Origin of the sequence: Leucobacter sp. OLIS6 (assembly GCF_002752355.1) — a bacterium.
In the GTDB taxonomy this organism is placed as follows: Bacteria; Actinomycetota; Actinomycetes; order Actinomycetales; family Microbacteriaceae; genus Leucobacter.
Genome location: NZ_MRAV01000014.1, coordinates 1 through 230686, shown reverse-complemented (window position 1 = coordinate 230686; position 230686 = coordinate 1). Strand labels below are relative to the sequence as shown.

The 230686-nt window shown below is 70.5% G+C and carries 197 protein-coding genes, 2 tRNA genes and 1 pseudogene (1 of these 200 cut by a window edge); 64 read left to right on the top strand and 136 right to left on the bottom strand.

Features of this window, described 5'->3' with window-relative positions:
• Together BMH31_RS11135 and BMH31_RS11130 are read right to left on the bottom strand one after the other, a co-directional pair.
• Window positions 1-357 carry the 5' end (the start) of an iron chelate uptake ABC transporter family permease subunit gene (locus BMH31_RS11135; RefSeq protein WP_099725174.1) on the bottom strand. The gene continues 696 nt to the left of window position 1, outside the view, so 357 of the gene's 1053 nt are visible here — the first part of the coding sequence; its start codon is at window positions 355-357; the stop codon falls past the left edge of the window.
• On the bottom strand, window positions 354-1406 hold the full coding sequence (locus BMH31_RS11130; RefSeq protein ID WP_199068521.1) for an iron chelate uptake ABC transporter family permease subunit: 1053 nt from the start codon (window positions 1404-1406) through the stop codon (window positions 354-356). Before BMH31_RS11130 ends, BMH31_RS11135 begins: the two co-directional genes overlap by 4 nt.
• Before the next feature lie 96 nt (window positions 1407-1502).
• Between BMH31_RS11130 and BMH31_RS11125 the strand changes: the two genes are divergently transcribed.
• Window positions 1503-2807 (top strand): alpha/beta hydrolase-fold protein, encoded by a 1305-nt coding sequence (locus BMH31_RS11125; protein ID WP_099725175.1) that lies wholly within the window; start codon window positions 1503-1505, stop codon window positions 2805-2807.
• A 56-nt stretch (window positions 2808-2863) separates the two neighbouring features.
• Here BMH31_RS11125 and BMH31_RS11120 read toward each other — a convergent pair whose 3' ends face one another.
• From BMH31_RS11120 to BMH31_RS11110, 3 genes are all read right to left on the bottom strand, one after another.
• Window positions 2864-4480, bottom strand: coding sequence for an ABC transporter permease subunit (locus BMH31_RS11120; protein ID WP_099725176.1), 1617 nt, complete (start codon window positions 4478-4480; stop codon window positions 2864-2866).
• Window positions 4480-5460: an ABC transporter ATP-binding protein gene (locus BMH31_RS11115; protein WP_099725177.1), complete on the bottom strand. Its 981-nt coding sequence runs from the start codon at window positions 5458-5460 to the stop codon at window positions 4480-4482. Before BMH31_RS11115 ends, BMH31_RS11120 begins: the two co-directional genes overlap by 1 nt.
• Before the next feature lie 76 nt (window positions 5461-5536).
• Window positions 5537-5959, bottom strand: a complete 423-nt coding sequence (locus BMH31_RS11110; protein ID WP_099725178.1) for a DUF1801 domain-containing protein — start codon at window positions 5957-5959, stop codon at window positions 5537-5539.
• Window positions 5960-5997: 38 nt separating this feature from the next.
• Between BMH31_RS11110 and BMH31_RS15760 the strand changes: the two genes are divergently transcribed.
• From BMH31_RS15760 to BMH31_RS11100, 3 genes are read left to right on the top strand one after another with little or no spacing between them, the layout of a single operon-like run.
• Window positions 5998-7605, top strand: a complete 1608-nt coding sequence (locus BMH31_RS15760) for a hypothetical protein (RefSeq protein ID WP_241898255.1) — start codon at window positions 5998-6000, stop codon at window positions 7603-7605.
• On the top strand, window positions 7602-8363 hold the full coding sequence (locus tag BMH31_RS15755; RefSeq protein WP_241898254.1) for a polyprenol monophosphomannose synthase: 762 nt from the start codon (window positions 7602-7604) through the stop codon (window positions 8361-8363). The genes BMH31_RS15760 and BMH31_RS15755 overlap by 4 nt, the downstream gene beginning before the upstream one ends.
• The gene (locus BMH31_RS11100; RefSeq protein WP_099725179.1) at window positions 8356-8835 is read left to right on the top strand and encodes a GtrA family protein; all 480 of its coding nucleotides are present in this window, start codon (window positions 8356-8358) and stop codon (window positions 8833-8835) included. The genes BMH31_RS15755 and BMH31_RS11100 overlap by 8 nt, the downstream gene beginning before the upstream one ends.
• Here the strand turns inward: BMH31_RS11100 and BMH31_RS11095 are convergent.
• Both BMH31_RS11095 and BMH31_RS11090 read right to left on the bottom strand, forming a co-directional pair.
• Window positions 8829-9566 carry a response regulator transcription factor gene (locus tag BMH31_RS11095; RefSeq protein WP_099725180.1) on the bottom strand — a complete coding sequence of 246 codons (738 nt, stop codon included), beginning with the start codon at window positions 9564-9566 and terminating at the stop codon, window positions 8829-8831. The two genes, BMH31_RS11100 and BMH31_RS11095, sit on opposite strands and share 7 nt — an antisense overlap.
• The gene (locus tag BMH31_RS11090; protein ID WP_158234972.1) at window positions 9563-10798 is read right to left on the bottom strand and encodes a histidine kinase; all 1236 of its coding nucleotides are present in this window, start codon (window positions 10796-10798) and stop codon (window positions 9563-9565) included. Before BMH31_RS11090 ends, BMH31_RS11095 begins: the two co-directional genes overlap by 4 nt.
• Window positions 10799-10961: 163 nt before the next feature.
• Here BMH31_RS11090 and BMH31_RS11085 point away from each other — a divergent pair, with 163 nt between their 5' ends.
• Window positions 10962-11459: a hypothetical protein gene (locus tag BMH31_RS11085; protein WP_099725182.1), complete on the top strand. Its 498-nt coding sequence runs from the start codon at window positions 10962-10964 to the stop codon at window positions 11457-11459.
• Between the two features lie 48 nt (window positions 11460-11507).
• Window positions 11508-11583, top strand: a tRNA-His gene (locus BMH31_RS11080).
• A 100-nt stretch (window positions 11584-11683) separates the two neighbouring features.
• Here the strand turns inward: BMH31_RS11080 and BMH31_RS11075 are convergent.
• Together BMH31_RS11075 and BMH31_RS11070 are read right to left on the bottom strand one after the other, a co-directional pair.
• The gene (locus BMH31_RS11075) at window positions 11684-12787 is read right to left on the bottom strand and encodes an alcohol dehydrogenase catalytic domain-containing protein (RefSeq protein ID WP_099725183.1); all 1104 of its coding nucleotides are present in this window, start codon (window positions 12785-12787) and stop codon (window positions 11684-11686) included.
• Window positions 12784-14343: a cytosine permease gene (locus BMH31_RS11070; RefSeq protein ID WP_099725184.1), complete on the bottom strand. Its 1560-nt coding sequence runs from the start codon at window positions 14341-14343 to the stop codon at window positions 12784-12786. Before BMH31_RS11070 ends, BMH31_RS11075 begins: the two co-directional genes overlap by 4 nt.
• A 249-nt stretch (window positions 14344-14592) precedes the next feature.
• Between BMH31_RS11070 and BMH31_RS11065 the strand changes: the two genes are divergently transcribed.
• Both BMH31_RS11065 and BMH31_RS11060 read left to right on the top strand, forming a co-directional pair.
• Window positions 14593-15504, top strand: a complete 912-nt coding sequence (locus BMH31_RS11065; RefSeq protein WP_099725185.1) for an AsnC family transcriptional regulator — start codon at window positions 14593-14595, stop codon at window positions 15502-15504.
• Window positions 15505-15629: 125 nt separating this feature from the next.
• Entirely contained in the window at window positions 15630-18302 is a 2673-nt protein-coding gene (locus BMH31_RS11060; RefSeq protein WP_241898253.1) for a transglycosylase domain-containing protein, read from the top strand.
• A 44-nt stretch (window positions 18303-18346) separates the two neighbouring features.
• On the opposite strand, the gene BMH31_RS11055 is transcribed toward BMH31_RS11060, so the two are convergent.
• Window positions 18347-20158, bottom strand: a complete 1812-nt coding sequence (locus BMH31_RS11055) for a BCCT family transporter (protein ID WP_099725187.1) — start codon at window positions 20156-20158, stop codon at window positions 18347-18349.
• Window positions 20159-20235: 77 nt separating this feature from the next.
• Between BMH31_RS11055 and BMH31_RS11050 the strand changes: the two genes are divergently transcribed.
• Entirely contained in the window at window positions 20236-20643 is a 408-nt protein-coding gene (locus BMH31_RS11050; protein ID WP_099725188.1) for a VOC family protein, read from the top strand.
• Between the two features lie 49 nt (window positions 20644-20692).
• On the opposite strand, the gene BMH31_RS11045 is transcribed toward BMH31_RS11050, so the two are convergent.
• From BMH31_RS11045 to BMH31_RS11035, 3 genes are read right to left on the bottom strand one after another with little or no spacing between them, the layout of a single operon-like run.
• A complete protein-coding gene (locus tag BMH31_RS11045; RefSeq protein ID WP_099725189.1) occupies window positions 20693-21187 on the bottom strand; it encodes an SRPBCC domain-containing protein in 495 nt (164 codons plus the stop codon).
• Window positions 21184-21543 (bottom strand): helix-turn-helix transcriptional regulator, encoded by a 360-nt coding sequence (locus BMH31_RS11040; RefSeq protein WP_099725190.1) that lies wholly within the window; start codon window positions 21541-21543, stop codon window positions 21184-21186. The genes BMH31_RS11045 and BMH31_RS11040 overlap by 4 nt, the downstream gene beginning before the upstream one ends.
• Before the next feature lie 13 nt (window positions 21544-21556).
• Window positions 21557-22465: an alpha/beta fold hydrolase gene (locus BMH31_RS11035; protein ID WP_099725191.1), complete on the bottom strand. Its 909-nt coding sequence runs from the start codon at window positions 22463-22465 to the stop codon at window positions 21557-21559.
• An 82-nt stretch (window positions 22466-22547) separates the two neighbouring features.
• Between BMH31_RS11035 and BMH31_RS11030 the strand changes: the two genes are divergently transcribed.
• The gene (locus BMH31_RS11030; RefSeq protein WP_099725192.1) at window positions 22548-23195 is read left to right on the top strand and encodes a TetR/AcrR family transcriptional regulator; all 648 of its coding nucleotides are present in this window, start codon (window positions 22548-22550) and stop codon (window positions 23193-23195) included.
• Between the two features lie 18 nt (window positions 23196-23213).
• Here the strand turns inward: BMH31_RS11030 and BMH31_RS11025 are convergent, their stop codons facing one another.
• Window positions 23214-23870 carry a tetratricopeptide repeat protein gene (locus BMH31_RS11025; RefSeq protein WP_099769564.1) on the bottom strand — a complete coding sequence of 219 codons (657 nt, stop codon included), beginning with the start codon at window positions 23868-23870 and terminating at the stop codon, window positions 23214-23216.
• Between the two features lie 85 nt (window positions 23871-23955).
• Here BMH31_RS11025 and BMH31_RS11020 point away from each other — a divergent pair, with 85 nt between their 5' ends.
• The 3 genes from BMH31_RS11020 to BMH31_RS11010 are packed head-to-tail and all read left to right on the top strand — an operon-like array spanning window position 23956 to window position 25165.
• Entirely contained in the window at window positions 23956-24303 is a 348-nt protein-coding gene (locus BMH31_RS11020; RefSeq protein WP_099725194.1) for a metallopeptidase family protein, read from the top strand.
• Entirely contained in the window at window positions 24303-24614 is a 312-nt protein-coding gene (clpS, locus tag BMH31_RS11015; RefSeq protein WP_099725195.1) for an ATP-dependent Clp protease adapter ClpS, read from the top strand. Before BMH31_RS11020 ends, clpS begins: the two co-directional genes overlap by 1 nt.
• Window positions 24611-25165: a DUF2017 family protein gene (locus BMH31_RS11010; RefSeq protein ID WP_099725196.1), complete on the top strand. Its 555-nt coding sequence runs from the start codon at window positions 24611-24613 to the stop codon at window positions 25163-25165. The genes clpS and BMH31_RS11010 overlap by 4 nt, the downstream gene beginning before the upstream one ends.
• 7 nt (window positions 25166-25172) lie before the next feature.
• On the opposite strand, the gene dinB is transcribed toward BMH31_RS11010, so the two are convergent.
• The gene (dinB, locus tag BMH31_RS11005; RefSeq protein ID WP_099725197.1) at window positions 25173-26411 is read right to left on the bottom strand and encodes a DNA polymerase IV; all 1239 of its coding nucleotides are present in this window, start codon (window positions 26409-26411) and stop codon (window positions 25173-25175) included.
• Between the two features lie 215 nt (window positions 26412-26626).
• Here dinB and BMH31_RS11000 point away from each other — a divergent pair, with 215 nt between their 5' ends.
• Window positions 26627-27604: a patatin-like phospholipase family protein gene (locus tag BMH31_RS11000; protein WP_143469856.1), complete on the top strand. Its 978-nt coding sequence runs from the start codon at window positions 26627-26629 to the stop codon at window positions 27602-27604.
• Window positions 27605-27683: 79 nt separating this feature from the next.
• Here the strand turns inward: BMH31_RS11000 and gatB are convergent, their stop codons facing one another.
• The 9 genes from gatB to BMH31_RS10955 form a co-directional block, all read right to left on the bottom strand.
• Window positions 27684-29201 carry an Asp-tRNA(Asn)/Glu-tRNA(Gln) amidotransferase subunit GatB gene (gene gatB, locus BMH31_RS10995; RefSeq protein ID WP_099725199.1) on the bottom strand — a complete coding sequence of 506 codons (1518 nt, stop codon included), beginning with the start codon at window positions 29199-29201 and terminating at the stop codon, window positions 27684-27686.
• Window positions 29201-30724, bottom strand: coding sequence for an Asp-tRNA(Asn)/Glu-tRNA(Gln) amidotransferase subunit GatA (gatA, locus tag BMH31_RS10990; protein ID WP_099725200.1), 1524 nt, complete (start codon window positions 30722-30724; stop codon window positions 29201-29203). Before gatA ends, gatB begins: the two co-directional genes overlap by 1 nt.
• Before the next feature lie 8 nt (window positions 30725-30732).
• Complete coding sequence (gene gatC, locus BMH31_RS10985; RefSeq protein WP_099725201.1) at window positions 30733-31053, bottom strand: Asp-tRNA(Asn)/Glu-tRNA(Gln) amidotransferase subunit GatC; 321 nt, start codon at window positions 31051-31053, stop codon at window positions 30733-30735.
• 87 nt (window positions 31054-31140) lie between these two features.
• Window positions 31141-31752: a DNA-3-methyladenine glycosylase I gene (locus BMH31_RS10980; RefSeq protein ID WP_241898292.1), complete on the bottom strand. Its 612-nt coding sequence runs from the start codon at window positions 31750-31752 to the stop codon at window positions 31141-31143.
• Between the two features lie 172 nt (window positions 31753-31924).
• On the bottom strand, window positions 31925-34387 hold the full coding sequence (ligA, locus tag BMH31_RS10975) for an NAD-dependent DNA ligase LigA (RefSeq protein WP_099725203.1): 2463 nt from the start codon (window positions 34385-34387) through the stop codon (window positions 31925-31927).
• Window positions 34384-35592 carry a tRNA 2-thiouridine(34) synthase MnmA gene (gene mnmA / locus BMH31_RS10970; protein WP_099725204.1) on the bottom strand — a complete coding sequence of 403 codons (1209 nt, stop codon included), beginning with the start codon at window positions 35590-35592 and terminating at the stop codon, window positions 34384-34386. Before mnmA ends, ligA begins: the two co-directional genes overlap by 4 nt.
• Window positions 35593-35688: 96 nt before the next feature.
• Window positions 35689-36855 (bottom strand): cysteine desulfurase family protein, encoded by a 1167-nt coding sequence (locus BMH31_RS10965; RefSeq protein ID WP_099725205.1) that lies wholly within the window; start codon window positions 36853-36855, stop codon window positions 35689-35691.
• An 8-nt stretch (window positions 36856-36863) separates the two neighbouring features.
• Window positions 36864-37832: a tetratricopeptide repeat protein gene (locus tag BMH31_RS10960; RefSeq protein ID WP_099725206.1), complete on the bottom strand. Its 969-nt coding sequence runs from the start codon at window positions 37830-37832 to the stop codon at window positions 36864-36866.
• 4 nt (window positions 37833-37836) lie between these two features.
• Window positions 37837-39780 (bottom strand): glycosyltransferase, encoded by a 1944-nt coding sequence (locus BMH31_RS10955; protein ID WP_099725346.1) that lies wholly within the window; start codon window positions 39778-39780, stop codon window positions 37837-37839.
• Between the two features lie 316 nt (window positions 39781-40096).
• On the opposite strand from BMH31_RS10955, the gene BMH31_RS10950 reads away from it, so the two are divergent.
• Window positions 40097-43648: a hypothetical protein gene (locus BMH31_RS10950; RefSeq protein ID WP_099747389.1), complete on the top strand. Its 3552-nt coding sequence runs from the start codon at window positions 40097-40099 to the stop codon at window positions 43646-43648.
• Here the strand turns inward: BMH31_RS10950 and BMH31_RS10945 are convergent.
• A complete protein-coding gene (locus BMH31_RS10945; protein WP_099725208.1) occupies window positions 43645-44379 on the bottom strand; it encodes an alpha/beta hydrolase in 735 nt (244 codons plus the stop codon). The two genes, BMH31_RS10950 and BMH31_RS10945, sit on opposite strands and share 4 nt — an antisense overlap.
• Before the next feature lie 125 nt (window positions 44380-44504).
• Here BMH31_RS10945 and BMH31_RS10940 point away from each other — a divergent pair, with 125 nt between their 5' ends.
• A complete protein-coding gene (locus BMH31_RS10940; protein WP_099725209.1) occupies window positions 44505-45509 on the top strand; it encodes a ribonuclease HI family protein in 1005 nt (334 codons plus the stop codon).
• Between the two features lie 348 nt (window positions 45510-45857).
• Here BMH31_RS10940 and BMH31_RS10930 read toward each other — a convergent pair whose 3' ends face one another.
• The 8 genes from BMH31_RS10930 to BMH31_RS10890 form a co-directional block, all read right to left on the bottom strand.
• Window positions 45858-46439 carry a transglycosylase SLT domain-containing protein gene (locus tag BMH31_RS10930; RefSeq protein WP_241898252.1) on the bottom strand — a complete coding sequence of 194 codons (582 nt, stop codon included), beginning with the start codon at window positions 46437-46439 and terminating at the stop codon, window positions 45858-45860.
• Window positions 46440-46592: 153 nt separating this feature from the next.
• On the bottom strand, window positions 46593-47258 hold the full coding sequence (locus tag BMH31_RS10925; protein ID WP_099725211.1) for a DivIVA domain-containing protein: 666 nt from the start codon (window positions 47256-47258) through the stop codon (window positions 46593-46595).
• Window positions 47255-48154, bottom strand: a complete 900-nt coding sequence (locus BMH31_RS10920; RefSeq protein WP_099725212.1) for a phosphatidate cytidylyltransferase — start codon at window positions 48152-48154, stop codon at window positions 47255-47257. Before BMH31_RS10920 ends, BMH31_RS10925 begins: the two co-directional genes overlap by 4 nt.
• A 5-nt stretch (window positions 48155-48159) precedes the next feature.
• Window positions 48160-48714: a ribosome recycling factor gene (gene frr / locus BMH31_RS10915; protein ID WP_099725213.1), complete on the bottom strand. Its 555-nt coding sequence runs from the start codon at window positions 48712-48714 to the stop codon at window positions 48160-48162.
• Window positions 48715-48747: 33 nt separating this feature from the next.
• A complete protein-coding gene (gene pyrH / locus BMH31_RS10910; protein ID WP_046455657.1) occupies window positions 48748-49467 on the bottom strand; it encodes a UMP kinase in 720 nt (239 codons plus the stop codon).
• Window positions 49468-49562: 95 nt separating this feature from the next.
• The gene (tsf, locus tag BMH31_RS10905; protein WP_046455656.1) at window positions 49563-50393 is read right to left on the bottom strand and encodes a translation elongation factor Ts; all 831 of its coding nucleotides are present in this window, start codon (window positions 50391-50393) and stop codon (window positions 49563-49565) included.
• A 55-nt stretch (window positions 50394-50448) separates the two neighbouring features.
• Window positions 50449-51300, bottom strand: coding sequence for a 30S ribosomal protein S2 (gene rpsB / locus BMH31_RS10900; RefSeq protein WP_099725214.1), 852 nt, complete (start codon window positions 51298-51300; stop codon window positions 50449-50451).
• 1043 nt (window positions 51301-52343) lie between these two features.
• Window positions 52344-53303 carry a tyrosine recombinase gene (locus BMH31_RS10890; RefSeq protein WP_099725215.1) on the bottom strand — a complete coding sequence of 320 codons (960 nt, stop codon included), beginning with the start codon at window positions 53301-53303 and terminating at the stop codon, window positions 52344-52346.
• 260 nt (window positions 53304-53563) lie between these two features.
• On the opposite strand from BMH31_RS10890, the gene BMH31_RS10885 reads away from it, so the two are divergent.
• On the top strand, window positions 53564-54298 hold the full coding sequence (locus tag BMH31_RS10885) for an SDR family NAD(P)-dependent oxidoreductase (RefSeq protein WP_199068530.1): 735 nt from the start codon (window positions 53564-53566) through the stop codon (window positions 54296-54298).
• 18 nt (window positions 54299-54316) lie between these two features.
• On the opposite strand, the gene dprA is transcribed toward BMH31_RS10885, so the two are convergent.
• From dprA to BMH31_RS10865, 4 genes are all read right to left on the bottom strand, one after another.
• A complete protein-coding gene (gene dprA / locus BMH31_RS10880; protein ID WP_241898251.1) occupies window positions 54317-55537 on the bottom strand; it encodes a DNA-processing protein DprA in 1221 nt (406 codons plus the stop codon).
• 164 nt (window positions 55538-55701) lie between these two features.
• The gene (locus tag BMH31_RS10875; RefSeq protein WP_099725217.1) at window positions 55702-57297 is read right to left on the bottom strand and encodes a YifB family Mg chelatase-like AAA ATPase; all 1596 of its coding nucleotides are present in this window, start codon (window positions 57295-57297) and stop codon (window positions 55702-55704) included.
• Complete coding sequence (locus tag BMH31_RS10870) at window positions 57294-57683, bottom strand: YraN family protein (RefSeq protein ID WP_099725218.1); 390 nt, start codon at window positions 57681-57683, stop codon at window positions 57294-57296. Before BMH31_RS10870 ends, BMH31_RS10875 begins: the two co-directional genes overlap by 4 nt.
• A 134-nt stretch (window positions 57684-57817) precedes the next feature.
• Window positions 57818-58141: a DUF2469 domain-containing protein gene (locus tag BMH31_RS10865; RefSeq protein WP_046455651.1), complete on the bottom strand. Its 324-nt coding sequence runs from the start codon at window positions 58139-58141 to the stop codon at window positions 57818-57820.
• A gap of 128 nt (window positions 58142-58269) precedes the next feature.
• Here BMH31_RS10865 and BMH31_RS10860 point away from each other — a divergent pair, with 128 nt between their 5' ends.
• From BMH31_RS10860 to BMH31_RS10845, 5 genes and pseudogenes are all read left to right on the top strand, one after another.
• On the top strand, window positions 58270-58914 hold the full coding sequence (locus BMH31_RS10860; protein ID WP_099725219.1) for a hypothetical protein: 645 nt from the start codon (window positions 58270-58272) through the stop codon (window positions 58912-58914).
• Window positions 58911-59462 (top strand): annotated as a pseudogene (locus BMH31_RS15750) (hypothetical protein); the annotation flags it as partial. The gene BMH31_RS10860 and the pseudogene BMH31_RS15750, both read left to right, overlap by 4 nt.
• A 144-nt stretch (window positions 59463-59606) precedes the next feature.
• The gene (locus BMH31_RS15745) at window positions 59607-60719 is read left to right on the top strand and encodes a hypothetical protein (protein WP_241898301.1); all 1113 of its coding nucleotides are present in this window, start codon (window positions 59607-59609) and stop codon (window positions 60717-60719) included.
• Window positions 60720-60740: 21 nt separating this feature from the next.
• A complete protein-coding gene (locus BMH31_RS10850) occupies window positions 60741-64280 on the top strand; it encodes a PHP domain-containing protein (RefSeq protein ID WP_099725221.1) in 3540 nt (1179 codons plus the stop codon).
• 29 nt (window positions 64281-64309) lie between these two features.
• Window positions 64310-65632, top strand: a complete 1323-nt coding sequence (locus tag BMH31_RS10845; protein ID WP_199068540.1) for a nicotinate phosphoribosyltransferase — start codon at window positions 64310-64312, stop codon at window positions 65630-65632.
• 126 nt (window positions 65633-65758) lie between these two features.
• Here the strand turns inward: BMH31_RS10845 and BMH31_RS10840 are convergent, their stop codons facing one another.
• From BMH31_RS10840 to BMH31_RS10830, 3 genes are read right to left on the bottom strand one after another with little or no spacing between them, the layout of a single operon-like run.
• Window positions 65759-66034, bottom strand: a complete 276-nt coding sequence (locus BMH31_RS10840) for a DUF3039 domain-containing protein (protein WP_046455647.1) — start codon at window positions 66032-66034, stop codon at window positions 65759-65761.
• A 59-nt stretch (window positions 66035-66093) separates the two neighbouring features.
• Window positions 66094-67662 carry a hypothetical protein gene (locus BMH31_RS10835; RefSeq protein ID WP_099725223.1) on the bottom strand — a complete coding sequence of 523 codons (1569 nt, stop codon included), beginning with the start codon at window positions 67660-67662 and terminating at the stop codon, window positions 66094-66096.
• Window positions 67632-68561: an ABC transporter ATP-binding protein gene (locus BMH31_RS10830; protein WP_099725224.1), complete on the bottom strand. Its 930-nt coding sequence runs from the start codon at window positions 68559-68561 to the stop codon at window positions 67632-67634. Before BMH31_RS10830 ends, BMH31_RS10835 begins: the two co-directional genes overlap by 31 nt.
• Window positions 68562-68666: 105 nt before the next feature.
• Between BMH31_RS10830 and BMH31_RS10825 the strand changes: the two genes are divergently transcribed.
• From BMH31_RS10825 to BMH31_RS10815, 3 genes are all read left to right on the top strand, one after another.
• The gene (locus tag BMH31_RS10825) at window positions 68667-69455 is read left to right on the top strand and encodes an ABC transporter permease (RefSeq protein ID WP_241898250.1); all 789 of its coding nucleotides are present in this window, start codon (window positions 68667-68669) and stop codon (window positions 69453-69455) included.
• Window position 69456: 1 nt separating this feature from the next.
• Window positions 69457-70203, top strand: coding sequence for an ABC transporter ATP-binding protein (locus BMH31_RS10820; protein WP_199068544.1), 747 nt, complete (start codon window positions 69457-69459; stop codon window positions 70201-70203).
• Between the two features lie 67 nt (window positions 70204-70270).
• The gene (locus tag BMH31_RS10815; protein ID WP_099725226.1) at window positions 70271-71320 is read left to right on the top strand and encodes a glycosyltransferase family 2 protein; all 1050 of its coding nucleotides are present in this window, start codon (window positions 70271-70273) and stop codon (window positions 71318-71320) included.
• A 36-nt stretch (window positions 71321-71356) separates the two neighbouring features.
• Here BMH31_RS10815 and BMH31_RS10810 read toward each other — a convergent pair whose 3' ends face one another.
• The 3 genes from BMH31_RS10810 to BMH31_RS10800 form a co-directional block, all read right to left on the bottom strand.
• On the bottom strand, window positions 71357-73774 hold the full coding sequence (locus BMH31_RS10810; protein ID WP_099725350.1) for a CDP-glycerol glycerophosphotransferase family protein: 2418 nt from the start codon (window positions 73772-73774) through the stop codon (window positions 71357-71359).
• Window positions 73775-73899: 125 nt separating this feature from the next.
• Complete coding sequence (locus BMH31_RS10805) at window positions 73900-75633, bottom strand: trypsin-like peptidase domain-containing protein (RefSeq protein ID WP_099725227.1); 1734 nt, start codon at window positions 75631-75633, stop codon at window positions 73900-73902.
• Window positions 75634-75921: 288 nt separating this feature from the next.
• On the bottom strand, window positions 75922-78291 hold the full coding sequence (locus BMH31_RS10800; RefSeq protein WP_099725228.1) for a hypothetical protein: 2370 nt from the start codon (window positions 78289-78291) through the stop codon (window positions 75922-75924).
• Between the two features lie 250 nt (window positions 78292-78541).
• On the opposite strand from BMH31_RS10800, the gene BMH31_RS10795 reads away from it, so the two are divergent.
• A tRNA-Met gene (locus BMH31_RS10795) sits at window positions 78542-78618 on the top strand.
• Window positions 78619-78949: 331 nt separating this feature from the next.
• Here BMH31_RS10795 and BMH31_RS10790 read toward each other — a convergent pair.
• Together BMH31_RS10790 and BMH31_RS10785 are read right to left on the bottom strand one after the other, a co-directional pair.
• Entirely contained in the window at window positions 78950-81982 is a 3033-nt protein-coding gene (locus BMH31_RS10790) for a UPF0182 family protein (protein WP_099725229.1), read from the bottom strand.
• A gap of 68 nt (window positions 81983-82050) precedes the next feature.
• Window positions 82051-83214, bottom strand: coding sequence for a S16 family serine protease (locus BMH31_RS10785; protein WP_158234973.1), 1164 nt, complete (start codon window positions 83212-83214; stop codon window positions 82051-82053).
• Between the two features lie 172 nt (window positions 83215-83386).
• On the opposite strand from BMH31_RS10785, the gene BMH31_RS10780 reads away from it, so the two are divergent.
• Window positions 83387-84841 (top strand): zinc-dependent metalloprotease, encoded by a 1455-nt coding sequence (locus tag BMH31_RS10780; protein WP_099725231.1) that lies wholly within the window; start codon window positions 83387-83389, stop codon window positions 84839-84841.
• Window positions 84842-84982: 141 nt separating this feature from the next.
• Window positions 84983-85981, top strand: coding sequence for a hypothetical protein (locus BMH31_RS10775; protein ID WP_099747390.1), 999 nt, complete (start codon window positions 84983-84985; stop codon window positions 85979-85981).
• Here the strand turns inward: BMH31_RS10775 and BMH31_RS10770 are convergent.
• Together BMH31_RS10770 and nudC are read right to left on the bottom strand one after the other, a co-directional pair.
• Entirely contained in the window at window positions 85962-87650 is a 1689-nt protein-coding gene (locus BMH31_RS10770) for an ATP-dependent helicase (RefSeq protein WP_099725233.1), read from the bottom strand. The genes BMH31_RS10775 and BMH31_RS10770 overlap by 20 nt on opposite strands.
• Window positions 87647-88552, bottom strand: coding sequence for an NAD(+) diphosphatase (gene nudC / locus BMH31_RS10765; RefSeq protein ID WP_099725234.1), 906 nt, complete (start codon window positions 88550-88552; stop codon window positions 87647-87649). Before nudC ends, BMH31_RS10770 begins: the two co-directional genes overlap by 4 nt.
• Before the next feature lie 84 nt (window positions 88553-88636).
• Between nudC and BMH31_RS10760 the strand changes: the two genes are divergently transcribed.
• Window positions 88637-89923 (top strand): phosphotransferase, encoded by a 1287-nt coding sequence (locus BMH31_RS10760; protein ID WP_099725235.1) that lies wholly within the window; start codon window positions 88637-88639, stop codon window positions 89921-89923.
• Between the two features lie 131 nt (window positions 89924-90054).
• Here BMH31_RS10760 and BMH31_RS10755 read toward each other — a convergent pair whose 3' ends face one another.
• Both BMH31_RS10755 and BMH31_RS10750 read right to left on the bottom strand, forming a co-directional pair.
• Window positions 90055-93702, bottom strand: coding sequence for an ATP-dependent DNA helicase (locus BMH31_RS10755; protein WP_099725236.1), 3648 nt, complete (start codon window positions 93700-93702; stop codon window positions 90055-90057).
• Window positions 93699-96938: a UrvD/REP family ATP-dependent DNA helicase gene (locus tag BMH31_RS10750; protein WP_099725237.1), complete on the bottom strand. Its 3240-nt coding sequence runs from the start codon at window positions 96936-96938 to the stop codon at window positions 93699-93701. Before BMH31_RS10750 ends, BMH31_RS10755 begins: the two co-directional genes overlap by 4 nt.
• Window positions 96939-97158: 220 nt before the next feature.
• Between BMH31_RS10750 and BMH31_RS10745 the strand changes: the two genes are divergently transcribed.
• Together BMH31_RS10745 and BMH31_RS10740 are read left to right on the top strand one after the other, a co-directional pair.
• On the top strand, window positions 97159-99699 hold the full coding sequence (locus tag BMH31_RS10745; protein WP_306460342.1) for a penicillin acylase family protein: 2541 nt from the start codon (window positions 97159-97161) through the stop codon (window positions 99697-99699).
• A gap of 166 nt (window positions 99700-99865) precedes the next feature.
• Window positions 99866-100090: a DUF3107 domain-containing protein gene (locus BMH31_RS10740; protein WP_099725239.1), complete on the top strand. Its 225-nt coding sequence runs from the start codon at window positions 99866-99868 to the stop codon at window positions 100088-100090.
• Window positions 100091-100144: 54 nt separating this feature from the next.
• On the opposite strand, the gene BMH31_RS10735 is transcribed toward BMH31_RS10740, so the two are convergent.
• On the bottom strand, window positions 100145-101527 hold the full coding sequence (locus tag BMH31_RS10735) for a bifunctional phosphopantothenoylcysteine decarboxylase/phosphopantothenate synthase (RefSeq protein WP_099725351.1): 1383 nt from the start codon (window positions 101525-101527) through the stop codon (window positions 100145-100147).
• A 38-nt stretch (window positions 101528-101565) separates the two neighbouring features.
• Here BMH31_RS10735 and BMH31_RS10730 point away from each other — a divergent pair, with 38 nt between their 5' ends.
• Window positions 101566-102339 (top strand): NRDE family protein, encoded by a 774-nt coding sequence (locus BMH31_RS10730; RefSeq protein ID WP_099725240.1) that lies wholly within the window; start codon window positions 101566-101568, stop codon window positions 102337-102339.
• A gap of 5 nt (window positions 102340-102344) precedes the next feature.
• Here BMH31_RS10730 and BMH31_RS10725 read toward each other — a convergent pair whose 3' ends face one another.
• Window positions 102345-103505, bottom strand: coding sequence for a methyltransferase domain-containing protein (locus BMH31_RS10725; protein WP_099725352.1), 1161 nt, complete (start codon window positions 103503-103505; stop codon window positions 102345-102347).
• A gap of 49 nt (window positions 103506-103554) precedes the next feature.
• The gene (locus tag BMH31_RS10720; protein ID WP_099725241.1) at window positions 103555-104274 is read right to left on the bottom strand and encodes a ferritin-like fold-containing protein; all 720 of its coding nucleotides are present in this window, start codon (window positions 104272-104274) and stop codon (window positions 103555-103557) included.
• Window positions 104275-104458: 184 nt separating this feature from the next.
• Between BMH31_RS10720 and BMH31_RS10715 the strand changes: the two genes are divergently transcribed.
• Window positions 104459-105955 carry a DEAD/DEAH box helicase gene (locus BMH31_RS10715; RefSeq protein WP_099725353.1) on the top strand — a complete coding sequence of 499 codons (1497 nt, stop codon included), beginning with the start codon at window positions 104459-104461 and terminating at the stop codon, window positions 105953-105955.
• A gap of 117 nt (window positions 105956-106072) precedes the next feature.
• Here BMH31_RS10715 and BMH31_RS10710 read toward each other — a convergent pair whose 3' ends face one another.
• Window positions 106073-106930: a PHP domain-containing protein gene (locus BMH31_RS10710; RefSeq protein ID WP_099725242.1), complete on the bottom strand. Its 858-nt coding sequence runs from the start codon at window positions 106928-106930 to the stop codon at window positions 106073-106075.
• Between the two features lie 67 nt (window positions 106931-106997).
• Complete coding sequence (locus BMH31_RS10705; protein ID WP_099725243.1) at window positions 106998-107750, bottom strand: SDR family oxidoreductase; 753 nt, start codon at window positions 107748-107750, stop codon at window positions 106998-107000.
• 112 nt (window positions 107751-107862) lie between these two features.
• On the opposite strand from BMH31_RS10705, the gene BMH31_RS10700 reads away from it, so the two are divergent.
• Both BMH31_RS10700 and BMH31_RS10695 read left to right on the top strand, forming a co-directional pair.
• A complete protein-coding gene (locus BMH31_RS10700; protein WP_099725244.1) occupies window positions 107863-109254 on the top strand; it encodes an aminopeptidase P family protein in 1392 nt (463 codons plus the stop codon).
• Between the two features lie 115 nt (window positions 109255-109369).
• A complete protein-coding gene (locus BMH31_RS10695; protein WP_099725245.1) occupies window positions 109370-109711 on the top strand; it encodes an Lsr2 family protein in 342 nt (113 codons plus the stop codon).
• 47 nt (window positions 109712-109758) lie between these two features.
• Here BMH31_RS10695 and BMH31_RS10690 read toward each other — a convergent pair whose 3' ends face one another.
• Entirely contained in the window at window positions 109759-110268 is a 510-nt protein-coding gene (locus BMH31_RS10690; RefSeq protein ID WP_241898248.1) for a general stress protein, read from the bottom strand.
• A gap of 55 nt (window positions 110269-110323) precedes the next feature.
• A complete protein-coding gene (locus tag BMH31_RS10685; RefSeq protein ID WP_099725246.1) occupies window positions 110324-111496 on the bottom strand; it encodes a YncE family protein in 1173 nt (390 codons plus the stop codon).
• A 108-nt stretch (window positions 111497-111604) separates the two neighbouring features.
• On the opposite strand from BMH31_RS10685, the gene BMH31_RS10680 reads away from it, so the two are divergent.
• From BMH31_RS10680 to BMH31_RS10670, 3 genes are read left to right on the top strand one after another with little or no spacing between them, the layout of a single operon-like run.
• Window positions 111605-112870 (top strand): CBS domain-containing protein, encoded by a 1266-nt coding sequence (locus BMH31_RS10680; RefSeq protein ID WP_099725247.1) that lies wholly within the window; start codon window positions 111605-111607, stop codon window positions 112868-112870.
• A complete protein-coding gene (locus BMH31_RS10675) occupies window positions 112867-113424 on the top strand; it encodes a DUF1003 domain-containing protein (RefSeq protein ID WP_099725248.1) in 558 nt (185 codons plus the stop codon). The genes BMH31_RS10680 and BMH31_RS10675 overlap by 4 nt, the downstream gene beginning before the upstream one ends.
• Window positions 113421-114620: a P-loop NTPase gene (locus BMH31_RS10670; RefSeq protein ID WP_099725249.1), complete on the top strand. Its 1200-nt coding sequence runs from the start codon at window positions 113421-113423 to the stop codon at window positions 114618-114620. Before BMH31_RS10675 ends, BMH31_RS10670 begins: the two co-directional genes overlap by 4 nt.
• A 15-nt stretch (window positions 114621-114635) precedes the next feature.
• Here BMH31_RS10670 and BMH31_RS10665 read toward each other — a convergent pair whose 3' ends face one another.
• Window positions 114636-115007, bottom strand: coding sequence for a twin-arginine translocase TatA/TatE family subunit (locus BMH31_RS10665; RefSeq protein ID WP_046455900.1), 372 nt, complete (start codon window positions 115005-115007; stop codon window positions 114636-114638).
• Between the two features lie 102 nt (window positions 115008-115109).
• Between BMH31_RS10665 and BMH31_RS10660 the strand changes: the two genes are divergently transcribed.
• On the top strand, window positions 115110-115745 hold the full coding sequence (locus tag BMH31_RS10660) for a class I SAM-dependent methyltransferase (RefSeq protein WP_099725250.1): 636 nt from the start codon (window positions 115110-115112) through the stop codon (window positions 115743-115745).
• 71 nt (window positions 115746-115816) lie between these two features.
• Here BMH31_RS10660 and BMH31_RS10655 read toward each other — a convergent pair whose 3' ends face one another.
• Together BMH31_RS10655 and dapE are read right to left on the bottom strand one after the other, a co-directional pair.
• Window positions 115817-115987, bottom strand: coding sequence for a DUF3117 domain-containing protein (locus BMH31_RS10655; protein ID WP_084821140.1), 171 nt, complete (start codon window positions 115985-115987; stop codon window positions 115817-115819).
• 93 nt (window positions 115988-116080) lie between these two features.
• Window positions 116081-117163 (bottom strand): succinyl-diaminopimelate desuccinylase, encoded by a 1083-nt coding sequence (gene dapE, locus BMH31_RS10650; RefSeq protein WP_099725355.1) that lies wholly within the window; start codon window positions 117161-117163, stop codon window positions 116081-116083.
• A gap of 59 nt (window positions 117164-117222) precedes the next feature.
• Here dapE and dapD point away from each other — a divergent pair, with 59 nt between their 5' ends.
• Window positions 117223-118179, top strand: a complete 957-nt coding sequence (gene dapD / locus BMH31_RS10645) for a 2,3,4,5-tetrahydropyridine-2,6-dicarboxylate N-succinyltransferase (RefSeq protein WP_099725251.1) — start codon at window positions 117223-117225, stop codon at window positions 118177-118179.
• Window positions 118180-118287: 108 nt separating this feature from the next.
• Here dapD and BMH31_RS10640 read toward each other — a convergent pair whose 3' ends face one another.
• From BMH31_RS10640 to pheS, 15 genes are all read right to left on the bottom strand, one after another.
• Window positions 118288-118824: an AAA family ATPase gene (locus BMH31_RS10640; protein ID WP_099725356.1), complete on the bottom strand. Its 537-nt coding sequence runs from the start codon at window positions 118822-118824 to the stop codon at window positions 118288-118290.
• Between the two features lie 12 nt (window positions 118825-118836).
• Window positions 118837-120090, bottom strand: a complete 1254-nt coding sequence (locus BMH31_RS10635) for a citrate synthase (RefSeq protein WP_099725357.1) — start codon at window positions 120088-120090, stop codon at window positions 118837-118839.
• Between the two features lie 206 nt (window positions 120091-120296).
• Window positions 120297-121418 carry a succinyldiaminopimelate transaminase gene (dapC, locus tag BMH31_RS10630; protein ID WP_099725252.1) on the bottom strand — a complete coding sequence of 374 codons (1122 nt, stop codon included), beginning with the start codon at window positions 121416-121418 and terminating at the stop codon, window positions 120297-120299.
• Between the two features lie 4 nt (window positions 121419-121422).
• Window positions 121423-121743 (bottom strand): ferredoxin, encoded by a 321-nt coding sequence (fdxA, locus tag BMH31_RS10625; protein ID WP_099725253.1) that lies wholly within the window; start codon window positions 121741-121743, stop codon window positions 121423-121425.
• Window positions 121744-121899: 156 nt separating this feature from the next.
• A complete protein-coding gene (locus BMH31_RS10620; RefSeq protein WP_099725254.1) occupies window positions 121900-124530 on the bottom strand; it encodes a glycosyl hydrolase family 65 protein in 2631 nt (876 codons plus the stop codon).
• A complete protein-coding gene (locus BMH31_RS10615; RefSeq protein WP_241898458.1) occupies window positions 124527-125282 on the bottom strand; it encodes an HAD-IA family hydrolase in 756 nt (251 codons plus the stop codon). The genes BMH31_RS10620 and BMH31_RS10615 overlap by 4 nt, the downstream gene beginning before the upstream one ends.
• A gap of 89 nt (window positions 125283-125371) precedes the next feature.
• Complete coding sequence (locus BMH31_RS15740) at window positions 125372-126019, bottom strand: prepilin peptidase (protein WP_099747391.1); 648 nt, start codon at window positions 126017-126019, stop codon at window positions 125372-125374.
• Window positions 125997-126914, bottom strand: coding sequence for an acetylglutamate kinase (gene argB / locus BMH31_RS10605; protein WP_099725257.1), 918 nt, complete (start codon window positions 126912-126914; stop codon window positions 125997-125999). Before argB ends, BMH31_RS15740 begins: the two co-directional genes overlap by 23 nt.
• A gap of 7 nt (window positions 126915-126921) precedes the next feature.
• Window positions 126922-128097, bottom strand: coding sequence for a bifunctional glutamate N-acetyltransferase/amino-acid acetyltransferase ArgJ (gene argJ, locus BMH31_RS10600; protein ID WP_099725258.1), 1176 nt, complete (start codon window positions 128095-128097; stop codon window positions 126922-126924).
• Window positions 128094-129173 carry an N-acetyl-gamma-glutamyl-phosphate reductase gene (gene argC, locus BMH31_RS10595; protein WP_099725259.1) on the bottom strand — a complete coding sequence of 360 codons (1080 nt, stop codon included), beginning with the start codon at window positions 129171-129173 and terminating at the stop codon, window positions 128094-128096. The genes argJ and argC overlap by 4 nt, the downstream gene beginning before the upstream one ends.
• A gap of 109 nt (window positions 129174-129282) precedes the next feature.
• A complete protein-coding gene (locus BMH31_RS10590; RefSeq protein WP_099725260.1) occupies window positions 129283-130368 on the bottom strand; it encodes a VOC family protein in 1086 nt (361 codons plus the stop codon).
• Window positions 130369-130412: 44 nt separating this feature from the next.
• Complete coding sequence (locus tag BMH31_RS10585) at window positions 130413-131168, bottom strand: NAD(P)H-binding protein (protein WP_099725261.1); 756 nt, start codon at window positions 131166-131168, stop codon at window positions 130413-130415.
• A gap of 10 nt (window positions 131169-131178) precedes the next feature.
• Window positions 131179-131592, bottom strand: coding sequence for a VOC family protein (locus tag BMH31_RS10580; RefSeq protein WP_099725262.1), 414 nt, complete (start codon window positions 131590-131592; stop codon window positions 131179-131181).
• Between the two features lie 45 nt (window positions 131593-131637).
• Window positions 131638-134193, bottom strand: a complete 2556-nt coding sequence (gene pheT, locus BMH31_RS10575) for a phenylalanine--tRNA ligase subunit beta (RefSeq protein ID WP_099725263.1) — start codon at window positions 134191-134193, stop codon at window positions 131638-131640.
• Window positions 134193-135233, bottom strand: coding sequence for a phenylalanine--tRNA ligase subunit alpha (pheS, locus tag BMH31_RS10570; RefSeq protein WP_046455890.1), 1041 nt, complete (start codon window positions 135231-135233; stop codon window positions 134193-134195). The genes pheT and pheS overlap by 1 nt, the downstream gene beginning before the upstream one ends.
• 81 nt (window positions 135234-135314) lie before the next feature.
• Between pheS and BMH31_RS10565 the strand changes: the two genes are divergently transcribed.
• The 4 genes from BMH31_RS10565 (at window position 135315) to BMH31_RS10550 (ending at window position 138732) form a co-directional block, all read left to right on the top strand.
• Window positions 135315-135974: a hypothetical protein gene (locus tag BMH31_RS10565; RefSeq protein ID WP_099725264.1), complete on the top strand. Its 660-nt coding sequence runs from the start codon at window positions 135315-135317 to the stop codon at window positions 135972-135974.
• Between the two features lie 87 nt (window positions 135975-136061).
• Entirely contained in the window at window positions 136062-136685 is a 624-nt protein-coding gene (locus tag BMH31_RS10560; protein WP_099725265.1) for a copper resistance protein CopC, read from the top strand.
• Between the two features lie 255 nt (window positions 136686-136940).
• The gene (locus tag BMH31_RS10555) at window positions 136941-137501 is read left to right on the top strand and encodes a copper chaperone PCu(A)C (RefSeq protein ID WP_099725266.1); all 561 of its coding nucleotides are present in this window, start codon (window positions 136941-136943) and stop codon (window positions 137499-137501) included.
• Complete coding sequence (locus BMH31_RS10550; protein WP_099725267.1) at window positions 137488-138732, top strand: Dyp-type peroxidase; 1245 nt, start codon at window positions 137488-137490, stop codon at window positions 138730-138732. Before BMH31_RS10555 ends, BMH31_RS10550 begins: the two co-directional genes overlap by 14 nt.
• Before the next feature lie 90 nt (window positions 138733-138822).
• Here the strand turns inward: BMH31_RS10550 and BMH31_RS10540 are convergent, their stop codons facing one another.
• Window positions 138823-141345: a cell wall-binding repeat-containing protein gene (locus tag BMH31_RS10540; protein WP_158234974.1), complete on the bottom strand. Its 2523-nt coding sequence runs from the start codon at window positions 141343-141345 to the stop codon at window positions 138823-138825.
• A gap of 5 nt (window positions 141346-141350) precedes the next feature.
• Entirely contained in the window at window positions 141351-143684 is a 2334-nt protein-coding gene (locus tag BMH31_RS10535; protein ID WP_099725268.1) for a S8/S53 family peptidase, read from the bottom strand.
• A gap of 220 nt (window positions 143685-143904) precedes the next feature.
• Here BMH31_RS10535 and BMH31_RS10530 point away from each other — a divergent pair, with 220 nt between their 5' ends.
• Genes BMH31_RS10530 through BMH31_RS10505 form a run of 6 tightly spaced genes read left to right on the top strand, consistent with a single transcriptional unit; the run spans window position 143905 to window position 150063 of the window.
• Complete coding sequence (locus BMH31_RS10530; RefSeq protein WP_099725269.1) at window positions 143905-145023, top strand: PLP-dependent cysteine synthase family protein; 1119 nt, start codon at window positions 143905-143907, stop codon at window positions 145021-145023.
• Window positions 145024-145064: 41 nt separating this feature from the next.
• A complete protein-coding gene (locus BMH31_RS10525; RefSeq protein ID WP_099725270.1) occupies window positions 145065-146480 on the top strand; it encodes an NtaA/DmoA family FMN-dependent monooxygenase in 1416 nt (471 codons plus the stop codon).
• Entirely contained in the window at window positions 146477-147367 is an 891-nt protein-coding gene (locus tag BMH31_RS10520) for an alpha/beta hydrolase (protein WP_099725271.1), read from the top strand. The genes BMH31_RS10525 and BMH31_RS10520 overlap by 4 nt, the downstream gene beginning before the upstream one ends.
• Window positions 147368-147426: 59 nt before the next feature.
• The gene (locus BMH31_RS10515; protein WP_099725272.1) at window positions 147427-148467 is read left to right on the top strand and encodes an NrtA/SsuA/CpmA family ABC transporter substrate-binding protein; all 1041 of its coding nucleotides are present in this window, start codon (window positions 147427-147429) and stop codon (window positions 148465-148467) included.
• On the top strand, window positions 148442-149338 hold the full coding sequence (locus tag BMH31_RS10510) for an ABC transporter permease (protein ID WP_099725273.1): 897 nt from the start codon (window positions 148442-148444) through the stop codon (window positions 149336-149338). The genes BMH31_RS10515 and BMH31_RS10510 overlap by 26 nt, the downstream gene beginning before the upstream one ends.
• Entirely contained in the window at window positions 149335-150063 is a 729-nt protein-coding gene (locus BMH31_RS10505; protein ID WP_099725359.1) for an ABC transporter ATP-binding protein, read from the top strand. Before BMH31_RS10510 ends, BMH31_RS10505 begins: the two co-directional genes overlap by 4 nt.
• Before the next feature lie 90 nt (window positions 150064-150153).
• Here the strand turns inward: BMH31_RS10505 and BMH31_RS10500 are convergent, their stop codons facing one another.
• The 4 genes from BMH31_RS10500 to infC form a co-directional block, all read right to left on the bottom strand.
• Window positions 150154-150996: an RNA methyltransferase gene (locus tag BMH31_RS10500; protein ID WP_099769565.1), complete on the bottom strand. Its 843-nt coding sequence runs from the start codon at window positions 150994-150996 to the stop codon at window positions 150154-150156.
• Window positions 150997-151268: 272 nt separating this feature from the next.
• Window positions 151269-151652, bottom strand: a complete 384-nt coding sequence (gene rplT, locus BMH31_RS10495) for a 50S ribosomal protein L20 (protein WP_046455885.1) — start codon at window positions 151650-151652, stop codon at window positions 151269-151271.
• A gap of 42 nt (window positions 151653-151694) precedes the next feature.
• Window positions 151695-151889 (bottom strand): 50S ribosomal protein L35, encoded by a 195-nt coding sequence (gene rpmI / locus BMH31_RS10490; protein WP_024356294.1) that lies wholly within the window; start codon window positions 151887-151889, stop codon window positions 151695-151697.
• A 90-nt stretch (window positions 151890-151979) separates the two neighbouring features.
• On the bottom strand, window positions 151980-152585 hold the full coding sequence (gene infC / locus BMH31_RS10485; RefSeq protein ID WP_084821131.1) for a translation initiation factor IF-3: 606 nt from the start codon (window positions 152583-152585) through the stop codon (window positions 151980-151982).
• 259 nt (window positions 152586-152844) lie between these two features.
• Between infC and BMH31_RS10480 the strand changes: the two genes are divergently transcribed.
• Window positions 152845-153240 carry a DUF1844 domain-containing protein gene (locus tag BMH31_RS10480; protein WP_099725274.1) on the top strand — a complete coding sequence of 132 codons (396 nt, stop codon included), beginning with the start codon at window positions 152845-152847 and terminating at the stop codon, window positions 153238-153240.
• 79 nt (window positions 153241-153319) lie between these two features.
• Here the strand turns inward: BMH31_RS10480 and BMH31_RS10475 are convergent, their stop codons facing one another.
• The gene (locus BMH31_RS10475) at window positions 153320-154387 is read right to left on the bottom strand and encodes an aldo/keto reductase (RefSeq protein ID WP_099725275.1); all 1068 of its coding nucleotides are present in this window, start codon (window positions 154385-154387) and stop codon (window positions 153320-153322) included.
• 26 nt (window positions 154388-154413) lie between these two features.
• Window positions 154414-154851: an Lrp/AsnC family transcriptional regulator gene (locus BMH31_RS10470; protein ID WP_099725276.1), complete on the bottom strand. Its 438-nt coding sequence runs from the start codon at window positions 154849-154851 to the stop codon at window positions 154414-154416.
• Window positions 154852-154930: 79 nt separating this feature from the next.
• On the opposite strand from BMH31_RS10470, the gene BMH31_RS10465 reads away from it, so the two are divergent.
• Complete coding sequence (locus tag BMH31_RS10465) at window positions 154931-155701, top strand: AzlC family ABC transporter permease (protein WP_099725277.1); 771 nt, start codon at window positions 154931-154933, stop codon at window positions 155699-155701.
• Window positions 155698-156027 carry an AzlD domain-containing protein gene (locus BMH31_RS10460; RefSeq protein ID WP_099725278.1) on the top strand — a complete coding sequence of 110 codons (330 nt, stop codon included), beginning with the start codon at window positions 155698-155700 and terminating at the stop codon, window positions 156025-156027. The genes BMH31_RS10465 and BMH31_RS10460 overlap by 4 nt, the downstream gene beginning before the upstream one ends.
• Here the strand turns inward: BMH31_RS10460 and BMH31_RS10455 are convergent.
• The gene (locus BMH31_RS10455; protein WP_143469851.1) at window positions 156024-157079 is read right to left on the bottom strand and encodes a lipase family protein; all 1056 of its coding nucleotides are present in this window, start codon (window positions 157077-157079) and stop codon (window positions 156024-156026) included. The genes BMH31_RS10460 and BMH31_RS10455 overlap by 4 nt on opposite strands.
• Entirely contained in the window at window positions 157076-158539 is a 1464-nt protein-coding gene (locus tag BMH31_RS10450) for a M28 family peptidase (protein ID WP_099725280.1), read from the bottom strand. Before BMH31_RS10450 ends, BMH31_RS10455 begins: the two co-directional genes overlap by 4 nt.
• Window positions 158540-158626: 87 nt before the next feature.
• Between BMH31_RS10450 and BMH31_RS10445 the strand changes: the two genes are divergently transcribed.
• Complete coding sequence (locus BMH31_RS10445; RefSeq protein WP_099747392.1) at window positions 158627-159649, top strand: AsnC family protein; 1023 nt, start codon at window positions 158627-158629, stop codon at window positions 159647-159649.
• Window positions 159650-159659: 10 nt separating this feature from the next.
• Here the strand turns inward: BMH31_RS10445 and BMH31_RS10440 are convergent, their stop codons facing one another.
• The 3 genes from BMH31_RS10440 to BMH31_RS10435 all read right to left on the bottom strand — a co-directional run bounded on the left by BMH31_RS10440 (window position 159660) and on the right by BMH31_RS10435 (window position 162933).
• Window positions 159660-161000: an MFS transporter gene (locus tag BMH31_RS10440; RefSeq protein WP_099725282.1), complete on the bottom strand. Its 1341-nt coding sequence runs from the start codon at window positions 160998-161000 to the stop codon at window positions 159660-159662.
• 155 nt (window positions 161001-161155) lie between these two features.
• Window positions 161156-161305, bottom strand: coding sequence for a methionine/alanine import family NSS transporter small subunit (locus tag BMH31_RS15420; RefSeq protein WP_143469849.1), 150 nt, complete (start codon window positions 161303-161305; stop codon window positions 161156-161158).
• Entirely contained in the window at window positions 161302-162933 is a 1632-nt protein-coding gene (locus BMH31_RS10435; RefSeq protein ID WP_099725283.1) for a sodium-dependent transporter, read from the bottom strand. Before BMH31_RS10435 ends, BMH31_RS15420 begins: the two co-directional genes overlap by 4 nt.
• A 132-nt stretch (window positions 162934-163065) precedes the next feature.
• On the opposite strand from BMH31_RS10435, the gene BMH31_RS10430 reads away from it, so the two are divergent.
• A complete protein-coding gene (locus BMH31_RS10430; protein ID WP_099725284.1) occupies window positions 163066-163920 on the top strand; it encodes an alpha/beta hydrolase in 855 nt (284 codons plus the stop codon).
• 30 nt (window positions 163921-163950) lie between these two features.
• Here the strand turns inward: BMH31_RS10430 and BMH31_RS10425 are convergent, their stop codons facing one another.
• From BMH31_RS10425 to BMH31_RS10400, 6 genes are all read right to left on the bottom strand, one after another.
• Complete coding sequence (locus tag BMH31_RS10425; protein ID WP_099725285.1) at window positions 163951-164853, bottom strand: SseB family protein; 903 nt, start codon at window positions 164851-164853, stop codon at window positions 163951-163953.
• Between the two features lie 11 nt (window positions 164854-164864).
• Window positions 164865-165617 carry a bifunctional 1-(5-phosphoribosyl)-5-((5-phosphoribosylamino)methylideneamino)imidazole-4-carboxamide isomerase/phosphoribosylanthranilate isomerase PriA gene (gene priA / locus BMH31_RS10420; protein ID WP_099725286.1) on the bottom strand — a complete coding sequence of 251 codons (753 nt, stop codon included), beginning with the start codon at window positions 165615-165617 and terminating at the stop codon, window positions 164865-164867.
• 26 nt (window positions 165618-165643) lie between these two features.
• Entirely contained in the window at window positions 165644-166276 is a 633-nt protein-coding gene (hisH, locus tag BMH31_RS10415; RefSeq protein WP_099725287.1) for an imidazole glycerol phosphate synthase subunit HisH, read from the bottom strand.
• Window positions 166273-166881, bottom strand: a complete 609-nt coding sequence (hisB, locus tag BMH31_RS10410) for an imidazoleglycerol-phosphate dehydratase HisB (protein ID WP_046455872.1) — start codon at window positions 166879-166881, stop codon at window positions 166273-166275. Before hisB ends, hisH begins: the two co-directional genes overlap by 4 nt.
• 10 nt (window positions 166882-166891) lie before the next feature.
• Entirely contained in the window at window positions 166892-168043 is a 1152-nt protein-coding gene (locus tag BMH31_RS10405) for a histidinol-phosphate transaminase (RefSeq protein WP_241898246.1), read from the bottom strand.
• Between the two features lie 62 nt (window positions 168044-168105).
• Complete coding sequence (locus BMH31_RS10400; RefSeq protein WP_099725288.1) at window positions 168106-168549, bottom strand: LysM peptidoglycan-binding domain-containing protein; 444 nt, start codon at window positions 168547-168549, stop codon at window positions 168106-168108.
• Between the two features lie 266 nt (window positions 168550-168815).
• Here BMH31_RS10400 and lexA point away from each other — a divergent pair, with 266 nt between their 5' ends.
• The 3 genes from lexA (at window position 168816) to lipA (ending at window position 171356) form a co-directional block, all read left to right on the top strand.
• On the top strand, window positions 168816-169481 hold the full coding sequence (gene lexA, locus BMH31_RS10395; RefSeq protein ID WP_099725289.1) for a transcriptional repressor LexA: 666 nt from the start codon (window positions 168816-168818) through the stop codon (window positions 169479-169481).
• Between the two features lie 100 nt (window positions 169482-169581).
• Window positions 169582-170244 (top strand): lipoyl(octanoyl) transferase LipB, encoded by a 663-nt coding sequence (gene lipB, locus BMH31_RS10390; protein ID WP_099725290.1) that lies wholly within the window; start codon window positions 169582-169584, stop codon window positions 170242-170244.
• Window positions 170245-170393: 149 nt separating this feature from the next.
• A complete protein-coding gene (gene lipA, locus BMH31_RS10385; RefSeq protein WP_099725362.1) occupies window positions 170394-171356 on the top strand; it encodes a lipoyl synthase in 963 nt (320 codons plus the stop codon).
• 7 nt (window positions 171357-171363) lie between these two features.
• Here lipA and BMH31_RS10380 read toward each other — a convergent pair whose 3' ends face one another.
• From BMH31_RS10380 to hflX, 4 genes are all read right to left on the bottom strand, one after another.
• Entirely contained in the window at window positions 171364-172263 is a 900-nt protein-coding gene (locus BMH31_RS10380; RefSeq protein WP_099725291.1) for a methylenetetrahydrofolate reductase, read from the bottom strand.
• A complete protein-coding gene (locus BMH31_RS10375; protein WP_199068550.1) occupies window positions 172260-173441 on the bottom strand; it encodes a hypothetical protein in 1182 nt (393 codons plus the stop codon). Before BMH31_RS10375 ends, BMH31_RS10380 begins: the two co-directional genes overlap by 4 nt.
• Window positions 173438-175792 (bottom strand): 5-methyltetrahydropteroyltriglutamate--homocysteine S-methyltransferase, encoded by a 2355-nt coding sequence (gene metE, locus BMH31_RS10370; RefSeq protein WP_099725292.1) that lies wholly within the window; start codon window positions 175790-175792, stop codon window positions 173438-173440. The genes BMH31_RS10375 and metE overlap by 4 nt, the downstream gene beginning before the upstream one ends.
• 135 nt (window positions 175793-175927) lie before the next feature.
• Entirely contained in the window at window positions 175928-177484 is a 1557-nt protein-coding gene (gene hflX, locus BMH31_RS10365) for a GTPase HflX (protein ID WP_199068557.1), read from the bottom strand.
• Window positions 177485-177615: 131 nt separating this feature from the next.
• Here hflX and BMH31_RS10360 point away from each other — a divergent pair, with 131 nt between their 5' ends.
• The 3 genes from BMH31_RS10360 to BMH31_RS10350 all read left to right on the top strand — a co-directional run bounded on the left by BMH31_RS10360 (window position 177616) and on the right by BMH31_RS10350 (window position 180186).
• Window positions 177616-178230 carry a methyltransferase gene (locus BMH31_RS10360; protein WP_099725293.1) on the top strand — a complete coding sequence of 205 codons (615 nt, stop codon included), beginning with the start codon at window positions 177616-177618 and terminating at the stop codon, window positions 178228-178230.
• 108 nt (window positions 178231-178338) lie between these two features.
• Window positions 178339-179040, top strand: a complete 702-nt coding sequence (locus tag BMH31_RS10355) for a DUF4190 domain-containing protein (RefSeq protein ID WP_099725294.1) — start codon at window positions 178339-178341, stop codon at window positions 179038-179040.
• A 237-nt stretch (window positions 179041-179277) separates the two neighbouring features.
• A complete protein-coding gene (locus BMH31_RS10350) occupies window positions 179278-180186 on the top strand; it encodes a DUF4190 domain-containing protein (RefSeq protein ID WP_143469847.1) in 909 nt (302 codons plus the stop codon).
• An 83-nt stretch (window positions 180187-180269) separates the two neighbouring features.
• Here the strand turns inward: BMH31_RS10350 and dapF are convergent, their stop codons facing one another.
• On the bottom strand, window positions 180270-181151 hold the full coding sequence (gene dapF / locus BMH31_RS10345; protein ID WP_099722489.1) for a diaminopimelate epimerase: 882 nt from the start codon (window positions 181149-181151) through the stop codon (window positions 180270-180272).
• A gap of 62 nt (window positions 181152-181213) precedes the next feature.
• Between dapF and BMH31_RS10340 the strand changes: the two genes are divergently transcribed.
• Window positions 181214-181717 carry a nucleoside deaminase gene (locus BMH31_RS10340; protein ID WP_099722490.1) on the top strand — a complete coding sequence of 168 codons (504 nt, stop codon included), beginning with the start codon at window positions 181214-181216 and terminating at the stop codon, window positions 181715-181717.
• 64 nt (window positions 181718-181781) lie between these two features.
• Here BMH31_RS10340 and BMH31_RS10335 read toward each other — a convergent pair whose 3' ends face one another.
• The 19 genes from BMH31_RS10335 to dapA form a co-directional block, all read right to left on the bottom strand.
• Entirely contained in the window at window positions 181782-182213 is a 432-nt protein-coding gene (locus BMH31_RS10335) for a GNAT family acetyltransferase (RefSeq protein ID WP_099722491.1), read from the bottom strand.
• A gap of 61 nt (window positions 182214-182274) precedes the next feature.
• Window positions 182275-183216, bottom strand: a complete 942-nt coding sequence (gene miaA, locus BMH31_RS10330; protein ID WP_099722492.1) for a tRNA (adenosine(37)-N6)-dimethylallyltransferase MiaA — start codon at window positions 183214-183216, stop codon at window positions 182275-182277.
• On the bottom strand, window positions 183213-184751 hold the full coding sequence (gene miaB / locus BMH31_RS10325) for a tRNA (N6-isopentenyl adenosine(37)-C2)-methylthiotransferase MiaB (protein WP_099722493.1): 1539 nt from the start codon (window positions 184749-184751) through the stop codon (window positions 183213-183215). The genes miaA and miaB overlap by 4 nt, the downstream gene beginning before the upstream one ends.
• 64 nt (window positions 184752-184815) lie before the next feature.
• Window positions 184816-185667, bottom strand: coding sequence for a regulatory protein RecX (locus tag BMH31_RS10320; RefSeq protein WP_099722494.1), 852 nt, complete (start codon window positions 185665-185667; stop codon window positions 184816-184818).
• Window positions 185668-185672: 5 nt separating this feature from the next.
• Complete coding sequence (recA, locus tag BMH31_RS10315) at window positions 185673-186734, bottom strand: recombinase RecA (protein ID WP_099722495.1); 1062 nt, start codon at window positions 186732-186734, stop codon at window positions 185673-185675.
• 258 nt (window positions 186735-186992) lie between these two features.
• Window positions 186993-187214: a DUF3046 domain-containing protein gene (locus BMH31_RS10310; RefSeq protein ID WP_099722496.1), complete on the bottom strand. Its 222-nt coding sequence runs from the start codon at window positions 187212-187214 to the stop codon at window positions 186993-186995.
• Window positions 187215-187283: 69 nt separating this feature from the next.
• Window positions 187284-187607 carry a helix-turn-helix transcriptional regulator gene (locus BMH31_RS10305; RefSeq protein ID WP_046455857.1) on the bottom strand — a complete coding sequence of 108 codons (324 nt, stop codon included), beginning with the start codon at window positions 187605-187607 and terminating at the stop codon, window positions 187284-187286.
• Window positions 187608-187776: 169 nt separating this feature from the next.
• A complete protein-coding gene (locus BMH31_RS10300; protein WP_099722497.1) occupies window positions 187777-188301 on the bottom strand; it encodes a CinA family protein in 525 nt (174 codons plus the stop codon).
• Window positions 188298-188906, bottom strand: a complete 609-nt coding sequence (gene pgsA, locus BMH31_RS10295; protein ID WP_099722498.1) for a CDP-diacylglycerol--glycerol-3-phosphate 3-phosphatidyltransferase — start codon at window positions 188904-188906, stop codon at window positions 188298-188300. Before pgsA ends, BMH31_RS10300 begins: the two co-directional genes overlap by 4 nt.
• Before the next feature lie 37 nt (window positions 188907-188943).
• A complete protein-coding gene (locus BMH31_RS10290; RefSeq protein WP_099722499.1) occupies window positions 188944-190332 on the bottom strand; it encodes a hypothetical protein in 1389 nt (462 codons plus the stop codon).
• Between the two features lie 149 nt (window positions 190333-190481).
• Window positions 190482-193289: a DNA translocase FtsK gene (locus BMH31_RS10285; protein WP_099722500.1), complete on the bottom strand. Its 2808-nt coding sequence runs from the start codon at window positions 193287-193289 to the stop codon at window positions 190482-190484.
• Between the two features lie 100 nt (window positions 193290-193389).
• Window positions 193390-196752, bottom strand: coding sequence for an SbcC/MukB-like Walker B domain-containing protein (locus BMH31_RS10280; RefSeq protein ID WP_099722501.1), 3363 nt, complete (start codon window positions 196750-196752; stop codon window positions 193390-193392).
• Entirely contained in the window at window positions 196749-197474 is a 726-nt protein-coding gene (locus tag BMH31_RS10275) for a DUF4194 domain-containing protein (protein ID WP_099722502.1), read from the bottom strand. Before BMH31_RS10275 ends, BMH31_RS10280 begins: the two co-directional genes overlap by 4 nt.
• The gene (locus tag BMH31_RS10270) at window positions 197467-198960 is read right to left on the bottom strand and encodes a DUF3375 domain-containing protein (RefSeq protein ID WP_099722503.1); all 1494 of its coding nucleotides are present in this window, start codon (window positions 198958-198960) and stop codon (window positions 197467-197469) included. Before BMH31_RS10270 ends, BMH31_RS10275 begins: the two co-directional genes overlap by 8 nt.
• 8 nt (window positions 198961-198968) lie before the next feature.
• Window positions 198969-200018 carry a peptidoglycan bridge formation glycyltransferase FemA/FemB family protein gene (locus tag BMH31_RS10265; RefSeq protein WP_099722504.1) on the bottom strand — a complete coding sequence of 350 codons (1050 nt, stop codon included), beginning with the start codon at window positions 200016-200018 and terminating at the stop codon, window positions 198969-198971.
• On the bottom strand, window positions 200015-201631 hold the full coding sequence (locus BMH31_RS10260) for a lipid II flippase MurJ (protein ID WP_099722505.1): 1617 nt from the start codon (window positions 201629-201631) through the stop codon (window positions 200015-200017). Before BMH31_RS10260 ends, BMH31_RS10265 begins: the two co-directional genes overlap by 4 nt.
• Complete coding sequence (locus tag BMH31_RS10255) at window positions 201631-202752, bottom strand: peptidoglycan bridge formation glycyltransferase FemA/FemB family protein (RefSeq protein ID WP_099722506.1); 1122 nt, start codon at window positions 202750-202752, stop codon at window positions 201631-201633. Before BMH31_RS10255 ends, BMH31_RS10260 begins: the two co-directional genes overlap by 1 nt.
• A 3-nt stretch (window positions 202753-202755) precedes the next feature.
• Window positions 202756-204435 carry a ribonuclease J gene (locus BMH31_RS10250; protein ID WP_046454391.1) on the bottom strand — a complete coding sequence of 560 codons (1680 nt, stop codon included), beginning with the start codon at window positions 204433-204435 and terminating at the stop codon, window positions 202756-202758.
• Window positions 204436-204477: 42 nt separating this feature from the next.
• Window positions 204478-205455, bottom strand: a complete 978-nt coding sequence (dapA, locus tag BMH31_RS10245; protein WP_099722507.1) for a 4-hydroxy-tetrahydrodipicolinate synthase — start codon at window positions 205453-205455, stop codon at window positions 204478-204480.
• A 727-nt stretch (window positions 205456-206182) separates the two neighbouring features.
• On the opposite strand from dapA, the gene BMH31_RS10235 reads away from it, so the two are divergent.
• Window positions 206183-206761: a hypothetical protein gene (locus BMH31_RS10235; protein WP_143469845.1), complete on the top strand. Its 579-nt coding sequence runs from the start codon at window positions 206183-206185 to the stop codon at window positions 206759-206761.
• A 398-nt stretch (window positions 206762-207159) separates the two neighbouring features.
• On the opposite strand, the gene BMH31_RS10230 is transcribed toward BMH31_RS10235, so the two are convergent.
• The 19 genes from BMH31_RS10230 to BMH31_RS10140 form a co-directional block, all read right to left on the bottom strand.
• Window positions 207160-207717, bottom strand: coding sequence for a dihydrofolate reductase (locus tag BMH31_RS10230; protein ID WP_241898245.1), 558 nt, complete (start codon window positions 207715-207717; stop codon window positions 207160-207162).
• A 69-nt stretch (window positions 207718-207786) separates the two neighbouring features.
• A complete protein-coding gene (locus tag BMH31_RS10225) occupies window positions 207787-208626 on the bottom strand; it encodes a thymidylate synthase (protein WP_099722511.1) in 840 nt (279 codons plus the stop codon).
• A 35-nt stretch (window positions 208627-208661) separates the two neighbouring features.
• A complete protein-coding gene (locus BMH31_RS10220; protein ID WP_099722512.1) occupies window positions 208662-209609 on the bottom strand; it encodes a pseudouridine synthase in 948 nt (315 codons plus the stop codon).
• A 32-nt stretch (window positions 209610-209641) separates the two neighbouring features.
• Window positions 209642-210889 carry a hypothetical protein gene (locus tag BMH31_RS10215; RefSeq protein ID WP_099722513.1) on the bottom strand — a complete coding sequence of 416 codons (1248 nt, stop codon included), beginning with the start codon at window positions 210887-210889 and terminating at the stop codon, window positions 209642-209644.
• Between the two features lie 99 nt (window positions 210890-210988).
• Window positions 210989-212578 carry an APC family permease gene (locus BMH31_RS10210; protein WP_099722514.1) on the bottom strand — a complete coding sequence of 530 codons (1590 nt, stop codon included), beginning with the start codon at window positions 212576-212578 and terminating at the stop codon, window positions 210989-210991.
• Between the two features lie 197 nt (window positions 212579-212775).
• Window positions 212776-213225 carry a hypothetical protein gene (locus tag BMH31_RS10205; RefSeq protein ID WP_241898244.1) on the bottom strand — a complete coding sequence of 150 codons (450 nt, stop codon included), beginning with the start codon at window positions 213223-213225 and terminating at the stop codon, window positions 212776-212778.
• Window positions 213222-214001 carry a 4-hydroxy-tetrahydrodipicolinate reductase gene (gene dapB / locus BMH31_RS10200; protein ID WP_099722515.1) on the bottom strand — a complete coding sequence of 260 codons (780 nt, stop codon included), beginning with the start codon at window positions 213999-214001 and terminating at the stop codon, window positions 213222-213224. Before dapB ends, BMH31_RS10205 begins: the two co-directional genes overlap by 4 nt.
• Window positions 214002-214010: 9 nt before the next feature.
• On the bottom strand, window positions 214011-215525 hold the full coding sequence (locus BMH31_RS10195; RefSeq protein ID WP_241898243.1) for an NAD(P)/FAD-dependent oxidoreductase: 1515 nt from the start codon (window positions 215523-215525) through the stop codon (window positions 214011-214013).
• A gap of 11 nt (window positions 215526-215536) precedes the next feature.
• Window positions 215537-216901 carry a pitrilysin family protein gene (locus BMH31_RS10190; RefSeq protein ID WP_099722517.1) on the bottom strand — a complete coding sequence of 455 codons (1365 nt, stop codon included), beginning with the start codon at window positions 216899-216901 and terminating at the stop codon, window positions 215537-215539.
• A gap of 58 nt (window positions 216902-216959) precedes the next feature.
• Window positions 216960-217538 carry a DUF4395 domain-containing protein gene (locus BMH31_RS10185; RefSeq protein WP_099722518.1) on the bottom strand — a complete coding sequence of 193 codons (579 nt, stop codon included), beginning with the start codon at window positions 217536-217538 and terminating at the stop codon, window positions 216960-216962.
• Window positions 217535-218017, bottom strand: coding sequence for a thioredoxin family protein (locus BMH31_RS10180; RefSeq protein ID WP_241898242.1), 483 nt, complete (start codon window positions 218015-218017; stop codon window positions 217535-217537). The genes BMH31_RS10185 and BMH31_RS10180 overlap by 4 nt, the downstream gene beginning before the upstream one ends.
• Before the next feature lie 553 nt (window positions 218018-218570).
• Window positions 218571-219449, bottom strand: coding sequence for a MurR/RpiR family transcriptional regulator (locus BMH31_RS10175; RefSeq protein ID WP_099722520.1), 879 nt, complete (start codon window positions 219447-219449; stop codon window positions 218571-218573).
• A complete protein-coding gene (gene phnE / locus BMH31_RS10170; protein WP_099722521.1) occupies window positions 219446-220381 on the bottom strand; it encodes a phosphonate ABC transporter, permease protein PhnE in 936 nt (311 codons plus the stop codon). The genes BMH31_RS10175 and phnE (BMH31_RS10170) overlap by 4 nt, the downstream gene beginning before the upstream one ends.
• Complete coding sequence (phnE, locus tag BMH31_RS10165; protein ID WP_099722522.1) at window positions 220378-221184, bottom strand: phosphonate ABC transporter, permease protein PhnE; 807 nt, start codon at window positions 221182-221184, stop codon at window positions 220378-220380. Before phnE (BMH31_RS10165) ends, phnE (BMH31_RS10170) begins: the two co-directional genes overlap by 4 nt.
• Complete coding sequence (gene phnC, locus BMH31_RS10160; protein WP_099722523.1) at window positions 221181-222017, bottom strand: phosphonate ABC transporter ATP-binding protein; 837 nt, start codon at window positions 222015-222017, stop codon at window positions 221181-221183. The genes phnE (BMH31_RS10165) and phnC overlap by 4 nt, the downstream gene beginning before the upstream one ends.
• Window positions 222018-222048: 31 nt before the next feature.
• Window positions 222049-223062, bottom strand: a complete 1014-nt coding sequence (phnD, locus tag BMH31_RS10155; protein WP_099722524.1) for a phosphate/phosphite/phosphonate ABC transporter substrate-binding protein — start codon at window positions 223060-223062, stop codon at window positions 222049-222051.
• Window positions 223063-223071: 9 nt separating this feature from the next.
• Entirely contained in the window at window positions 223072-223782 is a 711-nt protein-coding gene (locus BMH31_RS10150) for an HAD family hydrolase (protein ID WP_099722525.1), read from the bottom strand.
• Between the two features lie 83 nt (window positions 223783-223865).
• Complete coding sequence (locus BMH31_RS10145) at window positions 223866-224609, bottom strand: amino acid deaminase (protein ID WP_099722526.1); 744 nt, start codon at window positions 224607-224609, stop codon at window positions 223866-223868.
• 168 nt (window positions 224610-224777) lie between these two features.
• Window positions 224778-227051, bottom strand: coding sequence for a polyribonucleotide nucleotidyltransferase (locus BMH31_RS10140; protein ID WP_099722527.1), 2274 nt, complete (start codon window positions 227049-227051; stop codon window positions 224778-224780).
• A 1180-nt stretch (window positions 227052-228231) separates the two neighbouring features.
• On the opposite strand from BMH31_RS10140, the gene BMH31_RS10135 reads away from it, so the two are divergent.
• On the top strand, window positions 228232-230686 hold a 2455-nt coding region (locus BMH31_RS10135), incomplete at its 3' end, for an Ig-like domain-containing protein (protein ID WP_158234993.1).

Here is a 230686-nt window from a genome sequence, read left to right as displayed (position 1 = left end):
CATCGAGAAGCCGATCAGGTCGGGGCTGCCGAGCGGATTGCGGGTGACCGACTGGAACAGGGCGCCCGAGACGCCGAGTGCGGCGCCGACGACGAGGGCGAGCACGATGCGGGATCCGCGCCACTCGACGATCACGAGGTGCGCGCCGCGGTTCTCCTCGCCGAGTAGCAGACGCCAGGCATCCGCGTAGCCGTAGGAGGAGGCGCCGACGCCGATCGCGATCACCGCGAGCACGACGCAGGCCAGCAGGAGCAGCGCGGTGATCCGCACCGTGCGGCGCGGCAGCAGCAGCGAACGGTCGCCGCCGAGTCCGACCCAGCGCGTGCCGGAGGGATGCGGAGGTGCGATACGGGTCATCGGCGGGCTCCGCTCAGACGGAGCACCATGACGAGCAGCACCGGGGCGCCGACGAAGGCGATGAGCAGCCCCACCGCGAGCTCCCCCGGCCGCGCGACGACGCGGCCGACCACGTCGGCGCTCAGCACGAGGATCGGTCCGGCGACCGCGCACAGCGCGATGATCCACCCCCGGTGCGGCCCCATGATCCAGGCGCAGACGAGCGGGACGACGAGGCCGACGAACGAGATCGGGCCGGCCGCGGCCGTCGCCGCGGCGCACAGCAGCGTGAGCGCGATCAATGCCACGACCCGGGTTCGAGCGACCGGCGTGCCGAGCGCTGCCGCGACGTCGTCCCCGAGCGAGAGATCGGTGAGCCCGCGCGCGATCGTCAGCACCAGCACGAGGCCGATCAGCACGGGCACGACGACCAGCGGCAGCGGTACGTCCATGCGGGTGAGGCCGCCGACGTCCCAGAATCGGAAGGCGTCGAACGCCCGCGGCTTCAGCAGCAGCACGGCCGAGATGACGCCTCCCGCCGCGGCCGAGAACGCGATGCCCGCGAGCACGAGACGCATCGGCGAGGCGCTCCCCGTGCCGCGCGTCCCGATGAGGAACACGACGGCGGCGGCGGTCAGCGATCCGACGGCGCACAGCGCGAACTGGGCCGAGGGGCTGGTCATCCCGAGGAAACCGGCGCCCAGCACGACCGCGAGCGACCCGCCGGAGGTGACGCCGAGCAGACCGGGATCCGCCAGGGGGTTGCGCGTCACGGCCTGCATCACGGCGCCGGCCACCGCGAGCGCGCAGCCGACCGCGAGTCCGATGATCACGCGCGTGAACCGCATGCCGCCGACGATGTAGCTCTCGTTGCTGCCGTCGGGGTGCCGCAGCAGGTGCCACACTCGATCGAGCGGGATGGTCGAGGAGCCGATGGCGAACGCTGCCGCGACGATGACCAGGAGCAGTGCCCCGGCGACCAGGAGCGCCGTCACGCGGACGACGGTGCGCGGCGTTCTCGGCGGCCGATCCGACGGCGCACGGGAGGGAACGGTTTCGGTGCGGGTCACGATCGGGGTCCTCGAGGTCACGGGCGGAAGCGGAATCCGAGCCGGAATCCGAAGCTTCGTCAAACATCGGACGAAGGTAAGGCTATCCTACATACGATGAATGCCTCGATCGCAACCCCGTCGTCCCCGCCGCCCTTCCTCCCCCCGATTCCGCGCAGATCACCGCCCACCCGCGTGCTCGACGCCCTCGCGCGCGGCGCGAGCGCCGAGGGCGTCCTCGCCGAGGCAGCGCGCGTCGGCGGGGCCTGGATCGATCCCGACCCCGACGCCCCTGACCACCGCATCGTCACCGTGGTCCGCCGCCTCGAGCACGACGACGAGTCCGCGGTCCTGCTGATCGACACCGTCACCCACCTGCATCGATCCGACCTCGCTCCCTTCGTCCTCGACCGCGTCGGGCACGCAGGGAACCGCCTGCACGCGGGCGCCTTCTCGCTGCCCGCGACGCTGCGCGCGACCGTCGCGCTGCTCGTCGAGCGCCCGCTCGATCCCGAAATCGGCGCCACCCGCGAGCGCTGGCGCCCGGTCTACGACCGCACCGAGGCGCTGCCCGGAAACGGCGAGGTGTGCGTCACGGCCGGAGGTGGGCGCAGCAGCATCCTCTCGCTCCCCGACGCGCTGCCGCAGCGGTTCGTGCGCGCGGATCCCTCCGAGGATCCCGTGCCCGCGGGGACGATCCACCGCGGACGGGTCGATTCGCGGGTTCTCGGGTTCCCGCTCGACATCTGGTGCCATTTGCCAGCGAGCGCGGCGGAGCGCGGCGTCTCGGGCGTCGCGATCTTCAGCGACGGCGACCGGCTCACCTCGGAGGTCCCCCTGCTCCCCGCGCTCGATCGGGCGTCGGCGGCCGGTGCGCTCGCTCCCGTCGCGACGGTGCTCTACGCGACCGCGGACCCCGCCGATCGGCCGAGGGCGCTCGGAATGAACCCCGCCCTCGCCGGCTTCCTGACGGACGAGCTGCTCCCCTGGGCCGGGTCCTTCGCGGCGCTGCCGACGGATCCCGAACGGCGCGTCGTGGGCGGCGCCTCGCTCGGCGGGCTCGCCGCGGCTGACCTCGTTCGCCGAGCACCGCACGTCGCGCGGAACGCCATCGTGCAATCGGGCTCGTTCTGGTGGCCGGACCCCGCGGACGGTGCCGCACCGGGCGAGCAGTTGGAGCTGTGGCGCGGCGGCGGGTCCGCGGCCGGGATCCGCATCTTCCAGGAGGTCGGCGAGTTCGAGGGGCACCTGCTCGGGCTCAACCGGGAGTTCCGCGCGCTGGCGGAGGCCGCCGGCGCGACCGTGCAGTACCGGGAGTACTGCGGCGGGCACGACTTCGCGTGCTGGCGCGTCGGCCTCGTCGACGGGCTCATCGCGCTGCTGGTCGAGGGATCGGCCCCTTCGTCAGGGCGAATCGCCTGAATCGCCTCGACCGCCCGGGCGAACGGTTCGGGCGAACGGCTCGTGCGAAGCCGCAGCTATCCGTCCGTTTCGAGCTCCCGGCGGCGCATCAGCGCGAGCGCCGCGCCGCCGGCGAGCACCAGCACCAGCAGCAGCCAGAAGAGCCCGCGCAGGTCCGCGCCGCTGCCCTCGGGAACCGGAGCCACCGCGAACGGCGAGAGGTTCACGACCCAGTCCGGCGCCCCGAACAGCGGAGCGAACAGACCCAGCATCAGGGTGACGAGCACCAGGCTCCAGCCGAGGCCGATGGTCAGCCGTGGGAGGACCACGAACACGAGTGCGGTGACCGCCGCGAACACCGCGGCGGCGGCGGCCTGTCCAGCGCTCGAGATCACGGCGTCGCGCAGCAGCGAGCCGTCGCCGGCCTGCACTGCGCCGAGTGCGGAGCCCGCGACCGCGAGCGCGAGGATCACCACGACGCCGACGAGCGCAACCACCACGAAGGACGCGAGCCAGGCCACCCGGTCGACGGCTGCCGAACGCACCAGCTCCGCCGTGCCGTGCGCCTCCTCCTGGCGCGCCCGGGACACGGTCTGCACCGCGAAGCAGGCGGCGAGCACCCCGGCTACCAGGTAGAAGATCACGATCATGCCCTGGTTCACGCTGCCGCCCTTGGCCAGCGCCTGCAGCAGCTGCTGCACCGCGGGCACCTTGCCGCCCATATCGGTGACGACCGAGGCGAGTCCGGTCGCCAGCGCACCCGTGAGCAGGGCGCCGATCCCCCAGCCGAGCAGCGACCCCCGGGTCAGTCGCCACGCGAGCGCCCAGGTGGATCCCAAGGAGGCCGGTGCGAACGCCGGGCCCGGACGTTCCGGCACCAGACCGCCGTCGAGGTCGCGCACGCCGTGCAGCGCGTAGGCGAGGCCGACGAGCACGACGGCGAGGCCGAGCGCCGCCGCCAGCGGCGCCCAGTTGTCGTCGGCGAACGGGCGAGTCTGCTCGATCCACCCGAACGGAGAGACCCACGCGAGCCAGGAGCTCTCGATGCGCTGCAGGTCGGCGCTCGGCGTCCCCAGCGCGTTGCCGATGCCCGAGGCCAGGAACGTCGCGAGCAGGACCCACACCCCGAGGGAGTTCGCGCCCCGGCTCGTGCGCATGAGTTGCGCCGCGCAGAGCCCGACGGCGAGGAACACCAGCCCGGCCGCCGCGGTGCCCGCGCCCGCCACGAGCGACCCACCCGGAGCGAGGCCGAGCGCGAGGGTGACGGCAGCGACCAGCACGCCCAGCAGAACCGACGCACCGGCGCCCTCGATGAGGGTCGCCGTGAGCGGGGCCGAGCGCCCCGCCGGCGTCGCGCCGATCAGCTCGGCGCGACCCGATTCCTCATCGCCCCGTGTATGCCGCACCGCCAGGAACAGCGCCATGAACGCGGCCATCATCGCCAGCCAGGGCAGGATCAGGAACAGCATGAACGCGGCGTCGTCGGGGCCCGAGGGCAGACCGCGGAACAGCAGGATGACGGGGTTCGCCACGACGGTCTGCAGCAGCACCTTGCGCTCGGCGAGCGAGCCGTAGCTGGCGGACACCCCGCTCTGCGCGGAGTAGGCCAGCAGCACGGTCGCGATGATCCAGAGCAGCAGCTGCACCCGGTCGCGACGGATCCGCAATCGCAGCAGCGGCATCAGGGCGGGCATCACGCGCCTCCCGCTGCGTGCCGCGCATGCCGTCGCCCCGCCCGGGTCGCGGGGTCGACGCCCGGCGAGCCGCTCGCCGGGTCGTCGCCGTAGTGATGCAGGAAGAGCGTCTCGAGCGTCGGCGGCTCGATGCGGAGCCCCGTGACGCCCAGCCGGGCGAGCTCGGGCAGCAGGGCGGACACCCCGTCGCTCGGGGCAGTGAAGCGCACCCGCCCGCCGCTCACCTCGAGGTCGACCGCGCCCGGCACGTCGGGAACGCGGCCGCCCTCGGGCTCGACGAAGGAGATCTCGGTGCTGGTCAGGTGCCGCAGCTCGGCCAGCGTGCCCGAGTCGACGATCCGGCCCGCGCGGATGATGCTCACGCGGTCGCAGAGCTGCTCGACCTCCGAGAGGATGTGGCTCGATAGCAGCACCGCGGCGCCCTGGAAGCGCACGCGCTCGACCTCCTCGCGGAACACGACCTCCATGAGCGGGTCGAGACCGCTCGTCGGCTCGTCGAGGATGTAGAGCTCGGCCGCGACCGAGAACGCCGCGATCAGCGCGACCTTCTGGCGATTGCCCTTGGAGTACGAGCGACCCTTCTTGCGCGGGTCGAACTGGAACGCCCGCGCGAGCCGATCGCGCTCGGAGCGGTAGTCGGCGCTGCGCGTGTCGGCGCCGCGGAGCCGGGCGAGCAGGTCGATGATCTCGCCGCCCGTGAGGTTCGGCCACAGGCTGACGTCGCCGGGCACGGAGGCGATCCGACGATGCAGCTTCGCCGCGTCGTTCCAGGGGTCGCGGTCGAACACCTCGGCCCGGCCGCCGCTCGGGCGAGCAAGCCCCAGGAGGATCCGGATGGTGGTCGACTTGCCCGCGCCGTTGGGCCCGAGGAAGCCGTGGACCTCACCCGCGGACACCGAGAGATCGAGGCCGTCCAGTGCGCTGACCCGACCGTAGTTCTTCTGCAGCCCGACCGTGCGGACTACCGCATCTTCGCTCATGGCGCTCACACTACGCCGGTCGGGATCAGATGGTGCAACACCCGAATATCGCTCGGGCCGCTCCCACAGCGGCCGCTCAGGGTTCGGGATCGTCCTCGCGTTCCCACGCGATCCCGATGAGGCGCCGGAGTACTCCGAGATCGATATCGGAGAGCCGCTTCACATACACGCAGCCCGCCCCCTCGGTGTACCGCCCGAGCTCCGCCAGCAGCGCCGCGCCGGCGGGCAGGTCCTTCAGCCCGTAGAGCGAGAGCGACGACTTCCGCGGCGAGAATCCGGCCCTGGGCCAGGTGCCGCGCGTGCGCGGGTTGGCTGCGGAGATGTAGCGGTAGGAGCCGTAGCCGACGATCGACGGCCCCCACATGACGGGCTCGACCCCCGTGACCTCCGTGAAGATCCGGGCGAGCTCGATCCCGTCGGTCCGGCGCACCGCGGGGGTCGCGGCTTCGAGGAACGCATCGACATCGGCGTCGGTCGGGCCGGTCTTGACAGCTGACATGGCTCCATTGTGCACGCTCCGAGCGGCATACTGGACGGATGACCGTTTCCACCGCGCGCACTCCGTCGCGCTGGGTCGCACCGGTGATCGGAGCGTTCGCCGCGCTGCTCGGTTTCTGGGGCTCCTGGATCCCCTCCTACTGGGGCGACGAAGCGGCCAGCCTGATGTCGGCCGTGCGGCCCCTGCGCTCGCTCCCCGCCGAGCTGCTGCACGTGGACGCGGTGCACGGTGCCTACTACCTGCTGCTGCACGTCTGGGTCGATCTGCTCGGCCCGAGCGAGGCGGCGACCCGCTCCCTCAGCGCGATCGCGATCGGCATCGCGGCCGCGGGAATCGTGATCCTCGGGGCCCGCTGGTGGAAGCCGAGCGTCGGCGTCACGGCCGGCATCGTCTTCGCCCTGCTGCCGCGCACGACCGACCTCGCGGTCGAGGCACGCAGCTACGCGCTCTCGATCGCCGCCGCGGTCTGGCTGACGCTCTGGGTCTCGTCGATCATCCGCCGCGGCGGAGCCCGCCGGTGGGAATGGATCGGCTACGCGGTCGCCACGGTCGCATCGGGCGCCCTCTTCCTGTACCTGCTCTTCCTGCCCGCCGTGCACCTGGTGGCCGCACTCACCGCGACCCGCGTCGGCGCGGATCCGGCGCTGCCCCCGACCCGGGCCGCCCGCACCCGCGTGCTGCGCGGCTGGCTCCGCGCGACCATCGCGGCCGCAGCACTGTCGCTGCCGTTCGTCGTCCTCACCCTCGCGCAGAAGGATCAGGTCGCGTTCCTCGCCAACCGCGGCTACCTGACCCTGCAGAACATCCTCGCGACCCAGTGGTTCAGCACTCCCGGAACCGCGATCGTGCTGTGGACCCCGATCCTGATCGGCACCGTCGCGTCGCTCTCGCACGGCCGCCGGGGCTCGCTCGGCCGGTTGGCCGCCGGCCTCGGCGCCGCCGCGGGCACGCGCGAGTCGGATCCGCACGCGTCCCGATCGGTACCCGCGATCTGGCCGACGCTCGTCTGGCTGCTACTGCCGACCCTCGCGCTCGTGCTGCTGGACATTGCGATCGCGCCGACCTACAACATGCGGTACACCGCCTACTCGCTGCCGGCCGCCGCCCTGCTCGCGGGAGCGGGCCTCGTCGCCCTGGCCGGCTTGATCGCGCGCGGCCCGGGCGCTTCGGCATCGCTGGTGATCTGCGGGCTCCTCGCCGTGGCCGTCGCGGCCGCGCCGCACTACGCCTCCCAGCGCACCGAGTTCGCGAAGGACGGCGGCGCCGACTTCCGCGCCGCCGCCGACGTCATCGCCGCGGACGCCGGGCCCGGGGACGCGCTGCTGTTCGGCGAATCGGTGCGCCCCTCGCGCAACCCGCGACTCGTGTACCGGCTGTACCAGGACCGTTTCACCGGCCTGGCGGACCCACAGCTCCGAGCCGCATACGACCGCAAAGCCGGACTGTGGGATACGCTCGCTCCGGTGTCGGATGTCGCCCCGGAGCTCACCGCACGGCGGATCTGGCTCATCGAACGCCCAGCCGCGGGGCACACGGCCGCCGATACTCTGACGCTCATGGACGCCGGCTACCGGCTGGTGCAGCGGACGATACTGCCGCGCACCGAGGTGCTGCGGTTCGAGAAGACAACAGGAGGGAACCCGTGAACGGTCGCGCGGTCGTGGTGCTCCCGACCTACAACGAGGCGGAGAATCTGCCGCGCATGGTGTCCCGGATCCAGGCGGTGCTGCCCGAGGCCGCGATCCTCGTCGTCGACGACGCATCCCCCGACGGCACCGGCCGCATCGCCGACCGCTACGCCTCCGCGGACCCGGCCTTCCACGTGCTGCACCGGCCGGGCAAGGGCGGTCTCGGCCCCGCCTACGTCGCCGGTTTCGCCCGCGCCCGCGAACTCGGCTACCGCGTCATCGTGCAGTCCGACGCCGATGGTTCGCACCGCCCCGAGGATCTGCCCGCGCTGCTCGCCGCGCTCGACACGGCGGACGTCGCGGTGGGATCGCGCTGGGTGCCCGGCGGCGGTCTCGGCGGGCACTGGCCCTGGTACCGCAAGCGGATCTCCCGCGTCGGCAGTCGCTACGCCGGAACGCTGCTGAGACTCCCCCAGAAGGACATCACCGGCGGATTCCGCGCCTTCACCGCGGACGCGCTGGACGCGATCGGACCCGGCCTCGTCACGAGCCGCGGCTACTGCTTCCAGATCGAGATGCTCGACCGGGCGGCGCGCTCGGGCTGCCGTATCGCCGAGGTCCCGATCACCTTCGACGATCGGATGCACGGCGTCTCGAAGATGTCGCTCCCCATCGTGCTGGAGGCGTTCCGGCGGGTGACCGGCTGGGGCCTCTCCCGCTTGTTCCGCCGCCCGAAGCCGCTGCCGCAGATCTCCCGAAGCGAAGCCCGTGCTTGATCACCCGCGCCGACGCACGGACGGGGTGCGCACGCTCGTGCGCCAGCTCTTCCAGTTCGCCATCGTCGGCGGCTTCGGATTCGTGGTCGACGTCGGCCTGTTCAACCTGCTGCGCGCGCACCCGCCGACCGGGCTCGCGGACCAGTGGCCGATCATCGCGAAGTGCTTCTCGGTGCTCGCGGCGATCGCGGTCAATTGGATGGGCAACCGCTGGTGGACCTTCCGGTCGTCCCGCCGGCGGAACACCGCGCGCGAGGCCGTCGAGTTCCTCATCGCGAGCCTCATCGGCAGCGGCGTCTCGCTGCTCTGCCTCTGGATCTCCCACTACGTGCTCGACCTGCGGTCGGTGCTCGCCGACAACATCTCGGCGAACTTCATCGGGCTGGCGCTCGGCTCGGCCGTCCGGTTCGCGGCCTACCGGTGGTGGGTGTTCGCCGAGCGCCGCATCCCCGCCGAGGACCGCGTTCAGTAGCCGCGCAGCCGACCGCGCACGAGCCCGATCGCCTCGGCCCGGCTGCCCGCCCCGAGCTTCGCGAACAGCGCGTTGACGTGGCTCTTCACCGTCGCGACCGAGATGAAGAACGACGCTGCGATCTCGGCGTTGCTCGCCCCCGAGGCGATGGCCGCAAGCACCTCGCGCTCGCGGGGCGTGAGCTCCGGGAACCCCGCCCTGAGCGCAGCCGCGTCGACGGGAGCGCCCTCGGCCGAGACCTCCCGCGAGCCCAGCGGCCCGCTGCCCGGCGCGGGCGTCCCATCGGCGCCTCCGCCGACGAACGCACGCACCAGCTGCCCGGCCGCGGACTCCGAGAACACGGTCCCGCCCCGGGCCACGGAGCGGATCGCGTCCACGAGCTGCACCCGGCCGGCGTCCTTGGTGAGGAAGCCGCGCGCACCGGCGGCCAGAGCGGAGCGCAGCGAGGCGCCGTCGTCGAAGGTCGTCAGCACGAGCACGGCGATCCCGGGGTGCTCGGACCGCAACCGCCGTGTCGCCTCGACGCCGCCGATGCCGGGCATCCGCAGGTCCATGAGCACGACATCGGGTCGGGTCTCGCCCGCGAGTTCGACCGCGCGCTCGCCCGTCGCCGCCTCGCCGACGACCGCGAGCTCGGGGCTGAGGTCGAGGATCGTGACGAGGCCGTCGCGCACGATGTCCTGGTCGTCGGCGACGAGCACCCGGATGGGTGCGGGCTCGGTACCGGTCATGCTGCGGCCCCGAGGAACGGCACCGTCACCGACAGCACGAATCGCCGCAGACGCAGCCCCGATTCGTCATCGAACGCGTGCTCGCCGGCCTCCATCGCGGCGGGCGGGCCGAGCGAGAGCACCCGCTCACGCAGGCCTCGCAGACCGAAGCCGCCACCTGGGATCTCGGTGACATGCCCGCCCTGCGCGAGCGCGTTCTCGACGCGCAGTCGCACCGTATCGGTTCCGGGCTCGAGCAGCAGGCGCGTCGTGCCTCCCCCGTGCTTCCGAGCGTTCGCGAGCCCTTCCTGCGCCGCCCGTTCGATCGCCATCGCCGACGCCGCGGACACCGTCTTCGCCCGCAGTTCGACGCCCTCGGGCAGCACCGCTTCGAGGTCCCCTCCCACGGCGCTCGCGATCGAGCCGATGCGATCCCGCAGGATCGGCCACGGGACCGGGGCTTCGTCGTTCCCCTCGCGCAGGGCATGCACCGCCGCGCGTGCCTCCCGGAGGCCCTCGACCGCGAGCTCCCGGGCCGCGGCGACCCGCTCGCCGGCGGCCTCAATCCGTCCGGCCTCGATCTGCAGCGCGACGGCGTCGAGCTGCACCACCAGGCTCCCGAGGCTGTGCGCGAGCACATCGTGCAGATCACGTGCGAGCGAGCGCTTGCGCGCCTCGTCGCGAAGTGCGAGCTCACGCTCCGCTGCGCGCGCCCGGTCCCGGGCGGTGGCGGCCCGCTGTCGCCAGCCCAGTCCGGCCGCGATGCCGATCCCGAGGCCGAAGAGCGTGTTCACCAGCTGCGAGATGGACGCTCCGGCGAAGCCGGCGCCGAGGCAGTGCAGCAGGATCGCCGCGCCGCAGACGGCGAGGGCCGCGCCGATCGGGGCGGCGATCTCCGAGAGGAGGATCGCCGCGGCCACCGCCGCGGGGAACGTGCCGATCCCGTTCGTCGCCCCGGAGCTCGCGCTCGCCAGCAGCGCCGCGGCACCGGCAGCGGCAGCCATCAGCACCTCCCATCGACGCAGGCGCGGGTCCGGGTTCCCCGTCGTGAGCGAGCTCGGCCCGGTCGTGGGGATCGCGATCAGCGCGATCAGCCGCACGGCCAGGAGGGCGAGCGAGAGCGAGAGCAGGACCGTCGCCCAGAGCGGGGACGATTGCAGCGCGAGGAGCCAGACGCTCAGGCCGATCACCGTCGCCTGGAGCACGATCGTGCTCCAGGGCCGGCCCGGCACGAGCACCAGTGGATTCTGCATGCCCTCATTCTGCCGTCGGCATCCCCCGTCCGGCACCCGCGCGCGCTGATCTCCACCTGCCCGACCCGATCTCCACCCGGATCTCCACCCGCGGGTGCATGCCCCCGGACCGGCACCGCGCGAGGCTGGGAGCATCCCGTTCCCGACCGACCAGGAGCACCCCGTGTCCTACACCTCGTACATCCCCGCGCTCATCGCCGTGGTCTGGCTGCTCGTGCGCCAGCTCTCCGTGCGTCCGCTCAAGGATCGCCCCGCTCTCGCGCTGATCCTGCTCATGATCGGTGCCGCGCAGACCGCGCAGTTCGCGCAGGACACCCGCATCGACGGACTCGATGTCGCGCTCGGCCTCGCCAGCCTCGTCGTCGGTACCGGACTCGCCGCGGTACGCGCCCACACCGTGCGACTGTGGCGCGACGGCGACGCGGTGCTCACGCAGGGCACCGTCTGGACCCTGCTGCTCTGGATCGTCGGCATCGGCCAGCACCTCGTCTTCGAGTTCTTCACGCACACACGCGGCTTCGGCACCGCGACCCTCCTCGTCTACTTCGGTGTCGTGCTGCTCGTGCAGCGTCTGCTCCTGAGCCGCCGGGCCCGTCTGCTGCACCTCACGGCCCCCGCGGACTCTCGGCGTGGCGCATTTGGCGACGAAGCCCGTGCATAGGCTATGCTTGCAGGGTTGCCTCGTGAGCTTGCTCGCAGGGTACGCATGGTGGCTATAGCTCAGTCGGTAGAGCACCGGCTTGTGGTGCCGGTGGTCGCGGGTTCAAGTCCCGTTAGCCACCCCAAGTCAAACAGCCCCCGACTTCAGAGTCGGGGGCTGTTTTGTTTTCTCAGGCCTGGTGCTGCAGGGAATGCGCCCGGGCCCCAATGGCCCGGGCGCACGGTTCAGTCGAACAGCACCACGCTCCGCGCCTCCGAGCCCGCGCGCATCGCGGCGAAGGCGCCGTTGACCCCTTCGAGCGGGATCCGATTCGAGATCAGCAGGTCGAGCGGGAGCCGGCCCGCGAGGTACAGCGCCGCATAGCGCGGGAAGTCCCGCGCAGGCACGCTGCCCCCATAGTTGGAGGCGATGATCGTGATGCCGCGGTAGCAGAGATCGAGCACGTCGAACGGGATCATCGAATCCTCCGGCGGCATGCCGACGAGGACCGCCCGTCCGCCCACGCGGACGTGCGACGGCAGCTCGGGGATCGTGCGCGCATTGCCGATCGCCTCGAAGGCGACGTCGGCGCCGCCCCCGGTGATCCGCTGGATCTCCGCCGCCGTGGCGTCGTCGGCGAGCAGCGCGTGCGTGGCGCCCGCCCGCAGCGCGAGCTCGAGCTTCTCGGGATTGCGGTCCACCGCGACGATCGGGTGCGCGCCGGCGAGCCGCAGGCCCATCAGGATCGACAGTCCGACTCCACCGCAGCCGACGACAACGGCGGACTCCCCCGAGGTCACCCGGGCATTGTTCAGCACCGCACCGATCCCCGTGTTCACCGAGCAGCCGATCAGCGCGGCGACATCGAAGGGGAGGTCCTCGGGCATGCGGATCGCAGCGCTCGCGGGCACGACCGCGTACTCGCTCATCGATCCGACGGCGAGATAGGGGAAGACGTCTTCGCCGGTTCGCGACAGGCGGGTGGTGCCGTCCGGCATCACGCACTCGTTCGAACGCAGATCGGTGCAGGCCCAGGGTGTGCCCGACTGGCAGTTCACGCAGCTGCCGCAAGCCTGGTTCCAGACGAGCGCGACGTGGTCGCCCACAGCAAGGCCGGTCACGCCCTCGCCCAGTTCCTCGACGATGCCGGCGCCCTCGTGCCCCATCACCGTCGGCGAGGGGACGTTCCATTCGCCGTCGAGCACGTGCCGGTCGGACCCGCAGATGCCCGAGGCGCGCACGCGCACGAGCACCTCGCCGCGGCGCGGTGCCGCCACTTCGATCCGGCCGATCTCCACCTCGTCCCCGGTGCCCGAGTAGATGGCTGCGGCGCTCGTGCGAGCGGTCATGCGGATGCTCCTTCGATGATGGGGGCGGACGCGCCCCGGTGGACGATCGCCGGCGCCTGGGCGCCCGATCGGGATGGGACCCCGCGCGGACCCTCGGGGCCGAATACGTAGTCGGGGTCGGGGTTGATACGCAGCAGTCCCCAGTAGAGGAGGCTCGACAGCAGCAGCGCCACCGGCAGGCTCACGTCGGCGCCTCCGGCGACCCCTCCCCAGAGGCCCACGAACTGGCCGGGCAGATTGACGAACATCACGCCGGCGATCGCCCCGACGGCCCAGGCGATGACCGCATTGACGTTCCAGCCGTGCTGGAACCAGTAGATCCCGCCCGTCTCGCGGCGGCTGAACACCAGCAGCGGCTCGACGTCGTACCAGCCGCGCCGGACGACGTAGCCGATCAGCATGATCGCGATCCACGGCACCGTGCAGACCACCAGCAGCACTGAGAGCGTGGTGACGCTCTGCACCATGTCGAACACGAACTTGCCGACCAGGACGAACACGACGGTGATCGCGCCGATGAGGGCGGTCGAGGCGACGCGCCCCATGACCACGACGATGCTCGAGAAGTCGAGCCCGGTCCCGTAGAGCAGGCTCGTGCCCGTGGTCACGCCGCCGAGCACGCCGATGACGGCGAGCGGCACGAAGAACCACGTGGGCGCGCTGGCGACGAGCCCGCCCACGTAGTCGCCTCCGGCGATGAGCTCGGGCGAACCGACCGAGATGACCGACGCGGTGACGTGGCCGAAGAGGAAGGCTCCCAGGCAGGCGAGCTGCGCGAGCACGACGGCGACGATGAGGGACCTGCGGGGTACGGAGCGCGCGACGTAGCGCGAGTAGTCGCCGAGGAAGGGGCCGTACGAGATCGGGCAGGACATGGCGACGAGCACCGAGCCGAAGAAGCCCGCGATGTACACGGGATCGCTCCACCGATCGGCGACCCGGTGCGCGAGCACCGCACCGAAGTCGGCCTGGCTCGCGTAGACCACGATCCCGACGACGAAGAGCGCTCCGACGAGGATCGGCACGAAGCGGTTCAGGACCACGAGCATCCGGTAGCCGTAGACGCAGATCACGATCAGCAGCAGGGCCATCAGCGCGTACACGAGACCCGAGAGCAGGCCGGTCTGCTCGAAGCCGAAGAGCCGCGCGACGGACGCGAGGAGCGCGTCGCCCGATGCCCAGACCGCGAGTGCGAGGAAGGTGAAGGCGCCGAGGAGCGCCAGCAGGGATCCGATCAGGCGCCCGTGCGCACCGAAGTGGGCGGACGACGAGACCGCATTGTTGGTGCCGTTCTTCGGCCCGAAGAGCACCATGGGCGAGAGGATGAGCGATCCGACGAGCACGCCGATCACGATCGCGAGCACCCCGTCCCAGAAGGTGAGCCCGAAGACCACCGGGAAGGTTCCGAGCACGGCGGTCGAGACGCTGTTCGCACCGCCGAAGATGAGCCCGAAGATGTCCCGCGGTTTCGCCCACCGCTCCGATTCCGGGATCGGGTCGATCCCGTGCGCCTCGACGGCGAAGGTCGCCGCCTGCTCTGCTGTCTGCTCCGACATGGAGTGCTCCTCTTCGAGTTCCGGGTCGTCCGGTCCCGGGGCGCTCCCGGAATCGAACCGACTCGGGCAACTGTAGAAGCCCGTCGGCATGGTTTCCACCGAAAACGCAGGCTGGTTCACCACAGACTGCTCATACGTTTCAGGAATGCCCCGAATGAGCACGTAAACTATGCTCAGGCACCGAAGGTCAATATTTTTGCGCAGGCAGATCGCGCGACTTTCGAGCGATTCGAACCGAATGGGGGCGCAGTGACGGCGAACGAGGAGCTCGCACGACGGGTCCTGCGGGAGGTGCGCCAGGACGGCCGGGCCAGCTACACCGGCATCGCGAACCGCCTCGGCATGCCGAGGCAGCTCGTCGCGACGATCGTCGAGGACGCCGTGCGCGAGCAGCGGATCCGACTGACCGCGACCGTCAGCCCCGACCTGCTCGGCATCACCCGCTATTCCTACCTCCTCATCCAGTCCTCCGGCCCGAGCGGGCCGATCCTCGACGCCCTGAACGCGATGCCGGAGACCTGCTTCGTCTCGGCCCTCGCGGGCACCGCGGGCGTCGACGCCGAGGTCCGGGTCGGCTCGGACGCGGACCACCAGCGGGTGCTCGGCGAGATCCGCTCGATCCCCGGCGTGAGCGGCATCTCCTGCAACGTCTACGAGCGGATCTTCGTCAACATCGATTCGCCGCTCCCCGATCCGGCGGCCGCGTCGCTGCGCATCGATCAGGTGGATCGCGGGATCATCGCGGCGCTCGAGCACAACGGGCGTGCGACGTTCCGAGAGCTCGGCGCAGCCGGCGGCGTCTCCCCCGCGAGCGCCAGGAACCGCCTGCACCGCCTGCTCCAGAACCGGGCGGTCAAGGTCGTCGGTCTACCCGTCCGCGACCATCAGGTGGGCCCGCCCCCGCTCGGCCTCGGGATCCGGATCCGCGGAGAACTGACGGCGGACATCATCGACCGCGTCTGCACGGTCGCCCCGGAGTTCCTCGCCTCGTCGAGCGGTTCGTACGATCTCATCTCGACGATCTCGGCCGAGACCCCGGAGGGCCAGCTCGCCAAGCTCGATGCGCTGCGCCGCATCGAACAGGTCGCGCTCGTCGACGCCTGGTCCCACCTGCGGATCACCAAGGAGCTCTACGGCCTGTCCGCCCTCGTGATCGGGTGATCCCGCTCGAAAACCGATTCAGGTTTTCCGAAAATCAAATAGCATAAACCGCATATCGTTTTCGTATGGTCACATTCCCGTGACGAAATTCATTTCTCGCAGAAATACTCCCATAGAATCTGCGCATGCCCGAACGAGATTCATCACGCCCGTCTCGCATGCATTCCACCGGAGTCCGCACGACGAAACCGCGGAGCCTCGGAGGGGTGCTCGCGAGCCTGCTCGGCGCCATCGCCATGAGCGTCGTAGCCGGCGTGCTGCTCACCGCAGCCATCACCCCGGTCGTCGCGCTCACCGGAGCCGGAGCGACCTCGGCGATCAAGATCTTCGAGAACCTGCCGGATCACCTCAACCCCGGTGAGCTCGCCCAGCCCTCGACCCTCTACGCCAAGAAGGGCGGCAAGACCGTCCAGTTGGCGACCTTTTACGACCAGGACCGCAGGACGGTGCCCTGGGACGCCATCTCCCAGTACGTGAAGGACGCGGTCGTCGCCGAGGAGGACCCGCGCTTCTATTCGCACGGCGGGGTCGACATCATCTCGACCGGTCGAGCGATCCTGCAGAACCTCGCGAAGAAGAACATCTCCGGCGCCTCGACGGTGTCGATGCAGTACGTGCGCAACGTGCTGATCCAGGAGTCGCAGGCGATCATCGACGAGAAGAAGCGCAAGGCCGCCTACAACGACGCGATGAAGCAGACCGCCGATCGCAAGCTCAAGGAGATGAAGCTCGCGATCAGCATCGAGAAGAAGTACTCGAAGGATGAGATCCTCCTCGGCTACCTCAACATCGCGCTGTTCGGCCGCCAGGTCTACGGCATCGAGTCGGCAGCCCGGTACTTCTACGGCAAGTCGGCGAAGGATGTCACCCTCGCGGAGGCGGCGAGCCTCGTCGCGATCGTGAACAACCCGGCGCAGCTGCAGATCGACCTGCCCGAGAATGTGGCGCGGAACACCGAGCGCCGCAACAAGATCCTCGGCTCCATGCTCCGCCATGGCAAGATCACGCAAGCCCAGTACGACGAGGCGAAGGCGACCCCGGTCACGCCGAAGATCACTCCGCGCCGGCCGGGCTGCTCGGTCGCCGAGGGCAACTACGGTCTCGGCCACTTCTGCGACTACGTCCAGCGCTACATCCGCAACGACCCGAGCTTCGGCGCGACGGCCGAGGAGCGCATGTTCAAGTTCCGCCGCGGCGGCTACCAGATCATGACCACCATCGACCTCGACATGCAGGCGGCGGGCCTCCGGGCGATGCACGACACCGTGCCGCAGCGGATCGACGGGATCGACGCCGGCGGTGCCAGCTCCTCGGTGCAGGTCGACACCGGCAAGGTGCTCGCCATGGTGCAGAGCCGACCGTTCAGCGACGACGGCGACTTCCTCAAGAAGCACCCGACCTACACGAGCATCAACTGGAACACCGATTTCGAGTACGGCGGATCGAACGGATTCCAGGTCGGCTCGACGTTCAAGCCGATCACGCTGACCCAGTGGCTCAAGAGCGGGAACTCCGTGCGGGACGTCCTCAACGTCAACGGCCGCACCGTGCTGCAGCAGTCCTTCCGCGCCTCGTGCATGACCGATGGCGTCTACAGCTACGGACCGTGGACCTTCTCGAACGACAACCTCGGCATCCGCGGTACGCAATCGGTGCGGACCACGATCGCGAATTCGATCAACGGCGGCGTCGTCTCGATGGCGCAGAAGCTCGACCTGTGCGAGATCTTCCAGACCGCGAAGGATCTCGGCATTCACCGCGCATCGGACCTCCCGAAGAGCGAAGAGGATCCGAAGAAGCCGTTCGTCCCGACCCTCACCGGCAGCTTCCGCGATCTTTCGATGGTGCCCTCGAACACCTTCGCGGGCGTCGACGAGATCGCCCCGATCACCATGGCATCCGCCTACGCCGCGTTCGCCGGCGGCGGCAAGGTCTGCACGCCCGTGCCGATCGAGTCGATCACGGGCCCCGACGGCAAGCCCGTCGACTTCACCAAGAGCAAGTGCACCAACGCGATCTCGCCCGAGGTCGCCGCGGGCGTCGCCTACACGCTGCAGTACACGGTGACCAACGGCCTCGCGAGTCACGCGGCCTCCTCCACCGGCGTCCCGCACCTGGCGAAGACCGGCACCACCGACGACGTGGTCGACAACTGGACCGTGGGCGCCAGCACCAAGGTCGCGACGGCGACCTGGGTGGGCAACGTGGGTCCGACGTGCGCGAACCCGCGCGACGCGAATACGTGCGAGCGCGTATCGACCCGCTTCTTCGGGAATCTGATGTACGCCGACCAGACCATCTGGCCGGCTCTGATGAACGAGGCCGATCGGAAGTATGGGGGTGACGCGTTCCCCGAACCCTCGGAGTCCGCACTCCGCATCACCACCCAGCAGGTGCCCGATGTCACCGGGAAGTCCGTCGAGCAGGCGACGAGCGCGCTCACCGCTGCGGGCTTCACCGTGGTCGACGGCGGAACCACCGATTCCGCGGTTGCGAAGGGCATGGTCGCCAAGACCGACCCGGCTGCGGGCAGCGCGGTGCAGGCCGGCTCCACGATCTCCCTGATCCGCAGCAGCGGGAACCTCGCCAAGGTGCCCGACGGGCTGACCGGACGGACCGGCGCAGACGCTCAGAGCGCCCTCGCCGGCGCCGGATTCACGAAGGTCGTGCTGCAGTGCGACACGGGAAGCGGCAAGCCCGACCCCGGCAAGGACACCGTCAAGTCGGTCAGCCCCGGCAGCGGCAAGGAAGCGAAACAGAGCTCCCAGATCACGCTGACCCTCAGCTGCGGACGGTGACCGGGGCCGTCGGGGCGAGTGCGACGGCACCGCCCCGACGGCGATCAGCCCTGCCGGTCCGCGTCGACGCCCGGCTCACGGCGGCCCAGCAGGCGTGCCCGGTGCTTCTCGGGCAACGCCTGCGCCACCTGCGTCACCCCGCGCACGATATCGCGCCGACGACGGCTGCTGAGCCCGTTCCACCAGGAGTCGGCGCTGCGCGGACCGGATTCGATGGCATCGTCGTCGGAGTCGAGGCCGAAGCGTTCGGACAGGTCGGCGACGAACGCCTCGCGCCGGAGCCGATCCGCGCGTCGCACGTTGCGCTGCAGCGCCTTGAAGGTCGCCGCGCACATGAGGATCATGATCACGCTGAACGGGAGGGCGATGGTCACGGCGAGGGTCTGGATCGCCGACAGCCCGCCCGCGAGCAGGAGCGCCGCGGCGAGGGCGGCCGTCGCGAGCGTGAAGAACACGCGGATCCAGTTGCGCGGCTCCGCGTCGCCGCCCGTGGCCAGCATCGCCATGACGAGCGAACCCGAGTCGGACGAGGTGATGAAGAAGATCGCCGAGAGCACGATCGCGCCCACCACGAGCACACCGCCCGCGGGCAGTTGCTCGAGCACTTGGAAGAGCGCGGAGTTCGCGTCGACGGCGCCCCCGGCGCCGATCACCGAGGTGTATCCGGCCGGCCGGAACATCTCGTTGAAGATCGCGGTTCCCCCGAGCACCCCGAACCAGACGAACGTGACAAGCGCGGGCACGAGGATGACGCCGAGGATGAACTCCCGAACCGTGCGGCCGCGCGAGATGCGCGCGATGAACACGCCCACGAACGGCGCCCAGCTCATCCACCAGCCCCAGTAGAAGGTCGACCAGGAGGCCTGCCACTCGGCGCCGGCGCTTCCGGTGAACGCCGAGGTGTCGGTCGACATCCCGAGCCAGTTCTGCAGGTAGTGCCCGATGGACTGGAGGATCTCCTTCGCCAGGAATTGCGTGGGGCCGACGATGAGCACGAAGAGCAGGAGTCCGCCGGCGAGGACCAGGTTGATGTTCGAGAGCCACTTCATGCCCCGCGAGACGCCCGAAAGCACCGACCACAGCACGAAGCAGGTCACGACGCCGATGATCGCGTACTCGATCCAGTGGTTGTCCTCCGCGATCACCCCGAGCGCCTGCAGGCCCGCACTGATCTGGGTCACCCCCAGGCCGAGCGAGGTCGCGACGCCGAACACCGTGCCGACGAGCGCGATCACGTCGATCGCGTTGCCCCACCCGCCGCGGGTCGCCTTCTCGCCGATGAGCGGCTCCAGAGCCCAGCGCACGGCGAGCGGACGCCCGCGGCGGTGGATCGCGTGCGCGAGCGCGAGCCCGACGACCACGTAGATCGCCCAGGGCTGGAATCCCCAGTGCAGGAACGTCGTCGACATCGCCTCCTGCGCCAGCGCGCCCGGCTGCAGGTTCTGGTCGGCGAGCGAGGGCTTCGGGGTCGCGAAGTGCTTGAGCGGCTCGGTCACGCCGTAGAACACGAGGCCGATGCCCATGCCCGCCGCGAAGAGCAGGGCGAACCAGCTCATCAGCGAGAACTCGGGCTCGTGCTCCGGACGGCCCAGCTTCACGTTGCCCTTCCGAGAGAACCCGAGGTAGGCGCAGAAGAGCACGAAACCGAACGAGAGCAGCACGTACCACCAGCTGAAGTTCGCGATGATCGCGCTCTGCACCGCTCCGATTCCGGCGTTCATGGCCTCGGGGTTCACGAGGGTGGCCGCGACGAACGCGACGACCACGATCGCCGTGGGCCAGAACACCCAGCGCGCGATACCCGACCGCGATCCGCTCGAGTCGGGTGTGGACGGGGGCTGATGCTCCGAGGACATGCTTCGACGGTAGCGATGCACCGGTTCGACCGGCAACTTCGGGTGCGGAATGGCGAGGACCCTGCGATCATCGGTCCATGACCAGCTTCATCGCGCACACCACGATCGACTGCCACGACGCGTATGCGCTGTCGGAGTGGTGGAAGCGGCTGCTCGGATACGTCGACCTCGACGACGAACCGAACACAGCGGGCGACGAGGAGTGCATGATTCGGGATCCCGAGACCGGGCATCGGCTCCTGTTCATCGAGGTCCCGGACGCCGAGCTGCCGGCGAAGCGGATCCACTTCGATCTGCGTCCCCGCACCGGCACGCAGGCGGCGGAGATCGAGCGGCTGCTCGGGCTGGGCGCCGTGCAGGTCGCCGATCAGCGCGGCATCGCCGGGCCGGGCAGCGGCTGGGTCGTGCTCGCGGATCCCGAGGGCAACCAGTTCTGCGTGCTGCTCTCCGTCGAGGAACGCGCGGCGTACCTGGCGGCGCACTGACCCGCCGGTCGGACCGGTCAGACCAGCCGCACCGGTTCCCGCGCGGGACTCACTCGGCAGTGTCGGTGCCGCGCTCCACGAGTTCGGCGAGGGCCGCCGTGACCGCGCCCCAGCCGTCGAAGAAGCCGAGTTCCTCGTGCCTGGCGCGATCCACGGGATCCCCGTGCCGCACGACCGCTCGGTAGGCCGTCCCCTCGGGGTGCTCGCCGAAGAGGATCTCGGCCGTCATCGCCACCGGTGCGGGTTCCGCGGGGTGCCAGCTGCTGGTGATGGCGTTCGTGAAGACCAGTCGGCTCCCCGCTTCGAGCAGCAGGAAGATGCCGTCGGTATGCGGCACGAAGTCCTCGCCGTCGTCGCTCATGCTGGTGACGAAGGCACCGCCGGGGCGCGGATCGAATCGATCGATGCGCGCGACCGTCGGGGCCGGCACCCACCACTGCGCGAGCTGCAGCGGATCGGTCCACGCCTGCCAGACCCGCTCACGTGGAGCTCGGATCACGCGCTCGATGCTGAGGTCCCGTTCGGGATCGAGGTGCTGGTTCATGATGACTCCTCCTGCTCGGTGGTGCGGCCGGTCTGGCGATCGGTGACGAATGCTTCGAGCCGGTCCGTCCGACCGGACCAGAGTTCGCGCTGCTCGGCGAGCCAGTCGTCGACCAGCGCGAGCCGTTCGCGGTTCAGCACACAGCTGCGCACCCGCCCGGTCTTGCTGGTGCGGATCACTCCGCTCGATTCGAGGGCGCGCACGTGCTTCATGAACGACGGCAGCGTCATCTCGAACGGACGGGCGAGCTCGCCCACGCTCGCGGGTCCGCGCCCGAGACGACGTATGATCCGACGCCGCGTCGGGTCGGCGAGCGCGAGCAGAACCGCGTCCAGATCATCCCGATAGTGTGCCATGTAGCTAACTATCTCACGCGGGCGGCGGATCCACCAGGGCCGACCCGATATCGGCGTTCCCGCTCGCGGGCCCAACCCCGTCGAGACCGGCCCGAGCGAAGCCCGAGATCGCGTCGAGCACGGCGTCCGCGGCGAGGATCCGCGCGTGCCCCAGCCCCTCGGTCCGCAGGAGCCGTGCGCGATCCCCGTGCACCTCGCGGAGGCGCAGCGCATCCCGGTCGGCGAGGCGCCGATCCCCGCGGTCGTGCGCGAGCAGCAGTTCGGTCCCGGCGGGCAGCGGATCCCGTGCCGCGTCGTAGCGCCGCACGAGCTCCGCCTCATCGACGCCGAGCCGACTCCGAAATCGCTCACGCAGACGATCCGCGCTGGCGCTCGGCAGCCGGAAATCACTCACGAAGGCCTCCACGAAGGCCTCGGGGCTCGCCGCGCCCGCCACCACCGCCACCCGCGGCGTCGGCAGCGTCGATCGGGCGAGCGTCAGCGCGGCGAGGGATCCGAACGAGTGCCCGACGAGCAGATCGAAGGACCCGTGGCGCTCGGCGAGCGCCTCCGCTGCGGCGATCCAGTCACGCACGTCGGCGTGCCGGCCCGAAGAATCCCCGTGAGCCGGCGCATCGAAGGCGATCACGCGGAAGCCGTCCCCCACCAGCCGCTCGACCAGCGGAGCGAACTGCGAAGCCCGCCCCTTCCAGCCGTGGAGCAGCAGCACGGAGCGCTCCCCCGCTCCCCACTCGAAGACCACCGCATCGCCCCCGGGCAGACGCAGCGCGCCCCTGCGAGCGGACTCGTGCACCGGTCGCATCGAATCGCGCACCCGCATGCGCGGCGCGGTCGAGAAGAACGCGCGATAGGCCAGGTCGCCCCCGAGCCGCGGCGACACCCGCGACACCCCGCGGATCCCTCCCGCGACGAGCTCGATCATGGATGACACAGCACTCTCCTCCCGCAACAATACGAACGATCATGCCTATAGTAAGCGAACGTTCGTTCGTATACTCGAATTCATGATCGATCGTGTCGAAGCAGACGGACGCCGTGCCCGCGGCAACGCGTCCCGCAGCGTCATCCTCGAGCGCGCCACCGACCTCGCCTCGGTCGACGGCCTCGACGGCCTCACCATTGGCCGGCTCGCGGAAGCCGCCGGAAGCAGCAAGAGCAGCATCGCCACCCTCTTCCGCAGCAAGGAGGGGCTGCAGCTCGCGACGGTCGCCGCGGCCCGCGAGATCTTCACCGCACGGATCGTCGAACCGGCTCGCGCCGAGCCGCGCGGCGCGCGCCGACTCGCCGCCCTGCTCGGCAACGCCATGGCCTATTCACGCGACCGCGTCTTCAGCGGCGGATGCTTCTTCGCCGCCACCGCGGCCGACGTCGACTCCAAACCGGGGCCCGTGAGCGACGCCGTCCGCTCTGCACTCGCCGAGTGGTACCGATACCTGGAGCTGCAGGTCGAAGCGGCGATCGCCGGCGGCGAACTCCGGGCGGAATCCGCGTCCGCGCTGAGCTTCGAACTGGTCTCGCTCACCGAGCACGCCAACGCCCGGTCCCTGCTGTTCGGCAGCATCGCGCCCTACGAGGTCGCGGGTCGCGCGCTCCGCGACCGCCTGAGCGCCGCCGGCGCGAGTCCGGAAGCGCTCGAGCTGCTCCGTCGCTGACACCCGGATCCGAGCGGCTCAGGCGAGCTGTTCCCAGAGCACCGCGCCGACGATCACGGCGATGAGCACCGCGCCGGCTACCGCGGCGATCCGACGGCGCCGCACCGATGCCGAGGCCCGCATCCCCGCTTCCGCCCGGCGCGTCGGCTCCGCGGCATCGCCGAGCGCGCGCCGCGCCGCGGGAACCACCCAGCGATAGCTGCGCAGCGCGTCGCCGTGCCGTCCGAGATCCGCCGCGCACTCCGCCATGCCGATCCCAGCCTCCACGACGGCCGGATGCGCGGTCCCGGTCTCGGGCTCCGCGGTCTCCGCCGCGCGGGCGTAGGCGCGGATCGCCGCATCGAGGCGCCCGTTGCCGCGCAGGCGGTCCCCCAGCGAGAGCCGCATCCGCGCGAGATTCTCCGGGGTCTGACCCGCGCCCTCCGCGACCCGGATCGCCCGCTCCTGCGCGTCGGTCATCTCGTCGAACCGTCCGGCCGCCGACAGCACGGCGCTGAACCGATCGAGCGCTCCGGCGAGCACGAAGCGGTCGTGCGGGAACGCCTCCTCGACCCGGGGAAGGAGCTCGGCGTACGCCGCGATCGCCGCGTCCGTGTCCCCGCCTCGTGCGAGCGCCTCGGCCACATCGAGTTCGCGCCGGACCCGCCGCGTCGTGTCCTCGCCCGCGCTCCCCATCCGACCTCCCGATTCGCGCGCCCATCCGCTGCCGGAATGCTACCGCCCCCTGCCGATCACCCCGGCGCTTCTGTAGGGTGAAGGCATGCTCGACGTTTCGCCAGAGGCCTTCGAGGCCCTCGTGTCCGACGGACTCGACAGCCTGCACGAGGACATGCTCTCCGAGCTCGACAACGTCATCTTCCTGATCGAGGATCGCCCCGAGGATGGCAGCGATCTGCTCGGCGTCTACGAGGGGTTCTCCCTCGCCGAGCGCGAACGCTACGGGTACGGCGAAGAGCCCGATCGCATCATCCTGTTCCGCGAGAACCTGCTCGAGCACTGCGCCGATCAGGACGAACTGGTCCACGAGATCCGCGTGACCCTGGTGCACGAGATCGCCCACTTCTACGGCATCGACGAAGAGCGCATCCACGAGCTGGGGTGGGGTTGATGGTCGCCACCGAGACCCAGCCGGACAGCGGCGTCGGCACCGATCAGGAGCTGCACCGCGCGGCCGCGCCCGAGCACCCCTGGCAGACGGTGGTCTGGGACGATCCGGTCAACCTCATGTCCTACGTCTCGTACGTCTTCCGCTCGCACTTCGGGTTCTCGACCGAGCGCGCCGAAGAGCTGATGCTGCGCGTGCACCACGACGGCAGTGCGGTCGTGGCCGAAGGGGGCCGGGAGGCCATGGAGATGCACGTCGAGGCGATGCACGGCTACGGACTGTGGGCCACAGTTCGCAAGGAGGGCGCCTCGTGAGGCTGCTGCCCGTGCCCGAGGGCGTGCGCCTCGGACTCGATCCGGACGAGGCGCAGCTGCTCGACCAGCTGGTGAGCCAGCTGATCGCGCTGCTGCAGAGCCACAGTAAGACGGCGCTCGACCCCGATCCCCTGTTCGCCAGCCTCGAGGTCGGCGGCAGCGAAGTCCTGCCCGAGGACCCGGCGCTGGCTCGCCTGTTCCCCGACGCCTACGAGGGCGGCGGCAACGCCTCGGCGTTCCGCCGGGTCACCGAGCAGGGTCTCCTCAACCGCAAGCTCCAGGATGCGCTGACGGTCACCTCCGAGCTCGGCCCGGGGAGCGACCCCGACGACCCCGCTCCGGTGACCCTCGAGATCACCGAGGCGACCTTCCCCGCGTGGATCCGCACGCTGACGGCGCTGCGGCTCGCCATGGCCGCGCGCGTGGGCCTCGAGATCGAAGAGGACCACGATCGCCTGCTCGAAGACGAAGAGTCGCGCGGCACTGTGCTGGTCTACGACTGGCTCGCCGCGATCCTGGAGTCCCTGCTGCGCACCATGGAGCGCAGCTGAGCCGCGATCACGCCGGTGGTTCGAGCGAGCGCGCGTCGACCACCTGCCCCCGCCCGGTGAGCAGGCGCGCCGAGGTCAGCTGGTCGCGACCGAAGCGGCCACGCACCTCGTCGACCGCCTGATCGACCGCGCGCCAGTCGTCGTCGTCGCTCCACAGCCCGGCGGGGTCCGATCCCGCCGCCATCAGCTGCTCGGCGCGGACCCCGATGAGACGCACTGGCCTCAGCGACGCTCCGAGGCCGTCGAGCAGCTCGCACGCGGTGCGGTAGATGCGCTGCGTCGCGTTCGTCGCCTCCGAGAGGGTGCGGGATCGCGTCACCGTCTCGAACGTGTCCCAGCGCACCTTGATGGCGATGGTCCGCGCCTCGGCGCCGTGCTCGCGCAGCCGCTCCGCGGTCCGGGTGGAGAGCCGCAGAAGCTCGCGGTGCAGCACCGCGCGATCCGTCTCGTCGATCGCGAAGGTCTCTTCGTGGCCGATGCTCTTCTCGATGCGCTCGGTCTCGACGGCGCGCGCGTCGCGGCCGTTGGCCAGCGCGTGCAGCTTCAGCGCGGAGGCCCGCCCGACCAGACGTTCCAGGCTCGGCAGCGGCTCGCGGGCGAGCTCCCCGATCGTGCGGATGGCTCGCGACTGGAGCGACCGCGCAGTCGCCTTGCCGACGCCCCACATCGCCTCGACCGGGAGCGGGTGCAGGAACTCGAGCGTGCGCGCCGGCGGAATCTCGAGGATCCCATCGGGCTTCGCCCGTTGGGAAGCGAGCTTGGCGATGAACTTCGTGCCCGCCAGCCCCACCGAGGCCGGCAGGCCGGTCTGCTCGCGCACGCGTGCTCGCAGCTGCCGCGCGATCTCGGTCGGCTCACCGAACAGCTTGAGCGATCCAGCGACGTCGAGGAACGCCTCGTCGATGCTCAGCGGTTCGACGAGCGGCGTGAACTCCTCGAACACCCGCATCACCGCGCGCGAGGCGTCTCGGTACTTGGAGTGCACGGGCGGGATCAGGATCAGCTGCGGGCACAACTGCTTGGCGCGACCGACCGGCATTGCGGATCGGACGCCGAACCGCCGGGCCTCGTAACTGGCGCTCGACACGACGGAGCGAGCCGTATCGAAGGCCACCGCGGTGGGGAGTCCTCGGAGCGCGGGCTGCTCGAGGAGTTCGACCGAGACGAAGAAGGAGTCCATGTCGACGTGCAGCATCGACGCCTGCGCCCGGAGCGCGCTTCCGCCCGGTGCATCGTTCCCCTCCATCACGCTCCCATTCCAGCACAGACCACCGACAACGGCCCCTCCGCGGTTCGCCCGGGCGTGCTAGCCTCGTCCCGATCACGATCGGACGGCAGGAGGTGAGCCCCCATGACCCCAGTACTCGCAGCGGGTGCTTCCCCGGAGTCCACGATCACCCGACCGTAGCGGTCGGGACCGGAGGCACGCGCTCGCATTCGTTCTCGCGAAAGACGACCATCATGCCTCTCTCACTTCCTTCTTCTCCGTTCTCCCCCGATCCTCGCGCGCGCGAATCGGCGCGCGACCGCGCCCTCGTGCTCGGCGGAGGCGGATCCACCGGCAACGCCTGGATGCTCGGCGTCCTCGCCGGGCTCCTGCACGAAGGCGTCGATGCCGCGGCCGCCGAGCTGCTCATCGGCACCTCGGCCGGCGCCACCACCGCCGCGCAGATCTCCTTCCGCTCCCCCCTCGAACTGCACGAGGCCACGATCGCCGATCGCCGGACGGGTACAGCCGGCCCGGCGGGTGCGGCCGGCGCGGCTGGTACAGCCGGCCCGACCGGCATCGGCCGCGCGCCCCGGCCGGCGCATGCCGCCGTCGCAGAACAGCTCGACCGAACTTCCCGGATCATCGCCGCAGCCGCAGATCCTGCGGACATGCGCCGCAGCATGGGAGCGGCGGCGATGCAGCTCGACGGCGCGTCCGATCCGGAACGGAGCGCGCGCTGGCGCACGGTCGTCGCCTCCCGCCTGCCCGATCAACGCTGGCCGGCGCGCGATCTGCGCATCGTCGCCGTCGATGCAGCGGACGGATCCCCGGTCGTCTTCGATCGCGACAGCGGGGTCGGACTCGCCGACGCGGTCGCGGCGAGCTGCGCGAGCGGTGCTCCGCATCACACCTGCGGCCGGTTCTTCATCGACGGCGGATACCGTCGCAACGAGAACGCGGATCTCGCGGTCGGCAGCGAACGGGTGCTCGTACTGTCCCCCTTCGGCGGGCGCACCCGCCACCCGCTCGAATGGCGCATGCAGCTCGCGGCGCAGACTGACGATCTGCGCGCCGCGGGCAGCACCGTCGAGGTCGTCGGGCCCGACGAGGACACCGCGCGACTGATCGGGGCGAACGCGATGGATCCGTCGCTGCGTCCGGACGCGGCCCGGGCCGGGTTCGCGCAGGGGGTGCGGCTGGCCGATCGTCTCGGCGCCTTCTGGAACTGAGCACGCGAACGGCCCGCCCGGATCCTTCGGGATCCGGGCGGGCCGTCGGTTCGCGGGTCGGTCCCGCGGCGGCTCCGCCCTATTCGGCCGAGGCGCGCTCGATCACGAGCTCGCGCACGCGGGCCGCATCGGCCTGGCCGCGCATCGCCTTCATGACCGCGCCGATGATCGCGCCTGCGGCCTGAACCTTGCCGTCGCGGATCTTGGCAAGCACATCCGGCTGCTCGGCGAGCGCCGCGTCGACGGCCTCGATCAGCGGGCCGTCGTCCGACACGATCGCGAGGCCGCGGGCGTCGACGATCTGCTGGGCGGTGCCCTCGCCGTCGATGATGCCCGCGATCACCTGGCGCGCCAGCTTGTCGTTGAGGGTGCCCGCGTCGACGAGCTCGACGACCGAGGCGATCTGCGCGGGCGTGATGAGGTCCGCAGGCGCGGCGGAGCGCTCCTTCGCGATGCGGGCGATCTCACCCATCCACCACTTGCGCGCGGCCTGGGCCGGCACGCCGGCGGCGACCGTCGCCTCGATGTCGGTCAGCAGGCCGGCGTTCACGACGTCCTGGAACTCGAGAGCCGAGAACTGCCATTCCTCGCGCAACCGACGACGGCGCAGGGTCGGGTGCTCGGGCAGCGCGGCGCGCAACTCCTCGACCAGCTCGCGCGACGGCGTGAGCGGGGCGAGGTCGGGCTCCGGGAAGTACCGGTAGTCGTCGGCATCGCTCTTGGGACGACCGGGCGAGGTCTCCCCGGTGTCCTCGTGCCAGTGCCGGGTCTCCTGGGTGATGGAGCCGCCCTCGGCGAGGATCAGCGCCTGGCGCTGGATCTCGAAGCGCACCGCGCGCTCGATCGAGCGCAGCGAGTTCACGTTCTTGGTCTCGGTGCGGGTGCCGAGCACCGACATGCCGGCATCCTCGTTGCCGCGGGGGCGCAGCGAGACGTTCGCGTCGCAGCGGATGTTGCCGCGCTCCATGCGCGCGTCCGAGATCCCGAGTGCCACGACGATGTCGCGGATGGTCGACACGTAGGCCGCCGCGATCTCGGGGACATCGGCCTCGCCGCCGAAGATCGGACGCGTGACGATCTCGACCAGGGGAACGCCCGCACGGTTGTAGTCGACGAGCGAGTACTCGGCGCCCTGGATCCGACCGGTGGAGCCGCCGACGTGGTTCAGCTTGCCGGCGTCCTCCTCCATGTGGGCGCGCTCGATGGGCACGTGCACGACGCGACCGGAGGCGAGCTCGATCTCGACCGAGCCGTCGTGCGCGATCGGGTCGTCGTACTGCGAGATCTGGTAGTTCTTGCCCATGTCCGGGTAGAAGTAGTTCTTCCGGGCGAATCCCGAGACCTCGGCGATGCCGCAGCCGAGCGCCAGGCCCAGGCTGATCGAGGAGCGCACGGCCTGCTCGTTGACCACCGGCAGCGAGCCGGGGAGGCCGAGGCAGACGGGGGCGAGGTTGGTGTTCGGCTCGGACCCGAAGACGTTCGGCGCGGTGCTGAACATCTTGGTCTTGGTGTTGAGCTCGACGTGCACCTCGAGACCGATGACCGGCTCGAAGAGTTCGAGGGCGCGGTCGAAGTCCATCAGCTTGGTCTTGGCCATTATGCGCCAGCCTTTCCGGTGAGTGCGGGCGCCTGGGCCCAGAACGGAGCGCCGTCGCGCTCGGCGATCAGCCGCTCGATCGCGGCGCCCGCGCGGTACAGGCGGGCGTCTTCGAACGCGGGGGCCATGAGCTGCAGGCCGACCGGCAGGCCGTCCTCGCTCGCCGTGCCGATGGGCAGGCTGAGCCCCGGGATCCCGGCGAGGTTCGCGGGGATCGTCGTGGCGTCGTTCAGGTAGTCCTGCATGGGGTCTCCGCCGTGCTCCCCGAGCTTCCACGCGGTGGTGGGCGCGGTGGGCGAGGCGATCACGTCGACCTGCGCGAACGCGCTCGCGAAGTCGCGCTGGATCAGCGTGCGGACCTTCTGCGCGCTGCCGTAGTAGGCGTCGTAGTAGCCGGCGGAGAGCGCGTAGGTGCCGAGGATGATGCGGCGCTTGACCTCCGCGCCGAGCCCGGCCTCGCGGGTCGCGCTCATCACGCTCTCGACGGTGCCGCCGCCCTCGGGGGCGACGCGCAGGCCGAAGCGCACGGAGTCGTACTTGGCGAGGTTGCTCGAGGCCTCCGACGGGAGGATCAGGTAGTAGGCGGCGACCGCGTACTCGAAGTGCGGAGCGTCGATCTCGACGATCTCGGCGCCCTGCGCGGTGAGCAGGGCGAGCGCCTGCTCGAAGCTGGCCTTCACGCCGGGCTGCACGCCGTCGATCATCAGCTGCTTCACCACACCGACGCGCAGGCCCTTGAGGCTCGACGGATCGACTCCCCCGCGAGCGGCCGCAGCCATCGAGGGCCACGCGAAGTCGAGCGAGGTCGAGTCGTGCCGGTCGTGGCCGGCGATCACGTCGTGCAGGAGGGCCGTGTCGAGCACGGTGCGCGCGCAGGGGCCGACCTGATCGAGCGAGGAGGCGAGCGCGATCGCGCCGTAGCGGCTGACCCCGCCGTAGGTCGGTTTGGCACCGACGGTGCCCGTGAGCGCGGCCGGCTGGCGGATCGAGCCGCCGGTATCGGAACCGAGTGCGAGCGGAGCTTCGAAGGCGGCCACCGCGGCCGCGGAACCGCCGCCGGATCCGCCGGGCACCCGGTCGAGCGACCACGGGTTGTGGGTGGGGCCGTACGCCGAGTTCTCGGTGGCGGAGCCCATCGCGAACTCGTCCATGTTGGTCTTGCCGATGGAGACGAGACCGGCCGCTCGGGCCTTGGCTACGGTGGTCGCGTCGAACGGCGAACGGTACCCCTCGAGGATCTTCGATCCCGAGGTGGAAGGCATGTCGGTGGTGACGAGCACGTCCTTGACCGCGAGGGGCACACCGGCGAGTTCGCCGAGCGCCTCGCCCGCCGCGCGGCGGGCATCGATGTCGCGGGCGGCGGCCAGGGACACCTCTTCGTCCGTGGCGAGGAAGGCGTGCACCGCACCGTCGACCTCGGCGATGCGGTCGAGGTGGGCACGGGTGGCCTCGACGGACGAGACCTCTCCCGAGGAGATCTTCGCGGCCAGTTCGGCCGCGGTCAGCGTGATCAGATCGTTCATCTCGTCCTCTACTGCTCTTCGCCCAGAATCGACGACACGCGGAACATGCCCTCGGCCGCATCGGGCGCGTTCATGAGCGCCTGCTCCTGCGTGAGCACGTCGGAGACCTCGTCGGGTCGGGTGACGTTGCTCAGCGGGATCGGGTGACTGGTGGCCGGCACCTCGGGGGTGGCCACCTCGCTGACCTTCGCGATGCTGGTGAGGATCGATCCGAGTTCGCTCGTGAGCGAGGAGATCTCGGAGTCGGTGAGGGCGATCCGGGCGAGTCCGGCGAGATGCTGCACGGTCTCGGCCGTGATCTCGCTGCTCGCCGCGCTGGGTTCAGGCATGCTGCTCCAGGGGTGAAGAGGGGCTTCGGGAACCCGTCCATCCTATCGAGCGCCGGCGACCTCGGTTCGTGGGAGCTCCCGGATCCCTCATGGCGCGAACGGGAGCGGGACGTCGGTGCGGCTTCCGTCGACTGCCCAGAGGCCCGAGCAGCCGCGTCGGTGGCTCGAGCGGAGGTGGACGTCGACAACGCCGATGGCGCTCATCAGGGCGTAGACGGTGGTGGGGCCGACGAAGGAGAAGCCGCGGTGCTTCAGTTCCTTCGCGAGCGCGACGGATTCCGGCGATGTGCTCGGCACCTCGATGTCGGACTCGGGCGACGGAGAACGCTCGGGCATGGCCGACCAGACCAGGCGCGCGAGGTCGCCCGCTTTCGGGTCGTCCCGCAGCGCGAGCGCCGCTCGCGCGTTGCCGATCGTGGCGAGGATCTTCATGCGGTTACGGATGATGCCCTCGTCGGCGAGCAGCCGAGCGATGTCGGCTTCGCCGTACGCCGCGATCGCCTCGGGTTCGAAGCCGTCGAACGCCGCTCGGAAGGCTTCCCGCTTGCGCAGGACCGTGATCCAGGAGAGCCCGGACTGGAAGGCCTCGAGCGTGAGCCGTTCGAACACCCCTCGCTCGTCGAAGATCGGCATGCCCCACTCGGCGTCGTAGTACGCGGTGAGCACCGGCGACTGCTGCGCCCAGGCCGCGCGGACCAGGGGCTCGGCGTCGCCGCCGCCGGCCGCGGAGGCGAGGCTGGCATGGTCGAGTGCTTCGGGGGTGTCGGTCACCGGTTCTCCTTCGCTCGGGAATGCCCCTCAGCGTAGGGATTCTCCGAAGCCGCGAAGCCGGAAAATCGAGATCTGTGGATAACTCGCCCGGAGGCGCCGCTCAGTCCTCCGACCGGGGCTCCTCGAACGAGATGCCCTCATCGACCTCCGCTGCTTCGTCGACCTCGGCTGCTTCATCGACCTCCGCCGCTTCGCCGACCTCGGCGGCTTCGGCATCGCCGAAGCCGAGGGCAGCGGGTCCCTCCGAGACGAGCACTGCGAACTGGCTCGCATCGAGCACGGGGATCCCCAGTTCCTCCGCCTTCGCGAGTTTGGATCCCGCACCGGGACCGGCGGCGACGAAGTCCGTCTTCTTCGAAACGCTCGACGCGGCTTTTCCGCCCGCCTGGATGATCGCCTCCTTCGCGCCGTCACGAGTGAATCCGTCGAGGGACCCCGTGGCGACCACCGTGAGTCCGGCGAGCACCCCGCCCTCGGCGACGGCTGCGCCCGGACCGGGGTGGCCCGGCGTCGTCCACTGAACGCCCGCCGCGGTCCACCGCTCGACGATCTCGCGGTGCCAATCGACCTCGAACCACTCGAGCAGCGACTCCGCGATGATCCCGCCGACGCCGTCGACCGCGGAGAGCTCCTCGACGCTGGCGGCACGGATCGCGTCGAGCGAGCCGAACCAATCGGCCAGCGCTCGCGCCGCGACCGGACCCACGTGCCGGATGTTGAGCGAGACGATCAGCCGCCAGAGCGGCTTCGTCTTGGCCCGCTCGAGCTCGGCGAGGAAGGTCTCGGCGTCCTTCGAAGGTCGCACGACGCGGTGATCCTTGCGGAATCCGGCCTGACGACGTGCAGTCGCGTCCATCCCCTCCGCCTCGGGCGGGTACTCGACGGTCACGCGCTGGAACGGAGAGCGTCTGCGCGGTTCGCCGGTCGCCTCGTCGATCACCGGCTCGCCGGTCTCGCTGTCCCGGACCACGACGGTGATCGGGACCAGCTCTTCGAGGGTGAGGTCGAACAGCCCGGCTTCCGTCTCGAGGGGCGGCACGGACGGCACCTCGGGCTGGGTGAGCGCCGCGGCGGTGATCTCACCGAGCACCTCGATATCGAGACCGCCTCGCGAGCCGATGTGCTCGACCCGTCCGCGGACCTGCGCCGGGCACGCACGCGCGTTCGGGCAGCGGAGGTCGATGTCGCCCTCCTTCATCGCGCGCAGCTCCGTGCCGCACTCCGGGCATTCCACCGGCATCTGCCACTCGACCTCGCTGCCGTCGCGGCGTTCCAGCACCGCGCCGAGCACCTCGGGGATCACGTCGCCCGCCTTGCGCAGCACGACCGTGTCGCCGATCAGCACGCCCTTGGCCTTGACCACCTGCTGATTGTGCAGCGTGGCCTGGCTGACGGTCGAACCGGCGACCTTGACCGGTTCCATGACCGCGTAGGGGGTCGCCCGACCGGTGCGTCCGACCCCGACGCGGATGGCGAGCAGCTTGGTGTAGACCTCCTCGGGCGGGTACTTGTAGGCGATCGCCCACCGAGGCGCCCGACTGGTCTCGCCGAGTTCCCTGTGGAGCTCGAGCTCGTCGATCTTGATGACGATCCCGTCGATCTCGTGCTCGAAGTCGTGCCGGTGCGCGCCGCGATCCTCAATGAACTCGAGCACCTCGTCGACCGAGTCGAGCACCCTCGAGTGGGGCGACACCGGAAGGCCCCAGGAGCTCAGCAGCTCGTAGGCGTCGGACTGGTTCGCGAAGTCCGGATGCTGCCAGGCGCCGATGCCGTGCACGTAGAGCGAGAGCCGCCCGAGCCGATCCCGCATGAGTTCGAGTTCGCGCTCGTTCTTCTTCTCGGCGCGCTGGCGCAAGCTGCCTGCCGCCGTGTTGCGCGCGTTCGCGAACTCCGGGAAGCGCACGGTGATCTTCTCGGCGGGGACGCCCTTCGCGAGTTGATCCGCCGCGAACTCGGCCTGGAGCGCGTGCTGTCGCTCGTTCAGCGCCTCGAAGTTCTCGGTCGTGAGGAAGACCTCGCCGCGCGCCTCGAAGAACTCGGGGATGCCCTCGCCCTCGAGCACGCGCGGGATCACCGGGATCAGGTCGACGTTCTCGGTGATGTCCTCGCCGACCCGGCCGTCGCCCCGGGTGGTCGCGGTCTCGAGCACGCCGTTGCGATAGGCCAGCGCGATGGCGAGACCGTCGATCTTGAGCTCCGTGAGCCAGCGCACGGCGCGCCCCGACGACGCGCGGGCCTTCTCGGCCCATTCGCGGAATTCGTCGAGCGAGAAGACGTTGTCGAGACTGAGCATGCGCTCGGCGTGCTCGTGCTCGGGGAACCCCGCGGAGGCGACCGCGGATCCGACCTCCTGCGTGGGGCTGTCTTGGCCGGCCAGTTCGGGGAACGCGCGCTCGAGCGCTTCGAGCCGGTGGAACAGCTCGTCGTACTGCGCGTCCGAGACGAGACTCGTCGCCTCGGAGTAGTAGGCCGCGCGGTACCGCTCGATCTCGGCGGTCAGCTGCTCGGCCTCGACGCGCGCCGCTTCGAACTCGACGGGGATGCTGCTGTCGTTCTGGGTCACACGCTCATTGTAGGAGCGGCCACCGACATCTCTTCGACGCGCAGCTCCGTGCCGGGCTCGGCCGACGCGAGCGCCCGGTCGATGGTGAACTGCCCGAGCACGCGAGTGCCCCGGTACAGCACCGCGGTCTGGCCGGGAGCGACTCCGAGCAGCGGCTCGGCGAGCGCGAGGTCGATATCGACGACGATCTCGTGCGAGGCCTCGGCACGGTGCAGCTCGGTCCGCTCCGTCTCGTCAATCTCGACGAGACGCGCGACCGCGGGGACCGGATCGGCGTGCGCACGGATCTGCACGTCGCAGGAGAAGGCGACGCCGGGGTCGATCCCCGGTTCCCCTGCCCAGCTGTAACGTCCGCCCGCGATCCGGGAGATCGCGAGGCGTTCCTTCGGGCCGACGACGACCTGGTTCGAGACGGGCCGGATCGAGAGCACGTAGCGCGGGTTGCCGTCGACCGCCGGACGGCCGAGCTGCAGGCCGCGCCGCTGGCCCACCGTGTACCCGCGGGCGCCGTCGTGCGTGCCGATGACATCGCCGGACTCGTCGACGATCTCGCCGGGCTCCCGATCCAGGTGCTCGGAGAGCCACTCGCGCGTGTCGCCCTCGGGGATGAAGCAGATGTCGTGGCTGTCGGGCTTCGCCGCCACCTGGATCCCGCGTTCCTCGGCCTCGGCGCGGATCAGTTCCTTCGAGGGCGTGTCGCCGAGCGGGAAGTAGCAGTGCGCGAGCTGCTCCTCGGTCAGTACGCCGAGCACGTAGGACTGGTCCTTCGCCCAGGCGCTCGCCCGATGCAGTTCGCGTCCTGCCGGCCCGTCGACGAGCGTCGCGTAGTGCCCCGTCGCGACCGCGTCGAAGCCGAGCGCGATCGCTTTGTCGAGCAGCGCCGCGAACTTGATCTTCTCGTTGCAGCGCATGCACGGGTTGGGGGTGCGACCCGCCTCGTACTCCGCCACGAAGTCGTCGACCACGTCGGCCTTGAAGCGTTCGCTGAAGTCCCAGACGTAGAAGGGGATGTCGAGCAGGTTGGCGACGCGGCGGGCATCCATCGCGTCCTCGATGGTGCAGCACCCCCGCGAACCGGTGCGCAGGGTGCCCGGCATACGGCTCAGCGCCAGGTGGACTCCGACCACCTCGTGCCCGGCTTCCACTGCGCGTGCCGCAGCCACCGCCGAGTCGACGCCGCCGCTCATCGCAGCGAGAATTCTCATCCGTCCATTCTACGGCGACTCCCGGCCTCCGGTGCACGCCGTTTCCGAGCGCACCCGTCCGCCGTCATCGCTCCGCGCGATGCCGATCCCGGAGTTTCAGCTCAGTCCGGCGCTCCGCGCACGCTCGACGGCGCCCGGCAGTTCCCGCAGCAGCAGTTCGATCTCGGTCTCCGTCGTGTCGAAGCCGATGGTGAAACGGAGCGCACCGGCCGCGACCTCGTCGTCGAGCCCCATCGCGAGCAGCACGTGCGAGGTCTCGGCGACGCCGGCCCGGCACGCGGACCCGACCGACGCCGAGATCCCCGCCGCGTCCAGCAGGAACACGAGCGAGTCCCCCTGGCACCCGGGGAAGGTGAAGTGGGCGTTGCCGGGCAGCCGCCCGTCGGCCGCGGCTGCCCCGCGCAGCACCGCATCGGGAACAGCGTCGCGAACGCCCGAGACCAGACGATCCCTGAGCGCGCGGATGCGTTCGAGCCGCGGGGCCTCGGGCGCGGCGAGCTCCGCCGCGAGTGCGAATCCGACCGCACCCGCGACGTCCTGCGTACCCGACCGTCCGCGCTGCTGCGATCCCCCGTGCTGCAGCGGATCGATCGTGGTACCGCGGTCGATGAGCAGCGCTCCGATCCCGACCGGCCCACCGATCTTGTGAGCCGACAGGCTCATCAGCGCGGCTCCGCTCCCGCGGAAATCGATCGGCAGCTGACCGAGCGCCGCCACGGCATCAACATGGACCGGGATCCCGGCGGTCCTCGCGATCCCGCAGAGGGCGACGGTGTCGTTCACCGTGCCGACCTCGTTGTTCGCCGCGAGGAAGGAGATCAGAGCGACCCGTTCCGCACCGGCTTCGGCGATGGCGGCGGTCAGCGCTCCGGGAGTGAGTCGGCCGGTCCCGTCGAGCGGGATCCAGCGCAGTTCCGCGCCCTGCGCGTCCCGGAGCCACTCGGCGGCCTCGATCGTCGCGTGGTGTTCGCCGTCCGCGACCAGCACCACCGGGCCGGAACCCGCCCGCCGTCGCGCCCAGAAGAGCCCCTTGAGGCCGAGGTTGATCGACTCGGTCCCGCCCGAGGTCAGCGTGACCTCGGCCGGGGTGCAGCCGAAGCGCTGCGCGAGCCCCTCGCGCGCGGCCTCGAGGCGCGCGCTGGCCGCTTGGCCGTGCCCGTGGGTCGACGCCGGATTCCCGACGGTCCGCAGCGCTTCGGCGTACCCGGCGAGGACCTCGTCGGGCATCGGGGCCGTCGCGGCATGATCGAGGTAGGCGCGCACGTCCGGACTCAGTAGAGCAGGCTCGCGAGTCGCCCCCGCGCGGCGACGACACGCGGGTCGGCGGTTCCGACCACCTCGAAGTAGTCGAGCAGACGCTCCCGGATCGCGCTCCGCTCGTCGGCATCGGTCCGCTCCGCGAACAGCTCGAGCAGGCGCAGCAGCGCGTCCTCGACGTGACCGCCCGAGAGGTCCAGGTCGGCCACCGCCAGTTGCGCTTCGACGTCCGTCGGACGATCGGCGGCGGCCGCACGGATATCGTCGGCGCTCTTGCCCTGCAGACGCAGCAGCAGCGTGACCTGCGCGAGCGCGGCCTTCGCCTCGGCGTCCCTCGGAGACTTCGCGAGCACGTCGTGGTAGGCCGCGGCAGCAGCGGCGTAGTCGCCGCGCTCCAGCGCTTCGAGAGCGGGCTTGTGCGCCTCGGGCACCTCGGGTTCGGCCGGCACCGCAGCGTCGGTCTGCGCCTCGCCGTCGAGATCCGGAGCGCTCACGCGGCCGGTGACTCCCTGCTCCGCGGCGAGCTGCAGCAGCTGGACGAACACCTCGCGCACCTGGGCCTCGGGCACCGCGCCCTGGAACAGCGGGACCGGCCGTCCGCCGACGAGCGCGACGATCGTCGGGATCGACTGCGCCTGGAACGCCTGGGCGAGCCCGGGGTTCGCATCGACGTCCACCTTCGCCAGCACCAGCTGTCCCGCGCTCTGCCGCGTCACCTTCTCGAGCACGGGGCTCAGCGTCTTGCAGGGCTGGCACCACTCGGCCCAGAGGTCGATGACCACGGGCACGACGGACGAGAGCTGCATGGCCTGCTCGAAGGTCGCATCGGTGAGATCGAACACCACCGCTGGAACATCGACCACCTGTCCTCCGCCGGGTGCGCCCGCGGGCGCACTCCCCTGCGCGGGCTGCTGGGCCCGCGCAGCGAGGTGGCTCAGGTCGACCCCGCCGCCGGGGATCCGCTCGGGCATCTGCTGACTCATCTGGTTACTTCCTCGCCTCTACGAGCTCGCTGGTCACGCCGAGCCGCTGGACCTGTCCGCCGCTCGTCTTACTCGGGATGAAGAACAGGATCTGGTGCGTGACCACGCGAACCAGCTTGTCCTGACGGCCCTCGAGACCCGAGAGCGCGGTCACGCTCGCGGTCGCCGTGGGCTTGGCGCGGCCTCCGGCCGAATCCTCGATGCGCTCCTCGCGGAGGGTCGCGCTCACGAGAGCGCCACCGACACCGGTGGACAGGCTGATCAGCTCGGAGTCGCTGGGGGTCACGGTCACCGAGTACTTGACCGACTCGTTGCCATCCTTCTTCGCCTTGGCCTGCGCCTGAGCGACCCACGCCGCCCCGCTCTTCGTGACGAGGACGTCGTCCTGCAGGTTGAACGCACTCGCCTCGGCGACCTTGTCGCCGCCCTGCAGCACCTTGGCGTAGTCGGCGACCGCAGCCGCCGGGGTGAGCGCGAGCGTGCTCAGATCGTCGGAGACGCGCGCGGTGCCCTCCTCCGCCGGCGCGGCGTCGGGCATCTTCTGCCCGCCTCGGAGCGCGATGACGCGCGACACCTGGAAGTTCACGTGCGGGTTGTCCTGCACGAGCATCAGCGCGAGCGTCGGCGATTCCTCCTGCTGCTGCGCAGCATCGGACTGCGCACTGGGGCTCGGCGTGGAGGCCTTCTTGACGCCGGGCTCGGAGGCGACGGTCGCCAGGACCACGCGGGGCCAGTCCTCGGTGCTCTGCACCAACTTGTAGGACTCCTGGCGGTTCGTGATGCGGGGCGGGACCACTTCGTAGTCCTTCACCTTGGCCCGGATCTTGTAGTTGGCGGTGCGCTGCTGCAGCGCGTCGCCCGTGAACCGGGCTTCGAGCTGCTTCGCGTCGAGGCTGTCGTCGCCCTGAGTCGCGGCGTCCGCGACGCTGCCGATGATCCGCTTGATCTGGTCATCGTTCACCGGGACCGGTGCGGACTTGGACGGGCTCGGACTGGTGGTCGACTCGGTCGGAACCGCGTCGCCGCCGAACTGGGGCCAGTACGAAGCGGAGCAGCCGCTCAGCGCCAGCAGCCCGGCGAGCCCGATGGGGATCGCCGCGCGTCGGAGCCTGCGCACCGCCGTGCGCTGAGCGGTTCCGGAGCCCGCGTCCGCGGCCTTCGGCGCTTCGGTCGTGGTGGAGGGCGCCGCCCGCCGCTTGCCGCCGCCGCGGAAGAAGTTGCGGATGCCTTGCAGCGGCCCGCGCCGACCGCGCCGCGGTCCGAGACCGCGGCGGTCGTGGTCGACCGCGAGCAGGTAGAGCAGCGCACCGATCAGCGCCAGGACGCCGCCGGCCACGAGGAACGGTCCCGCCAGCGGAGTGCTGCGGTCCTGCGACCAGGCGATCGCGATCTTCTGCGGCAGCGGCTCCGTGCCGTTCGTCGCGATGAGGATCGACTGATCCGGGTTGAGCGCGACGGGCACCCGCAGCGTTCCGGCTCCGTCGGAGGCGGACGGGGACGCGCCCGCGTTCGACACGCCCGTGCCGTACTCGGCGAGCCAGAGATCGCTGCCCCGCGGGTCCAGGGGTTCGGGCGTCTTGGCCGCGTCGGCCTTGGAGTCTCCGCCCTCCGCTGCCTTCGGGGCCTCGGCGGCGACCGTCGCGGCGTTCAAGCGCTTCTGCTTCGTATCGGCACCGATCTCGAGGTGGCGGTATTCCGCCGCCCAGGCCTCGACATCGCGGGACGCACCGATCGCCGCGAAGGCGTTCTTGCCCTCGAGCACGACGCTCGGCTGCCCGGCCACCTCATCGAAGACCGAAGCCGGGATCACCGCGTAGTGCTCCTCCCCGCTCGACTCGGCCTGGAACTCGATCTCGGCCGGTCCCGCGAGGAAGGTCCGCTGGCCGATCCCGAGGATGAGCATGACGCCGGCGAGCACCAGGGCGGTGATGGCACCGAAAAACCGCACGCGGTCCTCCTTCATCGGCGGATCCGATCGCGCTCCCGCGCGTCGCATCTCGCCATCCACAGACAATTCAAGCTTCAACGGTACCGGAGCTTTCCGAGGGGCGGGTGGGTACGTCTTCGCGTTCAGCGGAATCCCATGCGGACCGCGCACTGCGTCCCCCGGATGGAGCGGGCGCCGCGTCGGCTCGAACGTCACCGGTCCGGGATGTCATCTCCGGCTCCTGACCGGCCGAAATGTTCTACGATGAGACAGATCTCCGGCGCGCAGACGGACCCTTCCGACGCGTACCGGGCAGCCACCATTCCGGAGGACCCTCGTGACCGAAGCAGATCCGCTCTTCTCGCAAGCCTTCCGCGGCTACCACCGCGGCGAAGTCGATGCGAAAGTCGGCGCCCTGTCCCAGCACATCGGCACGCTCCAGGAGCACCTCGCGTCGCTGCAGGCGGCATATCAGCAGGCCGTCCGCGACAGCGAAGAGCAGCGCACCCTCATCACCGACCTCCAGGACCAGGTGTCCGAGCTCGGCGCGAGCGGCTACTCCGGCCTCGGGCTCCGCGTCGAGAAGAGCCTGCAGATCGCGGAGGATCACGCCCACCGCCTCATGGCGCAGGCCGACCTCGACGCCGAGAAGCTGCGCCGCACCACCGAGGCCGAGACCCAGCGACTGCTGAGCCAGGCGCAGAGCCGCGCCGATGAACTGGTGACCAGCGCCACCGAACAGGCGGAGACCGCGGTCTCCGCCGCGCGCGCGGCCGCCGAACGACTTCGGACGGAGAGTACCGCCGAGAGCGAGCGGCTGCTCGAGGAATCCCGCCGCACCGCCGAGCTGCTGCAGGCCGCCACCGAGCGGGATGGCGCATCGCGAACCGAGACCGCCGAGGCCGAAGCTCAGGCGATGCTCGCCCGTGCACGCGCGGAGGTCGAGCGGCTGCTCGAGGCGGCGAAGGCGTCGGCCGCCGAACTGCGCTCCACGACCGAGCGCGAGGCCGAGCAGTTCGCTCGATCGAGCGCCGAGAACGAGCGGGACGCGGCGCAGGAGCGTGCTCGTCTCGCGAGCGAGGCCGAGCGGACCCGCGCGGAGTTCGCCGCACGTCAGCAGCGCGAAGAATCCGAGCTCGAGGCACGCTTCGCCAACCGCGAGCGCGAACTCGCGCAGGAGATGGACGGGCTCCGTCGCACCCTGAGCACCGAGATCGAGACGCTCCGCGGCCGGATCGCCCAGGAGCGCGAAGTCCACGATCGCGCCATCGCCGAGGAGCGCGAGACGCACGAGCGGAGCATCGCCGAGCAGGTGCGCAGTCACGAGGAGCGTCTCGCCCAGCAGCGGGAAGCCGTCGCCGCTGAGCAGGCGCGCACCGACGAGGCCGCTCGCGCACGGATCCAGTCCGCGCAGGAGCAGGCCGAGCGCGAGCGCGCTCGCGCCGACGAGACCGCCGCCGCCGAGCGCGCGCGGCTCGCCGAGGAGCAGGCTGAGCGCCTCGCCGAAGAGCGCGCGGCTCAGGAGCTCGATCTCGGCCGCACCCGCGAACAGCACGAGTCCCGTATCGTCACCGAGCGCGACGCCCACGACGCCGCTCTCGCCGAAGAGCGGGAGGCCCATGCGGCCCGCATCACCCGGGAGCTCGAGGCGCACCAGACTCGACTGGTGAACGAGCGCGCCTCCCACGATCAGCGGATCGTCGCCGAACGCGAGGCCCACGAGACCGCGCTCACCTCGGCACGCTCGGATCAGGAGGCGCAGCTCGCGGATGAGCGCGCCGAGCACGACCTCCGGATCTCGACCGAGAGCGCGGAGCACGCGCAGCGCATCTCGGCCGAGCTCGGACTGCACGCGACCCGGATCGCCGACGAGCGCGAGGCGCATGAGCGCCGACTGATCGGTGAGCGCGGCACCCACGAGGCGCAGCTGGAGCAGGAGCGCGCCGCGCACGACACCGCACTGTCGGAGGAGCGCGACGCCCACGAGACGCGCATCTCGACGGAACGCGCGGCCCACGACGAGCAGCTGGAGCGCGAGTCGACCGAGCACGCTGAGCGGATCGAGCGCGAGGCAGCGGAGCACGCTGAGCGGATCGAGCGCGAATCCGCCGATCTGGACGCCCGCATCGAACGGGAGACCACCGAGCACCGCGCCCGGATCGAGCGCGAGTCGACCGAGCACGCCGAGCGGATCGAGCGCGAGGCAGCGGAGCACGATGCCCGCATCGCACGCGAGTCCACCGACTTGGACGCCCGCATCGAGCGGGAGTCCGCGGCCCATGCCGAGCGCATCGAACGCGAATCCGCCGCTTCCGCGGAGCAGATCGCTTCCGAGCGGGAAGCGCACGAGCAGTCGCTCGCGAACGAGCGGCACGCGCACGACGAGTTGCTCGCCGACGAGCGGTACGCGCAGCGCACCGAGCTCGACACCGCCCGCAACGACCAGGCAGTCGCTCTCGCCGCTGCGCTGGCCGCGCACGAACAGCGCATCGCCGAGGAGCGCGAAGCGCACGACACCGCGCTGGAGTCCGCCCGATCGCTCCAGCACGCGGAGCTGTCCCAGGAGCGTGCCGCGCAAGAGCAGGAGCTCGCCGAGCAGCGCGCGACGCATGACGAGGCCATCGCAACGGAGCGCGCCGAGCATGAGCACGCGCTGCGCACGGAACGCGAGGCGCAGGAACAGCAGCTCCTCGCCCAGCGGGAGCAGCACGATGCCGCCGTCGCCGCGGAACTCTCGGCGCACCGCGCCGCTCTGGAGACCGAGCGAGCGGATCACGACGAGCGGATCGCGGCCGAGGTCGCCGAGCACGAGCGCACCCTCGAGCAGGAGCGCACCGAACAGGAGCGCCGGCTCTCCGCAGCACGCAGCGCGCACGAGGCGACGCTCGCCGACGAACGAACCCTGCATGACGAGACGATCACGGCGGAACTCACCGAGCACCGGGCCCGCATCACCGACGAAGCCGGTGCTGAAGCGGAACGCATGCGTATCGACCGTGAAGAGGCCGCGGCCGAGCTGGGGCTCTCCCGCGAGCAGTTCGAGCTGCGGATCGAACGCGATCGGGCGCAGTTCGCCGGTGACATCTCGCGCGAACGAGACGAGCACGAGCGCGAACTCGCGGCGGCTCGCGAACTGCACGACGAGACGCTCCGCCACGAGCGCGAAGCCGCGGCCGAGCAGGTCGCGCGCGAGGTCGAATCCCGTCGGGCCGCGGTCGCCGAGGAGACCGACCTGCTTCGGGCGGACACCGTGGCGGAACTCGCGGATTTCCGCCACCGCGAAGAAACCGAGCTGGCGGAGCTCCGCAGCGCGACCCTCGACTCGGTGCGTGCCGAGCGCGAGCGCATCGCCGCCGAGACCGCCGAGTTCGAGCGCAGCACGGCCGAGCGCCGCGAGGCCTTCGAGCAGGAGTTCGCCGCCCGGCAGCGCGAGGCGGCCGAGACCGCTCAGCGCGAGCTCGACGCCGCACGTACCCAGCTCGCCGAACTGCACGAGCGGCTCACGACGGCACGGGACGAGCAGCATCGCATCGAAGACGCCGCAGCGACCGAGGCCGACCGGATCCGCGCCGCGGCCGAGACCGAGGCCGCGGGAATCGTCCAAGAAGCAGAGCGCCGGGCGCACGCGACCTTCACGAGCGCGGAGAACCGCGCCGCCAAGGTGCTCGCCGCAGCCGAGGATCGCATGACCCAGCTGAAGGTCGAGCGAGGCGCCGTCGCCCGCTACTTCGAGAGCCTCGGCGAGGTGCTCACCAATGCGCAGAAGATGACGTCGGCGACGCAGCAGGCCACCGACGTCACGATCGTCGACCAGGATGCCGCCGATCCGGTCTCGGAGGACACCGATCCAGCGACCTCCGCGACGGGCGGCAGCGAGACCGACCGCTAGCGACGCGGCTCGACGCGCTCCTCGGCGACCGAGCCGGGGAGCGGCGTCGGCGCGGTTCCCACCGCCCCGACGATCTCGTCGAGCACCCGCCGAACCTGCTTCTCCCCCACCCACAGATGGCGTCCGCCCTCGACCGGGATCATCTCGGCACGCGGCACCGAGGCGAAGCGCTCCGCGGCTTCGGCCGGCTGCAGGTAGTCGTCGAACTCCGGCACGATCACCATGAGCTCGGGCGCAGCATTCGCCCAGGCCGCGACCTCGGCGTCCGTCGCCCGATGAAGCGGCGGCGAGAGCAGGATCGCGCCCTCGATCGGGTGCTGCAGACCGTACTTCAGCGCGAGCTCGGTGCCGAACGACCAGCCGACCAGCCAGGGGTTCGGCAGACCGCGCTCGGCGACGAAACGCATCGCCGCGTCGACGTCGAGCCGCTCGCCCACGCCCTCCTCGAAGGACCCCTCGCTGGTGCCGCGCGGCGAGGATGTACCTCGCGTGTTGAAACGGAGTACCGCGAGGTCGGCGAGTTCGGGCAGCCGCCACGAAGCCTTGCGGAGCACGTGGGAGTCCATGAATCCGCCGGCGGTGGGCAGCGGGTGGAGCGTCACGAGGGTGGCCTTCGGCGCGCGGCCGACCGGCACCGCGAGTTCTCCGACGAGGACGAGCCCGTCCGAGGTCCGCAGTTCGACGTTCTCCCGCTCTGCGCGCAGCACGGTTCCGCTGGTGATGTCGATCATGGGTCTCGGATCCTCTCGTCCGGCTGCGAGCCGCTCACGGCTCTCGGGCACCACACCAATATAGAGAAGCCTCCGGTGCGGGCGCGTCCGCACGGGCACCCCGACGGCTCTGCCAGGATGGAGGGATGACGATCGTTGCAGCAGCGGACGGCTCCGCACTCGGCAATCCCGGTCCCGCCGGCTGGGCCTGGGTGATCAGCGATCAGGAATGGCGCGCCGGCGGCTGGCCCCGCGCGACGAACAACCAGGGCGAGCTCATGGCCGTCCTCGATCTGCTGCGCTCGACCGAGTCGCGACGCGACGAGCCGCTGCGGGTGCTCTGCGACAGCCAGTACGTGATCAACTCCGTCACCAAGTGGATGCCGGGCTGGAAGCGGAAGGGCTGGCGCAAGGCCGATGGCAAGCCCGTGCTGAATCGCGAACTCCTCGAGGACCTCGATGCCGCCCTCCGCGGCCGGGAGGTTCGTTTCGAGTGGGTGAAGGGGCACGCCGGGCACCCGCTCAACGAGGCGGCGGACACGCGCGCCCGTGCTGCGGCGACCGCGTACCAGCAGCGCCGGGATCCCGACTCGGGGCCCGGACTGATCGGTGCGGGTCCCGAGCCGGAATCGCTGTCGGCGCGGGCAGCTGCCGTCACGCCCTCGGCGCCGGTGGCTCCCGCCCAGTCTCCTGCCGCGGAGCCGTCCCTGTTCGATCTCTTCGATCTGGATGCCGATCCCGTCTCCACGAGTCCCGCAGGATCGGCTTCGGCGCCCCTCGAGCCGAGCGGGCCGAGCGATGACGTCGCCGCCGAGATCGTCCAGCTCGAGCGCATGCTCCTCGATCCCGCAGTGCGTGGCGACGCGCGCCGCCTCGACCAGCTCCTGCACCCCGACTTCGTCGAGATCGGCGCATCCGGGCGCGTCTGGGACCGCGAGACGACGCTGAGCGCGCTGCTCGGAAGTCCCGCGCTCGAGGCCGACTGCGAGCCGATCTCCGCGATCGAGCTCGCTCCCGGAGTGGCTCAGCTGCTGTACCGCAGCCGCGCACAGGTCGACGGAACCGCGCGCTCGTCGCTGCGCAGCTCGATCTGGCAGCGCGTCGACGGCACGTACCGTCTCAGGTTCCACCAGGGAACCGCGGAGGCCTGAGCCGCTCGGCGCTCACGCCAGGCGCCAGCAGTGGGCATGCCAGTGGCGACGATCCTGCACCGCTGCACCGTCTCCGAAGAGATGCTCGGCGCTCCAGGCCACCACGTGCGCCTGGCCCGGCGGAATCTCGTTGCCGCACGACGGGCATCGGTATGCCTTCTCCGCGCGATGCGCGGGGATCTCGCGCACGAACCACTCGCGGCCCGAACGGGTCACGCGCTGCGCACCGCCGTTCGCCAGGCGGGTGACGTCGCCGCCGCGCGGAGCCTGCGCAGGGCCCCGGCGATGCCTACGCGGCACAGCGCGGCCCCGGTGCGTTCATGCGGATGGCTCCGAGAGCCACCGGAGTTACCACCAGTTCTGAACGGTCCAGGCCTCGTAGGCGCCCTTCCAGCTGCCGTACCGGCTCACGGCGTAGCCGCTGGCCCACTGGAGATTCGCGACCGGATCGTATCCGTTCCCACCGGGAACCTTGCTGCAGGGCAGCGCCTGGGCGAGCCCGCAGGCACCCGAGCTCGCGTTCGTCGCGTTCGGGTTCCAGGTGCTCTCGTGCGAGATGATGTAGTCGACGTAGCCCCAGTCGCTCTTCGCGATGCCCGCGGCGGTCATCCACTCGGCGGGCGATCCCCCGCCGGTGTACATCGGCGGAGCACCCGCTCCGGCCGGAGCCGGATCCTGCGCACCCTTCTCGGAGGAGTCGGTCGCCGGCTCGACCTTCTCGACCTTCTTGGGCTTCGCTTCGGGCACCAGCTCGATCGGGGATGCCGCGAGGTCGAAGGAGGTCTCGGTCGCCGTCGCGGGAACGAACTGCTGGTGCAGCCGCTGGTCCTGGGACGCCATGAACTCCTGGTCCGCGTAAGCGTTCGGGGCCGTATAGGGCACCACGGAGAGGGTGCCGACGAAGGCGAGAACGGCGGTCGCGGAGGCCATGCCACGCACGCGTCGCCATCCCGGTGCGGGTCGGTTCTGTCGAGTCGTTGCAGTCACAATGGTCACGATTCTATCTCAATAGTGGTTGGGGCGCAGCCCGGATTCAGCCGGCGCGTCGGTTCGTCGCGGAGGTGCGGCCCGCTTCCCGCAGGTTCAACGGGTCGCGAGCAGCAGCACCACGACGCTGTCGAGCAGCGCGTCGACCTGGTCCTCGTCGTAGCCCCGCCATTGCGAGTGGAATACCGCCGAGCGCACTTCCATGCTCGACACGGTCTCGTTGCCCTCGAACATCGCGGTGATGCGGTCGAGGAACGCATCGACCTCGGAGATCCGGTAGCCCGTGGTCAGGAACCCCCTTCGCCGGAATCGCCGACCGCGGTCGCGCTGCAGCCGCCCCTTCACCTCGGAGAGCAGCTGCTGCGTATCCGCCCACCACGCGTCCTCGCCGATCTCACGGATCCGTTCGCGGCGCTCACGCTCGAAGAAGACCTCCTCGAGGCGGTCCATCGCAGCATCCACGAACCGCGCGGAGTAGCCGCGCCGGTGCACCGGGAACGCCATCCGCCGAACTTCCTGCGAGGTGACGGGGCTCGCGAGCGACGGATCGCCTTCGTACGTGCGTCGCGCCTGCAGCAGGAACTGGTCGACATCGGCAGTGCGGTAGCCGAGCTGCTTGCGGCCGGCCCTCGGGAAGGAGGTGTCGGGTGCTCCCCCGCCGAACTGCTGGCTCGGCACGGGTGCGGTGTCCGCAGCGACCGGGTCCCCGACCGGGATCGGCGTCGTGCCCGCAGCGCCGTCGATGGGCGCTCCCGCGGTCATGCCGCCGCTCCGAGCGCCAGCGCGACGCCGAACACGGCGACCGCGGAGGGCAGCAGCGAATCGAGACGGTCGAGCAGACCGCCGTGACCGGGGATCCACGAACTCATGTCTTTGACTCCCAGATTCCGTTTGATGAGCGACTCGGTGAGGTCTCCACCGGTCGCGGTCAGCAGTACCAGCACGCCGATGATCGCACCGACCCACCAGGGTTCCTCGAGAGCGAAGATCGAGGCGAGCACGCCGGAGGCGAGTGCGACGACCGCGGCTCCCGCGAATCCTTCCCACGTCTTGTTCGGGCTGATCCTCGGCGTCATCTTGTGCTTACCGAGCGTCACTCCCGCGGCGTATGCGCCGATATCGACCGAGACGACAACGAGCACCAGCGTGAACACCCACCACTCGCCCCGGTCGGACATGAGCAGCAGCACGCTGAACGAACCGAGGAACGCGACGTAGACGAGGGTGAACAGCCCCGAGAAGACGTCTCGGATGAGCGTCTTCGGCGGGGTCTCCCACTGCGGGAAGAGCCCCTCGATCAGCCGCCAGACGGTGAGCAGGATCGAACCCGCGAACAGGCCGAGCACCATGCCGGCGGCACCGAAGAAGTAGGCACCCCCGACCACGATGAGCCCGCCGAGCACGACCCCGACGCGCGGCACCCGGCGACCCGCGGTGCGGAACGCGGCCGCGAGTTCAACGAGCGCGACCGAGACGATCGCGGCGACGAGCAGCGCGAAGAGGTCCTTCCAGATGAACAGGCTCACCAGGAAGAGCGCGCCGAAGGCGACGCCCGAACCGACCGCGAGGAACAGGTTGCGTCCCGCACGGGCTTCGATCTTGGCGTTGGTGGCTTCGAGCTGCGCGCGAAGCTCCTCGCGCCGCTCGGCGCCCGACATCTGGATTAGACCTCCAGCAGCTCGGTCTCTTTGCGCTTCATCGCCTCGTCGACCTGGTCGATGATCTGCTTGGTGAGCGCCTCGAGCTCCTTCTCGGCACGCGCGACGTCGTCTTCGCCGACCTCGCTCTTGAGCGCGTCGAGATCGTCCTTGGCGCGGCGGCGCAGGTTGCGCACGGCGACTCGGGCGTCCTCGGCCTTGGCCTTGACGATCTTGACGAACTCCTTGCGACGCTCCTCGGTGAGCTCGGGCAGGTTCACTCGGATCACGGAGCCGTCGTTCGAGGGGTTCGCCCCGAGGTTCGGCATGTCGCGGATCGCTTGCTCGATGTCCTTCATCGCACCCTTGTCGTAGGGGGTGATGATCAGGCTGCGAGCGTCCTGGTTGGCGACCGCGGCCAGCTGCGGGAGCGGCGTCGGGGTGCCGTAGTAGTCGACCAGCACGCCCTGGAGCAGTGCGGGGTTGGCGCGACCGGTGCGCACCGTGGCGAAGCTCTCCTTCGCGGATTCGACCGCCTTGTTCATGCGGTCCTTGACGTCGGCGAAGACCTCATCGATCACGGTGCGCCCCTTTCTGAAGTGAATGTTTCAAGCTTAGCGGTGGACGAGCGTTCCCAGACGCTCTCCACGGATGGCCAGGGTGACATTGCCAGCGGGCTCCATGCCGAACACGCGCATCGGCATGCCGTTGTCCATGCAGAGGCTGAACGCGGTCGAGTCGACGACCTTGAGGCCGCGCACGAGGGCGTCGTTGTAGCTGATCTCGTCGAGCAGCTGGGCGTCCGGATCCTGGCGTGGGTCGGCCGTGTAGACGCCGTCGACGCCGTTCTTGGCGACGAGCACCTCGTCGGCCTGGATCTCGAGGGCGCGCTGCGCCGCGACCGTGTCGGTCGAGAAGTAGGGCAGGCCGGCGCCGGCGCCGAAGATGACCACGCGCCCCTTCTCGAGGTGCCGGACGGCGCGCAGCGGGATGTAGGTCTCGGCGACCTGGGTCATGGTGATCGCGGACTGCACGCGGCTCGAAACGCCGGCCTGCTCCAGGAAGTCCTGCAGCGCGAGTGCGTTCATGACCGTTCCGAGCATGCCCATGTAGTCGGCCCGGGCCCGGTCCATGCCGCGCTGCGAGAGCTCGGCACCGCGGAAGAAGTTGCCGCCGCCGACGACCACCGCGACCTCCGCGGTCTCCATCGCGGCCGCGATCTCGCGCGCGATCTGGCTCACGACGTCGGGGTTGACCCCGAGCGTCCCTCCGCCGAACGCCTCCCCCGACAGCTTCAGCAGAACGCGGCGCTTGCGGGTGGCGGTCGAGGTCATCGGAGGTCTCCTTCGGGTTGGGCTGAGTGAATTCTAGTGTCTGGACATGGAGAGAGACCCGGGCCACCAGGACCCGGGTCTCTCTGCATCAGCGGTTAGGCGCCGACCTTGCCGCGTGCGAAGCCGGTCACGGTGATGCCTGCGGCATCGGCGACCTTCTTGACCTCGCGCTTGTCGGCGTCGAGCGCGTGCACCTGCTCGTTGAGCGCGATCTGCTTGAAGAACGCGGTGAGGCGGCCTTCGACGATCTTCGGCAGTGCGGCCTCGGGCTTGCCCTCGTTCTTCGAGATCTCGGTAACGAGCGCGCGCTCCTTCTCGACCTCGGCCTCGGGCACGTCCTCGCGGTTCAGGTACACGGGGTCGGCGAACGAGATGTGACGGGCGATGCTGAGCGCAGCATCGGCGTCGGCGCCCTCGTAGCCCACGACCACGCCGATCTGCGGGGGCAGATCCTTCGAGGTCTGGTGCAGGTAGACAGCGGTGGCGGGGGCCTCGATGCGGGTCACCTTGCGGAGCACGATGCGCTCGCCGATGATCGCGGCCTCGTCGTTGATGACGTCGCCCACGGTCTTGCCGTCGAGGGGTGCCGCGAGGGCCTCCTCGGCGGTGCCCGCACCGGCGGTGGCGATCGCCTCGAGGACGCGATCGGCCAGGGCGATGAACTTCTCGTTCTTCGCGACGAAGTCGGTCTCGCAGACGAGCTCGATCATCGTGGCAGCGCCCTCGGTCTGCTTGACCGCGACGAGACCCTCGCTCGCCTCGCGGTCGCCGCGCTTCGCGACGCCCTTCAGACCCTTGAGACGCAGGATCTCGATGGCCTTCTCGATGTCGCCCTCAGCCTCGACCAGTGCGTTCTTGCTGTCGACCATTCCTGCGCCGAGACGATCGCGCAGTTCCTTCACAGCGGCCATGCTCACTGCAGCCATGTGTGACTCCTTCAGGATTGTGGTGTGTCGGTTCTGTCGGTGGTTCGGAAACCGATTACTCGGCAGACTCGGCGGGAGCCTCGGTCGCCGCGGCGGCCTCGGTGCTCTCGGCTGCGGGTGCCTCGGCAGCGGGTGCCTCGGTGGCCTGGTCGGCGTTCAGCAGCTCGACCTCCCACTCGGCGAGCGGCTCGGCGGCGGTCTCGCCCTCGGCCGGCTTCTGGTGGCGCTCCATGAGGCCCTCAGCAGCGGCGTCGGCGATCACGCGGGTGAGCAGCGACACCGAGCGGATGGCGTCGTCGTTGCCGGGGATCGGGAAGGTGACCTCGTCGGGATCGCAGTTGGTGTCGAGGATCGCGATCACGGGGATCCCGAGCTTCTTCGCCTCGTCGATCGCGAGGTGCTCCTTCTTGGTGTCGACGACCCAGAGCGCCGACGGCGTCTTGGTCATGTGGCGGATGCCGCCGAGCGACTTCTGCAGCTTCTCGAGCTCGCGCTTCTTGAGCAGGAGCTCCTTCTTGGTGAAGCCGCTGGTGCCGCCCTCGAAGTCGAGCTGCTCGAGCTCCTTCATGCGCTCGAGGCGCTTGGTGACGGTCTGGAAGTTGGTGAGGAGACCGCCGAGCCAGCGCTGGTTCACGTAGGGCTGGTTCACGCGAGCAGCCTGCTCCGCGATGGCCTCCTGGGCCTGCTTCTTCGTGCCGACGAAGAGGATGTTGCCGCCGCGGGCGACGGTGTTCTTGACGAACTCGTACGCGTCGTCGATGTAGCCGAGCGACTGCTGCAGGTCGATGATGTAGATGCCCGAGCGCTCGGTGAAGATGAAGCGCTTCATCTTGGGGTTCCAGCGACGGGTCTGGTGTCCGAAGTGGACGCCGCTGTCGAGCAGCTGGCGGATGGTGACGACGGCCATGGTCGTTCTCCTTGGTGTCAGCGCACCGGACGGTGCGCGCTTGCGGTTGATTGCCGGTCGCGATGCGACCGATTCCTGGTGCCCTCGGGATCCGCCGCTTCCCTTTGCACACCTCGCGAAGAATCGTGAGGGACGTGCTCGGTGAAGACCGATGGCGGCGCGCCGATGAGCGGGCACGCGAAGTCACCCCATAAGAGGTGCCCCACAAGCATACACGGATTGCCGATACGCGGCACCGCCGAACGCGCTCCGGCGCGCCTCCGCAAACCGCTTCTCCCTCCCCAAGCAGCGTCGGCACGTCCGGTCGGGCGTTCCCATCGCACTTCCTCGGGAATCGACACCGCTCGCGCCCACCCGAGCGCAGACTTCCCGCATGACCTTCCCTCTCCGATTCCGTGCGCGGTCGCTGCTCGCCCCCGTCGCCGCACTGCTCCTCTCCTGGTCGGTCGCGTCGTCCGCCGGGCCGTCGACAGCAGCGCCGTCCGTTCATCCGAGCGATCGGGCGGCTTGGTCTTCGCCGCTTCCCGGCCCCTTTCGGATCACCGGCCCGTATCGAGCGCCGACCTCGCCCTACGCGTCTGGGCACCGAGGGATCGATGTGCCCGCGCTTCCCGGTGAACCGGTGCGCGCGCCCGCCCGCGGAACGGTCGCTTTCGCGGGCGTCGTGGTGGATCGACCGGTGCTCTCCATCAGGATCGACGAGCGCACCGTGCTCTCGATCGAGCCGGTCGAATCGACGCTCGACCCGGGCACGACGTTGGCCGCAGGCGACGTCGTCGGCGGCGTCGCCCAGGGCGGCCACTGCGCGGACGAATGCATCCACATCGGGGTGCGCGTCGACGACGAGTACACGAATCCGTTGCGGTTCTTCGTATCGAAGCCGAGGCTCCTGCCCTGGTCGAGCTCGACCGCATCGATGCCGGGCCCGGTGCGCGGTCGCGGTCCGTGGCACGGGCGGAGAACGCAGCGGCGCGATGGGGTCGCCCGGCACTCCGATGAGCCGCATCGCGGGCACGCCGCCCCGCGTGCGGCCGTGACTCGGGTCACGCGCGCGGGTGCGCCTGCCGGTAGCTCTGCGCGAGGCGCTCGGTCGAGACGTGCGTGTACACCTGGGTGCTCGCGAGGCTCGAGTGGCCGAGCATCTCCTGCACGACGCGCAGGTCCGCGCCCCCGTTCAGCAGGTGCGTCGCGGCCGTATGCCGGAGCGTGTGCGGGCCTCGGGGCCCGCTTCCGGGTTCCTGCTCGAGAGAACGTGCGACCAACCGGTAGACCTGGTGAGCTTGGATCCGGCTTCCGGACGCCGAGAGGAACACCGCTGTCGTTGCGCTCTCGCGCACGAGCCCTGCACCGCTCGGGGCGTCGGTGGCGACGTTCAGCAGATCCGACCTGGCGCTCGTCAGATACTCTTCGAGCGCGAGCGCGGCGGGGGCGCCGAACGGGACGACCCGTTCTTTCGCGCCTTTGCCGACGACGCGCACGGTGCGCTGGATTCGATCCAGTCCTGAGAGGTCGAGACCGCACACTTCGGAGACGCGCAGTGCCGTCGCGTAGAGCAGTTCAAGAAGCGCCCTGTCTCGTACCGCGATCGGGTCTCCGCCTCGCGCCAGGCCGTCGGCCCGGTCGAGGATGCGCGAGATCTGATCGTCGGAGAGCACCCTCGGGAGGGTGCTCGGGGCTTTCGGTGTTCGGAGTCGGGATGCCGGGTTTCCTGCGACGAGCCGGTGCTGTTCGAGCCATTTGCCGAACGATTTGAGTGTTGCGACGTTGCGCGCGAGGGTGCTCTGAGCGAGTCCCTGTTCCTGGCGGGACCAGAGCCAGTCCCGGAGCGCTTCGAGTCCGAGCTCGGATACGTCCGATTCTGGCCCCGAGTCGGGGGCCGACGCTTCGAGGTACTCCGATAAAGAGAGAAGGTCTCGACGGTAGGCACGAACGGTCTGCGGCGAGTAGCCGTACTCGAATTCGACTGCCGAGAGGAAGCCGTCGATCGCCGTGCCGAGGTTCATGTTCCCATTCTGGCGCTGCCGGCGAAATCGTGCGCGCCGTTGCCCGTGTCGGTGGCTGCGATTTCTCGCGGGCTACGTCGAACACGCGCTGCTAGCCTGTGGAAATGACGACCGGATCGACTCGCATCGGCGCGGAGGAGCGGCCGCTCGGACACCGATTCCGCGCGGTTCACAAGACGTTCGACGTCATCCGGCCGGGGGCGCTTCGCCTTCGGTGGTTTCGGTGACGGCAGATCGGAGGCCCTCCATTGAATCGCGCAATGCCCTCTCTGAACGTCTTGATCGTCGGAGCGAGTCGCGGGTTGGGGCTTGCTCTCGCCTCCGCGATGCTCGAGGACGGGCATCGCGTTTTCGGCGTTTCCCGCGGCTCGAATCCCCCGGAGGAACTCGCCGCAGCCGCCCGAAGCGGTGTCCTGTCCTGGGTCGGTGCCGATTTCTCCGATCCGCGTGGAGCCGCAGCGTCGATCGCCGATGCCCTTCCGCCTTCACTCGATGTGATCGTCTACAACATCGGGATCTGGGAGGAGGCCGCTTTCTCCGAGGAGTACGACTTCCTCGGGTCCGGCGCGGAGGAGATCGAGTCTCTGGTGACCGCGAACGTCACCGGCCCGCTGCTCTTGCTGCACCGTCTGCTGCCGTCGCTCTTGGTGAGCGCGCATCCGCGGGTGATCCTCACCGGTTCGACCTCAGGAGTACCGCGCAGTGGCCGACCTGAAGTGGCGTTCGGTGCCTCCAAGTTCGCTCTCACCGGCATCGCCGACGCCCTGCGCGAGGGCTACCGGCATCACGGTCTCTCGGTGAGCGTGATGCAATTGGGGTATCTGAACACCGAGGATCCCTTGTCGGTACCGGTGGAGGAGGCAGCGGCTCGCGGTGCAGGCACGCTCGTTCCCGTGCATGACGTCGTCGAAGTCATCCGCACGATGATGCGCCTCTCCCCCGCATCCTTCGTACGAGAGCTCGTGCTCCCGGCGATTCTCGACGAACGTTTCTGACCCGAACGCCCCGCCCCTTCACCTGCGTCGCTCCCGTCCGGCTGGGCGGAACGCCCACTGGTGTTCATGGTTGCCCGGCCGCTCGCGCTTCTCGATCAGGCCGAGCAGCTCGAGCTCCGCCAGCGCTTCACGGGCATCCCTGGGCGCGACACCCGCGAGTTGCACGATCGTGTCCAGTCCGCGTGCTCCTCGAAGCGGGAGCGCGTCGAGAATGCGCTGGTGCATGATCGGAGAACGCTGAGGCTCACCCGCGGTTCCGCCCGGGGAGGAGTCCAGCTCGGACGGGCCCTTGCGACTGGCCGGCGAACTTCCCAGCACCCCCGGAGCTTCGACGGCCAGGTCCAGGCCGACGAGCTCGCAGGCATCGCTCGGAGATGTGACGAGCGATGCGAAATACTCACGAATCAGCCGGTGGCACCCGGCGGAGGCCGCAGATGTGATCGGGCCGGGCACGGCACCGAGCGCACGCCCGAGCTGTGCCGCGTGCCCCGCTGTGTTCAACGAGCCGGATCTGATGCCTGCCTCGGTGACCAGCGTCGCGGCGGAGAGCGCTGCCACGAGTCGGTTGCGCTGCAGGAACCGCCACCGTGTCGGCGCCGTGCCCGGGACGACCTCCGAGCAGACCGCCCCGTGCGCCGCGATTCGATCGATGAGATCCGAGTTCCCCAGGGGGTACGACCGCTCGGCCCCGCCGGCGAGCACCGCCACCGTCGGAGCACCTGCGGCGAGCGCAGCGCGGTGAGCCGCTGCATCGATTCCATAGGCTGCTCCGGAGACGATGGATGCGCCCGCGACGCACACCCCCGAGGTGAGTTCCGCGGTGATGCGCGTTCCGTACGGAGTGGCGGCTCGCGCCCCGACGATCGCCAGTGAATGCAGTCCGAGTGCGCGCGGGTCTCCACGAACCCACAGCATGACCGGTGCGTGTGGTCCGAGGTCGTGGAGCTGCTCCGGCCAGGTGGCGTCTCCGGGGAACACGGGTTGCAGGCCGGCCTGGGCCGCTCGTTCGAGGTCGGCGAGCGTCGCGTTGCGGTCCAGGCGCGGTTTCCAGCGTTCGAGTGCGGCGTGGAGCGATCGGCTCTGGGGCGCGGCATGCGGGTCCGCTTCGGTCCATGCCCGGCCCACCTGCTCGGGTGGGGCTCCGATAAGCAGCAGTTTCAACGCGGTCGACGCGCCCACTGCTGCGATGAGAGCCCCCGCGGTTCCGTCTCCGGGTTCGAGGATGCGTGACCATGCCACTCGGGCGATCCTCGCCTCGTCGGTGGCTGGATCGCCCTCGGGTACGGAGACGGTCGCGGACGAACTCGGATAGAGCGCGCGTAATGCTCTGCGGAGCTCATGGTCCGCGAGCGTCAGCTTCGAGGCGTCGGGCCCCTGCCCGTGTGTTCGAGCGTCAGCGGTCGTCATGCCAGATCCCCCTCGCGCAGGATGAGAGCTTGGGCGATCTCCCGGCGACCGGGGCGATCGACCTCGGAGAGGTCGGCCAGGGTCCACGCGACGCGGAGCGTCCGGTCGTAGCCTCGAAGCGTCACCGCTCCGAGGGAGAGAGCTCGGTCGAGCACCACTGTCTCGGAGCGGGGCAGTTTCGCCGCGGGTCCGCGAAGCCACTGCCCCGGGAGATCGGAGTTGACGGTCCAGGGGGTTTCTCTCAGCCGCAGGGCCGCCAGCTCCCGGGCGCGTGTGACACGCGCCCGGAGTTCTGCGCTCGTCCGCCCGTCGGCGCCTGCGGGGCGCTCCTGCACGCTGGACACTCGACGTACCTCGATCTTGAGGTCGATGCGGTCGGCCAGCGGGCCGGAGATACGCGATCGGTACCGCATTCTGGCGATGGGCGTGCACGTGCACTCCGCCGCGGCGTCGAGAGACCCTGCATTCCCACAGGGGCAGGGATTCGAAGCCAGCAGCAACTGCGCTTTCGCCGGGAGCGTCGCGCGGAAACGGGCACGGTGGATGTCGACGGTTCCTGATTCGAGCGGCTGTCTGAGCGCGTCGAGGACGTGTCTCGGATACTCCGCGGCCTCATCAAGGAACAGCACTCCGTGACAAGCCCGGGTCACGGCTCCGGGGCGCACGCCTCGGCCATCGCCCCCGCCGATGATCGCGATCGCCGATGCGGTGTGATGAGGGTGCTCGAAGGGAGGACGCACGACCAGGTGACTCAACGTGTCGCTGCCGAGAGAAGCGATGCTGCTCGCGACGAGCGATTCCTCCGGGCTCAGATCGGGGAGGATCGTCGGGAGGCAGGCGGCGAGCAGGGTCTTCCCTGCGCCCGGAGGGCCGGTCAGCGAGAGATGGTGCCTGCCCGCTGCCGCGACGACGAGCGCGTCCACCGCTTCGTCCTGTCCGATGATGTCGACCGTGTCCGGAGCCCCATCGGGTGCCGGGTGCGCACGCTCGTCATCCCGGCGGTCACGTGTGTGAGCAGGTTCGTTCCGCCGCCCAGGGGTCTGCGGGACCACGATTCGCCAGGCGCGGTCTTCCCCGGAATGCCAGGCGACGGCATCTGCGAGATCGTGGACCGCGATCGTCTCGATGCCGGGCACCAGCGAGGATTCGACCGCGGCGGACTCCGGAACCATGACCCGTTCGAAACCGAGACGACGCGCAGCCAGAACCGCGCTGAGTAGGCCTGGAGGACGCCGGAGTTCGCCGTCCAGCGCGAGTTCGCCCAGATGCACGACGCTGCTCATCCGTGCGGCCGGAGCTCGTCCGGAAGCGGCGAGCGCCGCGAGCGCGATCGCGAGATCGAACCCCGACCCGTGTTTGGGCAGTGCAGCGGGCGCGAGGTTGATCAGGATGAATCGGTCGGCCAGTTTGAGTCCGACCTTCTCAGTGGCTACCCGGACCCGGGACTTCGCTTCGGCGAGCGCGGTGTCGGGGAGACCCACGATTCCGATTCCGGGGAGTTGCTGGGAGAGCGCCGCTTCGACGAACACGGGCGCCCCGTCGAGTCCCGCAAGTGCGATCGCAGCGGCCCGGCAGACCGCGGTCTCGGTCATACGATCCCCCGAAGGTGGTCGATCCCGGGGAGTTCACCGGGCCTCACCGTGATGCCGATCGCGTCGATCCGGATTCGCTCAGCGCCCGGCCGATGCTCTCTGACCCACTCGAGCAGCAGTCGTCTCAACCGGCGGGCCTTACGTCGCGTGATCGCCTCGAGCGGGCTGCCGTACCCCTGGCCGCTCCGCGTCTTCACTTCGACCGCGACGAGGCAGTCCTTCTGACAGGCGACGAGGTCCAGCTCGCCTTCTCGCGTACGCCAGTTGCGGGCGAGAATGCGGTATCCGCGGGATTCGAGGTAGTCCGCCGCAGTCTTCTCGCCCCACCGGCCCAGGGTCTGGCGGTCGGGGATCGTGTCGAGCGTTCGGGTGTTCGTGCTGGTCATTTGCACCTCCGAGCACAGTCTCGAAGGTGGTTCACCCGCCCGGTGCGCTGTGCACAGGCCTCAGCGCGTCAAGGAGCTCACCCACGCGTCGACGCGTCTTGGGGAGGGATGCAGAGCGTTCCCGCGGTGCGCGACTACTTGTCGAGCGAGAGATCCTGCGGCAAGGAGAACTCACGTGCGGAGAGCTCCTCGACGTTGACGTCCTTGAAAGTGAGCACGCGGACCGACTTCACGAACCGGTCGGCACGGTAGACGTCCCATACCCAGACGTCGTTCATCGCGAGTTCGAAGTAGAAGTCGCTCCCAGCGTCGCGCCGCTGCAGATCGACCTCGTTCGCGAGGTAGAACCGCCGCTCGGTCTCGACGACGTATCGGAACTGCCCGACGATGTCGCGGTACTCGCGGAACAGGGCAAGCTCTGCATCGCGTTCGTAGTCGTCCAGGTCGTCTTCGTTCATCGCACCCATCCTAGCGATTCCCCGGGACGGTCAACAGCACCGGGGTCTCGCTCCATGCCGACACGCGAGGCGGAGCGCATCTGCGCAATCAGATTGACTTATTCGAACATATGTTCGAATATTGCTCCATGTCAGCCTCCTCCGCAGTTCGCGATCTGCAGCAGCGCATCACCGAGATGCAGGTTCCGCAACTCGGCGATCGCAGTGTGCCGACCCGCGCGGAGCTGGCGTCGCTCCTCCCCGGAGGAGCCCTGATGCGCGGCTGCAGCTACTCCGTGCACGGGTCGCTCGCGCTCGCGCTGGCACTGATCGCAGGCGCTTCGGCGTCCGGCATGTGGTGCGGAGCCGTAGGGTTCCCCGATCTCGGACTCGAAGCCGCAGCCGCGCTCGGTATCGCCCTCGAGCGCTTCGTCCTGGTACCGCGCCCCGGAGAGCGAACGCTGGGTGCCGTCGCAACGCTCTCAGAAGTACTCTCCGTCGTCCTGACCCGGACCTCGGCGCCCGTCCGTCAGGCCGATGCCGACCGCGTCACCGCACGCTTGCGCGAACGCGGCGCGGTCCTCATCTGCGTCGGTGATTGGCCGCATCCGACCAGCACCCTGCGGGTCACCGATTCGAGGTGGCAAGGTCTCGGAACCGGCCGCGGCATCCTCGCCCAGCACACGCTCACCGTGCAGACCATGGACCGGCGCGGACCGAGCACGCGCATCATCAGCTTCGACGGCGGGAAGCCGTCCGCGCCCAGAGAGCGGATCTTGGAGGCGCTGCGATGACCGTTCAGACCGGGCATGCATCGGATGACCCCGATCGCACGATCGTCGTCTGGGTACCCGACTGGCCGATCCACGCGCACCGGTTGGAGCGCGAAGCCGAACAACGCCTCGCGCCCCAGGACGCGAGCGCACCGCGACCACTCGATCACAGCGCTCCGTGCGCGGAGGAGGTGTCGGGAGCGGGAACTCTCGCAGCGCCGATCGCGCTCATCTCCGGGCACCGCGTCGTCGCCTGCTCAGCTGCCGCTCGAGCTTCTGGGGTCCGCGTCGGCATCCGAGAGCGAGAGGCCAGCCGGCTCTGCCCGGGGATCGAGCTCCATCCGCACCATCCGGAAACCGATGACCGCCGCTTCGCACCCGTGCTCGCCGCAATCGAACGACTCGTTCCAGGCACACAGCAGATCCGTCCCGGCATCTGCTCGCTTCGAGCCCGTGGGCCCGCCCGCTACTACGGCACCGAGCAAGCAGCAGCAGAGGCGCTACTCGAACTCGTCCATGAGCTCGGTTTCCCCGAAGCCCGGGTCGGAATCGCCGATGGCAGGTTCGCAGCCTCCCAAGCCGCACGAGCCGGGAGCGCCGTATCCGCGGTCAGCTCACCCTCGGATGGCGTTCGGATCGTTCCGCGCTCAGCATCGGCTCGATTCCTGAGCGCGCTGCCCGTTTCCCGCGCAGCTCCCCCGGACCTCGCAGAGGTGCTCCTCGGACTCGGCATACGCACACTCGGAGACTTCGCCGCTCTGCCCGAAGAGTCCGTCAGGCAGCGTTTCGGGCCGGCCGGCGTCGACGCGCATCGGCTCGCCGGGGCACGACCCACCGCCCTCGACCACGCACCGCTTCCCACCGCTCCCCGCGAGATCGTTCTGTCCCTCGACTTCGAACCGCCTCTGAGCAGCACCGACCAGCTGGCCTTCGCATCCAGCGCGGCGTCGGAACGCTTCATCACGGAACTCCTCGCAGAAACGCTCGTCTGCACCGAGGTTCGCATCGAACTCATCGATGACGTCGGAGTCCGTTACGAACGCACCTGGGCGCACCCGGGGCGGTTCACCGCTTCGGACCTCATCAACCGGATTCGCTGGCAAGCGAGCGGGTTGCACAGCAGCACCGAGCGCGCCGGTGCGGGAATCGCGGCGCTTCGCGTGGCTCCCGAACGCGTCGAACGCACCGCCGCCCATGAACCCGGCCTATGGAGCAGCGAGCCCGACGAACGCGTGCACCACCACATCACCCGCCTGCAGAACCTCGTCGGGCACGACGGCGCCGTCATCGGGTCGTTGACCGGAGGTCGACTCAGCTCGGAACGTCAGCGGTTCTCCCCCTGGGGCACGCGCGCACCGCGCACCGCGCACCGAAGCCTGGGTGCGGGGCCCTGGCCCAGCGGACTCGCCGCGGCCGATGCACCGAGTCGCGTCTTTCCGAACCCCATCCCCGCGGATCTGCGAGACGCTTCGGGAAACCCGGTGCTGCTCGACGACGACCTGCTGAGCAGCGATCCCGCGTCGCTCAGGGTCGACGGACACGGAGCCGCTCACCGCGTCCTCGCCTGGTCCGCACCGTGGCCCGTGCGAGAACGGTGGTGGAACGCATCCGTGGAGCGTTTCCGCGTGCAACTGGTCCTCGACGACGGCAGCGCATGGCTGCTGCATCGCACCGGCCGCGTTCAGCACGGTCCGCAGGCGACCCAGAGCGCTGAGAGCGGAGCCGCTCCGGGAGGGCGTCCGGCGAGCGGCGCCGGCAACGCGGCCGACTCCGACGGTATCTCCGCAGAGCCCCCAGCCTGGTTCGCGGAAGGACAGTACGACTGAGCAGCCAGGAGGTGAGCGCACATGAAATGGGACAATTCTCGACGGGAGTGGAGTGAGCTCGAACGCATCCTCTCGGCCCGGCCTCCAGCGCACGCACGCGGGCACGACGCCATGCTCACTCCGCTGCAGAGACCGGAACCGGCCGATGGATCAGATCCACCGCGAACGGCGCCGAACGAACGAACCGGCGATGCGGGAGCACCTCAGGCGATGCCTCAGGCATCCGTGCCGTACGCGGAGCTGCATGCGCACTCCCATTACAGCTTCCTCGACGGGGCGAGCTCGCCGGAGGCGCTCATCGCGGAGGCCACCAGGCTCGGCCTCACCGGCATCGCGATCACCGATCACGACGGTTTCTACGGCGCCGCTCGATTCGCCGAGGCCGCGCGATTCGCAGCTGCACCGCTCGACACGGTGTACGGCGCGGAGCTCACCATCGGGCTCGATGCACCCCAGTTGGGAATCGCCGACCCGGGAGGCACGCACCTGCTCGTCCTCGCGAACGGCGTCGACGGCTACCACCGCCTCGCGGGGGCGATCACCGAGGCTCAGCTCGCCGGCGGGGAGAAGGGGCGCCCGCGCTACGACCTCGATGCGCTCGCCGAGACCGCGAACGGCGAATGGACCATCCTCACCGGGTGCAGAAAAGGCGCGGTCCGTCAGGCGATGGAATCCGCCAGCACTCGGGAAGCCGGCGACACCGCGGCCGCCCGGGCCCTCGACGACCTGATCGCCAGGTTCGGTCGCGACCACGTCCTCGTCGAACTCACCGACCACGGGCTCCCCGGCGACGACGTCCGGGTCGACCGCCTGGCCGCACTCGCCTCCGCGACAGGAGTCGCGACCGTCGCGACCGGGGCCGTCCACTACGCACGCTCCGACCATGCCCAGCTCGCGGACGCCATGGCCGCGATCCGTGCACGACGCAGCCTCGACGAGATCGACGCGTACCTGCCCGCGACCGGTGCCGCTCGGATCCGTTCCGGCGCCTCGATGCTCCGCCGGTTCGCCGGGCACACCGACGCGGTGACGCGCACGGCGAGCATCGCCCGTCAGATCGGGTTCCCGCTCCGCACCGCCCGGCCGAAGCTCCCCAAGCTCGACGTGCCCGAAGGCCATACGCAGATCAGCTGGCTCCGTGAACTCGCCTGGCGAGGTGCCGCTGAACGGTACCGGCTGCCCGACCCCGAGGTCGAGGACCGGCTCGAACGCGAGCTCGCCGTCATCGAACGGCTCGATTTCCCCGGGTACTTCCTCATCGTGCACGACATCGTCCAGTTCGCCAAAGGGCGCGGCATTCTCTGCCAAGGGCGCGGCTCCGCGGCGAACTCGGCGATCTGCTTCGTGCTGGGCATCACCGCCGTCGACTCGGTGCTCTACAACCTCCCGTTCGAACGGTTCCTCTCCAGCATGCGCGAGGAAGAACCCGATATCGACGTCGACTTCGATTCCGAACGCCGGGAAGAGGTGATCCAGTACGTCTACGAACGCTACGGCCGACGCAACGCCGCCCAGGTCGCGAACGTGATCAGTTATCGTCCCAAGAGCGCCGCGCGGGACGCCGCGAAAGCGCTCGGCTACACACCGGGCAAGCAGGATCTCGAAGCGCTCCCACCGGATGTCGCCGGCCTCGCGGAGCAGCTCAGGAAGACTCCACGGCACCTCGGAATCCATTCGGGAGGCATGGTGCTCACCGAGCAACCCGTCGGCGAAGTCTGCCCGATCGAACACGCCCGCATGCCGGGTCGTACCGTGCTCCAGTGGGACAAGGACGATTGCGCCGCCATGGGTCTCGTCAAGTTCGACCTCCTCGGACTCGGCATGCTCGGCGCGATCCGCATCTCGATGGATCTCGTGGCCGAAGCACTCGGAGAACGCTGGACGCTCGAGACGATCCCCAAAGAGGAAGCCGGCGTCTACGACATGCTCTGCCGAGGCGATGCCATCGGTGTCTTCCAGCTCGAGAGCCGCGCCCAGATCAACACGCTCCCCCGGCTGCTCCCCCGACGCTTCTACGACCTCGTCATCGAGATCGCCCTGATCAGACCGGGTCCGCTGCAGGGCGGCGCCGTGCACCCGTACCTCCGGCGCCGGGCCGGCACCGAAGAAGCCGATTACCCGCATCCCAAGCTGAAGCCGGTGCTCGAACGCACGCTCGGCGTCCCTCTCTTCCAGGAGCAGCTGATGCAGATGGCCATGGCGATCGGAGACTGCGATGCCGAGGACGCCGATCTGCTGCGGCGCTCCATGGGCTCGAAACGCGGCACCGAGCAGATGAACACGCTCAAGGACAAGCTCCTGGCGGGCATGAAACGCAACGGGCTCGGCCCCGAGGAATCCACGCGCATCTACGAGCAGATCGAGGCGTTCGCCAACTTCGGGTTCGCCGAGAGCCACTCCATCAGCTTCGCGCTGCTCGTCTACGTCAGCGCATGGCTCAAGCTCCACTACCCGGCCGCGTTCCTCGTCGGCCTCCTCCGGGCGCAGCCCATGGGCTTCTACGCTCCGCGCACTCTCGTCGAAGACGCGCGCCGCCACGGTGTCCAGGTCCGCCCGGCCGACGTGCAGCGGTCCGAGGCCCACGCGTCGCTCGAACCGCAGGGCACCGGGCAGAAAGAGGCGCCCTCGAAGAACGCGCACCCGCAGAACGCACACCCTCAAGACACGCAGCCCGATCCGACGCACCGAGCCGCTCCCAGCGGCCCGGACAGCCCGATCAGCCCCGGCAACCCAGACAGCACCAGCGGCATCAGCCCGAGCGGCCCCGCGTCGTGCGCCAGCGCGGATCAGCCGCCGGTTCCGCCGTTCGTCCGAGGGGCCGCCGACGATTCGGGTCGGCATCGCCGAGACCGTCCTTTCGCCGTCCGTCTCGGGCTCTCCGGTATCCAGGGCATCGAGACCGCGGTCGCCGAACGGATCGCAGCCGCGCGCGCGGCAGGCCCGTTCCTCGATCTCGCGGACCTCGCTCGGCGTGCCGATCTCGATCGCAGACAGCTCGAGGCCCTGGCCTCCGCCGGAGCCTGCGCCGGCCTCGGCGTGGACCGCAGGGAAGCGCTCTGGAGCGCCGGCCCCGCCGCGGACAACCGGGATCGCTACCTGCCCGGGGTCGCCGTGCACGTGCAGCCGCCGCTCCTCCCGCTCCTCACTCCGGAGGAGCAGACCGCGCTCGACCTCTGGACCACCGGCGTGATCGGCGAATCCCAGCACCCCCTCGCACTGCTTCGCGATCGCCTCGACCGGCGCGGCGTCATCCGTTCCGACCGGGTCAAGCAGCTCCCACCTGGGAGGTTCGTCGCGGTCGCCGGTATCGTCACGCATCGCCAGCAGCCGCCGACCGGTGGCGGCGTGGTCTTCCTCACTCTCGAAGACGAATCCGGCACCGTCAACATCATCACGTGGGCGGATGTCTGGCAGCGGTTCCGCACCGTCGCGCGCGCTTCACCGGCCCTCATCGTCTCGGGGCCGCTCGAACGCTCGCCCGAGGGCGTCGTGAACGTCGTCGCCGCCGAGTTCGAACCGCTCCCGGCCCCGCAGGCGGTCTCGTCACGGGACTTCCGATGACGCGGCGGACCCGGCGATATGCTGGCGACGTGACTCCTTCAACGGCTCTCCTCACCGATCGCTACGAACTCACCATGGTCGACGCGGCGCTCGCCTCGGGCACCGCGCACCGGCGCAGCATGTTCGAACTCTTCGCCCGCAGGCTCTCGGGCGGTCGACGATACGGCGTGGTCGCGGGCACCGGCCGGCTCCTCGAAGCGATCGAGCAGTTCCGATTCACCGACGCCGAGCTCGACTGGCTCCGCGCGGAGGACTTCCTCCGGCCCGAAACCCTCGACTGGCTGGCCGACTACCGGTTCACCGGCAACATCTGGGGATACCCCGAGGGCGAAGTCTTCTTCCCGGGCTCCCCCATCCTCACCGTCGAATCCGGCTTCGCCGAGGGGGTCCTGCTCGAAACGCTCGCGCTCAGCATCCTGAACGCCGATTCCGCCGTCGCGACCGCGGCATCCCGCATGAGCCACGCCGCGAACGGCAAACCCCTCGCCGAGATGGGATCGCGCCGCACGAGCGAGCGCAGCGCCGTCGCCGCAGCACGCGCCGCCTACATCGCCGGGTTCACCGCCACCTCCAACCTGGAGGCGGGACGCAGCTACGGGATCCCCACCATGGGCACCGCAGCTCACGCCTTCACCCTGCTCCACGACAGCGAACAGGCCGCGTTCGAGGCCCAGATCGCCGCGCTCGGCACCGGCACCACCCTGCTCGTCGACACCTACGACATCGAACAAGGCGTGCGCACCGCGATCGAGGTCGCCGGAACCGACCTCGGAGCCGTCCGCATCGACTCCGGCGACCTCCCCGTGGTCGTCGCGCAGGTACGCGACCTGCTCGACAGCCTCGGCGCGACCCGGACGAAGATCACGGTTACCAACGACCTCGACGAATACACCGTCGCCTCGCTCGCCTTCTCCCCCGTCGACAGCTTCGGAGTCGGCACCTCCGTCGTCGTCGGCTCGGGAACCCCGACGCTCGGCATGGTCTACAAGCTCGTCGCACGCACCGACGACGCGGGCGACTGGGTCTCCGTCGCGAAGAAGTCCACCGACAAGGCCTCCGTCGGCGGGCGCAAGAGCGTCCGCCGGGTATTCGACGCGACCGGTCGCGCCCAGACCGAACTGATCCTCCTCGGCGACGGACCCGGGGGCGAGCCCGAGGGCGCCGACCTCACCTCACCGAACCGCGAGGTACTGGTCCCCCTCGTCGTCGACGGGACCGTGCAGGCCGGTTTCACCGGCTCCGCCGGAATCGCCGCAGCACGGGAACGTCACACCCGCTGCGTCGCCGAACTGCCGCCGATCGCGATGCGCCTCACCCGCGGAGACCCCGCGATCGAGACCGAATACCGCTGAACCGGACGCACCGCGCGCACGCGCGGGAGAACGCACGAAGGGCCGTCCATCCGGATCGGATGGACGGCCCTTCGTGCGCCTGAGACCGGAGGCCCCGCGGATCCGAGCAGACCCCGCGCTCTCCGATCAGTCCTTACGCATGCGCTCGTACACGCGCTTGCAGTCCGGGCACACCGGGAACTTCTCAGGATCGCGCGACGGCGTCCACTTCTTCCCGCAGAGCGCGCGCACTGGCTTCCCGGTCATCGCGGACTCGAGGATCTTGTCCTTCGGAACGTAATGCGAGAAGCGCTCGTGATCGCCGTCCTCGACCTGGTCCTGGTTCAGCAGCTCCTCGAGCTCACGGTCCAGCACATCGGTGCCACCGGCCGGAGAGGAGTCGCCGCGCGTGAAGATACCCATGCGACGATTCTACGCGGCGAGGCCGAATCGCCGCTGCGAGTTCCGCGTCGCCATCGCGCTCAGTCGAAGACCTGTGTCGCGGCAATGAGCTCGGGGCCCCGGCGGTCGAAGATCTTCCCGCCGAGCAGGATCCCGAGTCCGAGGATCGCGGCACCGTAGACGACGCCGAAAGCCAGAGCGCCGAGGTTCCACGCGGGGGTCACGTCGACCAAGGCGACGACCGCGATCCACACCGCGGGCACCGAGAACACCAGCGCGGCGATCATCGACAGCGTCTGGGACAGCCCGGAACCCGAGCCGGACCACTGGGGCTGAGCGAACGGGCTGTCGCCCGGGCGCGTGGTCGGATACGGGATGAGCACGGAGAACACGCTCGAGACGCCGCACGTGACGAACAGCACGGCGAGGTTCATGCCGATCACCGCGGGAAGCACCCGCCACTCTCCCATGACCGTGACGGTCACGGTGGAGCCGATCAGCGCGACCGGCAGTCCGATCAGCAGCACGGGAGCGAGACGTCCGCGGCGATCGTCGCGGCCGGCGATGCCGCTGGCGACATGGCTCCAGATCGCGGTCGAATCCATGGCGACGTCGTTGTGCAGGGACCACGCCAGCAGCAGCAGGATCACGGGCAGCGGCACCGCCGCGAGCGTGCGCAGATCCGCACCCGCGACCCAGAACGCGAGGATCATCAGGATCGGGACGAAGGGGATCGCGGAGAGGCCTACCCGGTAGCGGGGGTCGCGGCTCCAGTAGGTGAGCACGCGTGCGGCGATGACGGAAGCGGGCTTGGCCGAGAAGCGTTCGAACCAGCCCAGGCCACGTCGCGCGATCGCCGGGTCGGCCGGTCGTTCGACCGACTGGAGGGATGCGCGCACGATCGGGAACCAGACCGCGAGCAGCACGATCACCGCGGCGAGCAGGACGCCGAAGTGCAGGAGGGCGGCACCGAGGTCCCCGTTCGCGGCCTGCTGCGCACCCACGAACGCCGCGCCGAACGGCGACCAGCCGAGCGCCCGTGCGGCCGCAGTGGTGCTGCCTTCCGGTGCGCCCGAGATCGCGGTGATGCCGAAGAACGCGAGCGGGAGCAGCGCGATCAGCAGGACCGTTCCGACGACCCGCAGCACACCCCCGCGATCGTGTCCGAACCAGAGCTTCGAGAGCGCTGAGGAGACCCGGGTCGCGGTGACCGCGAACAGATACGCGAGCACCAGCCCGAGCACCAGAGCCCAGACCGGCTGCTGCCACTCCGGCCGCAGGACGGCGAGCGCCACGAGCCAGACCAGGAGCAGGATCGCGGGCCAGGTCAGCACGGTGCTGAACAGCAGCGCGGACGCGATGGAGCCCGGACGTGCCGGAACCGAGGCGAACTGCCGCGGCTCGAGGTGCCCGCGGTTCGCGAAGAAGGGGACGAGCAACGCCGCGCCGAGCAACGCGGAGCCGATGAAGACATCCAGGTCGGCGCGTGCGGCCGCCTCGGGCAGGATCAGCGTCGGCAGCCAGGCGAGCGCGACGGCTGCCGCGACGGCCAGCAGACCGACCAGCACCGCCCGGAACCCCTGGGCCGCGGACCCACGGAACGCGGATCCGAGCAGCGTCAGACGGAGTCGGAGGAGCCGTGCAGCCACTGCAGTCCCTTCTCTGCGCCGGATTCGCCGGTGAGGTGCGCGAATCGCTCTTCGAGGCTCATGCCGTCGCGGACTGCGTCGACCGTGCCCTGAGCGATCACGCTGCCGTCGACGATAACCGACACGTGGTCGCAGACGCGCTGGATCAGGTCGAGGCTGTGGCTCGACATGATGACGCTGCCGCCGCCGGCCACGAACTTCTCGAGGATGTCGGTCACGTTCGAGGCGGAGACCGGGTCGATCGCCTCGAACGGCTCGTCGAGCACCAGCACCTCGGGAGCGTGGATCATCGCACAGGCGAGACCGATCTTCTTCTGCATGCCTGCCGAGTAGTCGGAGACGAGCCGGTCCATGGCCGACCCCAGGCCGAAGGCCTCGGCCAGTTCGGCGGCGCGCGTGGCGACCGCGTCCTCGCGGACGCCGTTGAGGATGCCGATGTAGTAGAGCAGCTGCGCCCCGGTCAGGCGGTCGAACAGACGCAGTCGATCCGGGAGGGTGCCGATCAGCCGCTTCGCGGCGGGACCGTCGGCCCAGACGTCGATGTCGTGCACCGTGATGCGACCGGACGTCGGACGGTTCAGTCCGCTGATCATCGAGAGCGTGGTCGTCTTGCCCGCGCCGTTGGGGCCGACGATGCCGGTGAAGGATCCCGCGTGCACCTGGATCGAGACGTCGCTCGCCGCGGCGACCTGGCCGTAGTTCTTGGTCAGCACCTCGGTGCGGAGCACCACCGGGTTCTGCGCGGCCAGGCGTCCGCGCTCACGAGCGCGGACGATCGACGGGACCGGGACCTGGATGCGACCCGTACGCGGAGCAGCATCGTTCACCGATGTATCGGCGGCTGCGGTCTCGGCGGAGCCGGTGTCGACGCGGGCAGCCTCGACCGGCGCTTCTGGCATGGAGGACGGGGAGTTCGACGGCACCTGCCTAACCTACCAAACCTCACCATGCTCCGACTCACAGCCGAGTCCCCGGTTCGCGCCATCACCCGGCAGAATGTTCGTGTGCCCTCCGCAGCGAATCCACCGAAACCCCGCGCCGTCGCCTGGCGATCCCTGCGCCTGCTCACGCAGCGCGACCTGAAGGTCCGCTACGCGACCTCGCTGCTCGGCTACCTGTGGTCGATCCTCGACCCCCTGCTCATGAGCCTCATCTACTGGTTCATCTTCACCCAGATGCTCAAGCGAGGGCTCGGCGAGGACCCCTACATCGTCTTCCTCCTGTGCGCGATGCTCCCGTGGGTCTGGTTCAACGGCGCCATCTCGGATTCCACACGGGCGTTCCTGCGAGACATCAAGCTCGTCCGTTCGGTGGCGCTCCCGCGGTGGATCTGGGTCGGGCGCATCGTCTGCTCCAAGGGCGTCGAGTTCCTGCTCAGCCTCCCCGTGCTGATCGTGTTCGCGGTGTTCTCGGGCGCGCACGTGGGGTGGCAGATCGTCCTCTTCCCGGTCGGTCTGCTGCTGCTCGGAACGCTGATCCTCGGACTCGGACTGCTCATCGCGCCGCTGACCGTCTTCTTCCGCGACCTCGAGCGCGCGACCAAACTGGTCCTGAGGCTCCTCTTCTACGCGTCCCCGATCATCTACGGAGCGAGCGACCTGCCCGAGGCAGTGCGCCCCCTCGCCTGGATCAACCCGCTCTCGGGCATCTTCTCCCTGTTCCGCGCCGGGTTCTTCCCCGATCAGCTCGACTGGGCGCTCGTCGGGGTCTCCGCGGCCCTCACCGCGGTCGCCCTGATCGCCGGAATCCTCGTCTTCCGCCGCACCATCGGCGGCGTCCTGAAGGAGCTCTGACGTGACCGACACGGACTCCCCCATCATCGTCGCTTCGAATCTCGGCGTCCGGTTCCGCCGCAATCGCGGTGCCCGGCGCAGCTTCAAGGACCTCCTCTCCGGCGGTTCCCGCAGGCGTGCTCCGAGCGAGTTCTGGGCGCTGCGCGACGTCTCCTTCTCCGTGCGCGCGGGCGAGGCGATCGGCGTCGTCGGCCGCAACGGACAGGGGAAATCGACGCTGCTCAAGCTCGTCGCAGGCGTCCTCCTGCCCGACGAGGGACGCGTCACCGTGAACGGCGGAGTCGCACCCCTCATCGAGATCACCGGAGGATTCGTCGGGGATCTCACCGTCCGCGACAACCTGCATCTGACCGCCGGCCTGCACGGCCTCAGCCGCAGCGAGATCGCGGACCGCTTCGACGACATCATCGATTTCGCCGGCGCCGCGGACGTGCTCGACACGCCCTACAAGCACCTGTCCAGCGGCATGCAGGTGCGGGTTGCGTTCTCGCTCATCTCGCAGCTCGATGAACCCGTTCTGCTCGTCGACGAGGTGCTCGCCGTCGGCGACCGCGCGTTCCGCGAGAAGTGCTACCGACGCATCGACGCGCTGCTCGCCGAGGGGAAGACGCTCTTCCTCGTCTCGCACAGCGAGCGGGATCTGCGCCGCTTCTGCTCGCGCGGGCTCTACCTCGACCGCGGTGCGCTCCGGCTCGACGGCCCGATCGACGAGGTGCTGAAGCGCTACAACGAGGACCATCCCGCATGATCGACCCTCGGGCCCGTACCGGGGGTTCCGCCAGCGAATCCGCCTCAGCGCGTGCGAGGATCGACGGATGACCGTTCCTCGCGCAGCGCTCCCCGCTCTCCCGGCGGTGAGCTTCGTCATGCCCGTGCTCAACGAGGCCGAGTACCTGGAGCCCGCCGTTCGCACCGTGCTGGCGCAGGAGTATCCGGGCGAGAAGGAGATCGTCCTGGCGCTGGGCCCCTCGACGGACGGGACCACCGAGATCGCCCGTCGACTCGCGGCCGAGGACCCTCGCGTGCGGCTCGTCGACAACCCCGATCGGGACATCCCCGTCGCGCTGAACCTCGCCATCGCGGCGAGCCGCCATCCGGTCGTGATCCGGGTGGACGCGCACTCCGAGCTCACGCCCGACTACGCGGCACGGGGCATCGAGTCCCTCCGCGAGCAGGACGCCGACAACGTCGGCGGCATCATGCGCGCGGCCGGTCGCGGCGCGGTGCAGAGCGCGATCGCCCGCGGCTACAACAGCCCCTTCGGCCTCGGAGGGGGCGCTTATCACGGCGACGGTGCGCCCGGGCCCGCCGAGTCCGCCTATCTCGGGGTGTTCCGACGCGACGCCATCGAACGAGCCGGAGGCTTCGATCCGGGGATCCGCCGCGGCGAGGACTGGGAGCTCAACCTGCGGATCCGCCGGACCGGCGGACGCATCTGGTTCGATCCGCGCCTGCAGGTGACCTACTGGCCCCGCGCGAGCTTCGATGCGCTCGCGAGGCAGTTCTTCGCGACCGGCGCCTGGCGCGCGGTGCTCGTCCGCAGGTACGGCAGGGCCAACCCGTGGCGCTTCTTCGTCCCCGGGGCCCTGGTGCTGGGAGTGACGGTGGATCTCGTCGTCCTCGTGCTCCAGTGCTGCGGGGTGCTCCCCTGGTGGTCGCTCTGGTCGGCGCTGCACCTCGGCACCCTGGGCTACCTCGCGGGAGTGCTGCTCGGCGTCGCGCGCATGCCCGAGCAGCGCGGGTTCCGCGATCGCGTGCTCTCGTTCCGCACCCTGGTGACGATGCACTTCAGCTGGGGTGCCGGGTTCCTCAAAGGAATCCTGTTCGGTGGTGGCCGAACGGTCGACCGGTCGCGCACCGAATAGCCGCGGCAGGTCGGCCCACCGACGCGTCCTGCCGGATCAGCCCAGCGCGCCCCGCTGAACGAGGGCGTCGACGACCCGCGCCGCCGCTTCTCCGTCGTCGTGCGGCACGAAGGTCGCGCACCAGTTCTCATACCGTTCGTTCACGCCCAGCACCCAGTCGGCGTCGGCGCCTTCGGCCTCGATCTCGCGGGCGCGGTCGACGACCTCGTCCCTCCGCGTGAGCAGCGGCCCCGGAGCCTGCGCCTCGAAGTCGAAGGTGAATCCGCGCTCCCGATCGCGGTAGGACGCGAGGTCCGGCACGAAGAACGCCATCGGAACCCGTGCGACGGCGGCGTCGAACATGAGCGACGAGTAATCGGTGACCAGCAGGTCGGCGGCCAGCAGCACATCGTTGACATCCGGATGCCGCGAGACATCGAGCACGCGGGGGTGCTCGACCCCGTAGCGACCGAAGCCGTGCGTCCGGGTGTGCCCCCGAGCCGCCACGATCCAGCCCTCGCCGAGGTCGTCGGCCAGCGCCCGCACGTCCAGTTCGTCGACGAGCGCGGAACCCGAGTCGCGCCAGGTCGGCGCGTAGACCAGCACGCGCGCACCCTCTTCGATGCCGAGCACCCGGCGGGCCCGATCCACCGCCAGCGGGATCCTCGCGCCGCCCGCGACGGACGCGGCGAGCCGGTCGTCGCGCGGATAGCCCGATTCGAGGATCTCGCCGCGGAAGGCGTAGCTCTCGCGGAACTGCTCGGTCGAGTGCGGATTCTGCGACAGCATCATGCTCCACCGGCGGCTTTCGCGCCGGATCGCGATGCGGGTGCGGAAGGAGACGTTCGGGCGTCCGAGCGCGAGATGCTTCAGCATGGTGCCGTGCCAGGTCTGCAGCACGGTCTGGTGGCGGCCCCGCCGGAACCGGAAGCGCAGCCAGTCGTTGACCACGAGCAGGCGCGCGCGGCGTCGGGCGGCGAACCAGTCGGCGGATCCGACCAGCAGCGGTGTCGCACCCGCTGGGACCACCTGTCGTTCGCTCGTGACGCTCCAGTAGCGCGGCGCCTCCGGGAAGCGGATCGCGATCTCGCGGTCCAGAGCGAGCGGATTGCAGGTGACCTGACGGCCGTAGAAGCTCTCGAAGAACGCTGCGCCTTCGGGGATCCGCTCGGCGTCGCTAGCCGAGAGCCGCAGCGCTGCGGCGAGCACTCGCGCGGCCGCACCGCCCTCGGGGTGGGCGTGGAATCGTTCGGCGAGCGCGCGGCTCGCGGCGACCGCGCCGCGCCGCGCCGGGGCGTCCTCCGGGAGCACTTCGGTGAGCCGTTCGAGCGCTTCGTGCCAGGTACGTTCGACACGGCCGCTCGAGGTCACCTCGAGCGGCTCGTAGAGTCCGCGGGTCGCGGCGTACGCCTCCAGATCCGGCGCGAACCAGACGATGGGGCGCGAGAGCAGCGAGAAGTCGATCGCGATCGAGGAGTAGTCGGTGATGACCGCGTCGAAGGCACCGAGGAGCGGCGTGATGTCGCGCACGCGATCCGCTCCGAGCTCGTGGATCCTCCCGCCCAGCGCGTCGGCGTAGGCGCCGGCGCCGAGCGGGTGGGAGCGGATCACCAGGTTCGCGCCGAGACGCTCGAGCGTCTGCCGGATCGTAGCCAGTTGCGACTCGTCGGGGATCGCGGGATCCGGTTCGCCGTCCCGCCAGGTCGGCGCATAGAGCACCAGCTGACCGGACGGGCCGTTCTCGCTTCTGATGCCGGGCTCGCTATCGGCGCTTCCGGCGCTGCTCGCAGTGCGCGCGTCCCGCAGCAGGGCGAGCACCCGTGCTCGCGCGTCGGCCGCCGCCGCAGGGTTCCTGCGCTGCTCGGCGAGCGCGTCGTCCCGGGGATCGCCGAGTACCTGCACGCGGCCGGGGTCGACGCGGAACGCCGACCGGAGCCGTTCTGCGGATTCGATCGAGCCCGCGACGTAGATCGCCACCTGTTTCGCGCCGGCTTCGTACATGCGGCGGAGCAGGATCCGGACCGGCGCGGGTCCGCCGATCCGGGTCGTGACCGGTGAGTCGAGGTGGAGTCGCTTCAGCGGGGCACCGTGCCAGAGCTGGATGATGCGTCCGCCGAACACGCCGAATCGGTTGGCGTCGCCGAGTCCGTGGGTCACGACGATGCGGCCGGCGCGGAGCGTGGCCCAGAAGCCGTGTCGTCCGCGTCGGGGCACCGGTTGGAAGCCTTCGGCTTCGGCGAGCGCGGCTTCGGCGCCGTCTGCGACGAGCCAGACGATCCGCGCGGTCGGGTCGGTGCGTCGGAGTTCCCGGGCGAGCGCGAGTGCGCCCTCGCCGACGCCGATACCGCTGCCGAATACCCAGAGTGAGGCGATGCGCGGGATGAACCAGGAGAGCAGGAGCGAGCTCGCGTACTTGGGTATCGCGAGCATCTTCTCGAGGTTGCCCCTCGCGAAGCCGAATCCACCGCTGCTCATCTGCTCCACTCTAGCCGCCCGGTGCACACGCGATCCTTCTGCGCGCCCGGTGCGCGCCGAAGGGGCGGTCGCTCGGTGCGACCGCCCCTTCGTTCGAGTCGGGTTCCGCGTGCGCGGTGAGGGGCTCAGTACTTGAGCGTGCCGAGCGTCGCGGTGGTCTCCTCGGACTTCCCGTTGCGGATGTACTCGAGCTTGACCTTGCTTCCGCCCTCGTGCATGCGGATCAGGCCGGACACGGAGGTCCCGGACGAGGCGGGCACGCCGCCGACGGAGGTGATGATGTCCCCGGCCTTGAGGCCGGCCTTGTCGGCCGCGCTGCCGCTTTCGACGGAGCGGACCAGCCCGCCGGCGTGGCTCGCGTCCCCGGAGGGGTCGGACACCGACGCTCCGAGCAGGCCGTGGCTCGGCTGCTTGCCGTCGATGAGCGCATCGGCGACGCGGGTGACCAGGTTCGATGGGATGGCGAAGCCGAGGCCCACGCTGCCGGCGGTCTGCTGGTCGCTGCCGTTCGAGGCGATGGCCACGTTGATGCCGATCAGCTGTCCGTCTCCGTTCAGGAGCGCGCCGCCGGAGTTGCCGGGGTTGATCGAGGCGTCGGTCTGGATGACCGGGAGGGTCACCGTTCCGCCGGAGGACTGCTGCTGGCTCTGCTGACCGCCGTTCGATCCGCCGTTGCTCCCGGACCCGCCGTTGCTGCCTCCCTGGCCCGGATCCTGGAATCGGAAGTCCCAGGGGAAACCGTTCCCGTCGTTGGATCCCCCGTTGCTCCCGGACCCGCCGTTGCTGTCGGATCCGCCGCCCTGATCCGGGGACTGCGTGTTATCGGGGATGAGCGGGCTGCCGACCGAAATGCCTCGGTTGAGCGCGCTGATCACACCGCTGGTCACGGTGCTCGCGAGGTTCAGCGGGGCGCCGATCGCGACCGTCATGTCGCCGACGTTGAGCTTGTCGGAGTCGGCAACCTTGATCGGGGTCAGGTCGGTGGCTTCGACCTTGACGACCGCGAGGTCCGCGTACGGATCGACACCGACGATCTTGCCGGCGAGGATTCGACCGTCGCTGGTCATGACGCGGATCGTGGGGTTCTTGCCGGCCGCGCCGTCGAGCGTGACGACGTGCGCGTTCGTGATGATGTAGCCGTCGGCACGGTAGACGACGCCGGAACCGGATCCCTGCGAGGAACTGCCGGAGACTTCCAGCGTCACGACGCTCGGGGTCGCGACCGCGGCGACACCGGAGACGTTGGTCGCGGTGTTCCCGTTCTTGAGGGTGAGGGTTCCACCGTGGCTGCTCGTGCTGGCCGAGTCGTTCGAGTTCGCTGCCACGACTGCTGCGGCTCCGCCGCCGACGAGACCACCCACGAGCGCTCCGATCGCGAGCCCGGCGAGCAGTGCGCCGCTGCGCCCGCGGGCCTGCTGGGGAGCCGCGACGGTCTGAGGCGCGGCGTGCTGCCCGGCCGCGTACTCGGGCGTCTGGCCGAACGCGGCACCGGACTGCTGAGCGAACTCGTGCTGGCCCTCGGGCTGCGCGGCGTACGCGCCGGCTGCGCTCGGGTAGGGAGCGGCGGCCGGAGCACCCTGCGGGTACGTCTGCGCCGCAGGCACGCCGTACTGCTGGGCGACGGGCTGCTGGGGCAGGGTCTCGGGAAGCTGCACGGTCGGCTGGGTGGCCTGCGGGAGCGCCTGCTGCGACTCGGCCGCGGACACCTGCTCGGCGGGCTGCGCCTGCTGCTCGGGCGAGGTCGGCTGCGCTGCCGTCGCCTCGTTCGAAGCGCCCGGTGCGGGCACCTGCGGCACGCCGCCCTGCGGGGCCTGCCCGGACGGAGTCTGTGCGGGCTCGTGTTCAGGAGTCGTACTCATTTGGGGGTTCCCTTCTCGATGCACCCAGACTGCCCACCAATCCTATGAAATTGGCTTGTGCATGCTCCATAACCGCCCCGAACGGTTCGACACCGGGCGCGGGTCGCATCCACGACCGGATTCCAGGGTCGGAACTCCCGCCCGCTACCGGTGCCGGGCGGAACTTCCGCCCGGCACCGGCATTCGTCGGGGCCTGCGTCGATCATCGGGTCTCGATCATCGAGCCCGAGGGTCCGAGCCGAGTCCGACCGTCGAAGCTCGACCGTCGGAGCTCGACTCCGGAGCCGCTCAGGGCGATGCCGGACTCGCTTGGCTCCTCCGACGGACGCCGCGGCGACGCCGCGCGGTCAGAAGGACCAGGATCACCGCTCCCAGGATGAGCACCGATCCGATACCGGCCGCGGCCAGGCCGGGAGCAGCGCCCGTGCGAGGCAGCGCATCCGGTCGGCCGGCGGTCGGCGGCTCCTCGGCTTCCGCGTCGATGTTGGTCCGCTCGGCCGCCAGCCCGCATTCACCGCGGTGCAGTTCGACGCGCGGGGCACCCGGTCCGTCGCCCGGAACAGTGGCCGTCTCCACCCAGTACCCGGTACCAGCGCTGCGGGCGTTGAGCTCCGGAGAGTCGAACCGGCCTGCTGCGGCGATCGGAATCGCCGCGGTACGTCCGACCGGCTGGGCGAGGCAGCGTGCCTCGGCGCTCAGCGTTTCGAGTTCGGAAGCGCTCCAGCGCAGGACCGTTCCGCTCGCGTCGCGCTTCGGGCGCCAGCTCTCATCGAACTTCGGTTCTCCTGCACTCGGTTCCAGGTAGAACGTGAAATCGATCTCGGTCCCCGCCGGCACGGTCCCCTCGACGATCGCCCGATCGCGAATCCCCTCGCCGACCAGCGACTGCGCCTGGGCCTCGGTGCGAATGCTCGGGAGCGCGATCTCCGCGGTCTCGTCCGGAACTCCGTAGTCGTCGCACCAGGCCTCGAACGCACCGACCGCGCGAGGATCCTGGTCCTCCTGCCGCAGGCACGCCTGCACGGTCACCCAGCCGCGGGTCCCGTGCGGGAGTTCCATGGGCTCGCTCTCGACCGTGCCCGGCCCGACGACGGCGACGAGGGCCGTGGCGAGCTCGGGGGCGGCCGTCGGCGGCTCCGCACGCCGTTCGGGGCGATGCTCGCTCCCGTACGCGGTGAGGCGGATCTTCGCGGGAATCCGGTGGCCGGCGTCATCCCGCAACCAGACGCCGTGCTGCAGCTCAACAGTGACGCGATCGCTGATCGTTCGCCGATCCCAGCTCAGCCCGTCCGCCGAGATCCGAGTCCCCCAGCGCAGGGCCGTGGCTACGCGATGCTGTTCCTCGGGCACTCCGAACCGATCCTGGAACCGGTAGTCGGGGTCGATCAGCCCCACCGTCCTGATGCTCTCCGGCTGCCGCTCCCCTCGGATTCGCCAGACCCAGACGTAGTAGCCGGACTCGTCGGGCGCAGAGTCCGCGGAGGCCTCGTACTCCCCCGGGCCTCGCGAGGCGAGCAGTTCGGCTCGAGCCGCGACGGGCGCGCCGTCGGGAACCCGTTCGGTTTCGGCTGGGGCCTGCGCGAAGGGCCCGTAGACCGTGCCCTCCGCCCGAACCGGAGCGTGCTCGATTCCTCCCTTCCGCATGCGCCAGGGCCAAGGATTGCTCCCCTCGGCGATCCCGAGCGTCACGGTGTCCGCGAAGCGATCCCGGTCCCGGGTCAGGTCCACCTGCTGCACGCGCGTCGTCAGCACGGGTTCGAAGCGTTCATCGTGCTCCAGGGATGCAGGTTCGAAGCGCCCGTCGGTCCGTGCCTCACCGGGACCGATCCCGGCACCGAGCCGCTGCTGCGCGTCGACCGTCGGCGGGTGCAAGCGCAGCGAATCCGGCCACTGCCTGCTCGTTCGAGTCCAGGTGCCCTCCGCGGTGACGGTCCGCGTGCGTTCCCACCCTTCGGAGTGCAGGTCCACTCGCCAGGCGACGGTTCCGGCCGCACCGCCGGCAATCGCTCTCGTCGTCGAGCCGTCACCGAATCGGGCGCCGGCGATGGTGACCGATGTCGTCCCGCTCGGATACGCGAGCTCGCCGCTGCGGAATCCGTCGTCCGCGCGAAGAGTCAGGGTGCCGGGCGCCTCGACCCGCACCGGAACCGCATTGGCGACGGCTTCGCTCGCCAACGCACGAGCTCGTTGGACGATGTCCGCCGCACCGTGCGCTTCGGCCCAGGAGAGGTGGTGCCGCATCCAGGCGTCGGTTCCCGGGTCCGGTCGGACCAGCCACACCGCGAGCTGCACGGCAGCGGCGGCACGAGGTTCCCGGGTTCCGCCGTGCACCGACAGCAGGTAGTTCATCCGGCGAATGACTTCCCCTCCGGCTGCAGCGCTCGATACCGCGCCGGACCATCCCGTCGGGTCGAACGACGTCGTCCAGAAACCAGGAAGCTCGGTGACGATCGCCGGTTCTCGTTGAGCCCCGTTCGGCATCCTGCCTCCGGGTTCCAAGCAGTAGACGATCTCGCCGTTCGACGACCGGAAGTTCCCGAGCTCCCAGCCCGCGATGGACACGACATCGGCGGTTTCCGCCGCCTGCGCTGCGGGAGCCCGGTCGATCGTCAAGAAGGTCAGCAGCAGCGCGAGCACGAGAATCCCCACCGCCAGCACGGCGGCGGCCTTTCCCGGAGGAGTCCGGCCGAGAACGGGAGCACAGATGCTCGGCGGCGGAACCGCGCGTATTCGGGGAGTCGGTTGCATGGGTCTCCTTTCGCGGCGGGGGATCCGCCGGGCGACCAGGATGCGCAACGATCCGCTCGGCACGGGCGCTATCCACATCAGATGCAACACGCCCGGGATGCGGCCTTTCGTGCCCCGACTTGCCTTTCGCGCAGACCGGGGTTAAAGTTAATTCTTGTGCCGCGGGGTGGAGCAGTTCGGTAGCTCGCCGGGCTCATAACCCGGAGGTCGTAGGTTCAAATCCTGCCCCCGCAACCATGAGGAGGGCCCTGATCAGGTGTTTACACCAGATCAGGGCCTTCCGCCTTTTCCAGGGTCTCTTCTCGCACGCCGGATCGCACGGCTCAATCTGCGTGCCCTCTCGGACTGGGCCATCCCGTTCACGTCCCTGCGCGCACGCGGTTCGCTGAGCGATGCACGAGCGACTCGCGGAGGAACCCAGGCAGCTCGTCACCCGGGAAACGATCGAGCGGTGCGTTCACGCCCGGTGTGCGGGACTAGAGCGCCTCGCCGATGCGCCGCAAACGCGAGGAGCGGTCGACCCCGGCTTCCCGGGCCCGACCGCTCCTCGCGTCTCAGCGCGGCCGACCTACTTCTTGGGTTCCGCCTTCAGCGCGGCCTCGAGCGCCGCCTTGAGCTGCGCGTCAGCCTTGCCGTAAGCCGTCCAGTCACCGGCCTTCATCGCCGCGTCGCGGTCCGCGATCGCCTGCTTCATCTGCGCCAGCGCGGACTGCAGAGCGGAGTCGCTCCCGCCGGTCGAACCGGACCCTCCCGAATCGGTTCCGCCCGAGGAACCGCCGGATGAGCCCCGACCCCCGTTGTCAACGGGGGTATCGCCGTCGCCCGCACTCGCACCCGAGTTGCCGCCGAAGAGGCTGTCGAGCGCAGCATCGAGCGTGTCCTCGAAGGCGATACGGTCGCCGAAGGAGACCAGGACCTTCTGCAGCGTCGGGAAGCTGGTTCCCGACGAGGCCTTCACATAGACCGGCTGCACATACAGGAGTCCCCCGCCCATCGGCAACGTCAGCAGGTTGCCGCTCAGGACCTGGCTCTCGCCCTGCCGCAGCAGGTTGAGTTGACTCGACACCCCGGAGTTGGTGGTGAAGCTGTTCTGCACCTGGCCGGGCCCGGGGATGGTGTCGCCCTTGGGCAGCGTGAGCAGCTTGAGCGTGCCGTACCCCTCTGCGATCTTGCCCGGGGTCGATCCCGCGTTGGCGTCGGCCGCGAGGTATCCGGTGAGGATCTCTCGCGAGTTCTCCTTACGGGACTTCGGAATGTACGTCGAGTAGATCGAGTACGTCGGAGCCGCCTTCGCGCCCGCGGACAGCGTGAGGTAGTACGGAGGCTGCCTCGTCACCGAGTCGGGCTCGGGCACCCCTGCGGCCGCACTCGACGTCGCGGTCGTCGTGGAGCGCTGCTGCTGAGCGGTCTTGGCCACCGGGTCGTCGGGGGTACGCCAGGCGTCCTCCGCCGAGTAGAACGCGCCGGGGTCGGTCACGTGGTACGTCGCGAGCATCTCGCGCTGCACTTTGAACATGTCGCTCGGGTACCGCACGTGGCTGAGCAGGTCACCGCTCATCTTCGACACGCTGGTGAGGGTACCCGGGTAGACCTTGCCCCATGCCTGCAGGACGGGGTCCTTGTCATCCCACGCGTAGAGCTTGACCGAGCCGTCGTAGGCGTCGACCGTCGCCTTGACGGAGTTGCGGATGTAGTTGATCCGCTTTCCGAGCTCATTCGAGTTCTGCGAGTGGACGTCGGACTTCAGGTTGGTCATGTCGGACATCTGGGAGTACGGGTAGTCGGCCGAGGTCGTGTACCCGTCGACGATCCAGACGACGCGTCCGTCCACCACGGACGCGTAGGGCGCGGTGTCCAGGGTCAGATAGGGCGCGACCTTCTGGACTCGGGTCACGGGGTTACGGTCGTACATGATCTGCGACCCCTCGACCACGGAGCCGGAGAGCAGGATCTCCATGTCCTGGAACTTCAGCGCGTAGATGAGGCGGGTGAAGAGCCCGTCGAGCTTCGGCCCGCCGTCACCCGAGAAGGTCGTCAGGTTCTGGCCGCCCTTCTGCTCCTTCGCGTCCGCCGCCTTCGTGTCACCGGTCTTGCCGCTCTCGGCCGACTCGGCGTTGCTCTCGGCGTCGGCCGGGTAGTCGACCTCGATCGGCTTGTCGTGCTTGCCGCCGACAATCGAGTAGGTCGGCGAGTTCTGCCCGAAGTACACCCGGGGCTCGAAGGTGCCGAGCTTGCCGCTGGTGGGGATGCCGCTCTCGAGGAACACCGGCTCACCGCTCGGGGAACGCTGGTTGCCGTAGGCCGCGACGAGACCGTAGCCGTGGGTGTACACGAGGCGCTGGTTGTACCAGCCCTGTTGGTCGGACACGTCGATGTCGCGCACGGCCGAAACCGTGTCTTCCACCTTGCCGTCGATGGTGTACCGGTCGACGCTCAGCGGGTTCGGGAACTTGTAGTACTGCTTGCTCTGCTCGAGCTGCGCGAAGGTCGGCGAAACGATGGCCGGATCGATGATGCGGATGTTCGAGGTCGCGACGGCGTCGTTGCGGAGCGCACCGGCCTCGGCCGTGGTCTTCGCGTCGTAGTACTCGGTCTGGACCTTGTCGATGCCGTAGGCGGCACGGGTCGCTTCGATGTTCCGGCCGAGGTACTCGGCCTCCAGGCGCTTCTCGTCGGGCTTGACCTGGAGCGTCTGCACGCCCCAGGGGTAGCCGACGCCGATCACCAGCGCGGTGACGACGAACAGGGCGGTGCCGATCACGGGCAGACGCCAGCGCCCGGTGAACGCGGTGATGAGGAAGAGGATCGCGATGATGATCGCGATGCCGGCGAGGATCTGCTTGCCCGGGATGACCGCGAACGCGCCCGAGTACGTTGCACCGGTGAAGCGGCCGCTGTCGTCGGTCAGCGTGCGGTACTGATCGAGCCAGAGGCTCAGGCCCTGGAGCAGGAGGTACAGGCCCGCCAGGATCGCGGACTGCACGCGGGTCGCCTTCGAGATGCGGGTGTCGCGCCCGGAGAACGCGATGCCGCCGTAGAGGTAGCTCGTCACCGCGCCCGCGATGAGGCAGATCAGCACGACCGCCGAGGCGAAGCCGACGACTCCCTGCCAGACCGGCAGATCGAACATGAAGAAGGAGATGTCGATCCCGAACTCGGGATCCTTGGTGCCCACCGGCGAAGAGTTCAGCCAGAGCAGGACGCGCTCCCACGACGCTGCTGCGGTGGCGCCCGCGAAGAGGCCGATAACAGCCGGAAGCACCCATTTGATCACCCGGCGCAGGGGCTCGACGAGCTCCTGATAGCGGTCGAGCTGCGCGGTGAGGCGCGCGTAGACCGGGCGCTTCCGGTAGGCGATGTCGATCGCGAAGAACACCGGGACGGCCATGCCGAGGAACCCGACGAGGAACATCGCGGCGGTGGCGATCCACTGAGTGGTGAACACCGAGAGGAAACCGAGCTGCTGGTACCAGAGCACCTCGGTGGTGACGGAGGCGACCGCGAGGAACGCCAGGATGAGGATGACGACGAGCGCGATGGTGATCGCGATCGGAGAAATACGGCGGCGCCCGGTCGTGTTCGGGGCTGTCTGATCGGTCACGTGTGATCTTCCGGTCGAAATCGGGCAGATGCTTGAATTCCGGACAGCCTACCGGTCGCCCCTGACACTCAGCCTCCGGATACCGCGCAGCGCTCCGATACGGTCGGGGTTGGCTTGCCCGCGGCGGCGGCCTGCACGGCCTCGAGCGCCTCCGTGAAGGTCGAGACCGGAACCACTCGCAGGTTCTTCGGAAGCGAGTTCGGCAGATCGGCGCAGTTCGCGACGGGGAAGAAGAACAGGTCGGTCCCCGCGCGCTCAGCGCCCGCGAGCTTCTGCGGCAGCCCGCCGATCGCTCCGACTGTGCCCGACTCGTCGATGGTTCCGGTCCCGCTCACCCGCAGTCCCCCGGTCAGGTCGCCGGGCGTCAGCTTGTCGTAGATCGCGAGAGCGAAGATCGTACCGGCGCTCGGCCCGCCGATCCCCTCGACCTCGACCCGGACCTTCACCGGGATGTCGAACCGGGATCCGGCCAGGATCCCGAGCTGCGGCGAGGATCCCGAGTCCATCTCACGCGGTGTCACGCGCACCGTCTTCGATGTCCCATCCCGATCAATCACGAGCGCGACCGAGCCGTCGGCCCGCTGCAGCCCGCTCCGGAGCTCGGTGAGGCTCGTCACCGATCGCCCGTCGATCGAACGGATCACATCTCCGTCCTTGAGAATCCCCTCGGACGGCCCTCCGTCGACCACCCGACCGACCACGAGTTCGGCGGGCACCTCCCGTCCGAGCGCGTTCAGCGCCGCCACCGTGGCCAGATCCTGCGATGAGGTCATCAGGGCGGCGTTGGCCTCGTCCCGCTGTTCCGCGGTGGTGCCCTTCGGATAGATCTGTTCCAGGGGCACCAGCTCCTGATTCGGATCGAGCAGCGCCGGCAGCAGGGAGAGCCAGGAGTTCGGCTTCTGCGGCGTGCCGACCAAGGTCACCGTCAACAGGTTGAGCGTCCCGGAGGTCGGGTAGGTCTTCTCCCCCGAGATCGTGAGCAGCGGCGTCCCCTTGCCCCCGCCCTCGACGGTACCGAGCGTGTCGACGACGGGCCCCGGACGCTCGATCGCATAGGGCGACGGGATCACCGAGGCGAGGAGGACGAGGACCACCGCGGCCGCGACGGCGTAGAAGAGCGCGCGCCCGCTGCGTCCGCCCTCGGGACCGCGCAGATCGGTGTCATGGAACGCGAACGATCCGGCGCGGGCGCCTGCTCGCTCTGCGGCGTGGGATGGGGATTCTGCGGGCACTGCGCCAGAGTAGCCCGTCGAGCCCATGCGCGGACTGAGCATCGGCCGATCATGATCCGAGCGCCGGGAACGTTCGCGGTGGGCGCAAAGGAATCCCGGGGAAAACCGCGGATTCCCCGGACGATCCCGGCGGCCTTGCCCTACCGTTGTGGTAACACCAGGAGGTCGGCACATGAGCACCGATTCGCACGATGGCGAGGGCCGCGGGCCCGAAGACGAGCAGAACACCCCTGACGATCAGAACGATCTGCAGCGCATGCTGCGCGAGTTCCTCTCGGGGAACGGTCCGGCGGGCGGGATCGATCCTTCCGCCTTCGCTTCGGCCGCGGGGCTTCCCATCGACCAGCAGGCTCTGCAAGGGCTCATGAACACGCTGCAGAACGCGATGCGTCAGCCCTCCGACGGGATCGACTGGTCGGTCACGCGCCGCACTGCGATCGACGTCGCAGCGGAGGGCGGTGAGGGCGGCGACCGCGCGCAGGTGGAGCGGGCGTTCCCCGTCGCCGGCCTCTGGCTGGACGAGGTGACCGAGGTGGGTGCGGCGCCGGACGCGCCGCGGGCGATCACCCGTATCGAATGGGTCCAGGCCACCATCGACACCTGGGTCGGATTCGCGGAGCCGGTCGCCGAATCCATCACTCGCGCCCTCATGGACGCCCTCACCTCTCAGCTCCCCGACGAGCTCGGCGAGTCGCTCGCCGGCGCCGGGCCTATGCTGCGCAGCGTCGGAGGCGCGCTGTTCGCCACACAGCTCGGCACCGTGGTGGGCAAGCTCTCGCGCGAGATCAGCGCGGGCGGCGATATCGGCATCCCGCTGCTCACCGGCCCCGGCAGGGAGGGCGGAGCCCTCCTCCCCAGCGGAGTCGCGGCGTTCGCCGAAGGGCTCGATCAGGACGCGGAGGCGGTCACGCTCTACCTCGCGGTGCGCGAGCTCGCGCACGCGCGCCTGTTCCGCCACGCGCGCTGGCTGCGGCAGCACCTGCTGAGCGCCATCACGGACTACGCGCGAGGAATCCGGATCGATACCGAACGCATCGAGGAACTGGCCTCGGAGCTCGATATCGAACGCCCCGAACAGGTTCAGGAGATGCTCGCCGGCGGCGCGCTCATCCCGCCGAAGACGGCCGAGCAGGAGGCCGCGCACGCACGCCTCGAGAACACGCTCGCTCTCATCGAAGGATGGGTGGACGCGGTCACGGCCGATGCCGTGTCCCGCTTGCCCGGCGCCGACGCCATCGCGGAGATGGTCCGACGCCGCAGGGCGACCGGAGGCCCCGCGGAGCACGCGTTCGGCACGCTGGTCGGGCTCGAGCTGCGTCCCCGGCGCATGCGCGAGGCCGCGGCCGTGTGGCGTCTCGTCGCCGAACGCGGCGGGATCTCCGCGCGCGACGGTCTCTGGGCGCACCCCGATCTGCTGCCGACCGCCGAGGAGCTCGACCATCCTGCTCGCCTGCTCGAGCGGATCGGTCTGGCCGGCGACCCGGAACCGGAAGCCGACGAGTTCGATCGCGAACTGCAGAAGCTGCTGGCCGGCGGGCTCGAGGGCCTCGACGGCCCCGCCTCGCCCGCGAACGACTCCGACGGTGATGCGAACCCCGGTGAGGAGCCCCGGCCCCCCGTCGTCTGATTCCCGTGGCCGGTGCGGCGGGGTCGAAGTCGTCGGACTTCGCCCCGCACACCGGTCGGACTCAGCAGCGATCGGCCGTCCGCGCTCGCACTCCTGTGGATAGCGGAGCAGCTCACGCTCCCGGATCGCACACTGGTCCGCATGCATTCCACCGCATTCGCCCCTCCTTCCCTGCCCGAAACCGAGCCCGCAGCCGAAGTGCGGCTCGACCCAGATCTGCCGCTCGGCTTCGACCGGCGCGGAGCACTCCGCCTGGGCTTCGACACTCCGGTTGCACGCATCGACGGCCTCGGTGCCGGGGTCGAACGGTTCATCGCCGCGCTCCGCGCGCCCGTACCGTTCTCACGGCTCGCTCAGCTGGCGCAGCGATGCGGGGTTCCGACGCAGCAGATCCCCGCACTGCTCTCCGAACTCGAGGAGGCCCTGGTACCCGCCTCGCCTCGAACGCGTCCGGGCACCGCCGTCCCCCTTCCGTTCGGGATGCCGCTCAACGCCAGGCGCGTCAGACTCATCGGCGACGGACTTCCCGCGGCCGCGCTCCGGTCCATGCTTGAGCGGTCCGGATGCCGTGTGCTCCCACAGCGCTCGGCGCGTGGACCGGCGGCCCCGGCCGACCTCGTCGTCTTCCTCTCGCGCTTCGGCTGGCCGGTCGCCGGTTCGCAGCACGCACTCGCCGCGGGCACCCCGCACCTGGCGGTGCGCTTCTCGGACCGGAGCGTCGAGATCAGCCCGATGATCGCGGGGAACGGATCGCCCTGCATCACCTGCCTCGCGCTGCACGATCGGGACCGGGATCCGGATCAGGTCGATCTCGCGATCCAACTTCGGGAGACCGTTCCGGCGAGCGAGACGGCCGAGACGAGCGAACTCGCCGCCGCACTGGTGATCCGGGCCATCGCGGACGCGCGACGAGAAGTCTCCCCGGTCCCGGGAGCGGCCCAGGGGCTCCGGCTGCCCTGCCGACGCGGCGCGGTTCTCGAGATCCCGGCCCCGCGACCCGCTCACCCGCACCCGTCGTGCGACTGCCATTCCTTCGAGGCCCGCGAGCTGGGCAGGAACGTCCTGGACGCGCAGCGCGGGAGCGCTCAGCGTCGCGGGTCCGCAGCGACCGGGACGGAGCTCAATGCTCGGTCAGCGTGATCCCGGCTTCGGCGAGGAACCGGGACGGCATCCGCGCTGCCCGGGCTCCCGCAGCGGAGCCCGACAGGCGGAGCTCGTCTCGCGCTCGCGTGAAGGCGACGTAGCAGAGGCGCCGCTCCTCATCGATGTCGTCCTCGTCGACGGCGTGCGCGATCGGCAGCAACCCCTCGCTCAGACCGACCACATGGACCAGGGACCACTCGAGGCCCTTCGCGGCGTGGATCGCGCTGAGAGTCACAGCTTCGAGCGTGGGCTCATGATGAGCCTTCTGCCGAGCCAGCAGCTCCTCGCTGAACGCCTCCATGGTGGTTCCCGCCGGCATCTCGTCGACGAGCGAGAGGATCGCGCCGAGCGCTTCCCAGCGTTCGCGCTGGGCCGCGCCCTCCGGCTCCTGCGACGTCCATCCGACCGAGCGCAGCACATCGCTGACCACCTGGAACAGCGGGCGCGGATCGGCGACCTTCGCCTGACCGCGCATGAGCAGCACCGCCTGCCGCACGTCCGCGCGATCGAAGAAGCGCTGACCGCCGTGCACGCGACTGCCCACGCCCTGGTGCGCCAGCTCCGTCTCCACGCGGGCCGACTGCGCGTTCGTGCGAGAGAGCACCGCGATCTCGGACGCCGGGGTGCCCGAGTCGATGCTCGCTCTGATCGAGGCGGCGACGGCAGCCGCCTCGTCGTGCTCGGACGCGAACCACTCGACCCGGGGCAGCGCGTCGCTCTCGACCTCCGGCCGCATCGCGCGCAGCGTGAGCGCCCCGGGCCGATCCCGCATCAGTCGGTTCGCCGTCTGCACGATCGGCGGAGTCGACCGGTAGTTGCGTTCGAGCCGGAACTCTCTGGCCCCCGGATACTCGGCGCCGAAACGCAGCAGCGGCGTACTCGAGGCCCCGGCGAAGCCGTAGATGGTCTGGCTCGCGTCTCCGACCACGCAGACGTCGGTCCGATCGCCGAGCCAGACCTTCAGCAGCGCGTGCTGCAGCGGCGAAACGTCCTGGTACTCGTCGACGGTGAAGAATCGGTACCGTTCGCGCACGTGCACAGCGGCGCGCGGCTCGGTCTCGAGCATTCCGGTGAGCAGCACGAGCACGTCCTCGAAGTCGATCTGACGCCGGGCCTCCAGCAGTTCCGTGTAGGACTCGTGCACCTGGATCAGCTGCTCCGCGCTGATTCCCTGCGGCACGGGGCGCTCGTCGATCCTGGCGGCGTATCGTTCGAGGCTCAGCATCGAGACCTTGCGCCACTCGATCTCGGAAGCGATGTCGCGCAGCGCCTCCGACGGCAGACGGAGACCCATCGCTTCGACCGCCTGCGACACCGCGGCGACCTTGCCCGGCAGCACCTGGGGTGCCGTCCCTCCGACGAGCTGCGGCCAGAAGTGCCCCAGCTGTGCGAGCGCCGCCCCGTGGAACGTCTGTGCGCGCACCCCCTCAGCACCGAGCGCTCTGAGCCGGGACTGCAGCTCCCCCGCGGCCTTCCGTGTGAAGGTCACGGCGAGCACCCGGTCCGGCGCGTAGGCGCCGGACTGGACTCCGTGAGCGATCCGGTGGGTGATGGTCCGGGTCTTCCCAGTACCGGCTCCCGCGCGCACCGCGACGGGTCCCCTGAGGCACTCCGCGACCTCGCGCTGCTCGGGATCGAGCCCGGCCAGCGGGTCCTCTCGGATCATGCCTCGTCCACCCAGCGGTCGATCAGCCAACGGGCGATCGAGAGCGGGCCGGGAAGCCGGACGCCAGGAGGAGGGGTCCGCAGTTCATCGCGGGTGAACCAGCGCAGCTCCGAGATCTCCTCCGGATCGGGGGCCAGGGCCTCCGGATCGAAACCGGACTGCAGGCTCGCGTGGAAACCGAGCATCAGCGAGCGCGGGAACGGCCACGGCTGCGAGGCGATGTACCGGACCCGGTCGACCGAAACACCGGCCTCCTCGCGGATCTCGCGCACCACGGCCTGTTCAGCGGACTCGCCCGCATCGACGAAGCCGGCGAGCAGGGAGAACCTCCCGGTCTCCCACAGTGCGTTCGAGCCGAGCAGGGCACGTCCCTCGTGCTCGACGAGCACGATCACCGCGGGGTCGGTGCGCGGGAACAGCAGCGCTCCGTCGGGATCGGTTCGAGACCATCCGCCCCAGCTCGGGTGCGTGGGCCGGCCGTCCGCGGGCGAGAAGCCCGCGGATCGATGCCACGCGGCCAGCGCGAGCCCGGCGGTCATGAGTTCCCGCTCGCCGTCGCTGCGCAGGCCGTCCAGCTCGAGCGGGTTCACCCACGCGACGGATGCGCCTGCTCCCCGCTCGTCTTCACTTTCGGCAGCGCCGAACTCGACGAACACCGGCGCACCATCGATGCGACCGAGAAACGCGTGCTCGTCCCCGCACGCACCCCGGACCGGAGACAGCGCGAGCCGAGCCCCACCGGCCGCCGCAGCATCGAGCACGGGTACTCGGGAACCGTGCAGCACGAGCAGGCGTGCCGCGGGGTCGGACCAGGCCGCGGCGAGCAGCCCGGAATCAGTGCGGGTCGCAGCATCCCGGTCGAGCGTCCCGCTCGAGAGCGGCGGCAACGGAGTCGCGGTCATCCGATCGTCCTTTCTTCCCCGTGAGCTCCCCGCAGATGCGCGTGGCGTACGGCACGAAATGCGCCGCCTGCCTACGCTGAGTGCATGGCCAGCTCCCCATTCACCCTAGCCGCGCTCGCGACCTCAGCGGTGCCCGGACTCACCGTCTCGGCACTGGACCTGAACGAGGACCGCAGCGGGGAGTTCGTGTCGGCCAGGATCGTCGGCGACGGCCGCGACCTGCTCGTCCGCGTGCCGCGCACCCCCGCAGCGGAGGTCGCCCAATCCGCAGAGCTGCTCAGCCTCGCCGCGCTCGCCGAAGGCGCGCGCGCCGCGCTGCCCTTCGCCGTCCCCGAGACGCTCGGGCTGACCCGCGCCGGAGACTCCCGCGCGGTCGTCACCACGCTGCTCGACGGAGCCCGCATCGAAGTCGAGGACCTCGACTCGGACGCCCTCCTCCTGCAATCCATCGCCGAAACCATCGCGGCGATCCACGCGCTCCCGACCGCGCTCGTCCAACAGGGAGGCCTCCCCGTCCGGGACGCCGTCGAAGTCCGCGCCCAGGTCGCCCGGCTCGTCGACCGCGCCCAGCGCACCCGACTCCTGCCCGAGACCGTGCACCACCGCTGGATGGAAGCCCTCGAATCCACCGCGCTCTGGGACTTCGCGCCCGCGCCGGTGCACGGCGCCTTCACCGCAGAAGCCATCCTCGTCGCCGACGACCGGATCACCGGCGTACTCGACTGGTCCGAATTCGCCGTCGGCGACCCGGCAGCAGACCTCGCCTGGCTCCTCGCCGCCGGCGACGACGTCTTCGAATCCGTCCTCGCCAGATACGCCGCGATCAGCGACACCGGTCACGTCGGCTGGATCCGCGCACGCGCCAAGCTCTACCGAGAACTCGAAGTCGCCGAATGGCTCATGCACGGCGTCGAAGCGCACGACCAGGAGATCGTCAGCGACGCCGTCGCTATGCTCGACCGAATGGTCGACCGGCTCACCAGGCTGACCTCACCCGTCCCCATCCGCACCGGACTCGGCACCGCCGAAGTCGCACAGCTCCTCGAAGAAACCCCGGAAGCCCCCGACGGGCTCTCCGAGACCGCCGCATTCGAAGCCCTCGACGAAGACCGCATGTTCCACGCCGACACCGACTTCATCGAGCCGCTCGACGAGCACCCGACCGAACCCGGCACCGAGAACGATCCCGAACCCGGAACACCGGTCGACCCCACCGAGGAATCGCGCGCCGACGCGCAGGACCCGTCCGAGCGCGACCACGCCGAGCCATCGGAGGGCGCCGACCGCGGATCCGCAGCACCCGACGAGAACGCCTCCGAGCAGGTCACCGACGTGATCGAGCCCCTCGGCGACGAGCCCCGCAAACGCTGACCTGAGCGGAACTCGGCAGGACCCGAACGAGTCCCGCCGGACCGACCGGGCGGGACCGTTCCCGGAGAGCCCCTGCCGGGCGCCCACCCCTTTGCACCTCGCACGAGCCCTGCGTTCCCGCACCGCGGACCTCAGTCCAGGCGCACCTCGAGGCTGCGGCGAGCCACGAACCAGCGCTGCTCCAGTTCGTCGAGGGAGAGCGGGTGCTCGTCTCGGAGGATCACATCGTCCGCGACGTAGTAGAGCGTGGCGTCGATCCGGTCGAGCGGCGTGTCCGTCCAGCTCGCCCACGCGTGCCGATACAGCGCCAACTGGTAGAACCGGGTCTCCCGCTCAGCGTCGTCCTTCGGCGCCCGGCCCGTCTTCCAGTCGACGATCTCGATCCGGTCCCCGTGGCGGAACACCGCGTCGAGCTTGCAGACCAGCCGGTTGCCCGCGAACGGCAGAGAGATCTCCTGCTCGACCGCGATGGGCTGCAACTCGGCCCACTCCGAGCGCTCGAAGTTCGCGATGAGCTGCTGCAGCGCACGCTCCTCGTCATCGAGCCCGTCGGCCGGCTCGACCTCGGACTCGGCGGGCGCACCGGGCGCAGCGCTCCCGGCCCCGGCGTCGGACAGCTCCGGTGCGCCGAACGGTTCGGGGAACTCGCCCGCGGCATCGAAGTGCGCGGCATCGAAGCCCGTGGCGTCGAGGACCCCGGATTCCCCGGCCTCGACGACGAACGCGCCGTCGCCGAAGCCGGGGAGCGTGAGCCGCGTACCCACGGCGGTGGAGCTGCGGCGCTCGACCCACTCGTGGAACCGGTTTCCGACGCGCGTACGTCGATAGGGGCGCTGCGGGACCGGACGGAGTCGCGCGCGCTCCGCGGCCTCCGGCTCGTCGACGAACTCGTGGAACGTCGACGCCGTGATCCGCTCGACAGCCGCGGCGCGGCCTGCGCCGGCGCCCGCGTCTGCGCTTGGGCCGGGCTCCGCGTCGTCCCCGCCACGGTCGACTGCCGCATCCGCACCGGCAGCCGGATCAGCGTCGGTGGCCCGAGCGCTGAGCGCCGAGCGCGCCCGCTCGCGCTCGGCGAGAAGGAGCTCGACGATCGGATCGACCGGTGCGCTGCCGTCCTCCGGCGCGCCGACCGCGGAGAGGCGTGCCTCGACGGCCCCGGCCGCGCGGCGCACCGCGTCGGCGCGGGCGCCCAGCGGATCCAGGGGCCACTCGAGGACCGTCTCCTCAGATGCGCTCGGATCGCTCTCGTGGGCGCTCCCGTCGGCGATCGCGGGGATGAGCCCAGCATCGGCGAGTTCCGTCAGGTACGTCGACGCCGCTCGCGCGCGCGTCTGCCCGCCCCAGAACGAACCGCTCAGGAAGAGGCGCTTCGCGGCGCGCGTGACGGCCACGTACGCCAGGCGACGCTCCTCGGTCGCGAAGCGCTCGGCCAGCGCCTCACGGTAGCCCGCGATCCCGTCGCGCACCTCCTGCTGCGTCGACGCGATGCGCCAGGCGAGTTCGGGGCGCGCCGCCGCATCGCCGCGGAGCTCGTCGGGCAGCTGGCCCGGGCGGAGCCATCCCTTGGAATCGCGCCCGCGTCCCGGGAACTCCTGGTCCACGAGTCGGGGAATCGCCACCAGATCCCACTCGAGCCCCTTCGACCCGTGCACGGTGATGAGCTGCACCGTTCCCGGTTCGGGCTCGGGAACGTGCTCGGCCGCCGCGTCGTCCTCGGTCGCGAGTTCGAGCCAGGCGAGCAGGCTGGGCAGCGTGCCGTCCCGATCGACCGCGAGGAAGGCGTCGACCGCATCGGCGAACGCGTCGAGATTGGCACGGGCGGAGGCGGCCCCGTCGTGGCCGCGGGCGGCGTGGGCGTCGAGTTCGATATCGAGCCGCAGGGCCTGCTCGACCGCGCGGAGCAGTTCGGGGATCGCGCCTCCGACGAGCTGGCGCAGCTGCCGCAGCATGATGCCGGCCTCGCGGATCCGCTGCCGTCCGGTCGGGCTGATGCCGCTCAGCGCGGTGTGGTCGAGCGAGGCGAGTCCCGCGATCTCGTCGACCGCGTCGATGGTCGTGAACGCCTGGTCGGGGTCGGGCAGCACGCCGCCCGCGCTGCGATCGGCGTCGTCGATGCGCTGGTGCGCCACGTCGCGCTCCGCGAACCAGCGCGCGGCGCGGACGAGCCCGTCGAGGTCCGCCACGCCCACACGGAAGCGTGGACCGCTGAGCAGGCGGACCAGCTCGCTCCCCGCGTCGGCGAACCAGAGGCAGCGCAGCGTCGAGACGAGGTCGGTCACCTCGGACGTGGTCAGCAGACCGCCGACGCCGACGATGCGGTTCGGCACGCCGCGATCCGAGAGCGCGCTCGCGAGAGCGGGCATGACCCGGCGATTGCGGCAGACGATCGCGGCGGTGGGCCACTCGCCCGTCGTCTCGCGGTGCGCCGACCGCGCGTCCCGCATCCAGTCGGCGAGCGCCGCCTGCTCCTCGTGCAGCGTCTCGGGGTAGGCGACGTCGAGGGTCCCCTCTTCAGCGCCGGGCCTCGGCGCGAGTTCGGGGACGTCGATCGCGGCCTCCGACCGCAGTGGGCCGGCGAGCACGTTGGCGGCGCGGAGCACCAGTTCGGGGTTCCGCCAGCTGGTCGACAGGGTGAGCGTCGCGGCGCGCTCGGGACCCGCACCGCGGAAATCGCGGTGGAAGGACTCGAGGCCCTCGGCGGAGGCCCCACGCCAACCGTAGATCGACTGGTGCGGGTCGCCGACGGCCATGACCGGGAGCCCGGCGAAGATCCGGGACAGCAACCGGGTCTGCCCGACCGAGGTGTCCTGCACTTCGTCGAGCAGCACGGCCCGGCTCCGACGGCGCAAGGCCGTCACCGCGTCCGGCGCGGCGTCGAGGATCCGCACCGCCAGCGCGAGCTGGTCGGAGAACTCCATGAGGCCGCGGCGGCGTTTCTCTTCGGCGTAGGCGCGCGCCAGGCGGGTGATCAGCGCCGTCGAACGCACGTCGGCCACGGCGTCGCGCACCGGCGCATAGACCTTGCCGCTCGGCGGCTTGCCGATCTCCTTCTCGGAGTAGGGCAGTTCGACGACCCGCGCGAACTCGTCGATCACCAGGTCCACGCGTTCGAGCGAGGTCAGGTGGTCGGCGACCTCGTGGTCCATGCGCAGCACCTGCGAGACGAGCTGCGCCACCGAGCGATCGTCGTCGAGCAGTTCGGGATCATCGCTCGCGAGCACGACCTCGCGGGCGATCCGCCAGGCCGTGGCCTCGTCGATCAGCGCGGCGTCAGATGCCAGTCCCGCCGCGGCGCCGAACTCCTGCACCACCGACGCGGCGAAGGAGTGGTAGGTGCTCACGCTGGGCAGGTCCAAGCCGTCGGACAGCTGTTCGCGCAGCGCGGCCGCGCGCGCGGACTCGGACGGCGCGAGCAGGCCGCGCTCCTCGGCGTCGTCGAGGGCGGCGGAGAATCCGGCGAGGCGGCGGGAGATGCGCTCGCCGAGTTCTCCGGCGGCCTTGCGGGTGAAGGTGAGGCCGAGGATCTGCTCGGGTGCGACGACGCCGTTCGCGACGAGCCACACCACGCGGTTGGCCATGGTCTCGGTCTTGCCGCTGCCCGCACCGGCGATGACGAGTGCGCTGCCCACGAGCGGATGTTCGATCACGCCCTGCTGCTCCGCGGTCGGCGCCAGGACCTGCCCCTCGGGGCCGGCGAGGAGTTCGGCGATGCGGAGGGGGCCGAACACGGGGACGACCGGCTCGCCGCCCTCGGGATTCGCGTGCTGCTGCGGAGTCACGAGTGGCTCACCGCCGGAACGATGTGGATGGCGCAGGATCCGGGACGGTGCGGATCGCTGCAGTGATGCTCGACCCTGGCGGTGAACCGGTCGCCCGCCATGACCGTCGCCGCTGCGCCAACGCGCTCGCGGAACGCGCCCTGGGCTTCCGCGTCGAGCGGTTCCTGCCCGGCCTCGGTGAAGGTCGTTCCGGCGCGCACCGCCTTCGGGTGCACGAACAGGAGCCGCGCACCTCCGTTGCCGGGCAGCCCCCCGGGCACGACGTCGGACTCGTGCGCGAACGCGCCCATGATGACTCCCAGCTGATAGGCCTGCAGCTGCGCATGCTCGGCGAGATCGGCGGCGCTCGGGCGGAATCTGCCCGTCTTGAGGTCGACGACCGACCACTCGACTCCGCCGTCGCTTCGGGTGGTCTGCTCGATTCGATCGGCCGAGCCGACCAGCAGCGCCCGGTCGATGCGCGCCTCGAACCGGGCCTCGCTGTCGACCAGTTCGCGATCGGAGCCGATGAACTGCGCCAGGTAGTCGGCCAGCCCGGTCGCCATGGCCCGGGCCGTGCGCCGACCCTGCTCGGACTGCCACTCCGATTCGAACGGCAACCGGTCCCATTCGGCGAGCACAGCGTCCATCAGCGCGTCCACGTCGGGGGTCTCGGCGGTCTCCATCGCGTGGTGGAGCAGCGTGCCGAGCCCGGAGCTCGCGCCGCCGTCGGGGCCCGCGAGCCGCGACACCACCCAGTCGAGCGGGCACTGCTCGGACTGCTCGAGCTGCGAGGGGCTGACCCGCACCACTGCATCGGGGTCGCCGTCGAGGTCGACGAGCGGTGCGTCGGTGCTCGGCGGAAGCACGCCGTACCACTCGTCGGGGCGAGCGCCCGGAACATCGGCCTCGGCCAGGGCGACGAGGGACGCGAGCGCCACCGCGTCCGCGGGATCGTCCTCGAGGCGACGCCGCATCTGCGCGACGGAGCCGCGCAGCGTGAGCCGGGAGCTCGGCGGGGTCGGCACCTCGTGCGCGGCACCGAACCCGAAGAAGGGGCTCGGATGCTGCTCGTCGTCGGAGACGCCGAGCACGAGCAGCTCGGTGCGGGCGCGCGAGCATGCCTGCACGAACAGCCGGAGCTCGTCGTGCAGGGTCTCGCGCCGCGACGGAGGTTCCGCGGGTCCCCCGCGCAGCCAGCGTTCGAGCGCGGCGGTGCCCAGCATCGCACCCCGGCTGCGCAGATTCGGCCAGGCGCCGTCCTGCGGACCGAGCACGCAGACGACATCGAACTCGCGGCCGACGGCACCCTGCGGAGTGGTGACCGTGACCGTGCTGCGTTCGCTGCGCCGCGCGAGCGAATCCTCGGGAACCGCTCGGTCGAGCAGTGCCTCGATGAGTTCGGCCACGGGCTGCCTGCTCGCCTGCTCCTCGTGGCGCTGCAGGCTGAAGAAGAGCCCCAGCACGGCGTCGAGCGACCGGTTCGCCTCGTCGGCGACGACACCGCGGGCGGTCAGGGCGTCCTCCTGCCAGCGCTCGGAGAGCCGGGTCCGCTCCCAGATCGCCCACAGCGTCTCGCGTGCGGTGCCGCCGGATTCGGCGACCGCCCGCCCCGCGGCCGCGATGAGACCGATGCGCCGCAGCACGCGCCCGCCGCGGCTGTCGATGAGCGGCTGGTCGCCCGGGAAGGCGAAGGCCTCGGCGACCAGCCCCTCGATCGCCTCGGTCGGTCGGTCGGCGGCGCGCGCCCGACGACGCTCGTGCAGCGAGAGACCCGCGCGCAGTCGGCGCAGAGCCACCGGATCGAGCCCACCGATGGTGCCGCCGGCGATGTCGAGGATCTCGGCGGGTCGAAGATCCGAGATGCCGAGCGCGTGCTGCAGGAGGCGGAGCAGCTCCCGCACGATGCGGTGCTCCCCCGGCACGATGCCGCCCGAGCCGACGTCGGTGGGGACCTGGAGCCCGGCGAGCGCCCGGGCCGCCCGGGTCGCCTCGCCGCGGCTGCGGCAGAGCACCGCCATGCGGTCCCAGGGCACTGCCGAGATGCCGTCGAGTCCGAGCCTGCGGCGCCTGAGCCGGTGCGCGACCGCGCCGAGCTGCTCGGCCGAGGTCGATGCCCGGGCGAAGGCGATACGGTCGCCGTCGCCCGCGTCGGCGCTATCCGATACTGCGGCAGCAGCGATCGCCGCGCGCTGCGCTCCGACGCCGGCGGCGCCGATGCGCGCGCTGAGGCCCGCGACGAACTCGCGGAGCGGAGCCGTCTGGCGGTGCACGAGTCCGAGCACGACCGTCTGCGGTTCGTGGGCGACCTCGGCGCGAGCGCCCGCGCGCCGAAGCGCCCCGGCGAGATCGCTGAGCACCTCGGTGCTCTCGCCGTGGAACGCGGCCGTCGCGATGTCGGGGTCCCCGAAGACCCAGATGCGCGAGCCGCGGTCGGCCAGCGCTGCGAGCAGTGCCAGCTGCCCCTCGCCCAGGTCCTGCGCGTCGTCGACGAGCACGATCCGGGGCGCCCGGAAACCGGCGTCGGACTCGCGCACCGAACGGGCGGCCGCTGCGAGCAGACCGCTCGCGGAGCGTTCCCCCGGGTGTTCGGCGGCGAGTCGCAGTTCGACCGGTCCGAGCAGTCGGAGCGCAGCGATCCACCGCGACGCGAGCGCCGCATCCGGCGCTCGCGAGACCCGCTCGCCGGCGCTCGCACGTGCGGCATCGACGATGCGCTGCGACAGCGCCTCCGAGTCCCAGCCGAAGTCGTCGATGATGCGCGCGAGCTCACGCAGCTCCGCGCGGAACGCCGGGCTCTGCACCGCATCGACGCCGATGAGCTCGCGCACCTCGGCCGCCGCCGAGATCCCGGGGTCTGCGATGGTCGCGGAGATCGCCTCGTCGTGCGCCGTTCCGGTCAGCAGGCGCGGTGCCGGAGCGCCCCGGGACGCCGCGTCCTTGGCGAGCAGTCCGAAGGCGAAAGCCGTGAAGGTGCGCGCGGGCGTCGACTCGATCGGCCGGCCCAGGCGGTCCTCGATGCTTGAACGGAGCCGCGCCGCCGCACGCCGGTCGGCGGTGAGCACCAGCAGTTCCCGGTCGAGGGAGAATCCGCCCGGGGCCGCCCGGTTCGCGGCCTCGGTCGCAGCGAGGATCTCGCCCACTGCGACCTCGACCAGCACCGTGGTCTTGCCGCTGCCCGGGGCCCCGAGCACGCGTGCGTGCCGAGCCCGGTCGAGTGCGAGCGCGAGCGACTGCGACGGGTCGAAGGAGGGCATGCGGCCAGCCTAGTGAGCGCCTCCGACATCGACGGTCCGAGCGTGCGGCGACGGTCGACGGGCTGCCGGCCCGTGGCAGACTACGGGGATCGGCTCCCTCGAACCACCGGAGGTCTTCGCAATGACGCACGCCACCGCAGCACAGGCACAAGCACCGGTACCGCGCGCCGAGCGTCGGGCGCGTCGCGGGCCCCGCAGATCCCTCCGGGTGCTCGGATGGGTGCTCGCCGTCCTCGTCGTGATCGCGCTCGTCGCGGCGGGCCTCGGCGCTTGGACCGTCGCTCGGTCCTTCCCTCAGACCACCGGGACGCTGCCCGCCGAGGGGCTCGACCGTGCGGTCACGGTGCAGCGGGACGCGAGCGGGATCCCCACGATCACCGCGGACACCGGCCACGACCTGTTCTTCGCCCAGGGCTTCGTGCACGCGCAGGATCGGTTCTGGGAGATGGACTTCCGCCGCCATCTGACCAGCGGCAGGCTCTCGGAGCTGTTCGGCGAATCGCAGGTCAGAACCGACACGTTCCTCCGCACGCTCGGCTGGCACCGCATCGCCGAGCAGGAGGTCCGCGATCTGCCGCAGGAGGTCCGCGCCTACTACGAGGCCTATGCGGACGGCGTCAACGCCTACCTCGCCCAGCGATCCGGCGCTGACCTGTCGCTGGAGTACGCGGTGCTCGATCTGCAGAACCCCGGCTACGCACCCGAGAAATGGACCCCGGCCGACTCGGTCGCCTGGTTCAAGGCGATGGCCTGGGACCTGCGCACCAACGTGGACGAGGAGTCGACACGCGCGCTGCTCGCGCGGACGCTCGATCCCGAGCGCCTGGAGGAGCTCTACCCGCCCTACCCGTTCGCGGAGCATCCGACGATCGTCGGGAGCGGATCGTCCCCCGCGTCCGCGGGACCCGCCGCACCCGCCGCATCCGCCGCAGCGGCCAGCGGGCCGATCGGCGCCGCAGGCCTGCCGGAGGACACCGCGCGGGCGATCGCCACGGTGGATGCGCTGATCGGGGCCCAGGGCGAGGGCGTCGGCTCGAACTCCTGGGTGGTGTCCGGCGCGCACACGGCCACCGGCGAACCGCTGCTCGCGAACGACCCGCATCTGGGCGCAGCCCTGCCCTCGGTCTGGACCCAGATGCAGCTGCGCTGCTCGACGGTGGGCCCGGACTGCCCGTTCGCGGTCGCCGGGTTCAGCTTCTCGGGGCTGCCGGGGATCGTGATCGGGCACAACGAGCGCGTAGCATGGGGCTTCACCAATCTCACGACCGATGTCGCCGACCTGTACGTGGAGCGCATCGACGGCGATCGGTATTGGAAGGACGGAGAGCTGCACCCGCTGCAGACACGACGGGAGACGCTGAAGGTCGCGGGCGGGTCGGACGTCGAGTTCGAGGTGCGTGCGACGGGGCACGGTCCCGTCGTGTCGGGCCTCACCGAGGATTTCACTGCGATCGCGGGAACGCCAAGAGTCGGGCTGGGCACCGGATCGGCGGAACGGGCGGAGGCGCCGGGCGCCGGGACGGATCGGCTCTCCGGCGAGTACGCCGTGAGCCTGCGGTGGACGGCGCTCGATCCGGGGACGACCGCTGAGGCGATCTTCCGGCTCGATCGGGCGAAGAACTACGACGACTTCCGCGCGGCGGCCGAGAAGTTCGACGTGCCCGCTCAGAATCTGATCTACGCCGACGTGGACGGCAACATCGGGTACCAGGCCCCGGGCCGGTTGCCGATCCGCGGGGCCGGAGACGGTTGGCTCCCCCAGCCCGGCTGGGACAGCGCGTACGACTGGACCGGCTTCATCCCGTTCGCGGAGCTGCCGCGGAGCTACAACCCGCCCGCCGGCTACATCGTGACGGCGAACAACGCGATCGTTCCGGAGTCGTACCCCTACTTCCTCAGCAGGGATTGGGACTACGGGTACCGAGCGGCGCGGATCACGGCCCTGCTCGACCGGAAGATCACGGAGGGGCCGATCACCGCCGACGATCTCCGGGAGATCCAGGCCGACGACCGGATGCCGGCCGCCGCCTCGCTGCGGCGCGCCTACGCGAGGATCTCGGTGGAGGATCCGAAGGTGCAGGCCGCGATCGACGGGCTCCGCGATTGGGACGAGCAGAACCGCGCCGATTCCTCCGTGGCCGCATTCGCGAACGTGCTCTGGAACCGGGTCACGGCGCTGATGGTGGGCGGCGGGTCCACTGAGATCCCCCGGGACGATCAGTCGAGATTCACCGTGTTCTTCGCCGAGCAGCTACGGGATCCGGGATCCCGGTGGTGGCGGAACGCCGAGGCCGGGATCACCTCGCGCGATGCGCTGCTGGAGCGCGCCGCGAACGAAGCGTATGCCGAGCTGGTGCGGGCGCAGGGCTCGGACGCGTCGCGCTGGAACTGGGGCGAGCTGCACGCGCTGACGCTGCGCAGCGGGACGTTCGGCAAGAGCGGGATCGCACCCGTCGAGGCGCTGTTCAACCGCGGGCCGTTCCCGGTCGGCGGCGGGTCCGGGGTCGTGAACGCGACCGGATGGGGCCTCGACGAGGGCTACGAGACGTCGACGGTGCCGTCGATGCGCATGGTCGTCGACGTGTCCGACTGGGATGCGTCGCAGTGGATCCACCTGACGGGCGCCAGCGGCCACGCCTTCCATCCGCACTACACGGATCAGACCGGGGACTGGGCCGCGGTCCGCTCGCGACCCTGGGCGTTCAGCGCGGAGGCCGTTTCGGCGACGACGCGCGACACGCTGCGGCTCGAACCACGCTGAGCGGGGTGCGAGGGGCCCTGCGCCGACAGCGAACGGCGGCTTCCGCCCGGGCACCGGCCCGGCGGCGCGCCATAGACTCGGATCAGATCCGGTGCTCGAGCACCGGCGGCCCGGTCGGAGCGTCGCTCGGTCCGGAGCCATCAGACCACTCACTCAGGAGGCCCCCGTGGAAGTTCGCATCGGCATCATCCAGTCCCCGCGCGAGATCAGCTTCGAGACCGACGCTTCGGCGGCCGATCTGCACGCCGCCGTCGAAGCCGCGCTCGAGGGCGGCAAGTCCGTCGTCAGCTTCACCGATTCGAAGTCCCGCCAGTACCTGGTGCCCGCGGCGGCGATCGCCTACGTGGAGATCGGCGGCGACACCGGGCGCAAGGTCGGCTTCGTCAGCTGACCCTCTGAATCGGCGCTCACGAGCGCGATCGACCGGCGGCCGCGCGCATGGGATTCACTCCCGGCGCGCGGCCGCCAGTTCTTCCACGACCGTGTCGAGGATCGCCTCGGCGACCTCGCGCTTACTCCCGCCGATCTCGCGCACCATCCGACCGTCCGCGTCGAGCACCTGCACGGCGTTCTCGGCCGATTCGAATCCCTGCACCCAGCCGACCGCGTTGACGGCGAGCAGGTCGACTCCCTTGCGCGCCAGCTTGCGGCGCCCGCGCTCCAGCAGTTCGTCGGCGTCCTCGGCGGTCTCGGCGGCGAAGCCGACGATCACTTGGCCGTCGTGCCGGGCACGCACGAGTCCGACGAGGATGTCGGGGTTCTCGACGAGTTCGATCACGGGCGGAGTATCGGAATCCTCCTTGCGCAGCTTGGAGTCCGAGACTTCCGCGACCCGGTAGTCGGCGACGGCCGCGGCCATGATCACCGCGTCGGCGCCCGGCGCAGCGCCCTGGGCGGCGGCCTCGAGCTCGGCCGCGGTGCCGACCGGCACCACTCGAACGTCGTCGCGCTCCGAGACGTCGGCCAGCACCGCGGCCTCGACGTTCGCCGCGAGCAGCACGACCTTGGCGCCGCGGTCCGCGGCCGCGGCGGCGAGCGCGACGCCCTGCTTTCCGCTGGATCGGTTGCCGATGAATCGGACCGGGTCGATGGGTTCCCGGGTTCCGCCGGCGGTGACGAGGACGCGGACCTCGTCGAGGTCGTGCCGGGACGGCGTCGCCTGCAGCGGTTCGGGTTCGGGTTCGGGTTCGGATTCCGGCTCGGCCGGGCCGGGCACGGCGGTCGCGGCGACGGTCGCGGGCGGCGCGGGGCCGCGTTCGGGCTCCGGCGCCTCGGCGAGCGGTGCGGACGCTCCTGCGGCCGCGCCCTCGAGCAGGGCGAGCGCCTGGGCGAGGATCGTCTCGGGCTCGCTCATGCGTCCGACCCCGCTGTCGGCGCCCGTGAGCCGGCCGCGCTCGGGACCGGCGAAGTGCACGCCCCGGGAGCGCAGGATCGCGATGTTGTCCTGCGTAGCCGGGTGTTCCCACATCTCGGTGTGCATGGCGGGTGCCACGAGCACGGGCGCGCGGGTGGCGAGCAGGGTGGTGCCGAGGAGGTCGTCGGCGAGCCCGGCGGTCATGCGCGCGAGGGTGTTCGCGGTGGCGGGGGCGACGATGACGAGGTCCGCCCGCTGGCCCAGCGCCACGTGGCGCACCTCGGGGACGTCCTCGTGCACGGAGGTGGTCACCGGGTGGCGGCTGATGGCCTCCCACGTCGGCCGGCCGATGAAGCGGAGCGCGGCCTCGGTGGGGACGACGTGCAGTTCGTGGCCCGCCTCTACGAGCAGCCTCGCGAGCAGGACCGCCTTGTACGCCGCGATCCCGCCGGTGACTCCGAGAACGATGTTCATGAGTGCCATCATTCCATCCCGCGCTAGACTCCGTCGCCATGTGCACGGTGATCCTCGATGTCCCGACGCGCGCGGACGCGCCGATCCGCCTGCTGGCCGTGCGCGACGAGGATCCGGAGCGCGCGTGGGATCCGCCGGGCGAGTGGTGGCCGGAGGAGCGGCCCGGCGTCGTCGGCGTGCGGGACCGCCGCGCGAACGGCGCGTGGCTCGCGGCCGTGGGTCCGAGCGCCGGCCCGAACGCCGGGGCGGCGCGGCTCGCGGTGATCCTCAACCGCGGCGAGACGGTGCGCCCGCGCGGAGCGGCGCCGCTCGCCTCCCGCGGCGGCATCGTGCTCGATGCGGTCGCAGGGATGGAACCCGCCGATCCGCCGGGGACCGCAGCGTTCAACCTCGTCGAGGTGTCGACCGCCGGCGCGCGCGTGACCGAGTGGGGCGGTTCCGGTCTCCGACGGACGCGGCTCTCCGCCGGGGTCCACATGCTCGCGCACGACGGCGTGGACGACCGCGCGACCGCGCGGATCGCCCGCTGGCTGCCGGAGTTCTCCGCGCTGCGCGAGGACGGGACCGGGTCCGGGTCGTTCTCGGAGTGGCGGGAGCGCTGGATCTCGCTGCTCGCCCGCAGCGCCGAGCTGGGACCGATGGACGATCGGGCGATCATCCGCGACAATCGCCCGCACGGCTACCCCACTCTGTCGCTGCTCGTGTGCGCGGCGGAGGTCGGCGACGCGGGCGTCGATCTGGTCTCCGCACCGCTGCGCCGCCCGGGTCGCTGGGGTTCACCCGCGTTCGGCGCTCCGCTCGCCCTGCGCTGAGGCGGTCAGCGGCGCTCGAGGCGGACGGCGACCTCGAGGTGCTTCGTGTGCGGGAACATGTCGAACAGGCGGCCCTCGCGCACCGCGTAGGACGGCATGGCTTCCAGGTCGCGCGCCAGCGACTCGGGGTTGCAGCTCGAGTAGACGACGTTCGCGATGCCGGAGCGCTCGAGCCAGTCGGAGAGCTCCGGTCCGATGCCGCGCCGGGGCGGGTTCACGACGACGAGCTCCGGCATCGGCTCGGAGCCGGCGGGGACCCCGCCGTCGAGCGCGAATGCCGTGGCATCCGCGGCGATGAACCGCGCGTGGAGTCCCGCATCGCGTGCGCTCCGGCGGGCGGAGCGCACGGCCGCCTCGGTCAGTTCGACCCCGACGACCTCGCGCGCCGCGGGCGCGTCCTCGGCGGCTTCGGCCTCGGCGCAGTGCAGCGCGAAGCCGCCGACCCCGCAGTAGAGGTCCCAGAGCGACCGGGGCCGGCTCTCGGCAACCCAAGCGGCGACCTGGGCGTAGAGCTCGCGCGCCACGGCGGTGTTGGTCTGGAAGAAGCTCTGCGGCAGCAGATGCAGGTCGATCGGACCGAGCCCCATGCGCAGCGAGGATCCCAGCAGCAGCTCCTCGCGCTCGCCCTCGAGCACCGCCTTGTGCTCGGGCAGCAGGTTGACCGAGATGACCGCTGCGTTCGGCACGGCGGCGCGGATCGCCTCGCGGGCACCGCGCAGCGTGCGCAGCGCGTGCTCGCTGCGCACCACGAAACGGAGCATCAGTTCGCCGGACGGCGCCTCGGTCACGTGCACGAACTTGAGTTCGCCCCGCCGCTCGGGTACCGAGTAGGGCGGCAGCCCGGTCCCGTCGAGCAGTGAGGCGAGCCGCGGGATCACCGCGGCGATGCCGGGCGACTGGATCGCGCACTCGCGCAGGTCGACGCCGCGACCGTCGGGTCCGAGGATCCCGAGCGTGACCCGGCCTCGCCGCCCGCCCACCACGAGCTTCGCGCGATTGCGGAAGCCGCGATCGCCCGCGGTGAAGGCGGGCAACCAGGCGTCGTGCGGCACGTCCGGCAGCAGTTCGGCGCAGCGCGCCTGCTTCTCGGCGAGCTGCGTGTCGTAGGGAGTCTCGATCAGCGCGCAGGACCGGCATTCGCCGGCGACGAAGTACCGGCACCGCAGCTGCCCCTCGTGCGGCGAACCGGCCGCGACGAGCGGGATCCCGGTGCGCTCAGGCCGTGAGCCCAAGCCGGTCCATCCGTCGAATGTGATCGGCGATCAGTTCGGTGAACACCGGCTCGACCTCGCTCGCGATGAACTCGCGGTGCTCGCTCAGCCCGAGCACCGCCCGGGAGACCAGCAGCGTGTCGCCCACGAGGCGGCGGCCCCAGAGCGCGAGCCGGTTGGCGAGCTTCGGGTCCGCGGCGATCTCGGCGGCCAGCAGCTCGCGCAGGGCGACCCGGCCCGGGTCGTCCTCCAGGATCTCGATGGCCTCACCGCGATAGGGATCGGTCAGCCCCTGCGCGAGGCTCGCGAAGAATCCGTCGAACAGACCGCCGACGAGGTAGAGCGACAGCACGTGCTGGTGCCAGTCGGCGACATCGATCCGCTCGATGTAGGCGTCGATCACCGAGCTGTACGGCTGCATCGCGGTGTGCGCCTCCTTGCCGCGGCGCCGGATCTCATCGGTGAAGCGCTGGTGCTTGGCGAGGGTCTGGCCCGCGACCCGGGCGAGCACCTCCTTCGCCTCGAGCGTCGCAGCGCCCGAGACACCGCGCGTCGCCGCCTCGTACAGCTCCAGCTGGAGGTACGCGGTCAGGCCGAGGAACGGCAGGATCCCGGGGGCGAACTCGGCGAGCTCGACGCGCACCGCCTCGTCGGATTCGCTCCGCGTACGCATCTTGCGTGCGGGCGCAGACGACTTGCGCAGGTTACGGATCCACTCGAACACCCCGTCAGTGTACCGGCGTCGGGGCCCGGCCCCGGCATAGACTGGTCGCCGTACGCAAATCAGACTGCTGCCGCCGCGGAGCGGCAGCGTGCTCCGCTCGGAAGAGTCGAATCAGCGCGGAGCCGACATCCCACGAGACAGGACGCACGTGACCACTTTCACCGAACTCGGCGTCGACCAGGACATGGTCGACGCGCTCGCAGGGGAAGGCATCGTCGACGCCTTCCCCATCCAGGAGCAGACCATCCCGCTCGCGATCTCGGGCCAGGACATCATCGGCCAGGCCAAGACCGGCACCGGCAAGACCTTCGGCTTCGGCCTTCCGCTGCTGCAGCGCATCGGCACCGACCCGGAGCCCGGCGTGCAGGCCCTGATCGTCGTTCCGACCCGCGAGCTGTGCGTGCAGGTCTACGAGGATCTCGAACTGGCCGCGAAGAACCGCGGGGCCACCGTCGTCCCGATCTACGGCGGCAAGGCCTACGAGGGTCAGATCGAGCAGCTGAAGGCCGGCGCCCAGATCGTCGTCGGCACCCCGGGCCGCCTGCTCGACCTCGCGAGCCAGCGCCTGCTCAATCTGGGCAACGTGCGCGAGATGGTGCTCGACGAGGCCGACAAGATGCTCGATCTCGGCTTCCTCGCCGATATCGAGAAGCTCTTCGCCAAGACCCCGGCGACGCGGCACACCATGCTGTTCTCGGCCACGATGCCCGGCACGATCGTCACCCTCGCGCGCCGCTTCATGTCGAAGCCGATCCACATCCGCGCGACGGATCCCGACGAGGGCCAGATGCAGGCCAACATCGAGCACATCGTCTATCGCGCGCACTCGCTCGACAAGGACGAGGTGATCGGCCGGATCCTGCAGGCCGAGGGCCGCGGCAAGACCGTCATCTTCATGCGCACCAAGCGCGCCGCCGCGAAGCTCCAGGAGGAGCTGACCGATCGCGGCTTCAATGCCGCATCGGTGCACGGCGATCTCAACCAGGATCAGCGCGAGCGCGCCATGGCCGCCTTCAAGGCGGGCAAGAAGGAGATCCTGATCGCGACCGACGTCGCCGCGCGCGGCATCGACGTCGACGACGTCACCCACGTCATCAACCACACGGTCCCCGACGACGAGAAGACCTACCTGCACCGCGTCGGCCGCACCGGCCGCGCGGGCCGCACCGGCACCGCCGTCACCTTCGTCGACTGGGACGACCTGCACAAGTGGGCGCTCATCAACAAGGCGCTGGACTTCGGCGTGCCGGAGCCCGTCGAGACCTACTCCTCGTCACCGCACCTGTTCGAGGATCTGAAGATCCCCGAGGGCACCAAGGGCCGTCTCAAGGCGACGCCCGTGAAGGAGCGCGCACCGCGCAGCGGATCCCGTTCGTCCGAGTCGGGCGAGGGTCGCGGCGAGGCCGGATCCCGCACGCGCAGCCGCAGCCGCACGCGCAGCGCGAACCCGCAGGGCCGCGGCCGCCACGAGGCGCACGGCCACGACCAGCACGGGCACGACTCCGAGGGCGGCGGCGAGCCCGGCGCCCCGCTGCCCGGATCCCCGGAAGAGACCGGCGAGGCGACCGCGCCGCGCCGCCGGCGTCGTCGCCGCCGCGGTGGCGCGGGCCGTTCCGCGTCCGGCGAGGCGCAGACCTCGACCGAGTCAGCGGGCGGGGACGCGGCGCCTTCGGCCGAGTAGCACCGGGTCGCGGACGCGACCCTACGCACGAGAAACGGCGGTGAGCCGGGCCTTCGGGACCGGCTCACCGCCGTTTCTCGTGCGGCTCAGCGCCGCACCGCGGCGCGGCCCCGTGACTCAGCGCGGAGTCGCGAGCCGTTCGCGCAGGCGCGCCACGGCCTCCTCGGCGGTGGTGCGCTCCCCCAGCCGGTTCGCCTTGCCCGCGCCGTGGTAGTCGCTCGCCCCGGTGACCTCGAGACCGATGGCCGCGGCGGACCGTTCGAGCGGCGGCAGCCAGCTCTCCCGGTTCTCGGGGTGGCTCAGCTCGATGCCCCAGAGGCCGGCCCCGGCGAGCCGGCGCAGCTCCGCGTCCGTGACCGGACCCCGCTGGCGGGTGGCGGCCGGATGCGCGAGCACGGTGGCGCCTCCGGCTTCGCGCACCATGCGGATCGCGTCCAGCGTCGCGATGGCGTAGGTGCCGATGTAGTAGGGCGAGCCGGGGTGCAGCACGCGCTCGAACACGGTGCTGCGATCCGCGAAGTATCCGGCGGTCACGAGCGCGTCCGCGATGTGCGGGCGGCCGACGGTGCGCGCGTCGCCGTCGCCCACCACGTCCGCCCAGGAGATCGCGTAGTCCCGTGCAAGCCGGCGCACCATCTCCTGCGCGCGGTGCAGGCGCGAGCGCCGCACCTCGTCGAGCGCCCCGAACAGCTCGGCCGCGCGCGCTCCCGGATCGATCCCATAGCCGAGAAGGTGGCGCGAACGCCCGTCGTGCTCGCTCGTGATCTCGATGCCGGGGAGGAAGTCGATGCCGGCGGTCGCAGCGGCGTCCCGGGCCTCGTCCCAGCCGTCGATCGTGTCGTGGTCCGTCAGGGCGAATCCCGCGAGCCCGATCCCGGCGGCCTCCTGCGCGATCGCGGACGGCCGCGTCGTGCCGTCGGAGATGGTGGAGTGGGTGTGCAGATCGAATCCGCCCCGCGCCCGCCGTGCTGCCATCCCATCAGTGTATGCCGTGGCCGGTCGTCGGGCGGAGCGGCCGCTCCGCCCGACGACCGGCCCGTCGCTACTGGGCCGTGTAGCCCCCGTCGACCAGGTGGTAGCTGCCGGTGACGAACGAAGCGGCGTCGCTCGCGAGGAACGCCACGAGGTGAGCGACCTCCTCGGCGCGGCCGAGGCGGCCGATGGGGTGCTTCGCGATGAGCGCCGCCCGCGCGGCCTCGTCGGCACCGGCGAGGAGCGGCGTATCGATGTACCCCGGTCCGACCGAGTTCACCCGGACCCCAGAGGTCGCGTACTCGAGCGCCGCGGTCTTCGTGAGGCCGACGACCGCGTGCTTGGTGGCGACGTAGGCGGGCGAGTACGCGGCTCCCACGCTGCCGAGGATCGAGGCGAGGTTGACCACCGAGCCTCCGCCGTTCGCCGACATCGCGGCGACCTGCGCTCGGGTGCCGCGGAACACCGCGTTGAGATTGACCGCGACGACCTTCTCCCAGTCGGCGTCGGTGTACGCGCCGGTGGGTGCGACGGCACCGCCGATCCCCGCGTTGTTCACGCCGATCCGCAAGGGGGCGAGGGATTCCGCGGCGAGGACGGTCTCGTCCACGATCTCCGTCGACGAGGCATCGCCGACGACGGCCACCGCGGTGCCTCCCGCACCCACGATCTCGGCGACGACCGCGTCCGCGGCGTCCGCGCTCAGATCCTGCACCACCACCTTCGCACCGTTCTCCGCGAGCAGCAGCGCGACCGCGCGGCCGATCCCCGAGCCCGCTCCCGTGACGATCGCCGATCGATCCGCAACATCGTAGGTGGCCATGATCTTCCCTTCGCTCCATCGAGTCCGTGCGGGCCCGATACGGTTCACGCTACGCCCGCGAGCTGATATTCGGGGGTGCCCGCACGAGAGCGCGAAGTGGGAGGATTGCAGAATGACCACTTCCGAGCAGACCACCCACGAGGTGGAGATCGACAACAGCAACCGCAGCACGACGCCGAAGTCCGAAGCGTTCCTCGACTACATCATGTCGGGCTGGGCCGAGCGCACCGACGAGCAGCCCGAATCGCGCGAGTCCGCAGCATTCGCCCGCGACCGCCGCGGCCGCCTGTCCGCGCAGTTCCCCGGGCAGCGCCTCGTGATCGCGGCGGGCGCCGCGAAGCAGCGCTCCAACGACACCTTCTACCCGTACCGGCCGCACAGCGCCTTCGCGCACCTGACGGGCTGGGGCACGGACAGCGAACCGGGCGCGATCCTCGTGCTCGATCCCGCGGGCGACGCGCACGAGGCGACGCTCTACTTCAACGAGCGCGCCGGCCGCGACTCCGAGGAGTTCTTCGCCAATCCCGAGATCGGCGAATTCTGGATCGGCGCGCGCCCGTCGCTCGCCCAGGTCTCGGCCGATCTCGGTCTGCGCACCGCTCACCTGGCCGAGTTCGCGGCCGCGGACGGCGACCGGACCCTCGAGGATCCCGAACTCGACCGTGCCACCTCAGAGCTGCGACTCGTGAAGGACGCGTACGAGCTGCGCGAGATGCAGCTCGCGGTCGACGCGACGGCCCGCGGCTTCGACGACGTGCTCGCGGGCCTCGATCGCGCGGTCGCCGAGACCCGGGGCGAGCGCGTCGTCGAGGGGACCTTCAACCTGCGCGCTCGGCTCGACGGCAACGCCGTCGGCTACGAGACCATCGCCGCCTCGGGCGCGCACGCCTGCACCCTGCACTGGATGCGCAACGACGGCGTCGTCCGCGACGGCGATCTGCTGCTGCTCGACGCGGGTGTCGAGGTGGATTCGCTCTACACCGCCGACATCACCCGCACGATCCCGATCTCGGGAACGTTCTCGCCCGTGCAGCGGAAGGTCTACGAGACCGTGCTCGAGGCCGCCGACGCCGCGCGCGCGATCGTCCGGCCCGGGATCCGGTTCAGCGAGGTGCACGATGCCGCGATGGCCGTGATCGAGCGACGCACGCGCGAATGGGGATTCCTGCCCGCGGATTCCGGCGACGATGCTCCCGCATATCACCGCCGCTATATGGTGCACGGCACGAGCCATCACCTGGGTCTGGACGTGCACGATTGTGCCGCAGCGCGGCGAGATCACTATTACGAGGGCGTACTCGAACCGGGAATGGTGTTCACCATCGAGCCGGGTCTGTATTTCCAGCCCGATGATCTCACCGTGCCGGAGGAATTCCGCGGTATCGGAGTACGAATCGAAGACGATATCGTCGTCACTGAAAACGGATGCGCGAACCTTTCCTCTGAAATCCCGCGCACCGCGGACGAGGTTGAGAACTGGGTTCGGGGGGCGCGCAATTCCTAACAATCGTCAGGGATATAGATTACATTTCAAGTAATGCGAAATATCCAGGGATCTCGGCTATATTTGCCGCGAGGGATCCGGAGAAGACCGGATTTCATTCGCGAAGGAGACAGCAATGGCAAAGCGGATCACCGAGATCCTCGTCGATGACCTCGACGGCACCGAACTGACGGACGGCGCGGGAGAGACGGTGCGTTTCTCGCTCGACGGCACCGCGTACGAGATCGATCTCTCGGAGGCCCACTCGGCCGAGCTCCGCGAGGCGTTCGCGCCGTTCGTCAAGGCGGCCCGCAAGGCCTCCTCCGCAGCCCGCGGCCGCACCGCGCAGCGCTCCTCGCGCGGCTCGTCGAACGCGAGCGCCGTCCGCGAGTGGCTGCGCGAGCAGGGCCACGAGGTGCCGGACCGCGGACGCATCCCGGGCAAGCTCCTCGCGATCTACGAGGCGGCCCAGGGCTGAATCGGCTCGGCGCCGGTGCGCTGCGAGAACGGGGATAGCGGGATCCGCTATCCCCGTTCCGCGTTCTCGGGGGAGGTCAGCACGCGCCGGGCCTCGCCGACCAGTTCCGCCGAGGTGATCAGGTCGTACCGCGTTGCGACCATCTGCGAGACGGACGAGAAGTCGCGGCGATTTCGATTCATCGCGTAGGAGAGCACGCCGAAGAGCATTCCGAACCCGGCGCCGATCACGATCGCGGCGATGAACACGCCGAAGATCGACGCGTTCTCGGGCTGGAAGATGAAGAGCAGGATCGACAGGAATACGCCGAGATATGCTCCCGACGAAGCGCCCACCATCGCGACGCGACCGTAGGTGAGCCGCCCGGTCACGCGCTCGACGCTGCGCAGGCCGTTTCCGACGATGGACACCTCGGCGACGGGGAAACGGGCGCGCGCGAGCAGATCCACCGCGTGCTTCGCATCGGCGTAGTGCTCGTAGGTCGAAACCACCTCGCCGGTCGGCAGTTCCGGCATGAGAAGGGCTCGGCGCGCGGCGCTCGGATTGGGACTGCTCATGACTGCATTCTCCCATTCCCGCCCCTGAGTGTGCGGAATCCCCCGCCGAACCGATTCAGCGGGCGGCGAACGCGACCACCGCCTGCGGATATCCCGGGACCGGTTGCCGCCGCAGCCGGAGGTCGCGCAGCCGCACGTGCGTGATCCCGTCCCAGCCGGCCTCCCGCGTATTGCCGCCGGCCACGGCCGCCCAGGCCTCGTCCTCAGCGTCGCGCCACACCGCGACCGTCTCGTGCGGCACGGGCAGCGGGGCGATCCGTTCCGCTCCGCTGTCGAGATCGAGCACCGACAGGTTGGGCTCTCCGGTCGCGTTGCCGAAGGCGCCCGTGCCGACGGTCACCAGCAGGCGGTCGTCGAGGGCCGTGCCGTGCGCGTGCGAGTTGGCGCGGCTCCGGAGCGCGTTTCCGGTCCGCCCGCTGCGCGGATCGAGCCGCACCACGGGCTTCCCCTGCACCGGGAGCAGGATCGTCCCGTCCGCGTCCACCGCGCCGTAGTGGGGCTTCTCCCAGGAGGCGAGGCCGCCCTCGGTTCCGAACGGCGCGATCCGGTGCTCCTGCGCCGCCAGGGTCCGCGCGTCGACGACCGTCACGGAGAAGGTGTCGTGGTCGACGGTCGCGGCCCAGGATCCGTCCGGGGCGACCAGCACGTCGAACGGACGCCCGCCGACCCGCACGGAGCCGGCGAACCGGCCGCCCGCGGAGTCGAAGACCTCCAGGTGCGCCCGCGGCTCGTCCGTGCCGACCGCGACGTAGATGCGGGCGCCGTCGGGCGACACGGCGAGGCCGAGGCCGCCCGGGCGGTACTCCCCCGAGCCGATCCGGGGTGCAGGGTGCTGATAGGGCACGAGCGCCGAACGCTTCGCGGTGCGCAGATCGATCACGGCGAGCCCCTCGGCTGTGGCCGCGTACCCGGTCCCGCCGTCCGGCGAGACGCCCACGCCCCAGGGCGCCGCGCCGACCCGGATGCGGGTGATCCCCGCCTCGCCCTCGGCCGCCGGATCGATCACCGCGACGGCGTCCTCGTGCGCGAGCGAGGCCAGCAGCAGGGTCCGCTTCGCGGGCGCCGGGGGCTCCGTCGCACCGCGTTTCGGCATCGGCCGCGGTGACGCGGTCGCGGGCCCGGAACGCGGCGTCCCGCTCTCGGGTGCGCAGCCGAGCAGCGGCAGCACCGCCAGCGCCGAGGCCGCGAGCAGGCCCCTCCGGGAGATCCGCTCCGTCGATTCATGCATGCTGCCATCCTCGGACGCCGAGGCTCCGTCCGCCTCAACCGATCGATTGGTCCTGAGCGTTCGGCTCCTGGGGCCCCGAACCGGAGCCCGGCCCACTACCGTAGAGGGGTGAGCAGTTCGAGGATCTTCGTAGGCCGCCTCGCCGGACGCGGGGTGTTCGATCCCGTCGGCGACCGGATCGGCAAGGTGCGCGACGTACTGGTGGTCTACCGGGCGGCGAGCGCCCCGCGCGTGGTCGGCCTGATCGTCGAGATCCCCGGCAGACGCCGCGTATTCGTGCCCATCGGGCGCATCACGTCGATCGGCGCCGGTCAGATCATCGCGACCGGGCTCATCAACGTCCGCCGCTTCGAGCAGCGCGGCGGCGAGACGCGCATGATCGCCGAGATGATCGGGCGCGAGGTCAAGCTCGTCGAGGGGGGCCGCGAAGCCGTGATCGAGGATGCGGCCATCGACCGGACCCGCTCGGGCGAGTGGATCGTCTCCGAGCTCTTCGTCCGCACCGCCAAGCCCGCGTCCACCTTCTCGCGCGGCGAATCCCGCATCGTGAAGTGGGCCGACGTGCGTCTGCCGACCGACCCCTCGGCCGCGCAGTCGGCCGAGCTCCTGATCCAGACCCTCGTCGATCTCAAGCCCGCCGACCTCGCCGAGGCGCTGCTCGAGCTCCCGCAGCCCCGCATGCTGTCGGTGGTCGAGGAGCTGCCCGACGAACTCGTCGCCGACGCGCTGGAGGAGATGGTCGAGGCCGACCAGCTCGCGCTCCTCAAGCTCCTGCCGCCGGCTCGCACCGCCGATGTGCTCGACCGCATGGAGCCCGACGACGCGGCCGACCTCATCTCGGCGCTGCCCGCGGCCGAGGGCGAGGAACTGCTCGACCTGATGGAGCCCGAGGAGGCGGAGGACGTCCGCCGCCTGCTCGAGTACGACGCGGACACCGCGGGCGGACTCATGAGCCCGGCCCCCATCGTGCTCTCGGCCGAGGCGAGCGTCGCCGAGGGCCTCGCGATGATCCGTCGCGCCGAGATCCCGCCCGCGATGGCCTCGGCGGTCTACGTCACCCACCCGCCCTACGAGACCCCGACCGGCGAATACCTCGGCATGGCGCACTTCCAGCGCATGCTGCGGTTCCCGCCGCACGAGCGGCTCTCGGCGCTGCTCGACACCGAGATCGAGGCGATCCCGGTGCGCGCGAGCGCTGCGGAGGTGGCCCGGCGCCTCGCCAGCTACGACCTCGTCGCGCTGCCCGTGGTCGACGAGCAGGATCACCTCGTCGGCGTGGTCACGATCGACGATGTGCTCGACCATCTGCTGCCCGACGACTGGCGCCATGCCGACGACGAAGCGCCGCACCCGAGGAACGGAGCCGCTCGATGATCTGGTTCCGCAAGAAGGACACCGCCGGGCTCGACGCTCCGCGTGCGGCGGGCGGCCGTGTCGCGCGGGACCGCGACGTCTCGAACAACGAGGTGTTCGGCCGCTGGACCGAGGGCATCGCCCGCGGCATGGGCACGCCGTGGTTCCTCCTGCTGCTCAGCGTGTTCTGCCTCGCCTGGCTCATCTGGAACACCGTCGCCCCCGACGGGTGGCGCTTCGACTCCGCCGCCCTCGGCTTCACCGCGCTCACGCTCATCCTCTCGCTGCAGGCCTCCTACGCGGCGCCGATGATCCTGCTCGCGCAGAACCGCCAGGACGACCGGGACCGCGTACAGATCGAGCAGGACCGGCAGCGCGCGGAGCGCAACCTGGCCGACACCGAGTTCCTCGCGCGCGAGGTCGTCGCGCTGCGGCTCGCGATCAAGGATCTGCCCGACCGGGACTTCGTCCGTGCCGAACTGCGCGCGCTGCTCGCCGAGCTCGCCGCGGAAGACGACACCGACGATCGAGACCCCGACGCGACGGAGGACGCCGGACGGACCGACGCACGATGACCGCCGAGGAGGGCCGCAGCCACGGGCCCGGCGCCCGAGCCGACGCCTCCCCCGCGGAGGCCGCCGTCTGGGCCGCGCTCGACCGCGTCAAGGACCCCGAGATCCTGCGCCCCGTGACGGAGCTCGGCATGGTCGACTCGGTGCGCGTCTCCCCCGACGGCGCGGCGCACGTCGGCATCGCCCTGACGATCGCGGGCTGCCCCGCCGCCCGGCGCATCGAGTCGGAGGTGCACGAGGCCGCCGGCACCACGGCGGGGATCGCCTCCGCGGACGTCTCGGTGCGTGTCATGTCGCCCGAGGAGCGTCGCGCCTTCACGGAGCGGGTGCGGGGCGACCGCGCGAAGCGGCCCCAGCAGTTCGGGCCCGATTCGCTGACCCGCGTGATCGCGGTGACGAGCGGCAAGGGCGGCGTCGGCAAGTCGTCGCTCACGGCCGGCCTGGCGGTGGCGCTCGCCGTGCAGGGGCTGCGCGTCGGACTCGTCGACGCCGACGTGTTCGGTTTCTCGATCCCCGGCATCCTGGGGCTCAGTCGCGACGGCCGGGTCGAGGGCCCCACTCGCGTGGACGACCTGATCCTGCCGCCCGTCGCCCACGGCGTGAAGGTCATCTCGATCGGCATGTTCCTGGGCGATCAGGATCCGCGGTCCACCGCCGTCTCGTGGCGCGGGCCGATGCTGCATCGCACCATGGAGCAGTTCCTGCGCGACGTCTGGTTCGGCGACCTCGACGTGCTCCTGCTCGATCTGCCGCCGGGCACGGGCGACATCGCCATCAGCCTCGGCCAGCTGCTCCCCCACGCCGAGGTGCTCGTCGTGACGACCCCGCAGGAGGCCGCAGCCGATGTGGCTGTGCGCAGCGCGCTCGTCGCCCGCCAGACCGGTCAGCGCGTCATCGGCGTCATCGAGAACATGGCGGGACTCGCCCAGCCCGACGGCTCGGTGCTCGACCTCTTCGGATCGGGCGGCGGCGCGCTCGTGGCAGCGCGCCTGAGCGACGACGAGCACGGCCCGGTGCCACTGCTCGGCAGCGTGCCGCTCAGCCCCGAGTTCCGGGCGAGCGGCGACGCGGGTGCTCCGGCGGTCATCGCCCTGCCCGAGGATCCCGCCGCGCGCGAGGTGCTGCGCATCGCGTCGGTGCTCTCGGTGCGCCCGCAGAGCCTGGCCGGACGCTCGCTCGGCATCTCGCCCTCGGCCTAGCCCGAGCGCGACGGCCTACGTGGCTTCGTCGTCGAAATGGAAGCCGACCGCCGTGCCGTCGGGGTGCAGTTCGCCGACGCGCGGCGTGCGCGCTGCCTCGGTCTGCGAGCGACGGATCTCGGCGCGCGCCTCGCGCTCGTCCTCCAGCAGGGCGTCTCGGATGATGCGACGGGGATCGTACTGACGCGGATCGAGCTGCTTCCAGTCGACGTCGTCGTACTCGGGGCCCATCTCCTCGCGCAGCCGATCCTTCGCACCGTCGGCCATGCGCTTGACCCCGCGGGTGAGCTCGCCGAGCTTCTTCGCGTAGCCGGGCAGGCGCTCGGGACCGAGCACGAACATGGCGATCACGAGAATCACCAGGATCTTTTCGATCGTCAGGCCCATAACCACCCATCGTACTGTGCTCAGCCGCGTGTTCGCGCAGTTCTCGGGCCTCGCGGCCCTACTCTTGACTGCAGGGCCCGGAGCCCGAACGAAGCTGGAGGAATGGTGAGCCGTCTCGAACGCAATTGGCAGTACGCGGAGCAGTACCCGACCGAGACCGATGCGCAGGTCCGGGCACGCCGCCTGTCGCTCGAGCTCGGCATCGAGCCGGTCAGCCGCGCCGTCGCGGCGCAGCTCTCGGGCCTCGCGGTCATGAGCGGCGCCCGCGCGATCTGCGAGATCGGTACCGGCGTCGGAGTCAGCGGCCTCGCGCTGCTGCGCCACGTCCCCGAGGCGACCCTCACCTCGATCGAGATCGAGTCCGAGCACCTGCGCCAGGCCCGAGCCGCGTTCGCCGGCGCCGGAATCGCCGCAGCCCGGCTGCGGCTCATCGAGGGCGATGCGGCCCAGGTGCTGCCCCGCCTCAACCTGGGCGCCTACGACCTCGTGCTCATCGACGCGGAGCCCGAGCGTCTGCTCGAGTACCTGGAGCACGCCCTGACCATCGTGCGCGCCGGCGGCACGGTCGTGATCCCCGGTGCCTTCTCGCGCGGCCGGGTCACCGATCCCGCGGCGCGGGACGAGGCCACTCACGTGCTGCGCGACCTCCTCGCGACCGTCGCCGAATCGGCGGCGATCGTGCCCGTCCTCACCCCCGCGGGCGACGGACTGCTGACGCTCACCCGCCTCGACGGCTGAGCGATCCCGCGAACGAAGAACGGCCCCGGCGAATCAGATGATTCGCCGGGGCCGTTCCGTCCGTGGGGCGCTCAGCCGTCGAGCACGGAGCTGAGCACGTCGCGCAGCTCTGCAGCCTCGGTATCGTTGACCGAGACCACCAGGCGGCCACCGCCTTCGAGCGGGACACGGACCACGATGACGCGGCTCTCGCGCACCGCTTCCATCGGCCCGTCTCCGGTCCTCGGTTTCATTGCCGCCATGACGCCTCCTCTGCGAGTGAGTGGAAAAGGGATTTCCCCTACGCTTCTATTATCGCGGAGCACCGATGCCAAAAGGAAATCGGATTGTCATACTCAACGATTCAACCAATTGCGCAGCGCCCGCTCCGTCGCCTCGATCTGCGCGATCGGCACCCGCTCGTCGTCCGCGTGCGCCAGCAGCGGATTCCCCGGGCCGAAGTTCACCGCAGGGATTCCGAGTCCCGAGAAACGGGAGACATCGGTCCATCCGAGCTTCGCGACGGGCGGCGCCCCGACCGCCTCGACGAACTGCTGCGCGAGCGGCGCGTCCAGTCCCGGACGAGCGCCGGGCGCCCGGTCCACGATCTCCACCGCGTCGGCATCGGCGAAGAACTCGCGGATCACGCCCTCGGCCTCGGCGAGATCCCTGCTCGGCGCGAACCGGTAGTTGACCTCGATCTCGCAGCGGTCCGGGATCACGTTCCCCGCGACCCCACCCGAGATCCGAACCGCGTTGAGCCCCTCGCGGTATTCGAGGCCGTCGACCAGCACGCGCTCGGCCTCGAACGCGCCCAGACGTTCCAGCGCAGCTCCGGCGCGGTGGATCGCGTTCACACCCATCCAGCTGCGCGCGGAGTGCGCGCGCTTGCCCGTGTACGTCACGAGCGCGCGCATGGTGCCGTTGCAGCCGCCCTCGATCGTGCCGTTCGAGGGCTCGCCCAGGATCGCGAAGTCCGCGGCGAACAGTTCCGGGCGGTTGCGCAGCGCGCGCCCCAGGCCGTTCAGCTCCGACGAGACCTCTTCGTGGTCGTACCAGATCCAGGTCAGGTCGACCGCGGGATCGTCCAGCTCGACCGCGAGCACGAGCTGCACGGCGACGCCGGCCTTCATGTCGACCGTCCCGCGCCCCCAGATCACCGGCTCGCCGGTCTCGGCGTCGACCTCGTCGCGCACCGGCAGGTTCCCGTTCACCGGCACCGTGTCCAGGTGACCGGCGATCGCCACGCGACGCTCCCGGCCGAGCTCGGTGCGCGCGATGACGGTGTCGCCGTCGCGCGTCACCGTCAGGTGCGGCGCGCGCTCGGCGAGCACCGCCTCGACCGCGTCCGCGATGGCGCGCTCCTCCCCCGACACGGAGAAGATGTTGCAGAGCTGACGGGTCAGATCGACGGAACCGAGGCTGGGATCGAGGGCGATATCACTCACCCGATCCAGCCTACGCCGTCGAGGCCCTCCGGCTTCGCTACCCTGGTCACATGACGACTTCCCGTGCAGCCTGGGCCGTGGGCCTCGCCACCGTCGCGTTCGACGGCACCGTACTCGACGCCTGGTTCCCCGCGCCGCAGCTCGGCGCCCGCCCTGATTCCCGCGACCCCTGGATCGCGCCGGCCGAGCTCGAGGCGCTCGAGGGGCGCGACGAGCTCCGCGAGGTGGAGCTGCGCATCGTGCAGCTCGAGATCGATCTCGACGCCGCGCCGTCCTCCACCGAGGACGCCTACCTGCGTCTCCACCTCCTCTCCCACTGCCTCGTGCAGCCCAATACGATCTCGCTCGACGGGATCTTCGGCGCGCTCCCGAACAACGCCTGGACCCCCGCCGGGCCCATGCAGCCCGAACGCTACGCGGCCAAGCTGCCCGCCCTCCGCCGCGCCGGCCTCAGCGCCGTCGGCATCGACAAGTTCCCCCGCCTCACCGACTACGTCGTGCCCGCGGGCGTGCGCATCGCCGACACGTCGCGCGTGCGCCTCGGCGCCCACCTCGCGCCGGGCACGACCGTCATGCACGAGGGCTTCGTCAACTTCAACGCGGGCACGCTCGGCACGTCGATGGTCGAGGGGCGCATCTCGCAGGGCGTCGTCGTGGGCGAAGGATCCGACATCGGCGGCGGCGCGTCCATCATGGGCACCCTCTCGGGCGGCGGCACCGAGCGCATCAGCATCGGCGGGCGCGCACTGCTCGGCGCGAACTCCGGCATCGGCATCTCGATCGGCGACGACAGCGTCGTCGAGGCCGGCCTCTACGTGACCGCGGGCACCAAGGTCGCGCTCCCCAAGGGCACCGTCGATTCCCAGGGCGAGCCGGTCGAGGTCAAGGCCGTCGAGCTCTCCGGCGTCGCGAAGCTCCTGTTCCGTCGCAATTCCCGCACGGGCGCCGTCGAGGCGCTGCCGCGCGAGGGCACGGGCATCGAGCTGAACGCGGCGCTGCACGCGTAGGGGCTCGCCGGCCTTCGGTCGGTGCCGGTGCCGGCGCCGGCGTTCAGACTGAGATCGGCGCGCTGAGCCCGGGTCTCCTGCTGAAGCGGCGCTCCTCCGGGGTCGGGATCAGCCAGCCGCGAGTTCCATAAGTGCCTCGAGTCGTCCGAGCCGCCCCGCAGGGTCGCCGACGAGCTCTTCGACGCGGGCCGAGCCGACCAGGTCAGGGTCGTCGCAGAGCTCGAAGAGGTGATCCTGCATCGCCCCGCGCAACTCCGGATCCTCATCGTCGGGCACCTCGATCCCGGCGCTCGGCAGCAGGATCAGCAGGTCGACCGTCTTCATCACGTCAGCGGCGAGCCGGACCGCCGAGACGATGGTCTCGGAGCTGACGCCGCCACGGCCGAGCTCGCGCCAGGCCAGCAGGTAGGCTACGAAGTCGAGGGGCCCGCGCTCCGCGATGAGCCTCGCCTCCGACGCGCGCCGCAGACGCGATACGGAGACTCGGAACTGGGCCGCGAAGCTCGCCGGGCCCGGTTCGTCGGACTCGTCGAGCAGCTCGTCGAACGGGTCGCCGAGCACCGCGTACTCGGAATGTGCGCTCGCGAAGTCCGAGATCAGCGTGCTCTTGCCGCTCGCGTGCGTCCCCGAGATGACGACGCGCACGCCCGACACCGACTAGCGGTCGAGGTGACGCTCGGGCGACCCCGTGTAGAGCTGCTGCGGGCGACCGATCTTGGTCTGCGGGTCGAGTCGCGCCTCACGCCACTGCGCGATCCAGCCGGGCAGGCGGCCGATGGCGAACAGCACGGTGAACATGCGCGTCGGGAAGCCCATGGCCTTGTAGATGACGCCGGTGTAGAAGTCGACGTTCGGGTAGAGCTTGCGCTCCTTGAAGTAGTCGTCCTCGAGCGCGATCTGCTCGAGCTCCTGCGCGAGGCCGAGCAGCGGATCGTTGACGCCGAGCTCGGCGAGCACGCGGCCCGCGCTCTCCTTCACGATGCGGGCGCGAGGATCGTAGTTCTTGTAGACGCGGTGCCCGAAGCCCATGAGCTTCACGCCGTCCTCCTTGCGCTTGACCTTCTCCACGAAGGTCTGCACGCTCTGGCCGGAGTCGCGGATCTGGGCGAGCATGTCGAGCACGGCCTCGTTCGCGCCGCCGTGCAGCGGGCCCGAGAGTGCGTTGATGCCGGCGGACACGGAGGAGAACATGTTGGCGCCGGTGGAGCCGACGAGGCGCACGGTCGAGGTCGAGGCGTTCTGCTCGTGGTCCGCGTGCAGGATGAGGAGCTTGTCGAGCGCGTCGACGAGCACCGGGTTCATGATGTACGGCTCGGCCTTGTTGCCGAAGTTCAGCCGCAGGAAGTTCTCGACGAAGCCGAGCTCGTTCTTGGGGTACAGGAACGCCTGGCCGATCGTCTTCTTGTGCGCGTAGGCCGCGAGCACCGGGAGCTTCGCGAGCAGGCGGATCGTGTTCACCTCGACGAACTCGGGCACCGTGGTGTCGAGCGAGCTCTCGTAGTAGGTGGACATGGTCTGCAGGCCGCCCGAGAGCACCGCCATGGGGTGCGCCGTGTGGGGCACCGCCTCGAAGTAGTAGCGCATGTCCTCGTGCAGGAGGGTGTGCCGGCGGATGTTCTCGGTGAAGGACTCGAGCTCGGTCTCGGTGGGGAGCTCGCCGTAGATCAGCAGGTAGGCGACCTCGAGGAAGCTCGACTTCTGCGCGAGCTCCTCGATCGGGTAACCGCGATAGCGCAGGATCCCCTGATCCCCGTCGATGTAGGTGATCTCGGACTTGGTGGACGCCGTGTTGACGAACCCGTAGTCGAGCGCGGTGTGCCCCGTCTGGCGCGTGAGCGTGCTCACGTCGATGGCCGGGTGGCCGTCGACCGCGGAGACGATCGGCAGCTCCGCCGAGCCGCCGGGCAGCATCAGCTTCGCGGTCGCGGCAGCGTTCGAGCCGGAGTTCGTATCGGTCACGTCGTCTCCTTGTGAGGTCGTCAGTGAAGCGGAACGGGCTGGGTGCAGTGCGTTCCCCTCCACCCTATCCGGTTCGGTGGGAGCGCGACCCTTCGGTGCCCTCCCAGCAGAGTATCTTGACGTCGAGCGAAATGTCGATTCGGCTCGCGCACCGGCGGTCAGACCGCTCGGGCGGCGTCCGCAGCGCCCGAGAGCCGCTTCGCGGCCTCGGCGATCGCCGCATCGCTCGCGGTGAGCGCGAAGCGGACGTGCTGCGGGGAGTGCGCGCCGTAGAAGTGCCCCGGCCCGACGATGATCCCGAGCTCGGCGAGCGCTGAGACCGAATCCCAGGCGTCCTCGTCGCGCGTCGCCCAGAGGTAGAGCCCGGCCTCGCTGCGCTCGATCCGGAACCCGGCCGCCTCGATGGCGGGGCGCAGCACGGCACGGCGCGCGATGTAGCGTTCCCGCTGTTCGATCACGTGCGTCTCGTCGCCGAGCGCCGCGACCATGGCGGCCTGCACGGGGGCCGGCAGCATCAGACCCGCGTGCTTGCGCACGGTCAGCAGACGCTGCACGAGCTCGGGATCGCCCGCCAGAAAAGCCGCGCGGTACCCGGCGAGATTGGACTGCTTGCTGAGCGAGTAGACGCTCAGCACATCGCGATGGTCGTCGCCGACCACCCGCGGGTCGAGGATCGAGGGAATGCGCTCGGCGTCCCACGGAGCGTCCCACCCGAACTCGGCGTAGCACTCGTCCCCGGCGATCACGGCGCCCAGCTCGCGGGCTCGCGCGACCGCGGCGCGCAGCCGGTCGACGTCCTGCACCGCGCCGTCGGGGTTGCCGGGCGAGTTCACCCACACGAGGCGGGTGTGATCCGGCCAGTCAGCGGGGTCGTCGGCGGCGATCGCGTCGGCCCCGGCGAGCGCAGCGCCCATGGCGTAGCTCGGGTAGGCGATGCGCGGGAAGACGACGGCCTCCCCCGCGCCGATGCCGAGCAGGAACGGCAGCAGGGCGACCAGTTCCTTGGATCCGACGGTCGGCAGCACGGCCGACGGCGCGACCGTCACGCCACGGCGTCGGTCGAACCACTCGGAGATGGCCTCGCGCAGCTTCGGAGTCCCCGCGGTCGCGGGATACGCGTGCGCATCGGTCGCCGCGGCGAGCGCGTCGCGCACCGCGACAGGCGTCGGGTCGACGGGCGATCCGACCGAGAGATCCACGACCCCGTCGGGGTGGGCCGCAGCACGCTCGGCGTAGGGCGCCATGGCGTCCCAGGGGTAGTCGGGAAGCGGACCGCGCACGGGGTCAGGACCCCTGCGCGGGGAGCGCGGCGATGATCGGGTGATCGAAGTCGTAGGCGCCGACCTTCGCCGCGCCGCCCGGCGATCCGATCTGGTCGAAGAACTCGACGTTGGCCTTGTAGTAGTCGGCCCAGACCTCGGGGAGGTCGTCCTCGTAGTAGATGGCCTCGACGGGGCAGACGGGCTCGCAGGCGCCGCAGTCGACGCACTCGTCGGGGTGGATGTAGAGGGAGCGTTCACCCTCGTAGATGCAGTCGACGGGGCATTCGTCCACGCACGCGCGATCCTTCACATCCACGCACGGGAGAGCGATCACATACGTCACGACGTCCGCCTTTCTTCGACCGTTTCGCTGCCCACCATCCTATGCCCGCGCGGCCGCCGCGCCGTGCACGGCGCCGCTCCGGCGGCGCGCCGGTCGCGCGGCCGCCGGGGCTCCGACGGTGCGCCGCCGGGGCTCCGACGGTGCGCCGCGCTCGGCTCAGGCGTAGGGCTCGCGGGTCGGGATCTCGGTGCCGATCACGGGGATCTCGGCCGTGAGCGTCGGAATCACCCCGGTCTCCCCCTCGCGGGGCAGGATGCCCGCCGACAGCCCGCGGAAGGCGCCGAGGTCGGGGCCCTGGCCGTCCAATCGCACCTCGACCTCACCGCCGGGAGCGATGAGCAGCTCCTCCCCGCGCACCCGCACGGGCACGGGCCGCGAGCCGCGCACGATCTCGAACCGGATCGCATCGGCGTCGAGCCGCACCGCGAGCGAGCTGCCCCGCCAGGCGAGGGTGAACTCCATCCCGCCCCAGTGCTCGGGGAGCCGCGGGTCGAAGGCGAGCTCCCGACCGGCGTCGCGCATTCCCGCGAAGCCCTGCACGAGCGCCAGCCAGACTCCGCCGGCCGAGGCGACGTGCACGCCGTCCTCGGCGTTGCGGTGCAGGTCGTCGAGGTCGACGCGCAGCGCGTGATCGAAGTAGCGGTAGGCGAGGTCGCGGTACCCGACCTCGGCCGCGATGATCGACTGCACGACCGCGGACAGGGTCGAATCCCCCGTGGTCAGCGCGTCGTAGTACTCGAAGTTCGCGCGTTTCTCCTCGGCACTGAACTCGCCGCTCGCGAGCAGCATCGCGAGCACCACATCGGCCTGCTTCAGCACCTGGAACCGGTAGATGACGAGCGGGTGGAAGTGCAGCAGCAGCGGCTTCTGCTCGGGCGGCGTCGCCGCGAGGTCCCAGACCTCCCGCTCGAGGAAGTGCGCGTCCTGCGGGTGCACGCCGAATCGATCCGAGAAGGGCACGGCCATGCCGTCGGCCGCGGCTTCCCAGGCCTCGATCTCCTCGGCACGCAACCCCAGGCGCTCCGCGAGCGCGCGGTACTCGACCGGCGCCTCGGTGGCGAGCCGCCGCGCGACCTCTGCGCCGTAGCGAAGGTTGAAGCGCGCCATGACGTTGGTGAAGAGGTTGTCGTTGACGACCGTCGTGTACTCGTCGGGACCCGTCACGCCGTGGATGTGGAACCGCCGGGAGCCGTCGGGCTCGCCGCGCCAGAAGCCGAGGCTGCGCCACATGCGCGCGGTCTCGACCGGGATCTCGCTCGCGCCCGAGACCATGAATTCGAGGTCCCCGCTCGCGGCGACGTACCGTGCGAGCGCATAGGTGATGTCGGCGTCGATGTGGTACTGCGCGGTACCGGCCGCGTAGTACGCGCTGGCCTCCTCGCCGTTGATGGTGCGCCAGGGGAAGAGCGCGCCGTCCTCGTTCAGCATCGCCGCACGAGCACGCGCCTGCGGCAGCATGCGCAGGCGGAACCGGAGCGCGTTCCGAGCCCAGAGGGGCGACGTGTAGGTGAGGAACGGCAGCGCGTAGATCTCGCTGTCCCAGAACGAATGCCCGCTGTAGCCGGATCCGGTGAGCCCCTTCGCCGCGATCCCCCGGCCGTCGGCCCGCGCCGACGCCTGGGCGAGCTGGAACAGGTTCCAGCGGATCGCCTGCTGCACGCCGGGCTCGGCATCCACTCGCACGTCGCTGCGCTCCCAGAACGCGTCGAGGAACTCGCGCTGATCGCTCCACCGCTGCTCGATCGGGTCGACCGCGGCGCGGTGCAGCGACTGCACGCAGCGATCGATCAGTTCATCGCAGGTCGCGGTGCGCGACGAGTGGTAGACCGCGGTCTTGGTGAGCCGCACCGGGCGGCCGGCGCGCGCGGTGCCCTGGAAGATGTGGCGGACCCGGTCGGGCGCCGATTCGACGCGGCAGCTCCAGTCGCCCGTGCCGCCCTCGGGAGCGCCGGAGTCGAAGTCGTGGTCGACGCCGACGGCGACCGCGACGCCCGAGTGATGCACCCGGAAGCTCAGCACGCTGCGCTCCGGCCGATCGGCTTCGGCCAGCACCGGGCCGCGATCGAGCACGCGCCCCTCGAACACCTCGGCCTGGCGGGGATCGGCGGGCTCGTCGACCGTGCGGGAGGGATCGCCCGGCGCATTGGAGCCGGCGGGCGCGCCCGGCCGCTCGTTCCGCAACCGACCGAGATCCTGGCGATTGATCACGAGGCTCGAGATCGTGAGGTCGGCATCGGCGTCGAGCATCGTCACGCGCATTTCGAGCGTGGCGAGGTGCCGGGAGGTGAAGGACACCATGCGGCGCGTCTCGACGCGCACGCGCTTGCCGGTGGGGGTCAGCCACAGCAGGCTCCGCGACAGGGTGCCCGCGCGCAGATCGAGGGTGCGGTGCACCTCGAGAATCTCTGACGTCTCGAGGTTCAGCCGTTCATCGTCGACGTAGATGCGGATCGTCTTCGCGTCGGGCACGTTGACGATAGTCTGCCCGTGCTCCGCGAAGCCGTAGGCCGCCTCGGCGTGCTGGATCTGCCAGGTCTCGTGCACCCCGTTGACGAAGGTGCCGTGGCTGCCGAGCGGGAGGCCCTCCTCGTGGTTGCCGCGCATGCCGAGGTAGCCGTTGCCGAGAGCCAGCAGCGTCTCGTCGATCGCGGCGGTCTCGGGATCGAGCCCGGGGATGGTGAGCTTCCAGGGGTCGTCGCCGAAGTCGCGGCGCAGGCCCTCGACCGGGCTCTCGAACGGCACGCCCGGGCGCTCGCTCGAAGCGGATCCTGATGCGGCAGCGGTCATGCGAGCAGTTCCTCCAGGTCGGCGATCACGGTCTGCGCGCCGGAGGCGACGAGCGCGTCGGCTCCGGCGCCGCGGTCCACCCCGACGACGAGCCCGAACCTTCCGGCGGCCGCCGCGGCGACACCGGACTCCGCATCCTCGAACACGGCGACGTCTGCGGGTTCGATGCCGAGCGCGCCGGCCGCGGCGAGGAAGGTCGCGGGATCGGGCTTGCCCGGCAGTCCGTCGCGTGCGGCGACGGTGCCGTCGACCACCACGCCGAATCGGTCGGCGATGCCCGCCGAGCGAAGCACCTCTGCGGCGTTGCGGGAGCTCGAGACGACGCCGAGCGGAATCGGCGCGCCGTCGGGCCCGTCCGTCTCGGCGAGGGCGTCGAGCAGTCGGAGCGAGCCCGCGTACGGTGCGATCCCGTCCCGCCGCAGGATCTCTGCGAACATGCGGTTCTTGCGGTTGCCGAGCCCGGTCACGGTGGTGGCCGCCGACGAGTCGTCGATCGCACCCGTGTCGTCGTCCGGGTCGCCCCAGGGCAGCTCGATGCCGCGTGCGCGGAGCAGCGTCGCGACACCGTCGAATCTGGGACGCCCGTCGAGCGAGGCGAAGTACTCCGCCTCGGCGTAGCGCGGTTCTCCGCGCAGCGCGAAGAACCGGTCGAACGTCTCGGCCCAGGCACGACGGTGCAGATCCACCGTCGGAGTGAGCACCCCGTCCAGATCGAAAAGGGCAGCCCTGCAGCGGGCGAGGTCTGAGCGGATCCGCGAGCCGTGCACGGCACGAGTGTATCGAGCGCGCCCGAGCACGGGGAGGGACCCCACGCCGATTCGAGGAATCCGCAAGGCCCCGTTCAGCCGAACGCCACGGGAACGATGCCGGACCACCCCGCCCCGAGCAGGACCGGGCCGAACGGCAGCCCGGTGCGCCGCCCCCGCGCGAACAGCAGCAGGATCGCCGTCCCCGCGACGAGTCCGAACGCGCCCGACAGCACCCCGTCGACCGCACGATCGGGACCCGTGGCCCATCCCAGCGCGAACAGCACGACGGGCACGAGTTTGACGTCCCCGCCCCCGAAGCCGGCGCCGCAGCGCCAGGCGACCCACGCCGCAGCGAATCCCGCCGCGGCCGCGAGCAGGCCGACGACGACGCGCTCCCCGTGCCCGACCATCAAGGCTGAGCAGACGGCCGGTATCGCGAACAGCGCGGCGGTCGCCCCGAGCATGCGGTTCGGCAGCCTCCGCTCCCGCAGATCCGCGCGAACGAGCGCTGCCGTCGCCGCGCCGAATCCGGCGAACGCCACGACGGCCAGGGCGGTCGCGAGCGAGCCCGCCCCGAAGCCGCCGCGCAACGCGAGCAGCGCGCCGATGCCGCCGCCCGCGAGCGCGGCGGCGGCCGTCAGCGCGGCGGCGGCCGTCAGCGCGGCCGCGGTACCCGTGCTCGCGGCGGACGCGGCCCCGGCCGTACCGAGTGCCCGGCTACTCCCCGGTCGGCCCCGCAACGACTTCCGTTCCGATGCCCCGCGCGGTGAAGATCTCGAGCAGCACCGAGTGCGGCTCGCGACCGTCGATGATGGCGGCCTTCGGCACTCCGGCGCGCACCGCGTCGAGGCAGGCGCGCATCTTAGGGATCATGCCCGATTCGAGCGACGGCAGCAGCGCGTCCAGCTCGTCCGTGGTGATGGTCGAGACCAGGGAGTCCCGGTCGGGCCAGTTCGCGTAGAGCCCAGCCACGTCCGTGAGGATCACGAGCTTCTCGGCGCCGAGCGCCGCGGCGAGCGCGGAAGCCGCCGCGTCGGCGTTCACGTTGAGCGACTCCCCCGGACGCTCCTCGTCGGGCGCGATCGAGGAGACGACGGGGATCATGCCCGCTTCGAGCACGGCGAGCACCGACTCGGGGCGGACCCCGACGACGTCGCCGACGTGGCCGAGGTCGATCAGCCGGCCGTCGACCTCGACGGGAGAGCGGCGGCGGCCGATGAACAGACCGGCGTCCTCGCCCGTGGTGCCCGCGGCGAGCGGACCGTGCGTGTTGATGCGGTCGACCAGCTCGGGGTTCACCTTGCCGGTGAGGACCATGCGCACGACCTCCATGGCCTCGGGCGTGGTGACCCGGTACCCGCCCTGGAACTCGCTCTCGATGCCGAGCCGCCCCAGCATCGCGTTGATCTGCGGGCCGCCGCCGTGCACGACGACGGGGCGGATGCCGGTGTGCCGCAGGTAGACGACGTCCTCGGCGAAGGCTTCGAGGAGCGCGTCGTCGACCATGGCGTTGCCGCCGAACTTGATGACGACGATCGCGTCGCGGAACTTCTTGAGCCAGGGCAGCGACTCGATGAGCACCTGGGCCTTCGCGGCCGCCTCGCCGTGCTCGAGCGTGGTCGTGGTGTGGGTCATGGCGTCCTCAGCTCGAGTAGGCGCTGTTCTCGTGCACGTAGTCGTGCGTGAGGTCGTTGGTGCGGATGGTCGCGGCGGCCTCGCCCGCGAACAGCTCGATGCGCACGTGCGTGCGGCGCGGGGTCAGGTCGCACTCCTCGACGGGACGGTCGGGGCCGCCCGCGTGGCAGAGGCGCACGCCGTTGAAGCTCACGTCGACCGCGTACGGGTCGAAGGCCGCATCGGTGGTGCCGATCGCGGCGAGCACGCGGCCCCAGTTGGGGTCGTTGCCGAAGATCGCGGCTTTGAAGAGGTTGTTGCGCGCCACGGAGCGGCCGACCTCGACGGCCTCCGCCTCGCTCGCGGCGCCGAGCACCTCGATGTCGATGTCGTGGCTCGCGCCCTCGGCGTCGCCCTGCAGCTGGGCGGCGAGGTCGTCGCAGACCTCGGCGAGCACCGCCGCGAACGCGTCCTCGTCGGCGGCGACGCCGGAGGCGCCGCTCGCGAGCAGCGTCACCTGGTCGTTGGTCGACATGCACCCGTCGGAGTCGAGCCGGTCGAAGCTGCGCCCGGTGGCGGCACGGAGCGCGCGGTCGAGCTGCGCGTCGTCGAGCACCGCGTCGGTCGTGATCACGACGAGCATCGTCGCGAGTCCGGGCGCGAGCATGCCGGCACCCTTGGCCATCGCGCCGATGGTCCAGCCGTCGAGCTCGCGCACGGAGGTCTTCTCGACCGAGTCGGTGGTGAGGATCGCGGCCGGAGCGGTGGTGTCGTCGGAGGAGAGCGCGGCGGCGAGCGCGGGCACGTTGTTCACGATCCGGTCGCGGAACGACTGGTCGCCCGAGCCGATGAGGCCGGTGGAGCAGACGAGGATCCGCTCGGCGTCGACGGCGTCGCCCGACCCCTCGGCCGTCAGCGCTGCCGCGACGGCCTCGGCGGTGAGGCGCGTGGTCTCGTAGCCGAACTCGCCGGTGAAGCAGTTGGCTCCGCCGGAGTTCAGCACGATGGCCCGGGCAGTGCCACCCGCGACGACCCTGCGGCTCCAGATGATGGGGTTCGCCTGGGCCCGGTTGCTGGTGAACACCGCCGCGCTGGCGCGCTGCGGACCATCGTTGACCACGAGCGCGAGGTCGGGCTTGCCGGTGCTCTTGAGCCCGACGGCGATGCCGGCGGAGCGGAAGCCTGCGGGGGCGGTGACGGTCACGGTGCGACTCCATTCGTCGAGAGGCCGGTGGTCTCGGGCAGGCCGAGGGCGATGTTGGCGGACTGGATCGCCGCGCCCGCGGTGCCCTTGGCGAGGTTGTCGAGCGCGCCGATTACGACGACGCGGCCCGCGGCCTCGTCGACGGCGAGCCCGATGAGGCAGGTGTTGGCGCCGAGCGTGTCGGCGGTGCGGGGCACCTGGCCCTCGGGCAGCAAGTGGACGAAGGGTTCGTCGGCGTAGGCGCGCTCCCAGGCGGCGCGGATCTCGGCGGCGTCGGGGCGGCTGCCGTCGGCGCGGGTCGCGATACGCGCGGTCGAGGTCGCGAGGATGCCTCGGCTCATGGGGACGAGCACGGGGGTGAAGCTGATGCTCGGCTCCGCCGTTGCTCCCGCACCGCGCAGAGCCTGGCGGATCTCGGGGATGTGCCGGTGGGTGCCGCCGACCGCATAGGGGTTCGCGGACCCCATAAGCTCCGCGCCGAGCAGGTGCGTCTTGGCGGCCTTGCCGGCCCCGCTGGGACCCACTGCGAGCACGCTGACCAGGTCTTCGGGCTCGATGACGCCCGCGGCGATGCCGGGCGCGAGCGAGAGCGCCACGGTGCTGGCGTTGCAGCCGGGGGCCGCGATCCGCGTCGCGCCGACGAGCGCCTCGCGCTGCTTGCGCGGAGCCGCCGGGTCGTCGCCCGCGACGAGCAGTTCGGGCACGCCGTAGCTCCAAGGCTCGTAGTGCTCGCCGCCGTAGAACGCGGCCCAATCGGCGGGGTCGGTGAGCCGGTGGTCGGCACCGCAGTCGATCGCGAGGCGCACGTCGCGCAGCTGCGCGGTCAGTTCGCCCGAGGCGCCGTGCGGCAGCGCGAAGAAGACGATGTCGTGCCCGTCGAGCACGGCGGGTTCGGTGGGCTGCAGCGTGAGGTGCGCGAGCGAGCGCAGGTGCGGCTGGCTCGCGATGAGCGGCTGGCCCGCGGTGGAGTGCCCGGTGACGGTGCGGATCTCGAACTCGGGATGCGCGGCGAGCAGGCGCAGCAGCTCACCGCCCGCGTATCCGCTCGCTCCGGCGACCGCGACGGTGAATGCCATAGTGCTCGTGCCTCTCTCGCTCGGCACCATACGGAGCCGATGCCGTTCCAGACTCTCTATTCTGGCACTTCCTCGGGCACCGCCGCGCACGCGACGTCATCGACCGCCGTCAGAGATCGGCGATCACGATCTTCTTCATCTGCAGCATGTGCGGGAACGCATCGGGGCGCTGCATCAGTTCGTCCATGTTATCCGGCACGATCTGCCAGCTCACGCCGAAGGCGTCGACGAGCCAGCCGCACTGCTCGGCCTCGGGCACCGCCGAGAACGCGTCCCACAGCAGGTCGATCTCCTCCTGACCGTGCGCGTTCACGATGAGCGAGACGCCGTTCGTGAACGACTCCGGCTGATCCACGCCCGAATCCATCGCCGAGAACTGCTGCTCGCCGACGTGGAAGGACCCGAACATCACGGCACCGGCCGGGGCCGGGCCCGTCTGCACCGGATACGGAGCCGTGAACCCGCGCCCCGCTCCCCCGAGGCTCTGCGCCGAGCCGAGCACCGCGACGTAGCGATCGATCGCCTCGCCGGCACGATTCTGCGCCGCCGCGCCGAACATCAGGCAGGGCATGACGAACGGCGCGATCGCGCCCGAGGGATCGCCGCCCGGCGCCTCCGGATCCACCAGCATGAGCTGCCAGCTCACCCCGTAGCGGTCCTCGACCCAGCCGTAGCGGCCGTTGAACGGGTACTCCCCGAGTTCCATGAGCACGCGGCCCCCGAATCCGAGGGCGCCCCAGGTCGCATCGAGCTGCGCACGCGCGCGCAGCGTCGATCCGCCGAACCGTCGCGGGTCGAACTGCAGGGTGAGGGAGATCGACGGGTTCGGGCGGAACTCGGGCCCGGCGTTCACCAGGGTGATCCGGTATCCGTCGATGAGCACGTCGACGGTGAGCGGCTGGCCCGCGAGCGGCTGCTGGAAGTCGAGCAGGCCCGTCTCGGGATAGCGACTCATGACCTGGAACACGGTGTCGGGCAGTGCCGCCGCGTAGAAGGCCGCGGTCTCCTCGGCCGTCCCGTTCGACCAGAAGCAGGGGACGATCCGCTGGATCGCCGGCTGCGCCGGCTTCCGCGAGCGGGCCTTCGCGGCGGCTCGGGGTTTGGCCGCGGCTCGAGGCTTCGCTGCCGCGGTTCGCGGCTTCGCCGCGGCCGAGGCGGACTTCGAGGTGGGACTGGGCTTCGCTGCCGTGGCCATGAGGTTCCTCTCGCCATGGCCGGTCCGTTCCGGCCGATCGTGCGCTACGCCTCCGAGTGTGCCCCCGAGGCGAGCCATTCGTCAAAGGTGGTCGCGTCGAGCTGCGCGTCCGGCCCGGGCAGGATCGAGCCGTCGCGGATCGCGCGCCCGAATCCGCGGGGCATCGGGAACTCGATCACGCGGCCCGATCCCCCGCGCGCCGAGCCGATGCGGCGCACCAGATCGGCCATGCGTTCTTCGCGCGGACCCGCGAGATCCGGCGCGTCGCCGATCGGACCGCCCTCGGCGATCTCGACCAGCCGGGCCGCGACCGACGCCGCCGCGACGGGCTGGGAGCGCATCGCCGGCATGAGCGTGAGCGAGCCGAGTCGGATCGCGTTGACGCTCGCGAACTCGAAGAACTGCGTCGCGCGCAGCACCGTCCACGGCACCGATCCCCCGGCGACCGCCCGCTCCTGCGCGGCCTTGCCCGCGTAGTAGCCGTACGGCGCTCGAGCGGCGCCCACGATGGACAGTGCGATGTGATGCCGGACGCCCGCGGCCTGCTCCGCGTCCAGCAGGTTCTGCGTCACCCTCTCGAACCACTCGGTCGAGCGCCCGGCAGACACCGTGAAGGCGCCGGACACATCGATCACGGCGTCGATGCCCGCGAGGTCGATCCCGGTGCCCGCGCTCAGGTCGGCGCCGGTCGAGCGGGCGAGGATCCGTACCTCGTGCCCGCGATCGTGGGCGATCCGGGCGACGTGCGCCCCGACCGTCCCGGTGCCGCCCGCGACGGCGATGGAGAGGTGCGCGCTCATGCGGCCAACGCTACTCGGTCTCGGGGCCGTCCGGTTCGTATCCGATCAGCCAGCGCACGCCGAAGCGATCCACCACCTGACCGTCGTGCGCGCCCCACGGCCGCTCGACCAGCGGGTCGAGCACGCGCCCGTGCTCGGCGAGGGCGTCGAACCAGGCGTGCAGCGTGTCGGGATCCGCCCGCCCGAGCAGCGAGAGGAACATGCCCGTCATCGCCACCGCGTCTTCATCGGGGCCGGCGTCTGCGGCGAACAGCGAGACGGGGCCGGTGAGGATCCCGTGCGCGATCGAGTCGCCCGGCCCGTCGAAGCGGCCGAACTCGGTGAAGGTGTGCGCGGTGACGACCCCGCCGAAGGTCGCCCGGTAGAACTCGAGCGCCTCGGCGGCGGTTCCCGGCAGCAGCAGATACGGGGCGGGCGCGGTCATACCGTCATGGTACGCCGCGCCCGTCCGTTGCTGGTGCGATCGCGCTCAGTCGCGCAGCTTCGCTCCGAAGCGCTCGCTCGCCGCGGCGACGCCGGCGAGCTTCGCCTCGCTCGCCTCCTCGGCGGTCAGCGTGCGATCCTCGGCGCGGAAGCGCAGCGCGAAGGTCAGCGCCTTCTCGTCGTCGCCGAGCCCGGCTCCGCGATAGTCGTCGACGATCGTCGCGCCTTCGAGCAGGCCGCTCGCGGTCGCACCGGCGATCACCGCGTCGAGCACCTCCGCCGCGGGGATCGCGCGATCCACCACGAGGGTGAGGTCCTGCGTCGCCGCCGGGTAGGTCGACAGCTGAGCGACCTCGGGCTCGCGCGCAGCGACCTCGATGAGCCGCTCGAGATCGAGCTCGAACGCGGCGACGCGACCCGGCAGGTGCACCGCCTCCGCGGTCTCGGGCGCGAGCTCGCCGGCGACGCCGACCGACTCGAGCGAACCGTCCACCCGGACGAGCAGCTCGGCGGTGCGCCCCGGATGGAACGCGCGGTGCGCGCCCTGGCGCACCACGAGTTCGGCGGAGACCGCACCGGCGACGACGCGCGCGGCGTCGAGGGCGTCGGCCCAGTCCCAAGCACGAGCGGGCTCGCCCGCCTGCTTCGCGACCGCGGCGCCCACGAACAGGCCCGCTGCGCGGCCCGGCTGCTTCGGGATCGAACCGTCGAGCTCCGCCAGCACCGCGTCCGACGGGCGCTCACCGAGCGGCGGCACCGAGTCGGTGCCGAGGCGGACGTGCTCGGGATCGAACACCGCGCCGAACTCGACGAGCGCGAGGTCGGTGAGGCCGCGCGACACGTTGCGCTGCGCAGCGGTCACGAGCCCGGCGAGCAGCGAACGGCGGAGGAACGGGGCCTCGCCGTCGAGCGGGTTCGCCAGGCGGATGGCGTGCACCGGGGCGGCTGCGCCATCGGCGGGCTCGGCGCCGGCCCCGAAGCGATCCAGCTGGGCGCGGGACACGAACGGGTAGCTCTGCACCTCGGTGAGCCCCCAGGCCGTCGAGACGTTCGCCGCGCGGCGGCGCAGACGCTGCTCCCGGGTGAGTCCGCGACCCGCAGGAGCGGTCGGCAGCACCGAGGGGATGCGGTCGTAGCCGATGATGCGCGCGGCCTCCTCGACCAGATCGGCGGAACGCGTGAGGTCGGCCCGCCAGCTGGGCGCCGTCACCTCGAGCGTGCCGTCGCCGACCTCGACCAGCTCGCAGCCGATCATCTCGAGCGCGCCGCGGATCTCGGCGTCGCTGTAATCGGTGCCGAGCAGGCCGTTGACCCGCGACAGCTCGAAGCGGACCGCCTCGGGCGCCCACGGCGCCAGGAGCTCGCTGCCGAGCTCGTCGACCGTGCCGCCGCCGAGCTCGACGAGCAGTTCGACCGCGCGCTGCGCCGCGGCGCGCGCGACGAGCGGGTCGACGCCGCGCTCGAAGCGCTTGGAGGCCTCGCTGGGGAGCTTGTGCCGGCGCGCGGAGCGGGCGATCGAGACGGAATCGAAGGTCGCGGCCTCGACGAGCACGTCGGTGGTCGCGTCGTCGGTCTTGGTCGACTCGCCGCCCATCACGCCGGCCAGGCCGATCGCGCCGGAGTCGTCGGCGATGACCAGGTCCTCGACGTGCAGCGTGCGCTCCGCGCCGTCGAGCGTGACGAGGGTCTCGCCCTCAGCGGCCCGGCGCACCCGCAGGCCGCCCGAGACCTTGCCCAGGTCGTAGGCGTGCAGCGGCTGGCCCAGTTCGAGCATGACGTAGTTGCCGATGTCGACGGGCAGCGACAGCGCCCGGACGCCGGCGAGCTGCAGGCGCGAGACCATCCAGGCCGGGGTCGGTCGCGTCGCGTCGATGCCGCGCACCACGCGCGTGACGAACCCGGAGGCGCCGACGCGGCCGCGGATCGGAGCGGCGTCGTCGATCGTCACATCGAAGCCGGACGCCGGGACCGGGACGACCGCCTCGGCGGGGTCGCGGAACGCCGCGCCGGTCGAGTGCGCGTACTCGCGGGCGACGCCGCGCACCGAGAACGCGTAGCCGCGATCCGGCGTCACGTTGATCTCGACGGCGGTGTCGGCCATGCCGAGCAGCTCGAGCGCGTTCGCGCCCGGCTCCGCGTCGATCCCCCAGCGGCTGAGCACGATGATGCCGTCATGATCGTCGCCCAGGGCGAGCTCACGGGCCGAGGCGATCATGCCGTCGGACACGTGGCCGTAGGTCTTGCGCGCGGCGATGCGGAAGTCGCCGGGCAGCACGGCGCCGGGCAGGGTCACCACGACCCGATCGCCGATGTCGAAGTTGTGGGCGCCGCAGACGACGCCGCGCACGTCCTCGCCGCCGTCGGCGGCGCGCTGGCCCTCGGGCGCGACGCGCACCTGGCACCAGTTGACGGTCTTGCCGTTGGAGTGCTCCTCGGGCTCGCGGCTCAGCACCTCGCCGACCACGATGGGCCCCGAGGCGTCGAAGCGGCGGATCGACTCCTCCTCGAAGCCGACGCGGACGAGATCGGCGTGCACCTGCTCGGGCGTGGTGCCCCCGGGCAGCTCGACGGATTCCGCGAGCCAGGAAAGCGGGATACGCATCAGACGAGTCCTCCGAACTGCTGGTTGAAACGGGTGTCGCCCTCGACCATGTCGCGCATGTCGTTGATGTCGTGGCGGAACTGCAGGGTGCGCTCGATGCCCATGCCGAAGGCGAAGCCCTGGTATTCCTCGGGATCGATGCCGGCCGCGGCCAGGACCCGGGGATCGACCATGCCGCAGCCGCCCCACTCGACCCAGCGCGCCCCGCCCTTGGCGTTCGGCTGCCAGACGTCCATCTCGGCCGACGGCTCGGTGAACGGGAAGAAGTTCGGGCGCAAGCGGATCTTCGCCTCCTCGCCGAACATCTGCCGCGCGAAGTGCTCGAGCGTGCCGCGCAGATGCGCCATCGTCAGACCCTTGTCGATGGCGATGCCCTCGATCTGGTGGAACACGGGGGTGTGCGTCGCGTCGAGCTCGTCGGTGCGGTAGACGCGGCCCGGGGCCACCACGTAGACGGGCAGTTCTCGCCCCAGCAGGGAGCGGATCTGCACCGGCGAGGTGTGCGTGCGGAGCAGCAGGTGCCGATCGGCCGGCTCCACGAAGAACGTGTCCTGCATCGCGCGCGCGGGGTGGTCGGGATCGAAGCCGAGGGCGTCGAAGTTGAACCACTCGTGCTCGACCTCGGGGCCCTCCGCGATCTCCCAGCCCATGCCGATGAAGATGTCGGCCGCTTCCTCCTGGAGCTGCGCCAGGGGGTGGCGGCTGCCGGCGGTGCGGCGCACGGGAGCCTCGGTGACGTCGACGGTCTCGGCGGCGAGGCGGGCCTGCGCCTCGGCCGCGGCGAGCTCGCCCTCGCGGGCCTTGTAGGCGCCCTCGAGGCGGCCGCGGGCCTGCCCCATGAGCTTGCCGGTCGCGGCCTTCTCGTCCTTCGGCACCTCGCGCATGCGCGCGTTCAGCTGCGCGATCGCCGAGGCCTCGCCGACGTGGGCATTGCGCGCGGACTTCAGCTCTGCGACCGTCGCCGCAGCGGCGAATGCGGCGAGCGCCGCATCGACCGCCGAATCGACCGCGTCCTGGGTAATGGGATTGGTGTCTGACACGGGAACCGATTCTATCGGGAAGAGCGGAGCGCGGAGGCCGGACGACGGAGGTCGGGTCCCCGCTCACGTAGACTGGGCCGTATGTCCGCCCGGCCCGACGCACGAGCTCCCATGAGCCGTGCTGCCCGCACCGCTCGCGGTGCGGCGGGCGCCGGACTCGCGACGCTGCTGGCAGCGGCGTCCCACGGTCTCGCCGGCGGCACGGTGACCGCCTTCTCGGTGATCGCGACCGCCGTGCTCGCGCTGCCGCTGTGCGTGCTGCTCGGCGGGCGGGTCGGGTCCCTCTGGCGTCTCGCCGTCGCGGTCGGCGCGAGCCAGTTCGTCTACCACTGGTCGTTCTCGGGCCTCGGCCTCGTCGGTTCCGGTTCGTCCGCGACCTCGGCACCGGCGCCGCTGCACGCCGGCCACCTCGCCGCCATCCAGTCGATGGCTCCGACCCTGCAGATCGGTTCCGACCCGGCCTCGGCCGATGCGGCGATGTGGGCCATGCACGCGGTGGCCGCGATCGCCACCATCGCACTGCTGCACCGCGGCGAGCGCGCCTTCCTCGGACTGGTCGCGCTCACCGATTCGCTGCTCGCCGCGCTGCGGAGCGTGCTCCTCCCGCTGCTGCTGGGCGTCGGCGCGCATCGTCCTGCCGATCGTCCGGTCTCGCTCTTCCTCGCACCCGCCGCCCTGCGCGAGCGGCTGCACTCGCTCTCTGCGATCACGCACCGGGGTCCCCCGGCGCTCGGCGCGTAGCTCCGGCCGCGCCGTCCGCCGACCTCAGACCCCGCCCGCGGTGCCGTTCCGCGCACCCGGCTTCAGCAGAAAGCGCTCAGCTCACCCATGTCCAGAACTGTCTCGCGGCTCCGCCGCTTCACCGCGGCGGCGGCGATCGCCGGCGCCCTCGCCATCGGCGGCACCGCCCTCGCGGCGTCGCCGGCCTTCGCGCACGACGAACTGGTCGGTCAGGGATTCACCCAGGACCAGCAGACCGGTGCGGTCTCCGGGATCACGCTGACGTTCAGCGACTCCGTGATCAAGGTGGGCACCGAGATCGCGATCACCGATCCGAAGGGCGCCGTCGTCAGCGACGGCGACGCGGTGGTGAACGCGCGCGACGTGAGCCAGGCCGTCAAGGCTCCGCTCCCGGCGGGCGGCGCCTACCAGGTGGCGTGGCGCGTGGTCTCCTCCGACGGTCACCCGATCTCGGGCAGCTACGCCTTCGAGGTGGCCGAGGACGGGTCGGCGAAGGTCACCGCCGTCGGCGAGAAGGATCCCCGCTTCACCGAGCCCGAGGGCAGTGCGAAGTCGGATGCGTCCTCCGAGCCGACGGCGTCCTCCGAGTCCGGCGGCGTGCCGATCGGCGCGGTCGCGGGGATCGGCGGCGGCCTGGTGGTCGTGATCGCCGCGACCGTGGCGCTGACGCGCAAGAAGAAGCCGAGCGACTCCGCGGACTCCGCGGAGTAGTCCTCTCTGGCGCGCGCCTCGACTGCGCGCGCTCCCCCGCTGCGCGCCGAACGCGCGCGCAGCGATCCCTGTTTCGCCGTGCCCGCACGCGGCGATGCCCGGCGCGCCCGCGCGCCGAAGCGTCGCCCCGCCGCGGCTGGACCGACCTGCTGCGGCTGGACCGCATCGACGGCTCGGCCGTATCGACGGCTCGGGCGCGCCCGCGGCACGGCACCCGGCGCACACGCGCCGACGCACATCATCTGGAGTACACCCATGTCTGTTTTCACTGTTGCCCCGATCCGTCGCGCCGCCACCGGCGTCGCCGTCTCCGCGGCCGCGCTCGCGCTCGGCCTCGGCCTGACCTCCTGTTCCTCGACGCCGGCGCCCTCCGAGAAGCCCTCGGCGACCGCCGAGCAGCAGCAGAAGGCCCCGGTCGAGCTGGCGGATGCCTGGGTCAAGGCGACCGACGGCGACATGAGCGCCGTGTTCGGCACGCTCAAGAACTCGGGTTCGTCCGACGTCACGCTCGAGTCGGCCTCGACGCCGATCGCCGGCATGGTCGAGCTGCACGAGACGATCGTCGAGAACGGCACCGCCACCATGCGCAAGAAGGAGGGCGGGATCAAGATCCCGGCCGGCAAGACCGCCGCGCTGGAACCCGGCAGCACCCACATCATGCTGATGGACCTGAAGAAGCCGGTGAAGGCCGGCGACGAGGTCCCTGTCACGCTGAAGTTCTCGGACGGCAGCACCCTCGAGGTGCCGGTGCTCGGCAAGGCGTTCAGCGGCGCGAACGAGAACTACGACGGCGGCGCCGAGCATGCCGAGCACTGAGCCCGCGTCAGTCGAGACGGCCGCCCCGAGCGCGTCCTCGACGCGCTCGGTCAGCCGGCGAGGGCTCTTCGGAGCCCTCGCCGGGGCGGCCGGCGGCGCGGCCGTCACGGCTGCCGGCTTCGCGATCGCGGGCGGCGTCGGCCGCCCCGACGCGGAGCCGGCCGCCGAGACGATCCACGGCTCCGAGCGGATTCCGTGCCACGGCCCGCACCAGGCCGGAATCACGACGGCGCACACGGCGCACGTGAGCTATCTCGCGCTCGATCTGCTGCCCGACGCCGATCGCGATGGCATCCTGCGCATGCTGCGTCTGCTGAGCGGAGACATCGAGGCGCTCACCGCGGGCACCGCTCCCCTGGCCGACGTGGAGCCGGAACTCGCCGAGTTGCCCGCGCGGCTGACGGTCACGGTGGGCTTCGGCCGGGAGCTGGTGCGGCGGGTCGATCCTGCGGCGGTGCCCGCGTGGCTGGGGCCGCTGCCGAAGTTCTCGCGGGACCGGCTCGAGGAGGCGTACGGCGGCGGCGATCTGCTGCTCGTGATCGCAGCCGACGATCCGGTGACGATCGCGCACGCGGCGCGGTTCCTGGTGAAGGACGTGCGTCCGTTCGCGAAGCCGCGCTGGCGGCAGGACGGGTTCGCGCGGGCGCGCGGCACCGAGTCCGGCGGTCGCACGATGCGGAATCTGATGGGCCAGGTCGACGGGACGGTGAACCCGAAGCCGGCCGCGTCCGATTTCTCCGGGCTCGTGTGGCTCGGCTCGGATGCGGGCTGGTTGCGGAACGGCAGTGCTCTGGTGCTGCGTCGGATCCGCATGGAGCTCGATACGTGGGATCGGGTGGATCGGGTCGGTCGTGAGTTCGCGATGGGTCGGACCCTGCGCGAGGGCGCGCCGCTGACCGGCAGGAAGGAGCACGACGAGCCGGACTTCGCGGCGCGGGATTCGCTCGGCTTCACCGTGATCTCGAAGGACGCGCATATCGCCCGCGCGCATTCGACGGATCCGGCCGAGCGCATCTACCGGCGCGCGGTGAATTACGACGACGGCCTCGAGCAGGGGCTGCTGTTCGCCTGCTATCAGCGGGATCCGCTCGCCCAGTTCGTACCGATCCAGCGACGCCTCGACGAGGCGGACCTGATGAACGAGTGGGTCACCCACATCGGTTCGGCGGTGTTCGCCATCCCGCCCGGGTGGCGTGCCGGGGGCCGGCTCGGCGAGACGCTCGTGGCGTAGCGGTCCGGGCGCCGGCGGTCGCGGGTGGCTGGACGGCGGTTGGCCGTCCTGCCCCCGCGACCGTCGGTGTCGGTCCCGGGTGGCTGCCGGTCAGGCGCAGGTGTTGCGGTTCGTCAGCACACGCTCACTCACCACACCCGAACCACCCAGCACATACCCCGCCTGCGGCGCAATCTCACCCAGCACACCCGCCACCGATGCCGGCACACACCCCGAACGCACCAATAGCACCGGACCCGGCTTCCCACCAGCAACCGCAGCACCCGTCAACGCGTCAGCGAACCCCGCACCCGTCGCGAGATACACCGTGCCCGACTTCGCATGCCACGCCTTCGCGATCGCCGCCGACGTCGCATACCGGTCCGCACCACTGTGACGGGCGACCTTCGCACTCCTGCCCAGGCCAGACTCGATGCCCTTGGACACCACACCCGTCCCGCCCGCAATATGCACCGCGGCCGGCTTCAACGCGGTGATCTGCGCCTGCACGTCGGCGCGCACGCTCCCGGCCTTCCCGTCGACGAGCAGCACCGGAGCATCCACGCCACCCGCGGCCGCTCCCGCGGACAGGGCATCGGGGAAGTCCCGGCCCGTCGCGATGAACACCGCGGACGCACCCGTCTTGCCCCAGCCCGTCTTCGCGATCTGGTTCGCCGTCGCGTACCGGTCCTTACCGCCCATCCGCACCGTCTTCGCGCCCAGGGCACCCACCTGCTGCTCGACCCCCGCGGACACCGCGCCGGTACCGCCGGCGATGTACACCGTGTCGGGCTTCAGGCGCTGCAGTTCCGTCTTCGTCGCGGCCGTGAGGGTACCGGTCTGGGTCAGGAGCAGGGGCGCGTCCTGCTTCACCGCGAACGGGGCCGCCGTGAGCGCGTCCGCGGGGACGTCGTAGCGGGACAGCACCACGGCCTTCGCACCGTTCGGGAAGTGCTCACGCGACACCGTGACCGCGGTCTCGAACCGGTCCGCGCCACCCAGACGCGACCACACCGCAGCCGGCTCCACCGGCGGGTCCACTGGCTTGTCGGCGGCCTCGATCGTGATGAAGTACCGCGATTTCACGCTCCCATAACCGACAGCCAGATCTACTTCTCCCGGCTCCTGATCGTCCGGGACCGTGCAGGTCACTGTGAAGCTCGTCGTGGCCTCAACGGGCACGGTCTCCCGACACAATCCAGCGATCAGCACTTCACCGCCATTGTCGAATCCGGTTCCGGTGATGGTGATGGTCTCGCCGGGTTTCACCGTCGTTGCCGACAGCTTGACGCTCCAGTTGACAATCCAAGGCATGGAACTCTGCACGAATCCGGTGGTTGTTCCGTTGAACACGATCTGCCCGAGATACGCGTAGTCGCCCGTGTCGAGGAACACGCCGTAGCCGGTCACGTCGTGCTCGCCCAGCGCCGCCCGGATCTCATCGAACGAGACCGGGGTGTCAGCAGGAACTCCGCCGACGGGGGCGGACAGCATCCACTCGCTCGCCTGCGAGAGGTCGCCATTCTTCGGCACCGCCGCCCGCACGATGACGTCCACCGGCACGTCGCGCACCCCGTCGGGATAGGCACGCACCAGCACCTGAGCCCACAGCGGAGCCGCGGGGTCTTCGTCTTCCGAATGATCCCAGGGTGACTTCGGCGTCGCCGCAACCCGCATCGACTGCGCTCGATCGATGCCGTTCGTCAGGTACGCGCTCTCTTCGAGACCTTTGATGAGTTGGACTTTGCCATACATGTTCAACCCGCCGGGAACCCACTGCCCGATCGTGCTCTCGTAGCTCAGCCGCCCGCCAGCGTCGGCAGCGTCATGCCACCCCGGGAAAGTATCGCCGTTCGGCCGAATCTCCGGAGCACTTTCCCGCTTCTCTTCACCCGCAGGAGTGGCCTCGGGGGCCGGACGGAACTTCGTCACCCCCGAGGTGTCGGTGAACGAGGACACCAGCACCGGTTCGGCAGGCTTCCACGCGAGGAACCCCGTCGAGATCGCGTACGCGCGATCTCCCAGCGCGGCGAGCATCTCGTCAGCGGGAGCGGCCGCGCCCGCGCCCAAACCGCCGACCGCCTGACTCGTCGTCCACACGCTCGGATCGCCGACGGGGGCGCGAAGCGTGGTCCAGAGGTCTCCGTCGTCCCACGTGCCGGACGCATTCACGTCGACGCGCACACCCACCTGGTAGCTCAGGTCCTCTTTATCGGACGCAACGAGCTCGAGCCCATCGAGGACGTCCCCGAGCGGCGTCGAGTCAGTCGTCTGTTTGACGTCGTTCCCGTTCCCGCGGATCACCTGCGTTGGGGCACCTGCTTCGAGCAGCACGCCGTTGCGCTGCTGCTCCACCCGCTGCGCGTACCCATCGCCCGGACCGAAGTGCCAGGTGTTGTAACGCTCCGACTCGCTCTCGGCGGTCGTCGGCTGGACACTCGCGCCCGGCACGTACGTCGGGGACTGCGCGTCACGCTTCCCGGCGTCAGCCGCCGGGGCCGCGTTCGCGGTCCCGGCGAAGCCGAGCCCGCTCGCGCCGAGCAGTACGGCGATCGCGCCCGCGGTCAGGCGCCGCGACCACCGGGCGGGCTGCCCGGCACGTCCGGCGGAGTGCGTCTGGTTCAGGTTCTGCATGGTGCTCATTTCTCCGGCGCCAGCCGGAAGTTCGCGGTGTTGTTCCAGTTGCCGCTCTGTCGGTAGTCGGGGCTGACCCGCCAGGAGGTGCCGGATCGTTCGAACGGGAAGTGGAGGAGCGCGCCCGTGGTCGGTGCCCGATACCCGAGATGCGCCGGAGTCGTACCGGTCGCGGGGAACACGAACATCTGCTCCTTGTCGCCCCAGTAGGTCTTCTCGCTCAGCGCCTGGGTCTTCGTCTGGAACGGTGTCACCGGGTTTCCGGTGCCCCAACGCACCATCGGCGCACCGGTGTCGGGCTCGCGCGTGACGAGGTCGGGATTCCCGTCGCCGTTCACGTCGGTCACCGCGACCAGTCGGGACACTCCGGCGAGCGATTTCTCGACGCGGGTGCCCGGGCCGGAACCGTCGGCGCCGCTGTCGGCGGTTCCGCTCCCGGCGTCCTTCGACGCCGAACGCGTTGTCGCGGAGCGCTGCCCCGTGCCGTCCGCGGACGTGTCCGAACTCGCCGACTCCACGGACTTCGTACCGCTGCGCGTCCCGACGGGGTCCATCGAGGTCAGCAGGATGCGCTCCGCGCCGAGTCCGACCCCGTACGCGTCCTTCGCGCGCGCCACCAGGCTGCCATCGGCCATCACCATCACGACCGCGCGCCCACTCCCCGTCGTGGGATGCGGCAGCTGACTCGCGAAGGTGAGCCCGCGCAGGCCCGACGCTCCCGTGGCGAGGATCGTCTGCGGTGCGGCGAACGCGTTCGTGGCCCGGTTGTAGCGGTGGTACAGCAGCCGGTCGCCGGTGACCGTGATCACACCGTTCGTGTTCGGCGCGTCGTAGTCGTGCACGGGCACGATCCGGCTGTGCGCTTTCCAGTCCCATCCCGTCACCAGATGCGTGTCGTGACCACCCACCCAATCAGCATCGAGATCAATCTCGGTCATCTTCATGGGAATCGACGTATCCACTCCGGTGAATACGAATTCTGCCTTCCCGTTCCCCGTGAAATCGTGCGCGGGCGTCGCCCGCTTGCCGATGGCATCGGCCAGCCAGAGGCGCGGAGTCACGACGCCGGTGTTCCCCGGACGCTGATCGGCCACGGGCACCCCCGTCTCGCGCATCAGCGCGACGAGTTCGTCGACCGTCTTCGAGTACCCGAACTTCTCACGCAGCACCGCGAATGCGCCCGCGACCTGCGGCGCCGCGAACGACGTTCCCGCCATCGGACCGTACTGCCCCTCAAGGTGAGGCTCGGCCGGGCTCGGAATGTTCCACGCCAGATTCGTCTGATCGTCGAGCGCTCCGCTCCCGACCGGAGCCAACAAGTGGTTGGTGGTCGACGCGTTCGTCGCGACTTTCTCCTTTGTCGTGAGCGTGTTCAGGTCCTTGATCCCGGTCGCCCCGACACGAACGAGCCCTTCAGCACACGACCACGTACCGACCATGGATGTGTGCCCCTCGTTGCCCGAAGCAACCGTCACCGCGACATTCTTCCGTTTCAGCTTCGCCGCGGTTTCACCGAGGAAGTTGGCCTCACACGACCCAGACCCCGCGTCTCCGCCGCTCGCCGAGAGATTTACGGCCGCGATCCGCCCCGGATACTTCGGCACGAGCACCTCATCCACATACCGGAGCGCCGCTCGCACCGCGGGATTGTTCCAACCCACCTGATCTCCGATCTTCAGCACGATCAGCTCCGCACCGGCCGCGACTCCCGCGTGCCGTTCGTCCGTCGGCGCGTACGTATAGGGATTCCCCGCAACGGCACTCGCCACGGCAGTGCCGTGTGCGTTGTGGCAGAAATGCTCCCACGGCGGGAGATCACCTTCGCGCTCCTGAACGCATACCGCGTTCTCGAGGTCCTTCGACACCGCGCTGCTGCCCGGCCCGGTCAGGATCTGCACGGCCGGGTCGAGAACCCACGGACGGCTCGACGCCCCGCAGAGGTTCTTCGCCGGAACCTTCTCTCCCGATTTCAACGTCCACACGGAGTCCCCGAAGAAGCACGCCTCGTCGATGACCTTGCCCTGCAGCATCGGATGCTGCGGGTTGAACGCGCCGTCGATCACCACGACGATCTGCCCCTTGCCGGTGAAGGCACGACCCTCCGCATCGGAGAAGCCGCGGGTGTAGTCACCGCCGAGCAATTCCGGCATCGACTCCCTCGCGATCGCACTCCGCGTGATCCGCGACCTATCGAGGTCATCGGGGAGCCCCTGGCTCGTCACCGCCCCGGGCGTCACCTCTTCCGCCCCCACCGCCCCCGCGACCTGCGGCCCGGCGACCAGGCCGGAGCCCAGGAGCATCGCTCCGAGGCCCAGGCTCAGTATTCGTCTTCCACGCATCTCAGCTCCGTCACTCAGATTCGCCGACTATCGGCTACCGGTAACATACCAACAAACGAAAACGCCGATCCCGTTTTCCACAGCGACGTCACCCGAGCGATCACCCTGCACCTCAAACCATAACGTCTCATTACTTCACACATCACACGAGCTAGTGGATCTGACATAGCTTGTGCGGAAGAACCCGACCGATCCGGTCCCCTCTCGCACAAGGAACCCCATGCCGCACTCCGCTCAGGCCCTGCCGATCTCCTTCCCCGATCCGAGCCGCAGCCGCACCTACGACAGCGTGCTCGACCTCATCGGCAACACCCCGCTCGTGCGGCTCAACCGGCTCACCGAGGGGCTGCCCGCCACCGTCTACGTGAAGCTCGACGGCTTCAACCTCGGCGGATCCTCGAAGGACCGCATCGGCCTCAACATCGTGCGCGAGGCCATCGCCGGCGGCGAGCTCCGCCCCGGCGGCCGGATCACCGACACGGGCGCCGGCAACACCGCGATCGGGATCGCGCTCGCGGGCAACGCGACCGGCCACCCCTCGAGCTCGGTCCCGCTGCCCACGCTCTCCCCCGAGAAGGCGCGCCTGCTCGAGTTCCTCGGCGTCGAGCTGCTGCCCGGCCGCCCCGACGTCCCCCGCGAGGACCCCGAGAACTGGGCCAACGTCGCGCAGCGCCGCGCGGAGGCCGAGGCCGACGGTTGGTGGTCGCACCAGGAGTCGAACGGCGACAACCCCGCCGCCCACATCGCCTCGACGGGCCCCGAGATCTGGCATCAGACCGGCGGGCGCGTCACGCACTTCCTCGCGCAGATCGCCACGGGCGGCACGGTCAGCGGCACGGGTTCCTACCTGCACGAGCAGAACCCCGAGATCACGGTCGTCGCCACCGATTTCCACGGGTCGATGCACTCCCAGAGCAACCTGTACCGCGTCGCGGCGGGCGAACCGGGTGCCGAGCATCTCGAGCGCGACTGGCCCGAGAACATCGACCTCGACGTGATCGACCGCCTCGAGCGCCGTGAGCGCGAGGCGGCCATCGCACTCGGCTGGCGGGCGGCGCGCGAGGAGGGGCTCCTCATCGGGCTCTCCTCGGCGCTCTCGCTCGGCATCGCCCTCGAGCTGGCCGCCGAGGCGGACGAGGACGACGTCTTCGTGGTGTTCTCCGCCGACAGCGCCCGCGACTACGTCTCCCGCGAGTACAACCTGGCCTGGCTGCGCGAGAACGAGTACCCCGAACTGGCCGAGCGGCTCGCCCGCGGCGACTACTCCGCGCCGACGCACGGATCCACCGATCCCGACACCGTGCTCGTGACCCGCGCCGACGCCCGCGTCCTCGCCTGAACCCGACCCGCCGGTTCGTTCCGACCCCTGACAGGATTCTCATGCCCCAGCATCCCCGCACCGATCGCGATCACCTGATCCTCGCGCTCAGCTACTGGCCCACCGGAGCCACCAACAGCGGCTGGCGTTCGCGCTCGTCATCGCTCGACGGCATCTTCGCCCCCGGCCTGCTCGCCGAGACCGCCCGCACCGCCGAGCGCGGCGTCTTCGACTACTTCTTCTGGGGCAACACGGAGGACAGCTCGAACGCGAACCCAGGCGGCGTGATCCGCAACGCGTTCCAGTTCAACGGCTTCGCCGCCGCGTCCTATCTTGCGGCGGTCACCTCGCGGATCGGCCTCATCGCGAGCGTCAACACGACCTACAGCGATCCGTACCTCACCGCCCAGCTCGCGAGCAACGTGGATCACCTCTCGCGCGGACGCTTCGGTATCAACTTCGTCGCCGGCGCACCGGGAGGCGCCGCGCATCGCAACTTCGGACACGGTGAGCGCCCCGACCACGCTTCCGCGTACGTGCGCGCGAACGAGTACCTCGAGATCTTCACCCGCCTGCAGGACTCCTGGTCGGACGACTGGTTCGTCGGCGACAAGGAGGGCGGACGGCTCTTTGCCCCGGAGGCCGCCGAGCCGATCGACTTCGTCGGACAGCACTTCCAGGTCGCGGGCCCGTTGAACGCTCCGCGATCGCCGCAGGGGCGCGTGCCGATCCTGCACGCCGGCACCTCCGAGGAGTCCTTCGCGCTGGGTGCCCGCTACGCCGACGTCCGGTTCAGCCCCTACGCCTCGATCGAGTGGAACCGCGCCTACGCGCAGCGGAATCGAGAGCTCGCGGTCGCCGCCGGACGCTCGGCCGAGGACTACGCCTTTGTGGTCGGAGCCAACATCTACGTCGGCGAGACCCGCGCCCGCGCCCGGGACCTGTTCAACGAGGTGCAGCGGAACCTGGTCGAGCGGTTCTCGCCCGTCGTCGTCGGGCGGCACCTCGGCCTCGACCTCGGGGACATCCGCCCGAGCGAACGGGTCATCGACGTCGTGGATTCGACCGCCCTTCCGGCGGACGGCACGGGCCGTGCTCTGCTCGACGAGTTCGCCGGCATCGTGGGCGACCACGACTTCACTTTCGACGACCTCTTCCGTTTCACCGCGAACAAGAAGAACTTCCCGGTGGTCGTGGGCGATCCGCGCGAGGTCGCCGACTGGATCGAGGCCGGGTACGTCTCGGGCGCGTTCGACGGGGTCAAGGTGTTCCCGCCGTTCATGCGCACTGCGTTCACCGATTTCGTCGACTTCGTCGTGCCCGAGCTCCAGCGTCGCGGCGTCGCCCGCACCTCGTACACGACCGAGACGCTGCGGGAGCACTTCGGTCTTGCTCGGCCCGGGGTGCTGCGCCGCTCCCCCGAGTCGAGCACGCGACCGTCCGTCGCCACGGCGGAGCTGCAGGGGGTCAACGCGTGAGCGGCGGCTTCACGGTGCTCCGCGACATCGAATACCGGCCCGCAGCGGACGGGTTGCGCCCCGCCGCCTTCGATCTGTTCGTCCCCGAGCATCGTGCTCTTCCCGGGGCATTCGTGTTCCTGCACGGAGGCGGATGGCGCTTCGGCGACAAGGCCGCGAGCGAGCGGATCCCGGCGGCGCTCGCCCGGACCGGCGTCGCAGTGGTCAACGCCAACTACGCGCTCACGACCGAGCGTCCCTATCCGCAGAACGTCGATGACGTGCTCGCGCTCATCGCGCACCTCGAAGCGCACGCCGAGGAGCTCGGCATCGACAGTGCCGCACCGATCCTGGGCATCGGCGGCGCGTCCGCCGGCGGGCACCTCGCGTCGCTCGCGGTCACGAAGGGGCTGGCCGAGGACCGGCTCGCCACCCGCCCGGCCGCGGTCGTGTCCTGGTACGCGCCGCTGGATCCGGCATCGCGGTTCCTCGCGCACCGCTACCCGCCGGCCCAGCGACCCGGCGGGTTCTGGGACCGCGGCGGCGCCGAGCCGCCCAGCCCCCGAGACCCCTTCGTCCCGTTCATCGGCACCGAGGACTTCGGCGCGGTCACCCTCGACGAGGCGCTCGACGGCGATCCGCGAAGGCACCTCGCGCAGCTCGATCCGAGCGGCCTCCCGTCGTTCCTGCTGCTCACCGGCTCCGACGACTCCGCCGAGATCCGGTACGCGCAGCGCACCTGGCACGGCGCGCTGCGCTCGGTCGGCGCCGAATCGACGCTGCTCGAGATCGCCGATGCCGACCACGAGGACCCGCAGTTCTCCTCCCCCGCGCTCATCGGAGCGGTGGTCGGCCACCTGCGGCACGCCCTCGCCGCGGCCCCCGTTCCGGCCCTCTCCGAACTCTGACCTCTCTCCTGCCCCATCCCAGCCACGCACGCGGCACGCTCGAAAGGACCCCGCTGCACATGAAGACCACATCACGAACCCTGCTCCGCGCCGGAGCCGCCGCACTGATCATCGCGACGACCGCGATGCTCGCGGCATGCTCCTCCTCGGCGTCGGCGCTCGAGAGCGGCGCGAAGTCCGACGGCGGATCGACGTCGAAGGGTTCGGGCGAGAGCTACACCCTGCGGGTCACCGACCCGGGCAACATCGGCTGGCTCGCCGTCGCGAAGCACGACGGCACCCTGGAGCAGGCTCTCGAGCCGCTCGGCGCGACCGTCGACTGGGTCCCTGCGAAGGGCGCGGTCTCGGCGAACCTCCCCCTGTTCAGCACCGGAGAACTGCAGGTCAGCGAGGGCGCGTTCACACCCGTCGTCGGCGCGGCGGCCAAGGAAGCGCCCATCCGCATCGGCGCCGTGCTCGACACCGAGACCGCGGGCGACGACTCCGGGATCATCGCGACGAAGGCGAGCGGTGCGCGGGCGGTCGCCGACCTCCGGGGTAAGACCGTCGCCGTGAACCCGGCGGGCAAGGGCGAGTACATCGTGCTCCAGGCGCTCGCCCAGGCCGGGATCGCGCCGTCCGAGGTGACGCTCAAGTACCTGCAGCCCGCGGACGCCCTCGCCGCGTTCGCCTCGGGCAAGGTCGACGCGATCTCGACGTTCGGCGACTTCTTCCGGCAGGCGAAGGCGACCGGCATCATCGTCGCGACCGAGCACGACATCGACTCGCAGGATCGCGAGATCATCCTGTTCACCACCGACCTGCTGCAGGAGCGGCCCGACATCGCGAAGGCCGTCGTGCAGGCCGCGACGCCCCTCGTCGCCGATCGCGCGAAGCACCCCGAGCGCTTCGTCAACGTCTTCGAAACGACCGGCCCGCGGGCGCTGACCGGCGACGCGCTCGCCTGGCAGCTCGAGGTCAACCGCTCGCGTCCGGCGACCCTGCGCCTGCCGAACGCTCAGGATCGCACCCGTGTGCAATCCATCGCCGACCTCTTCGCGAAGAACGGCGTGACCCCGAAGGGCGTGCAGGCGAATGGCCTCATCGCAGACCTGGGCTGAGGCACCGGTGTCGGGGGCGATCCATGGATCGGCCCCGACACCGGCCCGCCCGGTCGAAGCGCCGATCGCGCTCCGATCCCCCGACTACCCGCGCGAGCGGGTCGCCCACCGCGGCGCCGTCCTGCTGCGCCGCATCGCGCTGCCCGGATCGGTGCTCCTCGCTTGGTGGATCGTCTCGGCCCTCGAGCTCGTCCCCGCGGCGGTGCTGCCGAAGATCCCCGACGTGCTGGCCGCCGGCTGGGATCTGCTCGCCAGCGGGCAGCTCGCGGTCTCGCTCGGGGCCTCGCTGACCCGCGTGCTGATCGGCGTCGTGCTCGGCGCCGGCCTCGGGCTCGCCCTCGGGCTCGTCGCCGGGCTCTCGAAGGCGGGCGAGGACCTCGTCGACGGATCCCTGCAGGTGGTGCGGGCGATCCCCTTCCTCGCGGTGATCCCGCTGTTCATCGCCTGGTTCGGCATCGACGAGCAGTTCAAGGTGCTCGTGATCGCCTTCGCGACGATCGCGCCCATGTACGCGTACGTCTACCTGGCCGTCCGCGGCATCGACCGGCGGCTCGTCGAGGCGGCCCGCGGCTACGGCCTCGGCGGGGCCGGACTCATCCGGGAGGTCGTGCTGCCGCTCGCGCTGCCGGGGATCCTGATGGCGCTGCGCATCAGCCTGAGCATCAGCATCGGCGCCCTCATCGCCGCCGAGAACGTTGGCACCCGGGTCGGGCTCGGGTATCTCGTCTCGCTCGCGCAGCAGGTCAACCGGGTCGACTACCTCTTCCTCTGCGTCGTGGTCTACGCACTGCTCGGGCTGCTGTTCGACGCGGTCGTGCGCCTGCTCGAGCGGATCCTGCTGCCGTGGCGAGCGGGGGTGGCACTGCGATGAGCATCGAAACCGCATCCATCGGAATCGAGGAGGATCTCCGTGTCCGCGTCCGCGGCGCCTCCCTCTCCTTCGGCGAGCACCCGGTGCTCGATCGCATCGACCTCGACGTGCGCAGCGGCGAGTTCGTCGTGCTCCTCGGGCCGAGCGGCACCGGCAAGACCTCGCTGCTGCGCGTGCTGGCCGGCCTGCAGCGGCCCGATGCCGGTGACGTCCTGGTCCCCGAGCGGAGCACGTTCGTCTACCAGGAGCCGCGGCTGATCCCGTCGAAGCGGGTCCTCGCGAACGTCGCGATCGGACTGCCCCGGACGGAAGCGACACGCGCCGCGGCCGCGCACGCGCTGGAGGAGGTCGGTCTCGCGGGACGGGAGCGCAACTGGCCCGCGACGCTCTCGGGCGGCGAGGCGCAGCGCGTCGCGCTCGCCCGGGCCCTCGTGCGGGAACCGCAGCTCCTCCTGCTCGACGAGCCCTTCGCGGCGCTCGACGCGATCAAGCGGATCGAGATGCAGACGCTCGTGGCGGAACTCGTGGATCGGCACGGCCCGGCCGTCGTGCTCGTCACCCACGACATCGACGAGGCGATCCGCCTCGCCGACCGGATCCTCGTCCTCAACGCGGGCGGGATCGCCTATCAGCATGTGCCCGACAGCGCGCGTCCGCGGGACCCCGCCGACGCCTCGCTGGTGCCGCTCCGGCAGCGGCTGCTCGAGGAGCTGCACATCCGGTAGCGCTCGGCGCAGCGGCCACGGCCGCGGGCCGGGTTTGCCCGGCTCGCGGACGTCGTCGTCTCGGCCGTATCGGCCGTCGTCGTCGCCCGCTCAGACGCGCTGCGCGAACGCCGTCGTGTACAGGCAGACCGACGCGGCGGTCGCGAGGTTCAGCGATTCGGCCGCGCCGTAGATCGGCAGTCTGCGGGCCGCATCCGCGAGCCCGCGCTCCTCGTCCGTGAGCCCGTGGGCCTCGTTGCCGAACACCCAGGCGACGGATCCGGCCAGGGCCGGATCTCCGGGGGCGAGCTCGGCGCCGTTCACGTCGGCGGCGAGCACGGCCAGGCCCGCGGCTCGGGCGGCGTCGATCGCCGCAGCGAGATCGGGGGCGGTCACCACAGGCAGGTGGAACAGCGAACCCGTCGTGGAGCGCACGACCTTCGGGTGGAACGGGTCGATGCTCGCGCCGGCGAACACCACGGCGTCGGCGCCCGCGGCGTCGGCCGCGCGCAGCACCGTGCCCGCGTTGCCGGGATCCCGCACCTCGTGCATGATCGCGACGAGCTTCGCGCCGTTCAGCGCCTTCGCGAGCGCATTCGCCTGCTGCGCGGCATCGGCGACCTCCCAGCTGCGGGCGACCGCGATCACGCCCTGCGGTGTGACGGTCTCGGCCATCGCCGCGAGCACGGGCGCGGTCACGCGCACGAGCGGGAGCTCGCGGCCGTCGCGCCGTGTGCTCGCCTCGGCCTCGTCGACCAGGCGGTCCACCTCGATGAGGCGCTGGTCCCCGTCGAGCGAGACGTACACCGTCTCGGCGAGCTCCGGACGGTGCACGAGCAGCTCGCGCACGGCCTGCAGGCCCTCGACCAGGAACCGGCCCTGCTCCTGCCGGATTTTCTTGCGGGAGAGTGCTGCGGGCGCCCGCACGCGTCCGGCCTTCGGATTGTCGAGGATCTCGTTCACCAGTCCAGGGTAGTCCCCACGGGGCCGGGCGGGCGGGACGGCGGACGGGGCAGGCGAGACGGACCGAACTGAACCGCCCCGAACCGCCCCGAACCTCGGGGGCTGCGAATGCGAGTCGCTGGCTGCGCGACCCACCATTTCCCGCACCCGAAACTTGGCTGCGCCGCTCGACACCCGGCTGCGCCGCCCGGGACCCGGCTTCCGCGCCCGAAAACGCGAGAACCCCGTCGCGAATGCGACGGGGTTCTCGGGAAGCGAGATGCTTAGGCGGCCTTGGGCGCGTTGACGTCCTCGGGGAGGGCGTTCTTCGCGACCTCGACGAGCGCGGCGAAGGCAGCGGGCTCGTTGGTGGCCAGCTCGGAGAGCATGCGACGGTCGACCTCGACGCCGGCCAGGGCGAGGCCCTGGATGAAGCGGTTGTAGGTCAGGCCGTTGGCACGGGCGCCAGCGTTGATGCGCTGGATCCACAGGCGACGGAAGTCGCCCTTCTTCTTGCGACGGTCGTTGTACGAGTAGACGAGCGAGTGGGTGACCTGCTCCTTGGCCTTGCGGTACAGGCGCGAACGCTGTCCGCGGTAGCCCTCGGCACGCTCGAGGATGACGCGACGCTTCTTGTGGGCGTTGACGGCCCGCTTGACTCTAGCCATTTCAGTTCTTCCTTACGAAAAGTCTCGGGTGGAGGCGGCCGATTAGTGGCCGAGGAGCTTCATCGCCTGCTTGGCATCGCCCTTGGCGAGCACCTGCTCGGCGTTCAGACGGCGCTTGCGCTTCGAGGACTTGACCTCGAGGTTGTGGCGCATGCCGGCCTGCTGCTTCATCAGCTTGCCGGAACCGGTGAGCTTGAAGCGCTTCTTGGCCCCCGAGTGGGTCTTCTGCTTGGGCATCTCGATTTCTCCTTGTTGTGTGCGCGCCGCCCGAGGGCGGCTGCGTCGTGAGCGGCGCGGCCCGTTCAGCGGGCGGCCGCAGATCTGTGATTACGCGTCCGCGGAATCCGAACCGTCGACCTTCTCGGCACGACGGGTGGCCTTCTCTTCGGCACGGCGGGCGTTCTGCTCGGCCTTCGCCTCGGACTTGTTCTTCAGCGGGGCGATGACCATCACCATGTTGCGGCCATCGATGCGCGGGGTGCTCTCGACGGTGCCGAACTCGGCGATCTCCTCGGCGAAGCGCTGCAGCAGACGGACGCCCATCTCAGGGCGGGACTGCTCGCGGCCGCGGAACAGGATCATGGCCTTCACCTTGTCGCCCTGCGACAGGAAGCCGATGGCACGCTTCGTCTTGGTCTCGTAGTCGTGCTTGTCGATCTTCAGGCGGAAACGGACCTCCTTGAGGACCGTGTTGGCCTGATTGCGTCGCGCTTCCTTGGCCTTCTGCGCGGCCTCGTACTTGAACTTGCCGTAGTCCATGATCTTGGCCACGGGCGGCTTCGAGTTCGGGGCCACCTCGACGAGATCGAGATCGGCGTCAGCTGCGAGACGCAGCGCGGTTTCAATCGGCACCACGCCGACCTGTTCGCCACTGGGACCAACCAGTCGCACCTCGGGGACGCGGATTCGCTCATTCGTACGGGGATCGCTGATCGCCGGCTCCTCTGTTCAGGGAATTCGTTCGCTTCGCCGGAGGCTTCCGGTGGAGCAAATCGGAGGCAGAGGATCGGGGACGCATGCGCGTTCCCACACCCTTTTCAGCTGCTGCGACTGCTGTCGCGGCGGGGTGTCAACTACCCGGTAACCTTGTTGAGCGGTGCCGGGTGGGAGGATATCCACTTCCGAAGCCTCGGCGGAGTGCCGAGAACCTTCAATAGCCTAGCACACGAACGCAGCACAGAGACAGGACAGCATGAGCGACACGCAGGCCACCCCCGATCACACCCACGCAGACGCATCGAGCGCAGAGGCCGATTTCGCCGATCAGGCGGTTCGCGACATCGCCGACGTCGCCGCGGTCGAGGTGATCACCACCGCCGCCGTGCACCTGCTGAGCGCCGCCGCGGTCAAGGTCGGCCTCGCCGACGAACCGAACGCGGACGAGATGGTCGACCTCGACGAGGCGCGCAAGCTCATCAATGCGCTCGCCGGCCTCATCACGGCCGCCGCTCCCGAGGTCAGCGACATGCACGCGCGCAGCCTGCGCGACGGACTGCGCTCGGTCCAGCTGGCGTTCCGCGAGGCTTCCCCGATTCCTGACGCCCCCGGCGCCGGCCCCGGGGAGAAGTACACCGGCCCCGTCATCTGACGCGCAGTCGACGCACCGAGCGGGCCCGGGATCGGAGATCGATCCCGGGCCCGCTCGCGTGTCTCACGCTTCAGTGCGCTTACCAGGAGCCGAACAGCGGCACCTCTCCGCCCTGACGCGCGTCTCGCCAGAGGTCGACGGCCCCCTCGGGGGTCGCCCCATCGAGCAGCTCGTCGATCTCGGCGAGCTCGGCGGCGTCGAAGTCCAGGTTCTCGAGCGCGCGCCAGTTCTCGTCGAGCTGCTCCAGTCGGCTCGCACCGACGACGAGGCTCGTGACGCGCGGATCCCGCAGCGCCCAAGCCAGCGCGAGCTGGGCGAGCGACTGCCCGCGGCGTTCGGCGACGGCAGCGAGGCCGCGCAGGCGCTCGCGCAATCGGTCGGTCAGCAGCTCGGTGTTCAGCGATCCGGCCCCGTCTCCCCGCGATCCCGCGGGGATCTCGCCGAGGTACTTGCCCGTGAGCAGCCCCTGCGCGAGCGCGGTGAACCCGATCACGCCGAAGCCGGCCTCCTCGGCGACGTCGAGCAGCCCCTCGGTCTCGATCCAGCGATTCAGCATGCTGTACGACGGCTGGTGGATGATGATCGGCGTCCCGAGCTCGCGCATGAATCCGGCGAGCTCGCGCGCGGCCTCCGCCGAGTACGACGACATGCCGACGTAGTGCGCGCGTCCCGAACGCACGATGTGGTCGAGCGCCGCGGCGGTCTCCTCCAATGGGGTGCGCGGGTCGGGCCGATGCGTGTAGAACAGGTCCACCCGGTCGGTGCCGAGGCGTTCGAGCGAGCGGTCGAGGCTGGTGACGAGGTGCTTGCGGCTGGCACCCGCACCGTGATGCCCGGGCCACATGTCCCACCCGGCCTTGGTCGAGATGACCACCTCGTCGCGGTGCGCAGCGAGATCCCGCCCGAGGATCCGCCCGAAGTTCTGCTCGGCCGAGCCGTAGGGCGGTCCGTAGTTGTTGGCGAGATCGAAGTGGAAGATGCCCCGATCGAATGCGCCGAGCACCAGCTCGCGCTGCACCTCGTGGGGCCGGTCGTCGCCGAAGTTCTGCCAGAGGCCGAGCGACAGCAGCGGCAGGTGCAGGCCGCTGCGGCCGACACGGCGCACGGGGGTTCGGTCGTAACGGGAGGTCGCTTCCGGAAGGCTCATGCCCCGATGCTAGCTCCCCAGCCCGGTCACTCCCCCTTGATGTTCTTCATGGCGAAGTGCGAGCTGACCTTGCCGACGCCGGGCACCGACATGATCCGCTGCGTGAGGAACGCCTCGTACGCGACGAGATCAGCGGCCTGCACCCGCAGGAAGTAGTCGGGGGTGCCGAAGAGCCGTTTGAACTCGGCGACCTCGGGGTGCGCGGCGACCTCGCGTTCGAATCCGCTGACGATTCCGGCTTCCTGCGTGGCGAGGTCGACGTGCAGGATCACCTCGAACGCCCGCCCGATGGCTTCCGGCGCCACCACCGCGCGGTATCCCCGGATCACGCCGCTCTGCTCGAGGCGCTGCACCCGGCGCAGACAGGGGCCGGGTGTGAGCCCGATCCGGGCGGCGAGCTCGACGTTGCTCACCCTGCCGTCCCGTTCGAGTTCGGCGATGATTGCACGATCCAGAGCGTCCACGCAACCATCTTGCACGATCGGGCGCGGATGCGCCCGCATCGGCACGCACATTGCGCGGCGAATGCGACAGGATGGTCGCATGCCCGGCGCGACGACTCCTCAGACCTCCGCCGCGCCGAGCGGCCGCGCCGCGCAGATCCGCGCGGGTCTCTCCGATTCGTTCGGCGTCGGCCTCGGTATCTTCCCGCTCGGCATCGCCCTCGGCGTGCTCGTGATCCAGGCGGGGCTCCCCTGGTGGCTGGCGCCCGCGCTCTCGATCGGCATCTTCGCGGGATCCGTCGAACTGCTGCTGGTGACCATGCTCGCCGCCGCGATGCCGCTGGTCACGATCGCGGTCACGGTGCTCGCGGTCAACTTCCGCCACGTGTTCTACCCGCTCTCGTTCCCGCTGGGCCGGGTTTCGCCCGGCCTCCCCCGCGCATACTCCGTCTACGCGATGATCGACGAGGCGTACGCGACGTACGTGCTCATGCAGCCCGAGCGGCTCTCCTCCGCGCGCATCGTCACGATGCAGCTCGCCTCGCAGGCCTACTGGGTCGGCGGGGGCCTCGTCGGCGTCGTCTTCGCGCAGCTGCTGCCGCATCCGATCGAGGGCTTCGAATTCGCCCTCTGCGCACTCTTCATCGTCATGTCGCTCGACGCCGCCCGATCGAAGCGCGAACTCCCCTCGATCCTGCTCGCCGGTGTCGCCGTCGCCGCGGCGCTGATCGCATTCCCGGCGCAACCCCTGCTCCCGGCGCTCGTGCTCTACGCCGCGCTGCTCACGCTGCGATTCTTCTGGAACCGACGCCGCGCGGCCGGTAGCGCGTCCGGAACCGGCGCCGATACCGGGCCGGAGGACGCAGCATGACCCCGAGCACCGGGTACCTCATCGCGGCGGTCGCGATCTCGGGGGCTATCACCCTCGCGCTGCGCGCGCTCCCCTTCGCGATCCTGAAGCCCCTGCGCAAGTCCCGCTTCGTGCAGGCGCTCGGCCGCTGGATGCCCGCGGGGATCCTCCTGATCCTCGCCGTCGTAGTGCTGCACGAGCAGGGCACCGCGCACCCGGGCCGCATCATCGCGCTCGGCATCGCCTCCTCGGTGACCGTCGGCGTGCACCTGCTGTTCCGCCGCCGAGCGCTCCTGAGCATCGCGGCGGGAACCGCGTGCTACGTCGCGCTGGTCAACCTGCTCTAGACGGCGAAGCGATCGGCGATCCACCCGGCGGCCTCGGAGGGCGCGTTGTCCGCGCGCATCACGCCCGAGTGGTGCGTCGGCCACCAGCGGCTCGTCAGTTCGAACCCGGCACGGCGGTACCCGCGCAGCAGGGCCGCGGTCAGCGGAGCAGGCGCGACCTCGTCGAGCAGTGCGGCATCGATGCGCAGCGGCGGCTGATGCTCCACGGGATGCAGCAGGCCGACCTCGTTGCGGGCGAACGACGCGAAGAGCCGCTCCCACAGTTCCGCCTGCCTCGGGCCGCCGATCCCCGAGGGCGCGATCCCGCCCCAGGAATCCGGCGCGATGAGCTCGACGAGCGTCCTCTCGCCGAGATCGCCCCATGCCTCGCGAGCCCGGTCGCTCAGCCCGTCCTGCTCGATCAATTGTTTCAGCCCCGGGTCCTCCTCGGCGGCTCCGCTCAGCATGAGCCCGATGAGCGCCGAGACCGTCCCCTTTCCCGGCATGGCCACGCCGAAGCGACGCGCGAGGGCGATGCTGCGATCCATGCGCGTGACCGGAGCGAACACCGCGGTGCCGAGCAGCCGGGCGTCGGGATCCGGTGCCGGCGCGACGGAGGCGAACAGCGCCGCAACGGCTCCCTCCGAATGGCCGGCCAGCACCCACCGGTCACCGAGGCGCTCGTCGACGCTGCGGCGAGCGCGCATCGCGGCGAGCATCGATTCTCCGAGGGAGGCGCCGATCAGGTAGGGGTGCGTGCCGCTCGACCCGATCCCCTCGTAGTCGGGGCGCAGCACCGCGATCCCCCGGCGCAGCAGGCGGGCGCAGAGGGCGTCGCCCTGCGAGATGCGCCGCCATTCGACGTGGGCGGGGTGCGCGCGGCTGGGCGCGGCCGCGTCGGAGCCTCCGGTAGTCATGTGACCGAAGACGACGACGGGGTATCCGTCATCGGGCGGTGCGGTGTCGGGCAGGTGCAGCAGACCGGTCTGCTCGTGGGTTCCGCCGTGCAGGGTCCGGGCGGGGAAGGCGATCGCGCGGCCGGGCAGCTCCTGCTGCGTGGGATCGGGGGTCACCACCGCCCCCTCGGCAGGCGTCGCCGGATCGGCGTCGGCACCAGCCCCAGGGTGGATCCTCGGCGGGCCTCGGCGTCGTCGATCACGTCGGCGAAGAATCGGGCGACGGGGACGAGCTGCTCGGTATCGATGCGATCGATCGTATCGGCGTCGTCGTAGAGGTACAGCGGGCCCGAGACGAGGCTCACCGTCGGCACGCCCGCGACGAAGGTGAAGGAGGCGTCGGTGGGGATCCCGTTCGCGGACGCCTCGAGCGCGGCGGCGCCGAGCAGGCTCGTGGAGACGAGCCGGTGCCGGCGCACGAGCTGCGCGATGCGGCGGGTGAATGCGGGATTGACGTTGAGGAAGATGCCGCGGGGCTCGGTCTCGGACACTGATTCGAAGCCGCCGTCGGCTCCTCGCACGGCGCGGAGCCCGACGTGCTCGATGGTGGTGTTGAGCACGATGTTCCAGGGCGCGTCGGGGGCGAGCACGTTGCGCCGCGCGAAGTCCATGTGGGCGTGGTAGCCGGTGAAATGGGTGTCGAAGGTGATGAAGAGCAGCGTCTTGTCGCGCTGCTCACCCGCTCGGGCACGCGCTCCGAAGTGTTCGGCGAGGGCGATGACCTCCGCCGTGCCCGACGCGTCCTCGACCGCCCCGGGGCTGACCGAGTCGTGGTGGGACTGCACCATGATGGCGTCGCGGGTGCGGCCGGGCAGAACGCCGAGCACGGTGCGGGAGACGACCCGTTCGCGCCGGACGTCAAGCACGAGCCGGCCCGTCGCGAGTCCGGCGGCGTCCGCGGGTCCGGCGGCACGAGCGGTTCGCGCTCCGGCGAGGCGGCGGCGCAGGTCTTCGCCCGCAGATCGCGTGATCCACACGCCGGGCAGCGCGAACAGCGTTCGCCGGTAGTACTCGTTGTGGTACCGGTGGGACTCGGGGTAGTCGCGGAGCACGCCGATGAGCCCGACGGCTCCCGCCCGCATCGCCTCCCGCATGACGCGCGCGAGCGTGGTCACGTAGGGGTTCCTGCTGCCGAGCACCTCGCGTCGACGCACCAGGCGGTCCGGATCGTAGAGGTACCGCGTGAGCGGGAGGGTGTGCGCGGTGGTCATGGTGAAGGCGAGGTCGAAGAGCACGATTCTGCCGCGGACGTCGTGCTTGCGGACGGGATCCGCGCCGATGTCGACGATCGGGGCGTCGAGCCGGTGCTCCGCGGCGCCGGTCCAGTCGTGGCTCGCCAGTCCCGAGTGCAGGATCGGCGAGCATTCGAAACGATGCCCGCCGACCTCCAGTTCGTGCGCCGTGCTCCGCCACGCATAGGAGTCGACCTCGAGGGTCTCGGTGTCGAGGCCGGCCGCGGCGAAGCGCTCGGCGACGTATTCGGCGGCGCGGGCGCCTCCCGGGGTTCCCGTCGCCCGCGGCGCCATCGACACGAGGTCCTCGATCGTACGGAAGATCTCGGGTGTTTGCAGATTCATACGCAGAGCGTAAGACTATGGGCAGTTCTGAATCAGAAGCACGCGTGATCCGTCACTGGTCACCGAGAGACAGGTTGATTCCTGCAGATGAACGCGACTATTCCCTGCCCTGCCACGGCACCGCCGCGCCTGCTCGACGAGCTCGATCTCTCGATCGTGCACGCGCTGCAGATCGATGCGCGCGCCCCGTGGACCCGGGTCGCCGCCGCCGTCGGCGCGGACAGCGCGACGGTCTCGCGCCGGTGGGAGCAGATGCAGGAGGAGTCGCTCGCCTGGCTGACCTGCTGGCCGCAATCGGCGCAGTGGGAATCGAGCACCGACCTGGCGATGGTGCTGCTCGGCGCCGACTCCGACCTCGATGCGATCTGCGCGCAACCCTGGGCCTTCTCGGTCGATGAGACCTCCGCGGGCGTCGTCGCGCTCGTGGCTGCCCAGTCCGGTCTCCGCGGACTCGGCAGCCGGGTGCAGGAGCTCGCCGAGCTCGCGGCCGGGCCGGGCGGTGCCCACGACGGGAGGACCCCGCGCATGCACGTCGTTTCCGCGGTGCTCGCCGAGGATTCCTCCTGGCGCACGCGAGCGCTCGACGCACGCGGGCAGCGGATCATGGCGGGTGAACCGGGCGGCGCAGGAGGATCCTCCGCGCGCCCGCCGAAGCCGGAGGTCGTCGCCGAGCTGCTGGAGGCGCTGGGCGAGGATCCGCGCATGAGCGCGGCGAAGCTCGCCGGGCACCTCGGCGTCTCGGAGGCGACGGCGCGGCGCACGGTGGAGCGCTCCGCAGGACGCCTCGGACTCGGCTGCGACCTCTCCTCGTGGGCGGCCGGACTGCGGCGCGGCGCGATGCTCTGGGCCCGTTCCCCGCAGTTGCACACCGCGGGCGCGCAGGCGCGCTGGCTCCCCCAGTCGTACCGGGCCCTGCAGGTCGTCGGCCCCGCGCCGCTCTGCATCAGCGTGCGGGCGACGACGCTGACGGCCTTGCCCGAGCTCGAGCACGCGCTCGGGGACGGGATCGAGATCGTCGACCGTTGGACCGTGCTGGGCGCGCGCAAACGCAACGGACGTCTGCTCGACGACTGGGGCCGCGCGCTCGGCCGCGTCGACGTGCGCTGGTGACCGCGGGCGCTCAGCCCGCGTGCTCGGCTGCGCTCCGAGCCGCGCGCTCCCGGAGCTCCGCGTCGAGCCGGTACCGCGACAGCGGCACCAGGCTCAGCGCGCACAGCACCGCGGGAACCGCGGAAACCCCGATCACGATGGCCCAGCGAGCCGAATCGGATTGCACGACGGCGCTCCCCACGCCCTCCGCGTAGCCGCCGATCCCGAGCAGCAGGCCGAGCAGCGCCGGTCCCAGCGCGAGCCCCAGCAGTTCGAAGCCGGACCACAGACCGGAGATCATGCCGATCCGGTTCACACCCGAGCGGCGCGCGTCCTCGGCCGCCACGTCGGGCAGCATGGCCAACGGGAAGATCTGCGCACCCGCGTACCCGACGCCCACGACCGCGGACGCCGCGTAGAGGGCGACGAGCGAGCCCCCGCTCGTCCCGACGAGACCCAGCAGGCCGATCGACATGATCACCGTGGCGACGGCGAAGCCGCGCTGCTTGCCGATCCGCACGCCGACCCTCGACCAGAGCGGCGCGAAGAGCACCGCGGGTCCGACGAAGCAGACGAACGCGAAGGTCGCGGCGCCGGGGTCGCGCACCACGTGGCGCGCGACGTAGACGACCCCGCTGAGCACCATGCCGATCGCGACGGCCTGCAGCACGAACGCGGCCACCAGCCGTCGGGTGTCGCGGTCGCGGAGCACCACGCCGAGCTGCTCGACCAAGCGCCCGCCCGCCTGCTCCTCGCGGGTGAGCCGTACGCCGCGCGTGCCGAGCCACAGGCCGAGCGCTCCGCAGAGGATCAGCACCGCCATCACGGCCGCCATGATCCGGTATCCCGTGACGCCCTCACCGATGTCGACCAGCATGGGCGCCACCGCGCCCGACACGAGGATCGCGAGACTGAACACCGCCACCCGCCAGGTCGTCAGCCGGGTCCGCTCGGCGTAGTCGTCGGTGATCTCGGCGGCCATCGAGAGGAACGGCACCTGGAAGAAGGCGTACACGGTCGCGCAGACGAGCGAGATCAGCAGCACCCAGAGGCCCGCCAGCAGCGGAGGCGCGACCGGTCCCACGAAGATCAGGACGAACACGACGGCGAGCGTCGCCCCGGCCCGGATCACGAACGGCCGTCGACGGTCGGTCGGATGCGTCGAACGGTCGCTCACCCGGCCAGCGATGGGGTTCAGGAGGAAATCCCAGGCCTTCGGTGCGAACACGATGAGTCCGGCGAGCGACGCCGCCACGCCGAGGTGGTCGGTGAGGAACGGCATCAGGATCAGTCCAGGCACGGTGCCGTAGGTGCCCGAGGTGATCCCGCCGAGCGCATAGCCGACGCGAACGCGGGGAGACAGCTGTGTCATGCCCCGATGCTAGGGGGTCGCTCAGATCTCGGACGAAGCCTCAGCGAATCAGGCATTCGGCCAGGCCTCATGCGTGGATTCCTTCAGGTCGCCCGTTCCGACGGGCCGAAGCGCGTGCGCCCGCCCGCGCCCGAGCGGACCTGCCGGATCGGCGCCTACTCGAGGCGCTCGCCGGCCCGATCCTCGCCGCCGGCGGGGTACGCATCGACCTCGCCCTTGCGCGACAGCGCGATGGTGCTGCCGACGAGGCCGCCCCAGATGATCACGGTCGCGAGGACCAGGAACACGATCGCGATGGGGGTCATCGCGCACCCCCCTCGTTCGTGGCGGCTCCCGCGAGCTCCGCATCGGCCCCGGTCAGACGAAGCGTCGACCGCTGCCCCGGCACCTCGGGCCACGGCGTGAAGCGGTCGGGGTCGTAACGCCACCTGCTCGACGTGAGCAGCACCGAGCCCAGGATCATGGCCGCGACGACGCCCCAGCCGAAGATCGCGACGTAGGACGGCGCGTAGCCGCCGTAGGGCTTGGCGATGAGGCCGTCGGGCCCGAACACGGTGACGAGCAGCATGTAGCCGAGCACGAGGGGTCCGAGGAGCGAGACGAAGAATCGCCAGGTGCGGCCGACCCTGAAGGTCGAGAGGGCGCTCAGGTGCCCGGAGAGCTCGCGTCCGGAACGACGGATCCAGAGCACGGTGATCGTCATCGCGACCGCGGAGCCGACGATGCCGATGTTGTTGGCGAAGTTGTCGATGGTGTCGAGCGCGATGAGGCCCGTGCTCGTACCGAAGAGCACGACGGAGACGACCGCGAGCACGCCGCCGATGCCGTACACCGCCTTCTTGCGGCTCAGGCCGAACTTGTCCATGATCCCCGCGAGGATCACCTCCATGATCGAGATCAGCGAGGTGAGGCCCGCGAGCACCAGGGCACCGAAGAAGAGGGCGCCGAAGAGCTGGCCGCCCGGCATCTCGGCCGCGATCGCAGGGAAGGTCATGAACGCGAGCCCGACGCCCGTGAGCCCCTCGAGGTCGCCGACGGCGACGCCCTGCTGGTGCGCGAAGAACCCGAGGGTGGCGAACACGCCGATGCCCGCGAGGATCTCGAACGAGGAGTTGCCGAAGGCGACCACGAGGCCGGGCGTCGTGAGGTTCGACTTGCGTCTGCGGTATGACGAGTAGGTGAGCATGATGCCGAAGGCGACCGAGAGCGAGAAGAAGATCTGGCTGTAGGCCGCGACCCAGACGCTCGGGTTCGCGAGCGCTGCGAAGTCGGGCGTGAAGAGCGCGTTGAGGCCTTCGGCGGCTCCCGGCAGGAACAGCGCACGCACCACGAGGATCAGGAAGCCGACGACGAGCAGCGGGATCGCGATCATGTTGAGGCGCTGCACGCCCTTGACCACGCCCGCGCCCAGCACGACGAGCGTGACGACCCACATCAGCACGAGCGGGATCAGCACCGAAGGCACGAAGGCGAGGCTGAACAGCGAACCGTCGGCGGGCATCTGCAAGTAGTCGCCCGTGAAGAACCCGGCCGCGTCCTTGCCCCACTTGAGGTCGAACGAGAACACGAAGTAGCTGCCGGCCCAGGCCAGCACCGCCGTGTAGTAGATCGCGATGAACACGCAGATCATCACCTGGAACCAGCCGATGCCCTCGCCGAACTTGCCGGCGATGCGGCGCAGCGCGAGCGGCGCGGAGCCGCGGAAGCGATGCCCGATGGCGTAGTCGAGGAACAGGATCGGGATGCCCGCGGTCAGCAGCGCGACGAGGTACGGGATGAGGAACGCGCCCCCGCCGTTCTCGTAGGCGACACCGGGGAACCGCCAGATGTTGCCGAGGCCCACGGCGGAGCCGATGGCGGAGAGGATGAAGCCGATCTGGCCCGTCCACTCGGCCCGGGCCGGAGCGGCCTGGTTCGTGGTCGTCTGGGTCACGTCGCTGGATCCTTACGCGGTTCGGGCCTCGGACGGCCGTTTCTCGCCCGAGGGCTCCCGGGCATGCGGAGAGCGTAGCAGGACCGCGGGCCCGTTTCGGTCTCGGGTGACGCGGTTCTCTAGGCTGGTGTGATGACTGCTCCGACTCACTTCTCCGTGCGCACTCCCGACGGCCGCACGCTCGCCGGGGCGAGCTTCGGCCCCGCCGACGGCGAGTCCGTCCTCTTCATCGCCGGCGCCGCGACCGGCAGGAGCATGGCGTTCGGCGAGGATCTGCTCGACACGCTCGGGGTGCGGCTGCTCACCATGGACCGTCCCGGCATGGGTTCCTCGGACGCGGACCCCGGCCGCACGCTCGCCTCGACCGTCGACGATTACCGGGAGCTCGTCTCGGCGGCGCTCGGAGACGCGGAAGCGCGCGTGCCCGTGGTCGCGAATTCCCAGGGCGGAGTGTTCGGGCTGGGCGCGGCGGTAGCCGGCTGGGCCTCGAGGCTCGTGCTCGCCTCCCCCGCCGATGAGCTCGCGCACCCCGCGATCCGTGCGATGCTGCCTCCGGAGGCGACCGGGCTCGCCGTTCTCGCCCAGCAGGATCCGGCTGCGGCGGCCGAGGTGCTCGCCGGGTTCGATGCGGAGGCGATGGAGCAGATGGTGCTGGGCGGCTCGGGCCCGGAGGACCGCGCGTTCTACGCCGCACCCGAGTTCCTCGAGCGCTATCGCTCCGCGCTGGCCGAGGGCTTCGCGAACGACGGCGCGGGCTACGTCCGAGACACGCTCATCGCGATGCGCGCCTGGAACCTGCCGTTCGATCGAATCCGGGTTCCCGTCTCGGTGCTGTTCGGTGTGAAGGACCTCACCCACTCGCCCGATCACGGCGAGGTGCTCGCGTCGCGCATTTCCGGGGCCTCGCGCACCGTCTTCGAGGACGCGGGCGGCGCGCTCCTGTGGACGCATGCGCGCGCGGTGCTCGAAGCCGCGCTCGACCGTTGAGCTGCGGGCCTCGGCGCTCGGCGGCCGCGGTCAGCCGCTGATCGGGCGCACGCGCAGCGAGTCGACCCGATCGGCGATGACGGCGGACGCCGTCCAGCGCTCCTGCATCCGCTGCAGCAGCTCGGCGAGGGCGGCGCGGTCGACGCCGTTCCCGGCGTGCGCGAGCCGGATCCGCACATCGACCTCGGCGTCCAGCAGGCGTCCCTCGAGGTCGCCCGGCGCGAGCCAGATCGCCTCGACCATCGGCTCGCCCGCGGCCGACTCGGCGAACGCCCGCGAGACGTCGGGGTCGGCCCAGGCCGGCAGCACGCGCTCGCGCAGCGCGAACGCCTCGAGCGCCGTGCGGCGCACGCCGAACTCGCGCTCGGGGGTGCCCGGGTCGATCATGAGCAGGTCGGTGCCCTCCTGAGCCGCCGCGACCGCGGCCTGCACTCCCGGGACCGGGATCGGGCGGGCCTGCGGGTTCCAGGCCGCGAGCGTCTCGGTGGAGCTGAAGATCGGCAGCACCGAGCGCCCGTCGGGCGCCGCGACCGTGACGATCGACAGCTCCTGAGTCTTCTCGACGGTGCGCCCCTCGGGCGTGACGCCGAGGTCACCGGCCTCGGCCAGCATCGGCACGAGGAAGCGCTGCCCGCCGAGGGCGGCGATCGCGTCGGCGTGGGCGTCGGCCAGCACGGCGAGCGCGTCCCAGTAGTCCCCCGCGGTCGCGACGCCGTGCGTGCGGCGCGCGGCCGCGCGGACCGCGTCGATCGCCGCAGCGGTCTCGGCGGGCGTCATGCCGTCGTCGTCCGCGAACGCGGTCTCGTGGTGGTCGAAGGTGCGCCCGGCCCACGGGAAGCCCGCGGAGTCGCCCGCGCCACCGGGCACCAGGCTCTCGGGGACGCCGGTGGACCTCGGGGCGTCGCCCGTCGAGGGGAGCTTCTTGATCGCCATGCCCGCGACGCTCAGGCCGAGCGGCCGGCCACGTCGAGCGCCGCGCCGAGCGTGAACGCTCCGTCGTAGAGCGCCTTGCCGATGATCGCGCCCTCGATGCCGCTCGGCACCAGCTCGCGCAGCGCAGAGAGGTCGTCGAGGTTCGAGATGCCGCCCGAGGCGACGACGGGTCGGTCGGTCCGCTCGCAGACCTGGCGCAGCAGGTCCACGTTCGGGCCGCGCATGGTGCCGTCCTTGGTCACGTCGGTCACGACGTAGCGCGGGCAGCCGGCGTCCTCGAGGCGCTCGAGCACCTCCCAGAGGTTGCCGCCCTCCTCGGTCCAGCCCCGTGCGGCGAGGGTCTCGCCGCGCACGTCGAGCCCGACAGCGATGCGGTCGCCGTGCCGGGCGATCGCGTTGCGCGTCCACTCGGGGTTCTCGAGCGCCGCGGTGCCGAGGTTCACCCGGCGCGCACCCATCTCGAGCGCGGCCTCCAGGCTCGCATCGTCGCGGATACCGCCAGAGAACTCGATGTTGACCTTCCCCGCGCGCTTCATGATCTTGTGCGCGACCGCGACGTTGCTGCCGCGCCCGAAGGCCGCGTCGAGGTCGACCAGGTGGATCCACTCGGCGCCCTGTTCGATCCAGTCGAGCGCGGCGTCGACCGGGCTGCCGTAGTTGGTCTCGGTGCCGGCCTCGCCCTGGGTGAGGCGCACGGCCTTGCCGTCGACCATGTCGATTGCGGGAAGCAGCTGCAGCTGGGGGCCCTCGGCGAGCTCCGTCATGTGGGGGTTCCTCTTCTCGGGAGTGGTCAAAGCGTTTCGAGCCAGTTGCGCAGCAGCCGGATCCCGGCCTCGCCCGACTTCTCGGGGTGGAACTGCGTGGCGCTCAGCGGACCGTTCTCGACGGCGGCGACGAAGCGCTCACCGTGCTCGGCCCAGGTCACCTTCGGCGCGGTCGCGGGACCGCGGCCCTCGAGCGTCCACTCGGTCGCCGCATAGCTGTGCACGAAGTAGAAGCGCTCGCCTTCGAGGCCGCGGAACAGCACGGAGTCCGCGGGCGCCTCGACCGTGTTCCAGCCCATGTGCGGCAGGCGCGGGGCGTCGAGTTCGCGCACCGTGCCCGGCCACTGGCCGAGCCCCTCGGTCTCGATGCCGCGCTCGACGCCGCGATCGAACATGATCTGCTGTCCGACGCAGATGCCGAGCACCGGCCGCCCGCCCGCCAGACGGCGGTCGATGAGCTCGTCGCCGCGGACGTCGCGGAGCTGCTGCATCACGGCATCGAACGCGCCGACGCCGGGCACGAGCAGCCCGTCGGCCGCGGCGACGCGCGCCGCGTCGCGGGTCAGCTCGACCTCGGCCCCGGCGTGCTCGAGGGCCTTGACGGCCGAGTGCACGTTGCCCGAGCCGTAGTCGAGCACCGCCACGGTCGGACGGCTCACAGCGCCCCCTTGGTCGAGGGGATGCCCGCCACGAACGGGTCGATGGTCTTGGCCTGACGGAAGGCGCGCGCGAAGGCCTTGAACTCGGCTTCGGCGATGTGGTGCGGGTCGCGCCCCTCGATCAGCTTGAGGTGCACGGTCAGGCGCGCGTTCAGCGTCAGCGCCTCGAAGAAGTGGCGCACCATGCTGCCGGTGAAGTGGCCGCCGATGAGGTGGAACTCGAAGCCGGCAGGCTCGCCGGAGTGCACGAGGTACGGGCGGCCCGAGATGTCGACGACGGCCTGCGCGAGCGACTCGTCGAGCGGCACGAGCGCGTCGCCGTAGCGCGAGATGCCGCGCTTGTCGCCGAGCGCCTCGAGGATCGCCTGTCCGAGCAGGATCCCCGTGTCCTCGACGGTGTGGTGCACGTCGATGTGGGTGTCGCCCGTGGCGCGCACCGTGAGGTCGGTGAGCGAGTGGCGCGCGAACGCGGTCAGCATGTGGTCGAAGAACGGCACGCCGGTCGACACGTCGGCGTCGCCGGAACCGTCGAGGTTGACGTTCAGGGCGATCTGGGACTCACTCGTGGCGCGCTCGAACTGCGCGGTACGCGGGGCTGCGGTCATGATCTCGATCCTACTTGGCGGGGTCCGCGCCGGCGCCGCCCGGGCCGAGCGCGGCGATGGCTTCGATGACGGCCGTGGTCTCGGCGTGCGTGCCGGCGGTGATGCGCAGGTGTCCCTCGATGCCGAGGTTGCGGATCAGGATCCCGTCGGCGCGGAGCGCTTCGAAGGTCGCCGCGGGATCGGTGAACCCGCCGACGAGGAGGAAGTTCGCCCCGGAGGGGTGCACGGTGTAGCCGAGCTCGACGAGCGCGGCCTCCAGGCGGTCCCGCTCGGCACGGATGTCGGCGACGGTGGCGAGCATCTCGTCGGCGTGCCAGACCGCGGCGGTCGCGGCTGCCTGGGTCAGGGCGGACAGGTGGTAGGGCAGCCGGACGAGTCGCAGCGCGTCGACCACCGCGGCATCGGCGGCGAGGTAGCCGAGCCGCACGCCCGCAAAGGCGAAGGCCTTGCTCATGGTGCGGGAGACCACGAGCAGGGGGCGACCGGGCAGCAGGGTGACGGCGGTCTCGTGCTCGGCGTCGAACTCCTGGTACGCCTCGTCGACCACGAGGATCCCGCCGTACTCGGCGATCACGTCGTACGCGGCGACGATCGCTTCGCGCTCAAGCGGGGTACCCGTCGGGTTGTTGGGGCCGCACAGGATCGTGACGGTGGGCCGGTGCTCACGGATCGCCGCCACGACGAGTTCGGGGGTCAGCGCGTAGTCCGCGGGGCGCGGGACCGGGATCCAACGGGTGTCGGTGCCGTCGGCGAGCAGCGGATACATGGAGTAGGTCGGAGTGAAGCTCAGCAGGCTGCGGCCCGGACCGCCGAAGGCCTGGAGCAGCTGTTGCAGTACCTCGTTGGAGCCGTTCGCAGCCCACACCTGTTCGGCGCGGAGGCCGTGCCCCAGATAGCCGGCGAGTGCGGTGCGCAGGCTCATGAATTCGCGATCCGGGTAGCGGTTGACGCCGCGGACCGCTCGCTCCAGTTCGGTGATGATGTCGGCGATGACGGCCTCGGGCAGCGGGTGCGTGTTCTCGTTGACGTTGAGGCTGACCGGCACGGGGTCCTGCGGAGCACCGTACGGATGCTTGCCGACCAGGTTGTCGCGGAGCGGCAGATCGCCGAGCTCGATTGCGGACGGCGAGGTCGTGGGCACGGATGCGGGCTCAGAAGTCACTGATCCAGTCTACGGGGAGGCCCGACGCCCACGCTGCCGAGTTACGCCGCGCTCGCGGGCTATTATGCCCCGGCGGCGAGCTCGGCGTTGGTGCCGATGCCGACCTCGGAGGCGGGCACGACGCCCGTGGCGTGCGAGTAGCGCAGGGGAACCGCGACCGGCTGCCCTGCCTGCACGCCCGACCCATCGAGCTGGTTGAGCTGCACGATCTCCGCGATCAGATCGCGCGGGTCCGCCTGGGAATCGAGACGGGTGGCCACGGCCCAGAGGGACTCGCCGGGCTGCACCACGACGTAGCCGAAGTCGGCCGGACGCCCGTCGACGTTCGCCTGCGCCTGCGCGGAACCGAACACGGCCACACCGGCGAGGAGCGCCGACACCGCCAGCGTCGCGAGAGCGCCGAACACCCGGCGGCCGCGGCGCGTCAGACGCAGGCGGCTCTTCGCGGCAGGGGTATGCGCGTCGGTGTGGTGATCGATCGTTGCACTCAGTTCTCGTGCGCCCATGATCGGCTCCTCTCGTACTTCGACGCCGACCCGCGGTCGAACATCTGTATCGAATATACGTTCGATACTCGAAACCCGCAACCCCCGATTCGAATCTGTGACCGATATTTTTCGGCGACACTCGAACGTATGTTTGCCGCGGAACCGGCCCGCGAACTAGGGTTTCGAACACCGGTAGTCACTGAACCACCGACTACCGACATTCATGATCGGCACCGGAGCGCACCGCCCCGATCGCCCGAGCAGCACCCGGAGAGAAGGCCCAGATGAGCGAGACGACCCAGAGCCGCCCTCCGAAGCCGCTCACCGAGAAGCAGCAGGCGATCCTCGAGTGCATCGCCCGCTCCGTCGAGTCCCGCGGGTACCCGCCGAGCATGCGCGAGATCGGCGACGCCGTCGGACTCTCCTCGCTGTCGAGCGTCACCCACCAGCTCACCCGGCTCGAACTCGGCGGCTACATCCGCCGCGACCCGAACCGCCCCCGGGCCCTCGAGATCCTGGTCGAGCTCGCGCAGACCTCGCAGTCCCTCGGCGACGCCCCGCAGCAGCAGGTCGAGGAGGCCGCGTACGTTCCCCTCGTCGGGCGCATCGCTGCGGGCGTTCCGATCACCGCCGACCAGCAGGTCGACGAGATCGTCCCGCTCCCCCGGCAGCTCGTCGGCGACGGGCAGCTCTTCATGCTCAAGGTCGTGGGCGATTCGATGATCGATGCGGCCATCTGCGACGGCGACTTCGTCGTGATCCGACAGCAGCGCGATGCCGAGAACGGCGACATCGTCGCCGCCATGCTCGACGGCGAGGCCACGGTCAAGGTGTTCCGCCGTCGCGACGGCCACACCTGGCTGCTCCCCCGGAACAGCGCGTTCGAGCCGATCCTCGGCGATCACGCCGAGGTGCTCGGCAAGGTCGTGGCCGTGTTCCGCTCGGTCTGACGACCGAGCGACACCGCCGAAGGAAGCGTCGGGGCAATGCGCCCCGGCGCTTTTTCGTCGTTTTTGATTATTTGCACTCAGTCCATCTATTCTGTGAGGCATGTCCGAGACGATCGCGCTCCCCCGATTCCGCACGCACGAAGCGGGCCTCGCCGCACCGATCCCCTACGAAGACGGCCTCGCACTGCAACGGGAGGCCGTCGCCCGCATCGTCGACGACGGTGACCGCGGCACTCTGCTCCTGCTCGAGCACGAGCCGGTCTACACCGCCGGACGACGAGCGCTCCCGGAGGAGTTCCCGAACGACGGCACCCCGGTGGTCCCCGTCGACCGCGGCGGCAAGGTGACCTGGCACGGCCCCGGCCAGCTCGTCGCGTATCCGGTGATCCGGCTCCGTGAACGCCTCGGCGTGGTCGACTTCGTCCGCGAGCTCGAGCAGGCGATCATCGACGTCGCCGCGGAGTTCGGCGCGCACGGATTCCGCGTCGAGGGCCGCTCCGGGGTCTGGGCGGACACCGGAGCCGTCGCCCCCGCCAAGTTCGCGCAGATCGGCCTGCACACGAGCGGCGGGATCGTCACCCACGGCCTCGCGATCAACTGCAGCAACTCGTTGGATCCCTTCGCCGCGTTCATCCCCTGCGGCATCACCGACGCCGGCGTCACGACGCTCAGCGGGCTCGTGGGCACCGAGATCCTGCCCGCTCAGGTCGCCCCGCCGCTCGCGACCCGGCTCGCCGCGGCCTTCGCGGAGGTCGCCGAGTGAGCGCCCGCAACATCGGCACCCCGCTCTCGGAGGTGCTCGCGGCAGAGCAGCCCGCCGACCGGCCCGTCGCCGCACCCGCCGGTGGATGCGGCGGCGGGCATTCCGCGACGCCGCCGGCCGGGACCGGTCCGGCGGTCGAGGGACGCCGCCTGCTCCGCGTCGAGGCGCGCAATGCCGAGACGCCGATCGAACGCAAGCCCGAGTGGATCAAGACCCGGGCCCGCCAGGGTCCGGAGTTCCGCGACGTCCACTCGCTGGTGAAGCGCGAGGGCCTGCACACCGTCTGCCAGGAGGCCGGCTGCCCGAACATCTACGAGTGCTGGGAGGACCGCGAGGCGACCTTCCTCATCGGCGGCTCCATCTGCACGCGCCGCTGCGACTTCTGCATGATCACCTCCGGCAAGCCGCTGCCGCTCGATCTCGACGAGCCGAGACGCGTCGCCGAGTCCGTGCGCACCATGGGGCTGCGCTACGCGACCATCACGGGCGTCACCCGCGACGACCTCCCCGACACCGGCGCCTGGCTCTACGCCGAGACGATCCGGCAGATCCACGAGCTGAACCCGGGCTCGGGCGTAGAAGTGCTCGCCGACGACCTGGGCGGCCGACCCGAGGATCTGGAGCAGGTGTTCGAGGCCCAGCCTGAGGTGTTCGCGCACAACCTGGAGACCGTCCCCCGCATCTTCAAGCGGATCCGACCGGGCTTCCGCTACGACCGATCGCTCGGTGTGATCGCGCAGGCGCGCGAGGCGGGCATGATCACGAAGTCGAACCTGATCCTCGGCATGGGCGAGGAACGGCACGAGATCACCTCGGCGATGCACGAGCTGTTCGACGCGGGCTGCGACATCCTCACGCTCACGCAGTACCTGCGTCCGTCGAAGCTGCACCACCCCATCGACCGTTGGGTGCGCCCCGAGGAGTTCGTCGAGCTCAGGACGGAGGCCGAGTCCATCGGCTTCGCCGGGGTGCTCGCCGGCCCGCTCGTGCGCTCCTCGTACCGGGCCGGGCGTCTGTGGGCGCAGACCATGTCCGCGAAGGGCCGCGAGGTGCCCGAGCACCTGCGGCACCTCGCGGAACGCGCGGCGGAGAGCTACCCGCAGGCGGTGTGACGGGGGCTCAGCCGACCGGCGCGAGCAGGTTCAGCTCGCGCAGCACCGCGAGCACCTGCTCGTGCCGGTTGAAGGTGTACAGGTGCACCGAGGGCGCGCCTCCGGCGAGCAGTTCACCGGCCAGGCTGATGGTGTGCTCGACGCCGAGCTCCGGCGCGTAGCCGCCCGCCTCCTCAAGCGCGCGTTCGAGCGCCGCCGGCGCCGGCCGTCCCGCGAGGGAGGCGACCTTGCGCAGCTGGGCGCTCGTCGACACGGGCATGAGCCCGGGCAGCACGGGGATCCGCAGGCCGGCGTCGCGGGCGTCGGAGACGAACGACAGGTATTCCTCCGCCTCGAAGAACAGCTGCGTGATGGCGAACTGCGCCCCCGCCTCCTGCTTCGCGACGAGCCAGTCGAGGTCCTCGGAGCGCGAGCGCGACATGGGGTGCCCGTTCGGGTACGCCGCGACGGCGGTCCGACCGACGCTCGTGAGCGCCGGGCGCTCGGCGCGCGCCTCGGCGATCAGCTCGGTGAGCTCGAGCGCCGACAGCGATCCCGAGACCAGCGGGTCATCTTCGGTCGACCCGCGCGGCGGGTCGCCGCGCAGCGCGAGGAAGTCGTGCACGCCGGCGTCCATGATCCCGTGGATCGTGGCGCGCACGGCCTCCCGAGTCTCGCCGACCGTGGTCAGGTGCGCGAGCGGCAGCGCGTCGGTGTGATCCCGCAGGTACCGCAGCAGGTCGAGCGAGGCGTCGCGGTTCGAGCCGTTCGCGCCGTAGGTCACCGAGATGAAGTCCGGCCCGGCGGCCGAGAGGTGCTGCACGGCGTGGCCGAGCGCCAGCGCCGCGGCCCCGCTGCGCGCGGGGAACACCTCGAACGAGAACCGGGCGCGCGTGGGCGCGCTCCCCGTCAGCAGGGTCGCGTTCATGCGGCGGCTCCGCTCAGCTCGGCGGCCGCGAGGGCCGTGCCGCGCACGCGTGCGGCGATTTTCGCGAAGGCGACGTCGCGGGCGAAGTCCGGCGATCCGTGCCGGGGCTTCTCGTCGATCAGATAGGGCGAGAATCCGCAGTCGTCGGTCGAGCCGAGCAGCTCGGGCGGGATGAACCGCGCAGCGCGCACCAGCTGATCCCGCACCTGATCGGCGGTCTCGAGCTTCGGGCTCGTCGGGTTCGTCACGCCGACGAGCACGCGGGGCGCGGGCGTTTCGGAGGCTGCGCGCCGCCGGAGCTGCGCGCCGACGAGCCGCGCGACACGGTCCGGTTCCGGTTCGCTCGCGGCCTGCACGAGGAAGTACCCCGCCTCGATCTGCAGCAGCTCGGGGATCAGCTCCGCGTAGTCGACGTCGGCGGAGTGCACCGAGTCGTTGTCGTTGCCCGGACAGGTGTGCACTCCGACAGCCGCGCGCTCCTCGGGGGCGAGCTCGGCCAGCACCCGGTTGAAGAGTTCGATGAATCCCCCCAGCGCGTCCGGTCCGGCCCACGGGGCGCGGAGGTCGCGCCGCAGCGCGAGCCGCCCCTCGGTGAAGTCGATCGAGACGCGCGCGGCGCCCGCCGCGAAGCAGCGGCGGATGTCCTCCGCGCAGCCCGCGACGACGTCGTCCAGGAACTCCGCTCGCGAGTAGTCCCCGAGACCCGCTTCCGGCACCATGAGCGACAGCATCGAGGGCGAGATCACGGCCTGCTTGAGCGGCAGCGCGGTGAGCTCCCGCGCCGCGGTCACATCGTCCGCGGCCCAGGCGCGGTACCGGAACGGCCCGCGCGCGAGGCTCGGGATCACCCGGTGGTGCCCGTCGGCGAACACCGCGAACACCGGCCCCTCGCGCACATCGCCCTCGGCGCCGCCGGCACCGAGCGGGTAGCTCGCGAAGCTCTGCCGGCGCTGCTCGCCGTCGCTGATGATCGGCGAGCCGGTCGCCTCGAACCGTGCCAGGGTGTCGCGCACGGCGCGATCCTGTTCGGCGCGGAGCTCCGCGGCCGGGAGCTGACCGATCTCGGCGTCGAGCACCGCCCGCTGCAGGCCGGCCGGCCGCGGCAGGGAGCCGACCGGCTCGGTCGGCAGCACGCCGCCGACCGGCCAGCTCGCGGGACCGGAGGGTTCCCCGCTCACGCCGTGCCCGTGGCGCCGGCCTGCTCGGCGCGGACCGCGCGGGCCGCCTGCACCAGGTTCGTCAGGCTCGCCACGGTTTCCTCGTAGCCGCGGGTCTTGAGGCCGCAGTCGGGGTTGACCCAGAGCTGCTCGCCCGGGATGCGGGCGGCGGCGATGCGGATCAGCTCGGTCTGCTCCTCGATGCTCGGCACGCGGGGCGAGTGGATGTCGTAGACGCCCGGTCCGATGCCGCGCGAGTACCCGTGGTCGCCGAGCGGCTCGACGACGTCCATGCGGCTGCGGGCCGCCTCGATCGAGGTGACGTCGGCGTCGAGCCCGTCGACCGCGTCGATGATCTCGCCGAACTCCGAGTAACACAGGTGCGTGTGGATCTGCACGTCGGAGGCGGCGCCGCTCGTCGCGAGGCGGAACGCCCCGACCGACCAGTCGAGGTAGGCCGCCTGACGGTCGGCGTCGAGGGGCAGGAGCTCGCGCAGCGCGGGCTCGTCGACCTGCACGATCTTGATCCCCGCGTCGACGAGGTCGTCGATCTCGTCTCGCAGCGCGAGCGCGACCTGCGCGGCCGTGTCGGCGAGCGGCTGGTCGTCGCGCACGAACGACCAGGCGAGGATCGTGACGGGGCCCGTCAGCATGCCCTTGACGAGGTGGTCGGTGAGCGACTGCGCGTAGGCCGACCAGGCGACGGTCATGGGCGCCGGACGCGAGACATCGCCCCACAGGATCGAGGGCCGGGTGGCGCGCGTGCCGTAGGACTGCACCCAGCCGTTCTCGGTCACGGCGAAGCCGTCGAGCAGCTCGGCGAAGTACTGCACCATGTCGTTGCGCTCCGCTTCGCCGTGCACCAGCACGTCGAGGCCGATCTCCTCCTGCAGGCGGATCACGCGCTCGATCTCGGCGCGCAGGAAGCCGTCGTAGGCGTCCTGGGCGATCTCGCCGCGGGTGAACGCGGCGCGCGCCTTGCGGATCTCGGTGGTCTGCGGGAACGAGCCGATGGTGGTCGTCGCGAACGCCGGGATGTCGAGCGCGCGCTGCGCCTCGCGGCGGGCCTGCTCGGCGTCGCGGGTGCGGTCGGCGTCGGTCACTGCGTCGACGCGATCGCGGATCGCGTCGACGCGCACGCCCGGCGCTGCCGCGCGGTCGGCGAGGATCGCCGAGGTCTCGGCGAGCTCCGCCTCGATCGAGTCGGCACCGTGGCGGAGGCCTCGGGCGAGCACGGCGACCTGTTCGACCTTCTGGTCGGCGAAGGCGAGCCAGGAGCGGAGTCGCGCGTCGAGCTTCGTCTCGTCGTTCACGTCGTGGGGCACGTGCTGCAGGTTGTTCGAGGTGCCGACGACCACGTCGATCCCTGCGAGCTGCAGATCCTGCACCACGCCCGACGCGATGCGGAGGTCGGTGCGCCAGATGTTGCGGCCGTCGACGACGCCCGCGACGAACTGCTTCTTGTAGAAGGCGCTCTCGAACTCGCCCGAGCTGAACGCGCCGTGCGGCAGCGTGCCGCGCACGAGGTCGGCGTGCACCGCCTCGACCGGCAGCGCCGCGATGCGCAGCAGCGAGGCCGAGGAGTCCCCGTAGGGCGTGGTCAGGAGGATCTGGGGCCGGTTCTCGAGCGCTCCGAGCACGCCGTACGCGCGCTCGACGAGCGCGGCGGTCTCATCGCGGGTCACCGACAGCGAGTCCGACACGAGTGCGGGCTCGTCGAGCTGCACCCAGGTGGCGCCGGCTGCGGCGAGCGCACCGAGCAGCTCGGCGTAGACCGCGACGACATCGTCGAGCCGGTCGATCGGCGCGAAGCCCTCGCCCGCGGCATCGGACGCCTTCGCGAGCAGCAGGTAGGTGACGGGGCCGACGAGCACCGGCCGGGTCTCGATGCCCTGCTCGCTCGCCTCGGCGAACTGCGCGACGAGCGCGGTGGCGTTCGCCTCGAACGGGGTCTTCTCGTCGATCTCGGGGACGCTGTAGTGGTAGTTCGTGTCGAACCACTTGGTCATCTCGAGCGGCTGGTGATCCTTGTCGCCGCGGGCGAGCGCGAAGTAGGTTGCGAGGTCCGTCGCATCGTCCGCGAAGGCGACGTCGGCGAAGCGGGCCGGGACGGCCCCGAGCGCGAGGGTCGCGTCGAGCACCTGGTCGTAGAAGCTGAAGCTCTCGGGGATCGCACCGCCCGTCGCGGGCAGGCCGAGCTCGACGAGGCGCGCGCGGGTCGCGGCGCGCAGTTCGCCCGCGGTCTCGAGGAGCTGCGCCTCGGTGAGGTCGCCCTTCCAGTAGGCCTCGACGGCGCGCTTGAGTTCGCGCCGGCGGCCGATACGGGGGTACCCGAGGATGGTGGCGTTCGGGAGGGGCTGCGTCGCGGGCATTGGAGTGTCCTTCGCGTGAGATGACTGGATCAACTTCACGCTAGCCAGCGGCGTCTGCGAGCGGCAGGTTCGTGTCGCAGTATTACCCGGTTTCCCAGTGTTACCGCAGGGTCGGCGGAGGGCCCCTCCGATCCGCTATCCGGCGCGCAGGAACGGCTCCAGTTTCGCCACGGTCTCGCCCGTCACGAAGGCACGCACGCGAGTCCCGCTCTCGACGTACTCGGTCTCGAGCACGCGGTTGCGCTCGTGCAGCTCCGCGACCAGGTCGCCCCGGTCGTAGGGGATCACGACGTCGACCTCGCGGTCCGGGACCGGCAGGGCCGCGTCGATGCGCGCACGCAGTTCCTCGATGCCCTCGCCCGTTCGCGCGGACGCGAACACCGCGTCGGGCGCGAGGCCGTGCAGCACGAGCCGCTGGGCGTCGTCGATGAGGTCGGACTTGTTGAACACCACGATCTCGGGGATGCCCTGGGCGTCGACCTCCGCGATCACGTCGCGCACGGTGCGCAGCTGCGACTCGGGATCTGGGTGGGAGCCGTCGACGATGTGCAGCACGACGTCCGCGTCGCCGACCTCCTCGAAGGTGGAGCGGAACGCCTCGACGAGCTGGTGCGGCAGGTTGCGCACGAAGCCGACAGTATCGCTGTAGGTGAAGGTGCGGCCGTCGGAGGTCTCGGCATGGCGCACCGTGGTATCGAGCGTCGCGAACAGCTGGTTCTGCACGAGCGCGGCGCTGCCGGTCAGGCGGTTCAGCAGGCTCGACTTGCCGGCGTTCGTGTACCCGGCGATCGCGACCGACGGTACCTCGCCGCGCTTGCGGTTGGCGCGCTTGGCCTCGCGCGCGGGCGCGAAGCCCGCGATCTGCTTGCGCAGCTTCGCCATGCGGGTGTGGATCTTGCGCCGGTCGAGTTCCATCTTGGTCTCGCCGGGGCCGCGCGATCCCATGCCCGCACCGCCCGATCCGACCTGGCCACCGGCCTGGCGCGACATGGATTCGCCCCAGCCGCGCAGGCGTGGCAGCAGGTACTCGAGCTGCGCGAGTTCGACCTGCGCCTTGCCCTCGCGGCTCTTGGCGTGCTGACTGAAGATGTCGAGGATCACCGCGGTGCGGTCGATCACCTTGACCTTCACGACGTCCTCGAGCGCGCGCCGCTGGCTGGGCGCGAGTTCGGTGTCGGCCACCACGGTGTCGGCTCCGACGCTCGCGACGAGCTCGGCGAGCTCGTGCGCCTTGCCCTTGCCGAGGTAGGTGCTCTTGTCCGGGTGCGGGCGCCGCTGCAGCAGGCCGTCGAGCACGTTCGCCCCCGCCGTCTCGGCGAGCGCGGCGAGCTCGCGCAGCGAGTTCTCGGCGTCGTCGAGGCTGCCCTGCGGGTACACCCCGATGAGCACGACGTTCTCGAGCCGCAACTGGCGGTACTCGACCTCGGTGACGTCCTCGAGCTCGGTCGAGAGCCCGGGAACCCGGCGCAGCGACGCTCGCTGCTCGCGTTCCAGTCGGATCGCGTCGATGTCGGCGGAGAGCTGATCGTGCGCTTCGTCGCCCAGCGCCTGCGCGCCGCCCGTCAGGTTCTCGACAGCGCCGTCGCGGATCACCGTCGCTCCGGTGGAGCCGGAGCCGCTCGCGCGAGCCAGGATTCGTTCGATGGGATCGGTGACGTCGGTGCCCGGATCCTCAGAAATGCGTTTCGTCATGCGGGCACCAGTCTACGGCGCGCCCGGCCGCCCGACCAGGCCCGTTCGCCGAGAGCGTCCGCGGCCGGGGCGTGCGGGCGTGCCGGTAGGCTCTCGGCCATGGCACTTCCCCTTCAGCGAGCGTCCCGGGCATGAGCGGCCACTACTTCAGCGAGTCCCCCGACAGCGACCTGCGCCCCCGCGAGATCCGTGCGATGCTCGGCGGCGCGGAGCGGACGGTGCGGACCGCCGGCGGCGTGTTCAGCCCCGAGCACCTGGATCGCGGCACCGAGGTGCTGCTGCGCGCCCTCGCCGATTCCCCGCCCGCCGGCTGCGTGCTCGACATCGGATGCGGTTGGGGTCCCATCGCGCTCGATGCGGCGCTCTCCTCCGCAGGATCGGGTCTCGACGCGGAGGTCTGGGGCATCGACATCAACGAGCGGGCGCGCGCGCTCGCGGCGGAGAACGCGCGCGCGCTCGACCTCGGCACCGTGCGCATCGCCTCCCCCGAGGAGGTGCCGGACGATCTCCGCTTCGACGAGATCCGTTCGAACCCGCCCATCCGCGTCGGCAAGGCCGCACTGCACGAGATCCTCGGCACCTGGCTGCCGCGCCTCGCGCCGGGCGGCACCGCCTACCTGGTCGTCGCGAAGCATCTCGGAGCCGACTCCCTGCAGCGCTGGATCGGCGGGACGTTCCCCGAGCTCTCGGTGGATCGCATGGCGCGCGACAAGGGATTCCATGTGATCCGCGCGCAGCGCGACTGACCCCTGGAATCCGCACTCCGCGTTCCCTGAGAGCGCCGTACCGCCCGCACTCCTAGACTGATCCCGAGCGCCCGGAAGTCGCCGGGGCCGCAACTCGAAGGACAGACGATGTCGAACCTGTTCCCGCCGCAGGATCCCAACCAGACCGGGCTCCCGGACGCGACGACGAGCGTCCCCCTCTCCGAGCAGCAGCCCCCGTACCCCGGGCCCGCGCAGCCCCCGTTCCAGCCGCAGCCCGAGGCACCTCTCAACGCGCTCTCGCTCGTCTCGTTCATCGGGTCGTTCTTCGTCGGCCTCGTCGGCATTATCTGCGGCCACATCGCGCTGAAGCAGATCAAACGCAGCGGCGAACGCGGGCACGGATTCGCGCTCGCGGGCACCATCATCGGCTACGTGACGCTCGCGCTCGAGCTGATCGCGGTCGGGTTCCTGATCCTCTTCGGCATTTTCGCGATCGGTGCGATCGGGGTTGCCGCGGGCAGCGCCGGCACCGGCCTGCACGACGAGGGCGGCTCCGCCCCGTACAGCGAGGAGTCGGTGACGCCGAGCCCGGCGGACCAGCCCCTGTGCGACGCGCTCAGCACCTACTGGGACGAGGTCGACGCGTACGTGATCGGCGAGCCCGCGCCGCAGACGCTGATCGACTCGGTCAAGAAGGTCGCCGAGATCGCGCCCGAGACCCACCAGAAGCTCTACACCGACTACATCGCGATGCTGTCCGGGACCTCGAAGCTCACCGCGACCGAGAAGCAGCAGCTCCAGGCGGACGCCGACAACGCGCTCACGGAGGACGGCGCCGACTGCTGGTGACCCGCCGCGCGCGCTTTCCGCAAAGCGCTTCTTCTTGCCTATTCAATTGAATGGGCAAGCTTCTTTCCGACGCATTTCACGCACGATATTCGTTCTGCTTTCCTCTCGGATGCGCGAAGGGGAATCCTCCGCATACACTCATTGCGGGGACAGGGCCGAACCGGTGTGTTCTCTTTTTCCCCGCCAACGAAATCCGCGCCCGTCGGGCGCCCCCTCAGACCCGGAAGAGATCGCATCGTGACGACCCCCGAGCAGCCCGAGAACCAGGCTCAGAACCAGCCTCCCGTCCAGCCTCAGGCGCCCCAGATCCCCGCGCCGCCCGCTTCGGAGGCCCCGAGCGCCCCCGTTGCTCCCCCGGTGCCCCCGGTCGCCTCGGAGCAGCCGACCGTGCGGTTGCCGCAGACCGCGCCCGTCGCGGGCGCGCCGGTGCCGCCGCCGGTTCCCGCCCCGCAGCCCGCTCCGGTCGCCGGCGCACCGGTCCCGCCGCAGGGTCCCGGCGCCCCGGTGCCCCCGTACCAGCAGCAGCCCGGCGCCCAGGTCCCCGCACCCCAGGCTCCCATGAACCCGCTCGCGCTGGTCTCGTTCATCGGGTCGTTCTTCGTCGGCCTCGTCGGCGTGATCTGCGGCCACATCGCGCTGAAGCAGATCAAGCGCGACGGCAGCCGAGGACGCGGCTTCGCGCTCGCCGGCACGATCATCGGCTACGTCAGCGTCGCCACCGGCATCATTGCGACGATCGTCATCATCGTGACCCTCGTCACCGGTGCGGCCATCGTCGGCACCGCGGCGTCCGAGGCGCAGAAGCAGTACGAGGACAGCCAGACCAGCATCGCGCCGACCGAGACCACCGAGTCGACGCCGAGCGAGTCCTCGGACGGCACCAAGGCCTCCTCCGCGTTCTGCACCGCACTGGACAAGGTCGAGAAGGAGAGCCTGAACATCGATCCGAGCGCCGGCGCGGCACCCCAGGCCCTGATCGATGCGTACAAGGAGCTCGCCTCGGCCGCGACCGGGGATCACAAGGCGATCTACCAGCAGATGGCCGACCTCCTCGCGAACCCGGCGAACGTCGACACCTCGAAGGTCAGCGAGCTGCAGTCCGAACTCACCTCGGCCGTGGCCTCGGACTACGTGGACTGCATGTAGTCGTCCCCAAGACACGAGAGCGGCGGATCACCCTTCGGGGCGATCCGCCGCTCTCGCGTTTCAGCCGGGGCGGGCGAGATCCGCTACAGCGTCGAGAGGTCGACCTCACCGCGGTAGACCAGTTCGGCCGGCCCGCTGAGCGAGACGTGCTCGCCCTCCTCGGTCGGGAACATGCGCACGGCGAGGCGTCCGCCCGGCACCTCCACGCTCCAGTGGTTCGGCATCCCCTCGCCGCCCCAGTGCCGGAACGCGAGCGCCGCGGCCGCGGTCCCGGTCCCGCAGGACAGCGTCTCGCCCACTCCGCGCTCGTGCACGCGCATGCGGATGTGCGCGACACCGTTCTTGAGCAGTGGGTCCTCGGGCACGACGAACTCGACGTTGGCCCCGGATTCGGGCAGCGGATCGAGCGCGGGGATCTTGGCGAGGTCGAGCCCGTCGAGCTCCTCGCCGTTCGCGAGGGCGACCACGACGTGCGGGTTCCCGAGATCGATGCCGAGTCCGGGCCGCGCGACGTCCAGCCCGCTGGCCGCGACCAGCCGCTCGGGGGCGAGTCGCCAACGGCCGAGATCCACCGTGTAGCCCGAGACCCCGGCGAGCACGTCCTTGACCCCCGCGCGCGTGCCGATCGGCAGCGTATCGCGCCGCTCGGGGGCGACGAGCCCCTCGGCGATGAGGTAATGGGCGTAGACCCGGATCCCGTTGCCGCACATCTCGGCCGGGGTCCCGTCGGCGTTCCAGTAGTCCATGAACCACTCGGCCTCGGGCTCCTCGGCGAGGATCGCGGCTCCCTCGGGGATCGCACGGGATCGCACGGCTCGGATCACGCCGTCGGCACCGATCCCGAAGCGCCGATCGCAGATCGCGACGATCTGCTCGGGGGTGAGGGGCGACGCCCCCTCGGGATCGGTGAAGAGCACGAAGTCGTTGCCCGTGCCGTGGCCCTTGGTGAACGCGAGGGTCGTCATGGTCCCAGTCTAGGGCCGGCTCCTGCGTGTCGGATCGATGCGCGCAGTGCTAGCGTGACGGCATGACCGGCTCCATCTCGGACGCGCTGACGCCCGAAGATCTCGTGCACCTGCGACGCTGCGTGGAACTCGCCCGAGAGGCGCTCGAGGACGGCGACGAGCCCTTCGGCTCGCTGCTCGTCGATCCCGCGGGAACCGTGCGGTTCGAGGATCGGAACCGGGTGAAGCACGGCGACGCCACCCGGCACCCCGAGTTCGAGATCGCCCGGTGGGCCGCCGAGCACCTCACCCCCGAGGAACGGTCCGCGAGCGTGACCTACACCTCGGGCGAGCACTGCGCGATGTGCTCGGCCGCGCACGCCTGGGTCGGGCTCGGCAAGATCGTCTACGCGACGAGCACCGAGCAGTACGCCGCTTGGTCGGCCGAGTGGCGGATCCCTCCGGCCCCCATCGCGCTGCTGCCGATCCGATCCGTGGCTCCCGGCGTGCCCGTCGCAGGTCCGGCTCCCGAACTCGCCGACGAGGTCCGCGCGTTGCACGCGCGCAGGTTCGGGATCGAGCTCTGATCGGCCCCGGTTCAACCGCTGATCGCCCCGTGACCGAGCCGTCGGGCTTCGGCGGGCTCCGCGCTCAGGAGTCCGCGATCAGTCTCCGGCTGCGCACCAGGACGTCGTCGGTCCCGTAGCCGAGCGCGTCGTAGAACCCGAGCACGCGGTCGTTCCCGACGCGCACCATGAGCTGCACCTTCGGGCAGCCCATGGCTCCGAGCCGCCGTTCGGCCTCCGCCACCAGCGCGCGGGCGATCCCCCGCCCGCGGTGGGCCGGATCCGTCGCCAGGTAGTAGAGCCAGCCGCGGTGCCCGTCGTAGCCCGCCATGACCGATCCGACGATGCGCCCCGATGCGTGATGCTCGGCGACGAGGAACAGCTCTGGCTGCACCGCGGCCTTCCGCGCGATGTCGGCGCGCGGGTCGTTCCACGGGCGGGTCAGTTCGCAGGCCTCCCAGAGCGCGACGACCGTCTCAGTATCGGGTTCGGCGAAGGTTCGAATGCGCTCGTCCATGCGGGAACGATAGCAGCGGGTCGGGCCGCGCTGCGCCGCGAGGGGTCGGAGGATGCCGGGATCAGCCCGCCGGGCCCGTGATCCGGCCGACCTCGGGCCGATCGAGCCATTCGATCCCCGGATACCGCTTGAACCAGCTGACCTGGCGCCGCGCGTAGCGGCGGGTCAGCGCTTGGGTCTCGGCGATCGCCTCGGCTTCGCTCGCGCGTCCCGCGATCTGCGCGAGCGCCTGGGCGTACCCGATCGCCCGACCGGCCGTCTTCCCCTGCTCGATCCCCCTCGGGATCAGCGCGCGGACCTCGTCGAGGAGGCCGTCCGCCCACATCCGCTCCACGCGGTGGTCGAGCCGTTCGACGAGCTCCGCGCGTTCGCAGTGCACGCCGATGATCCGGGTGCCGTCGCCCGCTTCGGGCCGCCAGAGCTCCGGGGTGTCCGGCAGCACGACCTGGGCATCGCCGCCGAGCCGCGCGACCTCGAGCGCGCGGACGACCCGCCTCGGGTTCCTGGCGTCGACGGCGTCGGCGACTGCAGGGGCGATCCCGCGCAGGTCCTCCAGCAGCGGACCGACTCCGTCGCGTTCGAGCCGCGCTTCGAGCTCGGCCCGCAGCGCATCGTCCCGTGGGGGGAAGCGGAAGTCGAAGATCGCGCTCGAGACGTAGAGCCCGGATCCCCCGACGAGGATCGCGTGATGGCCGCGTCCGAGCACCTGCTCGATGGCGCGCCGGACCGTCGGCTGATACCAGGCGACGGTCGCTTCGTCGCGGGGTTCGACGGCGTCGAACAGGTGATGCGGGATCCCCCGACGTTCGGCCTCGGGGAGCTTCGCCGTGCCGATGTCCATGCCGCGGTAGAGCTGCATGGCGTCGGCGTTCACGATCTCGGCGGGCGCGCCTGCGGCCCCGAGCCGTTCGGCGAGGTCGAGGGAGAGGGCGGTCTTGCCGGTGCCGGTCGCGCCGACGACCGCCCAGATCCGCGGACGTGGCTGGGCGGGCGAGTCGGTCACGCGGTCCGGATGGTCGGGATGCCGAGGCCGACCTGCCGGGCGGCGCCGGCGGAGCTCGGAGCGGCGACACCGCAGCTCTCGGCCTGGCGACGGTCCCAGGCGTCACCGGCACGCGTGCGTCGCACCGCGTAGCCCGAGGTGTCGTCGGCGATGAGGAAGTGGGGCGCGGCCGCGGTCACGCCCACGGTGACGACGTCGCCCGGGCGGGGTTCCTCGGCGCCCTTCGGGAGAGCGAAATGCACGAGGCGGTTGTCTTCGCCGCGGCCCGACAGGCGCCGCGTGGCGGTGTCCTTCTTGCCCTCGCCCACGGAGACGAGCACGTCGATGCGGCGTCCGATCTGCGCTTCGTTCTCCTCGAGCGAGAGCCGCTCCTGCAGCGCGACGAGGCGTTCATAGCGCTCCTGCACGACGGCCTTGGGGATCTGGTCCTCCATGGTGGCGGCGGGGGTTCCGGGGCGGATCGAGTACTGGAAGGTGAAGGCGCTGGAGAATCGCGAGGCTTCGACGACGCGCAGCGTCTCGGCGAAGTCCTCTTCGGTCTCGCCGGGGAAGCCGACGATGATGTCGGTGGTGATCGCCGCGTCGGGGATCTGCTCGCGCACGCGCTCGAGGATCCCGAGGAACTTGGCGCTGCGGTAGGAGCGGCGCATCGCTTTCAGCACGCGGTCGCTGCCCGACTGGAGCGGCATGTGCAGCGACGGCATCACGTTCGGGGTCTCGGCCATGGCGGCGATGACGTCGTCGGTGAACGCGGCGGGGTGCGGGCTCGTGAAGCGCACCCGTTCGAGCCCGTCGATGTCGCCCATGGCGCGGAGCAGTTTGCCGAAGGCCTGCCGGTCGCCGAATTCGACGCCGTAGGTGTTGACGTTCTGGCCGAGCAGGGTGACTTCGATGGCGCCGTCGTCGACGAGCGCCTGCACCTCGGCGAGGATGTCGCCGGGCCGCCGGTCCTTCTCTTTGCCGCGGAGAGTCGGCACGATGCAGAAGGTGCAGGTGTTGTTGCAGCCGACGGAGATGGAGACCCAGCCGCTCGATGCGGAGTCGCGCTTGGTCGGGAGCGTGGAGGGGAAGGTCTCGAGGGCTTCGAGGATCTCGATCTGCGCTTCGTCGTTGTGGCGGGCGCGTTCGAGCAGTGCGGGCAGGGATCCCATGTTGTGGGTGCCGAACACGACGTCGACCCAGGGGGCCTTCTCGACGATAGTGTGCTGGTCCTTCTGCGCGAGGCAGCCGCCGACAGCGATCTGCATGCCGCCGTCGCGTTCACGCTTGACCCCGGCGAGGGCGCCGAGCGTGCCGTAGAGCTTCTTGTCGGCGTTCTCGCGGACGGCGCAGGTGTTGATGACGATCACGTCGGCGTCTTCGCCGTCGCTGCGCACGTAGCCCGCGGACTCGAGCGAGCCGGAGAGACGCTCGGAATCGTGCACGTTCATCTGGCAGCCGAAGGTGCGCACCGCGTAGCTGCGCGGCGTGCCGTCGGCGCGGACTGCGGCGGGCGACGGTGCGATCTCAGTGGGCTCGGAGACGACGGTTGACATGCTCAGAGTCTACCGAGACCGCCGCTCGCGCGAAGACCGCACTGAGGACCGCCTGCGCCCGCCGCTATTCGAAGCGAACGCCTGATCCGCGGCCGCCCGACGAGCGGGATCCTGCGGAGCGGGCGCCGGTCCCGTCGAGCGCGTCGCGCACCGCGCGAACGGCGGGCTCGCCCGACCACCCGCGCCGCGCCAGGAAACCGAGCAGCCGGCGCTCGGCGGTCTGCCGGTCGACGCCGCCGAGGCGCCGCGCGCGTTCGACCGCGGTACGACGCAGCAGCGCGAACTCCTCGTCGTCGTCGAGCTCGCCCAGGGCGGTCTCGATCGCCTCGTCCTCGAACTTCCGCTCGCGCAGCTTCTGCCGGATCTGAGCCCGGCTCGCCCGCTTGCTCTCGCGCAGCTTCTCCGTGACGACCCGCGCCAGGCCCAGGTCGTCGAGGTAGAGGCTCCGCACGAACTCGTCGATCACGTCGTCGACCTCGTTCGGATCGTGCCCGAGCGCGATGAGCTCGCCCCGCAGTTCGCCGCTGGACCGTGCCCGTCGAGCGAGAAGGCGCACCGCGTCCTCGTTCGCCGTCCGGGTCGGACCGTCGGCCTCGTCGAAGGCTTCGAGCGCACCGGCGTCCGCCGGTACGGAGTCGTTGGCGCGACCGGTTCCGCCGCCTTGTCGCGAGCCGGCTGCGTTTCCGCCGAAGACGGCCTCGACGACGTTGCTCCGGCGGCTCGCTGCCTCGGTCGCCGTGTCGCGCGATGCCTCAGGATCGACTTCGGACTCGAGCTCGGTCGCCTCGCCGCGCCCGCCGGACACGACGGCACTGCCGAGCCGCGAACGGAACTCGATCACCTCGGCGAGGTCGCCCCGGTCGGCGACGGTTGCCGCCGACCGGTCCTCGGGAGGCGGGAGAAAGCGAACCGCCATGATGTTCAGGCCCCGATGCGCACGTCGTCCGCGGCCTCGCCGCCCTCGACAGCGGTTGCGTCGGCCTCGGTGCGTCCGTTGACGCCGAGCTTCACCAGGATCTTCTCTTCGATCTCGGCGGCGACATCCGCGTGCTCGATCAGGAAGCGGCGGGCATTCTCCATGCCCTGACCCAGCTGATCGCCGTCGTAGGTGTACCAGGAGCCGCTCTTCTTGACGAGACCGTGCTCGACACCGAAGTCGATGAGCGAACCCTCGCGAGAGATGCCGACGCCGTAGAGGATGTCGAACTCGGCCTGCTTGAAGGGGGGAGCCATCTTGTTCTTGACGACCTTGACGCGGGTGCGGTTGCCGACCGCGTCCTGACCGTCCTTCAGAGTCTGGATGCGGCGGATGTCGAGACGGACCGACGCGTAGAACTTGAGCGCCTTGCCGCCCGAGGTCGTCTCGGGGCTGCCGAAGAAGACGCCGACCTTCTCGCGGAGCTGGTTGATGAAGATCGCGGTGGTCTTGGTCTGGTTCAGGCCGCCCGTCATCTTGCGGAGCGCCTGCGACATGAGTCGCGCCTGCAGGCCCACGTGGCTGTCGCCCATCTCGCCCTCGATCTCGGCCTTCGGCACGAGCGCCGCGACCGAGTCGATGACGATCAGGTCGACCGACCCCGAACGGATCAGCATGTCGGCGATCTCGAGCGCCTGCTCCCCCGTGTCGGGCTGCGAGACGAGCAGCGAATCGATGTCGACGCCGAGCTTCTGCGCGTACTCGGGGTCGAGCGCATGCTCGGCGTCGATGAACGCGGCGATGCCGCCGGCGCGCTGCGCATTCGCGATCGCATGCAGCGTGAGCGTGGTCTTGCCCGAGGACTCCGGACCGTAGATCTCGATGATGCGGCCGCGCGGGAGCCCGCCGATGCCGAGCGCGACGTCCAGTGCGATCGAACCGGTCGGGATCACCTCGACCGGAGCGCGCTCCTGACTGCCCATGCGCATGATCGCGCCCTTGCCGAACTGACGATCGATCTGCGCGAGTGCCGCGTCGAGGGCCTTTTCGCGATCGTTTGCTGCCATGGTGTGCTCCTTCTGCTCGGGCGGAATCCGCCTGCTCTGCCGCCTATCGGCTGTCGTGCGAAACAACCCTCGGTTGCTCCTCGACAAGGCGTGATGGCTTCGTGTTCAGACACTAGGAGCAGCCACCGACATTCGCGTCGGAGACCACAGCTCCCGGAGCCCGAAAAGCGCCGAATCCATCTGGGGACGACGATAGCAATATTCGAACACACATTCGATAGCGCGGCGGCGTGTCGCCGACCGCGCGGCGCCTCGGACTCAGCGCTGCGGGTCTCGGAGCCCTCTGCCGTAGCGGCGGGACGGGGGCACGTCGAGGTCCTCGCAGACCGCGACCCAGACCTCGCGCGCGGGGACTCCGCGCTCGATCGCCGCGTCGGCGGTGCCGTCGAGCGCGGTCAGCCAGTGGTCGCGCATGAGCACCCCGGCATAGGCGTCGCCGAACTCCTCGCGCATCGCACGCTGGAACTCGCTCAGGCGCATGGATCCCCCTCGGCATGAAGAGGGCGCCCGGCCGCGAACGGTCGGACGCCCTCGAACGATCTGATCGGACTAGCGAGCCATCAGCTCGGACGCGTAGCCCGAGACCAGGTCTGCGGGCACCGTGTCCGGCACGCGCGACGCGAGCGGCACGCTGAGGCCCTCGACCACCGCGAGGCGATCGCTCACCTCGCCGTAGATGACCGAGAGCGGCGTATCGAGCGCGTCGGCGACCGCGGCGAGAATCTCGCTCGACGCTTCCTTCTGCCCGCGCTCCACCTCGCTGAGGTAGCCCAGCGCCACGCTCGCCTCACCGGCGACCTGCCGCAGGGTCCGGCCCTTCTGCAGGCGGAAGTCTCGCAGCACGTCACCGATCTCTTGACGAACCAGCACCATGGCGTCCTCCTTCTTGCATCCGCGATCCGAGGATCACGTTTCCACACTACCCGCCCGGAATGATCTTCTCCGAGTGGGTGACGCTTCAAGTCTGCCGAGCGTCACTGTGAACAACCGGCGCGACTCCCCGACTATTCCTGAATATCACCTGAATATGAGCCGAGTCGACTCAAGTCATGGGGAATGCATCGTTCTCGGCTCGATCCCTCTCGCCCAGCAACGTGCCGAGCGCTTCGATCCCGGCGCGCACCGCGGCTTCCCGGATCTCGCCGCGATCCCCGTCGAGCCGCAGTCGCACGGCCCGCTCCCCTGCCGCCGAGCTCACTCCCAGCCACACCGTGCCGGCGGGCTGCCCGGTCTGCGGGTCCGCATCGGGCCCGGCCACGCCCGTGGTCGCGATACCGATCTCGGCAGGGCGGCCGTCGACCGCGCACGCCGAACGGACCCCGCGCGCCATCTGCTGCGCGACCTCGGAATCCACCGGTCCTCGCAGGCGCAGGAGTTCGGGATCCACCCCGAGCAGCGCGGCCTTCAGCGGCGTCGCGTAGGCGACCACGCCGCCGAGCACCACCGCCGATGCCCCGGGGACCGAGACGAGGGCGGAGCACAACCAGCCGCCCGTGAGCGATTCGGCGACGGCGATCCGCTGCCCGGAACGCCGGGCGGCCGCGATCACCTCCCCCGCATCGGTCATCGTTCCGCGCGTCCCTCCGCGGCCGCGTCGCGGCGCAGCCTCGCGAAGTTGACGACGTAGTCGATGCCGCTCGCGACCGTCAGGATCACTGCGATCGACATCGCGATGATGTTCACCACGTGCATCCAGGAGCCGAGCAGTTCGGGGAACGGGAAGATCGCGAGCGGGATCGCGACCGACTGCGCGACCGTCTTGAGCTTGCCCATCCACGCCGCCGCGACCACCACCTCGCGCGCCTCGAACAGGCGGTGGACGGTGATCCCGATCTCGCGGAGCAGCACCAGCGCGGTGATCCACCACGGGAGCTCGCCGAGGATCGAGAGGCAGACGAAGGCGCCTCCGGTGAGGAACTTGTCGGCGATGGGGTCGAGCAGCTTGCCGAGATCGGTGACGAGCCCGCGGGAACGGGCGAGATAGCCGTCCCACGCATCGGTGGCGATCGCGACCACGAAGAAGGCGCCGGCGGCCCAGCGCCAGGGCCCCATCTGCCCGTGGTCGGCGAGCAGCATCCAGATGAAGAACGGCGTCGCGAGGATCCGCGCCCCGGTGATGATGTTGGGCGCGTTCCAGTTCGACACGCGTTCGGGGGTGTCGCTTCCGCTCATTCCGTGGCTCCGCTCACTGACTGCTCCGCTGCGCGTCTCAGTAGTAGGTGATGGACAGCTTGCCGTCCTCGAACACCGGCCGGAAGATCAGCCGCGAGAAGTCGACGTCGAGCGTCTCCGAGCCTTCGCCGCCCCCGCTCGTCTTTCCGGTGAAAGTAGCCGTAGCGGCTCCCTTCTCCTTGAGTTCGTATGAGTACTGCTGGAGCTCGACCTTCGGGTAGGACTTCACCGATACCGTGGCCTTCTTCACGTCGTACACCTTCGACGGGTAGCCCGAGATGCCGCACTTGCGGACGGATGACAGATCGGTCACCGACTTGAGGCACTCATCGATGTGCGTCTTCAGCTGCGCGTCGATCTCGTCCGCCATCGCCTGCGACGGCACGAGCTTGGGGGTGTCCACCCCGGATACCCCTTCGCTGCCGATCTCGAAGACGAAGGGCTTGCTGAACTCGAAGTACTTGTTCGGCGGTTCGGCGGTGTAGACGCCGGGGTAGGCCTCGAGACTGAGATCGTTCGTGATGAGGCCGTCGTATCCCGGCAGCCGGTAGGCGTCGGCCCCGTTGGAACCGTAGACGCGCGGGAGTCGATCCGTCAGGCCGCGGGAGACGTACCAGCCCTTGTCGTCCTTGCGCAGTTCGAAGGTGCCCCGCACGGTCGATCCGTCGACCTTGTAGGTCGCCGAAGCGAGCGCCCGATCGTTGCTCTGGCTGATCGAGGTGAGTTCGTAGTCGGTCGCGTGCTTCGACTTGGCGTACGCGTCGGATTCGAGGACGGCGAGACGCTTGTCGCCGTCGACGCGGGCGATCTTGTTCGCCGCGGCGACCTTGCCGCTCGACAGCGAGGAGAGATAGTCGCTCGCGGTCCCCTTCGGACCGCCGGAGGAGATGACCACGACGAGCACGACGACGAGCGCGATGATCGCGAGGATCGCCGCGCTGCCGCCGATGATCAGCCAGAGGGCCCACTTCGGCAGCCCGCGCTTCACGGGCGGTGCACCGTGTGCGGGATACGGAGCACCGGGCACCCCGGGACCTCCGGGCGCACCGGGAGCGCCCGGCTGCGGGACCCACTGCTGCGCGGGGTCGCCGCCCTGCATCGGGGGAACCTGCGCAGCGGGAACCTGCATCGCAGGGTCCGGGATCGCGGGGGTCTGCGCGACCGGCGGCGCCCACTGTTGAGCGGGATCCACGACGGGCGGTGCCGGGGGCGCGGGAGCGGCCTGGTCCGAGACCGTGGGGGCGGCCCACTGCCGGATCGGATCCTGCTCGTCCGGTGCGGACGGGACGGGCCGGCCCGGGGCCGCCGCGGGCTCGGGCACGACCGGGGCGGCGGGGCCGGGTTGCGCCTCGGAGGGGTTCGGTTCGACCGGCTGCGGTTCGGGGACGGCGCCGTCGGGCGAACCCGGCTGATTCGTATCGCTCACGGTGGTCTCTCGCTCTCGGAGTGGGATCGTCGTCTCGACGCTAGCAGGGCGTGCGGGATTTCGGGCATCGCGTGCGATGCCCGCAGGCGCGAACGCGATGCCCGAGGCGCCGCCCGTGGCATCGCGTTCGCGTTCGCGGGAGGACCCGCTCAGTCTCGGCCCGTCAAGCTCCAGGCGTCTTCGTCGTCTTCGGCCTCGACCTCTTCGAGTCCGGCCTGGTGGCGTCCGATCGGATCGTCGTAGGGATCCGGCTCGGCGGCCTGCGGCGCCGCGGGCGGAGCCGCAGGAGGAACGGGGGCCGCCCCCGCGGGGGGCGCGTCGCCACGGAGCCGCGCGAGAACCTCGGGCAGCTGCTCGGGCGAAACGAGGACGTCGCGGGCCTTCGATCCCTCGGACGGGCCCACGATGTCGCGGGACTCCATCAGATCCATGAGGCGGCCGGCCTTCGCGAAGCCGACGCGGAGCTTGCGCTGCAGCATCGAGGTTGAGCCGAACTGCGAGGAGACCACGAGCTCGACCGCCGCGAGCAGCACCTCGAGGTCGTCGCCGATGTCCTCGTCGATCTCCTTCTTCTCGACCGTCTGCGCCACGTCGGCCCGGTACTCGGGCTGGGCCTGCGCCTTGACGTGCGCCACGACCTTCGCGATCTCGGACTCGTTGACCCAGGCGCCCTGCACGCGCATCGGCGTGGATTCGCCGTTGAGCAGCAGCAGGCCGTCGCCCTGGCCGATCAGTCGTTCAGCGCCGACCTCGTCGAGGATGACGCGGGAGTCGGTGCCGGAGGCCACGGCGAACGCGTACCGGCTGGGCACGTTCGACTTGATCACGCCGGTGACGACGTTGACCGACGGACGCTGGGTGGCGAGCACCAGGTGGATGCCCGCCGCGCGGGCGAGCTGGGTGATGCGCTGGATCGAGTCCTCGACGTCGCGCGGAGCGATGAGCATGAGGTCGGCGAGCTCGTCGACCACGACCAGCAGGTACGGGTAGGGCTTGAGCACGCGCTGGCTGCCCTCCGGCAGCACGATCGACCCGGATCGGACGGCCTCGTTGAAGTCGTCGATGTGACGGAACCCGAAGCTCGCCAGGTCGTCGTAGCGCATGTCCATCTCTTTCACGACCCACTGCAGCGCTTCGGCCGCCTTCTTGGGGTTGGTGATGATGGGGGTGATGAGGTGCGGCACGCCCTGGTAGACCGTGAGCTCCACGCGCTTGGGATCGACGAGCACCATGCGCACCTCGGCCGGAGTCGCGCGCATGAGCACGCTCGTGATCATCGAGTTGATGAAGCTCGATTTGCCGGAGCCCGTCGCGCCGGCGACGAGCAGGTGCGGCATCTTGGCGAGGTTGGCGACGACGAAGCCGCCCTTCACGTCCTTGCCCACCCCGATGGTCATCGGGTGGGTGCTGCGCTGGGCCTTCGCCGAGCGGAGCACGTCGCCGAGCGCCACGTTCTCGCGATCCTTGTTGGGGATCTCGATGCCGATCGCGCTCTTGCCGGGGATCGGCGAGAGGATGCGCACCTCGTTGGAGGCGACCGCGTAGGACAGGTTCTTGGAGAGCGCCGTGACCTTCTCGACCTTGACGCCGGGTCCGAGCTCGACCTCGTACTGCGTGACCGTCGGACCGCGCGAGAAGCCCGAGACGCGGGCGTCGACTTTGAACTCCTCGAACACACGGGCGATCGCGGCCATGATCTGGTCGTTGGCATCGGTGTGCGTTCGGGGTGCGTCGCCCGCGCTCAGCGTCCCCTGGTCGGGCAGCAGGTAGCTGGGGGCGACGGCCGGCACGTGCGGGGGCGCCACCGCGAACGGCGTCGTGGGCGCCGGGGCCGGAGTCTCGTCGGCCTGCCAGTCGGCGACGAAATCGCTCGGCGAGTCGTCGCCGAGCCCGGACGCCGCGGAGGCACCCGATGCCGCGACCGCGGCCTCGGCCTGGTCGAGCTCGTCGAAAAGCCCGGTCGGGAATCCGTCGTGCGCGTCCGCCGCGGGGATCTCGGTCGTCTCGCCGCCCGCGAACGCCGTGTCGAAGGCGTGCGTGCGGTCGTCGGTGCTCGGGGTGCCGTCGAGCACCTCGTCGATGGCCTGGGCGTCGCTCGAGTAGTCGGGATCCTCTTCGCGACCGGACGAGTTGCGCCGCCACCAGGGAAGTTCGCCGCCAGACGGGATCTCTTCTTCGATGTCGAAGAGCGTGTCGTCGTCGCGCGCCTTGCTCTTGCGCGAACGCTTGGGAGCGGACTCGATCGCGGTGTCCGCGGCGGGCTCCTTCTCGGGTGCGCCGAAGAGGTAGCGGTAGGCCTCCCCCATGCGGGCGCCGATGCGGGCCGGCGGAGTCTTCGTGATGATGAGCAGCGACAGCGCCGCGAGCAGCGACAGCACGGGCACGGCGACCCACAGCGTGAGGTACGACAGCGGTGCGCCCAGCATCCAGCCGAGCAGCCCGCCGGCGCTCGCGAGCGCGACCATGCCGTTCTTCGGCTGCGGCTGCCCGCCGAGCACGTGGCAGAGCGCGGCGATGCTGAGCACCGCCAGGCTGATGCCGATGGCGATGCGGCGGTTGTCGTGCACGCTCGACGGCTTGTTGAACAGCCAGAAGGCGAAGCCGATCATGACGATGGGGAGTCCGAAGGCGACCCGGCCGAAGAGCCCGCCGAAGCTCCACGCGTCGAGCTGGACGGCGACGGGATTGCCGATGAGGAACCACTCGACCACGGCGCCGGCGATCGAGAGCAGCACGAGCAGCAGCGGAATGCCGTCGCGCCGGTCCTCCGGAGCGATGGGCTCGATGCGGAAGGCGCGCGCGGCGCCGCCGACGACGTGCCCGAGGCCGCGCCAGGCGCGCGCGACGACGCCCTCGGTCTCGACGGGTTCCAGCACCGTGGTCTTCGCGGTTGCGCGCGAGCGGGATCCTGTGCTGGAGGACCCCGCTTTTCCGCGCGTCGAAGTCTTGCTGGCCATGCTTCGAGGGTACGTTCGACCACCGACTTTTCTGTGATGACGCTCCGAAACCGGCGGAAATCACGGCCGTCCACGGCGCGTCGCTACGCGTCGGGCGCGGTCAGGCCCCGTGCGGCAGACCCACCTTCGGCTTCGCCCAGGACCGCCCCTTCGTGTCCTTCAGAATGTCGTACTCGACGTCGACGTGCGGCTCGATCGCGCTGTACTTGTCGTTGGGCGCACCGATCACCAGCTGGAAGCCGAGCCCGCGCCAGGCGCCGATCGCACGGCGGGTGAAGTGGGCGTCGGCTTTGATCAGGGCCTCATCGAGGAACACGGGCGCGTAGCGCGGGCGCTCCGATCCGGCGTCGCCCAGCTGGTAGCGCAGCGCGGCGCCAACGATGAACGCGATGAGCTCCTGCGATTCGCCGCCCGACTTCTCGCCGATGTGGTCGTACAGCGCCGCGTGCTCCCCGGTGCCGGCGTGGATCTTCTCGGCGCTGATGCGTACGTGGTTGCGGACATCGATCAGATCGGCGAAGTCGGGGGCCGAACGACGGATCCGGCCGATGAGCCGGGCCATGCGCTCGTACGACTGCGCGCGCTCGGCATCGCTCGAGGCGGCGTCGATCAGTCCGCGCACGTCGCGCAGCTCCCGCCGGAACCGCCTGCGGGCCTCGGATTGATTCTCGCGGGCGATGATCTGCAGGCGGTGATCGTCGTCGTAGAACGGCAGGTCCTGCATGATCCGGTTCACGGGCTCGATCCGATCGCGGATCTCGCGCAGGGCGCGCCCCAGCGCGGAGTCGAGGTTGGTGAGGTCGTTGCCGGAGAGGTTCACGAGGCTGTCGCGCCACTCCGCTTCCAGTTCGTGCAGCCCGCTCGCCTCGAGCTCGGCGAGCAGGTGCTCGAAGTCGCCGATCGACGTGTCGGGATCGGCTCGGAGATTGGGGTTCGGCCAGCTCTCGAGGAACCCTTCGAGGGTGCGCCGCAGCGCGTCCCGCTGGTCCACGAGCGTGTCCTGCGCGGCGCGCTGGTCATCGATCAGGCGCTTGCCCGCGGCATCGAGCGCCGCGTCGAAGCGAAGCAGCGCATCGGCGCGGCTGGCGCCCTCCTCAGCCTCCGCCTCGGGACCCGCGAAGCGTGCGTCGAGGTAGGCCGCTTCGGCCTCCGAGAGCTCGGAACCGGCGTCCTCGGCCCGCTCGACCGCGATCTGCGCGGCGTCGACCTCGTCGGTGATGTCCGCCCAGCGCTCGGCGATCCGCTCCTGCACCCCCTTCGCCCGCCCGGTCTCCTGCTGCAGACGGGCGACCTTCTTGCGGGCCTCCGCGATCTGCTTCTGCAGGCCCGCGATCTCGGGGCTGCCCTCGGCCACCTCGCCGATGATCCGGGTCCACCGCTCGTGCTCCCGTTCGACCGAGGCGATGTCGACCCGGGACCAGTCGGTGTCGCGCACCTTGCCGTAGGCCTCGTGACGCGCGTCGAGCGCGTCGAGCGCCGCTGCCGCCCGGACCGCGTCCGCCTCCGCCGATTCCAGTTCCCGGGAGAGCACGGCGATGCGGTCGTCCAGTTCGGCGAGCCGCCCCGTGCTCGAGAACCCGAGCACGTTCGCGGTGCCGTGACCGCCGTGCGCGCCGCGGGAGCCCTGCGACATCTGTCCCGAGACGGTGATCGCGTTGGCATGGCGGGAGAGTTCCGCGGCCGAGTCCACGCAGACGAAGTCGAAACGCTGCGCGAGCCGATCCTGCAGCCAACCGGTGAACGCCGTCTCCCGGTAGTCGAGCCGGCCGGGCAGGGTTCGCGGATCCAGCCCCGCGGCGATCTGCAGCCCCGTGTGCGCACCCTCGTAGCGCACACGTACGCGGGAGCGTACGGCGTCGATGGCGGTGCGGAAGCGAGCGAGGTGCTCGGCGTCGATCAGCAGCGTCGTCGCGAAGCCGCCGAGCGCGAGGTTGAATGCTCCGCGCCACGGCTCGAACTCGGTGCGGAGCTCGATCAGCTCGCCGACGAACGGCAGCTCGTCGACGCTGAGCCCCGCGGCGTCGGCGAGCGCTTCCCGCGCCTCGTGCAGCGCGATCGGGATGCTGTCGCTGCGTCCTTCCGCCGCGCTCCGCTCCCCTCGCGCCGCGAGCAGCTCGCGCTCGAGCCGGGAAGCGCTCCCCCGCGCGTCCGCATAGGCCTCACGAGCCATCGCCTTGGCGTTCGGATCGCCGAGCGCGGCGCGAGCGGCCTCGGTGAGCGCGGCGAATTCCGTCTCGGTGCCGACCTCGACGCCGAGGACCGCGAGGACCCCGTCGAAGCGCTCGCGCTCCTGACGCACCGCGGCCAGGCGCTGCTCGATCCCCCGCAGCTCGCGCTCGGCGGTCTCGAGCCGATCGCCACCGGCGTTGCGCAGCACCTCGAGCAGGCCGTCGCGCTCCGATTCCGCCGCGTCGGCGAGCGTCTGCTGGACGCGCACCGCGTCGTCGGCTTCACGCTTCTGCGCCTGCAGCTCGGCCTCGACCGAGCGCAGCAGCTCGAGCCGGTGCTCCGCGCGCCAGAGCGAGGCCAGCGATGCGGGGTCCGAGAACCTGCCGACGGCATCGATCAGGCGCAGGCGCTCCGCCGATTCCTCGATGCGGGCGCGCATGTCCCGGATCGGCCTGAGCGCGCGCACCTGCTTCTGCGCGGTCACCATCCGGCCGCGCGTGCTCTCGAGCTCGTCGAAGTGGCTGACTACCGCATCCGCGATGGCCAGCGTCTCGGGCTCCTCGAGCACCATTCGCTTGTAGAGCTCGTCGACGGTGGTGATCTGCTGTCCGGCCTGGATCCGGGCGAGCAGGCTCATCGCCTTCGATCCGGCCCCGGCGGCCCCGATGCCGAGCACCGAGTGGAGCCGCGCCGAGAACTCGCGATCGGTCGCGACGGTCTCGAGGCCGGCCGCGCGGACCGACGCGTCAGAGAGCCGCTGGCCCGCCGCGGATTCGAGCGCGCTCAGGTCGAACGGGCCGTCGACGGTCGCGCGCACCCGCACGGTGTCTTCGAGGGTGCGCGCGGTCGCGGGGATGTACCAGGCGCGCACTGCGGTGAAGCGCGATCCGTCGTGGTCGAGCCAGGTCGCGGCGATCGCGGTCCAGGTGTCGGTGCCGTCGCCGCGGAGCACGCGCACCCTGGTGCCCTCCTCCGTGCGCGACTCGTCGATCTTGCCGCGACCGTACGAGAGGATGTTGCGCTGCTCCTCGCCGCGCGGCCGCCCCGAGACGCCGCCGTTGGAGGCGCCGTTGAACGGCGTGGTGTGCGGCATCATGAGCGCGATGTAGGCGTCCATGAGCGTGGACTTGCCGGAACCGGATCCGCCGCACAGCAGCGTCGCCGTCGGCGAGAAACGGACGCGGTGCGCCCCGTCGTATCCGCCCCAGTTCACGAGCTGGAGCTCATCGGCGATCCACTGCTGGCCGCGCGAGGCGGCGGGGATCAGCCCGAAGAGGGTGTCGAGCATGGTCACAGCGCCTGCTCCTCTCGGTCGATGCCGGCGGTCGGTTCGGGATCGGGGTCCGGAGCTGCTCCGCTCCCCGCCTCGGCGTCCTGAGCCGCGGGGTGCCCACCGCGTTCGCGCAGCCAGTCGCTGAGCTCGCGGAGCTGTTCGGCGCCGAGCACGATCTCGACGAGCGAGCTGATGCGGTACCGCCCCTCGGATTCCTCCTCGACGATGCCCTCCTGCCGGAGGCGAGCGAGCGCTGCACGCACGGCCTTCTGGCGCCGCGCCTGATCCCCGTCGACCTCCGCGAAGTAGCTCAGCACGGTCTGCTCGACCTCTTCGATGTCGACGCGCGCCGACGCCTCACCCGCGGTCGATTCCCGCTGGTAGACGGTGCGGAGGTAGACGAGCACGAGCGTCTCGGCGCGCGTGTAGGCCTCGTCGCGGAGCAGGATCGGCACGTCGAGCTCGTCAGAGCGGATCTGCTGCTTGTAGGCGACACCGCGGCCCGAGTCGACCACGAGGTCGACGAACAGGTCGTGCAGGCGCGACTCGATCACCGACTGGTTCTCGAGCAGCACATTCCAGTCGTCGCGGTTGCGCGCGGCGAGCAGGAAGCGGCGCTGGAGCAGACGCACCAGCACGCGGCGCACCTCGGGATCGAGGACTCCGTGGTCGCCCGGGAAGTACTCACCGGGATCCGCCTCCATGGGAACGGGGGCGACGAACGGTTCGACGGTTTCAGTCATCTTCGCCTTCTTCGGGTACGGCGGATTCTGTGCGGATTCCGGCGGTGACGGAGCCGAAGGCGAACCTGCGGCTCGTCCCGTCGGGTCGGAGCGCTTCGACGACCGAGACCTCGTCGCCCTCGCTCATGCCGGTGCGGTGCGCGATCTCGAGCAGGCCGAGCAGGTCGACCGGTCGGCGCTCGGCATCGGGAGCGCCTGCGAACGCGTCGGCGAGGTCGAAGCGATCGCCGAGCCCGGCGACGTAGGCTTCCAGCTCGGTGTATCGGGGACCGCCCCAGGCTCGGGTGTCGACGTCCTCGAACTCCGCCGCACTTTCGGCCTCCCTCAGCGGCGCGGGCGCTGCGGGCGGCCGGATGTCGCTGAGCGTCTGCCGCAGGTGGCCGACGCCCGCGACGGGGAACCCGCGCAAGGGTTCCACGCGATCGCCGGCCTTCGCATCCCGAGTCCAGTTCTGCAGCCCCGACATCACGCTGCGCAGCAGCTCGTCGACCTCTCGGTCGCGCGCCGGATCGTGCGTGCGCACCTGCGCGGTGATCACGTGCGACGCGCGGCGCTGCGCGGTGAGCACCTCCTGCACCCCCTGCTCGACCCGCTTCGCGATCGCGTCGAGGTCGCTGCGCTGCTCGGCGTCCATGAGCCGTGAGAAGGGCTGCGCGAGCAGGGTGCGCAGCTGGTCCGTCAGGTGATCGATGCGTTCGGGATCGCCGATGAGCCGCAGCGCGCCCGCGAAGGCGCGACCTTCGGGAGTGGCCTGCATGACGTGCTGACCGCGCTGCAGATACTCGCGAAGCACCTCGCCCGCGGGCCGCACGTCGCGTCGCAGGTCGGCGACGACGTCGCGCTGCATCGCGTTGATCGACTCGGCCACGCGCGAGAAGTCGGCCGGCAGCTCGCGCGCGAGGTGCAGCACGTTCTCGGCCTCCTCGAGCAGCAGCTCGTCGTCGGCGGGTTCGGGCGCCCCGTGCTCTTCGAGGCGCGCGAGCTCGGCGTCGATCGCCGCGCGATCTGAGAGGAGCCGTGCGCGCCGCTCCTCGGGATCCGGCTCGGCGTCCTGCGCAAGCTGCTCGATCGTCTCGAGCAGGGTGCGCACGCGCGAGCGCGAGACCCGCGAACGCCCGCCGCCCGCGCGACCCGCGATCTCGAGCGCGCCGACGGCCTGCGCCGACAGCCGGTACACCTCGACGTCGTCCACGATCTGCGGCACGAGCCAGCCGACGCGCACCCAGTAGCGGCAGATCTCACGGCCCGAGCCCGCGGGCAGGCCGCGTTCCCGTCCGTCGCGATCGGCGGCGCGCAGCTCGTCGACGATCTCGCCGACCTCGACGTGCGCGTCCGAGACGGCGACCGTCGGACGATCCGCGGTGAAGACGAGCGAGAGCGCGGCGATCACGAACGGCGCGTACCGACCGTGCAGCAGATCGAGCGTCGGGTTCTTGAACGCCCCGATCGCTCGCTGGTACGCGGCCTCCGCCCTGCTGTGTCCCATCCCCGCGATCAGCGTCGCCGGAGCTTGCGCACGACCGACTTCGCGAGCGGCAGGCCGCGGGTCCAGATGCCGTAGCCGAACATCGGACGGTCCCAGGTGCCCGCGAGCAGGTTCTCGTGCGATGAGAATCCGGTCTTGAAGGTGGTCACGCCGTCGTTGATGAGGCCGCCGAAGTCGTAGCGCTCCACCCCGCGGGCCTTCATCTCGCGGATCGCGTTCCACTTGAGCGCGTAGTTGGCGCGCAGTCGCTGACCGGTCTCGTCCATGCCGCCGTAGAGCTCGAACGAGGTGCGCCCGCTGACCGCGAGGAACAGGAACGCGACGGGCTTGCCGTCGACGTAGCTGGCCCAGATCGGCGCGTGCTCGCCGAGCATGGTGCGGGCGTCGTGGTAGTAGGAGTCCTCGTGCAGGCCGAAATCGGCGCGCGCGCTGGTCGCGCGGTAGACCTCGAGGCACTCCTCGAGCTGCTCGGCGGTCTCGACGCGGCGGATCTCGAGCGACTCCTCGCGCTCGGACTTGCGCACGTACTGGCGGTGCTTCTTCGACATGTCGCCCATGAGCTCGTCCTCGCTGCGCGTGAGGTCGAGGATCAGCGTGCGTGCGGGAAGCACCGTCGTCTCGGCGCGGCGCCAGGCGTCGGACAGCGGGAACCGGCCGTCGTCCTCGTCGGGCTCGATCGAGACCGCCACCGCGCGACGTGTGCGGCGCACGTAGTCGGCGACGGCGTCAGCGACCGCGCCGGGCGCCGGATCCTGCGCCGGTGCGCCGGCCGACCCGGGAGTCGCACCCTCGATCTCGGCGGCCTTCGAGCCGCGCGCGAGCACCGGGCCGCGCGGGGCGTACACGAAGCCGCCCAGCGGCCAGGGCAGCTTGCGGGTGAGGAGCTGGCAGGCCCCGACCGTCTCGCCGTCGCGGGTCACGAGGACGCGCTCCGCCGACCAGCGGTGCGCGGACTTCAGCTCGCCCCAGCCCCAGAGCTGGAGCGGATGCCCGCCGAGGTCGATGACGGTCCGATCCCAGAGCTCCGGATCGGTGCAGGGGGTGACGGTGAGGGTCACGAACGGTTCCTTCCGAGCTTGCGGGAGACGAATGCGGTGAGTTCTGTGAGATCCGGTGACTTCAGGATGCGGAGGACCCCGATGTAGACCGCGGTCACGACGAGCGCATCGAGGATCGCGAGGCCGACCGCGGCGAACACGCCGTACCCCGGGAACACGAGGCCGAACACGAGTGTGAGCCCGAAGCCGACGAGGAGCGCGGGGATTCCGGCGAGCGTGTAGAAGAGCAGGCTGGCGAGGATCCGGGAGCCGTCGATGTGCCCGAGACGTTTGCGCAGGAGGAACACGGCGAGCAGCGCCTGGACGACCGTCGTGAACCCGAAGATGAGGCCGTAGGCCGGGCCGACCCACGCCTTCGGCAGCACGAGCAGGCAGAGCGAGAGCACCACGAGCAGACCGATCTGCACCGAGGTGAAGATGAACGGCGTCCGGGTGTCGGAGAGCGCGTAGAACGCGCGCTGCACGATGAACAGGAAACTGTACGCGGCGAGGCCCACCATGTAGCACTGCAGCACGAGGGTGAACGTGTAGATCTGGTCGGGGTTGCCGGCGAAGTTGAACACGCGGCTCACGAACGGCGCTGCGGCGAAGATCATCACCGAGGCGAGCACCATCACGAGCAGGATCTGCCGCGCGGAGGCCGAGAAGTCGAGCAGGAACTCGGTCATGCGACCGTTCTGCCCCCACCCCGCCAACCGGGTGAAATACGCGGTCGCCAACGAGACGGCGATCACCGAGTGCGGGAGCATGAAGATCAGCCACGCGTTCTGCATCGCGAGCGCCGAGGCGCCAGCGCCCGACGCGGTGTTGATGACGTTCTGGGTCACAATACCGCCGAGCTGCATGACGACGATGGTCGCGAGGCTCCAGCCTGCGATGCGGCCGGTCTGGCCGAGCCCCATCCCGCGCCACTTGAAGTCCGGACGGAAACGGATTCCGGCCTTGCGCCAGGAGACGAACAGCACGACCGACTGGAGGATCACACCGAGCGTGGCGCTTCCTGCGAGCACCGCGATCGCGCCCGCGCTCCAGTCCCCCGGAGTGCGGGTACCGGTGGAGTCAGCACCGTACATGGCGATGAACACGATGATGCCCGCGATCGCGATGACGTTGTTGAGCACGGGCGCCCAGGTGAAGGGACCGAAGACGCTGCGGGCGTTCAGCACCTCGCCCAGGATCGTGTAGAGACCGTAGAAGATGATCTGCGGCAGCGCCCAGTAGGCGAATGCCAGGGCGAGACCCCGTTGATCCGCTCCCCACTCGATCGTGAAGATCCACACGATCGCCGGTGCCGCGAGCATGACCAGCACGGTCACCGCCGTCAGCGCGCTCATCACCAGCGTGAGCACCTTGTTGATGTACCCGGCACCGCCGTCGGGATCCTTCGCCGCCTTCACGATCTGCGGCACGAGCACGGCGTTGAGCATGCCGCCGAGCAGGATCATGTAGAGCGTGTTCGGCAGCAGGTTGCCGTTGGCGAACGCGTCACCGGACACCGAGGGAGCCTGCCCGATCGCGTAGACCAGCAGCATCGCCTTCGCGAAACCCAGCACCCGGGAGACCATGGTCCCCGAGGCCATCACTGCGCTCGCGCGCGCCAGAGAGCCGGCCATCAGTAGTACGGGTCCTTCTGCACGGTGAGCGAGAGACGGCGCGCGATGCGGTCGCCGATCTTCGCCCAGACGGAGAACTTGCTCGCGCTCAGCGGCAGATCCCACGCACCCGCGTGGTCGATGATCTGCGGCGCGAAGCTCGTCTTGAACTGGCCGACGCCGTGCAGCGGATGCGCGGTATCGGAGGCCTGGCTCGAGGGCGGGGCACCGCACAGGTCGTGGGTGACCGCGCCGCGCTCGAGGGCCCAACGCAGAACCTCCCACTGCAGCGCGTGCGATGCGCCGTAAGCGGTCTTCGCGCGCACCGAGGCGCCGTCCTTGTAGGTCGTCTTGGAACCGAGGCCCATGGCGAACGCGCCCGCGACGAGCGCGCCGTCGCGGTAGGCGAAGAACAGCTGACCGTCGCCGGCGCGCTCGAAGCGCTGCCAGAACGTTCGGTAGTAGTCGGCGCTGCGCAGCACGAAACGCCCCTCGGCCGTTTCTTCGAGCAGCCGGAAGAACGCCGCGCAGTTCGCATCGCTCGCCGGCACGCGCTCGACGGTGATCCCGTCGCGTGCGGCCTTCTTGATGGCGTAGCGGGCCTTCTTGCCGAGGCTGGCGAAGAGCTCGTCCTCGGTGCGCGGCTCGGCGCCGCTCCCCCGCACATCGACGATGATCGTCGAGGGGTTCGGGATGATGCGGGCCGTCGGGACGGCACCGAGCGCGCGAATGGCGCGCTCGGCCTCGTCGCTCGCGACGACGCGTGGCTCGATCTTGAGCAGGAACGCGCCGTTCGCACGCGCGAAGTCGGCGATGGCGCGGGTCGCGCGCGCGAACGCCTCGGGATCCTGCCCCGCGGCGTCGAGTGCGGCCGGCCCGGCCGGCACGTGCCACCACTCGCCGAGCAGCGGGGCACGCTTGGCGAGCACGCCGACGGCGACCGCGGTGTGATCCTCGTCGCCGAGCTCGACGATCAGCCGGTGCACGCGGTAGCGGCCGGCCTCGCGCTTCTGCTCGAGGTAGGCATCGCCCTGCCAGACCTCGCCGCCGTCGGGGTTCGCCGCGATGAGCGCGTCCCAGCGGGCGCGCTCATCGTCCGTCGCGAACCGCACGGCGGCGACGGGCCGGGCTTCGACCGACACCGGTCAGACCACCACCACGACGGGGACGATCATCGACTTGCGGCGCAGCTTCGTGCCGACCCAGCGGCCGATGGTGCGGCGGACGACCTGCTGCAAGGCGTGCTGATCGGTCGTTCCGCCCTTCATCGCCTCTTCGAGCGCGTCGGCGATCTTCGGCTTGATGGCATCGAACACCTTGTCGTCCTCGGCCACGCCCTTGGCGTGGATCTCGGGACCCGACACGATCTGGCCGAGGCTCGTCTCGACGACCGTGATCACCGAGATGAAGCCCTCTTCCGCCAGCGTGCGACGATCGCGCAGATCGTCGTCGGTGACCCGGCCGACGCTCTTGCCGTCGACGTAGATGAAGTCGATCTCGAGCTGACCGACGACGCGGGCGACACCGTCGACCAGGTCGACCACGGTGCCGTTCTCGCCGATGATGGTGCGGTTCTGCGGCACGCCCGTCTCGATCGCGACGCCGGCGTTCGCCACGAGGTGGCGGTACTCGCCGTGGATCGGCATGACGTTCTTCGGGCGGACGATGTTGTAGCAGTACATGAGCTCGCCGGCAGCGGCGTGGCCCGAGACGTGCACCTTGGCGTTGCCCTTGTGCACGACGTTCGCGCCGAGCTTCATGAGGCCGTTGATCACTCGGTAGACCGAGTTCTCGTTGCCCGGGATCAGGCTCGACGCCAGGATCACGGTGTCGCCCTGACCGATCTCGACCTGGTGCTCCTGGTTCGCCATGCGGCTCAGGACCGCCATGGGCTCGCCCTGCGAACCGGTCGACATGTAGACGATGCGGTGATCGGGGATGTCGCCGCTCTTCTTGAGGTCGACGAGCACGCCCTCGGGCACCTCGAGGTAACCGAGGTCCGACGCGATCTTCATGTTGCGGACCATCGAGCGGCCGAGCAGCACGACGCGGCGGCCGGCCTTCTGCGCGGCGTCGAGCACCTGCTGCACGCGGTGCACGTGGCTCGAGAAGCTCGCCACCACGACCTTGCCGCGGGCCTTCTCGATGACGCGCTCGAGCACGGGACCGATGTCCTTCTCGAGCGGGGTGAAGCCCGGGACCTCGGCGTTGGTCGAGTCCGTCATGAACAGATCGACGCCCTCCTCGCCCAGGCGGGCGAAGGCGCGTAGATCGGTGATGCGGCCGTCGAGCGGCAGCTGATCCATTTTGAAGTCGCCCGTGCCGATCACGAGACCGGCCTCGGTGCGGATCGCGACCGCGAGCGCATCGGGGATCGAGTGGTTCACCGCGATGAATTCGAGGTCGAACGGACCGAACTTCACGCGGTCGCCCTCGGCGACCTGACGCAGCTCGGGCGTGATCCGGTGCTCCTTGAGCTTCGCCGAGATGAACGCGAGCGTGAGCTTCGACCCGACCAACGGGATGTTCGGGCGACGCTTCAGCAGGTAGGGCACACCGCCGATGTGATCCTCGTGACCGTGCGTGAGCACGACCGCGACGATGTCGTTCAGGCGGTTCTCGATCTGCGAGATATCGGGCAGGATCAGGTCGACGCCCGGCTGGTGCTCCTCAGGGAAGAGCACGCCGCAGTCCACGATCAGCAGCTTGCCGTTGATCTCGTAGACCGTCATGTTGCGGCCGACCTCGCCGAGGCCGCCCAGCGGGGTGATGCGAAGGGTGCCGTTCTTGAGCTTCGGCGGAGCATACGGGGTGGTGACGGGCACACAGCCTCCTGGTCAGGGCCCCGATCCTTCGGGGCCGTTCGGTTAGCGGGTGGTCCCTGCGATCTTCGGCAGGGCGCCGCCGGCAGCCGCGTTGCGGTCCGGCCGGAAGTTCTGGAAATCGACGCCGGCGACGTCGTGCACGAGCGCGAGCTCGTCCTCGATCATGGCGGCCTCCCACTCCTCGGGACCGACGAGCGGCAGGCGCACGCGCGGGCTCGAGATGCGGCCGAGGCCGTGCAGCACGTACTTGGCCGCGACGGTGCCGGGCACGTGGGTCATGATGGCGCGCACGAGGGGCTCGAGCCGCTGGTGCTGCTCGCGCGCCGTGTGCAGGTCGCCCGCGTTCACCGCGTCGATGATGGTGCGGTAGGGCGCGGCGGTGATGTTGGCGGTGACGCCGATGAGGCCGGTAGCCCCGATCGAGAGGTGCGGGAGCACATTCGCGTCGTCGCCCGAGAAGTACATGAGGTCGGTCTGGTTCAGCACCCGGCTGACCTCGCTGAAGTCGCCCTTGGCGTCCTTCACCGCGAGCACGTTGGGGTGCTTCGCGAGCCGCAGGATCGTCTCGTACTTGATCGGCACGCCGGTGCGGCCGGGGATGTCGTACAGGATGACCGGCAGGTCGGTGGAGTCCGCGACCATGCGGAAGTGGGTCAGCAGGCCCGCCTGGGTCGGCTTGTTGTAGTACGGCGTGACGATCATGACGCCGTCCGCGCCGGCCTTCTCGCTGGCCTTGTAGAGCTCGATCGCGTGCGCGGTCTCGTTGGAACCGCCGCCCGTGATGATCTTCGCGCGCCCGCTCGAGACCGACTTCGCGACCTCGACGAGCTTGATCTTCTCGGGGTCGGTGAGGGTGCTCGTCTCGCCGGTGGTGCCGGTCACGACGATGCCGTCGGCCCCGCTGGAGATGCAGTGGTCGATGTGGGCCTCGGTGGCCGCCCAGTCGACTTCGCCGTCTGCCTGGAACGGGGTCACCAGAGCGACCAGTACCTGGCCGAAGGGATTCTCGCGCTGTGTCACACGCCTAGGCTACCGGACCCGGGGCGGAGAGTTGGCTGCGCCGCCCATTGTTCGGGCGTTCTTCGGCTTCGGGTCCGCGCGTGCGAGTGGGCGGGAGCGTGGGAGTGGGCGTGGGCGTGGCGCGCATCTGGGTTGAATCGAGGTGCCACCTTCGAGATGACCCTTCCGCGGCTTATGAGCGCTCAATACCCGCGAACGGGTCATCTCGGCGTCAGTGCCGACGCGTCGGCGCGCTCTCCCTGTGGACAAAGCCGGATCGAGCCGACGCCCGCGGCATTCTCGCTCCATGCCCCGGACTCCGACGCCGCTGCCTTGGCCTTGGCCTTGGCCTTGGCCTCAGCCTCGGCCTTGGCCTGACTCCGCGCCCGGCTCCGCGATCGGCACTGCGGAGGCCGCGCGCGCGGGAATCACCCGGGACATGCTCGCGCACCGCCGGTTCGAGTCGCCCCACCGCGGCGTGCACCGGTTGCGCTCGGAGCAGCAGGAGTCAAGGTTCCCTGAGCAGCGCGTGCTCGATCTCGCGCACGCCTATGTCCCGAAACTCCGTCGACGAGAGGCATTCAGCCACACGACTGCACTCCTCGCGTTCGGCGCGCCGATCTGATCCCCCGAGGCCGTGCACCTCGCAGCGCCCCTCCCGCTCCGAGCCGCGCGAGGCCGCACGGTCATCGGGCACGGCGTCGGTTCGGAGTTCGAGATCGTTCGATCGCCCGCGGGGCTTCCCTGCGTGCGTCCGGTCGCGGCGCTCGCCCAGAGCGCGGCGCTGCTCCCCGTGCGCGAGCTCGTCGTCGCGATGGACCATCTGGTGCTCCCCCGCGGCCCGCTGCACCGAGCCTCGCCGCTCGTGCCGCTCGAGGCGCTGCACGCCGAAGCCGCCCGGATGTCGGGCCGAGGGATCCGCAAGCTCCGCGTCGCGTTGAGCCTCACCCGGATCGGCGCGGAATCCCGCATGGAGACGGAAGTCCGGCTCGAACTCGTCGCGCTGGGGTTCGACGATCTCGATCTCCAGGTCGAACTGCGGCGGGCCGACGGGACGTTCATCGGCCGCTTCGACCTGGTCGACCGGGCGCGAAGACGCATCATCGAGTACGACGGGGAGCAGCACCGCACCGACCGGGCCCAGTATCTGAGGGACCTGGCGCGGCTCGAGGCCGCCCGCGAAGAGGGGTACCGGCTGCTGCGCCTGCACCACGAGGACCTGCACTGGAGCAGAATCGCCGAGACCCGCTCGCGGCTCTGCCGGTTCCTCGGTCGGGATCCGCGCCCCGTCGCAGCCGAGCTGGCTCGGCTCCTCGCCGAGCGCTGAGGCGTTGGGCCCGGATCGGGCTCCGGGGCCGGGAGATCGGCCTTCGGGAGGTCGGCGCCCGGGCCTTGGGGCTTGGGAGGTCGGCGCCCGGAGGCCGATGCTCGGTGCTCGGTGTTCGATGTTCGATGTTCGATGTTCGATGTCGAGTCTTGAGGCTCAGGCTCAGGCTCGTGCTCGTGCTCGTGCTCGTGCTAGTGCTAGTGCTCGTGCATCACGCTCTCCCCCGCGGCTCCCCCACCGAGGTACCCCTTCGAGATGGCCCCTCGAGATGACCCTTTCGCGGGTTATGGGCGCTCAAAACCCGCGAAAGGGTCATCTCGGCGAAGGTGTGAAGGCACAGGCACGCCTTTGGGCGCTACGAAAGCGCGGGACTCAGAGACCCGGGACTCTGGGGCGGCTCAGGCCCGCAGGTAGCGTTCGAAGCGGTAGCCGAGGTTCGTCTTAGAGACCGAGTACGTTCCAGGATCGTCAAGAATCCACTCATCGCCAATCTCCGGTGCGAACGTGTCAGCGTTCGAATACTCGTGATCGATCTTCGTCACTACAAGATCGTCAGCGAAGGGCATCGCTGCACGGTAGACCTGTCCGCCACCCATGATCCAGATGCGCTCCTGGTTAAACCGCCCTGCAGCTTCGATTGCGTCTTCAACGGATCCCACGACAGTCGCCCCAGGCGCTTCGTAGTCAAGGTCTCGAGTCACGACGATGTTCACGCGTCCCGGCAACGGACGAAATCGTGCTTCCAGCGACTCCCAGGTCCGGCGCCCCATGATGACTGGGAAGCCTTGGGTTTGTTTCCGGAAGAAGGCCAGGTCCTCAGGTAGATACCAAGGCATCTTCCCCTGGCTACCGATGACGCCAGTGCGTGGCCCGATAGCCCCGCCGTCCTGATCGGCAGATCGAGCTTCCGCCCAGATCATTCCAATCCGCGGGCCATCTTTCTCCGGCGCACTCACGTCACCGATATTAGCCAAATGGAACATCGTGTTACACCTGGCACTCCGAACTTCGTAAAGTTCGTGGCCCTAGACCGCGACCGGGGCCTTGATGCCCGGGTGGTGCTGATAGTCGAGCACCTCGAAGTCGTCGAGCTCGTAGTCGAAGATGGAGTCCCGCTTGCGGATGCTGATCTTCGGGTAGGGGAACGGCTCGCGCGCGAGCTGCTTCTCGACCTGCTCGACGTGGTTGTCGTAGACGTGGCAGTCGCCGCCGGTCCAGACGAACTCGCCGGGCTCGAGCCCCGTCTGCTGCGCGACCATGAGCGTGAGCAGCGCGTAGGAGGCGATATTGAACGGCACCCCGAGGAACATGTCGGCCGAGCGCTGGTAGAGCTGGCACGAGAGCTTGCCGTCGGCCACGTAGAACTGGAAGAACGCGTGGCACGGTGCGAGCGCCATCTGGTCGAGCTCCGCCACGTTCCACGCGGACACGATGAGACGGCGCGAGTCCGGGTTCGAACGGATCTGCTCGATCACCTGCGAGATCTGGTCGATGTGTTCGCCCGCCGGCGTCGGCCAGGAGCGCCACTGCACGCCGTAGACGGGGCCCAGGTCGCCGCTCGCGTCGGCCCATTCGTCCCAGATGGTCACGCCGTTGTCGGTGAGGAACTTGGTGTTGCTCTCGCCGCGCAGGAACCAGAGCAGCTCGATCGCGACCGACTTGAAATGCACCCGCTTGGTGGTGAGCAGCGGGAACGACTCGGCCAGATCGAAGCGGATCTGGCGACCGAACAGGCTGCGCGTGCCGGTTCCGGTGCGGTCGCACTTCGGCGTGCCGTGCTCGAACACCTCGCGCAGCAGGTCCTCGTAGGGGGTCGGGATCTCGTTCGTGCTCACGTCGAGAAGTCTACCGGCGAGGTCCGACATCGGGCCGCGGCCGAGGCCGCGTTCGCTCGGAGCGTTCAGTGGGCCTGCGGCGCGCCGAGCGGGAACTCCCGCACGCTCGCGAACCGGCGCTCGCCGCCGTCGATCGGGTCCGAGAAGCGGAGCTCGCTCGCGAGCAGCTGCAGGGGCGTGCTGAAGTCGTCGACCGCGATCTCCTGCACCACGGGATAGAGCGGATCGCCCTCGATCGGGATCCCGAGCCCCAGCATGTGCAGGCGCAACTGGTGGGTCTTGCCGGTGCGCGGGGTGAGCCGGTACACCCCGCGGCGCTCGCCGCCGCCCTCGGTCGGCAGCTCGCGCTCCAGCTCCACGAGCGATTCGGAGTTCGGTTCGAGACCGGGCACCTCCTCCCCCTGCCAGGTGCCGTGCCGTTTACGCAGGTGGTTGCGAACGGTGGCGGGCAGGGCGAGGTCGTCGCGGATCCGCGCGACCGCATGGTAGGTCTTCGACACTTCGCCGCGCATGAACATGCTCTGGTAGGCGCCGCGCCAACGACGCTCGGTGGCGAGGATCAGGAGCCCGGAGGTGACCCGATCGAGTCGGTGCATCGGCGTCAGCTCCGGCAGTCCGAGCTCGTGCCGCATGCGCACCACGACGCTCTCGGTGATGTGCTTGCCGCGCGGGATCGACGAGAGGAACGGCGGTTTGTCGACCACGACGATCCGATCGTCGCGGTGCACGACGTGCACGGCACCGGGCACCGGGGTCTCCTCCGGCAGATCCCGGTAGAACCAGACGAAGGTGTGCGAGCGGTACTCCGCGTCGGCGCGCAGCGGCGCTCCCGAATCGAGCACGAAGCGCTCGTCGGCGATGAACGCGTCGACGTCGATGTGCTCGGAGAGCCGGTGGTGCAGCCAATCGCGCATGGTCGGCCAGGGGCGCGGGTTCGCCGGATCGCGGTCGGGCGAGCGCATCCAGGCGGAATCGAGTCCGAGGCGCTGCGGCAGCGGGGAACGCGGGGGCATCCGAGGAGTCTAGCCCGCGACGGCGGGGCGATTCACCGCGCGGCCGCCCACTCCGGGTTCACCGCGATCGCGTGGACGTGCAGGTTTCGGCGCGGGAAGTCGAGGGTGTCGACGTCGAGCACGATGCGGCGCTCCCCCGTGCGCGCGTCGACGCGGAAGATCGCGAGCCGATCGAGCCGGTCGAACCCGGGCCCCCTGCGGTCGTCGATGTACTTCTCCTGCGCAGCGACCCCGTAGACGCGGCCGCCGACCCGGTCGAGCACGCCCTGATCGGTGCCGACCACCGGTTCGAAGTCGTCGATGAAGTCGGTGAGGATCGCCGAGTCGACGGCCTCGGCGATCGCCGGTGCCGATCCGGCGGACCCGGCGCCGGACCCGGCACCGGACCCGCCGACTCCGAGCGCGGTATCGCCGATCGGGATCGACCAGAGCCGTCGATCCGCGGCCCAGTACAGGCGCCCGTCGCTCACGAACGGGCTGTCCGGCCGGGAGGTGCTCACCGCTTCCGGGTACCGCACGTCGAGCGCGCGCTGTGCACCGGTGGCCCGATCCCAGATCCGCACGGTCTGGGCACGGTCCGAGATCTCTCCGAGCCCGACGATCCGGTCGCCGTCGCAGGTCATCACCTCGACGCCCGTGAACGTGCCGAGTCCGCTGATGTCGCGTGATCCCGCGTCGATCGTGCGCGGACGCCCGTCCTCGCTCACCGCGACGAGCTCGCCGTCGCAGTTCGCGAGCACGGGGTGGGCGTATCCCGGCTTGACCGAGGTCAGCCGTTTCGTCTTCGCGTTCACGAAGGCCAGCCGCTGCCCATCCTGGGTGCTCATCTGCACCGCGAAGCCGTCGCGGGTGACGAATCGCGCCCATTCCGTCGGGCGGTCCAGGTCGCCGGGCAAAGGCAATCGAGTGAGGCTCTTCGCCCCGAGCAGGTATTCGTCGGTCGGTCCGCCGGTGCTGAGGCCGGCGCCTGACCAGGCGATGCGGGAGCGTTCGAAGCCGCGTTCCTCGAGCTGCACCGAGCGGGTCCTGCCCTGCGGGTCCACGAGCACCAGGTAGGAGGTGCCGTCGGCGTCGAGGCGCATCGCGGCGACGGCGTCCTCGATGCCGAAGTCGTCGGAGATCGGCGGCGCCTTCAAGTACTTCGTGATCGCCGGCCCGCCGAAGATGGCGCCGAGGACGACCGCCGCCAGGGCGACCGCGCCCCAGGTGCGTAGGAGCTGTTTGCCGCGACCGGCCGGGGCGAGTGTCGCGGTCCCGGTCTGCTTGCTCCCCTGGCTCATCGCTCGATTCTTCCACGGAAACGCCGAAGCGCAGCGGCGGACCGCTGCGCTTCGGTGGGCGTCGCCGGGGGCGACTCGGCTCGTGCTTGGGGTTCGGGATCAGAGCCCGTCGTCGAACACCTCGACCGTGCCGGTCGCTTCGCTCGCGTCGACGCGACGCAGCACCTGCCCCTTGAAGAAGGGCTTGGAGACGCGCGACTGGAGGAACATGAGCACGACGCCGATGCCGAGCACGGTGACGCCGATGATGCCGACGAGGCCGACGCCGCCGATGTTGTTGCCGGATCCCGCGGAGGGATCCATGCTGTCGATCGTCGTCTGCACGAACACGATCAGCAGGAGGATGCCGCCGATGGCGGGCAGCACGACCTTGGAGATGACCGAGCCGATGCCCTCGCGGAAGGCCGTCTTGCGGAAGTACCAGGGGCTCGCGAGCGCGGTGATCCCGTAGTAGAAGCAGACCATAATGCCGAGCGCCGTGATGGTGTCCCACAGCACGTCGTTGCTGATGAAGCGCATGATCGCGTAGAAGCCGGAGGCGACGAGCGACGACAGCATGAGCGCGACGTACGGCGACTTGTACTTGGGGTGGATCTTCTTGATCGACTTGGGCAGCGCGCCGTAGTGCGACATCGCGAGCAGGGTGCGCGCGGGCGAGATGGCGGTGGAGTTGATGGACGCCATCGCGGAGACGAGGATCGCGAGCGAGAGCAGCAGTGCTGCGGGGCCCATGACCGGGTGCGCGAGTGCGGCGAACACGTTCTCGGCGATCGCGGAGTTGCCGAGGCCCGTCGGGCCGTCGCCGACGCCGGCGAAGGCGACGGTCGCTGCCGCGGTGCCGACGTACATGACGACGAGGATCCCGACGAGGATCATCGCGGCCTTGCTCTCGGTCGACATGCGTCCCTTGGACGGCTTGGTCTCCTCGCCCATGGTGAGGACGGTATCCCAGCCCCAGTAGACGAAGATCGAGACGGCGATGCCGGCGGCGAAGGCGCTGAAGCTCGACACCTCGAAGGGGTTGAACCAGGAGAGCTCGGGCATCTTGCCCTCGGTGTTCGTCGGGTCCGCTGCGCCGATGAACATGGCGACGACGAACCAGACCATGACGGCCATCTGGAAGATGACGGTGAGGTACTGGAAGATCTTGGTCGAGGTCATGCCGCGGTAGGAGATGAACGTGGCGAGCGCCATGAATCCGAGGCAGACGGCGATGTTGATCAGCTTGTTCTGCGCGATGTCGGCGATCGAGGGGTCACCGACGAGGATGCTGATCGATTGGAAGAGGAATTCGACGGCGACGCCGGCGAGGTTCGAGAGCACGAGCACGGTCGCGGCGATGAGGCCCCAGCCGGCCATCCAGCCGATCCAGGGGCCGAACGCCCGTGTGGCCCAGGTGAAGGAGGTGCCGGAGTCGGGCATGGCCGAGTTGAGCGCGCGGTAGCCGATGGCGACGAGCAGCATGGGGATGAAGCCCATGAGGAAGATCGCCGGGGTCTGGTAGCCCACCTCGCTCGCGGCGGGGCCGACAGCGGAGGTCAGGGTGTACGCCGGGGCGCACGTCGAGAGGCCGATGACGAGTGCGCCGAGCACTCCCACCGTTCCGCTGGGCAGTCCCTTGCGGCTGATTCCCGTGACCGAGTCGAGTGCTCGGGTCGGCGGTTCAGCGAGCTGAGCTTTTCGTGGCATGCCGAAATCGTCCCTCTGGGCGCTTCGCCGCGCCCGGTCGTACTTGCACCGGCTGGCGTGAGCGAGGGCGCGTCAGTGACGGCCTCGGTCGGTGCGATCCCGAATGAGTTTAGGTCGTTCGCCGAACGTTTCCCTAATCGCGCGAAGGATATTCGTTGAAACTCTGCTGAAATGGCACGTTACCGAATGTTTCTGCGTCAGCTTCGCGACTTGGCGATCGCGGACCGGATCGCTGCGCGTGCGCGGCGCCGGTCGCCGCAGGCGTCGTAGACGAGTCCGAGGCGCATCCAGTTCTGCCAGGATTCGGGATCGGCTTCGACCTCGGCCTGGTACTTGGGGAACGCAGCGTCGGCCTGGTCGCGGTCGGGGCGGCCGCTGGGCGAGACGTCGACGTCTTCTTCGGGCAGGCGGCCCTCGGCTGCGAGCCGGTCGACGAGTCGGGTGGCGCGCGCGCCGAACATGAGTTCGCGCACGAGCGCCCAGACGCCGATGAGCGGGAGCACGAGCAGGGCGATGCCCATGGCGACGGCGAGCGGGGTGCCGGTGGCCAGGAGCGCGAATGCGCGGACTCCGGCGAAGCCGAAGTAGAGCACGAGCAGCACGCTCATGACCACGACCCCGATGATGGATCGGACGCGTGCGCTCACGCTGCGCCCTCGGCCGCGTCGGTCTGCGCGGCGTCGGTCCGCGCAGCGGATCCGATGCCGAGTACGCGGTCGAGGCCGACGACGAGGCCGTCGAGCGCGCCGACTGCGCGCAGTGCGGCGCGGATTCCGGGGCCGTAGGCCGCGTTGGAGTGCGTGTCGTGGGTGATGGTGAGCACTTCGCCTGCGCCACCGAACCGGACCTCTTGCTTGGCGACGACTCCGGCGAGGCGGAGGCTGTGCACCGGGATGCCCGCGACGAGCTCGCCGCGGGCGGCTTGCTCGGCGAACGGGGCGTCGATCGGCCTGCCCGCGCGGGCGTCGGCGATGAGTTCGGCGGTGCGCACGGCGGTGCCGGAGGGCGAGTCGACCTTGCCGGGGTGGTGCGCTTCGATGATCTCGACGGAGTCGAAGAACGGGGCGGCGATGCGTGCGAGAGCGGTGCCGACTACGGAGCCGAGCGAGAAGTTGGGCACGACCAGCGCGGCGGCACCGGGGAGTTCGTCGACGATGCGCTGCAGTTCGGCGAGGCGCTCGGCGGACCAGCCGCTCGTGCCGACGATGACGCGCTGGCCTCGGCGGAGGGCGCGTTCGACGATGGCGGGCGAGGCCTCGGGATGGCTGACGTCGACGAGGATCGTCGCGTCGGCTCCGTCGTCGGGTGCGTTGGCGCTGGTGAGGCGTGCGGTCAGCGTGAAGTCGGGATCGGACTCGACGATCTCGCAGACGAGGGCGCCCAGGCGGCCTGTGGCCCCGGATACGGCGACGGTGGTGCTCATGGTTCCAGGCTACCGGCCGGCTCCGCCGCTGCTGCGCACGCCGAGTTCGGGCTCGGGCAGGCCGTAGACGTGCTGCAGGGCATCGCGGGCGGCGTAGTAGCCGCCGAGGCCGTGCACGCCCGGCCCGGGGGCGACCGCGCCGGAGGTGAGGTAGAGGCCGGGGGTCGGGGTGCGCCACGGTGCGAGGTCGGCGGTGGGTCGCGAGAGCAGCTGGCGCATGGTGACGGCTCCGGCGCTGAAGTCGCCGCCGACGGAGTTCTCGTTGTAGCGGGAGTAGTCGTCTGCCGTGATGACTTCGGTGGCGATGATGCGGTCGCGGAACCCGGGTGCGAAGCGCTCGATCTGGGCGATGACACGTTCGGAGACGTCGAGGGTGGAACCGTTCGGAACGTGGGTGTAGCTCCAGATCGCGTGCCGGTCGGCAGGGTTCCGGGTCGGGTCGAAGCGGTCGGGCTGGACCAGGAGCACGAACGGGGACTCGGGGTGCCTGCCGCGCAGCACCTCGCGCTCGGCGGCGGCGATCTCTGCGCGGGTACCGCCGAGGTGCACGGTCGGGGTTTCGGCCATGCGCGGGTCGGCCCAGGGCACGGGCCCGTCGAGCACGAAGTCGACCTTGCAGGCGCCCGGCCCGAACTTCTGGCGTTCGAGGGTGCGCCGGTAGCCGACCGGGAGCGCATCGCCTGCGATGCGGGCGAGCCCGCGGGCCGAGGTGTCGGCGAGCACGGTTCCGTAGGATCCGTGCTCGCGCAGTTCGCGGAGGGACCCGATGCGCTGCCCGGTCACCACGCGGCCGCCGTGGGCCTCGAGGTCGGAGATGAGCGCGTCCGCGATGGATCGGGATCCACCGATGGGAACCGGCCAGCCGCGCGCGTGGCCGTGCGCGGCGAGCACCATGCCGACTCCTCCGGTGGCGAACGAGGGCAATCGTCCGATGCCGTGCGCCAGCACTCCGGTGAGCAGCGCGGGAGCCGCGGCCTCCGAGAATCGGAGATTCCAAGCGGGAGTGCCCTGTTCGGCGACGCGGAGGCCGAGCGCGATCATGCCGGGGATCGCGGGCACGAACGGCTGCGGCATCGAGAGGAGCGCCCCGCCCATGGCGAAGGACTGCACGGCATCGATGTTGCGCAGGAGCGGACGGAGGAGGCGCAGGTACGCGGAGCCGTCGCGGCCGAGTTCTTCGGCGGTACGGTCGAGCGATCGGTAGGCGATGCCGCCGCGGCCATCCGCGGGGTCGAGCGGATGCCCGTAGGAGGCCTCGGGTACAGCGAACCCCATGCGCTGCGTGAGTTCGAAGCGTTGGAAGAACTCGGAGGCGAGCGCCATGGGGTGCACGGCCGAGCACGTGTCGTGCAGGACCCCGGGCATGACCCGGTCTTCGGTGCGCGTGCCGCCGCCCGGTGTGCCGCGTGTTTCGAACACGGTGACCGGCACGCCCGCGCGGGCGAGCGTGACCGCGGCGGCGAGACCGTTCGGCCCCGATCCGATGACCGCGGCTCCCTCCGGTTGCCCCGCGGTGCTGCTCAACCCGCGCCCGCTCATGAGCTCTCGAGCCCCGATCGCGAGACCTCGCCGACCGCGACGACCGACATCGGCCGTTCGGCGATGAGGGCCGCGACCTCGCGGATCTCGTCGCTGGTGACCGCGGTGAAGCGTTCCAGTGAGGCGTCGAGGCCGAACAGCTCACCGGAGCCCAGCTCTGCGCGCGCGAGGCGCCCCATGCGGGTGTCGGAATCTTCGAGTGCCAGCGCCGAGGACCCGGCGATCTGACCCAGCGAGCGCTCGTGCTCGTCAGCGGTGATGCCGCGCTCGGCCACGCGCTGCAGTTCGGCCTGGGCGAGGCGGACGACTTCGCGTGCCTTCTGCGGCGCCGAACCCACGTACATGCCGAAGAGCCCGGCGTCGGAGTAGCTCGCGCCGAAGGAGTACGTGGAGTAGGCCATGCCGCGCTTCTCGCGGATCTCTTGGAACAGGCGGCTCGACATGCCGCCGCCGAGCACGGAGTTCATGATGCCGAAGGCGAAGCGACGAGGATCGGACGCCCGCAGACCGCGGGTGCCGATCATCAGGTTGACCTGCTCGCTCGGGCGTTCGCTCACGGTGGTGCGAGCCTCCCCCGCTCCGGGGAGCGCGACCTCATCGCTGTCTCGCCGCGCCGCGGGCGCGGCCTGGACCGACGGATCCCAGCGGGATTCGGGAGAGGCGGCGAGCGCGGCGACGACCTGCTCGACCAGGCGGTCGTGGTCGACTGCTCCGGCGACCGTGACCACGAGGGTCGAAGGCCGGTAGGTGTTGCGATAGTGACGGTCGACGTCGTCGCGTCGCGCTGCGCGGATGGTCTCGGGCAGACCGCCGATGGGCCGGCCGAGCGCGTGCGCGCCCATGACTTCCTCGAAGAAGCGCTCGTTGGCCACGTCGGCCAGGTCGTCCGCGGCCATGCCGAGTTCTTCGAGGATGACCTCGCGCTCGTTCTCGAATTCGTCGGCGTCGAGCACGGAACTGGTGACCATGTCGGCGAGCACCGCGACCGAGTCGTCGAGGTCGACGTCGCGCACCTTGGCGTAGTAGCAGGTGTATTCCTTCGCCGTCAGCGCGTTGTGCTCGGCACCGATGCGATCGAAGCTCGTGGCGATCTGGTAGGCGTCGCGCTGCGGAGTGCCTTTGAACAGCAGGTGCTCGAGGAAGTGGGTCGAACCGAGGCTGCCCGGAGCGTCGTCGTGCTCCGCCTGCTCGTCGCGTGAGCCCACGCCCACCCAGAAGCCGATGGTCGCGCTGCGCGCGCCGGGCATGCGCTCGGTGAGGATACGCAGGCCACTCGGGTGAACGGTGCGACGCACGAGACCGCCGCCGAGGTCGGCCTCGAGCTCGGGCAGGTCGAGTGGCAGATAGAGGGGTTCTGGCATTGCCCCAGCCTATTGCGTCGATCGCGCCCGCGCCGAGTCTCCACAGGCGTCTACGCGCTCAGCGGATCAGACGCGCCCTGCGGAGGATGAGATAGAGCTCGCAGCCGAGGCAGAAGGCGAACACCGCGTTGAGGAACGCGGCGATGAACGCCGCAGCGGCCGCGATCGGCAGCGCCCAGGGCACCCCGAACGCGTGCAGCACGAGCCCGGCACCGGCGACGAACGCGCCGACGCCCTGCGCGAAGGTCGGCGGCTCGATAGGCTCCAGCTCTTCGGGCGGCGCGAGGCGGGGGCGGACGACGCGCGCGAACAGCAGCCCGAACGGATGCCGGCGCACGCCCGCGCTCGCACCCCAGACGAAGAGGGCGAACAGCACCAGCAGGAGCAGCGACGCGGGTTCGGCCAGACGCTCGAGGGGCGAGCGCGCGGCGAGCGCCGCACCGTCGGTCGCGCTCCCCGTCAGCAGCGCGAGCGCGACGTCGACGAACAGCAGAGCGGCCGTGATCCCGGCGGCGAACCTCGGTCCGCGCGGATCCACCCCCGCGGATCCCGGCTCGCCGGGTGCCGCTTTCGCCGCGGCGGATCCCGGTGCCGCGGATCCTGATGCGGCACCTCCCGACTGAGTGGACGAGCTCATGCGAGGCTCCCTTCGATCGTGCGTTCGACGCCGACGTGCGTTTCCACGAGTTCGCGCGCGTGCTGCGCGCTGACCGGGCCCGAGACGCGAGCACGGAGGCGGTGCTGCGCGTCGAGCACGAGCACCGTCGGAGTGCGCAGGACCGAGAAGCGCCGGATCAGATCGTCGCGGTGCGTCACATCGATCTCGACATGGCGCACGCCGTCGATCGCGTCGGCCGCCCCCGACAGGCTGCGTGCGCTCGCGGGGCAGCGCGCGCAGGTCTCCGTGCTGAACTGCACGAGCGTCAACCGTTCACCGAACTCCGGTGCCGCGAGGGTCGCACCGGGCGTCTCGCCGATCGGTACGGCGAGATCCGACGGGCGGATCCGCTCCGCCCCTTCGTCCGACGCGGAGGATCGCACGCGCGTCTGTCTGGCCCGCAGCAGCAGGCCGAGGAGGGTCGCGCCGACGACGAGCCCCGCGAGTGCGAGAATCACGACAATTGCATTCGATCCCATAATGTCTCCCATTATGCAACAGAATGTTTGGTCGATGCGAGTGTGACGCCCCGAGACGCTCGCCGGGTGCCTGCCCGAAGGCTGGGCCCCGGTGCCGAGCCGGGGTCCTCGGCCTGGGCCCCGAAGCGGGGCACCGAGCCTGGGCCCGAACCTCGGTCCAGAGTTCAGGCACCCGGACGCCGAGTCCCCGGTCCCGACCTCTTCGAGACCCGGGTCATCTGTCGAGACCGGGGCCGAAGTGACGCGATTCAGACACGGTCTCGACAGGCGAACACGCTCTCGACAGACAAGCGCTGTCTCGACAGACGACCCCTTTCTCGTCAGCAGTCCACGCTCTCGACAGGCAACCACGGTCCCGTCAGACAAGCACCTTCTCGACGGTAGACCACCGTCTCGAAACGGACGAGCCGGATTCGGACCGCGCCCCGCACCGAGCCCACGGCTCGAGCCCACGGTTCGAGCCCGCACCCCGTGGCGCGCACCCCGCACCCCGCGGCGCGCACCACGCGCACCACGCATGCCACGCGACGCTCTAGTCCCGCAGTACGCCCGCCAGCACCGACAGCGCCGCCGCCCGCGCTTCGCGCCCGCGCTCGCCGCGGTGCTCGATGAAGAGTTCGACGAGCTGCTCGGTGAGCAGCATGAGCGCGGCGCGGGAGGTGTGGATCAGCTCGTCCTGGAAGCCGCCGCTCACGGGAGGCACGAGCAGCACGGTGTCGGCGAGTTCGGCCGTGCCCGAGCGCGAGAACGAGGTGATCGCGAGCACGTGCGCTCCCCCGGCCCGCGCCGCGCGCATCGCATCGAGCGTCGCCGTGTTGGCGCCGGATCCCGAGAACGCGACGCAGACCGATCCTGCTCCGAGCTGCCGTGCGGCGATCTGCTGCGCGAGCGGATCCGCGAAGTGCTCGGCCGGGCGTCCGGCCGAGTTCAGCCGCATGACGAGGTCGAGCCCGAGCGGCCCCGAGAGCCCGTTGGCGACGACGAGCACCCGGTCCGCCTCGTCGAGCGCGCGCACGAAGGCGTCGACCGCTTCGGTGGTGAGTGCCGATACCGAGTCGCCGAGCCGCGCCCCGAAGCGCCCGATCCGGGATCGGAGCCGCCCGAGCGCGGTCGCATCCGCGCCGGCACCAGCGTCCGCCGATTCCTGCCCCGCCTGTTCGAGCGCGAGTTCCTGCGCGAGGGCGACGCGCAGTTGCGGGTACCCCTCGTAGCCGAGAGACTGCGCCGCGCGGATCACGGTCGTGCGTCCGACGCCCACGAGTTCGGCGAGGTCCTGCGCGGTCATGCCGACGGCGCGGTCGCGATCCTGCACGACGGCTTCGACGACGCGGCGCTCGGTGCGCTGCAGGCCGGGTGCGAGCGAGGCGATGCGCACGCTCGGCCGGGCCGCGGGGTCTCCGATCCAGCTCATGCTCGCCTTCCGTTCATGATCCGGCGGCGGATCGCCCCCGAGATCGCGTCCATGATCATGGTCGCGATGACCACGACAATCAGCAGCATGCCGACCGTGTCCCACTGCCGGTAGTTGGTGTAGTTCGACAGCATACTTCCGATGCCGCCCGCTCCCACGAAGCCGAGCACCGCCGAGGTGCGGATGTTGATCTCGAATCGGTAGAGCGCGAACGAGAGCAGCGCGGGTGCCACCGCGGGCCAGAGCGCCCAGCGGGTCACCGCGGCGGTCGTGCCGCCGGCCGCGCGTACCGCTTCGGCGGCGCCGTCCCGCACCGACTCGACCGCTTCGTAGACCCATTTGCCCTGGGTGCCGATGCCGGCGATGCCGAGCGCGAGCGCCCCGGTGAACGGGGTGAGGCCCGTCACGGTGAGCAGCACGAGCGCGATGATCACCTCGGGCACAGCCCGGATCACGGCGAAAAGCCCACGCAGGATCGCGCGAAGCCACAGCGGCCCGACCGAGTTCGCGGCGAGCATGCCGAGCGGGATCGAGATCACGACGCAGAGGATCGCGCCGATCCACGCCATCGAGATGGAGCGCCAGGTCTCGAACAGGGCGCGCGGCAGCTTTTCCCAGTTCGGCGACGCGAACATGAGCTCGAGGTATTGCAGCACCTGACCGGGCAGGGCGGGCAGCTCGGCCCACGAGATCTTGAGCCCGCCCGCGGCGACGATGAACACGAGGCCGACCAGGATCGCCCACAGCGTCGGCCAGAGCCGCGACGGGCGGGCCGGCAGCGCGGGCAGCGGCGGCAGCGCCGATCCGGCACCGGAGCGCACGCCGGTGCGCACACGCGTGCGCCCGATCGGAGCGGTCGGATCGGTCGGATCGGTCGGATCAGCCTCCGCGGGCCGCAGTGGCCGCGACGGCGGTGGGTCGAGCCGGGTCATACAAGCCTCCTGCGCAGCAGATTCGAGACGATCTCGATCGCGATGACCACGACCAGGATCTCGAGGATGATCACCGAGACGTCCGAGTAGGCGTAGAAGCCGCGGCGCTCGTCGAGCAGGCGGCCGATGCCGCCGGCGCCGACGATGCCGAGGATCGCCGAAACTCGCACGTTGAGTTCGAGGGCGTACAGCCACTGGTTGGCGAACAGGGGCATCACCTGCGGCAGCGCGGTCGCGCGATTGATCTGGAACTGGGTGCCGCCCGCGGCGCGCCCGGCCTCCATGTAGCCGTGGTCGGCGGCGTCGATCGCCTCCGAGACGAGCTTGACCACGATCCCGAGGTTGAAGAGGAACAGGGTGAGCACGCCGGGCAGCGCGCCGACGCCGACCATCGCGACGAGCACGGTCGCGTAGACGAGGTCGGGCACGGCGCGGAGCACGTTCACGAGGGTGCGCACCACGCGCCGGGTGATCCCGTTCGGGTTGGTCGGTGCGGCGGCCCACAGCGTGATCGGCACCGAGCAGAGCGCCGAGAGCACGGCGCCGACGAGCGCCATCTGCAGGGTCTCGAGCATGGGCGCCCACGTGCGCGGCAGGAACGCGAGGTTCGGTTGGGCGAGCTGCGCGAGCTTCGTCAGACCGTTGCGCCAGTGCCGCGCGATCGACGCGAAGTCGAGGTCGATCCCACCGATGGCCGGCAGGCACGTCGCGATCGTGAACGCGGCGACCGCCGCGATCACGATCGCGACGTGCAGCGTGTTGCGCGGCCGCGGCGGCAGTTCGAGCGCGGCCCCGGCGCTCACGCTCGCTCCCCCAGCCGGTCGCGGGGCTGGATCGGCCGCCCGTAGATCTGCTCGAAGTCGGCGTCGCTCGCGGCGGCGGCCGGGCCGTCGTAGACGACCCTGCCGTCGCGCAGCCCGATCATGCGGTCGGTGTACTGCCGTGCGAGATCCATGAGGTGGATATTCACCAGCACGGTGAGGCCGCGCTCGGCGTTGATCCGCCGCAGGTCCGCCATCACGGCGTGCGCGGTGGGCGGGTCGAGGCTCGCGACGGGTTCGTCCGCGAGCATGACGCTGGGCTCCTGCGCGAGCGCGCGGGCGATGGCCACGCGCTGCTTCTGCCCGCCCGAGAGCGCGCCGCCGCGCGCCCACACCTTGTCGAGCATGCCGACCGAGTCGAGGGCGCGCAGCACGATCTCGCGATCCTCCGCGCTCGGGATCCCGAGCAGGGTGCGGAACGCGGGCGAATGCGCGAAGCGGCCGACGAGCGCGTTGCGGTACACGTTCGTGCGTTCGGCGAGGTTGAACGCCTGGAAGATCATGCCGATGTGGCCGCGGGCCTCGCGCAGGCGACGCCCCCGCAGCTCGGAGACGCGGTGCGGGCCGACCGCGACGGTGCCCGAGGTGGCGCCGACGAGGCCGTTGATGGTGCGGATCAGGGTCGACTTGCCGGATCCCGAGAGGCCGACGACGGCGACCATCTCGCCGGGTTCGATCGAGAGCGAGACGTCCTGCAGGGCGCGGGTGCCGTTCGGATAGGTGACCGAGACGCGGTCGAGGGCGATGCGCCACGAAGCGGCGACCGGCGCGCGGCCGGCCCCCGCCCCGTGGCGCTCTGCGGTGGTGCTGGGCATTGAAGGATGAACCTGTCGGTGGATCGGTGGACTACTTGGAGAACTGCGTGAGCACCTCGCCGTAGCGGGCGATCTGCTCGGGGGCGGTGTCGGCGGTCCAGTCGGAGAGGCCGACGAGCTTGAACATGACGTCCTTCGCCTCCTTCGACGAGTCGGCGTAACCGTCCATCGCCTTCGTGAGCTTCTCGACGAGATCGTCGGGCAGGGTGTTCGAGACCGCGACGCCGCCGTTCGGGATCATCTCGGTGTAGGCGAAGGCCACGACCTTGTCGGCGACGTCGGGGGCCTCCCCGGTCACGGTCGTGCGCGCGTCCCAGTAGCCGAAGCTGACCTCGGCGTCGCCCTTCGCGACGGCGAGCACCGCATTGTTGTTGCCCTCGACCGGCACCTGCGTGATGCCCGAGTCGGTGTCGATGCCGGCGTCGCGCATGGCGACGACCGGGTACTGGTAGCCGGCGGGCGAGGTGGCGGCCTGCAGGGCCACCTTGGTGCCCGGCGTGATCTTCTTCAGCGCGTCGATCCCGGCCGGCCCCTTGCCCGCCGCGTCCGCGCCGGCCTTCTCGATACCGTTGCAGTACGAGAGGTCGATGCCGCTGGCCGCGTACTTCACCGTGACGGGCTTGTCGGCGCAGTACTTGCCGGGGTTGTTCGTGTAAGCGACGCCGGCGTACGAGGTGGCGCCGAAGCGGACGTCGCGCAGGATCAGCTTGGCGTCGTGCTGCTCGGTGGCGTTGAACAGGGATCCGGCGTCGGTGATGACCACCTGGGCCTGGTCGGATCCGAGCGCCTCGACGGTGGCGGCGTAGTCGCTCGCGACGACGCCCTTCACCGCGATGCCGAGATCCTTCGACAGGTACTCGGTCAGCGGATCGAGCGCCTCGGCGAGGTCCTCGCCCTCGACCGAGGGCACGAGCGAGATGGTGATCGACTTCGGCCAGTCCTTCGTGCCGCCTGCTGCGGAGGCCCCGGAGTCGGCGGCGCTGCAGCCCGCGAGTCCGAGCGCGAGGACGGCGAGTGCGCCTGCGGCGATGACGGATTTGCGCATGAGTGGGAGTTACCTTTCGGTGCCGGTTCCCGAGCCGAGCGGCGCGGGGCTGCTGGATGCCGCGGTCGCGGCCCAGGTTTCGATCTCGGTGCGGAGCGCGGCGAGCGAGCGCCCGCGCATCGTCACCGGAAGCTGTGCGTGCTGTGCGCCCGTGGCGGTCGCGCCGACCAGGGCGGTATCGGCGCCGAGCGAGAGCGCGGGCAGCAGGTCGAACTCGGCGATGTCGCCGATGGCGAGCACGGGACCGTTCTCGAGGAGGCGTGCGACGAGCGCGGTGAGGCCCGCGGGCTTGCCGACCGTGAAGTGGCGCTCGTCGAAGCGGTCGCGCACGCCCCAGGCCCGGAGCACGCGGTCGATCCCGGTCTCGGGGGCGTTGGTCGCGAGCACCAGGCGGGCGGAGCGTCCGAGCTCGCTCAGCAGCGCGTCGAGCCCTGGGGCCGTGTCGACGGGCGCCAGCGGCGTGCCGAGCGCGTCGCGGCTGCGTCGGTATGCGGTTTCGAGCACCTCTGCGGCGACACCGTCGTCGGCGGCGAGGGATCCGACGATGTCGTATCCGTCGCGGTAGTTACTCTCCCCCGCGTCGTAGCGAGCCAGCTCGGCATCGACACGCTCGGCATACCCCTCGGCCGCGGTTTCAGCGGCGATCCGCGCGTAGGCGCGGACGGGCCCGTGGCCGACGGCGAGCGTGCCGTCGAAGTCGAAGACGATGCTCGGTCGCATGTGCTCTCTTCCTCGTTCTGGACGTTTGATCCAAAACTACGAGCACAAATGGACGGGATGTCGATGAACGAGTGAACAGTCCGTTACGAGCGGCTGACCGCATTCCAACGGAGCATCGGTTCGCGCGCGAACTCCTCGAGCAGCGGGGCCGGATCGCCCGAGAACGGGAACGTGGTGAGGAGCACGAGACGGTCCGAGGCGGGCGTGGATCCTGGCGGCACGGCGGGTTCGCCTCCAGGCGACGCGGCGGATCCGGTTCCGCCGGCTCCGGTTCCGCCGAATCCGCTCGGTTCGATCCCGTAGACGAGCGCGGGCGCATCCGCTCCCGGGGCGCGGTGCAGCACGACGCGGCTGAGCCGGCCGTCGAGCACCGCATCGGCGACGAGGGATCCCGCGGGCGGTCGCCGCAGCACGGGCAGCGCGGCGGCGGTGACGCGCGCGAGCAACGTCGGTCCGGGGCCGGGTGCGGACCCGGGCCTGCCGGCCTGTGGCGCGTCGAGGTGGAAGGCGTCTGCGGGCAGACCGAAGGCGCGGGCGAGCGAACCGTCGTGCCAGCGGTCGCGTTTGTAGCCGAAGGGGGTGGGCACGGTGGAGTACCAGTAGCCGTAGACGTGCAGCAGACCCGCGTGACCGACCGGGAAGTCGGCGTCGACGCCGGCCGCCCGGTGCAGGGTGTCGAAGAGTGCGGCGTCGATGGAGGGCACGCCGGTGTGCTCGTCGATGAGGGTGGAGGCGCCCCAGAGCGCGAGATGGCCGGCCGCGGTGTCGCGACGGACGGCGTCGAGCACGGGGGCGAGTGCGGGCAGCGGGAAGGGCGCGTCGGTCACGGCTTCGACTATGCCAGGTCGGGGCCTCACGCAGCGACGGGGACCGCACGGGCGCACCGACGCACGGATGAACAGGCACACGGGCACACGGGCGCGCGGGGACGACGAAGCCCCGGGCGCGGTGCGCCCGGGGCTCGGTCGGCGCCGGATCGGGATCCGGCTCAGGGGTTACTCGGCTGCGGCCTCTTCGGTCGCGGCGTCGGCGGCGGGGGCGTCGCCCTCGGCAGCTTCTTCTTCGAGCACCGGGGCGAGCGACAGCTTGCCGCGATCGTCGACCTTGGTGATCTGGACGAGGATCTTCTGCCCGATGGAGAGCACCTCGTCGACGGACTCGATGCGCTTGCCGCCGACGAGCTTGCGCACCTCGGAGATGTGCAGCAGGCCGTCCTTGCCGGGGAGCAGCGACACGAAGGCGCCGAAGGTGGCGTTCTTCACGACGGTGCCGAGGTACTGCTCGCCGACCTCGGGGTTCTGCGGGTTGGCGATGGCGTTGACCTGGGCACGGGCGGCCTCGGCCGACGGGCCGTCGACGGCGCCGATGTAGACGGTGCCGTCGTCGTCGATCGAGATGTCGGCGCCGGTGGCGTCCTGGATCCCGTTGATCGTCTTGCCCTTGGGGCCGATGAGCTCGCCGATCTTGTCGACGGGGATGTTCACCGTGATGACGCGGGGCGCGGTGGGCGCCATCTCGTCGGGGGCGTCGATCGCCTGGTTGAGCACGCTGAGGATCGTGGTGCGAGCCTCCTTCGCCTGCGCCAGGGCGCCGGCGAGCACGTCCGAGGGGATGCCGTCGAGCTTGGTGTCGAGCTGCAGCGCGGTGACGAACTCCGAGGTGCCTGCGACCTTGAAGTCCATGTCGCCGAGCGCGTCCTCCGCACCGAGGATGTCGGTGAGGGTCGCGTAGCGGGTTTCGCCGTCGACCTCGTCGGAGACGAGGCCCATGGCGATGCCGGCGACGGGTGCGCGCAGCGGCACACCGGCGTTGAGCAGCGACAGCGTGGAGGCGCAGACGGAGCCCATCGAGGTGGAGCCGTTGGACCCGAGGGCCTCGGACACCTGGCGGATGGCGTAGGGGAACTCGTCGCGGGCGGGCAGCACCGGCACGAGGGCGCGCTCGGCGAGGAAGCCGTGCCCGATCTCGCGACGCTTCGGCGATCCCACGCGGCCGGTCTCACCGGTCGAGTAGGGCGGGAAGTTGTAGTGGTGCATGTAGCGCTTGCTGGTGACGGGCGACAGCGAGTCGATCTGCTGCTCCATCTTGAGCATGTTCAGCGTGGTGACGCCCATGATCTGGGTCTCGCCGCGCTGGAAGATCGCCGAGCCGTGGACGCGGGGAATGACCTGCACCTCGGCGTCGAGATCGCGGATGTCGCGGGGGCCGCGACCGTCGATGCGCGATCCGTCGGCGAGGATGCGTCCGCGGACGATCTTCTTGGTGACGGACTTGTAGGCGGCGGAGACCTGACCCTCGACCTCGGCGGGCAGTTCGCCGGCCTCGATCTTGGCCGCGATGGCCTCCTTGACGCGTGCCTTGAGCGCGTCGTCGGCGTCCTGGCGCTCCTGCTTGTCGGCGATCTGGTAAATGCCGGCGAGCTCGGTCTCGGCGAGGGCGGCGACGGCGGCGTAGGCCTCGTCGGTGTAGGGCAGGAACACGGGGTACTCCTGCACCTCCTTCGCCGACTGGGCCGCGAGCTGCTCCTGCGCCTTGACGAGCTGCGAGAGGAAGGGCTTTGCGGCCTCGAGGCCCTGCGCGACGACGGCCTCGTCGGGCTTGGTCGCGCCGGCCTTGATGAGGTTCCAGGAACCCTCGGTGGCCTCGGCCTCGACCATCATGATCGCGACGTCCTCGGTGCCGTCGGCCTTGGTGACGACGCGGCCCGCGACGGTCAGGTCGAAGACGGCGTCCTTCAGCTGCTCCACGTTGGGGAACGCGACCCACTGGTCGCCGATGAGCGCGAGGCGCACGCCGGCGATGGGGCCAGAGAAGGGCAGGCCCGAGATCTGGGTCGATGCCGACGCGGCATTGATGGCCAGCGCGTCGTAGAACTCGCCGGGGGCGATGCTCAGGACGGTGATGACGATCTGGACCTCGTTGCGCAGGCCGTCGACGAACGACGGGCGCAGGGGGCGGTCGATCAGGCGGCAGACGAGGATCGCCTCGGTCGAGGGGCGGCCCTCGCGGCGGAAGAACGAGCCGGGGATCTTGCCGGCTGCGTATGAGCGCTCTTCGACGTCGACGGTCAGGGGGAAGAAGTCGAAGTGATCCTTCGGCTGCTTCGAGGCGCTGGTGGCCGAGAGGAGCATGGTCTCCTCGTCGAGGTACGCGGCGACCGCGCCCTGCGCCTGCTGTGCGAGGCGGCCGGCCTCGAAACGGATGGTGCGCTTGCCGAACGTGCCGTTGTCGAGCACGGCCTCGGCGAACTTGATTTCAGGACCCTCCACGGGTTCTCCTTACGTGCTTTGAGCACGCGGCGAGCTGCCTCGAACGCGGATTCATGTGGACGGGGCGCTGATCGACAGTCGAAGACCACCCGACTCGGCTCCGTCGCGTAGGGAGCGTTCGCGGTGCCGGGGAATCCACCACCGAAGACCAGCACGCCTGCCGACGTGCTCGATTCATCGTTGATGCAGACAGACGTCTGCACCCCCAGGCTAGCATCGCGCGACCGTTTCGCCCATACGGACGCCGGCGGCGACTCCCTCTTAGTTCCCTGTTGCGGTCACCTGCAACTTCTCCCCTCCCTGTCCTCCCACGCAAGCGTGCGAGTCGCAGGATCTCCCGCCCGCTGATTGAGCGAGCTTGCGAGTCGAAACCTTGCCTGCAACCCGAGCAGCCAAGCTGCGTCCAGCCTCTTCCCAGCAAGCACCCCCTTCACCGGTCACCGCTAACATGTTAGACTCGTCGCAGTCGCATCGCACGGATCCGACTGGAAACTTGCCCGCTCCACCCCCGCCTGGCGGCGTGAAGAGCGGCGGAGGGATTGAACGATACATGAAGAACCGAATCACGCGTACCAGCGCACTCTCGATCGCGGCACTTCTGGCAACTGGCACAATAACGGCGGTTGCACCGCAGCAAAACGCTGAAGCCTCCGAAATCGGGACGCCCAAGGGCTACGTAGGCTTCATTGGATATGATATCGGACAAATCACTTGGAACCCCTCCACTGGGGTCGCTGACACCAGCGACATAATGGACTTTCGCCCAACTCACGGCGTATTTTATAGAGAGCTAAGACTTCACGACCACTTGGAAGGCTTCTACGACACGCTGAACGAAAGTCGAAGAATTGCTGGCACGTTCAGAATTCCCGCGGTCGGAGAGACCGGGAGAGTGAGCAACAAGAACGGGACAATTTGCGTTGAACGGGAGAGTCTTCAAAACAACTCCTTTTTATACGGAAAAGCATGCAGTTCCTCAGAAAACCAACTTTGGAAGCTAGTAAGAATAACTTCCTCAACTGGGGAGGTATTCTATTCAATTGCAGACCCCAGTGAGCGTGGAAGCATGACCGCCGGGCGGTTCCACACCATGTCCGGGGGCAAGCCCGAGGCGATGTCCGAGGATTTCTTCAAGCGAGAGACAATGCAGGTAGCCCCGGTAGGATTCTCTGCCGACACTGTGGATTCGAAGCGTCCCACCCTGACGGGCACCGGCCAGCCCGGTGCGTCGGTGGAGGTGAAGGACCAGGAGGGCAAGTCGCTCGGGTCGGCCACGGTGGCCGAGGACGGGACCTGGTCTCTTACCCCGACCAGCGATCTTGCGAAGGGTCCGAACGAGCTGACTGCGGTCCAGACCCCGAAGGACGGCGGCGACACTTCCGAGGCGACCGCGACGATCACGGTCAACATGGTCGACCAGCTGGCCGTGTCCGGCCCGACCGCTGGTTCCACGGTCAACACGGACACGCCCGTCGTGACGGGCACGTCGGAACCCAAGGCAGACATCACCATCACCGACAAGGACGGCACGGTCATCGGGTCGACGACCGCGAATGGCAAGGGCGAATGGACGGTCACGCTCCCCGCGCAGCCCAACGGCACGGTTGAGATCACCGTGACCGATGAGCACGGGCAGAAAAGGGATCACTCGTTCACTGTTGACGTGGCTGCCGCGATCGCGGAGCTCGTGATCACGGGCCCGAAGGAGGGCGCGACGGTCGACACCGACACCCCCAAGGTCACCGGCACCGCGCAGCCGGGTGCGAAGGTCACCGTCACCGGCAAGGACGGCGAGACCCTCGCCGAGACCACCGCGGGCGAGGACGGCAAGTGGGCGGTCGATCTGCCGAAGCTCCCCAACGGGACGCACGAGATCACGGTGACGGACGAGCACGGGAAGAGCGATGATGTGTCGTTCGTGGTGAACGCGATCGCCCCGATCCAGTTCACCGGCCCCGAGGCGAGCGAGTCGAAGCGGCCGGCCGTGACCGGGACCGGGCATCCGGGCTCGAACATCGAGCTGAAGGACGTCCTGGGCAAGACGATCGGCATCGGTGTCGTTGCTGCTGATGGAAAGTGGTCGATCACCCCGACCCAGGACCTCGCGAAGGGCACGAACGTTGTGACCGCGCATCAGACCGCTCCCGGTGGGAAGACGTCGACCGCGACGGGCACGATCCAGGTCACTGCGAAGGATCCCCTGGTCGTGACTGGTCCGACCCCGGGCGCGACGGTTGAGTCGGAGACGCCGACCGTGTCGGGCACCGCGGAGCCGGGCGCGAAGATCACCGTGACCGGCCCCGATGGAAAGCTCGGCGAGACCGTCGCGGACGAGAACGGTGACTGGACCCTCACCCTGCCCAAGCAGCCCGAGGGTGATCTCTCGATCACCGTGACCGACGAACACGGCGGGAAGGAAGAGATCGACTTCACCGTGAAGCCGGCCGCTCCCGCGGGCCCCGACGCGGACTCGCAGGCCGACCCGAACACCGGCGCGAACGGTGCCGGTTCGGAAGCGTCGACCGCGACCAACCCGAACGCCTCCTCGAACACGAACGGCGCGTCCTCGAACACGAACAGTGGCGCGAACGGGACGGACGAGGACTCGAAAGACTCGAACACGAACTCCGCGAGCGAACAGGACGCACGCGCGAACATGAACGCCTCCGCTTCGGCCGCAGCATCCGCGAACGCCGACGGTCAGGGCAACGCCAAGATCGAGGGCGCCGCGCAGGCCGCCGCGTTCTCCGACGCGACCGCGATCGCATCCGCCGCAGCCGACGTATCGGCCAAGGCCGCAGCCCAGGCCGCCGCACTCGCCACCGCGTCGACGAACGCGTCGGCGAACATCGACGCGAACGCGTCCGCCGCAGCCTCGGGTGCCGCGATCGGCTCCGCCGACAGCAATACCCAGGCCGCGTCGAACGCGTCCGCGTCGGCCGCCGCGGAATCGAACGCGTCCGCGTCGGCGAAGTCCGCCGCGACCACGACCTCGTCCTCGAACGCGGGCTCGCAGGCCGCAGGTCAGGCATCGGCTGCCGGCGCGACCTCGAACACGCAGGGCGCCAACAGCGGTTCGGACTCCAACGACCGCGCGAACGCGAACGCCGCAGCCTCCGCTGCCGCGACCGCGAAGGCCGACGACAACTCCAACGCCTCCGTGAAGGGCGCCGCGGAAGCCGCCGCCTACGCCGATAACACCGCGCAGGCATCTGCCGCCGCCGACATCTCCGCCGAGGCCGCGGCGAAGGCCGCCGCCACCCCGACCGCGTCCAGCGACACGACCGCGAACCTGACCTCCGCCTCCAACACTGCAGCCGAAGCCGCAGCCGCAGCTGCCGCGAACGCCGATAACTCCTCGAACGCGAACGCCGGCGCGTCACAGCGCGCCACCACGAACGCGAACGCCGCCTCCCAGTCGGCCGCGATCACGAACGCGTCCAGCAACGCCGGCGCGAACGCCGGCAGCACCAGCACGGGCAAGCCCAAGTGGAAGCGCCTGGGAGGCGCGAACCGGTACGAGACCGCAGTGAAGGTGTCCAAGGACTCCTACCCGCGCGGAGCGAAGAGTGTCGTGATCGCCCGGAGTGATCTCGCCCCCGACGCCCTGTCCGCGGCCCCGTTCGCCGTCAAGC

Bases quoted from the DNA above. Each gene is read 5' to 3' on its own strand.
- BMH31_RS11125 (WP_099725175.1), top strand. From the start codon at position 1,503: ATGAATGCCTCGATCGCAACCCCGTCGTCCCCGCCGCCCTTCCTCCCC.
- BMH31_RS11120 (WP_099725176.1), bottom strand. From the start codon at position 4,480: ATGCCCGCCCTGATGCCGCTGCTGCGATTGCGGATCCGTCGCGACCGG.
- BMH31_RS11115 (WP_099725177.1), bottom strand. From the start codon at position 5,460: ATGAGCGAAGATGCGGTAGTCCGCACGGTCGGGCTGCAGAAGAACTAC.
- BMH31_RS11110 (WP_099725178.1), bottom strand. From the start codon at position 5,959: ATGTCAGCTGTCAAGACCGGCCCGACCGACGCCGATGTCGATGCGTTC.
- BMH31_RS15760 (WP_241898255.1), top strand. From the start codon at position 5,998: ATGACCGTTTCCACCGCGCGCACTCCGTCGCGCTGGGTCGCACCGGTG.
- BMH31_RS11095 (WP_099725180.1), bottom strand. From the start codon at position 9,566: ATGACCGGTACCGAGCCCGCACCCATCCGGGTGCTCGTCGCCGACGAC.
- BMH31_RS11090 (WP_158234972.1), bottom strand. From the start codon at position 10,798: ATGCAGAATCCACTGGTGCTCGTGCCGGGCCGGCCCTGGAGCACGATC.
- BMH31_RS11075 (WP_099725183.1), bottom strand. From the start codon at position 12,787: ATGACCGCTCGCACGAGCGCCGCAGCCATCTACTCGGGCACCGGGGAC.
- BMH31_RS11070 (WP_099725184.1), bottom strand. From the start codon at position 14,343: ATGTCGGAGCAGACAGCAGAGCAGGCGGCGACCTTCGCCGTCGAGGCG.
- BMH31_RS11060 (WP_241898253.1), top strand. From the start codon at position 15,630: ATGCCCGAACGAGATTCATCACGCCCGTCTCGCATGCATTCCACCGGA.
- BMH31_RS11055 (WP_099725187.1), bottom strand. From the start codon at position 20,158: ATGTCCTCGGAGCATCAGCCCCCGTCCACACCCGACTCGAGCGGATCG.
- BMH31_RS11050 (WP_099725188.1), top strand. From the start codon at position 20,236: ATGACCAGCTTCATCGCGCACACCACGATCGACTGCCACGACGCGTAT.
- BMH31_RS11045 (WP_099725189.1), bottom strand. From the start codon at position 21,187: ATGAACCAGCACCTCGATCCCGAACGGGACCTCAGCATCGAGCGCGTG.
- BMH31_RS11040 (WP_099725190.1), bottom strand. From the start codon at position 21,543: ATGGCACACTATCGGGATGATCTGGACGCGGTTCTGCTCGCGCTCGCC.
- BMH31_RS11035 (WP_099725191.1), bottom strand. From the start codon at position 22,465: ATGATCGAGCTCGTCGCGGGAGGGATCCGCGGGGTGTCGCGGGTGTCG.
- BMH31_RS11030 (WP_099725192.1), top strand. From the start codon at position 22,548: ATGATCGATCGTGTCGAAGCAGACGGACGCCGTGCCCGCGGCAACGCG.
- BMH31_RS11025 (WP_099769564.1), bottom strand. From the start codon at position 23,870: ATGGGGAGCGCGGGCGAGGACACGACGCGGCGGGTCCGGCGCGAACTC.
- BMH31_RS11020 (WP_099725194.1), top strand. From the start codon at position 23,956: ATGCTCGACGTTTCGCCAGAGGCCTTCGAGGCCCTCGTGTCCGACGGA.
- clpS (WP_099725195.1), top strand. From the start codon at position 24,303: ATGGTCGCCACCGAGACCCAGCCGGACAGCGGCGTCGGCACCGATCAG.
- dinB (WP_099725197.1), bottom strand. From the start codon at position 26,411: ATGGAGGGGAACGATGCACCGGGCGGAAGCGCGCTCCGGGCGCAGGCG.
- BMH31_RS11000 (WP_143469856.1), top strand. From the start codon at position 26,627: ATGCCTCTCTCACTTCCTTCTTCTCCGTTCTCCCCCGATCCTCGCGCG.
- gatB (WP_099725199.1), bottom strand. From the start codon at position 29,201: ATGGCCAAGACCAAGCTGATGGACTTCGACCGCGCCCTCGAACTCTTC.
- gatA (WP_099725200.1), bottom strand. From the start codon at position 30,724: ATGAACGATCTGATCACGCTGACCGCGGCCGAACTGGCCGCGAAGATC.
- gatC (WP_099725201.1), bottom strand. From the start codon at position 31,053: ATGCCTGAACCCAGCGCGGCGAGCAGCGAGATCACGGCCGAGACCGTG.
- mnmA (WP_099725204.1), bottom strand. From the start codon at position 35,592: ATGAGAATTCTCGCTGCGATGAGCGGCGGCGTCGACTCGGCGGTGGCT.
- BMH31_RS10960 (WP_099725206.1), bottom strand. From the start codon at position 37,832: ATGAGTCAGCAGATGCCCGAGCGGATCCCCGGCGGCGGGGTCGACCTG.
- BMH31_RS10945 (WP_099725208.1), bottom strand. From the start codon at position 44,379: ATGATCGACATCACCAGCGGAACCGTGCTGCGCGCAGAGCGGGAGAAC.
- BMH31_RS10940 (WP_099725209.1), top strand. From the start codon at position 44,505: ATGACGATCGTTGCAGCAGCGGACGGCTCCGCACTCGGCAATCCCGGT.
- BMH31_RS10930 (WP_241898252.1), bottom strand. From the start codon at position 46,439: ATGGCCTCCGCGACCGCCGTTCTCGCCTTCGTCGGCACCCTCTCCGTG.
- BMH31_RS10925 (WP_099725211.1), bottom strand. From the start codon at position 47,258: ATGACCGCGGGAGCGCCCATCGACGGCGCTGCGGGCACGACGCCGATC.
- BMH31_RS10920 (WP_099725212.1), bottom strand. From the start codon at position 48,154: ATGTCGGGCGCCGAGCGGCGCGAGGAGCTTCGCGCGCAGCTCGAAGCC.
- pyrH (WP_046455657.1), bottom strand. From the start codon at position 49,467: ATGACCTCGACCGCCACCCGCAAGCGCCGCGTTCTGCTGAAGCTGTCG.
- tsf (WP_046455656.1), bottom strand. From the start codon at position 50,393: ATGGCTGCAGTGAGCATGGCCGCTGTGAAGGAACTGCGCGATCGTCTC.
- rpsB (WP_099725214.1), bottom strand. From the start codon at position 51,300: ATGGCCGTCGTCACCATCCGCCAGCTGCTCGACAGCGGCGTCCACTTC.
- BMH31_RS10890 (WP_099725215.1), bottom strand. From the start codon at position 53,303: ATGAACCTCGGCACGGCGATCGACGGCTTCCTCTCGGCAGTCGAATTC.
- BMH31_RS10885 (WP_199068530.1), top strand. From the start codon at position 53,564: ATGCCCTCTCTGAACGTCTTGATCGTCGGAGCGAGTCGCGGGTTGGGG.
- BMH31_RS10875 (WP_099725217.1), bottom strand. From the start codon at position 57,297: ATGACCGAGACCGCGGTCTGCCGGGCCGCTGCGATCGCACTTGCGGGA.
- BMH31_RS10870 (WP_099725218.1), bottom strand. From the start codon at position 57,683: ATGACCAGCACGAACACCCGAACGCTCGACACGATCCCCGACCGCCAG.
- BMH31_RS10865 (WP_046455651.1), bottom strand. From the start codon at position 58,141: ATGAACGAAGACGACCTGGACGACTACGAACGCGATGCAGAGCTTGCC.
- BMH31_RS10860 (WP_099725219.1), top strand. From the start codon at position 58,270: ATGTCAGCCTCCTCCGCAGTTCGCGATCTGCAGCAGCGCATCACCGAG.
- BMH31_RS10850 (WP_099725221.1), top strand. From the start codon at position 60,741: ATGAAATGGGACAATTCTCGACGGGAGTGGAGTGAGCTCGAACGCATC.
- BMH31_RS10840 (WP_046455647.1), bottom strand. From the start codon at position 66,034: ATGGGTATCTTCACGCGCGGCGACTCCTCTCCGGCCGGTGGCACCGAT.
- BMH31_RS10830 (WP_099725224.1), bottom strand. From the start codon at position 68,561: ATGCCAGAAGCGCCGGTCGAGGCTGCCCGCGTCGACACCGGCTCCGCC.
- BMH31_RS10815 (WP_099725226.1), top strand. From the start codon at position 70,271: ATGACCGTTCCTCGCGCAGCGCTCCCCGCTCTCCCGGCGGTGAGCTTC.
- BMH31_RS10810 (WP_099725350.1), bottom strand. From the start codon at position 73,774: ATGAGCAGCGGTGGATTCGGCTTCGCGAGGGGCAACCTCGAGAAGATG.
- BMH31_RS10805 (WP_099725227.1), bottom strand. From the start codon at position 75,633: ATGAGTACGACTCCTGAACACGAGCCCGCACAGACTCCGTCCGGGCAG.
- BMH31_RS10780 (WP_099725231.1), top strand. From the start codon at position 83,387: ATGAGCACCGATTCGCACGATGGCGAGGGCCGCGGGCCCGAAGACGAG.
- BMH31_RS10775 (WP_099747390.1), top strand. From the start codon at position 84,983: ATGCATTCCACCGCATTCGCCCCTCCTTCCCTGCCCGAAACCGAGCCC.
- BMH31_RS10770 (WP_099725233.1), bottom strand. From the start codon at position 87,650: ATGATCCGAGAGGACCCGCTGGCCGGGCTCGATCCCGAGCAGCGCGAG.
- nudC (WP_099725234.1), bottom strand. From the start codon at position 88,552: ATGACCGCGACTCCGTTGCCGCCGCTCTCGAGCGGGACGCTCGACCGG.
- BMH31_RS10760 (WP_099725235.1), top strand. From the start codon at position 88,637: ATGGCCAGCTCCCCATTCACCCTAGCCGCGCTCGCGACCTCAGCGGTG.
- BMH31_RS10750 (WP_099725237.1), bottom strand. From the start codon at position 96,938: ATGCCCTCCTTCGACCCGTCGCAGTCGCTCGCGCTCGCACTCGACCGG.
- BMH31_RS10735 (WP_099725351.1), bottom strand. From the start codon at position 101,527: ATGAACATCGTTCTCGGAGTCACCGGCGGGATCGCGGCGTACAAGGCG.
- BMH31_RS10730 (WP_099725240.1), top strand. From the start codon at position 101,566: ATGTGCACGGTGATCCTCGATGTCCCGACGCGCGCGGACGCGCCGATC.
- BMH31_RS10715 (WP_099725353.1), top strand. From the start codon at position 104,459: ATGGTCGACGCGCTCGCAGGGGAAGGCATCGTCGACGCCTTCCCCATC.
- BMH31_RS10710 (WP_099725242.1), bottom strand. From the start codon at position 106,930: ATGGCAGCACGGCGGGCGCGGGGCGGATTCGATCTGCACACCCACTCC.
- BMH31_RS10705 (WP_099725243.1), bottom strand. From the start codon at position 107,750: ATGGCCACCTACGATGTTGCGGATCGATCGGCGATCGTCACGGGAGCG.
- BMH31_RS10700 (WP_099725244.1), top strand. From the start codon at position 107,863: ATGACCACTTCCGAGCAGACCACCCACGAGGTGGAGATCGACAACAGC.
- BMH31_RS10695 (WP_099725245.1), top strand. From the start codon at position 109,370: ATGGCAAAGCGGATCACCGAGATCCTCGTCGATGACCTCGACGGCACC.
- BMH31_RS10690 (WP_241898248.1), bottom strand. From the start codon at position 110,268: ATGAGCAGTCCCAATCCGAGCGCCGCGCGCCGAGCCCTTCTCATGCCG.
- BMH31_RS10685 (WP_099725246.1), bottom strand. From the start codon at position 111,496: ATGCATGAATCGACGGAGCGGATCTCCCGGAGGGGCCTGCTCGCGGCC.
- BMH31_RS10675 (WP_099725248.1), top strand. From the start codon at position 112,867: ATGATCTGGTTCCGCAAGAAGGACACCGCCGGGCTCGACGCTCCGCGT.
- BMH31_RS10670 (WP_099725249.1), top strand. From the start codon at position 113,421: ATGACCGCCGAGGAGGGCCGCAGCCACGGGCCCGGCGCCCGAGCCGAC.
- BMH31_RS10665 (WP_046455900.1), bottom strand. From the start codon at position 115,007: ATGGGCCTGACGATCGAAAAGATCCTGGTGATTCTCGTGATCGCCATG.
- BMH31_RS10660 (WP_099725250.1), top strand. From the start codon at position 115,110: ATGGTGAGCCGTCTCGAACGCAATTGGCAGTACGCGGAGCAGTACCCG.
- BMH31_RS10655 (WP_084821140.1), bottom strand. From the start codon at position 115,987: ATGGCGGCAATGAAACCGAGGACCGGAGACGGGCCGATGGAAGCGGTG.
- dapD (WP_099725251.1), top strand. From the start codon at position 117,223: ATGACGACTTCCCGTGCAGCCTGGGCCGTGGGCCTCGCCACCGTCGCG.
- BMH31_RS10635 (WP_099725357.1), bottom strand. From the start codon at position 120,090: ATGCTGCCCGGCGGCTCGGCGGAGCTGCCGATCGTCTCCGCGGTCGAC.
- BMH31_RS10620 (WP_099725254.1), bottom strand. From the start codon at position 124,530: ATGACCGCTGCCGCATCAGGATCCGCTTCGAGCGAGCGCCCGGGCGTG.
- argB (WP_099725257.1), bottom strand. From the start codon at position 126,914: ATGACCCACACCACGACCACGCTCGAGCACGGCGAGGCGGCCGCGAAG.
- argC (WP_099725259.1), bottom strand. From the start codon at position 129,173: ATGGCATTCACCGTCGCGGTCGCCGGAGCGAGCGGATACGCGGGCGGT.
- BMH31_RS10590 (WP_099725260.1), bottom strand. From the start codon at position 130,368: ATGGCCACGGCAGCGAAGCCCAGTCCCACCTCGAAGTCCGCCTCGGCC.
- BMH31_RS10585 (WP_099725261.1), bottom strand. From the start codon at position 131,168: ATGAGCGCGCACCTCTCCATCGCCGTCGCGGGCGGCACCGGGACGGTC.
- BMH31_RS10580 (WP_099725262.1), bottom strand. From the start codon at position 131,592: ATGACCGCGCCCGCCCCGTATCTGCTGCTGCCGGGAACCGCCGCCGAG.
- pheT (WP_099725263.1), bottom strand. From the start codon at position 134,193: ATGCGTATCCCGCTTTCCTGGCTCGCGGAATCCGTCGAGCTGCCCGGG.
- BMH31_RS10565 (WP_099725264.1), top strand. From the start codon at position 135,315: ATGTCCGCCCGGCCCGACGCACGAGCTCCCATGAGCCGTGCTGCCCGC.
- BMH31_RS10560 (WP_099725265.1), top strand. From the start codon at position 136,062: ATGTCCAGAACTGTCTCGCGGCTCCGCCGCTTCACCGCGGCGGCGGCG.
- BMH31_RS10555 (WP_099725266.1), top strand. From the start codon at position 136,941: ATGTCTGTTTTCACTGTTGCCCCGATCCGTCGCGCCGCCACCGGCGTC.
- BMH31_RS10550 (WP_099725267.1), top strand. From the start codon at position 137,488: ATGCCGAGCACTGAGCCCGCGTCAGTCGAGACGGCCGCCCCGAGCGCG.
- BMH31_RS10540 (WP_158234974.1), bottom strand. From the start codon at position 141,345: ATGCAGAACCTGAACCAGACGCACTCCGCCGGACGTGCCGGGCAGCCC.
- BMH31_RS10535 (WP_099725268.1), bottom strand. From the start codon at position 143,684: ATGCGTGGAAGACGAATACTGAGCCTGGGCCTCGGAGCGATGCTCCTG.
- BMH31_RS10530 (WP_099725269.1), top strand. From the start codon at position 143,905: ATGCCGCACTCCGCTCAGGCCCTGCCGATCTCCTTCCCCGATCCGAGC.
- BMH31_RS10525 (WP_099725270.1), top strand. From the start codon at position 145,065: ATGCCCCAGCATCCCCGCACCGATCGCGATCACCTGATCCTCGCGCTC.
- BMH31_RS10515 (WP_099725272.1), top strand. From the start codon at position 147,427: ATGAAGACCACATCACGAACCCTGCTCCGCGCCGGAGCCGCCGCACTG.
- BMH31_RS10510 (WP_099725273.1), top strand. From the start codon at position 148,442: ATGGCCTCATCGCAGACCTGGGCTGAGGCACCGGTGTCGGGGGCGATC.
- BMH31_RS10505 (WP_099725359.1), top strand. From the start codon at position 149,335: ATGAGCATCGAAACCGCATCCATCGGAATCGAGGAGGATCTCCGTGTC.
- rplT (WP_046455885.1), bottom strand. From the start codon at position 151,652: ATGGCTAGAGTCAAGCGGGCCGTCAACGCCCACAAGAAGCGTCGCGTC.
- rpmI (WP_024356294.1), bottom strand. From the start codon at position 151,889: ATGCCCAAGCAGAAGACCCACTCGGGGGCCAAGAAGCGCTTCAAGCTC.
- BMH31_RS10480 (WP_099725274.1), top strand. From the start codon at position 152,845: ATGAGCGACACGCAGGCCACCCCCGATCACACCCACGCAGACGCATCG.
- BMH31_RS10475 (WP_099725275.1), bottom strand. From the start codon at position 154,387: ATGAGCCTTCCGGAAGCGACCTCCCGTTACGACCGAACCCCCGTGCGC.
- BMH31_RS10465 (WP_099725277.1), top strand. From the start codon at position 154,931: ATGCCCGGCGCGACGACTCCTCAGACCTCCGCCGCGCCGAGCGGCCGC.
- BMH31_RS10460 (WP_099725278.1), top strand. From the start codon at position 155,698: ATGACCCCGAGCACCGGGTACCTCATCGCGGCGGTCGCGATCTCGGGG.
- BMH31_RS10450 (WP_099725280.1), bottom strand. From the start codon at position 158,539: ATGAATCTGCAAACACCCGAGATCTTCCGTACGATCGAGGACCTCGTG.
- BMH31_RS10445 (WP_099747392.1), top strand. From the start codon at position 158,627: ATGAACGCGACTATTCCCTGCCCTGCCACGGCACCGCCGCGCCTGCTC.
- BMH31_RS10440 (WP_099725282.1), bottom strand. From the start codon at position 161,000: ATGACACAGCTGTCTCCCCGCGTTCGCGTCGGCTATGCGCTCGGCGGG.
- BMH31_RS15420 (WP_143469849.1), bottom strand. From the start codon at position 161,305: ATGACCCCCATCGCGATCGTGTTCCTGGTCCTCGCGACCGTGATCATC.
- BMH31_RS10430 (WP_099725284.1), top strand. From the start codon at position 163,066: ATGACTGCTCCGACTCACTTCTCCGTGCGCACTCCCGACGGCCGCACG.
- BMH31_RS10425 (WP_099725285.1), bottom strand. From the start codon at position 164,853: ATGGCGATCAAGAAGCTCCCCTCGACGGGCGACGCCCCGAGGTCCACC.
- priA (WP_099725286.1), bottom strand. From the start codon at position 165,617: ATGACGGAGCTCGCCGAGGGCCCCCAGCTGCAGCTGCTTCCCGCAATC.
- hisB (WP_046455872.1), bottom strand. From the start codon at position 166,881: ATGACCGCAGCCCCGCGTACCGCGCAGTTCGAGCGCGCCACGAGTGAG.
- BMH31_RS10400 (WP_099725288.1), bottom strand. From the start codon at position 168,549: ATGGGCGCACGAGAACTGAGTGCAACGATCGATCACCACACCGACGCG.
- lexA (WP_099725289.1), top strand. From the start codon at position 168,816: ATGAGCGAGACGACCCAGAGCCGCCCTCCGAAGCCGCTCACCGAGAAG.
- lipB (WP_099725290.1), top strand. From the start codon at position 169,582: ATGTCCGAGACGATCGCGCTCCCCCGATTCCGCACGCACGAAGCGGGC.
- BMH31_RS10380 (WP_099725291.1), bottom strand. From the start codon at position 172,263: ATGAACGCGACCCTGCTGACGGGGAGCGCGCCCACGCGCGCCCGGTTC.
- metE (WP_099725292.1), bottom strand. From the start codon at position 175,792: ATGCCCGCGACGCAGCCCCTCCCGAACGCCACCATCCTCGGGTACCCC.
- hflX (WP_199068557.1), bottom strand. From the start codon at position 177,484: ATGACGAAACGCATTTCTGAGGATCCGGGCACCGACGTCACCGATCCC.
- BMH31_RS10360 (WP_099725293.1), top strand. From the start codon at position 177,616: ATGAGCGGCCACTACTTCAGCGAGTCCCCCGACAGCGACCTGCGCCCC.
- BMH31_RS10355 (WP_099725294.1), top strand. From the start codon at position 178,339: ATGTCGAACCTGTTCCCGCCGCAGGATCCCAACCAGACCGGGCTCCCG.
- dapF (WP_099722489.1), bottom strand. From the start codon at position 181,151: ATGACGACCCTCGCGTTCACCAAGGGCCACGGCACGGGCAACGACTTC.
- BMH31_RS10340 (WP_099722490.1), top strand. From the start codon at position 181,214: ATGACCGGCTCCATCTCGGACGCGCTGACGCCCGAAGATCTCGTGCAC.
- BMH31_RS10335 (WP_099722491.1), bottom strand. From the start codon at position 182,213: ATGGACGAGCGCATTCGAACCTTCGCCGAACCCGATACTGAGACGGTC.
- miaB (WP_099722493.1), bottom strand. From the start codon at position 184,751: ATGTCAACCGTCGTCTCCGAGCCCACTGAGATCGCACCGTCGCCCGCC.
- BMH31_RS10320 (WP_099722494.1), bottom strand. From the start codon at position 185,667: ATGGCGGTTCGCTTTCTCCCGCCTCCCGAGGACCGGTCGGCGGCAACC.
- recA (WP_099722495.1), bottom strand. From the start codon at position 186,734: ATGGCAGCAAACGATCGCGAAAAGGCCCTCGACGCGGCACTCGCGCAG.
- BMH31_RS10310 (WP_099722496.1), bottom strand. From the start codon at position 187,214: ATGCGCCTGAGCGAGTTCCAGCGTGCGATGCGCGAGGAGTTCGGCGAC.
- BMH31_RS10305 (WP_046455857.1), bottom strand. From the start codon at position 187,607: ATGGTGCTGGTTCGTCAAGAGATCGGTGACGTGCTGCGAGACTTCCGC.
- BMH31_RS10300 (WP_099722497.1), bottom strand. From the start codon at position 188,301: ATGACCGATGCGGGGGAGGTGATCGCGGCCGCCCGGCGTTCCGGGCAG.
- pgsA (WP_099722498.1), bottom strand. From the start codon at position 188,906: ATGAGCGGAAGCGACACCCCCGAACGCGTGTCGAACTGGAACGCGCCC.
- BMH31_RS10285 (WP_099722500.1), bottom strand. From the start codon at position 193,289: ATGGCCAGCAAGACTTCGACGCGCGGAAAAGCGGGGTCCTCCAGCACA.
- BMH31_RS10275 (WP_099722502.1), bottom strand. From the start codon at position 197,474: ATGACTGAAACCGTCGAACCGTTCGTCGCCCCCGTTCCCATGGAGGCG.
- BMH31_RS10270 (WP_099722503.1), bottom strand. From the start codon at position 198,960: ATGGGACACAGCAGGGCGGAGGCCGCGTACCAGCGAGCGATCGGGGCG.
- BMH31_RS10260 (WP_099722505.1), bottom strand. From the start codon at position 201,631: ATGGCCGGCTCTCTGGCGCGCGCGAGCGCAGTGATGGCCTCGGGGACC.
- BMH31_RS10225 (WP_099722511.1), bottom strand. From the start codon at position 208,626: ATGTCGGACCTCGCCGGTAGACTTCTCGACGTGAGCACGAACGAGATC.
- BMH31_RS10220 (WP_099722512.1), bottom strand. From the start codon at position 209,609: ATGCCCCCGCGTTCCCCGCTGCCGCAGCGCCTCGGACTCGATTCCGCC.
- BMH31_RS10215 (WP_099722513.1), bottom strand. From the start codon at position 210,889: ATGAGCCAGGGGAGCAAGCAGACCGGGACCGCGACACTCGCCCCGGCC.
- BMH31_RS10210 (WP_099722514.1), bottom strand. From the start codon at position 212,578: ATGCCACGAAAAGCTCAGCTCGCTGAACCGCCGACCCGAGCACTCGAC.
- dapB (WP_099722515.1), bottom strand. From the start codon at position 214,001: ATGAGCACCACCGTCGCCGTATCCGGGGCCACAGGCCGCCTGGGCGCC.
- BMH31_RS10190 (WP_099722517.1), bottom strand. From the start codon at position 216,901: ATGCCAGAACCCCTCTATCTGCCACTCGACCTGCCCGAGCTCGAGGCC.
- BMH31_RS10185 (WP_099722518.1), bottom strand. From the start codon at position 217,538: ATGAGCTCGTCCACTCAGTCGGGAGGTGCCGCATCAGGATCCGCGGCA.
- BMH31_RS10175 (WP_099722520.1), bottom strand. From the start codon at position 219,449: ATGAGCTGGATCGGAGACCCCGCGGCCCGGCCGAGCGTGCGCATCGCC.
- phnE (WP_099722521.1), bottom strand. From the start codon at position 220,381: ATGACCCGGCTCGACCCACCGCCGTCGCGGCCACTGCGGCCCGCGGAG.
- phnC (WP_099722523.1), bottom strand. From the start codon at position 222,017: ATGCCCAGCACCACCGCAGAGCGCCACGGGGCGGGGGCCGGCCGCGCG.
- phnD (WP_099722524.1), bottom strand. From the start codon at position 223,062: ATGCGCAAATCCGTCATCGCCGCAGGCGCACTCGCCGTCCTCGCGCTC.
- BMH31_RS10150 (WP_099722525.1), bottom strand. From the start codon at position 223,782: ATGCGACCGAGCATCGTCTTCGACTTCGACGGCACGCTCGCCGTCGGC.